At 44.2% G+C, this 230,686-nt stretch carries 170 protein-coding genes, 1 tRNA gene, 4 pseudogenes and 1 other annotated feature (2 of these 176 only partly in view); of the genes and pseudogenes, 42 read left to right on the plus strand and 133 right to left on the minus strand.

Features of this window, described 5'->3' with window-relative positions; translation table 11 throughout:
- From NST45_RS20150 to NST45_RS20175, 6 genes and pseudogenes are all read right to left on the minus strand, one after another.
- A protein-coding gene (locus NST45_RS20150) for a hypothetical protein (RefSeq protein ID WP_076141164.1) crosses the window boundary here: on the minus strand, positions 1 to 949 show its beginning. Its footprint begins 1,511 nt before the window's first position; only the first 949 of its 2,460 coding nucleotides appear in the window; the start codon lies at positions 947 to 949; the stop codon falls past the left edge of the window.
- The gene (locus tag NST45_RS20155; RefSeq protein WP_249267678.1) at positions 946 to 1,824 is read right to left on the minus strand and encodes an ABC transporter ATP-binding protein; all 879 of its coding nucleotides are present in this window, start codon (positions 1,822 to 1,824) and stop codon (positions 946 to 948) included. Before NST45_RS20155 ends, NST45_RS20150 begins: the two co-directional genes overlap by 4 nt.
- 224 nt (positions 1,825 to 2,048) lie before the next feature.
- Entirely contained in the window at positions 2,049 to 2,681 is a 633-nt protein-coding gene (locus NST45_RS20160; RefSeq protein ID WP_076098916.1) for a carbohydrate-binding family 9-like protein, read from the minus strand.
- A gap of 501 nt (positions 2,682 to 3,182) precedes the next feature.
- Complete coding sequence (locus NST45_RS20165; protein WP_305953511.1) at positions 3,183 to 3,914, minus strand: Gfo/Idh/MocA family oxidoreductase; 732 nt, start codon at positions 3,912 to 3,914, stop codon at positions 3,183 to 3,185.
- Between the two features lie 139 nt (positions 3,915 to 4,053).
- A complete protein-coding gene (locus tag NST45_RS20170) occupies positions 4,054 to 4,212 on the minus strand; it encodes a hypothetical protein (protein ID WP_248547758.1) in 159 nt (52 codons plus the stop codon).
- Positions 4,213 to 4,716: 504 nt separating this feature from the next.
- Positions 4,717 to 4,976: pseudogene (locus tag NST45_RS20175) on the minus strand (sigma factor); the annotation flags it as partial.
- Between the two features lie 303 nt (positions 4,977 to 5,279).
- Here NST45_RS20175 and NST45_RS20180 point away from each other — a divergent pair.
- Positions 5,280 to 6,245, plus strand: a complete 966-nt coding sequence (locus NST45_RS20180; RefSeq protein ID WP_076098918.1) for a nitronate monooxygenase — start codon at positions 5,280 to 5,282, stop codon at positions 6,243 to 6,245.
- A gap of 392 nt (positions 6,246 to 6,637) precedes the next feature.
- Here NST45_RS20180 and NST45_RS20185 read toward each other — a convergent pair.
- The 25 genes and pseudogenes from NST45_RS20185 to NST45_RS20305 all read right to left on the minus strand — a co-directional run.
- Positions 6,638 to 7,021, minus strand: a pseudogene (locus NST45_RS20185) (sigma-70 family RNA polymerase sigma factor); the annotation flags it as partial.
- A 27-nt stretch (positions 7,022 to 7,048) separates the two neighbouring features.
- Positions 7,049 to 8,554: a recombinase family protein gene (locus NST45_RS20190; protein ID WP_081388048.1), complete on the minus strand. Its 1,506-nt coding sequence runs from the start codon at positions 8,552 to 8,554 to the stop codon at positions 7,049 to 7,051.
- A 419-nt stretch (positions 8,555 to 8,973) separates the two neighbouring features.
- Positions 8,974 to 12,162, minus strand: coding sequence for an ATP-binding protein (locus NST45_RS20195; protein ID WP_076141163.1), 3,189 nt, complete (start codon positions 12,160 to 12,162; stop codon positions 8,974 to 8,976).
- 1 nt (position 12,163) lies between these two features.
- Positions 12,164 to 14,347 (minus strand): DEAD/DEAH box helicase, encoded by a 2,184-nt coding sequence (locus NST45_RS20200; protein ID WP_076141162.1) that lies wholly within the window; start codon positions 14,345 to 14,347, stop codon positions 12,164 to 12,166.
- Positions 14,348 to 14,428: 81 nt separating this feature from the next.
- Complete coding sequence (locus NST45_RS20205; protein ID WP_076141161.1) at positions 14,429 to 15,805, minus strand: hypothetical protein; 1,377 nt, start codon at positions 15,803 to 15,805, stop codon at positions 14,429 to 14,431.
- A complete protein-coding gene (locus tag NST45_RS20210) occupies positions 15,802 to 17,595 on the minus strand; it encodes an AAA family ATPase (RefSeq protein WP_076141160.1) in 1,794 nt (597 codons plus the stop codon). Before NST45_RS20210 ends, NST45_RS20205 begins: the two co-directional genes overlap by 4 nt.
- A 93-nt stretch (positions 17,596 to 17,688) precedes the next feature.
- Positions 17,689 to 20,448, minus strand: a complete 2,760-nt coding sequence (locus NST45_RS20215; protein WP_076141159.1) for a DEAD/DEAH box helicase — start codon at positions 20,446 to 20,448, stop codon at positions 17,689 to 17,691.
- Positions 20,449 to 20,451: 3 nt separating this feature from the next.
- Positions 20,452 to 23,142, minus strand: a complete 2,691-nt coding sequence (locus NST45_RS20220; RefSeq protein WP_339823617.1) for a DEAD/DEAH box helicase — start codon at positions 23,140 to 23,142, stop codon at positions 20,452 to 20,454.
- Positions 23,143 to 23,362: 220 nt separating this feature from the next.
- Positions 23,363 to 25,849: a DUF3962 domain-containing protein gene (locus NST45_RS20225; protein WP_076141157.1), complete on the minus strand. Its 2,487-nt coding sequence runs from the start codon at positions 25,847 to 25,849 to the stop codon at positions 23,363 to 23,365.
- Positions 25,846 to 28,929, minus strand: a complete 3,084-nt coding sequence (locus tag NST45_RS20230) for a hypothetical protein (RefSeq protein WP_081388051.1) — start codon at positions 28,927 to 28,929, stop codon at positions 25,846 to 25,848. Before NST45_RS20230 ends, NST45_RS20225 begins: the two co-directional genes overlap by 4 nt.
- Positions 28,926 to 29,987, minus strand: a complete 1,062-nt coding sequence (locus tag NST45_RS20235; protein WP_076141155.1) for a hypothetical protein — start codon at positions 29,985 to 29,987, stop codon at positions 28,926 to 28,928. The genes NST45_RS20230 and NST45_RS20235 overlap by 4 nt, the downstream gene beginning before the upstream one ends.
- 117 nt (positions 29,988 to 30,104) lie before the next feature.
- Positions 30,105 to 30,485 carry a hypothetical protein gene (locus NST45_RS20240; RefSeq protein ID WP_141118467.1) on the minus strand — a complete coding sequence of 127 codons (381 nt, stop codon included), beginning with the start codon at positions 30,483 to 30,485 and terminating at the stop codon, positions 30,105 to 30,107.
- Between the two features lie 108 nt (positions 30,486 to 30,593).
- A complete protein-coding gene (locus NST45_RS20245; protein WP_076141153.1) occupies positions 30,594 to 32,066 on the minus strand; it encodes a DUF2357 domain-containing protein in 1,473 nt (490 codons plus the stop codon).
- Positions 32,041 to 34,290, minus strand: coding sequence for a hypothetical protein (locus NST45_RS20250; RefSeq protein WP_076141152.1), 2,250 nt, complete (start codon positions 34,288 to 34,290; stop codon positions 32,041 to 32,043). The genes NST45_RS20245 and NST45_RS20250 overlap by 26 nt, the downstream gene beginning before the upstream one ends.
- 48 nt (positions 34,291 to 34,338) lie before the next feature.
- A complete protein-coding gene (locus tag NST45_RS20255) occupies positions 34,339 to 34,719 on the minus strand; it encodes a hypothetical protein (RefSeq protein ID WP_076141151.1) in 381 nt (126 codons plus the stop codon).
- A 208-nt stretch (positions 34,720 to 34,927) separates the two neighbouring features.
- On the minus strand, positions 34,928 to 39,973 hold the full coding sequence (locus NST45_RS20260; protein WP_339823622.1) for an AAA domain-containing protein: 5,046 nt from the start codon (positions 39,971 to 39,973) through the stop codon (positions 34,928 to 34,930).
- 364 nt (positions 39,974 to 40,337) lie between these two features.
- A complete protein-coding gene (locus NST45_RS20265) occupies positions 40,338 to 43,430 on the minus strand; it encodes an SMC family ATPase (RefSeq protein WP_339811529.1) in 3,093 nt (1,030 codons plus the stop codon).
- Positions 43,387 to 44,583: an exonuclease SbcCD subunit D gene (locus tag NST45_RS20270; protein WP_076141148.1), complete on the minus strand. Its 1,197-nt coding sequence runs from the start codon at positions 44,581 to 44,583 to the stop codon at positions 43,387 to 43,389. Before NST45_RS20270 ends, NST45_RS20265 begins: the two co-directional genes overlap by 44 nt.
- Before the next feature lie 109 nt (positions 44,584 to 44,692).
- The gene (locus tag NST45_RS20275) at positions 44,693 to 47,842 is read right to left on the minus strand and encodes a type I restriction endonuclease subunit R (RefSeq protein ID WP_339811532.1); all 3,150 of its coding nucleotides are present in this window, start codon (positions 47,840 to 47,842) and stop codon (positions 44,693 to 44,695) included.
- Positions 47,839 to 49,095, minus strand: a complete 1,257-nt coding sequence (locus NST45_RS20280; protein WP_076141146.1) for a restriction endonuclease subunit S — start codon at positions 49,093 to 49,095, stop codon at positions 47,839 to 47,841. Before NST45_RS20280 ends, NST45_RS20275 begins: the two co-directional genes overlap by 4 nt.
- The gene (locus NST45_RS20285; RefSeq protein WP_076141145.1) at positions 49,079 to 50,650 is read right to left on the minus strand and encodes a class I SAM-dependent DNA methyltransferase; all 1,572 of its coding nucleotides are present in this window, start codon (positions 50,648 to 50,650) and stop codon (positions 49,079 to 49,081) included. The genes NST45_RS20280 and NST45_RS20285 overlap by 17 nt, the downstream gene beginning before the upstream one ends.
- 149 nt (positions 50,651 to 50,799) lie before the next feature.
- Complete coding sequence (locus tag NST45_RS20290; RefSeq protein ID WP_076141144.1) at positions 50,800 to 51,315, minus strand: hypothetical protein; 516 nt, start codon at positions 51,313 to 51,315, stop codon at positions 50,800 to 50,802.
- A gap of 72 nt (positions 51,316 to 51,387) precedes the next feature.
- On the minus strand, positions 51,388 to 54,630 hold the full coding sequence (locus NST45_RS20295) for a UvrD-helicase domain-containing protein (RefSeq protein WP_076141143.1): 3,243 nt from the start codon (positions 54,628 to 54,630) through the stop codon (positions 51,388 to 51,390).
- Positions 54,623 to 57,532, minus strand: a complete 2,910-nt coding sequence (locus NST45_RS20300) for a PD-(D/E)XK nuclease family protein (protein WP_076141142.1) — start codon at positions 57,530 to 57,532, stop codon at positions 54,623 to 54,625. Before NST45_RS20300 ends, NST45_RS20295 begins: the two co-directional genes overlap by 8 nt.
- A 60-nt stretch (positions 57,533 to 57,592) precedes the next feature.
- The gene (locus NST45_RS20305; protein ID WP_076141141.1) at positions 57,593 to 58,543 is read right to left on the minus strand and encodes a WYL domain-containing transcriptional regulator; all 951 of its coding nucleotides are present in this window, start codon (positions 58,541 to 58,543) and stop codon (positions 57,593 to 57,595) included.
- A 226-nt stretch (positions 58,544 to 58,769) separates the two neighbouring features.
- On the opposite strand from NST45_RS20305, the gene NST45_RS20310 reads away from it, so the two are divergent.
- Complete coding sequence (locus NST45_RS20310; RefSeq protein WP_076141140.1) at positions 58,770 to 59,399, plus strand: hypothetical protein; 630 nt, start codon at positions 58,770 to 58,772, stop codon at positions 59,397 to 59,399.
- A 103-nt stretch (positions 59,400 to 59,502) separates the two neighbouring features.
- On the opposite strand, the gene NST45_RS20315 is transcribed toward NST45_RS20310, so the two are convergent.
- From NST45_RS20315 to NST45_RS20325, 3 genes are all read right to left on the minus strand, one after another.
- The gene (locus NST45_RS20315) at positions 59,503 to 59,760 is read right to left on the minus strand and encodes a hypothetical protein (protein ID WP_076141139.1); all 258 of its coding nucleotides are present in this window, start codon (positions 59,758 to 59,760) and stop codon (positions 59,503 to 59,505) included.
- 251 nt (positions 59,761 to 60,011) lie between these two features.
- Positions 60,012 to 60,149, minus strand: coding sequence for a hypothetical protein (locus tag NST45_RS20320; protein ID WP_170914186.1), 138 nt, complete (start codon positions 60,147 to 60,149; stop codon positions 60,012 to 60,014).
- Positions 60,150 to 60,269: 120 nt separating this feature from the next.
- Positions 60,270 to 61,109 carry a hypothetical protein gene (locus tag NST45_RS20325; RefSeq protein ID WP_076141138.1) on the minus strand — a complete coding sequence of 280 codons (840 nt, stop codon included), beginning with the start codon at positions 61,107 to 61,109 and terminating at the stop codon, positions 60,270 to 60,272.
- Between the two features lie 287 nt (positions 61,110 to 61,396).
- On the opposite strand from NST45_RS20325, the gene NST45_RS20330 reads away from it, so the two are divergent.
- From NST45_RS20330 to NST45_RS20340, 3 genes are all read left to right on the plus strand, one after another.
- Positions 61,397 to 62,923, plus strand: a complete 1,527-nt coding sequence (locus tag NST45_RS20330; RefSeq protein WP_076141137.1) for a site-specific integrase — start codon at positions 61,397 to 61,399, stop codon at positions 62,921 to 62,923.
- 249 nt (positions 62,924 to 63,172) lie between these two features.
- On the plus strand, positions 63,173 to 64,294 hold the full coding sequence (locus NST45_RS20335; RefSeq protein ID WP_076141136.1) for a tyrosine-type recombinase/integrase: 1,122 nt from the start codon (positions 63,173 to 63,175) through the stop codon (positions 64,292 to 64,294).
- Positions 64,278 to 65,186 (plus strand): site-specific integrase, encoded by a 909-nt coding sequence (locus NST45_RS20340; protein WP_076141135.1) that lies wholly within the window; start codon positions 64,278 to 64,280, stop codon positions 65,184 to 65,186. The genes NST45_RS20335 and NST45_RS20340 overlap by 17 nt, the downstream gene beginning before the upstream one ends.
- A gap of 418 nt (positions 65,187 to 65,604) precedes the next feature.
- Here the strand turns inward: NST45_RS20340 and NST45_RS20345 are convergent, their stop codons facing one another.
- The 7 genes and pseudogenes from NST45_RS20345 to NST45_RS20375 all read right to left on the minus strand — a co-directional run.
- The gene (locus tag NST45_RS20345; protein ID WP_143763130.1) at positions 65,605 to 65,931 is read right to left on the minus strand and encodes a hypothetical protein; all 327 of its coding nucleotides are present in this window, start codon (positions 65,929 to 65,931) and stop codon (positions 65,605 to 65,607) included.
- Entirely contained in the window at positions 65,924 to 66,394 is a 471-nt protein-coding gene (locus NST45_RS20350; RefSeq protein WP_076141133.1) for a hypothetical protein, read from the minus strand. The genes NST45_RS20345 and NST45_RS20350 overlap by 8 nt, the downstream gene beginning before the upstream one ends.
- Entirely contained in the window at positions 66,387 to 68,213 is a 1,827-nt protein-coding gene (locus NST45_RS20355) for a dynamin family protein (RefSeq protein ID WP_081388053.1), read from the minus strand. Before NST45_RS20355 ends, NST45_RS20350 begins: the two co-directional genes overlap by 8 nt.
- Positions 68,210 to 70,060, minus strand: coding sequence for a dynamin family protein (locus NST45_RS20360; protein ID WP_076141131.1), 1,851 nt, complete (start codon positions 70,058 to 70,060; stop codon positions 68,210 to 68,212). Before NST45_RS20360 ends, NST45_RS20355 begins: the two co-directional genes overlap by 4 nt.
- Positions 70,061 to 70,063: 3 nt before the next feature.
- On the minus strand, positions 70,064 to 70,528 hold the full coding sequence (locus NST45_RS20365) for a hypothetical protein (protein ID WP_076141130.1): 465 nt from the start codon (positions 70,526 to 70,528) through the stop codon (positions 70,064 to 70,066).
- A 12-nt stretch (positions 70,529 to 70,540) separates the two neighbouring features.
- Positions 70,541 to 73,102: a dynamin family protein gene (locus tag NST45_RS20370; RefSeq protein WP_076141129.1), complete on the minus strand. Its 2,562-nt coding sequence runs from the start codon at positions 73,100 to 73,102 to the stop codon at positions 70,541 to 70,543.
- Positions 73,103 to 73,673: 571 nt separating this feature from the next.
- Positions 73,674 to 73,820: pseudogene (locus tag NST45_RS20375) on the minus strand (sigma factor); the annotation flags it as partial.
- 903 nt (positions 73,821 to 74,723) lie between these two features.
- On the opposite strand from NST45_RS20375, the gene NST45_RS20380 reads away from it, so the two are divergent.
- Positions 74,724 to 77,882, plus strand: a complete 3,159-nt coding sequence (locus NST45_RS20380) for an amidase family protein (RefSeq protein WP_081388055.1) — start codon at positions 74,724 to 74,726, stop codon at positions 77,880 to 77,882.
- A 218-nt stretch (positions 77,883 to 78,100) separates the two neighbouring features.
- On the opposite strand, the gene sigK is transcribed toward NST45_RS20380, so the two are convergent.
- The 5 genes from sigK to NST45_RS20405 all read right to left on the minus strand — a co-directional run bounded on the left by sigK (position 78,101) and on the right by NST45_RS20405 (position 85,112).
- Positions 78,101 to 78,802 carry an RNA polymerase sporulation sigma factor SigK gene (sigK, locus tag NST45_RS20385; protein ID WP_036675850.1) on the minus strand — a complete coding sequence of 234 codons (702 nt, stop codon included), beginning with the start codon at positions 78,800 to 78,802 and terminating at the stop codon, positions 78,101 to 78,103.
- Positions 78,803 to 79,008: 206 nt separating this feature from the next.
- Complete coding sequence (locus tag NST45_RS20390) at positions 79,009 to 80,865, minus strand: DUF2264 domain-containing protein (protein WP_339823626.1); 1,857 nt, start codon at positions 80,863 to 80,865, stop codon at positions 79,009 to 79,011.
- A gap of 10 nt (positions 80,866 to 80,875) precedes the next feature.
- Positions 80,876 to 82,012 carry a glycoside hydrolase family 88 protein gene (locus tag NST45_RS20395; protein WP_036675853.1) on the minus strand — a complete coding sequence of 379 codons (1,137 nt, stop codon included), beginning with the start codon at positions 82,010 to 82,012 and terminating at the stop codon, positions 80,876 to 80,878.
- A gap of 72 nt (positions 82,013 to 82,084) precedes the next feature.
- Positions 82,085 to 83,896, minus strand: coding sequence for a heparinase II/III family protein (locus NST45_RS20400; protein ID WP_339823629.1), 1,812 nt, complete (start codon positions 83,894 to 83,896; stop codon positions 82,085 to 82,087).
- 73 nt (positions 83,897 to 83,969) lie between these two features.
- Entirely contained in the window at positions 83,970 to 85,112 is a 1,143-nt protein-coding gene (locus NST45_RS20405; protein WP_076224213.1) for a DUF2264 domain-containing protein, read from the minus strand.
- 180 nt (positions 85,113 to 85,292) lie between these two features.
- Between NST45_RS20405 and NST45_RS20410 the strand changes: the two genes are divergently transcribed.
- A complete protein-coding gene (locus tag NST45_RS20410; protein WP_038569280.1) occupies positions 85,293 to 86,135 on the plus strand; it encodes an AraC family transcriptional regulator in 843 nt (280 codons plus the stop codon).
- Between the two features lie 160 nt (positions 86,136 to 86,295).
- Here NST45_RS20410 and NST45_RS20415 read toward each other — a convergent pair whose 3' ends face one another.
- From NST45_RS20415 to NST45_RS20430, 4 genes are all read right to left on the minus strand, one after another.
- Positions 86,296 to 92,994, minus strand: coding sequence for an S-layer homology domain-containing protein (locus NST45_RS20415; RefSeq protein WP_143766133.1), 6,699 nt, complete (start codon positions 92,992 to 92,994; stop codon positions 86,296 to 86,298).
- 149 nt (positions 92,995 to 93,143) lie between these two features.
- The gene (locus tag NST45_RS20420) at positions 93,144 to 93,983 is read right to left on the minus strand and encodes a carbohydrate ABC transporter permease (RefSeq protein ID WP_080742424.1); all 840 of its coding nucleotides are present in this window, start codon (positions 93,981 to 93,983) and stop codon (positions 93,144 to 93,146) included.
- Between the two features lie 15 nt (positions 93,984 to 93,998).
- Positions 93,999 to 94,937 (minus strand): sugar ABC transporter permease, encoded by a 939-nt coding sequence (locus NST45_RS20425; RefSeq protein WP_036675858.1) that lies wholly within the window; start codon positions 94,935 to 94,937, stop codon positions 93,999 to 94,001.
- A 98-nt stretch (positions 94,938 to 95,035) separates the two neighbouring features.
- Positions 95,036 to 96,379: a sugar ABC transporter substrate-binding protein gene (locus NST45_RS20430; RefSeq protein WP_038569278.1), complete on the minus strand. Its 1,344-nt coding sequence runs from the start codon at positions 96,377 to 96,379 to the stop codon at positions 95,036 to 95,038.
- A 227-nt stretch (positions 96,380 to 96,606) separates the two neighbouring features.
- Between NST45_RS20430 and NST45_RS20435 the strand changes: the two genes are divergently transcribed.
- From NST45_RS20435 to nrdF, 5 genes are all read left to right on the plus strand, one after another.
- On the plus strand, positions 96,607 to 98,430 hold the full coding sequence (locus NST45_RS20435) for a sensor histidine kinase (RefSeq protein ID WP_081382494.1): 1,824 nt from the start codon (positions 96,607 to 96,609) through the stop codon (positions 98,428 to 98,430).
- Between the two features lie 30 nt (positions 98,431 to 98,460).
- Complete coding sequence (locus NST45_RS20440; protein WP_052096847.1) at positions 98,461 to 100,110, plus strand: helix-turn-helix domain-containing protein; 1,650 nt, start codon at positions 98,461 to 98,463, stop codon at positions 100,108 to 100,110.
- Between the two features lie 403 nt (positions 100,111 to 100,513).
- Positions 100,514 to 100,873 carry a class Ib ribonucleoside-diphosphate reductase assembly flavoprotein NrdI gene (gene nrdI / locus NST45_RS20445; RefSeq protein ID WP_036675861.1) on the plus strand — a complete coding sequence of 120 codons (360 nt, stop codon included), beginning with the start codon at positions 100,514 to 100,516 and terminating at the stop codon, positions 100,871 to 100,873.
- Complete coding sequence (nrdE, locus tag NST45_RS20450) at positions 100,860 to 102,944, plus strand: class 1b ribonucleoside-diphosphate reductase subunit alpha (protein ID WP_036675863.1); 2,085 nt, start codon at positions 100,860 to 100,862, stop codon at positions 102,942 to 102,944. The genes nrdI and nrdE overlap by 14 nt, the downstream gene beginning before the upstream one ends.
- 39 nt (positions 102,945 to 102,983) lie before the next feature.
- Entirely contained in the window at positions 102,984 to 103,943 is a 960-nt protein-coding gene (gene nrdF, locus NST45_RS20455) for a class 1b ribonucleoside-diphosphate reductase subunit beta (RefSeq protein ID WP_076099522.1), read from the plus strand.
- Positions 103,944 to 104,067: 124 nt separating this feature from the next.
- On the opposite strand, the gene NST45_RS20460 is transcribed toward nrdF, so the two are convergent.
- The 19 genes from NST45_RS20460 to NST45_RS20550 form a co-directional block, all read right to left on the minus strand.
- Complete coding sequence (locus NST45_RS20460; protein ID WP_036675867.1) at positions 104,068 to 104,664, minus strand: zeta toxin family protein; 597 nt, start codon at positions 104,662 to 104,664, stop codon at positions 104,068 to 104,070.
- Positions 104,657 to 104,833 (minus strand): hypothetical protein, encoded by a 177-nt coding sequence (locus tag NST45_RS20465; RefSeq protein ID WP_170914185.1) that lies wholly within the window; start codon positions 104,831 to 104,833, stop codon positions 104,657 to 104,659. Before NST45_RS20465 ends, NST45_RS20460 begins: the two co-directional genes overlap by 8 nt.
- Positions 104,834 to 105,051: 218 nt before the next feature.
- Positions 105,052 to 105,411: a hypothetical protein gene (locus tag NST45_RS20470; protein WP_036675871.1), complete on the minus strand. Its 360-nt coding sequence runs from the start codon at positions 105,409 to 105,411 to the stop codon at positions 105,052 to 105,054.
- Between the two features lie 498 nt (positions 105,412 to 105,909).
- Positions 105,910 to 106,683 (minus strand): SDR family NAD(P)-dependent oxidoreductase, encoded by a 774-nt coding sequence (locus tag NST45_RS20475; RefSeq protein ID WP_036675873.1) that lies wholly within the window; start codon positions 106,681 to 106,683, stop codon positions 105,910 to 105,912.
- Positions 106,684 to 106,972: 289 nt separating this feature from the next.
- Complete coding sequence (locus NST45_RS20480) at positions 106,973 to 108,235, minus strand: HAMP domain-containing sensor histidine kinase (protein WP_170914184.1); 1,263 nt, start codon at positions 108,233 to 108,235, stop codon at positions 106,973 to 106,975.
- Positions 108,236 to 108,336: 101 nt separating this feature from the next.
- Positions 108,337 to 108,996, minus strand: coding sequence for a response regulator transcription factor (locus NST45_RS20485; RefSeq protein WP_036675961.1), 660 nt, complete (start codon positions 108,994 to 108,996; stop codon positions 108,337 to 108,339).
- A 15-nt stretch (positions 108,997 to 109,011) separates the two neighbouring features.
- Positions 109,012 to 109,773 carry a lantibiotic immunity ABC transporter MutG family permease subunit gene (locus NST45_RS20490; RefSeq protein WP_038569276.1) on the minus strand — a complete coding sequence of 254 codons (762 nt, stop codon included), beginning with the start codon at positions 109,771 to 109,773 and terminating at the stop codon, positions 109,012 to 109,014.
- A gap of 2 nt (positions 109,774 to 109,775) precedes the next feature.
- Positions 109,776 to 110,522, minus strand: coding sequence for a lantibiotic immunity ABC transporter MutE/EpiE family permease subunit (locus NST45_RS20495; RefSeq protein WP_036675878.1), 747 nt, complete (start codon positions 110,520 to 110,522; stop codon positions 109,776 to 109,778).
- Positions 110,519 to 111,229: a lantibiotic protection ABC transporter ATP-binding protein gene (locus NST45_RS20500; RefSeq protein ID WP_076297786.1), complete on the minus strand. Its 711-nt coding sequence runs from the start codon at positions 111,227 to 111,229 to the stop codon at positions 110,519 to 110,521. The genes NST45_RS20495 and NST45_RS20500 overlap by 4 nt, the downstream gene beginning before the upstream one ends.
- A gap of 187 nt (positions 111,230 to 111,416) precedes the next feature.
- Entirely contained in the window at positions 111,417 to 114,488 is a 3,072-nt protein-coding gene (locus NST45_RS20505) for a glycoside hydrolase family 2 TIM barrel-domain containing protein (protein WP_339823635.1), read from the minus strand.
- A 37-nt stretch (positions 114,489 to 114,525) separates the two neighbouring features.
- Complete coding sequence (locus tag NST45_RS20510) at positions 114,526 to 115,347, minus strand: carbohydrate ABC transporter permease (protein WP_036675882.1); 822 nt, start codon at positions 115,345 to 115,347, stop codon at positions 114,526 to 114,528.
- Positions 115,347 to 116,159, minus strand: a complete 813-nt coding sequence (locus NST45_RS20515) for a sugar ABC transporter permease (protein ID WP_235219373.1) — start codon at positions 116,157 to 116,159, stop codon at positions 115,347 to 115,349. Before NST45_RS20515 ends, NST45_RS20510 begins: the two co-directional genes overlap by 1 nt.
- 228 nt (positions 116,160 to 116,387) lie before the next feature.
- Entirely contained in the window at positions 116,388 to 117,689 is a 1,302-nt protein-coding gene (locus NST45_RS20520; RefSeq protein ID WP_036675885.1) for an extracellular solute-binding protein, read from the minus strand.
- 184 nt (positions 117,690 to 117,873) lie between these two features.
- A complete protein-coding gene (locus NST45_RS20525; protein ID WP_076297784.1) occupies positions 117,874 to 119,664 on the minus strand; it encodes a sensor histidine kinase in 1,791 nt (596 codons plus the stop codon).
- Positions 119,661 to 121,220, minus strand: coding sequence for a response regulator (locus NST45_RS20530; protein ID WP_036675962.1), 1,560 nt, complete (start codon positions 121,218 to 121,220; stop codon positions 119,661 to 119,663). Before NST45_RS20530 ends, NST45_RS20525 begins: the two co-directional genes overlap by 4 nt.
- A 287-nt stretch (positions 121,221 to 121,507) precedes the next feature.
- Positions 121,508 to 121,738, minus strand: coding sequence for a hypothetical protein (locus tag NST45_RS20535; protein ID WP_036675888.1), 231 nt, complete (start codon positions 121,736 to 121,738; stop codon positions 121,508 to 121,510).
- 6 nt (positions 121,739 to 121,744) lie between these two features.
- The gene (locus NST45_RS20540; protein ID WP_339823638.1) at positions 121,745 to 122,566 is read right to left on the minus strand and encodes a Ger(x)C family spore germination protein; all 822 of its coding nucleotides are present in this window, start codon (positions 122,564 to 122,566) and stop codon (positions 121,745 to 121,747) included.
- Positions 122,493 to 122,969, minus strand: coding sequence for a hypothetical protein (locus NST45_RS20545; RefSeq protein WP_339823641.1), 477 nt, complete (start codon positions 122,967 to 122,969; stop codon positions 122,493 to 122,495). Before NST45_RS20545 ends, NST45_RS20540 begins: the two co-directional genes overlap by 74 nt.
- Positions 122,966 to 124,480 carry a spore germination protein gene (locus tag NST45_RS20550; protein ID WP_076099516.1) on the minus strand — a complete coding sequence of 505 codons (1,515 nt, stop codon included), beginning with the start codon at positions 124,478 to 124,480 and terminating at the stop codon, positions 122,966 to 122,968. Before NST45_RS20550 ends, NST45_RS20545 begins: the two co-directional genes overlap by 4 nt.
- A 145-nt stretch (positions 124,481 to 124,625) precedes the next feature.
- Here NST45_RS20550 and NST45_RS20555 point away from each other — a divergent pair, with 145 nt between their 5' ends.
- Complete coding sequence (locus NST45_RS20555; protein ID WP_038569268.1) at positions 124,626 to 125,729, plus strand: endospore germination permease; 1,104 nt, start codon at positions 124,626 to 124,628, stop codon at positions 125,727 to 125,729.
- Positions 125,730 to 126,286: 557 nt separating this feature from the next.
- On the opposite strand, the gene NST45_RS20560 is transcribed toward NST45_RS20555, so the two are convergent.
- Positions 126,287 to 126,700 (minus strand): zinc ribbon domain-containing protein, encoded by a 414-nt coding sequence (locus tag NST45_RS20560; RefSeq protein WP_036679993.1) that lies wholly within the window; start codon positions 126,698 to 126,700, stop codon positions 126,287 to 126,289.
- A gap of 286 nt (positions 126,701 to 126,986) precedes the next feature.
- On the opposite strand from NST45_RS20560, the gene NST45_RS20565 reads away from it, so the two are divergent.
- Positions 126,987 to 127,205 carry a PspC domain-containing protein gene (locus NST45_RS20565; protein WP_038569266.1) on the plus strand — a complete coding sequence of 73 codons (219 nt, stop codon included), beginning with the start codon at positions 126,987 to 126,989 and terminating at the stop codon, positions 127,203 to 127,205.
- A gap of 59 nt (positions 127,206 to 127,264) precedes the next feature.
- Positions 127,265 to 127,957, plus strand: a complete 693-nt coding sequence (locus NST45_RS20570; RefSeq protein ID WP_076099515.1) for a PspA/IM30 family protein — start codon at positions 127,265 to 127,267, stop codon at positions 127,955 to 127,957.
- A 28-nt stretch (positions 127,958 to 127,985) separates the two neighbouring features.
- Here the strand turns inward: NST45_RS20570 and NST45_RS20575 are convergent, their stop codons facing one another.
- The 4 genes and pseudogenes from NST45_RS20575 to NST45_RS20590 all read right to left on the minus strand — a co-directional run.
- On the minus strand, positions 127,986 to 128,696 hold the full coding sequence (locus NST45_RS20575; RefSeq protein ID WP_036679998.1) for a DNA alkylation repair protein: 711 nt from the start codon (positions 128,694 to 128,696) through the stop codon (positions 127,986 to 127,988).
- A gap of 22 nt (positions 128,697 to 128,718) precedes the next feature.
- Positions 128,719 to 129,336, minus strand: a complete 618-nt coding sequence (locus NST45_RS20580) for a DNA-3-methyladenine glycosylase (protein WP_076099514.1) — start codon at positions 129,334 to 129,336, stop codon at positions 128,719 to 128,721.
- A gap of 183 nt (positions 129,337 to 129,519) precedes the next feature.
- Complete coding sequence (locus NST45_RS20585) at positions 129,520 to 130,191, minus strand: VWA domain-containing protein (protein ID WP_256717363.1); 672 nt, start codon at positions 130,189 to 130,191, stop codon at positions 129,520 to 129,522.
- A gap of 111 nt (positions 130,192 to 130,302) precedes the next feature.
- Positions 130,303 to 130,818 (minus strand): annotated as a pseudogene (locus NST45_RS20590) (TerD family protein); the annotation flags it as partial.
- 111 nt (positions 130,819 to 130,929) lie between these two features.
- Between NST45_RS20590 and NST45_RS20595 the strand changes: the two are divergent.
- Positions 130,930 to 131,586 (plus strand): 3'-5' exonuclease, encoded by a 657-nt coding sequence (locus NST45_RS20595; RefSeq protein ID WP_036680002.1) that lies wholly within the window; start codon positions 130,930 to 130,932, stop codon positions 131,584 to 131,586.
- 70 nt (positions 131,587 to 131,656) lie between these two features.
- Here NST45_RS20595 and NST45_RS20600 read toward each other — a convergent pair whose 3' ends face one another.
- Both NST45_RS20600 and NST45_RS20605 read right to left on the minus strand, forming a co-directional pair.
- A complete protein-coding gene (locus NST45_RS20600) occupies positions 131,657 to 132,613 on the minus strand; it encodes an HD domain-containing protein (protein ID WP_036680004.1) in 957 nt (318 codons plus the stop codon).
- A gap of 197 nt (positions 132,614 to 132,810) precedes the next feature.
- Positions 132,811 to 135,108: an FMN-binding protein gene (locus NST45_RS20605; RefSeq protein ID WP_339211586.1), complete on the minus strand. Its 2,298-nt coding sequence runs from the start codon at positions 135,106 to 135,108 to the stop codon at positions 132,811 to 132,813.
- 453 nt (positions 135,109 to 135,561) lie between these two features.
- Here NST45_RS20605 and hemH point away from each other — a divergent pair, with 453 nt between their 5' ends.
- The gene (gene hemH, locus NST45_RS20610; protein WP_179088415.1) at positions 135,562 to 136,575 is read left to right on the plus strand and encodes a ferrochelatase; all 1,014 of its coding nucleotides are present in this window, start codon (positions 135,562 to 135,564) and stop codon (positions 136,573 to 136,575) included.
- Between the two features lie 91 nt (positions 136,576 to 136,666).
- Here the strand turns inward: hemH and NST45_RS20615 are convergent, their stop codons facing one another.
- From NST45_RS20615 to NST45_RS20720, 22 genes are all read right to left on the minus strand, one after another.
- A complete protein-coding gene (locus NST45_RS20615; protein WP_036680123.1) occupies positions 136,667 to 137,119 on the minus strand; it encodes an IDEAL domain-containing protein in 453 nt (150 codons plus the stop codon).
- A 357-nt stretch (positions 137,120 to 137,476) separates the two neighbouring features.
- Complete coding sequence (locus NST45_RS20620) at positions 137,477 to 139,294, minus strand: adenine deaminase C-terminal domain-containing protein (protein WP_339826214.1); 1,818 nt, start codon at positions 139,292 to 139,294, stop codon at positions 137,477 to 137,479.
- A gap of 234 nt (positions 139,295 to 139,528) precedes the next feature.
- Positions 139,529 to 140,761, minus strand: a complete 1,233-nt coding sequence (locus tag NST45_RS20625) for an alanine--glyoxylate aminotransferase family protein (RefSeq protein WP_339211584.1) — start codon at positions 140,759 to 140,761, stop codon at positions 139,529 to 139,531.
- Between the two features lie 34 nt (positions 140,762 to 140,795).
- Positions 140,796 to 142,052: a M20 family metallo-hydrolase gene (locus NST45_RS20630; protein ID WP_339211582.1), complete on the minus strand. Its 1,257-nt coding sequence runs from the start codon at positions 142,050 to 142,052 to the stop codon at positions 140,796 to 140,798.
- On the minus strand, positions 142,049 to 143,443 hold the full coding sequence (locus NST45_RS20635) for an allantoinase (protein ID WP_038569254.1): 1,395 nt from the start codon (positions 143,441 to 143,443) through the stop codon (positions 142,049 to 142,051). The genes NST45_RS20630 and NST45_RS20635 overlap by 4 nt, the downstream gene beginning before the upstream one ends.
- 33 nt (positions 143,444 to 143,476) lie before the next feature.
- Complete coding sequence (gene uraH, locus NST45_RS20640; protein ID WP_038569253.1) at positions 143,477 to 143,881, minus strand: hydroxyisourate hydrolase; 405 nt, start codon at positions 143,879 to 143,881, stop codon at positions 143,477 to 143,479.
- Positions 143,881 to 144,831 carry a factor-independent urate hydroxylase gene (gene pucL / locus NST45_RS20645; protein WP_254924561.1) on the minus strand — a complete coding sequence of 317 codons (951 nt, stop codon included), beginning with the start codon at positions 144,829 to 144,831 and terminating at the stop codon, positions 143,881 to 143,883. Before pucL ends, uraH begins: the two co-directional genes overlap by 1 nt.
- 43 nt (positions 144,832 to 144,874) lie before the next feature.
- Positions 144,875 to 145,387, minus strand: coding sequence for a 2-oxo-4-hydroxy-4-carboxy-5-ureidoimidazoline decarboxylase (gene uraD / locus NST45_RS20650; protein ID WP_036680026.1), 513 nt, complete (start codon positions 145,385 to 145,387; stop codon positions 144,875 to 144,877).
- 3 nt (positions 145,388 to 145,390) lie between these two features.
- A complete protein-coding gene (locus tag NST45_RS20655) occupies positions 145,391 to 145,927 on the minus strand; it encodes a (2Fe-2S)-binding protein (protein ID WP_339211579.1) in 537 nt (178 codons plus the stop codon).
- Positions 145,914 to 148,208, minus strand: a complete 2,295-nt coding sequence (gene pucD / locus NST45_RS20660; RefSeq protein WP_339211577.1) for a xanthine dehydrogenase subunit D — start codon at positions 148,206 to 148,208, stop codon at positions 145,914 to 145,916. Before pucD ends, NST45_RS20655 begins: the two co-directional genes overlap by 14 nt.
- Complete coding sequence (locus NST45_RS20665) at positions 148,195 to 149,142, minus strand: FAD binding domain-containing protein (RefSeq protein ID WP_326047404.1); 948 nt, start codon at positions 149,140 to 149,142, stop codon at positions 148,195 to 148,197. The genes pucD and NST45_RS20665 overlap by 14 nt, the downstream gene beginning before the upstream one ends.
- Before the next feature lie 58 nt (positions 149,143 to 149,200).
- Positions 149,201 to 150,130, minus strand: a complete 930-nt coding sequence (locus NST45_RS20670) for an ABC transporter permease (protein ID WP_038569247.1) — start codon at positions 150,128 to 150,130, stop codon at positions 149,201 to 149,203.
- 3 nt (positions 150,131 to 150,133) lie between these two features.
- Positions 150,134 to 151,276: an ABC transporter permease gene (locus NST45_RS20675; protein WP_076179195.1), complete on the minus strand. Its 1,143-nt coding sequence runs from the start codon at positions 151,274 to 151,276 to the stop codon at positions 150,134 to 150,136.
- A complete protein-coding gene (locus NST45_RS20680; protein WP_076144439.1) occupies positions 151,273 to 152,805 on the minus strand; it encodes an ABC transporter ATP-binding protein in 1,533 nt (510 codons plus the stop codon). The genes NST45_RS20675 and NST45_RS20680 overlap by 4 nt, the downstream gene beginning before the upstream one ends.
- 109 nt (positions 152,806 to 152,914) lie before the next feature.
- Positions 152,915 to 154,072, minus strand: a complete 1,158-nt coding sequence (locus NST45_RS20685) for a BMP family ABC transporter substrate-binding protein (protein WP_339823651.1) — start codon at positions 154,070 to 154,072, stop codon at positions 152,915 to 152,917.
- A 254-nt stretch (positions 154,073 to 154,326) separates the two neighbouring features.
- On the minus strand, positions 154,327 to 154,899 hold the full coding sequence (locus tag NST45_RS20690; protein ID WP_170914181.1) for an NTP transferase domain-containing protein: 573 nt from the start codon (positions 154,897 to 154,899) through the stop codon (positions 154,327 to 154,329).
- Complete coding sequence (locus tag NST45_RS20695; RefSeq protein WP_339823654.1) at positions 154,841 to 155,965, minus strand: XdhC family protein; 1,125 nt, start codon at positions 155,963 to 155,965, stop codon at positions 154,841 to 154,843. The genes NST45_RS20690 and NST45_RS20695 overlap by 59 nt, the downstream gene beginning before the upstream one ends.
- 102 nt (positions 155,966 to 156,067) lie before the next feature.
- On the minus strand, positions 156,068 to 157,642 hold the full coding sequence (locus NST45_RS20700) for a PucR family transcriptional regulator (protein ID WP_076273994.1): 1,575 nt from the start codon (positions 157,640 to 157,642) through the stop codon (positions 156,068 to 156,070).
- A gap of 910 nt (positions 157,643 to 158,552) precedes the next feature.
- A complete protein-coding gene (locus NST45_RS20705; protein WP_076141109.1) occupies positions 158,553 to 158,825 on the minus strand; it encodes a hypothetical protein in 273 nt (90 codons plus the stop codon).
- A 714-nt stretch (positions 158,826 to 159,539) separates the two neighbouring features.
- Positions 159,540 to 160,976, minus strand: coding sequence for an amidase family protein (locus tag NST45_RS20710; RefSeq protein WP_256721506.1), 1,437 nt, complete (start codon positions 160,974 to 160,976; stop codon positions 159,540 to 159,542).
- Positions 160,977 to 161,294: 318 nt separating this feature from the next.
- Complete coding sequence (gene ggt / locus NST45_RS20715) at positions 161,295 to 162,872, minus strand: gamma-glutamyltransferase (protein WP_076141108.1); 1,578 nt, start codon at positions 162,870 to 162,872, stop codon at positions 161,295 to 161,297.
- 630 nt (positions 162,873 to 163,502) lie between these two features.
- Positions 163,503 to 163,880, minus strand: a complete 378-nt coding sequence (locus tag NST45_RS20720) for a PH domain-containing protein (RefSeq protein ID WP_036680049.1) — start codon at positions 163,878 to 163,880, stop codon at positions 163,503 to 163,505.
- Between the two features lie 466 nt (positions 163,881 to 164,346).
- Here NST45_RS20720 and NST45_RS20725 point away from each other — a divergent pair, with 466 nt between their 5' ends.
- Together NST45_RS20725 and NST45_RS20730 are read left to right on the plus strand one after the other, a co-directional pair.
- The gene (locus NST45_RS20725) at positions 164,347 to 166,308 is read left to right on the plus strand and encodes an ABC-F family ATP-binding cassette domain-containing protein (RefSeq protein ID WP_076215019.1); all 1,962 of its coding nucleotides are present in this window, start codon (positions 164,347 to 164,349) and stop codon (positions 166,306 to 166,308) included.
- A gap of 29 nt (positions 166,309 to 166,337) precedes the next feature.
- Complete coding sequence (locus NST45_RS20730; RefSeq protein ID WP_076215022.1) at positions 166,338 to 166,805, plus strand: ASCH domain-containing protein; 468 nt, start codon at positions 166,338 to 166,340, stop codon at positions 166,803 to 166,805.
- A 101-nt stretch (positions 166,806 to 166,906) separates the two neighbouring features.
- Here NST45_RS20730 and NST45_RS20735 read toward each other — a convergent pair whose 3' ends face one another.
- The 4 genes from NST45_RS20735 to NST45_RS20750 form a co-directional block, all read right to left on the minus strand.
- Positions 166,907 to 167,059, minus strand: coding sequence for a hypothetical protein (locus NST45_RS20735; protein WP_155288093.1), 153 nt, complete (start codon positions 167,057 to 167,059; stop codon positions 166,907 to 166,909).
- Between the two features lie 202 nt (positions 167,060 to 167,261).
- The gene (locus tag NST45_RS20740; RefSeq protein WP_076147563.1) at positions 167,262 to 167,879 is read right to left on the minus strand and encodes an NUDIX hydrolase; all 618 of its coding nucleotides are present in this window, start codon (positions 167,877 to 167,879) and stop codon (positions 167,262 to 167,264) included.
- 33 nt (positions 167,880 to 167,912) lie between these two features.
- Positions 167,913 to 168,791, minus strand: a complete 879-nt coding sequence (locus tag NST45_RS20745; RefSeq protein ID WP_081382596.1) for an RNA methyltransferase — start codon at positions 168,789 to 168,791, stop codon at positions 167,913 to 167,915.
- A gap of 117 nt (positions 168,792 to 168,908) precedes the next feature.
- A complete protein-coding gene (locus NST45_RS20750) occupies positions 168,909 to 169,304 on the minus strand; it encodes a helix-turn-helix domain-containing protein (protein WP_244886429.1) in 396 nt (131 codons plus the stop codon).
- A 115-nt stretch (positions 169,305 to 169,419) separates the two neighbouring features.
- On the opposite strand from NST45_RS20750, the gene NST45_RS20755 reads away from it, so the two are divergent.
- Positions 169,420 to 170,103 carry an SDR family NAD(P)-dependent oxidoreductase gene (locus tag NST45_RS20755; protein ID WP_076100968.1) on the plus strand — a complete coding sequence of 228 codons (684 nt, stop codon included), beginning with the start codon at positions 169,420 to 169,422 and terminating at the stop codon, positions 170,101 to 170,103.
- A 158-nt stretch (positions 170,104 to 170,261) separates the two neighbouring features.
- Positions 170,262 to 171,617, plus strand: coding sequence for a dipeptidase (locus tag NST45_RS20760; protein ID WP_076147558.1), 1,356 nt, complete (start codon positions 170,262 to 170,264; stop codon positions 171,615 to 171,617).
- 132 nt (positions 171,618 to 171,749) lie between these two features.
- Here NST45_RS20760 and NST45_RS20765 read toward each other — a convergent pair whose 3' ends face one another.
- The 4 genes from NST45_RS20765 to NST45_RS20780 form a co-directional block, all read right to left on the minus strand.
- Positions 171,750 to 172,640 (minus strand): cation diffusion facilitator family transporter, encoded by an 891-nt coding sequence (locus NST45_RS20765; protein WP_076141107.1) that lies wholly within the window; start codon positions 172,638 to 172,640, stop codon positions 171,750 to 171,752.
- Between the two features lie 147 nt (positions 172,641 to 172,787).
- A tRNA-Gly gene (locus NST45_RS20770) sits at positions 172,788 to 172,861 on the minus strand.
- 64 nt (positions 172,862 to 172,925) lie between these two features.
- The gene (locus NST45_RS20775; protein ID WP_076141106.1) at positions 172,926 to 175,052 is read right to left on the minus strand and encodes an EAL domain-containing protein; all 2,127 of its coding nucleotides are present in this window, start codon (positions 175,050 to 175,052) and stop codon (positions 172,926 to 172,928) included.
- 244 nt (positions 175,053 to 175,296) lie between these two features.
- The gene (locus NST45_RS20780) at positions 175,297 to 176,256 is read right to left on the minus strand and encodes an aldolase catalytic domain-containing protein (RefSeq protein WP_170914180.1); all 960 of its coding nucleotides are present in this window, start codon (positions 176,254 to 176,256) and stop codon (positions 175,297 to 175,299) included.
- Between the two features lie 238 nt (positions 176,257 to 176,494).
- On the opposite strand from NST45_RS20780, the gene NST45_RS20785 reads away from it, so the two are divergent.
- From NST45_RS20785 to NST45_RS20800, 4 genes are all read left to right on the plus strand, one after another.
- The gene (locus NST45_RS20785) at positions 176,495 to 176,737 is read left to right on the plus strand and encodes a FeoA family protein (RefSeq protein WP_036680093.1); all 243 of its coding nucleotides are present in this window, start codon (positions 176,495 to 176,497) and stop codon (positions 176,735 to 176,737) included.
- Positions 176,734 to 178,746 (plus strand): ferrous iron transport protein B, encoded by a 2,013-nt coding sequence (feoB, locus tag NST45_RS20790; RefSeq protein ID WP_076141105.1) that lies wholly within the window; start codon positions 176,734 to 176,736, stop codon positions 178,744 to 178,746. Before NST45_RS20785 ends, feoB begins: the two co-directional genes overlap by 4 nt.
- Before the next feature lie 44 nt (positions 178,747 to 178,790).
- On the plus strand, positions 178,791 to 178,970 hold the full coding sequence (locus tag NST45_RS20795) for a FeoB-associated Cys-rich membrane protein (protein WP_038569228.1): 180 nt from the start codon (positions 178,791 to 178,793) through the stop codon (positions 178,968 to 178,970).
- A 103-nt stretch (positions 178,971 to 179,073) separates the two neighbouring features.
- The gene (locus NST45_RS20800; RefSeq protein ID WP_176462669.1) at positions 179,074 to 179,220 is read left to right on the plus strand and encodes a hypothetical protein; all 147 of its coding nucleotides are present in this window, start codon (positions 179,074 to 179,076) and stop codon (positions 179,218 to 179,220) included.
- A 98-nt stretch (positions 179,221 to 179,318) separates the two neighbouring features.
- Here NST45_RS20800 and NST45_RS20805 read toward each other — a convergent pair whose 3' ends face one another.
- The 5 genes from NST45_RS20805 to leuB all read right to left on the minus strand — a co-directional run bounded on the left by NST45_RS20805 (position 179,319) and on the right by leuB (position 184,852).
- Positions 179,319 to 180,824 (minus strand): leucyl aminopeptidase, encoded by a 1,506-nt coding sequence (locus NST45_RS20805; protein WP_143759125.1) that lies wholly within the window; start codon positions 180,822 to 180,824, stop codon positions 179,319 to 179,321.
- A gap of 106 nt (positions 180,825 to 180,930) precedes the next feature.
- Positions 180,931 to 182,034 carry an ATP-binding protein gene (locus tag NST45_RS20810; protein WP_038569226.1) on the minus strand — a complete coding sequence of 368 codons (1,104 nt, stop codon included), beginning with the start codon at positions 182,032 to 182,034 and terminating at the stop codon, positions 180,931 to 180,933.
- A 391-nt stretch (positions 182,035 to 182,425) separates the two neighbouring features.
- The gene (locus NST45_RS20815) at positions 182,426 to 182,833 is read right to left on the minus strand and encodes a hypothetical protein (RefSeq protein WP_036680100.1); all 408 of its coding nucleotides are present in this window, start codon (positions 182,831 to 182,833) and stop codon (positions 182,426 to 182,428) included.
- Between the two features lie 225 nt (positions 182,834 to 183,058).
- The gene (locus NST45_RS20820; RefSeq protein WP_036680102.1) at positions 183,059 to 183,598 is read right to left on the minus strand and encodes a peroxiredoxin; all 540 of its coding nucleotides are present in this window, start codon (positions 183,596 to 183,598) and stop codon (positions 183,059 to 183,061) included.
- Positions 183,599 to 183,769: 171 nt separating this feature from the next.
- On the minus strand, positions 183,770 to 184,852 hold the full coding sequence (leuB, locus tag NST45_RS20825) for a 3-isopropylmalate dehydrogenase (protein WP_036680106.1): 1,083 nt from the start codon (positions 184,850 to 184,852) through the stop codon (positions 183,770 to 183,772).
- A 226-nt stretch (positions 184,853 to 185,078) separates the two neighbouring features.
- Here leuB and NST45_RS20830 point away from each other — a divergent pair, with 226 nt between their 5' ends.
- On the plus strand, positions 185,079 to 186,059 hold the full coding sequence (locus NST45_RS20830; RefSeq protein WP_036680109.1) for an aldo/keto reductase: 981 nt from the start codon (positions 185,079 to 185,081) through the stop codon (positions 186,057 to 186,059).
- Between the two features lie 74 nt (positions 186,060 to 186,133).
- On the opposite strand, the gene NST45_RS20835 is transcribed toward NST45_RS20830, so the two are convergent.
- From NST45_RS20835 to NST45_RS20850, 4 genes are all read right to left on the minus strand, one after another.
- Positions 186,134 to 187,225, minus strand: a complete 1,092-nt coding sequence (locus NST45_RS20835; protein ID WP_076107263.1) for a DUF5668 domain-containing protein — start codon at positions 187,223 to 187,225, stop codon at positions 186,134 to 186,136.
- A gap of 17 nt (positions 187,226 to 187,242) precedes the next feature.
- Entirely contained in the window at positions 187,243 to 187,740 is a 498-nt protein-coding gene (locus NST45_RS20840; protein ID WP_036680114.1) for a hypothetical protein, read from the minus strand.
- A gap of 75 nt (positions 187,741 to 187,815) precedes the next feature.
- A complete protein-coding gene (locus tag NST45_RS20845; RefSeq protein WP_038569222.1) occupies positions 187,816 to 188,268 on the minus strand; it encodes a zf-HC2 domain-containing protein in 453 nt (150 codons plus the stop codon).
- Positions 188,265 to 188,831, minus strand: a complete 567-nt coding sequence (locus NST45_RS20850) for an RNA polymerase sigma factor (protein ID WP_051491104.1) — start codon at positions 188,829 to 188,831, stop codon at positions 188,265 to 188,267. Before NST45_RS20850 ends, NST45_RS20845 begins: the two co-directional genes overlap by 4 nt.
- Before the next feature lie 118 nt (positions 188,832 to 188,949).
- Between NST45_RS20850 and NST45_RS20855 the strand changes: the two genes are divergently transcribed.
- The gene (locus NST45_RS20855) at positions 188,950 to 192,054 is read left to right on the plus strand and encodes an ATP-binding protein (protein WP_038569221.1); all 3,105 of its coding nucleotides are present in this window, start codon (positions 188,950 to 188,952) and stop codon (positions 192,052 to 192,054) included.
- A gap of 84 nt (positions 192,055 to 192,138) precedes the next feature.
- Positions 192,139 to 193,284, plus strand: a complete 1,146-nt coding sequence (locus NST45_RS20860) for a response regulator (RefSeq protein ID WP_051491105.1) — start codon at positions 192,139 to 192,141, stop codon at positions 193,282 to 193,284.
- 67 nt (positions 193,285 to 193,351) lie between these two features.
- Here the strand turns inward: NST45_RS20860 and NST45_RS20865 are convergent, their stop codons facing one another.
- From NST45_RS20865 to ilvB, 5 genes are all read right to left on the minus strand, one after another.
- Entirely contained in the window at positions 193,352 to 197,254 is a 3,903-nt protein-coding gene (locus NST45_RS20865; protein WP_339823663.1) for a collagen binding domain-containing protein, read from the minus strand.
- 288 nt (positions 197,255 to 197,542) lie between these two features.
- Positions 197,543 to 199,084 (minus strand): 2-isopropylmalate synthase, encoded by a 1,542-nt coding sequence (locus NST45_RS20870; protein WP_036679482.1) that lies wholly within the window; start codon positions 199,082 to 199,084, stop codon positions 197,543 to 197,545.
- A gap of 102 nt (positions 199,085 to 199,186) precedes the next feature.
- Positions 199,187 to 200,179: a ketol-acid reductoisomerase gene (gene ilvC / locus NST45_RS20875; RefSeq protein ID WP_036679485.1), complete on the minus strand. Its 993-nt coding sequence runs from the start codon at positions 200,177 to 200,179 to the stop codon at positions 199,187 to 199,189.
- Between the two features lie 177 nt (positions 200,180 to 200,356).
- Positions 200,357 to 200,845: an acetolactate synthase small subunit gene (gene ilvN / locus NST45_RS20880; RefSeq protein ID WP_170914191.1), complete on the minus strand. Its 489-nt coding sequence runs from the start codon at positions 200,843 to 200,845 to the stop codon at positions 200,357 to 200,359.
- A complete protein-coding gene (gene ilvB / locus NST45_RS20885; RefSeq protein ID WP_339823666.1) occupies positions 200,842 to 202,584 on the minus strand; it encodes a biosynthetic-type acetolactate synthase large subunit in 1,743 nt (580 codons plus the stop codon). The genes ilvN and ilvB overlap by 4 nt, the downstream gene beginning before the upstream one ends.
- A gap of 591 nt (positions 202,585 to 203,175) precedes the next feature.
- Here ilvB and NST45_RS20890 point away from each other — a divergent pair.
- Positions 203,176 to 203,622, plus strand: coding sequence for a GNAT family N-acetyltransferase (locus NST45_RS20890; RefSeq protein ID WP_036679492.1), 447 nt, complete (start codon positions 203,176 to 203,178; stop codon positions 203,620 to 203,622).
- Positions 203,623 to 203,644: 22 nt separating this feature from the next.
- Here the strand turns inward: NST45_RS20890 and NST45_RS20895 are convergent, their stop codons facing one another.
- The 5 genes from NST45_RS20895 to NST45_RS20915 all read right to left on the minus strand — a co-directional run bounded on the left by NST45_RS20895 (position 203,645) and on the right by NST45_RS20915 (position 208,949).
- Positions 203,645 to 203,974, minus strand: a complete 330-nt coding sequence (locus tag NST45_RS20895; protein ID WP_038569211.1) for a hypothetical protein — start codon at positions 203,972 to 203,974, stop codon at positions 203,645 to 203,647.
- Positions 203,975 to 204,158: 184 nt separating this feature from the next.
- Positions 204,159 to 205,115: an ABC transporter permease gene (locus NST45_RS20900; protein WP_036679496.1), complete on the minus strand. Its 957-nt coding sequence runs from the start codon at positions 205,113 to 205,115 to the stop codon at positions 204,159 to 204,161.
- Positions 205,116 to 206,189, minus strand: a complete 1,074-nt coding sequence (locus NST45_RS20905) for an ABC transporter permease (RefSeq protein WP_076107269.1) — start codon at positions 206,187 to 206,189, stop codon at positions 205,116 to 205,118. It lies immediately after the preceding gene.
- Entirely contained in the window at positions 206,182 to 207,720 is a 1,539-nt protein-coding gene (locus NST45_RS20910; RefSeq protein ID WP_036679500.1) for an ABC transporter ATP-binding protein, read from the minus strand. Before NST45_RS20910 ends, NST45_RS20905 begins: the two co-directional genes overlap by 8 nt.
- Before the next feature lie 179 nt (positions 207,721 to 207,899).
- A complete protein-coding gene (locus tag NST45_RS20915) occupies positions 207,900 to 208,949 on the minus strand; it encodes a BMP family ABC transporter substrate-binding protein (RefSeq protein ID WP_036679503.1) in 1,050 nt (349 codons plus the stop codon).
- 309 nt (positions 208,950 to 209,258) lie between these two features.
- Here NST45_RS20915 and NST45_RS20920 point away from each other — a divergent pair, with 309 nt between their 5' ends.
- Positions 209,259 to 209,801, plus strand: coding sequence for an acyl-CoA thioesterase (locus NST45_RS20920; RefSeq protein ID WP_052096840.1), 543 nt, complete (start codon positions 209,259 to 209,261; stop codon positions 209,799 to 209,801).
- Between the two features lie 129 nt (positions 209,802 to 209,930).
- On the opposite strand, the gene rplT is transcribed toward NST45_RS20920, so the two are convergent.
- The 4 genes from rplT to NST45_RS20940 form a co-directional block, all read right to left on the minus strand.
- Complete coding sequence (gene rplT / locus NST45_RS20925) at positions 209,931 to 210,290, minus strand: 50S ribosomal protein L20 (RefSeq protein WP_036679505.1); 360 nt, start codon at positions 210,288 to 210,290, stop codon at positions 209,931 to 209,933.
- A gap of 31 nt (positions 210,291 to 210,321) precedes the next feature.
- Positions 210,322 to 210,522 (minus strand): 50S ribosomal protein L35, encoded by a 201-nt coding sequence (rpmI, locus tag NST45_RS20930; RefSeq protein ID WP_036679507.1) that lies wholly within the window; start codon positions 210,520 to 210,522, stop codon positions 210,322 to 210,324.
- Between the two features lie 60 nt (positions 210,523 to 210,582).
- Positions 210,583 to 211,080, minus strand: a complete 498-nt coding sequence (infC, locus tag NST45_RS20935) for a translation initiation factor IF-3 (RefSeq protein WP_036679510.1) — start codon at positions 211,078 to 211,080, stop codon at positions 210,583 to 210,585.
- 57 nt (positions 211,081 to 211,137) lie between these two features.
- Positions 211,138 to 211,282: a sequence feature (ribosomal protein L20 leader region), on the minus strand.
- A 78-nt stretch (positions 211,283 to 211,360) separates the two neighbouring features.
- Entirely contained in the window at positions 211,361 to 212,599 is a 1,239-nt protein-coding gene (locus NST45_RS20940; RefSeq protein WP_036679513.1) for a glycosyltransferase family 2 protein, read from the minus strand.
- Between the two features lie 405 nt (positions 212,600 to 213,004).
- Between NST45_RS20940 and NST45_RS20945 the strand changes: the two genes are divergently transcribed.
- Positions 213,005 to 213,532 (plus strand): phosphatase PAP2 family protein, encoded by a 528-nt coding sequence (locus tag NST45_RS20945; RefSeq protein WP_036679516.1) that lies wholly within the window; start codon positions 213,005 to 213,007, stop codon positions 213,530 to 213,532.
- Positions 213,533 to 213,583: 51 nt separating this feature from the next.
- Positions 213,584 to 214,699: a UDP-N-acetylglucosamine--LPS N-acetylglucosamine transferase gene (locus NST45_RS20950; protein WP_036679519.1), complete on the plus strand. Its 1,116-nt coding sequence runs from the start codon at positions 213,584 to 213,586 to the stop codon at positions 214,697 to 214,699.
- Between the two features lie 86 nt (positions 214,700 to 214,785).
- Here NST45_RS20950 and trmB read toward each other — a convergent pair whose 3' ends face one another.
- Together trmB and NST45_RS20960 are read right to left on the minus strand one after the other, a co-directional pair.
- Positions 214,786 to 215,502, minus strand: coding sequence for a tRNA (guanosine(46)-N7)-methyltransferase TrmB (trmB, locus tag NST45_RS20955; RefSeq protein ID WP_036679523.1), 717 nt, complete (start codon positions 215,500 to 215,502; stop codon positions 214,786 to 214,788).
- A 196-nt stretch (positions 215,503 to 215,698) separates the two neighbouring features.
- Positions 215,699 to 215,878 carry a hypothetical protein gene (locus NST45_RS20960; protein WP_036679526.1) on the minus strand — a complete coding sequence of 60 codons (180 nt, stop codon included), beginning with the start codon at positions 215,876 to 215,878 and terminating at the stop codon, positions 215,699 to 215,701.
- Between the two features lie 324 nt (positions 215,879 to 216,202).
- Between NST45_RS20960 and NST45_RS20965 the strand changes: the two genes are divergently transcribed.
- The 4 genes from NST45_RS20965 to NST45_RS20980 are packed head-to-tail and all read left to right on the plus strand — an operon-like array spanning position 216,203 to position 219,756.
- Complete coding sequence (locus NST45_RS20965; RefSeq protein ID WP_076107276.1) at positions 216,203 to 217,159, plus strand: TIGR01212 family radical SAM protein; 957 nt, start codon at positions 216,203 to 216,205, stop codon at positions 217,157 to 217,159.
- Positions 217,159 to 217,761 carry a class I SAM-dependent methyltransferase gene (locus NST45_RS20970; protein WP_036679532.1) on the plus strand — a complete coding sequence of 201 codons (603 nt, stop codon included), beginning with the start codon at positions 217,159 to 217,161 and terminating at the stop codon, positions 217,759 to 217,761. Before NST45_RS20965 ends, NST45_RS20970 begins: the two co-directional genes overlap by 1 nt.
- A 48-nt stretch (positions 217,762 to 217,809) precedes the next feature.
- Entirely contained in the window at positions 217,810 to 218,778 is a 969-nt protein-coding gene (locus tag NST45_RS20975; RefSeq protein ID WP_038569207.1) for a type I phosphomannose isomerase catalytic subunit, read from the plus strand.
- A 27-nt stretch (positions 218,779 to 218,805) separates the two neighbouring features.
- Positions 218,806 to 219,756 (plus strand): alpha/beta hydrolase, encoded by a 951-nt coding sequence (locus NST45_RS20980; RefSeq protein WP_036679539.1) that lies wholly within the window; start codon positions 218,806 to 218,808, stop codon positions 219,754 to 219,756.
- A 1,480-nt stretch (positions 219,757 to 221,236) separates the two neighbouring features.
- On the opposite strand, the gene NST45_RS20985 is transcribed toward NST45_RS20980, so the two are convergent.
- Positions 221,237 to 223,144, minus strand: a complete 1,908-nt coding sequence (locus tag NST45_RS20985) for a B12-binding domain-containing radical SAM protein (protein ID WP_339823670.1) — start codon at positions 223,142 to 223,144, stop codon at positions 221,237 to 221,239.
- A gap of 15 nt (positions 223,145 to 223,159) precedes the next feature.
- The gene (recQ, locus tag NST45_RS20990) at positions 223,160 to 224,995 is read right to left on the minus strand and encodes a DNA helicase RecQ (protein WP_036681455.1); all 1,836 of its coding nucleotides are present in this window, start codon (positions 224,993 to 224,995) and stop codon (positions 223,160 to 223,162) included.
- 169 nt (positions 224,996 to 225,164) lie between these two features.
- Here recQ and NST45_RS20995 point away from each other — a divergent pair, with 169 nt between their 5' ends.
- From NST45_RS20995 to NST45_RS21020, 6 genes are all read left to right on the plus strand, one after another.
- Positions 225,165 to 226,823 carry a spore germination protein gene (locus NST45_RS20995; RefSeq protein ID WP_339823673.1) on the plus strand — a complete coding sequence of 553 codons (1,659 nt, stop codon included), beginning with the start codon at positions 225,165 to 225,167 and terminating at the stop codon, positions 226,821 to 226,823.
- Positions 226,771 to 227,874 (plus strand): endospore germination permease, encoded by a 1,104-nt coding sequence (locus NST45_RS21000; RefSeq protein WP_036681452.1) that lies wholly within the window; start codon positions 226,771 to 226,773, stop codon positions 227,872 to 227,874. The genes NST45_RS20995 and NST45_RS21000 overlap by 53 nt, the downstream gene beginning before the upstream one ends.
- Complete coding sequence (locus NST45_RS21005; protein ID WP_038569201.1) at positions 227,867 to 229,090, plus strand: Ger(x)C family spore germination protein; 1,224 nt, start codon at positions 227,867 to 227,869, stop codon at positions 229,088 to 229,090. The genes NST45_RS21000 and NST45_RS21005 overlap by 8 nt, the downstream gene beginning before the upstream one ends.
- 18 nt (positions 229,091 to 229,108) lie before the next feature.
- Positions 229,109 to 229,297, plus strand: a complete 189-nt coding sequence (locus tag NST45_RS21010; RefSeq protein ID WP_038569199.1) for a CLC_0170 family protein — start codon at positions 229,109 to 229,111, stop codon at positions 229,295 to 229,297.
- Positions 229,298 to 229,397: 100 nt separating this feature from the next.
- Positions 229,398 to 230,384: an RluA family pseudouridine synthase gene (locus NST45_RS21015; protein WP_038569198.1), complete on the plus strand. Its 987-nt coding sequence runs from the start codon at positions 229,398 to 229,400 to the stop codon at positions 230,382 to 230,384.
- Positions 230,385 to 230,537: 153 nt separating this feature from the next.
- Positions 230,538 to 230,686, plus strand: the beginning of a protein-coding gene (locus NST45_RS21020; RefSeq protein ID WP_036681441.1) for a hypothetical protein. The gene runs 373 nt beyond the window's last position; only the first 149 of its 522 coding nucleotides appear in the window; the start codon lies at positions 230,538 to 230,540; the stop codon falls past the right edge of the window.

Raw genomic sequence — 230,686 nt, forward strand, 5'->3', positions numbered from 1 at the left:
CAACGAGCAGTTGCTCCAATTCACGCTGTTGCGTGATATCATTGGCTGAAGTAAGACGTTCGCGATAGAAACGTTCATTGGCATCCGCAATATCTGCCCGTTCCTGCAGGTATCCGTACATCGCACTACCTGCCCATAACAATGCTGCACCTAGAATCAGCATCGTGGGATAGACCAGCCATGCCTTGACCCGTTCCCGCCTGCGTCTACATACTACAAGTAGAACAGTCATGACCATTCCTGCTGCTAAAGCTGCAACGATGCCGCGATGCAGCCAAAATGCCGGATCATATATAAATCCCCACATACGTGAGTAAGACTTACCAATATATTTAACTAGTGAATAATCGAACCAAATCTGCGTATGAGGGGGTAATGAAAAAGAAGGGCGATCGGTCTTAAAAAATTCCGGTAAAATAATTGCCAAGCTAAGCAACAGGACGAAGCTGATCAAGTAACTGTATCGCTTGCGGATAAGGATACCTACTAAGTAGGCAATTACAGTTGCAAATAACATCGGGATGGCAAAGGAAGCCAATACAGCAGAGGTATACCATTCACGCATTCCCCATGAGATGCCATCATTTACGACCAACCATACATAAGCCCCCATCGGCACGAGCGCAGCTGCTAACGGAAGGGTTACAGCACAGAGCAAGCGTGCAGCCTCCATTTCCCATGTTCGATACGGAAAGGTAGCCATCATGGTTGCTGTCTTCCATTCTTCATCCCGCCGTGCTATCGCTGTTGCCAGCAAAGGCAAAATAATGAGGGCTACAAGGCAATACACCTCAGAAATATCCATCACGTATACTGCACGATCCAATTTGGCATCGGCGGTCTGAAACATCAAATACAGGATGCCGACCACAGTTGCCAGCATTAGATACAAGCCTGGGCCACGCAGCAGTAGCTTGCACTCTGTTTTGTAATAGCGAACTAGGCTCATTGGCTATTCCCCGCTCTCATGACCGCGATATATCCGTCCTCAAGTCCTGCCTTTGCCTGGACTGCTCCAGGTAATGGGACAGAACTGGCAAGAACACGCGCCTCATAGCCGGCTCCTGAACGCTTTGCAGTCACGATGGCTGCAGTTTCTTTGAGCTCTGCAAGCTTCTCATCACCCACTTGGACCGTCCACACTTGTCCCTGCACACGCTGGAGCAATTGTTCTTGCGTACCGTGAAATACGATGCGCCCTCCGCTCATAATCGCCATACTCTTACAGTTATTATCAATATCGGCGACGACATGTGTAGACAGTAGCACAGTACGATCTTTACCCAGCTCAGTCAGCATATCACGAAATCGCATGCGTTCTTCGGGATCAAGCCCTGCCGTAGGCTCGTCCACAATAATGAACTGCGGATCACCTAGCAACGCCTGGGCAATACCGATGCGCTGCCGCATCCCGCCAGAATATTTGCCTATACGCACATGGCGCTTCTCCTCCAGATTGACTCGGCGCAACATTTCGGCTACTGCTTTCCTCCGGGCTTTTCCATTTGTAATGCCCTTCATGGACGCGACATAATCGAGATATTCTGCGCCTGTCAACTTGCGATATACGCCAAACTCTTGTGGCAGGTAGCCAAGCAAGCCACGAATTTCACGTTCATCCCGCCCAAGCTTGCAATGTCCAATTTGTACATCCCCTGATGTTTTCGGTATTACTGTTGCCAATATTTGCATCAATGTTGATTTTCCCGCCCCATTGGGACCGAGTAAGCCGAACATACCCGTACCCAATGTCAGGTTAATTCCGTTCAGTACTTGTTTACTGCCATATTTTTTGCACAATTGCTGGATAACTACATGCATCATTACCTGCCTCCATTCGTACTTGGCCAACTACCGTGCGCACGAGTAGATTGTCGAACAGTATAACGACACTCCCTTCTAAAAGTTTAAAAAACAGGTGATTTTTTAAAATAATAGTATCCTTGCGCTGCCAATATGACATTTGTTCGATGTGTCTACTACGACAAAAAAACCTCCAACCCCGTATATGCGGCTTCGGAAGTTATTCATTAACCTGCATTTCGCAGTTACTCTAAGTACAGAATCCCAAAATCACAGCTTCTATGAAATTCTGGTTTGTTCGAATGAACTTTGCTCCATGTTCCAAAGTGCGGATAAACCGTTTCATCGCCGCACTTGTAAAAGTTTCCTCTTATCCTTTTTCCCGGCACTGCCCGAAAATCCGAAAAATAAGATTGTACCCATGCCCATGAGATCGAAAAGCTTAATTCCCAATACGCTTCCCCTTTATCATTAATCTGATCCGTGGTGGATAGGACTTGGAAAAGTGCTGGATTGATAGTGATTGGGAAGCGATCATACCGATCCGCTCCTATCTGCAAGAGAATTGCGCCATTCGCATTAAATTCGAAATTCATATAGCGCTGGTCCGAATCCGGAGTAGGCTGAAAAAAGAACTCGATGCAGCTATCCTTATACACAGGATCATTCATGTTTCTATATGTTCGTATTGGATTCTGTTCGTAAACCTTAAACTGAAGCTTCAGATCCTCCTGACTGTAATTTAATCTTGCTGTAACGACCGGGTTATATCCTTTAAGCCATTGATACTGTTTAATGATCTGGAAATCTTCTGTAACTGAAACATCCGTCTGATTTATCAGGCGGGAAATCACTAAGGTTTCTAATTTTCTTTCCATGGTTCATTCCCTTCGGTTGGAAATCCCACTAGGCTAACACAGCAAAACAACCCTATTAATTAACTTGATTATTTAGACCCGCGACTTACCGGTTTTCCAATACGCAGTCTCGATCCCCGAAATCTCGCACGGCCGTCTGCCGTTACCTGTATTGGCGGATGATGGAACTGCACACTCTATATCCCCTCGGGCGCATCCCCCACTTCCCGATCGATGGTCAGATCCCCCCGTATCCGTTCTCCTGCAATGCGGCGAAATAGGCGTCGAAATCTACCTTCACCTCGCCGAATGGAACCTCCCGGAATATGGCTCCGGAGCTTACTAGCCCTGCAATCCGTTGATGATCCAGCGGGTGGTACCCGACGGCACCGTATACATCCCTCAGTTCGACTGACTGATGTCGGCTGCCGTACTTTGCATGGGTGTGGACAATTTATTCCTCAGCAGGTGTACACCATGCACCGGTTCATCCCCTGTTACCATCACCATGTTGGTCAACCCTTATTTCGCGCAAGGTAACGTAATTCCTTCATGGATCGCCCGGTCGGCTAAGAGAGCGATCTCCATCGCCCGGCAGGCTTCCTCCATTGCCGGTATAGGGGGCAAGTTGTTCTCCAGCATGGACAGGAAATAGTCCAGCTGGGCACCCGTAGGCTTTACGGAGAAGTCCATATTGATCTGCCGGACCGCTCCTTTCTGGTAGTCTTCGACCTCGATCAGATTCCCCAGATGCTGATCCTCTCGCGGTCGTTCGTTCTTGTATATGATGCGAATCCGGCCTGCCGGTCCGATAAATTCCTTCCGGTTATCAGTCGGAAGCCCCTTGCCCCACCCTGTCTCAAAGTAGCCGATGGAGCCGTCCGACAGACGGAGGGTCATGAGTCCGTAATTGTAAGTATACGGCGGGACTTCTTCGTAGAGACGCTGCCCGATCCCATTGACGCTTACTACGTCCGCCCCTGTAGCCCAACGCATCACATCGATATAATGGACGCCGCAATCCACGATCGGCGAGACGTCCCGGAGCAGGGATAAGTGGGAAGCCCAATTTTTGGAGGGCTTCAATTGGGATAGCCGGATGACCAAAGGGAAGCCGATGGCGCCCTCCCGGATCATCTTCATAACCGCCTGGTACGTAGTGTTATGGCGAAGGATGTGACCGATCAGCACCTTGGTTTTAGCTCCACGGGCCAGCTTCATGAATTCCTGTGTTTCCCGTGCATTGCCCGCCATCGGCTTCTCGCATAGGATATGCTTCCCTGCAGCGAGACAATCTTTTGCGATCCCCAGATGGGAGGACGGGTACGTGGCGATAATGACCAGATCCACATCATCACGCTCTATCAAGACCCGGTAATCCGTGCTCCAACACTCAGCTCCGTATTGGCTTGCCACTAAGGAGGCCCTGTCCCGGTTCCAATCCGCCACGCCGATCAACCGGACCCGCACCTGTCGTGATATCGCGTCCAAGTGGAGAGAGCCCATATAACCGCAGCCTATCACGACCGCCCCGTACCTTTTCATGATGCATCCATCCTATCCTTCTCACTCGCGGAGGTTATTTTATGTTGATCCAAGCTCCTTGTTGGGAGAAACCGAAGTCTCCTTACAACGTCTAGTCTTCTTGGGCATTGATGATTTACCATTCTTCATGCATATACTTCTCTTACATTTGTACAATACCGGGCTACTACAGAATAACCTGCATCTTGTTATGATACCTTGTCACCTTTATTATATAAGAATGATAGATATTTTTATTTAGCAAAGAAAGTTACTTTTTGCACGATTCCGTTATTCCTTCTAATTCTATGTAGGGGAAGGGCTCGGTTCATAGGTTCTTTCTTCTATCGCTTGCCGCAAGGTCTGCCATTTTTGTACGATGTATGCGGAACTTCAACCCTATAGATCGCCAATGCTGGGCACACATAAAAAAGCAACTCCCTTTTTGCAAGTCGCTTTTAAAACACTCTATAGTGAATCTTAAGTTATTATCTAATATCCTCACCGCTTCGCCTTATAAAACTCATGATACAGCTTCAGAGCCAAGGATATCGATAAGTGTAATTTCATTACCTTCCTTGTCTGTCCCAATCGGATCGTGCAGAGATACGTCTTTACGTGTTTTCTTGAGCGAACGCAGGTGCAACAGGATTTCGTTTTCAATACAACGAGCAGCAAATGTGGCTAGTTTGGTTCCTTTGTTCGGACGATAGCTCTCGATGGCTTTAATCAAGCCAATGGTTCCATGGAGATTAAGTCCTCCATGTCTTCTCCGGCATTATCGAATTTTTGAGGTTGTGGACACGATACGATGTCAAAATCCACTTTCTTGATAGAAAAGCGTTGATAGAAGTATGAAGGTCTTACCGGATGGATGGCTCTTTTTTTGTTATTCATTGTCCTTTTTTTAATAGTCACTTCGTTTTCTTAAATTTTCACTTGATATCAACAACTTAACAGTTGAAAGACATGATATTTAACATAGTTTGAGCATGTTTACAGTCACATCCGGGAAAGAATTAGCTGTGTTACGATATATCTTATTACTCTAGAGGAGTATTAATAATGTCAACAACTTGCAAAAGAGGTGTGTAATTGAAACTTCCAACAATCCAATTCGGACATATTAAATCGAGAGTTCCTGTTATTCAAGGTGGAATGGGTGTAGGCATATCCTTAAGTGGACTAGCCGCTGCTGTAGCTAATGCAGGCGGGATCGGCACCATCTCTGGTACAGGGATCACTCCTGATGAGCTGAGAATGCATATTCGCAAAACAAGAGAACTCTCTAAAGGAAATGGCTACATCGGTGTGAATGTACTATTCGCAGTGAAGGACTTTGCCGAAAAAATGAAGATTGCTTTGGAGGAAAAGGTTGACTTTATTATTTCCGGAGCCGGAATTTCTAGAGATATTTATGCTTGGGGTAAAGAATATGGTACTCCTGTCGTAACTATTGTTTCATCCGCCAAATTAGCCCGAATTTCCGAAAGACTTGGTGCCTCCGCAGTCGTTGTGGAAGGGTTCGAAGCTGGAGGCCATTTAGGTACAGACAGATCCATGTTTGATATCCTTCCTGAAGTCTTAGAGGCCGTTTCGATTCCTGTTATTGCTGCGGGTGGAATTCTAACAGGGGATGATATCGCAAAAGCCCTTCGGATCGGCGCATCTGGTGTTCAAATGGGTACCCGTTTTGTGGCTAGCCTTGAGTGTGATGCTCCCTTAGCCTTCAAGCAAAAGTACGTAGATGCTCAGCAAGGAGATACTGTCCTAATCAAGTCTACTGTGGGTCTAGAAGGTAGAGCGATTCGGAATGAATTTACGGACCGGATCAGTAATGATGCCAAATTAAAGATAGTCAAATGCTATAATTGTCTAAAGGTTTGTTCACATCGCTTCTGTACAATGGAATCCCTGCTCACTTCCCTTAGAGGAGATGTTAAGAACGGATTGGTTTTTGCTGGGTCCAGAGTTCATGAGATTAAAGAGATTTTGTCCGTACAGCAGATTATCGACAATTTAATGGATGAGTATCAAGGGGCACTGAACCCGACAACTTAAGGTTGTTATAAGATTCAAAAGCACGATTAACCACTTAAGCAAGCTTGGGATTTCCGAGCATAAGTGGTTTTTCATTTCGCTTGATACTCAAATTTAGTTATATTTAATAAGCTTTTGTGTTGTATTTAACTAAAGATTTCCGTACCTTTCTTTTTAATTGCAACAACAGCTAAATATCTTCACAGCCAAAATGCAATATGCCCAATACCCAGGATAATCGCAAAAGATGACTGGATATATGTACTCTTCAGAGCACCACTTAACAATTTGCCCTCTCCCTTTCTCATGTATTTTTATGAGTTGGTTTAATACAAAAATTCGCTGAACTATATCTTCTCTAAAAAATTCTAATATGGTCCTTGAAGCTTTCTATGTATGCCGGTTAACGGATACTACCTTGTGATTATGAGTTTACCGCTTAGCCTATAAAACTCATGATACAGCTTCATCAGCGCTCTCTTCTCTATCCTCGAAACATAACTCCGCGAGATCCCCAGCTCTTTGGCAATCTCCCGCTGTGTCCGCTCTTCTCCACCTGTATCCAATCCAAACCGCCCAACCACAACTTCTTTTTCCCGGTCATCCAGAATATCAAGGTTACGATATATCTTACTCTTTTCGATCTTCAGATCGACTTCTTTAATGACATCATCAGCTTCGGAGCCAAGGATATCGATAAGTGTAATTTCATTACCTTCTTTGTCCGTCCCAATTGGATCATGCAGGGATACGTCTTTACGTGTTTTCTTGAGCGAACGCAGGTGCATCAGAATTTCCATCTAAATGTCATTAGTGCGCATATTTTAAAACGTAAATATTTCGACTGAATCTTCGTAGACCCTGATTTCTCTAACGACTTGACGAATCAAATCACGTTTCTCTTCAAAAGTAAGTTCTGCCTGACCTTTAGATAAGTAATGTTGAACAGCTTCCATCAAGACATGAATGTTGTACTCTGTATTTTGAGCTGAATTTAACATATGGCTCAATTCAATCAATTGAGCATTTAGACCTTCTTCTTTCTGCGTAAGCTCCTTCAATTCTTGACGAATATCTTCTTCAGCAATACCATCTTCACTAACAGCAAAGAGTTTAATTAGCTTCTTTCGTGCGTTTTTGGTTTTCCCAATTTCCTTTTCAATCCTCATAATCTCAGCAGTTTCAAAAGGCTCCTTGGTCTTCTCTTCCTGCAAAGCTGCAGCGATTTCATCGGGATTGTTTAACCAGGTTGTCACTTGGTCCCAAACCTGTTCTTCTATCAGGTGAGCCTTAATTCTTCGTCCACATCCCTTTGATTTGGCTCCTGCAGTGTTCTTAATGTCTGTATATTCCGGTACTTTCTTTCCCCAATTGTTTGACAATCGTCCCGTCATGGTATTGCCGCAGTCCCCACATCTTAACAAACCGCTCAATAAATATGGGTGTTTGCTTTTTTGAGCCCATCTCCTTCTAGACTCCGATAATAATATTTGTGCATGTTCGAATTGAGCCTCGTCTATAAGTGGAGGACAAGGAAGAAGAATCCATTCGTCTTTAGGTCTCTCTTTCATAGGAATCTTTTCTTCATCGTTCCTGTGCTTATTCCCTAACATGCCTTCTGTATTCCAGCGATTTTGATAAAATTCACCGATATAGGCTCGGTTCATAATGATTTGTCTTACTACTTGGCGATGCCACATCGAAGCCCCTCTTTTTGTGGGTACTCCTTTACTGGTTAAGTATAAGGCTATACCATTCAGTCCTTGAACAATTGTATTGGGTTGTGTAAACAAATCAAATATTAGTCTGACTATAGCAGCCTCATCTTCATCAACAAGAAACTGTTCTGATTCCTTATCATAACTGTAGCCGTAAACTTGAAAATCACGCAGCACTCTTCCTTGCCTTGCTTTTTCTTTTCTCCCTCGGCTCATACGTTCTGTTATCTTTGACTTCTCAAACTCCGCTATAGCTCCACGCATAGAATAAAACAAATTTCCTTCAGGAGTTTTAGCATATTCACCATTAACAAAAACAAGTTCTATCCCTCGCCGGTCAAATTCATCAGTTATGATCAGTTGGTTCATTAACTTTCGAGACAATCTATCCGGGTCAAGACAAATAATCTTATTAATAATTCCTTCTCGAATATCATCCCGTAATTTGGTTAATGCCGGTCTATCCAAAAATTCACCTGATACCCCATCGTCCACATATTCCTTTACCTTATTCGTTCCCGCTTTCTGACGGCATTGACGAATTTGATCGTTCAGGCTGAACCCGTGCTTCGCCTGCTCCTCCGTACTCACTCTGGCATATACAGCTATCACTTTTCTCCCTCCTGAACTTCTCTAGAAGGTAATCATAACAGGCATTACGTGCTCTGTCATTGGAATCGCCTACCACAAGTTTCACATTCACCCGGCATCCCCTCCTTGTAGAAGGATATGCGTGTACTGCTTGGACACTTGTTAAATAAAAATGACCTTGAACATATGCTTGATGTTCAAGGTCACAACTACTTTTAAACCGATCTTCAACTCATTCACTTAAAGAAATAATATGAATCTTTCGACATTTCCAAGCTTCTATTCATCTTTTACTTTTTTTAGAAATCTGTCGATACTGTATTTGATTTGTTCCTTTACACTCCCTCCTAATCACATATTCCCATATAAGAATGTAGATTTGCTGCATGCATCGTTCAAGTATACTTCGCATTTAATATTTCCAGATAACCAGCTTAAGGTTATTGAAAACCCAAATATATGTTATACCAAACCGCTAACATAAATGGTGTCAGCCGAAGATGTCTAACTTCTTGCCTGAAACAATCGGGATTGCTGCTATCTTCGATAATTTCTTTTTCCTCTGTATCAATCTCTAGCGATTCGTATTTGACCTTGTAATTATAATTTATGTGAACCGAATAACAATCCGGGTCAATAACAGCTGTTTTATGAATTCTTTTCATCACATCAAATAACTCAATTCCATTAAATTCAATTTCCTTAGCATTCCAACCATCTATATCATAGTAATCATTGCAACATACAAATATAGGTAATCTCAACCCATTGTATTCCACTAATTTTATACGAAATGGTAACGCATTAAGCCCCTCATATCCACATTCTGCAGAAAAGCTGCATTTATAACCATAACCAAACAATGTGGTATTAAAGTCCTTAATAAATCGGAGTATCTGGTGGTTTAATTCGTCCTCACTCAAAGAAGCAAGATTGGACGCTTGCTCACATAAGAAACTCCACTCATCTTGTTTGATCCGAGGGAATGGCTTATAGTGATAGGGATATTGATCTAGAAGCGACACCCTTGCTTTTTGTTCCGATAATAAAGTCAATTTTCCGGCATTTTTTCCAGTAACCCAGTATTCGAGAATCGAACATATGCTTTTTTTATCTCGTTTTGAGCAAAGAACATAGAGTTCCGTAATATCATTCCCCATCAATTTCTCGATACTATTCAGTGATACTAACTGTGAAATGTTATGTTTTGTAAGTCCAATAAGACAGGATGATTCTTTCTTAACATCCACAAAATATATATTGCTAACTTTAGCGTATAAATTTTCTGGTTCAATTGGGAGTATTTTAGCAAGATCTTCCGGCATAAATAATTCAAAAGTTTCCAATGAATCTGGACGCATGTTGAGTTCGCTACAAAGTGAATTAATATCCAGCTTTTCAAGTAGTTTCGGATGTAATTTCGATAAAGAACTCAGTACATCTTTAGTATTTTCTTGACCATATAGTAACGATAAATCAACTACATGATCCCAGTCCTGGAATAACTCATGCTTTCTTAGAGATGAATAATAACTATAATTCAACTCTTTGATTTTCAATGAAAGATAGTATCCTTTTTCAACTTCAAATGAATTTGCATGTTGAATCAATTCATTTAGTCTGCGATCAAATGGTACAATGCTGTTGAAATATTGCTTAATAAAGAATTGCGAAATAAGGTAATGTGGTTCGCTCCACTTTGGGATTAACTTCATGACCTCAATTAAATCAGAAATCCCATTTTGAAAGTTGAAATTATGCAGACTATACTCTTTACTATCAACTATACATTTATTAGGTTCCTTAAATTCGAGACCCATTCTAAGGTTACCAATGATCTGCAGTAAAGTGCTGAGTTCTTGTGTTGTGTTTATCGTATCTTTCTTATTTAACTCACCAAGCGACTCTAATGCAATCCATTTTTTATATTCTGACAACTCTGAAACAGGTTGAGCATAATGTTCAAACAAGTAATAAAATGCAGTTATTTTTTCCTTATAAGTTTGTTGTCTAATGTAATAATCTTCATGGTTATTAGCTTTTTTAGAATTATAATTAATTTCAAAATTATATTTAAAAGCCTTAGGTTCCTTAATTCCACGCTCATAAAAATATATCGTATACTCATATGTTACACAACGTTGCCCATCATACGGGTTATCTACTGGTGCCCGACAATAAACTAAAAATGCATACTCCCAGTTCAATATTTCCCAATTTCTATCAAAAATACTTTTTTCGTCGAAAGACTTAATTGTTCTTATCATTCTAGTCTGAGTCTTAACGATAGGAAATGATTGGTTACCAACTCTAATTTCACTTTTACTCAATAGGTAATTAATTGACTTAGCATTTTTATCAGTGTTAAATTTATACATAAAATTAAACATAAATTGAATCAGGTATGAATATGAGTAAGGATTTTCCAATATATGATACAGTGTATTTTCATTAAAAACAGACTCATTCTGAATCATTTCTGATAAGTCTCGTACAATAAAAGACTCAATCAAACTTGGATCACGCAAACCTTTTCTATCCACACCCACGTATTTGTTAGGGACGCTTATGAAAAATGCAGAGTGCGACTCACCTTCTGTTAATTCATATGTAGAAAAGTAACGAAATTTTTCACTTTCCAAGTATTTACTTGAGTCTTTATTAATTCTTTGTGGAACAAGATATGAAATACCACTATCTAGTGAATCAAATGAGGTAAACACTAAGTATTCTTTTCCATCTACTTGGAGAGAACAACTATCTTTGGAATACGAGAATAAATAATTTTGTTTAATACCTGTATTCAATTGTACCGTTAAAGAAATTTTCTTTATGCCTCGATTCGCAGCTTTTCTCAAAGCAAAGAAGAATTCGATTATATTTACATAATCACCTTTCTTGATTAATAACATCTCGAAATCAGTATGAATTGCATTAAATAAAGTATCTTCTAGTAATTTAAGTTGTATTGTAGTCGAAGTTTTATTCTCATTTGTAGACTCCACTTTAAATCTTTCGGGATTAATTGCGAGATATGTTTCTTTTAGAGAATTGGTTTTTCGTTCAATGCAAATATCGTACTTATTGGTTCCGTTAGTGCTTTGTAATACAATTTCATCGGTATGATAAAATACACCAAACTTAGCTCCGATGCCAAATCGTCCTTCATGTAGCCCCTTCTCTTTTTGACTCTTACCTAAATACAAGTATTTCAGTAAACTATAATTGTCAAAACCTAGTTCGTTATAGGATAAAGATATGATGTTATACTGGGTTTCTTTGGAGAACGCTACTTCTATTTCTATTGTTTCATTTCCATACTTGCAGTCAAACGCATTTTGCAATAGTTCTTTTATTATAGAACGCTGACTGTATTCGCCGCGTACAGCTTGCTTCGTCGAATCAATAACGGAATAGACATCCAAAAACTCTTTACTGAATGTATCCCCATCTAGCAAGAGACTTTGGGTATAACTACTCAATTTTTCATCAAGTTCCGGCGATTCTTTCTTGTTTAAATCCAATGTATTCATCTCAAATAAATCCATTAGAAGCACCCAACTTAGACTTCCAGGATCAGGGCTTATATATTGTTTATACAAACCTTTTAATTCTTCTTGCCATGTCATATTACTCATTCCGCCTTTCATTCCAACCAGTAATAAACTCGGAAAGATTCATGCTAATATATCGATTTTTGAGTAAATGTTTATAGATATTAATCAGAGTTGCTGAAAGAAATATGCTATTATCCTCTATGTTAACTAGAAGCTCACCTAATTTTTTGAAATTCACATTATTGTTCTCGCAAATTTTTCCACATTCCAGTTGAAAGCTTTTAAGTTCATCTTGAATTTGCTTCACTTCTGAATAAAGTTTGGTCATTTCTTCATTTGGATTAGGAACAATTTTTTTTGCCAGATCCTTAAGAGTAATGGGTACTATGTTTTCTAGTTCGTCTTTATAAAAAATCGCATTATCAGTCTTAATTTTTCTTTGGAGCCCAACGGCTTCAACAAACTCTGATATTGTCATTTCATTATCTAAAAACATTTGACATAAGTTATCGTTACCTAACACCACAGCTAATGATTTTAAGTACTGATTTTGCATGTGACTCATTATTTCAACAAAGGTTACTTGTGAATCGGAATCCCTTGTTTTAATAATTTCTTGATAAAAAAGTTGGCATTGAAAAGTATAATCTTCATTGACTCCAAGAACTTCTTCAATGTAAGCGTACATCGCTTCTAGTGAAATATCCCAATCCACATTACATTTCTTCTCAATATCAAGAAATGTTTTAACGAAAGCAAATCGCAAAGCGACTACATTAATGTCATTGCTAATGATATCAATAATTGTATTCTTGGATGGAATGGTGTCCAAAATACTCCAAACTAATTTTGTCACACAAAGATTAATAAATGCACTGTCAAGCGCAGCATATTCCACATTATTAGGCTGCTCTTCACAAAAGTAAACCATATGCAAGTCATAATGATCTTGACCAGTAATACGATCAATTCTACCAAATCGTTGTTCTATATCAGCGGGCGTAAACGGTAATTCATAGTTAACAATGTGATTAAAAGTGGGTAAGTTTAGGCCCACCGTCGCTAACTTATCTATGATTACAAGAAACCTGACATATTCATATTCACCAAGATTGGTTTTCATCGTGCCAATTCTGGCGAGAACTTGCTTTCGTTCTCCAATCTCATGTGTATCCCCTGTCATGCCAAGTACTCCGTCTTTACCAAATTCCTTTCGAAGGGCAGCACAAATATATTCCACTGTAGCCTTTCGGGTACAGAATATAACTGCCTTCTCATTACTTTTCACTTTATCTTTTAGGTATATAAGACATTCACTCAACTTAGGGTCAATATCTATACTATTACGGAAAACCAATTGATGAATATTCCCGATAGCTTGGTAATAACCAAACCCATAATATCCTTTTAAGTGTTCCGTAATGGCTTTCCAATTTTCATGATTAATATTGTATGTCAGTCTATGAATGACCCTGTTTTTAAAATAATGGGCATCAGAGTCAATTTGTTCTCCTACAACATTTGCTTTACATAGACGAATTATTTCTTTAAAATTTCGAGAAAACGGATTTTGGGGATCGAGAGATAATAACTTTAAGCCAAGATATTCCTTGGAATTATCAAGCGTTGGCAAAACCCTTCCTTTCTCTTTTTCCTTTTTCAATAGAGTGGCAACAAGCTCTAACTCAGTTTCTAATTCATCTATTGCATTTTTTATAGGTGTCGCACTTAAAAAAAGAACCTTTTTTGCAGAATAGTTTTTCCTGATAGTCTGGAAACGAGAAGATGAGGTTCCTTTAAATTCGTGAGCCTCATCAATAACAATTAGATCCCACCATGAATCACTTGATTGTTCAGTCACCTCATTTTCCTGTGCTAATCTATTTAACCCTTCATTCGGCCTAGACGCTTTCGTACTTGCATCTGAACCTGTAATAAGTAGATTAGCTATACGAGGGTCACAGCTAAAAAGAGAACCCTTGATTCCCTCAACAATCTTAAAATCAAATCCAAATTTTTGTAAAAGTTCACTGTACCAATTGTATGTAATGCTTTTAGGACAAATTATCAATATTCTTGCTTTAGGGTTATCTTTAATGATGTTCCAAATAGCTAGTCCAGTTTGAATTGTTTTCCCTGAACCAACCTCATCAAATATATATGCAAAGCCGTTTCTCTCCAATCTTGTTATTACGGCATATTGCAGAGGCATTAATTCAATTTCTGATAAGGGCATAAGTGTACTTCCAGTTCGCATAAGTTCCTCCTACGCAGATAATTTCGAGTTCATTTACGTGGTGGAAGCTTAGTCACTCATTTAAAAGGTCTTCCACCACTTTTACTGAAACTCTGGTATCTTAGTTATTTTCACTCCAATTAATTCACGTATTCCCGCACAAAATTTTTCTTCAGACAGGGTCAATCCTTTAGTCGGCTCTCCCTCGCTTAGTTCTCCGTTCACCCCATAAAAATACAGATCGCTTTTCTGTTGAAAAGAACTCCAAGGATTCCCCATCTGATATTGACGAATTTTAGCTTCACTTTCATCAGGATACACTAGAACTCCTGGAACAGTATTGCCCGGACTAGAAAAGGCATCCATATACGCATGAATTTGATAAAGGTCATTTCGCTCCAAACCGGTTGGCTTGGATAGACTTGCAAACGTATGCTTATATTTAGCGTCCACGACGGCAAGTACTTGTTTTGATAAGGGATTCCTCAATAAAATATCCGGCTTCAAGGCTGCTAATTTGTGCCCATCCATGTTTTGAAACAGGTGCCCAGATGCCTCTCTCTCCCGCCCTGTATGGACAACTTCAACTCCTGCTACAGTAGTTTTTAACAAATGGTACACATATAATTCCCAAATCTCAGCCATATCTAGCAAGGTTCCTGTTATCTCTTGGGTTCCTGTCGAAGTAGCACCGATCGATTTCTGATGTAATATCTTCAACGATAATTCTACGACTGAACGATATGACTCCAGGATCGCAGTATATTTTATCTGAGGTAGTTTATTTGCCGCAGTGAAGTTCGATAAGCTGCTTGCTGATGTTTGAAGTAGAAGCCCGATAATCTCCCTTCCTTTATCAGAAAGCCAAGTGCGGTCATCACCATGACCCAGCTCTTTCTTAATTTGGCGGTAAGCTTTGCTGAGAACATTGGAAATAGTAGGATGAATGACTTTGGTTCTAGATAAACTCACGAGACGATTTGTCCCTTTCCCTACCTCAAGTGCGGTTTCCATTACTTTCATACGACCGCGCAGTGAAGGCAGTTTCAAAGTTTCCTCTATGCGGGTATAAGGTAGACCGTGCTTGCTTCCACGCATAAGCTGATCACCCCAAATTCGAGCAATCAGCTCCCACAACCACATGTTAGATCCACGATAAGATCCATTGCTCTGAATCATACGCACTCCCCAAATCTTACTGATCCAGCGATGGAATGAGCTTTCATAACGAGGTATGATTCGCAGCGTTCTCCCCTTGTAGCTGATCTCCCCCACATAACGTCCCGCATACCATTGTCCATTGCGGAATTCGATAATTGGCTCTTCATCTGCTATTTTCCCAGTAAGACGAAAGGTGAAACGTTCTTTGTCCAAATTACAGCATAAATCCTGTATCCATAGCTTCTCATCGTTATGTCTCAGCTTGATCTCAGATAAATCTTTCGCAATAATCTCTATATTTCCCTGTGAAGTTCTCATACTTGCCCTTTTAGAAATATGTCTTTCGCCTGTTGCATTAACAACTTTCTTTCGTATGCATCTGCTCCAGACAGATATTGCTCCAATAATGGAGCTAGCGAATAATTCCACAACCCAGAAATTGGTCCACGACCCTGCCCTTTTCGATTCCATAAAACCTGCTGAACTCCGGGTTGAGAATAAATGTACTTCTGTGCAAAAGAAACAACATCGCTGAAATAAGTATGACCAATGACGTAGAGTGGTCCCATGAGTTCATGATTAGCTATTAATGTATTTATCCGGACACACCGATCTGCGAGTTCTTCAAACTCCTCCTCTACTCGGCTCCATTGTCGGGGTTTACCATACTTTTGCGGCCATCGTTCCCATTTAGTTTTCACCAAGGATATTAAGTCTTCACGTTCAAACCCCCGGAAAAACCATAAAAATCTGCGGCGAAGTGCAAAATCAACTTGTTCCAACGATTGGTCAATCAGATTCATGGTCCCAATTATATAAAGATTGTCAGGTACGGCAAGCGAAAATGAGTTCCCATCCTGTCCAGCTAGCAGCACTTCACTTTCCCGATCTTCCAGCAAGGAGAAACACTCCCCCAGCACCCTACTTAAATCCGCACGGTTCATCTCATCCAGAATGAAGACAAAAGGCAGGCCTTTACCTATTCCGTTTTCCGCTGCCTTCACATCTTCAAGGACTTGCATGAATACACCATTTTTGTAAACGGTCCGATTCTGTTCAAGCTGCATTCCTCGAATGAAATCTTCATAACCATAACCGGGATGGAATTGTACACGCCGAACCCTCTGCTGCAACAGTTCATCTATGTTATTCTGATTCTTAAAAAACTTACCCGCTCCCCACTGACGCAATGTCTCCTGCCGAATAAAACGCTCTGCTAATTCTTTCGCTTCATGGGTTTTCCCGGTTCCTGGAGGCCCATATATAACAATTTGCTTTTTGATTTCTAAACCTTGAATCGGAAGCACATCTGTTTCATGATCACCATAATCCCAACACTCCATGAGAGGACTTCGATAAAAATCAAGATCCGGTTCACAGAGAATTTCACTTAATTGTTTTCTAATTGCTAGGATACGCTCATCTACATCTACAGGGATAGAATCCTCATCCAGCATATCCAAGAAAGCCTCGACTATTTGTTGTTTATGACTAGCACTCGCCATTCGCTCATACAGGTCAGGATAAAACAGATGCAAAAGAATATGGCGGGAGAGTGGATTCCCTTCTTCCTTAAGTTTATCTAACAAACCGCGAACTTTTAGATGATCTGCTGCAAGCTCTTTCCTCTCTTCTTCTGACATTTGCAGCATAGTATCAGCAAATATTGCTATGTATCGTATCTCATTATAGCGTCTTGTATTGTAGGCTATTCCCGGTCCACCGATACCATGTTCAAGAGCAGTTAGAGCATTATTCTGATCATCAAGTAATAGGTTCGCAAAAGAGGCTATTGTCTTAAGCAGTTCTTTCTTCCTGCGATAGCTTATGCTGGATGGGAAAAGCAGATACAGGTAGACCAGTTCACAAGCGAGCTGCACAACCTCTGATTTCTGGCCACTAAGTTGTCCCTTCAATTTCGTTTCGAATGCTTCTGTTGATTCATCGGTATTATCAATGAAACAAGCTCTAAATGCGTTCAAATTATCAGTAGTCCATATCTTTTCCGATGGCCAGAGCAAAGATGACCCATCCATAAGACTTTTTTCTTTCCATTCATTCGCGTAGCGATAGACATCTGAAGTATCCCATTCTTTAAATCTTGCCATGATTTTTAATCCTCTCAAATTTTGTAATTTCATTAATTCAAACCATTCATTTCAATCACACAAATGCCTTAATTCTCGATCTCTAAATAACTCTTATATAATTTCCTTAAAATGTCTCTGAAGTGACTGAATAACAACCACCCCACCGGCCTTATGCAATGGTTCATTCTGACGCTCACATTGGAAGAGCTGGACACAAGACGGGCAGCCATTAGAACATCTACAGCTTGTCATCATTAGTTCAGCCTTTTTCAACAGCACGTTAAACTTTTCAGCAACAACCTCTACGATCCCTGATCCCCCTCCGACTTGGCTATCATATATAAATAAACCTGGCATCCCGAACAAAGTTGAACTCGAGTGAAATGAGACATGTTGAAAGTCAGCAGCGCTGCATTTCACAATAGCTGGAATTGCTGCGGCTAGAGCATGTTCAGCTGCATGTATACTTCCATCGAGAAGCTCCTCGAATGTAAGATCTGATACTGTTTGTATGCCCGCTAAAAGATTTCTAAGCTGACTTTTACCTTGTTCATCCCACAGCAACCACAGTGCATCTGTTTGAAACGAAACAGGGTAGGTATTGGTTAGCTGTACCGTTTCTGATGGTTTTTCATTGTGTGTGTATATTTTCTTGTAGCCGAATGTGTTTCGTTTTACAATTATATTCCCAATGTTCGCTTTCAACTCATTACCAACTAATATGAGCTTAGTAATATCACTCACTTCGATACTATCCCGTACAATACCTCGTGTAAGATAGTCCGATCTCACCTGTTCCACTAGAACCTTCCGCTGCCTCTTATCGATCCACTTTACCTTGTAATAACTTCGGTTATCTGATCCCAAAAAGATCGCATCTACATGATAATCCCTTATCAAGGAACGAGTATCTACATTCTGAAACAATATTGTTTCGTTCCATCCACTCTTACTCACGACGGTGTATGTTTCACCCATCGCAATCAATGGCAGATACTTTGGAGACTCACCCATATACATAAGTTTTCCTTCAGCCTGTTGCCATTGCTCGTCAACCTCAGCTAATACCTTCCGAAGGACGCTGGCACGAACGTAATTAATTGCATTGTAGATCGTCCCTCCTTGCTCATGCGCTGCATAAACAAGATGTTCCCTTAATATTTTTGGATTGTTAATGTTAATAGCAGCAGATTCCGGTATCTGCTGGAAGAATTCTAGCGGATTACGGGCATAATATTGTTGTAATGGCTCCTCCTGTAACATCATCACAACTAAACCATCTCCGCCTCTGCCTACTCGACCTGCTTGTTGCCAGAAGGAGGCATGAGATCCAGGGTAACCAAGCATGATGCATAGATCCAGACAATCCACATCAATCCCTACCTCCAAGGCCTTAGTAGCGACAACGCCTAATATTTCACCTTGTTGTAGCTTCTTTATAGTTTGTTCCTTGATTTCTTGAGGTAAATTAGCATGATACGGAAGAAATAAGTCCTGACCTTCTTTCAATTCTATTGATCCGGACTCATTAAGGTGTGTTCTTAGAATCATATTGAGTTCTCTACTTAAAAGCTGAGATTTTTGACGATTACTAGAGAAAATAATACTTCTCGGCCATTGCCCATTTCTGTAAACCGTTTTTAGGATCTCATAAAGATCGGATGCAACTGCTCTTCTTTTATGCTCTATATCTATAAGACCAGGGTTCCATAGAACAATATCCTTTTTATTAATCGGTGCGTTGCTTTCCATAACTTCATGGAACCCTTGTATCCCCCTCTTACCTGTTAATTCCTCAACCAAATATTTAGGATTGGCTATAGTAGCAGAACATGCAATGAATTGAATCTCCCGATTGCCTAATCTTTCACATAACATTCTTAAGCGGCGAATGACCATAGCCACTTTTGAACCAATCATACCGGAGTAATGATGCAGCTCATCTATTACGATATAACGGAGATTCGTTAAGAATCTAATTAACTGCGAAGCCTTTCCTGTCTGTGCTCCTATGCTTTGAAGAATGGGATGCAAATAATGAACATTGGTTAGCCAATAGCGTCCCTGTTCAAATACCAAATTGGAGGCCTGGTCCTTCCTCATATGCTGAGGAATATTACGTTGACCGAAAAGAAGGCCAGCAGGCACTTCTGTTCCATGGACCTTAAGCTTAGAGAAACCAGCCATTTTGAAGTTGCTTACATTTTCTTCTTCCAAATCTGCCCACTGTTGTAAATGAGCAAATTGATCCTCGACCAAGGCCTTAAATGGCGATAAATAGAGCGCGCAAGCATTTAGATCAGCTACGAGTTTTTCCATAATTGGAATGTTATATGACAACGATTTACCAGATGCCGTCTTTGTGCAAATAACTACATTCCGTCCTTGTCTTATCGCTTCGACTGCTTCACCCTGATGCTTATAGAGCTTATTAATTCCCATTGTTTCAAGCTTACTACGCATCCAACTCTCCATTGGTATATGCTCATCGTACATGCCTTGTATCTCATCAGTTTCATGGACAAATACATCCGCTCGAAGGCGTTTGCTCAGTTCTACTAATTGTCCGGCAAGGAGACTGCTATGAAATGTCTCTTGAAGTGGTAGCCTTCTATCTAGAAGCAAATCCATTTCTTCCGTCATAAGCAAACTGCTCATTATGGGACTTCCATCTTCAATGCAAAAAATGCCTTCTTCTTGTTCGCTATCGCTCTCATATTCAGCTTCAAGGGATTGCCAATCGGTGATGTGGACACCATTCGCTCGTTGCTGAATTCCCCGACGATAGCCTCTAGGGTCAGCTTTATAGCTGATCTGTACAAAATCGCCATAGGGTTTAACTGCTCCACAAGATGAACATATCAGAGGCATTTCTTAATCGTTCCTCTCGATTAAAGATTTCAGGAGTATCTTTGCTCCAGGTTTAAATAGTTCAACATTGTACTTACCGGGGAGCTGAACACAACTTGGACATCCTTCACTACAAGGGCAGCTCTCCATAAGCTCAAGTGCCTTACGCATTACCTTAGGCGTGTTCTCATATATTGCCTCGATCGTTCCAAGCCCAGATCCATTTTCTCCATAGAACCCGATAACCGGTCGATTAGCAAAAGCAGACATTCCGCTTGCAGAGAAACCTGTAAAATCATTAGCATCACAAATGATCATATCCGGAATTACCGACGTCATAGCATGCTGGGCGGCATGAAGTGAAGCTTCTTTCAACATCTCGGTAGTTCGATGTTCACTTGCCCATTCCTGGATATTCTCTTTTAGCAGCAGCCAATCTGAATCTGTAATGGTTAGCCACGTTCCTTCTGGAGCAAATTTCGTTACAGATGGATGAGTTAGAGCCACTTGTTCTGAATCACTCTTTTGCCCAAAGAACAGTTTTCTATAGCCAAATACACTTCTCTTAATCTCTAACTCACCATAAGCCATATGAAGCTCTTCAAAATCATGTCTCTGGTACGTCTGTATAATATCGATAGTATCTCTATAAGAAGATTGAGTATGATAAGTTAGCTCCTGGATAGGCAAAAGAATAATCTCACCTTTCCGGCGATTAATAGAATCCACTCGGTATGCTCGATCCCCTGGTGTCCAGTAGATGGCTCCTTCATGAAAATCTCGCATAGCGCTCCATTCATCCAACCCATCCACAACTGCATAATTCTGCCCACGAATAGAAACACTATAACTCTGACCTGAGATTGAACGGAGACTAAACTTCTTATCTACAACCGCTTCTTCTGTTCCTTCTGCTGCAACTGCGGTCTGCAAGACGGATTGAATAAATTCCTCATGTAGGTTCGGAAACATACTTTTCAGATCTATTTCCGTTAAATCCCGCCCAAGTTCTTCTTGGAGTAAAGGTAAATGAAGCGCCAATAGCTTATAATTAGTCGGATTAATTCTTACAACTTCAGGCGCTTTATGCAGAAATTCATGCGGATTACGCATGTAATATTGCTGAAGCGGATCATCCTGCCAGATGAGTATGGCAACACCCTCACCTTTCCGCCCTACACGTCCGATCTGCTGTGAGAATGCCGCCTTCGAACCAGGATATCCAACCAAGACAGCCAGACTCAAATCACCAATATCAATCCCTACTTCAAGTGCATTCGTAGTAATAACGACGTGGATGTCGTGGGATTTCAGACGTTCGATAATTCGTTTCCGAGTCTCATTAGGCAATATTCCCGTGTAAAAGGCAGCTAGTTTTTCTCCTTCGACACGTTCCTTTGGCAAGCGAAGAGGCTGTCTTAAAACGTCTTTAATATATTTGGTAAACACCATCGTCTGACTCCGGGAGGGCTGAAAGATAATACTCTTAATTACTTTCTGATTGACTGTCATAGCTTGCTTAGCAATCGTAATTGCATCCGTTGAGGGTGCACGTCTAACCTGCTCACCAGCTGATATCCCTGGATTCCATAGAACGATCTCTTTGCGCTGATGAGCTGAACCATCCGTATCAATGAGTACAAACTCTTTAAGACCTGTTAGATCCTGAGCCAATTTCACCGGATTATCTATAGTAGCCGAACTGGTTATGATCTGAATGTTTCGGGTATTTCCTAGCTCACGGCAAACCTTAAGCAATCGGCGTAGTACAAGTGCAACATGGGACCCAAACGTACCGCGATACAAATGCATCTCGTCCAACACTATGAATTTGAGATTTCTGAGATAATTTCGGATATGCTGACCAGAAGTATATTTCAACACTTGCACCTGACCAAGGATAGAATGATGAATCATATCCGGGTTGCTCATCCATATCTGTGCTTGTTCCATGATCCGCTGCCTTGGCCCATTTTCGGTATCCCCATCCAGTCGACCTACATGAATGATACGTTCGCCCAACTTCAATGGGGTCTCAAACCAATCATCCAAGGATGGTTGAGCAGATGGGTTTATTTCGCCAAACCGTTTGAGCTGATCCAACTGATCATTAGCTAAGGCTTTGGTTGGGAACAGGTACAAAGCTTTATCTTCCGGGTGTTCATAAAGATAACTAAGAATAGGTAAGTTGTATGACAAGGTCTTTCCGGAAGAAGTAGAAGTAACTAACACCACATTAGATTTTGCATGGACCGCTTCTACTGCTTCCCTCTGATGATCATAAAGTTGATTTATGCCCATTCGGCTCAAAGCTTCCCGTATCGGCTGCGGTGTGAAATCTGGAATTTCTGCATAAATAGCTTCTTTTGCCGGTAACGTATGTACGTAGATCTCTGCATCCTCAACATCGGCTAATGCTTTTAGCTTCTCCAGAACTTCATGAGCGGAGAACTCACTACTGCTCACACCCGGAATCCGAGAATCTTCACACAACGGAATTTCAGCTTTTTCCAGATGGACAACGGCCTGACATTCCGGGCAGTAGACTCCTTCCAGATGATTTTTATAGATTTCCATTATGGGTGACCAATCTGAACATTGGATTCCAGTGGGGGTATACTCTAATCTCCGCTGCTCTCCAACCTGACTAATTCTATGAGATATTTGAACAGCCTTAAGCATACTTGAACATACTGAACATTTCAGAAACGCCATTTCTACTCCGCCTCCATCCATTCATCTTACCGCCTGTTTCCATTAGACCATATTACCTAGACATCCACATGTCAGCGAACGTATGTTCATTTGAAAATATTCCCTTATTCGAATTAATTCGACAAAACAGGTCGGAAGTCCTTGCTAACTAAAAAAGACGACAAGTATGTCGTCTTGATTAATCTCAGCTTTATATTGCCTGTTCCTATAAGAATACACACTACACCAACTCCTCAGCCTCCTCCCAAAACTCCACTCCCTCATCAAACTCCGGATCATAATTTTTCTCTTCCCCAGTTAAATATTTCGACAGAATTTTTGTGATCCGAATACCATACGGATATATTGTGTGTTTATCGTAATTCAGACCTACTCTTCGTAGCTGATCAACTAAATTAGCCAGATCATCACGTTCCATCTCATCCAGCTCTCCCAGAGGAATGTACTCAACCGCTTTCTGCTGAAGCAATAGTTTGCTAGGAGACAGGAACTTGATATCTTCGTTTCTCACACCAGACCATGCTCTTGGCCTTCCACCAACACCATAATAAATCCCTAGTGGATCTTTGAAAATCCCCGAAGCTTTGTTGAATTTCTCTTCAGCATCATCTTCAATAATCCTATATTGTGGCACATCATCCGTCATATTGACACGTATAAACTTAAGACGGGCATCATTTACTAGTCGTTCGCTCAGATAAGGAACTTTATCGTATTGAAGGTCAGTATTTCGAATGACTGGAAGCCAGTCCTTTCTCAGTGTCGCATTGATTATTACTGTTAGCTGCTTTACATCTTGACCAAGCTCACTCTCAATAGCTCTGACCATAAAATCCAGAAAAACCTGTTTGCTTTGATTCCATTTGCCCGGATTTTCCAACGTTTTGGCCTGTTCCAGATAAAAAGGTGCCTCTCCTAAAGGTAACCATGACTCAATTCCGAATATCTTTAACATCATCTCAGTTCCGTCCATTTTCGATATGACAGGTAAATGTTTCTTGTCTGCTTTTAAAATATTAAAGGACAGGACCGGACCACATGAATCTAGCTTGGTCACATTGTTGCTTAGGAAGCCTGCATCATTAAGCAAATCAAATAATGCATTGATTATGCGAGCAGTATCCCCCTTCTCATCTCCAGTAAGAGGATGTATGAACTGAGTAAGACGTCTTGCCTTTTTCATCCCTTCCCTTATAGCTCTCTTAGGATCACCGTCTTTGCTCCAGTTTTCTTTAGGCGCAATCTCCATTAATGCCAATGTCCGCTGATCCCCGGAAGAGCGTTCTTCATTAAGCAGCTTGTTAATTTGATTCACTCGCTTGATAAAGGCAACATCAGCTTTATATGTTCCAGCTTCCAGTTCACTTACAATTTCAACAGGATTGCAGTGTACGAATTCTACGGTTACATCCTTATCGCAATTGAGCCCATAAACATTCTCTGAAATTTGACGATTAAAGATTATTGATTTATTTTCCAGTGATTTTTGTTCAGTCGTATAAACTTCTTTCATTGCAGTAAACATTGCTTCACTACTATAAACCTCAATAATTAGCTTTTCTGCTTGATGCGCGACAATGGGGAACCGAATGTCATTCATACGCTTACGAGGGATCTCCGGAATATGCAATAACGCTGTTAGATGATACTTAGCAAGTACATCTTTAAACATATTAAACAGACCACTTTTCTCCGACAACCCGAGTCCTGACTTCACAAAGTTACCTTTGCCATTGAACGAATGATGATTGACTACATAGGCAGTAACTTCACCATTTCCGTCCAAGAATACAGCAGGATTAGAGAGCAACATATCAGGTTCGAAGGATTCTCCGTACAGAACATCCCAATACAAGCCATCCAGGGCTGTTTTCCAGACTGCAAAAGGCGGTGTTCCCTGTCCACTACCAGCACGACGCTCAAACTGAAGCTGTGAGAAAGAAAGCTTCTCTTGCAACGTATACGGATTACGGACTGACACAAGAACAGAACAGGCATGATCCGCTTTTAAATAACAGGAACCTTCCTTAATTTGTGCGTTCTTCAAATACCGCCTTGTACCTACAGTTACAAGAATAAGCGGTCTATCAGCATCCCCACCACGATTCTTCAGTTCAACCTTTAGTACATAAGAAAAAGGATCGTGTTTCGGTGATTTCCTGATCGGAGTGGAGACACATTCATGCTGATTATTAAAGATCGTATGATGAAACTGGAGTTCCTCTACAATACCTTGCCCTAACTCAACCGTTCGCAGTTCTTCACAGAACTTATGAGCTGCCAAGCCAGGAAGCCATTGGTATTTATCAATAGATTCATGAAGCTCACCAAAAGTAGAAGTTTCCCATTCCATTTCAGCCTCTTTAATCTCCTCCGGTAGATTAGCTGCTGAATATCCTTTTAAATGTGCAAACCAGCCTAGAGTGAGCTTTTTAATATGAGACTTTGGAATTTCAACAGTAGAAACAATCCATGGCAAGTTTTTTTGCAATACTCTATTATTTAAATCCACATGAACAATCTCAGGGAATATACTCTTTAGCTTCTTGCAAAGAGGTTCAACCTTATATGCAAGCTTGTGGTTTTGAGGTGTCGCTTGTGTAATAAAAAAATTGCGCCAGCTGTCCGGCATATGCATGACATGAATCGTTTCATGATAGAATACCGCTTCATTCACTTCCAGTGCAAAGAGCTCCATTTTGTTCATATACTGCCTCCCATATTCATATTATGAATCGCTTCGCTAAAGGGCCCATATAAACTTTGGAAAATAGTATCCTTCTTGTTCTTGTGCATAATTGCTGCCCATACTTCAAGCATCGAATATCCTTCAAGGTTACCTGCTGGCTTAGCGTTGAACTTAGCATCACAGAAGTAGACACGGGCATCTAATCCCCCACGCAGCATACGGCCGATCATCTGCCACACCGGAACAAAAGTGTACCACCCCATAATCTCTCTTTCTTTCGGACTTAAGATCGACCAGAAATCCGGTTTCATATACATATGCTCCAGCTTACCGCTGCTAATTTGCCGTAGTTTGGTAACCGCCTTATCGTAAACAAGGTTCTTTCCTTCTATCCGACGCAAATATTCTGGCAAATACGCATGCAGGACCTGAACAAGATAATTCAGATCATTGGGTATGGGGTAAGGACGAACCAAAAAGAATACTGATCCGAAAAGGGCCTCTCCCTGACTATCTAATATGTTATATCCCCGACCAACGGACAATAGGGGTACAATCAATACCTCAGCCCGGTTCCGATAAAAGGACTCGATCAATACTCTGGAATACTGATCTTCTTGGTGACCATCATCTCTTGAGAGCGCCTTATATCTGCCCGTCCAAGTTCGATCATTTCGAAAAACACTGCAGACTGTTTCAACATCATCATAAGAGTTCACAACCAGCAATACTCTCCTGTTGTTACCTTCAGTTCTCCAGTGATTCAGTTCATATTCAATATCTGGCTTTAGATGCTGTACCATCCCACTTAAATATTGATCTCTTTGTTCTGGATCACGAATACCTGACACCGAATAAAATTCTCCACGAACCTCATCAAGCACGGGCTTATAATTCATCTGAATAACTGAGCTCTTGCGGTTTGCTCGTAGCAACCATTCTGAAGGTGTCTTCAAGTCATAATGAGCCGACTTCGGAGCATGACTGGTTCCAGAGAGAAATACAACCGCAGGACCTGCTTTCCCGTCACATTCTTGATACAGATTATACCAATCATGAAGCAGCAGACGGCCCACAGCAGTGTATTCAATCAGCTTGAACTTCCCGGTCTTTTCATTGTCAGGCAAGTCATATTTATATCCCAAGGTAATCCCGGTCATCGCTTCTTTCATAAATGCCTGATAATCCTTCTGCATAGTAAACAACGGTGAGAAATTAATCGATAGGCCAAGTTTAGCTTGAATCATAGGAAACGTAGTTAAAATGTATTTGATACTCTCCTCTGCCCTACATAAGTACAAGAAGAATTCAAGTTGCACAAAGAGCAGTTCTTTTTTCACCTTTGGTTTAAGGACCCCGCTTACTTTGGTTATAATCTGCTCCAGGAGTCTCTGCTTCTGCTCGGGGCTCTCTGCCTCTACAATCTCATCAACGATTCTTGAGAGTAATGGATCCTTGTATGGGTCTGAGGCGTATTCGCTGAAACGTTTGAATAATCTTGACTGTAATTGAGAATTGTCAGAGAGTTTTTCACTTAGTGTGCCAGCCAGTGCTGCCACCCGAATCAGATTATTCCTGATATCCTTCCTAAGCGTCTGAGACAGTTCCAGTTTGTTATAAATTCGCCAGATCATCTGATCCAGCATACGAAGCCTATCGTTCCACTCAATAAAGGCAGGATCACCAGCATACTGACCATAATATCCACTGGTTAGCTCATTAGACTCATATCTCAGCTGTTCAAAGATATCGTCAGCTGCCCCGAACACATTGTATTGTGTCAAAAAGGTCTCATCAAACTGCTTCTGCACCTGATCCGCTTCATCTACAAAAACAACATCAAGCAGGTCATACATGGCTTCGTAAGTCGTTCTCTCCAAGGGATCAATCACTGCTGATATACGTGTCTTCAGCACACTTGGCGCAGTGGCAACCCATACCTCAGCATTCTGCAAGCAAGATAGATCTTTATATACACCACAGGCATGTGCAAGCGGGCATTTCACAGATTTATCGTCTTGCTGCAACTGGATACAAGGATATCTGCTGCTCCGATCATAATCTTCAGCCAACGCTTTAATGATACAGACATCGGATAAATGAATAAGTGACTCATACTGCTGGCTTTGCCAATCACTAACCTCTTGAATGCCACTGCTATTCGCAAACAAATAGTTATTGAGATGATCTTCTCTGGAGGTTCTCCCAATAACAGGAACAGCATGTATTCCAAGCTTACGCAATTCTTTGACACGTTCAAGGGCCTGCATAACACTACCTTCAATGAAGCCTACCCTTGCACCCTCATGTTTTACCAGCCGGTAGGCTTCCATCATCATAAAAGTCGACTTCCCTGCTCCAAGCCCCCCACCAATGTGTTGATTCCCTTGATACACAAATTCTAGATCCATACCATCAAGCGATTCCAAAAGCACAGACTTGGCCCTACTTACCCACATGGCCGATGCTCCCAGAAGTTGATCCATCTCAGTTGCTAATACAGCTCCGTTATATGGGACCGAAAGCTTAAATATTCTTTTAGGCCGATACGCTGGCAGAGGTTTGACTTCATTGGAGAGCATAGATTCAGGGATTTCCCCCTGGAAGGTGATCCATTGCCCACCTCGAATCCTTCGAGAGTATGTAAACTCTTTTTCATTAGCAAAGGGTTTAGTATTCAACTGGCGTGAGATGGAGTGTTCAAGGATACTACTATAGATAGAAGAACGGTCAATTAAATAACGCGGAGCAATTCGAATAGCTCCTTCATCCTCCTTGATCTCGTATAACCGATATTCACTCCCAATTTCCCCATAGGCATTGATTCGTTTCAAGAGATTCTTCTTGGTTCGCAGTTCAGGAAATAGAATTCTCAGCCGGGTAATGATATCCGAGCGAGTTGTATGTTTCAGAATGGGTTCATTGTAACCAACTAGAACTGACCACGTCTGATGGATGGATAGCTTAGGATCGATCAAAGTACATCCTGTAATGAATAACTCCATGCTCACCAGAAGATTAATTTCGGATTTACGCAGTTTAAGTGATTCAAATTCTTTGATGATACCTTCTGAAAGCTCCCAATAAGTCTGCCTCACAGAAACACCTTCTTCAGCGTGGATTCAATTTCCTTCTCCATGATCATTTCGATATACTCCCGAGCAATTTCGTTTAGCAGATTCATACTTCGTTCACGATAAGATGCGAAGAGCTGGCTGCGATAATTCGGAACTACAATAAGGCATTTATTCTTGTACTTTTCCAGGTAGGCAGGACTCTGATGATTGAAGAAATTAGCAAGCGTCCGTGGATCTCTGAAGTCCTTGACATCAAGAAAGATCGTTTTTCCATCTTCTGATACCAAGAGATCATATTCATCCACATTGGGATAGAGCTCAACCTGATATCCCTTACGAATCAATCGTTCGGCGATTCTAAGTTCAGATATTCCAGGCAGCAATACAAACCTTTGAATTCCAGGTATAAGCCGCAATACCCTTTCCCTACCAAAATCAAAAGAACTTATGAGCTCAAAATCAGCAAGCAGATGGCAGATATCTTCTTTATTACAACGCCACCGATCATTCTTATATTCCAGGGTCCAGCCACAATGTGGGCATTTCCGAAAGTTAGCCATCATAGGTGTTATTTCTTCATAGCATTGCTTGATCAGATTCGTTAGTTGAATATCAAGGAAAGTATCAGCAAATTGGGACAATTGAAAGGAAGTAACTACGGCATTTTGTGGATTAGATAGAAACGTGCGGATGCGACCATACTCTTGCTGAAGCTGTCGGCCTTCTTCTCGGCAGTACATCAGGATCTCATACATAGTCTGTTGCTCAGCATCCTGTGGGGAAACATATCTGTTCAGGAACTCATCAGCATCCGGCGTTAAGCCAATGAACTCTTCTAACAAAGGAGCATCTTCGGGGTAATAGTCTTGGAGGTCAGGGATCCCCCATTCTTTGGATGGGCGATGAAGAATTTTCAGTAGATGATACAGATCAACCGGAGGTTGATCTGTAGAAGCAGCTGTCTGTTCTATGAATAACAGCATTCCCTTATAAAGCTCGTCCGGAATCTTGCCGTAGTTGCCTTGCCATTTGTTAATCCCTGTTATCAGGGACAAAAGAGTGTCATGCGTTTTAGCCATAGAGCACCATCCTATTAGAAGATTGATAGATATAGGATAAACTATGGTTGTGACTAAGAGTTGTCAGCGAATGTATGTTCCTAAATGGAATTTTCGAACTCTTGTGAAGTCACTATTTCAAGAAACCAATTCTGGCTCAGTAAAATATTTATTTCGATTTCCTTGAATCTCGATATGAGACTCCCAAACAAAAAATTTCCAATGTTCACCTATACCTGGTGAAAACACAATGAATTCAGGAGTTATCATTTTTCTGAATTCTTTGAAATCGATATAATATACTTTACTTCCTTCGAGTCTTACTGCTAAAACTGAAATGTCGGCATCATCTAAAATTCCAACTTGGGCCATGTTCAAATCAAACCAACCACTGCCTTTTTTATGTAATTTAGAGCCCGGAGTACATGCAACAAAGCACTTCCCATTGGTCCTACCTTCGAACATGATTTGTTTTCTTGCGATGGTTGTTAATTTACAATGGTATTTATTACTCAGCAATTCAATTATTTGATCCTTTTATGGAATCGACATATTCTGTCCTCCATTTCCTTTTCTTATATAAAGAGTTTGTGTATGAATTTTTAAACAATCAAGGTAATCATCTTCTTATACCAACAGCTTATCTATCAAATCTCTTAGAGAGCTCATGCCACCTCCCGGCATAAGCGATACAGCCCCCATATTATATTTGTCGTGAAAATCTGCCGTGAAATAACGAAGCTCATCGCTCTGAACTGGAGTCAAAATATAAACGCTCTGAACTGCACGTTCGTCGTTACGGCGTAACAAGATACCATCCTTGTACTTATGCATTTCGCCTAGTGCTGTTCCTAAATTATTTGCGACTCTATATTTAGGATCGAGAATATATAAGCGATCTTCTGCATCAATAACAATGTCAGGAACCATCCTCTGTGTAACGGTGTAAAAGTGCGGGGAATTATTTTGGAATACCCGTTGATAAGATAGTCGCATACCATTCTTTAACTGGACAACACTCTCGTTGTGCTCTGCAAAATGAAGAAAAACCCCTTCCCTTCTGGTTCGAAATAACCCACTGCTGTCTTTTAATAGGCCCTTTTCCCGAAAAAGCTTTACAAGCTGCATATAACACCATATCTCATATAGCGCAAAAGTTTCTCTCAGAGGATAATTGTAACTCATGCCAATTCGTTCTTTCCCATGCTTGTATAAGCGATCAAACCATTGATAGCACTGTCGGTATACGGGATGTTTTCGAAACACTTGGGATATTCTTCTCAGCCCTTGGTAGGGAGTAACTTGCTTGAAAAAAGGATCTCTTAGCCAATACCCTACTTTATCCGCATAGGCCTCTACCCTTATTGCATATTCTACCGGACTTGCTTTACCGTATAGTTTCAACAGATGTCTCAGCTCTACCAGTTGCTGCTTTAACAATCTATTCTCATAGCTGTTGTAGCTATCCTCACGGGCTGAAGATTTCACTGTTTCCGGTATGATTCCAACTGCGCTGCGCCCACTATTTCGCTCCAGCCAGGCCAGTGTTTGGGCATCCACCGTCTTGACACGATCCCGTCTCATATGCCGTTCGCGGGTTTGAAGCACCCTCGTCGGCTGCTCAATCACGTGACGGATCATCGTTGAAAGTGAAGCGAACGACGCTTCTATGTAGCTCCATTGTGCTAAAGAAAGCTCCCGTGAATGCTGATCCGCTTCAATTCCCGTTTTGATATCCGAATGTTCGAAACAAAGGGATGCTTCCTGCAAAATCTCACTTAACATGAGGTGATATTGGTCCTGAGTCATTTTCCGGGTATCCGGATAAATATAAGAATCGAGCTTTACCCCATTGATTTCAAAAGTGACCTGTCCGCTATAAAATGGTGTCGACAATTGTCCATAAGCTTCACCTTCACTCATCCGCAGCGGAAAGTGCTGCAGGCCGCAAAATTGAATCGAAGGCTGCTGCTCAAGATCATTCATTACGTACTTCCAGTCGTAGGTAGTAGCCTCGGTCAAGTAGGCCTCATCCAAGGTAACCCACGCTTCACCGTTTATGCGGAGCAGAAAATTATCGCCAGAACTGTGTTGCTCCATAGCGTACAAGCTCCTTCTCCATACGAATAATATGACCGTAGCTCACAGAATCTTCACTCAAATGTTCAAAAAAAGCTCTTTTTAGATCTCCAAGTAATTCTGCTATCCGATCGTCGCCTCTAAGCTTAGGTAGCACCTTTTCCGCAATAACACGATCCAGCATGGCGTTACTTGATGCTTGATGCTCAATGTCCAACAATAGATGGCCGTTCATCTTCTGAATCATCTCATTCATCGTCCGATATCCAAAATGCAGGTGAAATGGAGCCAGCAAACTGTGCAACTGCATCAAAATTTTAAATTCGTTCTGCAATCCCGCTCTTACACCATCGTCTACACGACTCCAAAATGTTTCCAAATCCACCTCACTTAACGTCATAACGAATGCACGATCTAATACCTTGTCCGAAATGCTATGGGTCGTTTCATCTACATTAATCGTACCCAAGAGGTATACGTTAGGCGGTATGCTGATCTTGGAAGGAATCAGATCCAAATCATCCCGGTTATGCAAAGGAATTTCTTTGTGCGACTCCACTCCGCTTAAGTAATCGCTTAAATAATATTCGACCCGAGCGAGGTTCATTTCGTCCAGCACAATAAAATGCGGTTTCTCTCGCTCCTCATGAGCGTGCAAGATTACCTTTAGAAACTCTGTCATGATGTAACGCTGCTCAAAGGAACTGTAATACCCAAACAGAGCAGTCGCATCCGTCCAATCAGGACGGACAGGTATAATAGACAAATACGGATTGTCAGCTTCATAGGACAAACCATATACCGCATTTGCGTAGAGTTTGGCCAACTGTGTTTTACCCGTTCCCGAGATACCGCTTAGTATAACGAAATGTTTATCGTCCAAAGCTGTTAAATTCAGATGCAGATCACGGATTAAATCTTTATCAAACGTCAGGGAGCAGTTCTGAATCGCCTCATAAATGACTGTGAAATTAAAATTGCTGTTGTATTCAACGGCGTCCGTTGAAGGATCATCGTCTGGGGAAGTGTCATCCATCGGTTCAACACTTGGAGCATCCGTTTCGAGCAATTTGAATTTACCACGACCTGCTACATGGGCAAACAACAATGCAGCACACACCAATCTCCCTTTAACTTCCCCTATTTCTTCTTCAAATTGCCGCTCAGTATTGTTATACGTTCCGATCCGATACTCATTGTGACGTACTTCAATATCATGCTGACCAAGCAAGTTCATGGCTTCTTGCTTCAAATCTTCATTATTTTGGTTAGTTGTACGAAACGCTTTCACTAACCACCATTCATTTAGACCACTACCAAGTAACATCTCAACATTCGTATAGATGTGATTATGTTTCTCTATATCAATAGCAAGCATCGGCCTAGATGAGCCAGTTCTTGTCTCATACTCTCTATAATACAAACAGCCTTGTACAATGGTTTGTCCATCCCGTTTTAGAGAAAACTCTTGTTCCCGTTGACCTGACTTCTCATTCCCCATAACGCCATATTGAATCTGATAGGGTCTACCGAACAGTGTTGCTGGATAAGTCGATTCAACGGAACCGAGCAGATTCATAATATTTGCAGCTCTTGCACATTGCTCTCTGTACTCCAACAAATACTTTCGAAATGCAGACGTCTGCTCCCAAATTTGCCTTAATATATCAATAATTACTTTTGGATCATACTCCCCCTTCAAGGGAAGCTCCAGCCCCATGTAAATCCACGGTCTAATTCTCGGCTTGATCATATCAACGATTGTTTGATCTAGAACAGTCCGCTCAATTTCGTTTCTTGTAAAGGATCCAGTTCTGGTGAACGTTCTGATCTCGGGATTCAGTTCGCTCAGCATCGCATTCAGACGCTCATTCTTTATCAACTCATTGACCAGATAGAAACTAAGTTCTATATACACATACATTCTTTGCTCAACACCATTAAACTCAAGTGTCAGCAGATTGAACTCTTTGTCCTCTATTTTACGAACGATTTGAGCAAAGTACTTTTTGCCTATACTCGTATCTTTCTTCTGTTCCGCATATTTAGGATTTAATGAGTCATGGTAGGTGGTCACTAATGTCTGACCATAGGTAGCAATTCTATAATCCTGACCAACTAACTCCGTGGCTAACTGATCTAGTTCCGATTTCCAAAACTGGTCCATGGTATCGTTAACTTTCTTGCACCGTTCCGTAGTGTTATCAATATCGAAGATTTGCTGGTATTGGGTTAAGTTGATCATAATGGGCTCCTTTGATTCTTCGAATTCTTTTCCTTAGTTTTGTTGATATTACTCAAATGGCCTACCCGTCAATTTCCGAATAGATTTACAGAACCTCTTCCATTCTTTTGGATAAGCATTACTACCATTTATGTGTAGGACTTTATCTTCAAACACGATGTCTAGACTCCAATGTGTTCCATCCAGCGCATTAGGATCGATATACTCATGCTCCCAGCCCAGAATACGGCATTTAGTCAGCTCTTCTCTGAAAATAGCAATACCTTCATTGTCCCTTTGTACAGCCAAACTTGGTTCCAAGCCCCCGTCTTCTCTTACCTCATATGTGATCTTGCCATTTACAAACTCGACTTCAACTATATAGCTCGAACCAAAATATCCCCCAATAGAAGCTGTGATCTGTTTGATATTTACGTATTCTGTTATCATGTAACCCACCCCTCGGGTACGATTTCTATGCCGCTTCCATTAATCTTTCTTCTCTTATTAGACCATAGTACTAAGGCAATAGTATGTCAGCGAACGTATGTTCATTTGTAATTTCTTCCTTATTCGTCTCCATTCGACAACCTGGGTCTGAAGTCCTTGTGAAATCAAAAAAAAGACGACCGTAATAGTCGTCTAGCTCTCATGCAACTCATTCTTCTGAACTACCCTCCCGATATCTGCTATACCAAGCAGCCCTCCAGCGAGTGTCATAGGTACCCTCTTTCAAATAGGTAAACTTTATGCCTCTTTGTCTCATCGATGACAAATGCTTGACCATCTTTAAGTCTTCTATCACCCAGAACATACCGCCTTGGTCTCTTAAATCCAGAAATTTGAGGCCTTGAGATTTCAAATATTCCGTCAAGCTGAAGCTGAAACTGGAATTCGACAGAGTCTTCTGCCCTTCAACAACACTCTGGGAATCGCTCCAGTAATGCACTTCCATCCCTGCTGCCGTCTCCAGCACCAGAAGCTCCTGCTCAAATGCCGCTTGTCTTTCTTCTTCTGCATTCCGCATTTCTTCTGTCCAATAGTAGGTCAAATTAGGCTGCTGACTGATTTCTCTAAAGAAAAATTCTTCAGCATCCTCATCTTCGGACTGAATGACATTTGATAGTTCTTCTGCGAAGTCCGCTGAAACTGAAGCAGCCGGAGCCGGCTCCTTATCGAACTCCTGCCATTCCTGTCTAATTCGCGCCGCCCTATTTACTATTGCATCTTTAAGCACAGTCGGCTCGGACTCTCCCGCCTTCATATCCTTCTCCTGCTTGTGAAGTTCACGAGGAATGTTCAGTTCCTCCAACTTTCGGAACAACGGCAGCAGTGCTCTCTCGGGATGCCGGAAGAATTCCCCGCCTCTGATCCGTACGAAGGTCCAACCGAGTCGCTCCAGTATGGATTGCCTGTCCAGATCCTCCCTAAGCTTCTCCACCGGATGCCATTTGTCCCCATCGCATTCCACAGCCAGGCGTTTGCCGCCCCCTTCAATAACCATATCAATCCGGTAGGCTCCCACCTTCCATTGGGGTAGTACTCTATATCCTTCCTGAAGTAAACGACGCATAACCTGCCGCTCGAACTCGGACTCCAATGCAGGCTCATGCTGCTTCAAGGCTTCATCCGCGGCATACGGATTCCGGACATACTCAATTAATCGTTTCCGCAGATCCCCTTCTTTAAGCTGAGTTGAGGTATCGAGCGAATGAATCAGCCATAATTGGTCACGGGCTCGGCTAACTGCTACGTTATAGCGCTTTTTAGTTCGATTTCCAGGATCTGAGATTAGACGCAGGGGTACAAATTCTTCTGATGCGTCGACCATGGATAAGAAAATAACATTGCGCTCATCGCCCTGAAACTGAGCAGAATTGCCGCAGCGTATCTTTCGCCGCTTATATTCCGTGGCTGGTATATGCTTTTGCAGATACTGGTCAATCAGAATAGCTTGCTCTTCCCCAAGCAGGGTAATCACCCCAAAGGTGGCGTCCTTATACTCTTCCTGCTCAATGGCGGAAAGAATGAGCGAAGCAACAGCCTGCGCTTCCACCTCATTCCGTTTATTATTTCTGCTTCCGTTCTCTACACGGTACTCAACAGTGTAAGGCTTGGTCGACACCCCGCTTGCATCTCTAAGAGGAAGAATGGAACCATTATAGGATAAGCTGTTGCTGAACTGAATAATCGGTTCTACACAGCGGAAATGTTCCCTGAGTTGCGTCATACCCGCGAAGGACGTTTTGGCCAGATCATAAATCGAAGTGCTCCCATCATAAAGAGCAGAGTTAGGGATACCTTCCAGGTGGGCATCCATCAGCCTTCTCGTCTCTTCTAACCGCTGCCCGATTGCTTCTGGACTCACCTGTTCATCATCACCCACAACAACAATTTGCGTACCCAAATAGAGCGCCGTCAGTGCCATAATATCTGCCTGACTGGCTTCATCCACTATAACTACATCAAAATGGTTCTCTGAAGGGTTGAAACTGTCAACCACTCTATAAGTGGGCATAATCCAGACGGGAACAGCAGTCTGACAGATCGGCATAAGCTTTCGAGCCTCAGCAAGAAGATGCGGTGCCGATTTCCCGGTCCGTTTGCCTGCTTTTTTCATTAACAGCTTCCAGCCGTGGAGAGCATTCTGCTGCTTAAGCGTAGTTTTCCCCGCGAGCGCGAGCCAAGCCTTTTTCTCGACCAGCTGCAGAGTGACCGATTTAAATTGTTTACGAATTTCCACCAGTTCTTCCTGGAGCAGCTGGGTAGAGATAGCCGCTCTTTGATCTAATTCCATATCCAATTGTTTAAGCAGCCAGATCGCTTGAGTTTCACTTGGAGCATGAAGTTCTCCGTGAACTCCACTCCTGTTCCTAACCGCCTGTGCCCAGTCGGGAGCGCCTTCTTGTAACTGCTGTAGCCATTCTTGTCTTTGACGGATCAGTGTGCTTTTCTCCCATAATTGCTGCAACGCGCGATAAGATTCTCCATACATCTGCTGATCCAGCTGCACAATGCTTTCCTGCAGGCGACTTGATATCCATGAGCGGGAATCTGCCAGAGACTGAGCGGTCTGCTCCAGTTCCTGGATACGGCGGTTGACTATCTTCCATCTCTCTGCATGAACATATGAATTTATGATGTCAGGAAGCTCTTGCTCTACCAATTCCTGCAGATGAAACCAATCTGCATGCTTGCCTAATGGGAGCGGCTTAGAGTTAACCAGTTCACTCCACAGAAGTCCTTCGTTCTCCAGGACCTCAAGCGAAGGATTGAAGCTTGATTGTCTCCAGTCCAACAGGCCACAGATTTCCTTCTGAATATTCTCCATATACTCTTCGGGCTCCGACCCAAATTCGGCAAGATCATAACCTCCTCGGTCGGTTACCTGCCGTTTCCAACGAGTCATCGACTTAGAACGCTGAGTTTGATAATCAATGACCGTCAGCAGGGCATCAAGATAGGAGACATCCAGCTCATCGATCTCCTTGCCAGACGGAACAATAAGTTCACATACCTTCTTCCACTGCCGCTTAAGCAGCAACTGTAGCGAAGTCAGTTTCCCTCCATTTTCCAGATGCCTCTTTATTTCATTCAGGATAGCAGGCAAAGGCTGCAAATCGCTTTCAGTTAAATGTTCAAATCCATATTTGTATCTGGCTGTTCTCGCTGTACGGTATAACTTAAGCCACTCCTCTACTTCTTCCAGCAATTCAAGCCAGTCATTCTTTTCATGCTCCTTGGTAAAGATCAGATCAAGCTTCCAATCCTCTAGGTTACTTATAGCCATCGTTTGACGCAATTGAATTAAGGCAGTGAAGAGTTTATCCGATGGTACTTCCATGTTAGTTGCCCAATAAGGTATATGCTTATTCTTATCCGCACTTAGCAGCTCCTGATGTTCTTGGACAAGTTCATTAAATTTATCAGGAGTGAAGAACATTTCTGCTCGAATGGATAGATATTTGAATTCATTCTCATCTTCCTGTGTAATCTCTACAGAGCTTAAATATAGGCTATCCAGTTCAGAAGGAGTAAGTGGAAAAGCCTGTCCTGCGACAATCTTCCCAGGGATTAAGTCCATCGTTTCCTGCCCGGCAGAGATCATCTTCGCCGCTCTGGAAGGGTCAAATTCAGAACCCCAGAGTACAATTGGTCGATAGTCACTCTCTCTAGAGATTCGAAGATTGCTGTTAATTTCTGTGATCTGCTCTAGAATAGATTGGCGTTTGGCTGAGAGAACGGCTATTTCCTGCTCCGTCTGTTCCAATGATATCGAACTCAAAGTCGATGTAATTGTATCAATGGAGTTCTCCAGTTGTTTCTGTCCGCTGACATCGTCCAATATGCTGACGCAAAGATTTTGAAGTGGTCCAGCCACTTTATCACGTAGAACGGCCAGTGCTCTAGAGGTATGGCTAGTTACCAGCACACTTTTTCCCTCCGCCAAAAAATGACCGAGCAGATTGGCAATGGTATGCGTCTTCCCTGTGCCCGGTGGCCCCTGTACCAGAACCGAGCCAAACCGGCCCAGCTTCAGGGCAATATCCAACTGCTCCGAATTTGCCTCTTTGGTGAAACGAATCTCTTCGTTCTCTCCATTAACATTCAAATTGGAATATGAAAAAGCACTTTCACCCTGAGGTGCCGTTCCTGTGTCAATTCCAGTAATTCTGGCTATCGCCTGTGGAAAATCTTCTCTTTCATTCAAATCCTTAATGATTTCTTCAATCGCATGATCGAAACCAACGGAACGCTTGCGTAAAAAAATAACAGGCTCTCTCCGAATGTACACTACCTTATTCTCCTGAGTTAAAGCTGCTGTTTCGCTACCATAAGGCATAAACAGCGCTTTAGCAGACAAGTAGCTCGATACTTTTTTCAGATAATTATCCGTACCCTCATATCCCAGGGGCGAACAAGGAACCTCCAACAAATCATCAGCGCATTTCTTAAGAGATTGTGCACTAACTTCAAGCGTATCCCTGAATAAAGTACTATGGAACTCGGGCTCATCTTCAGAAGCAATCAGCATAAACTCCGGCACATCCGGATTAAAAACCAGCTGTACTTTCTGTAAGAGCACCGGATGGTGTATAATCTCCGGCTGCAACTCCCAGTGTAATATCCCATCACCAATCATTAGTTCCACAGAATCCCTTTCACGATCAATCCATGAAGAGAGCATGTACAAATCCTCGAACAGCTTAATAGTTCTGCGTACAGGCCATTCGTTTGTTTTCCACTCCTCACGTTCCTGAATCCATTCCTCCCAGATCTGCACTCTTTCTTTATCCTGATCGAAACGTTCCTGATACGCTCCATACTCCTCTAAATCCTCTTGCTCACGGTAGCTTTCCAAACTTTCAATTCTATCCGGCTGCGTCTGAATTTTCTCCCAATCCGGCTTCAACCAGCGCTTGAGCAGCAGTGGTGGTTTCGGGCAAGGGGTTGGATCTGGTCTCTTAACTGTTAGCAGGACATCAGGAATCAGATCCTCTATACGTTCAGAAGGGCTTATTCCGGCCAAAAATTCACAGATTATATTGGAATGGGCTGGTACATCCGAAAAGGATTGCGACCATAAATGACCAGAAATTCGCTTGATTACCGGCTGTTTCAGTTGATGCATAGCCTGCAGATAGGAAAACACTTGAATAAGCTTTTGTTTAGCGGTGCTGCGCTGATCCTCGCTGGTTTCCATAAAAAGTCCTTCCTTCTTCCTTTTGCGACAAAAGTCCTGTTTTTGAAACTATTATAATATAACGGCCTGTATTAAAATACCAGTATTTTCTCATTACGGTTTTAATCTTACATATAATTCAAGAAAACCCGATTCAACCGCGTGAAGTCGCAGATGAAGTCGGGTTAGGGAGTTTCAAATGATTTCGAAAAAGCTCTTTTTCACTACTGAATTGGCAGTTGGATTGATCCGTTAATTTATCTTAGAACTTGATATCTTCTATAATATATTCGCTAAAGGGTACATACAAACTTTGAGCAGAGTGTTCATGTTCAGCCTTCGGGTGTGTATTTATCCCTAGATATTATCATTCGTAATATCGCAATTAACTCACAAAAAACTCAGTATAACTATACCCTTCCCTCGTTTTCTTCACCTCCAGGATTGCCGGTATTGCGCTCTTCAGCTCCTGGACATGTGAGATCACACCAATCATTCGACCGGACTGTTGCAGGTCAATCAGAGTATCAATAGCCTTGTTCAGAGACTCTTCGTCCAGTGAACCAAAACCCTCGTCGATGAACATGGTTTCTAGTGAAACCCCACCATCATAGGCTTGAATAACATCTGCCATTCCGAGCGCTAGACACAGCGAAGCATTAAACTTTTCTCCACCGGATAATGTCTTCACATCCCTCAGTTGACCGGTATAATTGTCATACACATCAAATCCAAGGCCACTTTGCCTGCCGCGTTTCTCCATACGGTCGCTGCGGACAAGGTAGTATTGTCCTCCGGACATTTTTTGTAGCCGATGGTTTGCATTGTGAATAATTTTATCTAAAAACTCAATTTGCAGATAGCGTTCGAAGGAGATCTTACTACTATTTTCTCCACGCACAACATCATACAAATCTTTCACGACTTGGTACTCACGTTCAGCCTCTTGGCAGCAACGCTCAGCCTCAAGAATATTCGCCTTAAATTCCAAGCCTTTATCAAAGTTATTCCCGGCTTGGATAGACTCCGCGCGAACGATATCAATAGATTGTTCCAGATCATCTAGAAGCTTCTGCATGGTGGCAAGATCTTGACGTTCTTTACCTGTCAGCGTGAAACTTAATTCCTCAATTTGCTTGGTTACCGATGCCAATGAGGCATTGTGCATTTCAATCTGATTCTTCAGCTCAGCTTGAGCACTATTGCTCATCTTCGCTGCTTTATAGCTTTCTTCTGAAGCGAACCCAGCCTGTTCTAACGCTCCGAGGTAGCTTTGAAGAGCCTTGCCTTTATTGGTAGTCGCTTCACTTTTCCCATTCTCAGCATTGATTCGGCTTGCAGATGCCTTGATATTCCGTTCGTTCGCTTCCTGGTATTGACCCTGTGCTTGCTTCCACGCGCTCTCAAGTTGTCTATTGTTAACCTCTGCACTCTTGATATGCTGTTCTAATTTTCCGAGACTACGTACTTCTTCTGGCAAGCTGGATAAAGATTGATCAAATAATGCTTTCTCAGTTACATATTCTGTATTTTTGCTATTGAACAAATACAGCGTATGTTCCTTTTGTTTACGTTTCTCCTCCAATTTGCTGTCCAGTGTATCTAGTGATTGCTTGAGTGGAGCCAACATCGAATTATCTTCTTTCAGTTGCTTCTCCTCTTCAACCAGTGCCTTTCCCTCTATTTGCAGATCAGCATAAACACTCTGAATCCGTTCTAACGGATATCCCAGTTCAAGCAACTGTTGCTGTTTCTCTTTAATCTGCTGTTCAGTAGTTGTGAGCTTCGCCTTTACTTCTAGGTGTTTTTTTTCAAATAAAGATTTCTCCTTACGCATCCGTTCAAGCTCTTCTTTGGTAGGAATGTCACCGGTGGCAGCAGCTTTTTGGGGATGGTCAAGACTTCCGCAGACCGGACATAACTCACCATCATGAAGATGACTTGCAAGCAATCCTGCTTGTCCTTCAATCCAGCGTTCCTCAATTGCAGAATACGCCTGATTCGCTTGTTCAAATGACCCTTTATTCTCTCTTTCTTCTGCTTGTTCTATTGTAAGTTTGTCTAAAAGGCCGAGATATTCTTTCATAGTTACAGCCTGCTGTCTTAACTGGCTAAGCTTCTCAGTCTTTGCCGGCAAATGAAGAACCTTATCTTCCAGTTCCTTAACTTGCGCTGCTTTAGAGAGTCGATCGCTCTGCTTCTTCTCCAGCTCAACAATTGAGCCGTTCAGCTGCTTAGACAAGGTATCCACTTCTATCGTAAGCTTCGTGACTCGTTGCTGTCTCTGGTCAATCTCTTTTACTGCCGGGAGATATCCTTGAAGCCGATCCAGTTCACGTAAAGATTGATTCCGTAATTCTTCCTTTCCTTCCTCCTGCTTATAGAGAGCAATAGCCGTATTGAGGGCAGTTTCAGCCTGCAGGCATTCTGTAAGCGCAGCTTCGAGCAACTCGCTTTTACGAATTAGTTCATCCGTCATTTCAATATTATGTTGTTCATAGACCTGAAGGTGAACCGCTTGCTCTGCCAGAGACAGCTGCACTATCTGCTGTTTGATAACATCCTCTTGTGCTACTAGCTGTTGCTTTACTTCAGATTTCTGATCTAACAGATCAAATTGTACATTCACCGCTAGTGCTTGATGATAAACAGCCGTATGTTCTTGGGATTTAGCCATTTCAGCTTGCAGCAGCAGCTTCTTTTCTTTTAGTTGCACAGTATAATATTCAATCTCTTTATCCAATGCTTCAAGCACTTGATAAGTATTGTAGTTCTCCTGCTCAAAAACCTTGTATAAGTCAGAGACTTCACGCCCGCCTAGAGCACCTTTCACATTACCGATATGATATTCCAGCATCTTCGCTTGCTCCGAGCAAATTTGCTGCATGTCCTTGCGTTGTTCATTCAAATGGTCCGTTACCTGTTTATATAACCCAGTCTTAAAAATCCGGCGCAAGATCTCTTCCTTGTTCTCTGTCTCTGAGGTGAGCAGCTTGCGGAATTCACCCTGTGGCAGCATAACGATCTGACTAAACTGCTCCTTAGTGAGTCCAATAAGTCCGCGAATTTTCTCATCTACCTGAGACACGATAAAACGATCGACAATGGGGACAGCCTGTCCGCTGCTGATTTCGTAAAGTTCATAGCTGTCTCCTGTGGCGCTAATGTTCTTTGCCTTCTTATGGGCCAACTGCCGAAATACACGATACGTCCGACCTTTCAGCTCAAATTCCAAATCAACAGAAGTGTGGAACTGGTCATCGGCGAAATGGCTCCGGAGCATCTTGTTATCATTTCTGTCTTCACCACTTGCATCTCCGTACAAAGCGAAACAGATCGCGTCAAAAATCGATGTCTTTCCGGCCCCCGTATTCCCTGATACGACAAATAACCGGTGCTCTTTAAGCTCGGAGAAATCAATAACCTCTGTATCCTTATACGGCCCGAACGCCGTCATTGTCAGCTTCAACGGTCTCATAACGCTCACCTTCTTTCTCCAGGATCTCCTGCAGCGTTTCGATAAACAACTTCTCTGTATCTGGCGATAGCTCTGTTCCTCTTACGTCTTTATAAAAGGCTTTGAACAGCGACAGCCCATCCATCTTTGCTCGTCCTTCAACCACTTGGGGTTCCCCAATCAATCCTGGGATCGTCATCTTTCGTTCTACATGCATAGCGTTTGGATAGACCGAGCGTACCCGTTCCATTGGCGATGACACCAACGCTTCATCCAGCAAACGGACGAAAACATAATCCTCATTGATGACATGACGCTCAATATCTGCGATAAAACCTTCGACTGTACGCATATCACGTCGTGGGGTCAGCAATTTTCGTTCAATCGTTGTGTTTCCATGCTGATCTAGGTGGACAATTAAATATCCCTTGTTATGATGTTCTTCCGAAATCGAATACTTAAGCGGTGAGCCGGCATACCGGACTGTTTCGTTTCCAACATGATGTGCCTGGTGCAAGTGACCTAATGCCGTGTAATGGAATCTATCAAAGTATTCGGAGCTCACATGCTCTGCTCCACCGATAGACAACGGACGCTCGGAGTCGCTAGTATTATCCTGTGCTACACCACCAGGTGTTACAAAAGCATGTCCCACAAAAATATGGCGGGCGTTTGGGTCCATCGTTCTTTTAATATTCTCCGTAATCTTCTGTATGGCATCATTATGTGTTCTAATACTCTCATCACCAAGTAAATAACGTACTTTCCCAGGCTCAGCATAAGGAATGAGATGGAAGTGAATTTCACCATACTCATCATTCAATACTACGGACTCCATGGAGGTAGTAAGTTCTCCAGCGATATGTAGCCCCGAGGCTCTCATAATGCTGCTGCCGAAATCAAGGCGGCTTGGGCTATCATGATTACCCGCGACCGCCAGAACTGGAATTTTCAACTGCAGTATAATCTTCTCGAGCACCTTATCAAGCAACTGCACTGCTTCCGTCGGTGGAACCGCACGATCGTATAGATCGCCTGCGATAATGATAGCATCAGGCTGCTCTGCCTCAATATCCATGATAAACTGTTCAAGGATATATTGCTGATCCTCTGTCATATACACGCCTTGTACCAACTTGCCGAGATGCCAGTCTGCTGTGTGGAATATTTTCATGGTTTTTCGTCCTTTCGGATTGTCTTGTTTCTAAATTGCCTTGTTATTATGTATCTTTATTAAACAAAAGTTCGCTGACAGGAGGTTGTCAGCGAACTTTTGTTCCTATTTAATCAACTCTATACTTTTTAAAATTCTCCGCCTGCTCAAAAATCTCCTTGAATATCTCATCTTTTGGAACAGGGGGGTATCCATTTTCGGCAAGTGTTAAAATCAAGTCAACCTTCAACTCTGCTTTGATGTCATCACGGTGCGCCCAATCTGTATATCTAGCTTTGTCGTCAATGATCTTCTTAATCTCCTGCGAGAGCTTTATAAGTTTATCGTGTGCGTAATCAAATTTATATTTCTCCGCAATTGCTTTCAGAATATCGTAGAACGCTTTTTCTTCGAAATCAATTCCTAGATCTTTAAAAGAATTCCGCTCCTTCACAAGTTCTGCAAACAAATTTGCGAATTGGTCTGCAACATCGTCCAATACATCGCTTTGCATTGCTTGAAAGTCTTTTCTTTCATTATATAGATCAATTAATTTCTTTAATCTCTTCGAAAAATCCACACCTTGTACTCTATTAGTTTTCTTAAACTCTTCGATTGCTTTCGCCAATAATTTTTGCAACAGCTTAATTTTAGTATTTGGTAACTTAATCTTATCAATCTTCGCCATATACTCGTCGCTGAATAAATCCACATTATTCTTAGGGTCATTTTTATCAAGTGTAAATATTTCTTCAATACCTTCACTTATCAATGCTTCCTGAATCATCTGTCTTACTTTCTCATTCATCTGCGAACTGTCAGGTGCTCCTCCTACAGTTAGTTTATGAATGATAGATTTGATAGCAAAATAAAAGTGTATGTAATCTCTTTCGATTTGGGTGATGTCTTCGCTGGAACAACATAAATTGTACGCAGATCGAAGTTTTTTTACAATCGCTATGAAACGTTTTTCTAGTTCATTGGTTTGTTGAGCAAATTCAGCTGCAAGGTTTAAGCATTGAAGTTGTTGTAATGGTGTTCCCTTAAAATAAGTAGTACTATCAAATTTGTGAAAAAGCCTAGACAGCAAGTCTAACTGGTCTTTTACAATTACTACAGCTTTGTCAGTACCATCAAAATTATCACCATCTACCACACCATACTTTCTCAAAGCCATATTCATATTACTTTTAATACCAATGTAATCAACTACCAATCCCATTTCCTTGCCTTCATAAACACGGTTTACTCGGGATATTGTTTGAATTAAGGAATGTTGTTGAATAGGTTTATCTATATAAATGGTGTCTAAAAATGGTACGTCAAAACCAGTAAGCCACATATCAACAACAATGGCTATTTTGAAGTTTGATTTTTCGGCTTTATACTGTCTATCTAGTTCTTTGCGGTAATCTTTTGTGCCCAACAATTTATATAACTTTTCTTCGTCATCCTTATCCCGTGTCATTACCATTTTAATCTTCTCAATGGGTTTTATTTCCTGTCTCTCTTTTTCAGTAAGCACTACGCCCGCATCACTTTCTCTAATCTCTGCCCATTGTGGACGTAAGGCAACTATCTGTTTATATAAATCGTAAGCAATCGTCCTGCTAGAAGCCACGAACATTACTTTACCTTTTACAGTTGCACCTTCTTCAATTCGCTTCTCATAATGCTCCACAAAATCTTCTGCCACTAATTCCAAGCGTTTAGGATCTCCAAGAATAACATCCATTTGTGTTACCGCTTTTTTACTTTCTTCTATTTGAAGTTCGTTTGCCCCATCCGCTTCACATTTCTTATAATATTCTTCAATTTCTTTTAGTTTAGCCTCGTTCAAATTCACCTTGGCAGCTCTTCCTTCATACACGATCCTTACGGTAATTTCGTCATAAACCGATTCCTTCATTGTATAGGAATCTTCTACATCTCCAAAAACATCCATAGTTGCATCTATTGGGGTTCCTGTGAAACCTACATAAGTGGCATTGGGTAACGAATCATGTAAATGCTTAGCAAATCCATATTTCTTTTCCACGCCATTTTTAGTAATTTTAATTTTTTGGTCAAGATTAATCTGCGAACGATGTGCCTCGTCTGAAATACAAATCACATTTGTTCTATCGGTAAGCAAGTCGATGTCTTCATTAAACTTATGAATTGTAGTTAAGAAGACCCCACCACTTTTTCTGCTTTGTAAATAAGTTTTTAATTCAGCACGACTCTCGACACTTATTACTTGATCATCACCAATAAAGCCCTTCGCGTTAGTGAACTGCCCTGAAAGCTGGTCATCCAAATCAGTTCTGTCCGTTATAAGAACAATTGTGGGACTATGAAAGTGTACACTTCGCATTAATATTCTTGTGAGGTAAAGCATAGTGAAACTCTTTCCGCACCCTGTCGCTCCAAAATACGTACCGCCTTTCCCCGTTCCTTCTGGTTTCATATTTCGCTTAATACTATCAAACAATTTGTTGGCAGCATAATATTGCGGATAGCGAGGAATAATTTTCTCGTCTTTAGTGCTCGTATCAGGAAAATATATAAAATTACGAACTATATCGAGCAAACGTTTTTGGTTAAACAAACCTTTTACCATTGTAAAAAGTGAATCAATACCATCCTTATCCAAGGATTCGTTACCTTCAGTTTTACGCCAAGCATAAAAGAAATCATATGGAGCAAATAATGATCCAGCTTTGTTATTTACGCCATCGCTAATAACACAAAGAACGTTATATTTGAATAGCTCTGGAATATCTCTTCGATATCTCACTGTAAGCTGGGTATAGGCATTTTTAATAGTAGTGTTTTCTTTAATAGCACTCTTAAATTCTAACACTACTAAAGGCAAGCCATTTACGTAGACAATAGCATCAGGAATGCGCTTTTCATAACCCTGTATTTCTAATTGATTGACTATTTTAAATAAATTATTTTCTTTAGTTTCAAAATCAATCAATTGAATAAACAAATCCTTTTTGCTACGGTTATCCCGTTTGAAAACAAAACCATCGGAGATTTTTTTTATTATGGCTTTGTTACTATCATATAATGCTGAAGAAGGTAATACTTCCATTTCACGGATGATACTTTCGATTTCATTAATCGTAATTTCATCATCAGAATAGCGGTCACGTAAAAATGTTCTTATATCTTCACGAAGGAGCACGTCACTTATTTCCTTATGAATGTACATACCATTTTGGTGATTGTAGTCTTCAGTTTCGAATAGCTCTATTACTGCACGTTCTAGAGATTCTTCTGTGAATTTCATAGGCTATCCTCCAGTGTTGCAAGTTTAGATAAAAGTAAATTCCTTAACTCATTTAAAAATTCGTTTTCCTTTTTCTTCTCTTCCAGAAGATCCATAATTGACTGAACTTTAGACTCAAAATAAGTAACAGTGTTTTCTTTAGGCTGTAAAATTAATAATTTCTTTAACTCAGATAGTTTTATACCTAATACTGTTGTGCCTGTTGAACGTCCTTCCATTTCTCTTTTAGCTGTGGGAGTTTGTAGCCAAAAGTACAAAAAAACACCACTTGATTTTGTTTTATCAGCACGAATCGCAAATAGACGCTGACTTATAATATAATCTCTTCTTTTGGCGATATATAACAATTCCCCCATTGGCGCTTCTGAGGTCATAATCACATCACCAATTTCAAGGGGATCTTTCATCCATTCTTTAAATGTGGTTTTATCCGCATATCTAATAGTGTCATGTTTAACAATCATCCCACCATTAACGTTCATTGCCGAAATTACAGGATGGACAAATAAGTCATCTTTTAAATTCAACTCCATTAAGGATTTACTTTTTCCCCGATGAGAAATAATTAATTCAACTATTTCTTCCAGAATTCCTACTCTCCAACCTTTCGGAATATCCGTATCCAATTCCAGATTATGCTCCATTTCCCCACCGTTAGATTTGTAGGGCTTTCCATTTTCATCTGGAAATTCAAAATCAACAAACCATTGCTTGTAAATAGCCTGTGCGGTTTCTTCTAATTTTTGAATAAGCTTTTTATTTAGGTTTATTCTCTCCACCAGAACATTGTATTCCTTTACAATTTCTTTTTGCTTGGTGATAGAGAGAACGGGGAGTTGCATGTTGCAAAAATCTTTCCAATTCAACCCTCCTCTAACATCAGCATCTGTATAAAACCAAGTATTTCTATCAAATTCTTTGCGTAAAAACCACATCATTAAATACTCTGGGTCAAGGACTTCTTTATCTATAATTCCAAATACATTATATGCTGGTGAAACAATTACATCCTCAGCCTGTTCTGAAAGAGCGACAGGCAATCGTTTATCTCTGCCTACGTGCATTCTATTACAAGCAAATTGTCCGTTCTTAACTATCTTATATGCAGTCATATCTGTACCTACAACATTGGCTACTGATGGCATAAAAAACTTATCAATGTTTATACCTAACAATTTATTCACATTAAGTTCAGTATTCCGGACATTTACTTCTTTAATGTAATCCCCAAGTCGTTTATAATTTGATTTCATAGCCTAACTCCTTAAACACAGTTAGTAAATCTTTTTTTGAACTCTCCTCGGCTTTCAGCAAGTCGAAGAATTCGATTTGTAATGATGCCATTCTCTCATCAAACTCAATATTCTCATCACGATTTATAAACTCAATATATTTACTTGGTACTAACGAAAAGTCTTTTTTAGCAACCTCTTCAAGCGTCGCACTATAACAAAACTCTGCGATATTTTGATACTTTTTTTCATAATCAACTTGTTGCCATATATGATAAGTATTACTAATTTTATTAATATCATCTTCGGAAAATTGAACGAACTTTTTCTCAAACGGAATACCCAGTTCTCTCAAATCCATAAACAAAATTTCATCGATACGATTGCGATATTTTTTAAGAATTCCGTTTTGTTCAATGGTTCGATTTTTTTTGTTTCTGTTTAATATCCAAAGAGTAACGCTTATATTGGTTGTATAAAACATATTTTGTGGCAATACCATGATGGCCTCCACCAAATTATTTTCGATCAGCTTCCTACGTATTTTATACTCAGCTCCGCCTCCACTCAGCGCACCATTCGCCAACAAAAAACCAGCTACACCATTCTCAGATAATTTAGAAGCCATATTTAAAATCCATGCATAGTTTGCATTTCCTGTGGGAGGCAAATCATAACCAGCCCAACGTGGGTCATCTGTTAGTTCATCATCTGCTCTCCATTGCTTTTGGTTGAACGGAGGATTTGCCATTATAAAATCAGCTTTCAGATCCTTATGTTGGTCTTTAAAAAAAGTATTCTCAGCCATATCGCCCAGGTTAGCAGATATCCCCCTTATAGCAAGGTTCATTTTAGCCAGTTTATAAGTGGTTGCAGTGTATTCTTGTCCGTAAATAGAAATGTCTTTTTTATTTCCGTGGTGCGCTTCAATAAATTTCACGGATTGAACAAACATACCACCCGATCCACAAGCTGGATCATAGATTTTACCCTTGTATGGCTCAAGTAGCTCAGCAATAAGATTGACTATACTTTTAGGAGTGTAGAATTCACCCTTACCTTTTCCTTCTGCCAATGCAAACTTACTAAGGAAATATTCATAAACACGCCCAACAATATCTTGCTGCTTGTCTTTAAGAGTGTCAATATTATTTATTGTGTCAATTAAGGAAGCAAGTTTACTTACTTCAAGAGCCAAGCGTGAATAGTAGTTATCAGGCAAAGCACCTTTTAGTGAGGGATTGTTTTTTTCAACAGTGAAAAGTGCAGTGTCAATTTTCAAAGCAATATCTTCTTGCTTCGCATTTTCTACTAGAAAACTCCACCGAGATATTTCAGGTAAGTAAAATACATTATTCATTGTGTAGAACTCTACCATATCTATGTATTTTTCTTTTCCTTCCGATATCAATTCTTCTCTACGTTCTTCAAATTTATCACTTGCGAATTTAAGAAATATAAGACCTAATACAACGTGTTTGTATTCAGATGACTCAACTGAGCCACGTAATTTATTAGCAGAATCCCATAGGGTTTCTTCGATACTATTTTCTTTTATTTGCTTATTTGTAGCCATTCTAAACTCTCCTTTTTTTTCTTACTGAACCTTAATACTGAATAGTGAAAATCTTAAAAATCCGACTTCGATAACCATCCTGAGATCCGTCTCCAAATCATTTTATACTTAAGTCTTTACATCGATTTTTTCAGCTAGCATTCTCCTATTTAAATAGTTTCTCCTAGATTCCAACTCTCTTCATTATTAGGATTGAACCGTTGATATTTAACAGGGGTAGAATGGTTCTGCCAGTAGCGAATTCCATATTTCCCTCCTCTTCCACCCTCTTGATCAAAATAAAAGTACAAATTATCCTCAGGTCTTTCAATGCCGTCTCTTGCCAATTGTGCCCGTTTAGTAACTATAGAATAGGGAACAGAAATAAGATAACACCAATCTGGATCCCGTGTTGGGGTTCCGTATGTCCTGGCGATAATAAAATGATATTGATGTATGCCTTTCGGCATTAAAACTTTATCTTCGAAATTCATGAACTCACTCGGTTTATAATTTGCAGATGTTTTAGGCTCGTGTTTCTTCAAGCTACTATGTTCTCTCCCTGAGACAAAGATAGCATAATCCTCACCAAGAATATATCGCGATCCTTCAGATACTACTTCCTTACTTTGAGAATCAAACCAACATCGAGCAGCAGTCTTAGCAACCTTACTTTCGAATGACATATTCTATAACCTCCAATAGAGAGATAACTCTTAAAGTTACTCACAAAAAATTCCCACACCATTATTATTATACTATTTCTCTAGTAGGACGTACTCATTCCCATGCAAGAAATAAAGCCCCATTTCTTTCACCCTTAACCCAAACCTCTCCAACTCTTTCCGATAAGCCATAATCTGCGGCTTATAGAACTCCAGAAACGTCGTCTGCTGCCCTTCTTCATACACATCCGTTTTAAAATCGACAACTATCCAGCCGTCCTCTTCTTCAAAGAGGAAGTCAATAACGCCTTTCAAATACAGCGTCGTTGCTGTGGAACCTGCTGTCGAAGCTTCACTCTCCAGATCCATATCTGTCCTAACCGTACGCAGCGGCAACTCATGAATCCGCCGCTTCGCCGCTAACGCACGTATCCATAACGGATGATTTACAACATCATCCAGCATCTTATGAACATCTGGAATCAGCGCTTCATCCATACCCTCTTCTTCAGCGATCATCCTGATGTGCAGCTCCATCTGCTCGGATTTCGTGCCAGTCCCAAGTAGTTCAATGCAGCGATGAACCACGCTGCCGAACGCCATGCCTCTGCCCGCAAGCGGACGAGGTGGCTGATCGGCTCCGGACTTCGCCAGTTTCGTTACCGAAGTCGTCTGATACGTCGGCTGTGTCAGCCGACTTCGCCACTCACGGCCCGTCACTTCATCTTGCACTTCGTCGTGCAGAACTTCATAACGTGAAGGCACTTCAGACATAACCTCAGGATCCTCCAGCTCTCTATCTTCCTGAATCCCGCTATCGAAGCTGCTCCACGGATCAATCGCCGGTTTGTCAGGATATCGGCTAATGATCATAAGCTGCTTGGCGCGGGTAGCGGCGACATATAACAGCCTTTCCTTCTCCGCATTCATGTACAATCGTTCCCGCTCAGCGAGTTCTTCCCAACCTGGAGGATGAGCAATCACATCCTCTTGATATCCTCTTCGCCGCGTAATGCTGAAATATCCGCGTGCGGAATCCCCCGTCCGATCCACGTGCTCTGCGGCATCATGATCGGACTCTCCGCATGGACAAGCCAGGATAACCACAGGTGCTTCAAGCCCTTTGGCCTTATGAAGGTTCATGATGCGAACAGCATCCTGCTCACCTGCGAACAGATCTCCGCACTCCAGCTTCGCTTCTTTTACGACCCGCATTAGATACGAACTCAGTTCCGGCCAGCTTGCTGCGACCGAACTTTCCTTGTGCAGCAGATGCAGGAGCTTGATCAATGTGCCGGCACGCGCCCGGCCGGTCTGACGAAGGGCTGCGAGGGGAATCATCCCCAGATCCTCTATGATATATAACAGTGCAGATAATGCCGGCATCTTACGAATCATATCCGCATATTCAGCAAGTCGTACCAGCGCTTCATATATCGGCAGCGCTATTGTCCCGACTTCTGCCTGATTAGGTAGAATAGTATAAGTGATCGGGAATCCCTCCATTTTATAATGGAAGAGTGCATTATCGCTGACACTGAATAACATTCCCTTCAGCACAGCTAGCAGGGAAACGTGATCTCTAGGGTCGTTAAGACAAATTGCCAGCACAGCAAGAGCATCGATTTCTTCGTAAATCGCCGAACTTCCAGCCGTAACAGAGGGAACTCCATACTGCTCCAGCTTTGCGGCGTAGAGATGCAGGAAATCTTTTCGTTTCAGCAGTATCAGGAAATCACTCGGAGTTGCATCCCTTACAAGAAAACTACCGTCACTTCCCGGCTGCTTCTCCTGAATCTTCAATTTGCCGCTGCAAGCCCAGGCAATATAACGAGCGGCCCGGTCTGCATCTGCTTCGGCAATCGCCGCCTGGCCTCCAGCCATTTTCGCATGAGTCATTGTGTAGACCCCATGCTGTACACCATTCTCCGGATTAGCCGTTCGTGTATCCATATGTACAAAAGCCGCTTGATGTTCAGATTCAGCCTCTGGAAACCGGGCATTAAATTCATCATTTGTGAATTGACCAAGATGGTGGATTGAGCGAAAGTTCGCACTTAGCTGCAGGACCTCACCACAGGAACTGATCTTGTTCTTGACCCAATTATAGGTAGAAATATCCGCGCGCCGGAACCGATAGATCGACTGTTTAGGATCTCCAACAATAAATAAGGAGCCCGGTTTAGGTGTAATCCGTCTCCAATTTGATTCCGTTGGGTCATCCCCTGTTAGCAGAAACATAAGTTCTGCCTGAATAGGGTCGGTGTCCTGGAATTCATCTACGAATAGACGTGTATAACGAGCAGTAAAAAAACGCCGTACATGCTCATACTCACGGAGTAACGCTGTTGCCCGCATCAGCAGATCCTGAAAGTCCAGAACGCCTAGTTCGTTTCGCTTGCGTGCTCCATAATCAACAGCCGGACTGACAAAATCAATCAACTGCGGATATAGATGCTCGCGCCAAGCACCAAGGAAGGGACACAAGACGCGGCTTTGCCATTCCAGGAACATAACTTTATATTCCTTGGCCATAGCACTATCTGTCCATCGATTTAAGGTAACATTGATTTTTCGCTCAAACATTAGGGCAAGCTGCAAAATACGAATATCATTATCAAGTCCGTGTAGTATAAGCATTCTCTTTCCATCTCGAACCATTGTCTGTAGCGCATCCCAGCCTTGTGCTGGTTTCTGTGTAGGAATATATCGACCTGCATCTTCTATCATCTGTGGCAGAGATAAGCGTATAAGGTCAAAGTCAGGTCTAGGAGAGGCAACCGTCTCAATGTGTACATCGGTATAGCCGCATACCCGTTTATATACCTGGCGCAGATCCTCCACGTTTACTTGCAGGGACGCAAGGTCCACCATCCCACCTTCCTGACCGTTCTCGATCAAGCTCACCAGATACTCATCCCAGCATTGGTCCTGCAATAAGCTAGCTTCATCTTCTTCAATCTCACGGAACATGGGATCCAGTCTCGCCTCAATCGGTCTCTCCCTAAGCAGTCTGCCGCAAAAAGAATGAATCGTGCCAATATAGCACCGATCGATCTCCTGTAAAGCCCGCTGCAGCAGAGCCTTCTGCGGCTCGTTCGCCTTACGGATCTGCCGCTCCAGCTCCAGTCTGAACCTGCTTTTCAGCTCATCTGCTGCTTTCCGCGTGAACGTAATGGCTGCAATCTGCTCGGCCACGGCGCTCCCTGACTCAATCAGAGCAATCATTCGGCCAACGAGTGATGTCGTCTTTCCAGATCCTGCCCCTGCTTCCACCATCAATGTCCGGTCTAGTATCTCTGCAATTCGCTCTCTGGCCGTCTGATCATCAACCAAAACGCTCGACCTCCTTGATATGGTGAAGCAATGGAATATTAGATTCTAAATTCCATTTTGCCTTCGTACGTTCTGATTCATTCTTGCACACTACTCCATAATCACAATAGGAACATCGTTTCAACTCTGTAGTTGCGGTAAATGTTCCTGACTCCATCGAAGCTAATAAATGTCCCACTAACTCCGAAAGCTCAGCCGTCTTAGTTTGAACCCGGGATACCTCATCGCCTTTGCCTCGTTCCGTTGGGAAGTAATAGGCTGACTCTACAACACGCGCCTCCGTATCCATACCGGTATGCTTAAGCCACTGTTCAACCGCAACAGCATACAACGCATGCTGCAGTTGCGTCCCCTGTGAGAAATACTCATTCTCGTCATACTTCGCCGGACTGCCTGTTTTGTAATCATAAATTTTGTACAAGTGTGGCTCGATCTCATCAACCCTGTCCACAAATCCCTTCATTCTGATCACCATACCATTATCCAGCCTGACGCTCATGGGTTGTCCGCCTAATGTCAATTCGAGCTCAAAAAAACGTGGCCGTCCCTGAGCTTTCTGCTCCATCTGATAAAAAATGGCGACATCACGTCGCAGCGAATCGCATTCTTTATGAAAGATATGTGGAGTTGGCGGCGGCACCATCGCTTCATACTCACGGATGACCTGCTCTGTGATTTCCTGAAGCCTGTGTTCATCATGTTTAGGCCTATTCTCATTTATAGAACCTGCGGACATTTCTTTCAGATAGTGGTAAAAGATACTGTGAAGCAAGCTGCCTCTGCTAGCTGCATCCAGCCATTTGGAACGATCGAATTCAGCAGTCTCCTTTGCCCTGAGCTTCAGAATCTGAGAAAAGAAAAACCTCTTTGGGCATTCCGCATATCTTTCGAGTTGCGTCACACTCAGGTACGCCTCAGGATTGTTTAGATAACTAACCGTAAAGGTATCCGTAGAGAGCACTCCCTCATATTCTGACAGGGTTCCTTCGTTAATACGCATCTCTGCTTGTTCCAACTTAGCGGCGAATGGAAAGGATTGACGAAGTGATGAAAAGCCATCTTTCAGTTTCCCCTCAGTGTGGAACCGTCCAAGCCAGCGATCCGTCCCATCCAACAAATGCTCTCCATTCGGGTCAATCGACATATATCCAAACGGTCTACCCAGTACCTGTCCTAGTCCAGTCAGATCCATCTGAGAATCGCCCGTTACGATTCTAGCAGCCTGTAATAACGCAAAAGCCGGAATGATTTCCTTCTGCTCTGCTGGATCATAGCTGGAATAGCCCAGCGTAACTTGTCCTGACAACAATCCTAATCGGGTCTCACGTTCACGAATAATATGCTCAGTCCGCTCAGTAGATAAGAGTAACCCCTCCAGACTCCTGCGTTCCATATCCAGTAATACAGGATCCTGCCGGAGCTGTAAGGACCAAGCCTCATTACTCATGCCCAGGATGTACGTCTGAGTTCTTCCCGATATGCCGCCATCTTGAAGCGAAGAGATATGCAGCTTTCCGCAACATGGTCCACTTCCAAAGATATGAATACCCTTTACCATGTCTTTTACATAGCGCAGCGCTCTCTCGCTGGACAACGTACGAGGAGAGACAACCTCCAGCAGCTTCACTTGGTCAATTAGTTCAGTGATAACGAATAAGTCAGCCTCACTGGACGGAACGGTGTGCTTTTCAAGAAAATCTATCAATGCGTGCAAAATCACCATAGGAGTCCACGTCACTTGATGCGAATCAGGCACTTTTTGAAACATTCCTTTAAACGCCCGGTTTAACAACCTGATCGCTTCAGCGTGTCGTCCCTTTAACTCAGCATTATCTGCGGCCTCTAACATGGAATACCGTTGTCTTCCCCAACCAATTCCGCTTTGCTCCAAAGCAAAGATGAGATCAGCCTGATCAACGGGTTCTCCAAGTTGATGAAATGATATATAATCGTGCCGAAGAGCCTTAAGTAAGCACTCTATATCGTAGTTGCATTCCATCCATTCGAGATAAACCAGCGCAGCCTTTCCGACCTTTGTATAAGTAACGGGTAGCCCTTGGGAAAAGGTACAAGGAATATCGAGAGCTTGGCTGAGCGTATATATAGTTGAACTATAAACCTCATAATTAGAAACAACGATCTCCGCGTGATCGAAGGAAGAATCCGTATTGCAGATACGTCGGAATGCTTCCCGAACCTCAGCTAAGATTCCTGTGGCATGGTATAACTGAACAGCAACATGTTCGAAATTCTGTAGGGATGACGGGAAAGCTTCAGTTTGCGGAAGAATGAGCAGTCTATCCCCCGCAATACGCTTCAGCATTTCTTTCTCCACAGAGGAGAACCGCTCCATATCTCTATGGATGAAGAGATGGTTATCCGCTGATCTATCAACTTCTGGTATGTAATCAAGCAGTCCTGCAAAATCAGTAAAGTGATTGTGCTCCAGCCAATGTTCATATAAAGCGAGTAGCTCAGTAATATAGAGACCTTTTTGCTCATATTCAAAAACAGAAATAGAAAGCTCTGAAGAGCAAATACCCGCCCCTCGGAGTTCCACAATCGCGTGGTGAAAGCTTTGAACGATACCTGGGGTAATCATCTCGGCTGGTATATATTTTTCATGACGCGCTGCCATATCAACCATAAGATTCTGGACAACCCAGAACGTCTGTTTTTGATTTAAAAGATGAAGCCCACGTTTCACCAGTTCCGGTTTTGTCCGCTTCACAACGAGTGACCTTAACGTTTCTGTTTCCACACCTAAAAGAGGGCCGTGTTCCTTGGTTATCCGATTCAGCCACTGCTCACCTTGATCATAATGATCCACAAGGAGGACTTTTCTACGAAAGGGATCGTTATTGCATATCTCATACAAATCCGCAAACCAATTATGGTTCAATAGACCCACATCCTTCCTACCTTGTATATTTCGAGTAATTATGATCAGTTCCTGCTTGTCTTATTTATACATCTCGGTCCACTCAGCCAATTGACTCTTTATTGATTCACGCACAGATTGAGGCTCTAATATTTCAGCGGCTGGCCCATACTGCAGGATCCAGCGGATAAACTCTTTTTCGTTATTTACAGTCACCTCAAAAATCATACTCCCATCTTTGTTGTCTGTCATTCGAGGATGAACGAACAGTTCTTCCTCCCTTATGTACCTGGCAACCTCAGCATTAAACCGTACTTTAAAGGTTATATTTTTCTCACCTTGTTCAATTGACCACGTGTTCTTGAGATACTTTTTGATATTAAAATCACTCTTGTCGAACGTTTCAGCCGTAGAATCCACTTTGAGGAAGCGACTGATTCGAAACGTCCGAATGTCCTGCTTAGTATGGCAGAAACCGATTAAATAGAAGCGCTGATCACGAGGCACAAGGTAGTATGGATCAATTTTTCGCTCCGTTGTCTCATTTCGATACTGGGTATGATAAGTGGTTTCAATCGTCTTCTGCTCTAAAATCGCTTGAATAATCGGCTGCAGATAATTAGGGCTTTCTTTACGGTAGGCTGGTGTACCCATCTGAATAATATTGGTAATGTCCTCAATGATACTGTTTTGCTTGGATTTTTCTTTATGATGTGTGGACATGACTTTATCGTATGCTGTATGGAATCCCGGAGGGAGCTTGTCCTCGTCTACCATTGAAGGTAACAGAGAGAATACTAACGCTTCTTGTTCTGAAAAATTAAGAGGGTACATAAAAAAGTTGCCCATAAATCGGTAGCCAGCACCCTTGCTTGTATTTGTTATGGGAGTTATGGCATCCAGTAAGCGCAGATCCCGATATATTGTCCTTACATCTACATCGCATTTAAAGGCTAAATCCGTTGCAGAAATGCCAGGGTTCGCCTGGATCGCATTAATGATATTGAATAGACGTATAAACTTTTCGACCATGGTTAGTCTCCTCACAATAATGATCTAATGATACCCACTTCTTACCACAGCGTTCATTTTCGGCCTATTGTAAAGCTCTTTTTACACATTATACCTAATCACAAACGCCACTACTTGTCAGGGAACGTACGTTTGTTAATATATTCCTTCATTCGCATCCAATAAATAGAAACCTTCCTACAATCATTGCGTCTAATAACCATCAAGCTAAAAGGAGCGGAAAATCATGAGAATTACTTGCTTCTACGGGGACCACTCTGATATGGGATATATTTATCTTACTCCACCGATACATGAGGATAAAACCGCCTATTGGAGCAGAAACGAAATAAGCCAATATGTCAGTGAGGAAAAACTATCTATTCCTTATGTAACCGACTTAGATGTAACCCCAACACTCATTCAAATGCCTGTTAGCGAGAATACCTTCAAAGCGGATCATGGTAAATCTTATGATACAGAGTATGGTAACGATATGGATAAACTAGGCTATATTATAGGAATTGAATTAACCTTGGCTAAAAATAACTTTGTTGATCTAGTCAGCAACCAGGCCTTCAAAGTAATTCGAACAGATTGGAGCGGTCAGGAGTTCCATTTGATTACTTTTGATCATTTAGAGAATGTTCTCCATCCTGAGAATATCCTTTATAAATTGATCGACAAAGAAGATGCTTTTGTGATCATTCAACTAAAAAAGCCTGAGGATCTCGGAATTCGCTATTTTCACGAGGAGGATATTCAGCCTATTGCCTTATTCAAAGGATTACTGTCTGCCCGTGAAGACATCTATCCAGTGGAATACTTGATTAAGCCGGAATTTTTTATGTGCCAAGATTCAAGCTCATTACTTTAATCTATGAATTTACATGGATGATCTATCGATAATTCTATAGCAAGTGCCTTTGTCTATAAAAAAACCTGATTCCTCAGCGCTATGAACGCAGAATGGAATCAGGTTATGTAAGGTTCAACTGATTATGAATAGGGATGACCCAATTCGGCAAGTTGGAATGCTGCCACTTCAATCTGCCATTATGGGATTCAAGAACGATCTGTCCATCTAAAGAACTGTTATCAACAACAATTAAGTTATCGAGCAGATCTAAATGAGTAAGCAAGTTCTGTATTGAGGATTGATGCCGATGCAATATGTCCTTGTTAGTAATATAATGTCCTCCATTACGAACCCGGCTGGCGATACGTTCAATATTCAAATTTCGGTTCTCCAAGACCAACATAAAATATTGTAATCTAAAATTGCTTAAGTTTGGCTTCCTTCATGAGGTGAATTACCTATCCACCGTACAACGTCCTTTCAACTGAAAAAAACCGGTGATTGTGTATGCACTCACGAGCTAAACGAATGGCTTCTTTCCCCTTCACATGTTAAGCAACGTATGGGTATGGCATTTTTAGTTAACTTGCGCAAGAGATCTCTCCTTTTTTACAAGTATATAAATAGGGTTTATTTCTTATCAACACTTTTCAGTTTATCATGATTTTCTATTTGCCGGTCCTTCTCTTTTTTATACTTTTCTATAAGATAATTGTAGCAGGCAGCCTTTGTGTTTCTATCTGTACTAACAATTAATTTAACTTGCATAGAGGCGTCCTCCTGGTAGTAATAATACTATTGTTAATAGATGTTTTATAAGAAAAAACAAAAAAACGAAAAAGGAAGCCTCACTTTCAAACGGAGGCTTCCTTTTTCGTTTTTTATAACTCATTTTAGGTCCTTTAGACTTTTTGATAAATCAGATTTCTTCATTGCTTGATTAATTGAATACCACTTATCAGCCCAGCTAAAATCTTCATTAAGGAGTTTGTTCATCTGATTATCGTTAGCATTCCCAACAAATATCAGAAAAGACTCTTTATTATGATAAATAGTGGGAAGATGTAAATAACTCCAGTTAAACGGAGTATTTTCTGTTAAGAGATCTGAAAGAACCCTGAACAAATCTAAATCTGCATTCGCAAGATCGATTATCACGACACCATCTATAATCTCAAGACGGATGTGAAGCTGCTTTTTAGGAATATTCACAACATATCCTTTTATATGCCGTTTTTCCCCTAATGAACTCAATATGATTTGTATGAACTTTTCTTCGTCTATGGTATTGTGCTTAATCAGTTTGAAAAGCATATCATCATACTCGAGATCCACATCCTCATTTCTAACTAATTGATACGTTCCCCGTACCATAATACCAAATTCCGCTAAAATATCAGTTCCGATTTGCCTTGTATTTTGTTTTAAATTTGAAGTGCGAAGCAGATCACCCACAGTTGAGTTACCCCACCCCGTAATTCTCCTCAAATCATTGTATGTTAAGCCAACAGACTCAGCCAAAAATTTCCTGCGATTTCCCGGATGATGGGTTTTCTGAACTAACTTACTCCAATTTCCTTTATTCTTAGAAAACGGTTTTATTTCATAATATGCGTTTTCTTTGCCTTTGGCAGAATCATGTTTATTTATAAATTTTTCTTCAGTTACATCTACATGATCTTTAATAAATTTCTCAGCATAATCAGTTAGGTCTTTGAGTATGTCCAAAACAATCACCTGACTCAAAGATACTATGACTGTGCTGATGCATCATTTGAAAACCCTAAATGGTGCAGATTTGTGTGCTATTTTTGATTTTTCCTCTGTTACAACTAATATCAGGTCGATAACTACACCATTTGTGGAGCAGCATATAATGTTGGTATTTACTAGAAATAATGGTTATATAGAAACTTAAATATACGCCGATAACCCCCACCCCCTTCGCAATGGTTTTTGGTCTAGTTGTCAGAGAAAAGCTTCCGTTTGTATCAAATTATCAAGGAGCTGAGCAAATGTTTGATCATTCAAATGACAATCAAAACAAGTACCCTATAGCCCCAGCAACACAACACTTTCCAAACTTCTTCTGGAATGAATATGCGAAAGAAGTTTCATGGAAAAGCGCATCTACGAAAATATTTTCCGAAGAAAGTTTAAATCCACGAAATCAAGTTCACACTGTTACCATGCAGTTCGATGTGAAAAAAATAACGAAGGCAGGTGTGATAAATATGCTTGATGCTCTATACACGAACGGAAATCCCCTCATAAATTCAGTCTCCTATCTAGGGCCGAATCAAATAAACTTTTGGATTTTTGAAAACCGAATAAAATCAAATTTTCAAAGTGAAAAGATCACCGAATATTTTGGTTCACTACAATCATCAAAAACGCCTTTTGAGTTTTATAGAACGTATAAATGCTTCAATAACTTTTTGGAATGCTTTTCTGTAACATTCAATATTCCTGTTTCTAAAATAGACGATACGGAACTATTGAACCAGGAGCGCTTTCTTAAAGTAATTCAATCTGAAAAATTAGGCGATCCCGATGTTAAGTATCTTTCAAAACTCGTTAATCTTTATCATCCAGGGTTGGATATAGTCTTCTTTAAGAAGAGAAGAAATACACCTCATAATTGGGACCTAGAACATCCATTGATTGAGCTACATCTTGGTAATTTCAAAGGATTAAAAAAAGCATCTTTACAATTTCGTAAAAGGGCTTTTTATCAGTTCCTTACATGGCTGTGTGATACATATACTGCATTCAACTCATTTAATCTTAATGATGTCCCTCTTTGGCTTGTAACTCACGACCATTTAACTGATTTCCGACTCCATCTTGTACGCAAAATTGAGGATGCGGAAATGGAGCCAAGTTATACAAGCTCTATTTTGAATTACGTTAAGTCGCTCTTTCAAAGTTTATTTCAGCTTGGACGCCTCTTAACTGATATTACAGATGATATTCCTAGCATTTCGTATGAGCGTTATCACTATCGTGAAATTCCGTCCGACGAACAAATCGAACATCTCTTTAAAGTAATCCAAATTTACTCACCCGATCCGGATAAGTACACTTTAGCATTCGAAATGATGCTGTATCTAGGACTCAGGAAGACTGAAGTATCCCAAATCCGTTGGGAAAATATAAATTTACATACTAACATCATCACGATAACAGGAAAAGGTGACAGAACGCATTCTCTTCCAATTCCAACCAAGATACTTCAAAGTCTCAACAAACTATCGGCCTTACCTTCAGGCTATATTTTTTCACCTATGCCAGATAAAATTGCTCAGAGTCTCTATCAATATGTAAAGATGTTTTCTTTGATAGCAGGTTGGAATATTCAGACTGGGTTACATTTACTTAGGCATACGATGCTTACCAAGCTTTCGTATAGGCCAGACTGCCCGCCGCAAGTTCTGAGAGTATTAGGCAGGCAGAAAAATGCTGCAACTTCTGCCCTGTATGTTCACCGAAGTCAGGAAGAACTTCGCAAATCAGCAAATAAAATCAACATCCTATTCTAGACATGCAAAAAAGCCTTCGTGACAGGTGATGATTACTTTAGTAGATACACTAAAGCTCAAGCACCTTTCCGAAGGCGAATGTAGATAGATTTATCCCGTTGTCGGTTATTCATTCATTGTAATACTCCCTTAGCCGCGTGGCAGGAGTTAAGAGATCAAAAAAATTAATTGTACTCTATCACTATACAATGAGCTTCACGGGGTTTCAATACAAGCGACGAAAATAAAGCAAAAAGGAGTTTTCTAATTATGCCTATCGAGTTTCCCACATCACCGATGCAAAATCTTCGAAATAATATTCAACAACTTGTAGCTACATATGGAGTTGACGAATTACAGGAAATTCTCGGAGAACTTGGGTTAAGTGTTGACCCAACTAAGACGCAGAATAATATTGAAGATATTTCTGGAAAAGAAGTAGAAGAATATTTTATAAAATGTCCGCGTTTTAATAGTTTAAGCCCAAGTACTAGAACTACCTATAAATCTGAACTTTCCCAGTTTATTAAGTTTTCAATGCCAACCCCAACCTCAACCGCAACATTGAGGCAATTAGCAGAACCAAAGAATATCTTAGCATATCTTGACAAATATGAGCCGCGCTCATATACAAGAGCAAAAAAGGCGTCATTCTTACGAACATTTTTTCGTACTACCTTAAAGCATTTCTTCAACGAAAAAATTGAAGATATAAAACCATTACTTGAATTAAAAACTGATGAAAGTGATATTCCAAAAGCATTAAAAGTTGACCAGCTTCGTGAAGTTGTACACTTGGCAGCTGCTAAAGGAAACGGGTTCAGAAACTTTACAATAATTATGACTTTCCTTAGTTCCGGTATTCGATTGAATGAACTTCTGCAGTTGAAAATTGGTGATATTGATACAGAGCGCCAAATTATTCATGTAGTCGGGAAAGGAAGAAAAGGGGCAAAAACGCGACGCACAATAAATTTATTAGGTTTGAGCATACTAAGAAATTACATTAGATTTACGTTCCAAGCTCAGATTGCAACTTTTACAGAAGAACAGTTGGATGGATTGCATGTATTCTCTACTGACGGGGGTATTAGTGCGATGAGTGCTAGAACTATACAATATATTGTAAAAAATTTAATAAAAATGGCGACCTCAATACCTAAAAATATGAAGTCCCAATACTCGGTACATACTTTTAGGCATTGCTATGCGGTGTATGGTCTAGAATCTGGAATTGACATTTATACCTTATCTAAATTACTTGGACACGAAAGTATCGAGACGACGACAATATATTTAAAACTTTTTGAAGATCAGCTTAAAAAAGCCGTTGAAAAACATCCTTTCGCTAATGGATTGAATAAGGGGGATTCAAATGAGAGTTTTGCTTGATTCTCATTATTATCAATTGTGGGAAAACCATTGCAACCTTAGAGCTAAATCAAAAGAGAACTACATGTATGAGTTGCAAAAATTCGAAGCATTTTTATTAAATGAAGGATTTACAGGTGTTCTCGATTTTGATAAATTTTTTCATTATAAGGATACAGATCAATATTCACCGATAAACCAAAAATTTATTGATTCATATTTTGATTGTTTGAAGAATAAAGGTTACACGAATAGTGTCCTTTCCTCAAATGTTTCAGCGCTAAAAAACTTTTTTAAAATTCTTAAAAGCTTAAAAATGATTACACGCAATCCAGTTGTGTATTACAAGAATCCCTATCATAAAGTTAAATACCGGGATAAGTCTCTATCTGAAGAGGAATGTTCATTACTTCTCGAGGCAGCTTTAAAGTTGGATCCTTTTTACAGGCAGTATTACCTAATAGTGCTATTGCTTCTTAATACAGGCCTGCGAAATAGCGAATTGAGGGAGTTAACCATTTCACAGATCGATTTCGAAAGGCAAATTATTTATGTTGAACGCGGTACAAAAACCAAGGCGAATACAGTCACAGTAAGTCAAAAATTATGTGAAGAGCTTAAATCCTTTGTGACTCGTTCATTCCATGAAGAGTGGCAGATGACAGGGAATGAATATGTTTTTTTCGCAAGAAATAAGAAACTTACTAAAATTGGACTAAACAAGATTTTATTAAAAATCAGCAAAGAAGCAGGAATTCGGCCAATTACCTGCCATTGGTTAAGGTATACAATGGCATATCTAATGCAGCAGAGAGGTATTGATATTCCTATAATTCAAAAACAACTAAGACATCGTGACCCCAAAACTACATTACATTATCTTTCTCAATTTTGCGAAGGGTTTGATTACTAAGGCATATTCGCAATGACGCATGTTTGATTTTGCCCTAGGATTGAAAAACAAATGCCCTTCCAAGTTAATTGGACAGGGCATTCGTATCGTTGATTAGAATCAATTTATTGCAGTTATATGTCGCCACGCCATCTCAATATAAGACACTTTAAACACTTTCTTTTTGCGTTCGTTCCATGATCTAAAATGGTCAAATGCACGTTTTATATCGATCCTAGCATCCGGATGATGCTTAATAATCCAATCGGTTGTAGCCAGCAATTCAAGTCCGTATGGAGTTTGGCTTGCCGTCTATACCATAAAATTGAATTTAATAACGGCAAACAAGATGTTTGAGCTCAGGATGAAAGCATTTTTTCACGTTGACGATAAGTTGGTCATAGCTAAAAAGACTTTTGGGAACAGCCCCTCTCATCGATTACCTACGCCTGACAGCAGAGTGCTTCGCGATCTCCAGCCTGACCTTCTCCCGCTTCAGCTCTTCAATATACTCCGAGATACCGGAGATCAAGTCCTCAGGGCAGTGGCGGGAGATATCATTATAACTTATAGTAATCTTGTTGATCTGTGCATCTAATACGATGATACTCCGAACTATCTCATTGACCGTTTCGCGCAGCGAAGTAACTTCACGGCGATTCAATTTTTCGCGTTCCTGCTTCAACACTTCACGGGCTTCCTGCAGCTTGAGATTCCTAAGTAGCTCTAGGAGATCATGAACGGCTCCGCGCGCCATCTCATTCATTGCTCTCACGCTCAGTCGGCTGCAACTGATCTCGCTTGATCAGCTCTTGAATGGAGTGGTCTACCAGCCGGATGATCTCCTTCTGAACTTCGCTGCTGGCGCCGCCGTGACTGAGATGCTGGTACAAGTCCTTCAGAAGCTGCTCCACTCCCTCATATTCGGTCCGCCGAGAGTCTCTGCGCGCAATTTCCATCTTAACGAACGCAACCGCCTGCTTCTGCAAGTAATCCCCTTGCTCCCGCAGATGATCGATTTGGCCCTGGACGTTAGCTTGATCCCTCTTCATGTCAACGAAGGTTTGCGCGAGCTTCAGCAGCTCCGGGAGCGAATCCATCGCTTTCATAGTCACATCTCGCTTGAAGGTGTCTTCGGGCACCACGCCATTAGGAACCACTTCGTACACCACCTCAGGCTCGCGTCTTCTTCTAGTGGATTTGGGCAATAAATGACGTTGATCAGTCATGAGCGGATTCCTCCTCGATTTGAAGCTGTCTGAGCAGCTCATCTATTTGGGCTATTACTTCCTTCGGATCATAGGAGCGGTGAGACTCTGTCGGTTCTTCGAATCGGCAAGCTTCCTTATACTCCGTAAAATACTGCTCAAGATTGGAATCATTCAGTGCTTTCAGCTCGGAGAGATCTTGGCGGACGAGCTTCAGCGTATCCTGCTGCCATTGCTCTAGCGCCTTATGGGTCATCTTCAAGAGATCATTCTGCCAGGTTAACGAGTCGAAGAGATAAAACAATCCTTCCACAATAACCGCAGCAGCCGAAGCAATTGCTCTTGTGGAGGTAGCTCCGATCCGTTTCAATAGCTGAGCCAAGGCATTATGAGTTTCCCTGGAAAAGGTTTTGCCAAATACATTGCCCAGCTTCTTCAAGCCTACCTTCGCTGCGTTGGCTACACCCGCTCCGGCGCCGCCTGCCCCGCCGAACTGTCTGAAAAAAGCCTGCAGGCCGGCCCCCGCCGCCTTCTGTGCAACCCGATTGCTCAGATTGATCAGCAGCGGCGTATAGATCGAAGCTTTCATCTCCACTTGCGTTTCGAAGCGTGTCACCGCTGTATTAAGCATTGATTGGATCTGTTGATCCAGCCGTTCCAGTGTATCTTGAATATGGCCGGCAATCATTTTCGTCTCATTCTTAATATGCAGTGGCAACAGATGGGCTTGAACGAAGCCGACACACTCGTCCTTACTGACCCATTTGTTCGTGGCTCGAATTTCCGTCTCTAACCTCTTTGCCGTTTCTTTCTTCGCATGCTCAAACCACTTACCCAATGTGCCATCGAGCTTGCTGAACTCGGTTTCCATCATCTCGTTAATTTGCTGTTCAACGGTGAACAGCTCATCCAGTGCTTCCTGGAGGGATGTGATATCGCTTTCCGTCACTTGAGCTTGAATCAGCTCCTTCTCCGCCAGCTGCTTAAGGTCCAGGAGCAGACCTCTCTGATAAACCTTGAACGCTCTCAATAGGTTCGCCTGACGGTGATCGGCTTCAAGCAGCCGACGAACATGATCCCACAGCGCAGGGGCTTCTGGAAGTCTCGGCCCATCTTCCGTCACTAAGCTATGTACAATGAAGGGTGATAGCTTTCTATGAAGGCAATCCTCAGCGTAGCCTTTAATTTCCTCTACCCGCTTATCGGCGGAAGCAACCCCCTGTGGGGCACGGTTGATTACAAGAACAACCTCCGTATCCTTGTTGATCAACTCGCTAATATATTGCATAAAATGATGATCGTTTTCCTTAAAGCCTACGCGGTAGGAGACAACATAGATAAGAATATCGCTGTTCGGAACGAATTCCTTCAGCAGCTCCTCGTGCTGCTCGACAATACTGCCATATCCCGGCGTATCGAACAGACGCAGGTTGGTTAATTGCCTTGGGAGTTTACGGGTCACTAACCTAAGCCGCTGCAGCTCCGGATCCGGGCGGGCGGCGAGCTGCTGGAACATCGGATACGAGAGCTCTTCGAGCGTGGCGTCACGATTCACCGCGTAGAATTCAACCTCTTGCTCCCTCTGTGTATCATCCATTACCTCGATGATCGTTCCGGTTGTGGGAGCAGCACCTGTCTTAATCCATTCGCTGCCGAGCAGTCCATTGATTATTGTCGTTTTCCCACTGCTCGTCTCCCCCAGCATAACAACGAAGCTCTCCGGCTTCGCAATTCTCTCGTTCAAAAAACGTGCGAGCGCGATCATCGTGGGATCTCCAACAGTCTCAGTCAGTGAGTAGAGCTGATCCATCGTCTTCTGCATCGTTGTACTAGTCATCATGCCAGTCTCCCTTCGATGGATTTGATGAGGGCTTCATCCTTTGCAAGCAGATTCACAGCTTCATCCCTGCCCTGTCTTCGCAGCCGCATCACCTCTTCGTGTTCGGCTTTCTCATTTTGCAATTGCTCGAACTGTGTTTGCTTAAAGGCGGATAACGCTTGAGTCAGGTATTGTATACTCCCATTTGCACTATCTTCAATCTTGGCATTCAGCATTTGACGGAACTGGCGAATCGGCTCCTCGATGTCGCGCATAGTGGCCTTCTGCCGCTCCTCATTAATAAGCCCCTTTGCTTTGCCTCCGAGCCAAGAGGATACGAAAGCGATGCCAGCGCCTACGACAAAACCGGCCGCTCCACCGATAATGGTCCCGGCTGGACCGAGGCTCGTTCCTACGAGTGCTCCAACCTTCGTGCCAACCCAACCCCCGGCAGCGATGCCGCCAATCCCCCCGGCAATACCGAACCCATACGGAAGTGCCTTCTCAAATTTAAGCGCTTCCTCTTTATTGAAATTCCCGGACTTGTCGTACTCGCCGTTCAAATCTCTTATCTCTAAGCTGTCCATCCATATGGTCATTTCCTTCTGCATCTCGAACAGCTTGAGCGACAGCTCCTCGAGCGCATCGATCATAATGGAATCCCGTGTATCCCGGTATGCGGAATCCAGCAGCTCACCGTCTACGACGCCGGAGCCGATGATGCGGCGCATTTCGCTCCGCAAATTCTCGCTATGTACCTTGCTGGCTTCTGCCGCATAATCCATCAATCCAATCTTATAGTCGGACAGCTTGCCTTGAATTTGTGAAATCTTCATACTGTTGCTGCGGTACATCTGCTCGAACCGTGCTTCCTGTTCCTGGAAAAGCTTCTTCAGCTCCTCACTGGTCATGGAGAGCTCTCGTTTCCGGGCGTCGATCTGGTGACGGATTCCGGCTGACAGCTCTTTCAGATGCATCACTAGACCACTGGACAGCAGCGTTCGCCAGGAACCGGCTATCTCCTCCAGCAGGCTCCGGAACTGCTTCATGCCGGATTTCTCATAGGCGTTCCAATCCTTCTGCAGCCGTCCGTTAAGGCCCTGATAGACATTAATAACGTGTACGTTCTTAGGGGCAGAGGTTTGATATTGAGCCGCGATGTCGCTAAGTATTTTCAGATTAAGCTCCATGCCTTCTTGCACTTCCTGCTTGCTCTCGTCGTTCCATTGGTTCTGAATAAACCAGGCCGTCGTTAGCTTCGGCCAAGCATGAGTCAAGAAAATTCGCTCAGGCTTGGTAATCGGAGGCACCGTGCGAAGAAGGAACATCGCCGCGTTCAGCCGATCGATATATTTCATCGTCGTTTCCACGTTCCGCGCCGTCATACTTCCGACACCAGGCAGGTCTACGAGCACCACATTATTTTTCAGCAAATCGTCGTTCTTATAAATGACAATGTGAGATACCAGCTTCTCATTGCCCAGATTGTGCTGGTTATGGACGTACTGCTCTAACCGGCTCTTATCGGTGAAAACCTCGGTCTTCCGTCCGTTTTCGAAAATCACGTGCACCTGTCCGTCAAGCTCCGTACTATACCGAATTTCAACCGGAATACAGGTGGTTTCATCCGCATCGACCGGCAGCACCAGGTCTTCCATTAAGAGCGCATTCAGCAGGCTACTCTTGCCCGTCCCTTGAATTCCTAAGACGGGAACCAGAAATTCCGATTGCGTAATATTCCGCAGTTTGTCGGCCAGGACGGTTTTATAGGAAACCGGACCTTCCTTGGTAATGTAAGGAATATACGAATCCGCCATACGTATAAAATCAGGGTTCTGTACGATTTGTTCCAATTCGAGATGACTCATTGCTTATCGGTTTCCCCTCTTCGCAGGGAGTGTTTGTGGCGGTTCTAGCCGCTCCAGGCGCGCTTCCAGCTGGTTCATTCGCTCGTCCAGCTGCACGAAGCAGCCCTCAATCTGCTGACCCAGCCGCTGAATTCCGTCGAGCATGCTCTTATTGGTATGCTCCATAGCCTCATGAAGCTGCTTGATTTGCTCGTCCGCCCCGCTGGCGCTGGAACTCATTTTCCGCTGGAGGACGTTCAGCTCGCTTCTCAGCTCGGACATTTGATCCTGTACAGCCGCAACTTGCAGTTGTACGGTGCTTTCCGTAACCTTCTGCAGCTTGTTCACCGAAGCGACCGCGCTGAGCAAGTCATCTTTCAACTCCACTAATGCGCTGCGAGTCCCTTCGTACATTTCCTGTTGGACGGAATGCATGATCGATTTAGTAACTTCATCCACTTCAATCATGATGGATTTGGATTTTTTCATAGTCCCACTCCTCTATCGAATGTAAGGTCTAGCTAAACTTGCGCATACTTCCAATTCCTCATGACCGGCCAGCTGAGGGCAAATGCTCTTCAGCTTCTGGCTGATCTTCATCACATCCGGAAGCGTGACTTTGGATAAACCCGCAACCTCCGTCAAGAACAAGGAATAGATCGGATTGAACTCGTTAATGAGATAGGTACCCCGTGGCTGGGCAAAATGATTGGATATGTCCATCAGACTGCGAATCCCTTCCTCCGTGTTCTTTGCATGGATGAACTCTCTGAACGATTGACTGACCCAGTTCACGATCGCTCGGTCTGATCTTGTGTAGCTAAGGAGCAGGCTCTCTTTCACTTGGCGTATGGCGGCGCCTTGCTGCATCGAGTTGACGAGAAGGTATACGTTATATGGACTATGATTCATCGTCTGCTCTAGCTGCTTCTGTAGAGTCGGGTCTAATTCTACTTCATTCACCATCACATATTTGTGCCCGGCAATGGACTTGAAGATCCAGCCCGACTTGGAGAACCCTTCCAAATCCTTATCCGATACATGCGGATGCAGGAATCGATGACAGAAGTCCGTAACGGCTTGATTGTCCCAACCCCATATGACTGTCGTGTCGAACTTCATACGCTCCGCATTCTGAACTTGTACGAAGGAGAAGATCGTGGCGAAATAAGACTTTACAATAAACTCGCTCAAATAGAAAAGAGACAGCACCGACGGCTTCACTTCGATAAAGGATCTTTCGGCTTCTGAGCGGTTATTAAACGATGCGGACGAGGGACTCTTCGGACGGCGCGCAGCCCTCTTCGTCGCATTAGAATCGGATCGAACGTTCTCAAGAGTCTCCGACAGCCCGGACTGCTTCAACGCTTGATAGATTAACATCAAGATCTGATCGATATCTTTTCTTTCCGTCACCGCATTCTTCTTTGCGATCAGATCATCTTCTCGGCGCTGCAGCTCCTCTTCGAACAAAGTAAGAAACTGCAGAACCCGGGTTTCACTGGTCTTCGTGAAGTGCTGCAGAGGTTCGGTCACGAGTCGAAGATGATTCATTAAGTGCTCGCGTAAGGCATCGAAGTCAATAATTTCAACGTCATAGATACGGTAGACATACCCCCAGTTCGTATCAAAGAGACTGCCGAACCACCGCTTCGCTCCGCCTAGAAACTCATCCGACTTCTCCCGCCTGCGCTCCTGCGTGAACCGTTTCTTCAGTTTGAAGGCATTCTCTCGCTTCTTAACAGGCAACATTTCCGACTTGTAATCGTCAAGATTCAAGTTCAGCTTACGGCAGCGTTCGATCAGCAATCGATCCAGCTGGCGCATGGCTTCAATGATGCTGCGCTCACAAGCCTCGGTCTGGCCCCTGAGCTGATCCAGAACCCGCTGCGCTTGACTCACATTCTTCTTATCCAGTTGCTCGATTTCATTGATGGTGGTGCTATACATAGCTGCTATTTCTTTGATCATTTGCTGCATCTTGCTCATGGTCTGATAGTACTTGTCATTCAGAGCAGCTTCCTGAGCTTTATCCGCTTGAATTTCTTGGAACATAGAATCGAATTGATTGTCTGCTTTCGTTCCTGTTCCATTCGAGGCTCCGGAGTTCATGCCTTCCATCTGGAATAGCTCATCGAAATGATGCTTGATCTGGCGAAGACGGTTCGCACGGAACACGGGCTTTAACACATCAACCTGCTCCTGTACGGAGCGGATCAGTGTATCAAAACGGGATTGCTTATACAGCGATTCCTTCTTCTGCACCTTACCGTCCAAGGCTTGCCTCGCCGATACCTGAACGATCTGCACTTGATTAGCCAGACTCGGACTGACTTTGCTGACGATTCGCTGAACCCGCTGTCGAAGATCATCCGCCACATCTTCAGCTCGCTTCAGAGTTTCCCCCCGAACGCCCTTCTTGGACACGACCGAGTCCAGCATATTCTGAATAATGATGAGGGGCTTGCTATGCTCGTGAATCGATTTGACAATCTTATAGGTGGATTCATCGGAGTTGGTCTTTAAGGTTGTCATGTACAAGCAGCCGTCGACATGAGGAAGCAGCGTCTCCATGGTCAGCGCCTCATGCCGCTCCAATCCGTAGGCTTCGAGGCCCGGGCTGTCGATAATCTTAATGGAGCTGTCTATAGCAAAATGAGGCGATTGAAGCTCGATCGAGGACACCAGCTTTCGGTTCTCGGGGTTAAATTTCTCATCGGCGTACCCTTCCAAGTCCATCGTTAGCCGTTTCCCTGTCAGCCGCTGCGATGGCTTCCCCTCAAAGTGGACTATCGCTTTCTCTTGGTCTCCACGCACACAGGTAATTAGAATGCCCGAGCTCGGTCTCACAGCGGCAGGCAGCAGCGCTTTGCCTAATAAGGCGTTGATGAAGGTAGATTTGCCGCTGCTGGTTACGCCGATCAAGCCTAGTTGAATGTGCGACCTGCTCCAAAAAACTTTCCTCTCCTCCAGCCAGCGAATATCGGACTGGAAGTAGTTCGATGCTGCAGAAGTCAGCCTACAATAATGGATTAATTGATCTACGAGTTCCAATTCGTTCAAACCATTCGTCCTCCAGTATTTCAAATCATTAACATCATCAATATAGTATAATAACATACAAGAATATAAGCCTATACTCTTTAATGAATCTTTAGACCCAACCTATTTTATCACAGGTAGAAGTCTGTGGTCTGTCACGGAACATTCGTTTGGTTTGTTCGCAAAAAAAGAACCAATCTTCATAACTGGTTCGGGCAAATCTTATATTGTATTCAATCGTCAAACCTTCTCAGTAACTATCCCGGATACAATGGGAATTGGACCGAGAGATCCTTCACCAAACCGCAAACCTTCTCTTGGACGTCTTCGTTTTGTTATTTATGATCTACAAGGGAGCAGTTTCTTGTAGGGGCCTAGGACCCAATAGAAATGCTTTCTTCAATCTCCCCCAATGGGGCGGTTTACCTTCTTTTATGAAAATCATCGAAAAAGCAATCGGTTAAAACCCGGTTGCTCTTCTTACGTTTAAATAGTATATAATTACTCAAAATGATGGATTTTAAAATAAGCCAAATGAAAAGCCAGCATATACCGTGTGACTTCCTTATTATAATTTTTGTAACACTAATGACATTAGGATCTCGTTTTCAATACAACGTGCTGCAAATGTGGCTAGTTTGCTTCCTTTGTTTGGACGATAGCTCTCAATAGCTTTAATTTGACAGATAGTGCCGATGGAGATCAAATCCTCCATGTCTTCCACAGTATTATCGATTTCTTAAGGTTATGGACAACGATGTGAGGTCAAAAAAATAAACCAATTACGATCGATTCTGATTCGAATTGGTTTCCTTTTGCATATTATATTTAATTTGTAGTTTCCGATTGATTTCTTGTGTACATCCTGGTAATCCATTTAAATAACGCTTTACTTGATCAATCAACTCTAAGTGAGATATCAGAATATTCATACTTGTTAAATTGCGTCTAACAATATCCTCGGTTTCAATATGATAGCCACCGTTTTTCACACGTAGAGCAATACATTCAATATTTAGCCGAACATCTGCTAGTCCCATATAAAACACAATAATTTCAAAGCCTTGTTCCTTTGCATCCTCATCTGCCTTATAACGTTACCACCCGCTAAAGGGTTTCCACAATGAAATCTCACTTATTCCAGATACACTACCTGGCTATTCTTATGGCTTCTTTCCCAGCAGATACTTTACTCTTTTCAGGATGCCCATTAGTGATCTTGCGGCTATGCATCTGGAATCATCAGTGATTCTGCCTTATGCCATGCTCCGATATAGAATCTTCAATCTTCCACTTTCATGAAATGAAAAACATAATATTCTCCGTTAATTTTTAGCTATTCCTTTTCTTTTTCATTTCGTCAAATTCACATAAAGTTAAGTAAAATTCAAGGTTTTTGGTGATGCAGCTGGATGATGATACTCAATATCCTATGGATTCTCCAAAAACTATCATAAAATGTAATATATTTAACGCAATAGTTTACATATACATTACATTATATAATTAAAAAAGCTATTTTTTTCTTTTTACAAACTTAAAATATATTAAATTCATAATATTCATTGACTGAAACAAATACTAGTGTTATATTTCCTAACATTAAATAATAAAATACATACAGGAAAAGGAGATTACGCACATGAATAAGTTCAAACGTCTACGTGAAACTAAAAGAGAGCATTCTGGTTCCACCCGATCTGAATATTCACCAGCAAAAAAAAATTGGAGTAAAAAGCAATTTATAGCTACTTCAATTGTGTTATCTGTTATTGCTACGAGTGTAATTCCGTTCCAAACAGCTGACGCTTTAACTAGAGTTACTTCAGAAAGTGGCACAGTATGGGAGATTCACGATGTCTTTGCTCCTAGCTTAGACACAGGAAGTTTACGTACAGTTGGTGCTACACAAGTACAAGGTTTCGGCAATATCTTTGTTAAAGTGTCCTCGCCTTCAGCTCCACTGATGAATGGTCAAATGATGCGTGGGTTTGACTTGAAATATGACGGCGTTAATAAGTTTACTTCGGCTCAATCTGTAAATCTAGGAAATGTAACTGTAACACGTGAGGTGTATGTGGATACTATTCATAATCGAACGAGATTCTTTGATACTATCACTAATAAAAATGATGTGGCAATAAAAGTTGATGTATCATTCGGTGGCTCTTTAGGATATGGTACAACAACAAATGCTTCAGTAGTTAAGGCAACCTATTCAGGCGATCTAAAGGTAACTACAGATGATTCATGGATTGTTGTAGATAGTAGCGCCAAAAACAATAAGCCGCTAGGCGTTGCAGTGGGATCTCCAAAGCCGTTTGATAATGGATTAACCGGTCTAGGTAATCAGCAACAGGATCCATTCACAATACCCTTAGCTGAGCATGGAAATGAAGCGAATTTCTATGGGTTCATTAATTCACTAAATATTGGGCCGGGCGAATCGAAATCCCTAGTAAATTATGTGCAAGTTGGAGAAGCTGGTGAAGAAGGGTTGAAAAATCTGGTTGCTATGCTAGATGGACTTAATAGTCTGCTGGATGTAACAGGATTAACAAACGCACAAATTCGGTCAATTAGCAACTGGGATATATCTGCTATAGAGGGACTTGATACTGGAGATCATCTGGTTATTCCAACTGCTCCTGCACCTAAAGAATTAGTAACTTCATCGCCGTATGATGTTAAGAATAAATCCATTGCAGAAATGCAGCAGGATATGATTAATGGCAAAACTACTTCTGTACAAATTACTCAAGCCTATTTAGATAGAATCAAGGTATACGATGAGGGACAATTGGGATTCCATGCATTCCTGCATGTATCTGAAACTGCGCTTAACCAAGCAAAAGCTGCTGACGATGCCCGTGCACAAGGTGTAAAAGGTGATTTATTGGGTATTCCAATTGCGATAAAAGATATTTATGATACAAAGGATATGCCTACTACCGGTGGCAGTAAAGCTCTTGAAGGCTGGCAGCCTGATTCTGATGCATTCCAAGTGAAAAAACTGCGGGAAGCTGGAGCTGTAATTATTGGTAAAGTAAACACTTCTGAGTTTGCTAACAGCGGAAGCTTTAGTGAAAGCGGCTGGCAGCAAACATGGAATGCACTCTATCCATCGAAAACATCTTTTGGCTCAAGCGGCGGGTCTGCAGTATCTGTTGCAGCTGATTTTGCAGCAGCAGCAATGGGATCGCAAACAGGGGTATCTCTATATGCACCAACTACAGGCGCTAGCTTAAAAAGCTTCCGGGGTACAGACGGTATGGCAAGTACTACAGGTGTACTGCCACTCACTTGGGGACAAGATTATGCAGGTCCCATTGCCAAAACAGTAACTGACCTAGCCATTATATTGAATGCTACAACGGGTACGGACCCACAGGATATTTTCACAGTCACTGCTGATGCAGATCATAAGCGTCCAGTGGATTGGAAGGAATCTCTGGATGCTAATGCATTGAAAGGAAAGAAAATTGGATACATTCCTGCATCCTTTGTATCTGCATATGCTGATGATGATACTGGACAGGCAGTGATGGATAAGTTCTCAGAGCTTCAAGCAGCGGGGGCGACAATGGTTGAAATGTCAGCTGTACCATCAGGCCCTAGTCGTCCTTCAGGTATTAATGGATCTACTGAAGGTTGGGCACGTTATATTGAGCTTCATAAGGACTTCCCTTATATTGATGGAGCAAGTGTACTAGCTTCAGATAAAGTGCTTATCTATAATCAAAGAGGATATAGTACCCCAACTCGTATGACTGAACAGGCTGTACAAGATTACATTAAGTATAGAACTGACTATAAGGAAGTTATCAAAGGCTGGATGGACGCGAATGGTGTTGATGCTGTTGTTTATGCAGGTTTTATTAGCGACGTATATAACAATGACGCAGCAGCTTCTCAATTAAGTTCAGACCGTAACACAGGCGTATTAACCTCTACTATGGGTCTACCTACGGTAGTTGTTCCTGTAGGAACGAATGACAGCGGATATTCTATCTCTATGCAACTGGTTGGTAGAGCATGGGACGATGCAAAAGTTTTAGGCATGAGCTACGCTCTTGAGCAACAAAGTCAAGCTAGACTACTTACAACATTTGCTCCAGCACTTCAATACGTTTCAAACTCTACTAATCCTGATCCAAACACAGATAATGGACCAACCCATCCAAATACTGGAGGAGGTACAGTGACACCTCCAGCAATAACAACGCCTATAGAAACACCGGCACCTGCAGAAACAATAACACCAGCAGATAAGCCGAAAGTTGTTAGTTTTGTAGATACAATGAATCATTGGGCAAAAGCAAGCATTGACGCACTAATTGCTAAGGGATTATTGACCGGTTATTCCGATGGAACATTTCGCCCAAATTCAGGTTTGACTCGTGCCGAAGCAATTAAAGTAATTGCAACTTACATGGGACTTGAAGGACAAGAAAGTAACTTTATAGATGTATCTCCAACTCATTGGGCGAATAAGTTTATCGGTGCAGCTGCCGGATCAGGCTTGATGAACGGATATAGTGACGGAAGCTTCCGTCCAGATGAGAAGATTAGTCGTGGTGAATTAGCGGCACTAATCACTCGAGCCTTTAAGCTAACAGGTACTGGAAACACATCATTCAAAGATGTTACAAGAAATGCATGGTATTATGATTCCATTGATGCACTCGCATCCAATAATATTATTACAGGATACGCAGACAGTACATTTAAGCCTGAAAAAGATATTACTAGAGCAGAGTTTGCAGCAATTGTTTCCAGATTACTAGAAACTACTAATTAAAAGAAATTCAATTAAAAATGACAGAGTACTCGAGTAACCACGTTTACAGGAAGGGCCATCCCGAAAGGGATGGCCTTATAACTTGCCGTTACAGATAGTGCGATGAACCGTATCATAAGTAGGGCGAACCCTATCCACACAAAAAACGACTCATCCGTAGACAAGTCGCTTTCAAGTTTTATTATTAATGGATTATTACTGTGTAATTGTCATCAGTCTCACCGCTTCGCCTTATAAAACTCATGATAAAGCTTCATGAGCGCCCTCTTCTCTATCCTCGAAACATAACTCCGCGAGATCCCCAACTCCTTAGCAATCTCCCGCTGTGTCCTCTCTTCTCCACCTGTATCCAGCCCAAACCTACCCACCACAACTTCTTTCTCCCGGTCATCCAGAATATCTAGGTTGCGATATATCTTACTCTTCTCGATCTTCAGATCTACTTCTTTAATGACATCATCAGCCTCGGAGCCAAGGATATCGATCAAAGTAATTTCATTACCTTCCTTGTCTGTCCCAATCGGATCGTGCAGAGATACATCTTTACGAGTCTTCTTCAAGGATCTTAGGTGCATCAGAATTTCGTTTTCGATACAACGGGCAGCAAAAGTGGCCAGCTTTGTGCCTTTGTTGGGGCGATAGCTCTCGATGGCTTTAATCAGGCCGATGGTGCCGATGGAGATCAGATCCTCCATGTCTTCTCCGGTGTTATCGAATTTTTTCACTATATGGGCAACGAGCCGCAAATTATGCTCAATCAACAAATTGCGGGCCTTGGCATCTCCCTCAGCCATCATCCCTAAGTATCGGCTTTCCTCCTGCTCCGAGAGCGGTTGTGGAAATGCATTATTCCTTACGTATGATACCAGCAGCGTCAGTTCTTTGATCAGCAACGCAATCGTGCTTAAGAATCCAGGCAACTTGGCGACACCTCCCGCACTTGTACAATGAAACCGATCTGTTTGCCTTACGGGTTCATGGTCATCCTTATTGTATGTGGGCGTGCGCCTAGAAGTGCCTGTACGGGGGAAATTGTACAACCACAGAAATTTATTTTTTATACGAGAAATCAGTCATACTCTACTCATTCACTTGTCTTTTAACACGATGTTGTTAGCGGTAATTCTCACTCTCTTTTGATAATAACTTCCGCTTCACTAGACGTAAAAACCTTTATGATGTCCTTATCAAAAGTAACCTTCAAAATAGACTCTGGTAATTGTTCAAGAATACCCCCGCAAGAATCTCCCGACGGATCACCGTACACAGCCGAAGCCAGCCAGTGGATTCCAGGTTCAAGGAAAGTCGTCAGTGTAGGCAAAACAGTCCGGGGATGAAGCAGGTTTGTGTTGGCATTAGGCCAAATTAGCTCCGCCTTTTCATAGCCGATCAAACCCTTGACTCCGCTTGTTCCCCATGCTGTAGATACTGCGGCGGTTGTAAGGCCGATCTGCTGTTCCACCCCCGCTTCCTGACCAAGCGCGAAGCCGCCCTCTGCGGCGTCCAACGGTCGTCCGGTCTCGATCCGGTGTATCCGAATATGCCAGGGCAGCCCAGCAACGATCCAGGTCCGAACCTCCACATTAGTCCATGGCTTCCAGACGGAGTGCAGCACATTGTCCACAATTGTTGTCTCCATATTCCGCCGTCTGACCCGATACAAGTTGTCCCCGCTCTCACTCAGAGCGAGCATGGAATCAAATGCCCCTTGAGACAATCCCCATTCGGAGCGGGGCACACTGAATCCGAAGCCTGTTGAGTATACAAATTTCTCATACTTGGCAGACGTGTGGGTATGTTCATTCGTATATAGATGACCGCTGTTGAAGGCAGCCACATGGCCGGAAGCAGGTTCGCGGACAATGACAAGATGCGCAGGCTTCTGGACTATAACTGCAGGAATATCCGGCAGCGGCAGTTCTTCTTCCTTCCAGAATGGATGCTCCGCGCTGAGAGCCAATGGCAGGAATGTCTTTAACGCCCAATAGGGCGAACCGGGAGCGTTATAATTCTCCGCCATGACCAAGTTGGGGTAGGTATAACCAATCGTCAGAACGCCTCCGGCATCAAAGATCGGCTGGCTGAACCACCAGCGCAAATTGCGCAGTACTAATCCTTTGACCACACCTACAGGGAATACTTCAACGCCTGCATAGACGAGGGCACCCCAGAAAGCAGACTGGGCAAAACGGTAGCTTAAGCTCCTTCCATAAGGAAGGGCAGATCCGTCCGGAGCGAACCAGCCCAAGAATTCGGTGGCAAAAAGCCGGGCCCGTTCTTTGAACACCTGTGAACGTTCCGGGTCCTCCTGTTCCATCAGCTTCGCGTACAGTAGCGCATAATAATGGATGGCAAAAGGAACATAATAATCGCTATGCCCGTTAATTCCATCACTGTACCAGCCATCACCCAGATAAAAATCATCCATTCGCTTCAGATTGTTCTCCAGCTGCTCCGCGTCGTAGGGACAGCCGACTCTGCGGAATCCGACATTAACCAGCACGTTGAAGAACAGCCAGTTGCAGTCATAGCAAGGATGGGAATTAATCTGATTCAGCCAACTGTACAATTGCTCCTGTTCCTTCTGGGTAAGTGGTGACCAGATCTGTTCAGGAATGGCGGCTAAGGCGAAACCGAAGACCGCCATCTCTACCAGACGCTGGTCATAATCTTGAACTACACCCCAGTATTCTTCATGGGCAGGATCCGTGCCGTGGCGTATGCCATCCAGCACAGTATCCCAAAGCCTTTCACCGCCTCCCATGAGCAGGGGCACTAAGCCCCACAATACCCGGGAGAAACCTTCCATTTCTGCAGTTGCAGCCGGATAGCTCGCTCCTGTTCCGCCGATTGCCAGCCGTGCACCGCCTCTGCTGTAGAGCGGCCGAAGCGGATCTGTAAGCTGTTCAAGAGCAGAGATCAGATCCTCCCGGGTCTTTAGCGGATTTTTAGCAATAGTCGTAAATGTCTTCTCAGTCTGCATTATGTGCCCCCTATTCCCAGTAGAACGGTCCGGCTTCTTTTAGCCGGGCTAGCGCTTCGACATAGAAGAAATCACCATAGATTAGCGGAACATCTATATTCCGATTCTCAGGATAGTTACTCGTACCATGAAGCAGCAACCCTTCTTCTTCTGCATTGTCCCAAGTTCCATAATTCCTATAAAGGGATTCTGTAATTCTTATAGCCCCGTTCTGATACACATGTGCCTCCGAGTCATCTACTTGGCTAGCTAACAACAGCAAGCCACTCGCTGCACAGGCACCAGCAGAGCTATCCCGAATCTCCCCAACTTCACCGGGAGCACGGAAATCCCAATGTGGAACATGATCTTCGGGCAGACGGGTCAAGAAGAAATGCGCGACCTGCTTGGCTGCATTGAGGTAACTTTGCTTGCCTGTATGATGATAGGCCAATGACAGTCCGTAGAGCGCCCAGGCTGCCCCGCGCGACCAAGCTGACTCGGGCGCAAAACCTTGCCCGCCAAGCTTTTCAACCACTTCGCCCGATTCCGGGTTGAATTTGACGATGTGATAAACCGAACCATCCGGCCGGATGAAGTGCTCCAGCACCGTATCCATATGCGCCTCAGCGATATGTCGATAACGTGGATCCCCTGTTACTTCGGAAGCCCAGAAAAGCAGGCTGGTATTCATGCAGCAATCGATAATGGCTACCCCGCTGTTATCCTCGCCTTCACTCCATGGATTCCAGGCCCGGATGTAGCGTCCTTTCAGATTGAAGCGGGCCGCCAGATAGTTGGCTGCCTTCAACGCCCGGACTCGTGATGCTTCTCTGCCCGTGAGCTTGTAGTTCGCAACACTGGTCAACAGCCACATAAAGCCTAGGTCATGGTCCAGCTTCACATAACCATCCAGCACCTCGTCAAGCCGTTCCTCACACTGCTCAGCAACCGCTTTCAAATCCTCATCACCACTCTCAGCATAGAGCTGCCAGAGCATTCCCGGCCAAAAGCCGGCTGTCCACCAGTTTGGTGCTTCAAGCACGTATTTGCCGCCTTGACTCGCATGGGGGAATTCTGCACCGATTCTCCGGTTGTTCGTTCTAGTCTTCTCCAAGGCTTTGCCCCAAGCCTCGTCTACCCAAGCTTGCTTTACTAATCTACTCATCTAAATCCCGCCTTTATTCGAATTAGCCTCTACCCTCTGATAGAGGACTTTTTATAAGCTCAGGCCCATCTTTTATAGAAATTGAAAAGTGAATACCAGTTTGCCCACCGCGCCAAGCTGAAGCACATGGAAGTCCAGACTATACCAGAGCTTCTCCATGCCAAAATGATCCCGGTACATATGCACAGTAATCTCCGGCTCAACTTTCAGTGAATCGTAAGTCACTTCAACGCCGCGAGTCATAGTCCCCGGCAGCAGCAAGGTACCCGGATGAAAAAGCTTAGGCTCACGCCAGGTGACAAACCGCTCCGTCCAGCTCGCTGGAATTCCCGCATACCGGTAAGTGTCTGTAAGCTCCAGCTGTGGACATTCCTCTTTATGCCAGACGAACGAACGGATTAAGGACTGTAGTCCTGTTACCTGATACGCCTGTGTCAGATCCAGTGTCAGCTCATCATTCTCCTCCGCCGCCGATGCATGCAGCACTGTGGAGCTGAACTCCCGACCGGCCAGCTGATACTGGCCATCAATGATCGGCAGCGAATGACCCTGCGATCCATTGCAGTCATACTGGTAACGGCCAGCCCCAAAATAATCAGCAGTATACTCTCCACTCCCAAGATCGGATGCGTAGATTTCTCCCCGGCCGCTCAGAATGAAATGTCCCAGATCATTATGGTTATGCGGTTCAGCATTGTGCCCGCCCTTGGCGGCGAATCCGAATGAACCCGCCTCCGACACATGACGCGAGACAAGCCAAGCGGCATCAGGGAGAAAATAGCTGGCGGCTCGCCAAGCTTCGTCCTCCTTGCCTGCCCTGGTCCAGATCAGATTGCGGAATGCCGGTGCAAAGCGGCTGCAATGATCTTCTGTGTAAGGAGCACGCAAAGCGGATGGGGGGTGTTCGACATCCGTACAGACTTCCGCCAGATAATGGGACAATCCCATATGTACTAGCACCTGAGGCACTGAATCAGAGAAATTGGCTACATGACTTCCGTCAATGAAACATTTTTGTTGGAAGCGCGCGATTTGCGCTACCTTCTTTTGCTTGAACCAGTCCAGTCTGCCTGCGCTTCTGGAACAGAGCAGATCGCTATAATAAGTGAAATAACCAAACCCATAATTCCAGTACCCAAGGCCTTCCAGACAGGCACCATCCTCACCGAACCCTTCCAGGTAATGCAACATGGCGCGCTCTGTCCTCAGCAGAATATCCGCAAGCATGGCCGGGTCCTCCACAGACAGCAAGGCAGCAGCCCCGATTGATCCCGCACAGACCGCTGCCCAATTATGCCGCGCTGTCTCCCAATCATAAGGGCCATTTTCTAGAAATGGACGAAACAGTCTCCGCTCTACTTCATGGTGGATTCGGGATCTCAGAAGCTGCGAAAGTCGTTCCCCGAGCAAAAGTAAAACTTCACTTAAAGTAAATCCGGTCTCGGAAGAAAACAGATCAATATACCGGTTGATATCAGCTGCATTATGATCCGCTGGGAGATGGGCCGGAAGACACCAGGTGTACTCATCGCATATAGCCCAGAGGATGTCCTCCAGCTTCTCCAGTACTTCCGGATGATCCGGCTCCAGCAAAGCCAGAAAAACATAAGTATTCAGCCTTCTTCTCCGTTCAAAATAGACCCGTTCATATTCCAGCCTCGAACCCGTACGCGAATAAATGGAAAATAACGTATACGACAATTCAGGTATAGACTGCCCGTCCAGCCTTACCGCCTCCGCGCGGATCTCGCTGCTATCTGCCTGTAGTACTCCCGATGATAACGCCCGTTTCCAAAAAGCAGCCGCATCCCCCTTTGGATAATACAAGCTCAGATCGACTGGTTTCATTTTATGCACTATTTCCAAAAGCATCTGTTTATTCATGCCTTTTTTCCTCCTTATAGATCAGTCAGATCCGCGAAGCATCTCATTCTTCACTAATATGGCTGAATACTTTTTATTCCAAGGCATGATCTCTCATAACATCCTCACCGGCTGTAATTTTTAATGAAGTCCATTTCATCTCTTCCCCTGACCAGAAAGGATCAGAAGGGAGCAGCCCCAGCGGGAGGAATACGGAGGCGCATAAATAAAGACTGCCTGTATTGATATAGCTCTCCGCAAGCTCCGGCTGATAACCGTATACCCCCGGACGTAGCCATCCGGACTCATCCAGCGTATCCGGATATTCCATAATTCGCGTAATCACAGCTGTCAAAGCGCAGCGTACCTGTGCAGGGGGCAATGCTTCCTCCAAAAAATGCTGCAGCGCCGCCTGCGACAGCAGTTGAAACGCCCCAAATCGGTAAACGATCGAACGCCCGATAAAGGGATAGGTTCCATCCGGTGCAATGATCCGTTCGAGAACAGTAGCGTATCGCTGTGCCCGTTCCAGAATCAGCGGTTTCAATGCGGAATATTGCTCCGACTCCTGTTCAAAAAGTGCTACCACATCCACCAGCATCGGCTGAATAACAAAGCTGTTGTAATAATCCCAGTGAAAGTCCTTGCCATCCCCGTAAACTCCGTCGCCCTTATACCAATCCATGAACATATGGACCGCATAACCAACGCGCATCCGGTCATATTCAGGATCGCCGAGTATATACAAAGCGGCTTCCACCATTGCACTGAACAGCAGCCAGTTGCTTCCGCTTGGCGCTGTCCGGCGTGTCTGCTTCAACGCTGTTATTAAGTTCCCTTTGACCCGCGCACTCAGCTTGGCGGCAAGCTGCTTTGGTGCACGAACCAGCGCGTGTGCCAGGAATGCCGCATCAACCAGCGGTTGGCCTTCGGTCTTGAATTCCATATAATCAGGTGAATTCGGATCAACAGCGGCATCAATGGCTTCCAGCATTAGCCCTGCATAACGTGCTCTAAGCTGTTCTTCCGCACCCTCAAGTCCCTCTAGTTCAAGCCAAGGGGCCATTCCGCAAGCCAATCTCGCAAAAGCCTCCAAATGGGCAAACTGGCTCCGATCCCTATGAAACTCTGTAGGCAGCTGTTCCTTTAATTTCCGCTCAGCCAAAGCATTCAGCACAGGCCCCCCGATCAGCAGCATTGTATCCAGCCAGTATTTACGCTGTTCCTTCCCATTCATGCACAATTCCACCCTTTCAATTGCGTCTAATCAGCTACAGCTATTTCTCTTGCCTACCGCCTGAATCTTGTTATATTGCGTAATCTTCTACTATAGTTTAGTGTTGTATTATTGCAATGTCTTTGCGAATAATGATGTTTTATTGCGTATATTGTGATCAATCTGAAAGGGGCAATTCCAATGAAGCATGCCCAGTATTATGAGCCGTTCGATGGAGATATTCTGGCAGGTATCGGAAACTCGCCCATCTCACCTACCAGGGATTTTCACATCCATGATCACTATGAGATTTTCCTGTTCTTGGGCGGCAAGGTGAACGGTTTTGTAGATCAGTTCAGCTATCCCCTGCAGCGGGGCAATGTTCTGTTGTTCAACAATCACGAGATTCATAAAATCATCAATTTATCTCCAGAGCCTTATGAACGGTTGACAATCCATTTCAAAGCTCCACTTGTCTATCCCTTCTGTACCGCATCTACAAATCTGCTCGCTTGTTTCCAGAACCGCCAGCCCGGAGAACATAATCTCGCGCAAATGGATGAACCGCTGATTGCAGAGTATACAACCCTTGCTTCCCGCCTGATTGAGACATTAGAGAATCAGCAGTACGGGAGCGAAGTTCTGGCTCTGACCTACCTGGTTCAAATCCTCGTCCTCATCAATGAGCTGTACAGCCGTACCCGATCCACCGTGCCCAGCATTATTTCCTCACATATTCAATCAGCCATGAGCTATATCGACAACCACTTGCATCTAAATCTGTCACTGGAGCAAATCGCTGGAGAACTGAACGTCGATAAATATTATCTCAGCCATCTGTTCAAACAGCAGACAGGCGGAACCATCTACCGTTACGTCTTGCTCAAAAAAATAGCGTTATCCAAGCAGCTCTTGTCCGCCGGGAACTCCGTATCCGATACCTGCTATCTGTCCGGCTTTAACGATTATGCCAATTTCATCCGTACCTTCAAGAACATCACGGGCATTCCACCTGGGAAATATGGTAAAAGAGCTGAGCTATAAAACTCAAATTCAAGGATTTTTCAAAAAAAGATGCACTCGCAACTGCGGTGAATAGTTGGACTTCCGGCCGCTGTTTTCCTAAGTACTCCCTGCCTCTCCAAATCTATAAAGAACCTGGCAGCCCGCTTAATGCAGCCTGCCAGGTTCTTTGAAATGCTACTTACAAATATCCCAGCAGATTGGAGATAACTTGCGCACCTTCGGCACGGGTCATCGTCTCTTGTGGCGCGAATTGCTTATTGCCGCGTCCCTTGATCAGTCCCGCCTGTTCGGCGATATTTGCTGCGCTCTTCGCCCAGTCATGAATCCGGGAATAATCACTGAACGATCCTACAGCAGGTTCATTGGTCCCGCTTCCCTGCAAATATTCATAAGCACGAACGATCATCACAGCCATTTCCTCGCGGGTAATGCTCTGATCCGGTGCGAACGAATCTGCACTTCGTCCGAGCACGATGCCAGCTCTGCTAACAGCTGCAACGGCTTCGGCATACCAGGCCTTGGAATCCACATCACCAAATGTTGCATGGCTCCCTGCCTTAAGCCCAAGCGCACGTGCAATCATAGCAGCGAATTGTGCCCTAGTTACATCCCCTTGCGGATTAAATTCCGTACTGGAAATGCCTTCGATAATATGCTTCGCGGCCATGGTCTTAATCACATTAGTGGCCCAGCTGTCACTGCTGACATCCGTGAACAGCTTATCGTATTCCAGGACCGCATACTGGCTGAAATGCCGTATTTCAGCAGTCCACTTACCATTAGTCAACGTTCCGCCCATGAAATCAAGCGCACCATTTGCAGAAATATAGTAGCTGCCTAGCAAGCTTATATTGGCATCTGGATCTACGTTGAACGTAAGTGTCAACGGTTTATCAAAAGCAGTTACCGTTACAGCAGTGCCGTTCGCAGCAACAACCTCCAAGCTGAAGTTGATCACATCACTTGCCGCAGATAAATGTACGGAACCATTAACAGCCCGATTATTGATTAACTGTTCCACAGCATCTCTGGATACCTTCACTGCTGAGAGCTTAATTCGCGCCCCCTCCGTTTGACCTCCAATAGCTTTTTCTTGAATGCTCTTCAGCACTTCTGGGGTCAGATCGATAGCAACCTTACTCCAAGCCAGACGTAGAGTGTTCTCTCCGATGATTCCTGATAGTCCTGCTGGAAGCAGTATGGATTCTGTAGCTTCAGTGAGCTGAACCGTTATTACTCCTCCAACCGGTGCCGCAAAATCCTTTCGATCAAGAACCTTTTCGGCCTGCGGCAGCGGTGTTGGCGCCGGGGACGGGGTGACTGCTGGCGTTGGTGCTGCCGTCCACACTGGTGCTTCCGTTGGCGCCGGCGTAGATGTTGGTGCTGTTGTTGGCTCCGGTTCCGGCGTTGGTGTTGGTGTTGGTGTTGGTGTTGGTGTTGGTGTTGGTGTTGGTGTCACTACCGGAGGTTGCTCTGCTTCGCCCACTGTCACGGTTCTAGTCACTTCGATAGCCGCGTTGCCCGCCGCATCACTCACATTATAATGATAGGTGTAGATGCCTGCCGCCTTAGTGTCCAGTGCCAGTACATTCTCCTCATTCTTCGTAATCGTTGCTACAATGTGCTCCGTAATGTCGCCGTCACGGTCATCTACCGCTGTGGCTCCGGCATCCGTATAGCTTGCGCCATTTTCCAGTTGAATGGATGGTTCACCAAGCAGTGTAATCACCGGCTTCATTACATCCGGATCAAGTGCAACGACTACTTTTCTTGTCACTTCCGCAGCCGCATTGCCTGCAGTATCGCTGACATTATAATGGAAGGTATAAATATCAGCTTTCGCCGTATCGAGAGCAGTCAAGCCGTATACTTCACTGCTAACTGTTGTAGTTATACGGTCTGTAATATCACCATCCTTGTCATCATAAGCAGTCGCTCCTGCATCTGTATATTCAGAACCGATGTGCAAAATCACTGTCGCATCACCTAACAGAGTAATCAAAGGCTGAACAGTATCCGGCTCCGGCAGCTTGATTGTTCCGCTCGCTGAACTGTCCGCTGTAGCCTCTCCCTTACTCAGTGATACCGTAAAGCTGAAGCTGCCGTTAGTCTCATCGGTTGCTTCTTGGAAGGAAGCCAAGGTAATCTCACCGATCGCAACTCCAGTATCATTGAGACCGGGCAGAGCGCCTATCGTCTGCAGCAGCCAAGTCTGGACAGCTTCTTCGCTGTTTGCCGCTTCCTTCTGCACGCTGTATACCGCACCTTCTATGATACTCTTAGCCTCATTTACAGCCTGCTCATTAGCAACGCTGGCTTTATCTCTAGCTACAGCCACATAGCTGATCAATGCAGCCTGATTGCCTGAATACGTATTGTTTATTGAGTATTTCACAGTACCGCTCACCGGAAGCGTGAAGTCATAGTTAATCATAGCGCCATTAGGACCTGCGACGAGGCCGGTTCGGACCGGTTTGGTCACTTCTTTCCCTTCAGCGTCAATATAGCTGAGCGTAATATCCATCGTGCGGTTGGTGTTGTTCCACCAGTCCCGATGGAATGACGTAATCGTATATTTGCCTGCGTTCAAAGGGAGCAGGTATACAAGTGGATTATTTTTTGTATCCGAACCATAAACACCTGTCTGACTTTTATCAGAAGGAACTACAGCGCCACCAAGCCCCTTGAGGAGGTACTTAGTACTGGTATGCCCCCATACGCTATTGCCTGTCGAAGGCTGATCCGCCTTGTTATTAAGCAAGCTGTCACCTACAAAATCCTTGATTAACGTATACGGCGGCGTGATACCGTCCACCGATACACCAGCATCGAGGAAGTATAAGAGCCCCTCCGGCACCACTTCCACATAACAAGTTGTTTTCAGATTTCCATAAGTGCCGGTTACAGCTACCCGTTCATACGGATTATTGAAGCTGGCCGCATTTACATTCCACTTTACTGATACCAGCAATTTGGATCCGTCTGCCCGAGTGGCTTCCACCTTGTCTGGAAGATTCGGCAGTTTTCCGGCATAAGTAGCCAAATCCTGAGGAGCGACAAGCTCCCGTATATCTCCCGTAGTCAACTGGTTCTGGGCGGAGATCAGGCGTGCTTCAAGCTGAGTAACTCCTTCCTGATCCAATTTGTATAAAATAGGATTATCCAGCGCTTCCTGTGCAGCGCTCTGTGCATCTACGAAGAGCTGCCAGTCTCTGTCCGAATATTCATCCTGTTTGTTCATTTCTTTCGCGGCTGTTACCGCCGCCTGAAGAGCAGCAGTATCTACAGTGCCGGTTACTTCCCCGGAAACAACCGCCACCGCATCGACAACCAAGGTGCCGCTTACCACCTTTATTTGCACATGGTGCTGGCCATATTTAAGCCCGCGGAGTGTGTACGTCTGGTACAGCTCCTTGGAAGCTAATGTATCAGCCGATAGAGTAATAACTTTTCCGTCCACCGTTACCTCAAGCTTCGCCGATCCGTTATTCGCTCCTAGAATATCCAGTCCGGTACCTTCAAACGTGTATTCCATTGCAGCGTCTACAGCCTGGCTGGTAGAAAGAGAACGCTGGTAAATGTACATGCCCGCTCCGTTTATATGGCTCCACGACCCGGTATATATCAATTTAGGGTTCGGAGCAGCAGCCAGGTCATACATTTCAAGATTGTCTAGAAGCTCTGAATAATACGGCGTGTAGCCCTCAACCTTCTCCACCTTCAAATTATCGAAGCGGACGTGATAGTAGCCGCTGGCCAGATCTACCCGGCCGGACAATTCAGGAGTAGGATCGGTATAGGAAGCCAGCTTCACCCCATCCAGATAGGCGGTCACTTTATCGCCCGCAACCTGAACGGCAATATTATGCCATGCGTCATATGCGGTATCGAATCCGTCGATCTTCACGCCGCCGGAACCGTTCGCGGCATTTCCGCTCGCAACTGCGCTATTGTTGACCAGCAGCTGCCAGCCGCCGTCGAACCAGAATTTCAGCACATACGGTGTACCGGTTATGGAGTGGGAACTGCCACCTCCCTGATAACGGGCACCTATCGCAGCATAATTGGCTCCGCCCTGAGTATTGTTTGTTTCGAACGAAACATCAACACTGGCCTTGTAGTTCATCCACCGGTTGTCGCCGATGGCCGTTACTGGATCTCCGCTGTTCCATGTGCCGCCAAGCCCCATGGTTCCCGTGTCCAGCTGCTGCCGCAGGACATAATTATCAGACCCGTCCGGAAGATAGGCCTCAAATGCCCCATTGCGGTCATGGGTATAACGCGGGGTAACGCTTTGGGAACCGCCGCGGGATTCAATATAGCTCTGGGTACCCTCATATTGGCCGCCTGCACCAATCTTCACGACAGTTTGCTTAGAATAGTCAAAATCATCAGCGTACAGAATGTTGTCCCCAGTACTGTGTCCCGCTCCTGTAGTATCGGTATCCAGTACGGTACGCTCGCCTTCTACAGGCAGCGGTGTATTATATTCTTCTTTGTCCTTGTTCTTCAAAGTAGACACGGTCACGGTCGAATACGGTTTAACTTTAACGGTATACACCCCGCTGCCATCAGCAGTGATATCACCGAGATACTGCATATAATTGCTGTTGAACGCTTCTCCTGCATCAGCAGCACGGGTTTCCCATACTTCCATGGATGGATTACCCGTATAAGCCATATTGACTGTCTGCAGCTTGTAGATTTTGGAATACTCGCTGTCGTTCACGATAACCGTCGAGAAATCTTTTTTATCAGGTGCTGCAAGGGTTATATAGCTAGGGGAACCGTTGCGGCCGCTGACCGGATTGGTGCCTGTCGCACCTGTGGAGCTGGCTTGAGGAACCGCTCGCCAGATCCCAGCAGTATTATCCTCGTTCTCCCAGCCTACATTCGCAAACCAGCTGTAATGCTGCAGAGTAACAAGACCCGCATCATAATGAATCCAGCCTGACCACGGATCGCGCATGCTGACCAATTCCTTGAAGGAATATTGTCCGCCTTCATAGAAGGAGCCAATGGCTGGCTGGTAAATAAAGTGCGTCCGGCGGGAGTTAACGAATCCTTTAATAATCGTGTTACTCATCTCCAGCGGACTGCCGACACCACCAATGCCGGTTCCTGCCACTGTAGGATCTTTCATATTGTTGTTAGGACGGAAAGAGGAATTACTGAAGGTAGACTGCGCCTCACTGTTCCAGACCTCAATATCATATTGTTCTGCGAGTTTTTTGAAATTGCCTGCGCTGTCGTCGTCCGTGTTGTAGTGGTATCCAGCGATCGGCACAGCTTCCCGCAGAGAAGGATCACTCACCATACTGGCACCGAAGCTACCAATCCCGACTTCATCGGAAATCACAGACTTGATCCGGTTGTACAGTTCCCGCTCTTCGGTGCTGTTGAAGCCTTCGCTGTCAGTCTTGACTCTCTCAGCGTACTGTTTGGTCCACGCCAAATCTGGAGCGTGCTCGTTGATATAAGGATTAACGTAATCGGCCATATAACCGTATTCACGATAAGCGGCCAGAATGGTTTTTTTGTACCAGGTATAGATTTTGTCGTTGTTATTCGCCCAGGCCGGAGCACTCCATCGCAGGATGCTCACTTTAAGATCAGGGTTCACTGCCTTGGCATCTGCGGCAAGCTGGAAGCCGGGATGCCGGGTAACATTTGCCTCTTCATCGGCCGTACGCATAGTCGCCGGGTCAGGTCCGGTGGAGTTATTGCGGTCATTGCCCATCTCGATTTTCACATGCGTCATGAGCGGATGTTCTCCACCAAATAAGATCTGAAGCGTTTCTGCATAAGCCTCTGGATGCTCTGACTTATAATCCAGCAAAAGCGCACTGGTGCTGTTAGCGCTTAGTACACCAAATCCCTTGAATGTGAGGCCGTTGACATTGTCAGCTTGGATATCGTTGCCGTCAAGCAGAACCTTGACCATAGAAGCTGCGCTCTGTGTAGCTTCTTCGATCTGTTTCTTGATTCCGCCCTTGGCAACGGCGAACCAGCTCAAAATAGGTTTTTCGTCAGCAACATAGGCGTAAGTCAACGTCATTGGACTACTAACGTCAATGTCTCCAGGAATGGTGAATTCGCCTGAAATTAGCTTAGTCACATTAGTGTTGAACTGGTCAAACAAGATCGTCTTGGTTGCCCCGCTAGCATCCTTATACTCGATCTGAGGACGTATTACACGGGAGCGGCTGCCATACCAATCATGGAAACCGCTGCTGAGCGTATAGGTTCCAGCTTCAAGCGCTTTTAATTTATACACGATATGATTGCTGGCAGGGTCGGCACGAAGTCCGACAGTCCATAGGGACGGATCAGTAGCTGGATCGGTAAGTCCCCCGTCTTTGGAATTCTTGACCTTGTTTACGGAATCATCAAATCCCCAGTCCGCCGTACCGCTGATATACTTCTGGTCGGGGGACTGGTTGAGCAAATCGCTGCCGCTCAGCGTGCGAACCGCTTCGTACAGCGGCGAGGAAGTAGGCCCGTTGCCTACGGAATCGCCCCCTCTGCCGCTATCCACAAAGTAAACCAACGGATTACTTGCGGGCGGAATAACTTCCACACTGGCAACGACCCGCCCCCCGTTCGCTGTACCGCTGACGGTCACGGCATCGTATGGCACGGCAAAGGTATCTGCACCAATATTCCAGTTCACTGCTGTGCTCTGGCCTCCGATATCAATGCTGGATGGCAGAGTAGTATCTGCAATTGTTGTCGCCCCCATATGGGCGGCAGCGTAGATAGAATTTACGGTAGCAGCAGAGGCTGCAGACAGAGTGAATGCCGGAAACATCCCAACTACGAGCGCAGTAGTCATCGTTATTGAGAAAAACCTTTTACGAAAGTGACTTCTGTTCATTCTCTTCTCCTCCTTTGATGGCCAATAATAAAAGAAAGCGTATTCATTTCATTGTTAAATGAATAATTACTAGAGTTATACTGACCCCTTTGACTTATAAAAAAACCTGGCAGCCTATGAAGCATGCAACTGCCAGGTCAAATACGGTTCTAGCCCTTAATGCCCGATGCTGCAACACCTTGTACAAAGTACTTTTGCAGAGCCAGGAAAACAATCACAACCGGAATAATGGACACCACACTTGCAGCCATAATCAGGCCATACTCGGCGGAATATTGCGAGATGAACATTCTTAGTCCGATTTGGATGGTCTTGAGTTTCGTATCTGTCAGATAAATCATTGGCCCCAGGAAGTCATTCCAGGTAGCGACAAAGGTGAAGATCGTCAATGTAGACAATGCTGGCTTGGACAACGGCAGCATGATTCGCGCCCAAATTCCATATTCGCTCAAGCCGTCAATACGGGCAGCCTCGCATAATTCATCCGGAACACCTTGATAGAACTGGCGCATCAGAAATACTCCAAATGCCGAGAATGCCTGCAGCAGTATGATTGCCAAATGCGTGTTGTTAAGCCCCATGTAACGCATCAGGATAAATTGCGGCACCATGTAAGCCTGCCAAGGGATCGCAATTGTTGCAATATATCCAAGGAATAGAATGTTTTTTCCCCGGAAATGCAGTTTGGAAAACGCATACGCAGCAAAGCTGGAAGTCAGTAGTTGTAGAATCGTTACGATAATCGATAATTTCGCCGTATTGTAAATAAAACGGCCCAGCGGAATGCGTGTCCAGATATCCGCGAAATTCTCCCAGCGCGGATTCTGTGGAATCCACTGCATTGGGAAGGAAAACACATCTTTGTTCATCTTGAGTGAAGAAGACAACATCCATATATACGGAACCAGCATCGCCAGTACTGTCGCAAACAACAAAATATACACAAGAACCATAAGGCTGATTCTAAGTCCTTTACTTTTACCAACCATATCTTTTGAATCCTCCTATTGTCCGTATTTCTTCTCGCCGCGGAACTGGACGATGGTGATGCCAAGTACCAGCAGAAACAATACAATGGCCATGGCGCTGGCATATCCGTAATCAAGCGAGCGGAACGCCGTATTGTAGATTTGATACACCATAACCCTTGTAGAATCATTCAACTGGTTATCGGCGCCGGCAAATAGGTTGATAAAGATATCGTAGACTTTGAACGAATTGATGACTAGAATCATCAGAACAAAGAAAGAGGTAGGCGCCAGTTGAGGGACCGTCACATTGCGGAATCTTCTCCACGCGCCCGCACCATCAAGTTCAGCAGCCTCATACAATTCAGGGTTGATGCCCTGCAGACCTGCCAAGTAAATAACCATGTAATAACCCATGTTTTTCCACACTGTGAACAGTATTACTGTGAACATCGCCCAGTGTTTATCCGCCGCCCAGCGGGGAAGATCCTCCAGCGGGATACCGGTAAGGGTATGCAGGATATTGTTGATCGGACCCATCGTAGGACTGAAGATAAAGTTCCATACGGCAGCAACGGCTACCAGGGATGCTACATAAGGGAAAAAGAATACGGTTCTCATGAAATTGCGGGCCATTATCTTCTGATTAAGCAGGATCGCCAGCGCCAGCGCGACAATCATGGTAAACGGTACTACGCCAATAGTGTAAACAATGGTATTCCATAATGCTTTGTGAAATGTTGTATCTCTGATCAACCGGGTGAAATTGTCCAGCCCGATAAACTTCATTGGATTGGCCCCGTCCCATTTCACAAAAGCAAGGATAAAGGCAAAGAACATAGGTACCAGTGTAAACAGGGCAAATCCGATAAAGTTCGGCGCAATGAAGCTGTAAGCTACCAGGTTTTCCCGGACACCTTTTGACAAATGACGTTTAGGGATCTTTTTTGTACCCAATATGGTTTCGTTCTGCATTCTTTCTCCTCCAAACCTTCTAAAACTTCCCCACAAATCTATACGCTTTAATATAAAAGGCGGGCTTTCACCCGCCCTTAGAACCGGCTCTCTTAAGGTTAATTATTCAAGAGCTGCTGTACGCGAGCATTCATATCATCCAAACCTTCGTCAATCGAAGCATTTTTAGTCATAATATTGTCATGCGCTTCATTCAAAATAACTTCGATGTCCGCGCTCTTTTCATGCATAGGCATTTCCAGATAAGTCTTAACAGTAGTCAGTGCCGCTTTGCTGTTCTCATCCGCAGGGAAGCCCTCGATGGAAGTAATGGAATTGATAACTTCATCATTCTTAATCGCTGGAATGGTTCCGGTGGAAGCAATAACTTTAGCGCCTTCTTCACCAGTCACGAATTTCATGAAATCAAGTGCTGCTTCTTTATGTTTGGATTTCTGATTTACAGCCAGAGAAGTAATTGTACCCAGGGTTGTACCGGCTTCCACACCATCCGGATGAGGGTATTTCGCAATGCCCCAGTTAGCCGATTGGGACTCGCCGCTCTTCACTTTCTCAATCTGTGTAGCGATAAACCAGCTGCCCATGTTCATAGTAGCAACGGAATTATTGTAGAATACGCCAGAATAGTGCGTGCTTGAAGTCTTCAGTGTGGCGTAATCCATTACGATGCCGTCTTCCTGTTCTTTCAGGATCCGCTCATAGGTTGGCTTCAAGAAATCGTAGTTTCCGTCAACAACAGTGTTCTTGCCGTCCAGAATACCGAACAGTTGAACCGCACTACGCCAAGTATGGTAGTGAGCTCCGTACACTTTTTCAGAACCGCTGCCAGAAGTCATTTTTCTGGCCAACTCATCATATTGCTCGAATGTCATATCATTGCTTGGATATTCCACTCCTGCTTTGTCGAACAAATCTTTATTGTAGTAGAGAATCCAGAAATCGCTGCGAAAAGGAAGCGCATACACCTCATCGTTCACTTCGATTTGTTCTACAGTACCTCCATATACCGAAGGATCAATAGCGTTGCCACTCATAAAGCTTTTAAGCGGCTCCAGGTGATTCTGTTTCACAAGGTTCGAGTAGCCCGGAATATCTTTAATTGTAAGTACGTCCAGATCTGCGCCACCGGACAGTTGTGTGCTTAACATGGTCATATAGTCCGTCGACCCCAGATCGACATATTCGATCGTTACATTCGGATGCTCAGCTTTGTAGGCATCGATCAGTGGCTTGTAGTAAGCGGTAGCTTCCCAATCCCACAAGGCCCATTTCAAAGTCACAGGCTCCTGGCTCGGTTCAGCGGAAGCGTTTGCAGAATTCCCCGTTGCTGGAGCTGTCGTTGCAGCAGCACCTTCGTTGTTGTTATTACCAGAACATCCAGCCAGCAGACTCATGGAGAATACTGTGGCGAGGGTTATGCCATAGAATCTTTTCAGTTTCATTTAAATATCCCCTTTTCTTCTGATTGTGTAACTACGATCGGCTCTTCTGAGCTTAGTTCAAAGTTTATAGCTTTTTCCGCAAGAATGGCATGCATTATCAAACAAAGTTCATTCACTTTTCTGTGTTCTTCTTCCCTGCTCCGGTTCAAACCTGTAATTTTCTATCTAAAACATGTAAAATATTCAGCTTATGTACCTCCCCCTGTATCGGAACGCAGGAATATGCTATGGTATATGAAAACGCTTTATATGTTTTCACATTTTGTAGAGGAGTGTTAAATACGGTAAGAAAATCCACCATTAAAAGTCGCATTATTCTGCTCATGGCCGTATTCGCACTGCTGATAGCGTCGCTGCTTTCTTTTTTCAGCTATGAATTAATTACTTATTATCAGCGTAAAACAACCATCCAGGCGACCGAGTTCAATCTGCAGCTGGTATCTCATATTATTGAACAGGATTTGATTGATCTGTCATCCCTGGCGATGACCTGCAGCACTAACTCTTCTACTAATACCCTGATCACAGACTACTTCAGCTCACCTAAGGCTAGCTCTAAGGAAGCAGTTAATGTATTCAACTCGATGCAGCAGGACTTCCTGAACAACCGCTCCAACAGCTATGCCCGCCGTCTGATTGTTACGGATAGCAACGGCAAGTTTCTGCAGGTGGATAAAACCGGCACCTCTGTTCCGCTTACCATACACAATATCGGTCAAATTACCGGCCTTAGCAACGATGCCGAGGAGAAATGGGACCGGGTGATCAAGGACCCGCTCTCCAACACGAACGGAATTCCTTTTGTTTTTCCTATTTACGGCAAAGGAGCTTCCCGCGTTGGAACAGTGTACCTGTTAGCGAATACCACTGTTATTACCGACAAGCTGAAGGGGTACTCCCTGCCGAAGAATTCCCGGCTGCTGCTGACGCTCGGCAATCATCATTATCAGCTCATCGGCGATCAGGTCATCGCCATTGCAGAGCCGTATGAACCGGTGGCCTATACCAATGATAAACCTGTCGGTCCGCAAACCGAGCTGTCCATGGTCAAGCTGGCGGACGAGAAAGAGAGCCATATCGTGGTATCTTATCCCGTACGCAGCGGAGTCATTCTGTCACAGACTTTATCCAATGACCTGTTCGCTCCCAAGACAAATATATGGATTCTGGTTATGCTCGGCGTCTGTCTCCTGGTTATTGTCTTAAGCGCTATCATTACGCTGTATCTGACCCGTACCATCAGTCTTCCGGTGGAAAAACTGAAGAAGCGGATTGATAAGATCGCCCAGGGCAATTTCCTGCTGGACCGCAATATCGAATGGAACAGCGAGCTTGGCGATGTCGGACGGGGTATTAACCGCCTGTCCCAAGATATCGTAGCGCTTATGGACAGCCGGCTCGCTGACGAGAAACAGAAACAGGAGCTGGAATACCGGATGCTGCAGAGTCAGATCAATCCCCATTTCCTGTACAACACACTGAATTCGATCAAATGGATGGCTACAATTCAGAATGCTACCGGCATCGCAGAAATGACCACTTCACTATCTAGACTGCTGCGCAGCATCGCCAAAGACAACCGTAGACTGATGCCGCTGAAGGATGAGCTGAGCCTGCTGGATGATTATTTTCTGATTCAGAAATACCGCTATGGCAGTACGGTCTCTATGGTAAAGGAGATTGACAACGAGGAACTGCTAACCGGCCTAATTCCACGATTCACGCTCCAGCCCCTGGTCGAGAACGCCATCTTCCATGGCATTGAGCCCAAAGGCAGAGGAGAAATTCTCATTAAGGTGGCCAAAAGTGGATTCGCCGATATTCTAGTTACGATTGAAGACAACGGTGTAGGGATGAAGGAAGAAGAAATCTCCACGATTCTGTCGAATCCAGGTGACGGAAGCAAAGAAATGCCCGAGAATATTGGACTCCGCAGCGTAAATGAACGTTTGCGCCTGGCATTTGGGGATAATTACGGTCTTTCGATTGAGAGTGAGTCGGGCCAATATACCCGGATGAAGATTCTTCTGCCGTTCCTGCAAAAGGAATAGAGTAGCATACCAAGCAAGGATGTGATGGAATTGATCAAGTTGTTAATCGCTGATGACGAGGCGCTGGTCTGTATCGGCTTGCAGTCCATGCTGAAGTGGGAGCAATATAATATAGAAATTGTCGGCATTGCACACAACGGGGCTCAAGAGGAAGAAATGATTGACACCCTCCGTCCTGACATTGTAATCAGCGATATAAAAATGCCAATTAAAAGCGGCTTAGAAGTTGCCAATGCGGTACGCAAAAAACACGGCCGGCTTCCGCTGTTTATCATCTTAACAAGCTACGAGGAATTCGAATACGCACGTGGAGCGATTGAAGTGCAAGCCACAGATTATCTAGTGAAGCTGGAACTGACACCAGAGGCACTTGATGCCTCCATTCGGAAAGCAATTTCCCAATTGGAGGCTTTTCAAACCCTAGACAGCTATCCCATGCTTGCTCATAGAGGCAATCTACAAGCCCAACGCGATAAATTTTTCATCCGCCTGTTCAATAACTTATTCGCAAATAAAAACCAGTACCTTCTGCAGAGAGATGATTTAAACCTTGAGCTCAAGGAACCTGCTTATCTAGTCTGCACTTGCCGTATTTTGGGACCAGACAGTGTCCCGCCCCGCGGCGATAAAATGGTTGCTCTGTGCTCAAGTACCGTCCAAATGGCCAAAGATACGCTTACTTCCATAAGACCTTGTTATGTGACCAGTCTGGACTTGCGCAATTTTGCTGTAACCCTGCCCGTCAACGGGACGGATTCACGGCAATGGATGCCTGAGATTGAAATGCTATTGACCCATATGGCCTCCATACTCCATAACTACTTCAATGTAAGGATCATCGGCGCGATCGGCTTTGCGGTCGAGGATCCTTATTTGCTGCGGGAAAGCTACCTCGCTGCGCGAAAAGCGCTTCCTGCTGCGGTTAAAGCACAGTCGTTTGTGTTTTTTGCCGAAGGAGAGTCGCTGGAGCAGGATCATCTGTTGTTTGATTTCTCCGAATTGCGTACAGAGATCCGCCGTGCTTTTGAAGAAATGGATACCCAAGCTTTATACGCCATTATCTCCAAAATGATCGAAATCTTCGACGGCCGGGCCGACCTGCTGGTTCCCGCCACTGATGCCGCCTGCAACATTCTGTATATGGCCACTTCACTACTTGCAGACGGTGAGAATATTGTGGAGCAAATTTTCGAAAATGAACCGGAGGGCTACCGGGCTATCTACCAGATGCATACGATTGAAGAGATCGCCGGCTGGCTGATCCAGTTCAGGGACGGTTGCTCGGACATCCTCTCTACCCGCAGACAAAGCTACAAGGAGCAGCTCGTCAAAAATGTCCAAGAGTATATTAAACGAAATCTCGGAACTAAGCTCTCGCTCAATCAAGTGGCGGATGTCTTCAATTTCAGTCCCAACTATCTGAGCCACCTTTTCTCCAAGGTTGCCAAGGTCAACTATGTGGAATATATCACGGAGATCAAAATCACGACAGCCAAAGAAATGATGGCACGCGGGGAAGGTCGCATCTACGAAATCTCACAGAAGCTGGGATATGAGAGTGCCTTCTATTTCAGCAAGGTCTTCAAAAAGGTAACCGGAATTTCCCCCAGAGAATACATGCAGCAACTTAAAGCAGATTCACCGCCTGACCGAAGCCTCGGAGTAAACAACCGTTCTTGAGATCAAGAGATTATTAAGAATAACCCCACTTCGCAAAAATAAAGCCAATAAATCTGCAAGGAGCAGGCTCTGTTCCTTGCAGATTTATTGGCTTGCCATCACCCTCAGCAGCATCCCTAAGTATCACCCTTACTCCTGCAATTTTTTTATTTTTATTTTTAAACTAGCAAAATGCTAATACTCCGGTCTTTCTGCCCTAAAAGCCTGCCAAAAAACCGCTTACGAGACACTTTCCCAGCTATTAAGACGGCTGTTCCCATATTGACTTTTCAACATATAGTAATTAAAATAAACAACGCACACTAAATATAGTATAGATACGATTTTTCAGTATTTAAAGCTTATCCATTCAGTTTTCATACTATTTTCAATAGTTTTTAATATTTACAGGGGGACAGACACCATGCTAGTCGCGTATGATTCAAAAACAGGAAATGTCAGACGCTTCATCAGCAAACTTAAGTTGCCGGCTGTGCAGATTGAGGAGCATATGACGATTGACGAGCCCTATGTGCTTATTACATATACCACCGGCTTTGGACAGATTCCAGAAAAGGTGTCTACTTTCTTGAAGAACAATAATGCCAATCTGAAAGGCATAGCCGCCAGCGGCAATAAGAACTGGGGCGAGCTGTTCGCGCACAGCGCGGACTTGATTGCAGATCGGTATAACGTGCCCGTTATCGGTAAATTTGAGTTATCGGGTACATTTGGCGATGTAGAACGGATTAAACAGGAGGTGAGCCGGGTTGCGGCATATTGAATTAAACAACATGTTGATGAAGAGAGACGAAAGTGGCTTCTTTCAGTTAGACAAAGATCTTGAGGCAGTAGCTGAATTTATGCGGGATGTAGAGCGCCGGAGTCTGGTTTTTGCGAATACAAAAGCCAAGGTTGATTATATGATTGAACAGGATTTCTACGAGAATTTTTACGAACAGTACAGCACGGCGGAGATTGAAGAAGTCTACCAGATTACCCACGCCTACAACTTCAGTTTTCCATCTTATATGGCAGCTTCGAAGTTCTACACGGATTACGCTGTAAAAACCAATGACCGCAAACAATATCTGGAGCATTACCCGGACCGTGTGGCGGCAGTCGCCCTTCACCTGGGACGCGGCAACGCCGATACTGCCGGGGTACTTGCCCGTTCGATGATGGAACAGCGCCTACAACCTGCGACCCCAACCTTCTTAAATGCCGGTAAGAGCCGGCGTGGTGAGCTCGTCTCCTGCTTCCTAATCGAAATGGACGACTCGCTCAATTCCATCAACTATGTGCTGAATACCTGCATGCAGTTGTCGAAGATCGGTGGCGGTGTGGCCGTCAACCTATCCAAGCTACGCTCCCGTGGTGAAACTATCAAGGGTGTTGAGGATGCTGCGAAGGGAATTATACCTGTACTCAAGCTGATGGAAGACGGCTTCTCCTATGCAGATCAGATGGGTCAGCGTAAAGGATCAGGAGCAGCCTATTACAACATTTTTGGCTGGGACGTTCTGGAATTCCTCGACAGCAAGAAGATCAATGCCGACGAAAAAACAAGACTCAAAACCCTGTCCATCGGCCTGATTATTCCGAACCGCTTTTATAAGCTGGCGAAGGACAATGAAGCGCTGCATGTATTTGCTCCTTACAGTGTGTACAAAGCCTACGGAACGCATCTCGACGATATGGATCTGGATGACATGTATGATAAGCTGCTGGCCGATCCACGTGTCAAAAAGAAGAAAGCTATGAGCGCACGGGATATGCTGACCAAAATTGCCATGATCCAGCTGGAATCTGGCTATCCATATATCATGAACAAGAGCAATGCCAATGCGGCCCATGCCCTGAAAAACGTCGGACAGATCAAAATGTCCAACCTTTGTACTGAAATCTTCCAGCTGCAGGAGACCTCAGAGATTGCCGACTACGGACAGGAGAGTACAATCCGCCGCGATGTAAGCTGCAATCTGGCTTCCTTGAACATTGTTAACGTGATGGAACATGGCAAAATCCGTGAATCCGTACATGAGGGCATGATCGCCCTGACCGCTGTTAGCGATATGACCAGTATTTCCAATGCCCCAGGCGTAGCCAAAGCAAACAAGGAAATGCACTCTGTCGGTCTTGGCGTCATGAATCTGCACGGCTATCTGGCTAAGAACAACATTGCTTATGAAAGCGAGCAGGCCCGCGATTTTGCCCGGACCTTCTTTATGACCATGAATTTCCACTCGCTGGAGAAAAGCATGGAAATCGCTGCCGCGACGGGCCGATCTTTCCATGGATTTGAGGCTTCTGATTATGCTACGGGAGCTTATTTTGAGCGTTACCTGACTACCGATTACCGTCCGGTTACCCCAAGGGTACAAGAGTTATTCGGAGATATTTATATCCCATCCCCAGCTGACTGGGAACAATTGCGGGATGCGGTAAAAGCAAATGGCCTATACCATGCTTACCGTTTGGCGATTGCGCCAACGGCCAGCATTTCCTATATCCAAAACGCCACTTCAAGCGTTATGCCGATTGTTGAGCAGATTGAGACTCGGACTTATGCTAATTCAACTACTTATTATCCGATGCCGTACCTGCGGCCGGACAATGTGTTTTTCTATAAATCGGCTTACCAGATGGACCAGTTCAAGGTAATCGATCTGATCGCGGAAATTCAGCCCCATATCGACCAAGGTATCTCGACCGTTCTGCATGTTAACAGTGATGTTTCCACCAGAGAACTGGCCCGCTCCTACCTGTATGCGGCGCATAAAGGCTTGAAGTCGCTGTATTACACCCGGACCAAAAAGCTGTCTGTCGAGGAATGCCTCACCTGCTCAATCTAAAAGGAAGGCTATAGCCGCAGAAAAGGAGATTGCAATATTATGACCGCTATCCAAGCCGTTAACTGGAACCGTCCCGACGACGATTTCTCATTGATGTTCTGGAATCAGAACATTATGCAATTCTGGACGGACGATGAAATTCCATTATCCGATGATAAAATGTCCTGGCTCACGCTCAGTGAGCAAGAAAAGGACTCCTATATGAAGGTGCTGGGCGGTCTGACACTGCTGGATACGATTCAAGGCGGAGTCGGTATGCCGCAGATTATGGAGCATGTCGAAGGCCTTCAACGTAAAGCCGTACTGGGCTTCATGGGTATGATGGAACAAATTCACGCCAAATCGTACAGCAGTATTTTCACCACTTTGTCCTCTACAGAGGAGATCGACAGTGTATTCCGCTGGGTAGAAGAGAACCCCTTCCTCCAGTTCAAAGCGGAGACCATATCACAATATTACAAAAACATAGACTCACCTAAAGACCTGTACCTTGCCATGGCAGCCTCCGTCCTGCTCGAGAGCTACTTGTTCTACAGTGGTTTCTTCTATCCCCTATATCTGGCTGGGCAGGGCAAAATGACTTGCAGCGGTGAGATCATCGACCTTATTCTACGGGATGAGAGCATCCATGGGGTATATGTCGGCGTGCTGGCACAAGAGATCTTTGACGGGCTCCCAGAAGACGAGCAACGCGAACTTCACCATACGCTGGTAGAATTGCTTCGACTGCTGCATGAGAATGAAGAGCGTTATACCGAGCAGATCTATGCCCCTATCGGATTGGTGGACGAGGTTAAGACTTTCCTAAGATACAATGCCAATAAAGCGATGATGAATCTGGGCCATGATCCGCTATTTGACGAGGAAGAGATCAACCCGATTGTTCAGAACGGGATCAGCACCCACACCAAGCAGCATGACTTCTTCTCGAAGAAAGGCAACGGATATGTCCGGGCGCTTAATGTGGAGCCACTGAAGGATGAAGATTTTCAATTTTAAATAAAATCATCAGAGGTTGTTGTATCTAATAGATGCCAGCTCAAGTGTATTATATTATTTACAATAAATGTTTCATGTCTAAATTAAATAACCTTAGTCCAGTAGGCTTTCGGACTAAGGTTATTTATAATGGTTCAACTTTTAAATTCTCCTTAATTTTATGGACCCAAGCTGGGAGAGGATCAACCTGATATTTTATAGAGCAATACCCTGCTTCCAAAACAATTTCTCCATCCGACTTACTGTTGTCGATAACAATCAAATGATCAATAAGGTACAAATTAGAAAGTAAGTTTTGAATTGATGTTGTATGTCTTCTAATAATATCCTCAGTTGGAATATCGTGGCCACCATTTCGAACGCGTAAAGCAACCCGTTCGATATTTAGCTGATAATCACCAAGTCCTACAAAGAACATAGTTGTCTCAAAACCGCTTTCCTTAGCACTCTGCATGAGTCGAATTACATTTCCACCGGCCAATGTTGTCTCTATTGTGAAATCACGCCTATTGTCTATACAGTTCCTAGCTAGTCTTATCGCCTCTTTACCTGCGGATATCTTCCGACGGTTTGGATCATCGGGATCAATGCGGCGAGCTAAAGCATCAGGATCGATATTCACACTAATTCCAAGTCGATCTACAATCAAATTCCTAATTGTACTTTTCCCGCTGCCATTATTCCCAGCAAATACATACATCATCGCAGAGGGCTCACTCATGAGATGTCTCCTGATTATCTATAGGTACGATCACACCATTTGGATATTCCTTAACAATCAAACCATTTTTCGTTTTATATACAATGTAAGTTCCGTTTGCTTTTGCATCCAACTTGGCTCGTTCGCCTGTAAGCTTGATTAATTTATGCAAATCTTGAACAAGATTCATAACCATTCACCTTCCATCCTGTAGGCATTCTTATCATCATTATAGCATACTCTTTTTGGATTAAACTCTAGCCGAATAAACCTCTTCAAACAAAACAAGCTTGCTCTACTGGCTATTCATATCCATAGTATCTCCACTATATAGGCATAAGTTTTCCAAAGAAAAACAAAAAGTGCGGAGAAAGCTCTCCGCACTTTTTGCTAACTCTATTTATTAGATTATTGCAATTTTTTCAGTACTGTTCTAGCTTCTTCATAGGTATCGTAAGCATCAGCAAAATCTCTGCCAAAAATACGTTTCAATTGCATTTTCCAAATTGGGTTTTTAGTTACATAAGCCCATCCTGCTTGACCAGCTGCTTTCGCCATCTCACCTGTTGGAGCCAACATTGCTGCAACTTCAGGAGAAAGTACACTTGCAGATTCAGTTACATCAGTTGTACCCGTAAATTTAGGACTAACAAGCTTCATGATATTCTCAAAATCTTTCAAGTATCCTGGAACATCCTCAGCAGAAAAATCGATAGATACTACATCGATGTGGTTTTCACTTTTGTTGTATTTAATTGTGTATGACATAATTGTATTCCTCCAAGTTTTAATAGTTATTTTTTAATAATAGAAAGAAATGTATGTAACTCCAACAGACAAAAAATTTCTGCCCAGGCTTTTTAGTAACTTCTACTTTTGGCAACTGGGTTTGGAACAAACTGCCTTGTTTAAATGATGCCATATCGTTACAATCAATAGTAAATGACATCTATTTCCTGTATCGTTTTATTGCAACATCCTTTCTAATATATTTTAACTCATACCTATTACCTATATTATTATCGACAAATTTCTTTTTTTATTTATATTAAAATACAAATTTCTACAAATTCCAACATATCCATGGTTATATTTGCCTTAATTTCATTCACACTTGTGTAATTCCGTTATCATTTAGAAACAACTAAAAAAGGCTCTGCGTGCGCCTTCCAACTCCAGTCCATTTATCCTACAGGATTTCCGAACAGGAATACGCCGCAAAGCCTTCGATACTAGATGCTTATATAAGTAAATTAATCCGACTAATTACTTAGTTGCGGAGTAGCCCCCGTCAATCACATGTGCTGTACCTGTAATAAATGAAGCCTCATCACTTAGAAGGAAACATGCAAAAGCAGCTACTTCCTCAGGCGTACCATATCTGCCCAAAGCCGTTCCAGAAGCGATAAGAGATTGAAGCATCTCTACATCATCAGACAACAGCTTTTCGTATCTGTTCATGGTTGGTGTAGGGATAGGACCAGGGCAAATAGCATTTACTCTGATATTACGGTGACCCACTTCTTTAGCAACCGATTTAGTCATGCCCACAATGGCGTGTTTACTTGCTGAATAAGCTGCATCATTTGCCATCCCAATAAAAATACCATGCAAGGAGGAACAGTTTAGAACGGAAGCACCGGATTTCATATGTGGTAATGCATAATGCAACATGTAGAATTGGCCATTAAGATTTGTCTGAATCACCTTTTGAAACAATATCGGATCATATTCTGTAACATCCGCATTATCTCCTGTAATTGCTGAGTTATTATAAAGGCAATCAATCTTTCCATAAGCTGCTAAGGTTTGATCTACGATATTTTTGCAGTCTGCTTCAACTGAAACGTCTGACCGCACAAACAGTGCTTCTCCACCTAAAGCTTTGATTTCTTCGACTGTGTTAGCGCCAGCATCTGATCGATTGGCAACTACTACAGTACCACCCTCTCTTGCTACTCTCAATGCTGTAGCTTTTCCGATTCCGGTACCAGCACCCGTAATAATAACTACTTTGTTTTCAAATCTGTTGCTACTCATTATGCGCACCACTTTCTTATGTCTTTTTCAGGAAGAGGATTTGAACCTCATAGACCCTAATGTCACCTGATACAGTGTAGATTGGAACATTTTTGCAGAAAAATCGACAAAATTATCCTCTATATGACAACTTTATTGTATTTAATTGTATATAGCAATCAATATTTTAATCTACTTTTCCAACAATTGAGAATTTGGTTTTGATCGTCATAAAAAATACACCCCTTAGAATTTCATCAGATAAACCAGAAGTTTTATCCAATGTTATTCTAAGAGGTGTAATAAACCTCTACCTAACTCCACGAACTGGGACGTCGATTCGAACTTGACCTCCACCCGTCAGGGGAGAATTGCTAATATGCAGACTGCCCTGATGCTGCCTGACAATGGTGTCGGCAATATAAAGTCCCAATCCATAGTGACTTTTGGAGGTACGGCTACTGTCCCCTCGATAAAACTGCTTAACTGCAGATTGGAGTCCTTCACTCGTAAATCCTGATCCACTGTCTGCTACGTTTATACTCCACCAATCTTGTTTTGCCTCAACCTGCAAATAAATCACACTCTCATACGGGGAATACTCTACCGCATTAGCGAGTACATTCATCACAGCCCGATGAAGTAGTTCATTGTCTATCAACACCTCAGGGGGCAGATTATTGTCCTGGTGGAATTCTATCCGAAGATGCTTAGGGACAACCAACGCATCTAACTGCGTACGAATTTGCTGGATAAAAGCTTCCGTTCTAACCCATTTAGAGCGGGGAGAAATTTGTTTCCTCGTATTAGAAATCTCAATAAGTGTTGCCATGTATTGTTCGATTTGATCCGCATTTTTGGAAATATACCCTATATATTCTTGCTGATTCTCCGCTAAATCTGAGTCTATCAGCAAATCTGCATTTCCTTGAATAATCGTAAGAGGAGTCTTAATGTCGTGGGCAAGCGCAGAAATCTGCTCTTTTTTCATTTGTTCCAAATTCCATTGCTGTTCTAGCGACTTTTTCAATTCCTCTCTCAGCTGTTCCAAGGATGATAGCACCTCATCAATTTCACTGACCCCAGAATACACGACAGTAAAATCCAAATTCTTAGCTTCAATGTGATGTGCAGCTTCTTGCAAGGAAGCCATTTTTTGACTCAGTCTTCGAGCGAAAAATCCAGAAATCAGAATAACTTCCAGTAACATCAGAACTACAAAAAACAGCAATAACGTTAATTGCGGATTAGGCAGCGTGTTATGCAGAAAATTCGAGGTGAACTGCGGTACGATTGCATATTGCAGTACGATAACCTCATGCTCCCGCTCAATCACATCGGTGCAGTTTGTACCCATGAGATTACAACTGCTTTGATTCTTCTGCAATATATCTAGAGCGCGTTCTTTAGGAATATTTCCTGAAATATAGTTCTTTTGCTGATCCAATACCGCATGTTCCGCTCCCCAAGGTATCATTTCTTGCGTAATTTCTGGCGCACGCTGCAAAACATCCCAAGACTTTGCAATGGATTGCTCAGTATGGTTTGCTGGAACAATCATTCCATACTGCATTAAGAGAGTAAATACCCCTAAACACAGAAATGCCAATAATAGAGTACACGCACCTAATGATAATAAATATTGAATGAAGACTGTACGGAGCCGTATTCGTTTCACACCCATTTGTAACCTATCCCCCAAACGGTTTCAATCGGTGAAACCTCCCTCGCACTCAGCTTACTGCGGATATTTTTTACATGTTCTGTAATAGTTGAGCTATCGCTTTCTCTGTCATAGCCATAAACCGATTCATAAATTTGTTCTTTGGAAAAAACCTGACCTTTATTTCTAGCAAGAAATTCACATATCTGATATTCACTTTTAGTGAGATTTATTTTCTCTTTATCAATAGAAATCTCCTTTGCCGAGAGATTGAATTTCACTCCAGATGCGCTTAACATATGATTTTTCCCTCGATTCTCACGCCGCAAATGAGCGTTAACCCGAGCCTTCAACTCGCCTGCGCGAAAAGGCTTCACGATATAGTCATCTGCCCCTACACTAAGTCCAAACATAATATCTGTCTCCATTGATTTAGCTGTAAGAAACAGAATCGGACAGTCTACGATATCCCTGATTTGAGTACAGAGCTCAAAACCATCGATATCTGGCATCATCACGTCCAACAGGATTAAATCAAATGTCGAGTACTCGTTCAAAGGCATATGTCGTGCACTTGTTTTTACCGTAACCCTATGGTGATCTTTGCTAAGAATATTATTTACTAGCGCCAAAATATCAGGTTCATCATCTATTATTAAAATATTAGCCAGTGACCTCACTCCTATTTATTCATATGATTTCCTACCCTGAAAGTAATGAAACCATGTCAAGCCTAACATTGCCATTATCATTGTACTAATAAGTATAGCAGGTACGGAATGAAGAAGTTGCAGCTTCAATACTTCCGTTTCAATGAACCCGTTGGGTTGTGCATAAAACAAGGGAAGTTGAATCATCCGCATCGACCAGGCCCACGGTATGTATAACCACACTTTATCTCCTACAATGGTTCCACCTACGATGGCTGCAATTAGCGTACCTGCACTACCCACCGTTAGAGAAAGTCCCAAACCTCCAGCATAACTTAAGATGAGATGAAAGATCATTAAGATTAGAGCAGTGCCTACTACCCAACAAGCTCCTTGCCAGAATATTAGATATTGTATCTGCTCTATATGCAAAATTTGTTTCATGCCCAGTATTAGAATTGATGTTGAACCGAATACGATCCATATCATCGCCAAGATTATGAACCCGAGTTTTCTTATATAACACTTCGGACGTGAAAGAGCACTTAATAGATTATAGAATCCCCCTGCCCCCTCCTCTAAACCACTCATTAAAGCAGAGAATAATCCTATCCCAACAGGCAACCCAAAGGCTATTAATGAAAAATAACCATCATAGATGTGAAACTGATCCGCACGCTGTGAAAAATACCAAAGTACCATCATCGGATATAGAACAGGAACAAGGAATATCAACCAACGAATTGCAGTGTGCTTAGTCATCAACCATTCAGCTTGTAATAGCCGGAGTATCACCACCTCTATCGCACCTCTCTTCTACTAAACCAGCAGCTAGTTAAGGTGAGGGTTACCAAAAAGAATACAAGCGACACCACAATTCCAGGTAAAATAACCGAAGAGTCTCTTAAAGCATCCTGTGCTGAAAGAGCCACACCATTTGGACGTACACCAACAATGGGACACATTAACCTTAAAGCCCAACTCCACGGAACATAAATCCATGAAGGTTGATCCGCTGCTAGTACACTCACAATCATCCCAAACAGACCTGCAAGAATAGATACTACAGACCCAAATTGTTCAGCTAAGAATAGATAGATTGGAATCATCCCCAAAGAGGTCAACCAAACAACCATAGCGGCTGTTGTAATTTCAGATAAGGGTGCTGCACCCAAAGGAAACAAAAGACCAGATAGGTACATTACTGCAATAAGGAGCAGCGAAGACAACAGCAAATAATATGACACCACAATAATTTTACTGAGCCAAAGTTTAACGATGCTAATTCCGTGACTGCTTAAGCTGCGGTATCCTCCAGCCTTACGATCCTTGTTATTCGATAGTGTAGACAACAAAGCAGATCCTATGGTCATGAATAACAGCGGCCACCAATTAAAGACCATTTCCATAAAATAGTGGTCTTCAGTTTGCAGGTTCTGTTGTGTGAAAAATGAAAATAGAAGAAAAAACAGTGGCACCACGACAATCAATTTTCGCGAAAATGTTCGTTTGAATTTAATATTTTCGGATAAAAGATAGTGGATCATCTGGTTACCTCCTGTCTGTTCCGACTCACGACTTCCATGAACAATTTCTCCAAATCATCACCAGGAAATATTGCATTCTGATACCCTAGAACACCATTACTAATGATTCCAATATGATCGGCAATTTGCTCCACCTCATGAAGAATATGACTCGATAAAATAACTGTAATCCCTTGTGCAGGAAATGAGCGTATAAGCTTACGTAATTCCTGAATTCCAATCGGGTCAAGCCCATTTGTCGGTTCATCCAGAATCAAGAGTCTAGGTTGATTTAACAAGGCGATCGCAATCCCGAGACGTTGCTTCATGCCCATAGAGAATTGTCCCGCTCTTTTTTTGCCTGTTGTTGTTAAATCAACAATTTCAAGAACTTCCCGAATCCGAGAATCCGGTAAGTTTAATATTGTCGTGTGTACCCTCAAATTTTGGACAGCAGTCAGATTCCCATAAAGTGGCGGGGACTCAATCAGCGCTCCAATGTGTAGTAAATCCTTACGTGTCCATGGATGACCGTCAAATAAAATTTGTCCTGACGTCGCTCGAAGTATTCCTGTTATCATTTTTAGAGTCGTCGATTTACCTGCGCCGTTTGGGCCTAACAGTCCATAAATCGAATTAGTTTTTACGGTTATGCTGATATCGTTAACCGCACGCTGCCCCCTGAAATTCTTGCATAAATTATTAGTTTGTAAAATATACTCTCCCATCCTTTATCATCCTCTCATTTGCTATACGTTTATCATATATAGCAAATCTAAGGACTTTATAAGGTTTTACTGAGCTCAAATTATACGGGATTATAACGAGCATAAAAAAGCTCGGTTCAAATTTAACGTTGAACCGAGCCTGGAATATTTATCATCTAATACATGAACTTCAAATATTGCAAAAAAATCATGCTCTGCGAATTGTAAATTCAAAATCCATATCTAAGGATGGATTGATTTGATATTCATCAAGAACTGGAGCTCCCCAGCTGTCATCCCCGCCTACGCCCATTTGACGTCCAGCAATGGTAACAACGGTATAGTGAACGTTCGGCAGCTCATAATGATGTGTCGCATTCTCCAGCTCCATTGCCGAGTAAGGCGAGATATTGGCTTCAACAGGGGCTGCAGCTGGTGCAGATATTATAATGCCTTGGCCATAATCATTCATTATGGATACTTCGCGCACACCTGTGCGGTTACCCGATTCCTGCGGCACCAAATAGGACGACACATTATCCATCGCATGATTCTGGAAGCGACACAATCTCGCCCCACACGCACGGTCGATATAATTTTCTTCCGGCCCATTTGCATACCAATTCAGCTGATGATAATCCGCTGGCACCTTAAAGCTTAAAGCGAAGAGCGGAAGCTTTGGTAAACCCGCTGCTCCATGGTAGCTTGATTTCACCTGTATGCTTCCATCGGAGAACACTGTGTAAGTTACACTTACCCGTACTCCCTCTGATACCCTAAGCTTGTACACGTAAGTCACCGTCGCACGGTCCTTCTCCTCCACGAGCTCGAAGCTTAACGTTCTACGGGTCAAGCTTGCTGCATACCAAGGGGAAGAGTCAAAATGCATTCCTGCCCCCTTGTCATTGTCTGTCATTGCTCTCCAGAAGAGCGGTGCCGGCGGTGAAGAGATCATTTCCTGCCCTGAATATTTAACAGAAATTAATGTACCCGCCTGCTTTGAGAACATTATGGAGAAGTCACGACCATGTACGCCAATATTCACATCTCCTTCAACCACGCGAAAATCATTCACGACAGATGTTATCTTAGCATCTGTTAAAGACTCCTCGGCTGACGTATTTGCCACTTGAAAAACATGCTGGCCAAAAGCGATTTCATAACCGCTATTCGCCCATAAAGAATCTTCCTTCAGAACAAGAGAAACATCCAAGCTATACTCGCCAGGCTGATTCTTAATATCGGGTAGATCAACTTCTACATATTTTTCCTCGCCCGGATTAACCTGAGCGAAGACAGTTCCACGCTGGATGACCCTACCCTCATAGTTCAGAGCGTATTGTAATTCATAAGCATCCAAGCCCACAAATAAGTTTTCATTTCTGATTGTAAAACCCTGACTGTCCGGGAGCAGCTTGAAGTTCTGATACAGAAATTTCACTTCCTGCATTTTTGGCGACCATCTCCGATCCGCATACACAATTCCGTTACCAGAGAAGTTGTAATCGGTTGAACGGTCATCGAAGTCTCCTCCATAAGCCATGAAGGGCTTACCGTATCGATCATTTTTCACAATCACCTGATCCATATAATCCCAGATAAATCCACCCTGATACATTGGATACTTCTGCTCTAGCTCTGTGTATTTATGCAACCCCCCGACGGAATTGCCCATCGCATGCATGTATTCACAGCTAATATATGGTTTTAGCGGATCTTCTGTTAAATACCTTTCGATATCTGCTGCTTTCGCATACATCCGGCTCTCCATATCGCTCGAATCATCATATTCACGGTTATGGAACACCCCTTCGTAATGAACCAACCGAGTAGGGTCCTTCTCTCGAAAATAATTGGCTACGTTCAGAATTACTTCTCCTGCAAAAGATTCGTTCCCACAGGACCAAATTAGAATGGAGGGATGATTTTTGTCTCTCTCCACCATGGAAATCGCACGATCCATCACGATATCCTGCCATTCAGGCTTATTGCCGGGGATGTTCCAAGACGGCTCAACTGCCCCCATTTTCTGCCATGATCCATGCGACTCTAAATTCATCTCGTCAATGACATAGACTCCGTATTCATCACACAACTCATACCACAGTGTCATATTCGGATAGTGCGAGGTCCGAACCGCGTTGATGTTCGCCTGCTTCAAGGTTTTTATGTCCCACAGCATATCTTCTTTTGTAATACTGCGTCCAAAGCGCGGATTAAACTCATGCCGGTTAACGCCTTTAAATACAATACGTTTGCCGTTTAAGTGCATAATCTTATCTATCATTTCGAATTTCCGAAAACCAATTTTTTGCGGCACAACTTCTACAAGATCCCCGGATGCGTTGTAAACTGATACGTAAAGGGTATACAGATTAGGAGCTTCTGCGCTCCACAGCTGCACCTTTGTTGCCGCAAGCGTAAGCGAAAGGGAATCTCCTGAAACTTCACTTTCAGTACTAGCCACAAGATTACCTGCTCTATCCTTAAGCTCAAGGAGCACTTTTGAGGCAGACTTACCTATCAATTGCATGACAGCCGTCAGCGTTCCTTGCTCAAACTTTTCATCCAAATCGGTTTGAACGTGGAGATCCCGCACATGAACATCCGGCACGGTGTATAGATACACCTCACGAAAAATTCCCGAAAAACGCCAGAAGTCCTGATCCTCCAACCAACTCCCCGTGCTGCGCTGATAGACTTCAACCGCCAGCTTATTTTCGCCTTCCGTCAAGTACGATGTTAAATCAAATTCACTCGGTGTAAAGCTATCTTCGCTATAGCCAACAAACTCCCCGTTTAGCCATATATAAAAAGCCGATTCAACTCCTTGAAAAGATATATACACCGGACGTTGCTCCCAGCCCGCAGGAACTTCAAAATATTTGACATAGCTGCCTACAGGATTGTGGTCCTCAGAGATCATCGGAGGTCTAAGATGCTCATGACCGTCCCATGGATACATCGTATTCACGTACTGAGGCTGCCCATAACCCTGAAGTTGGATATGACCGGGAACTTTAATATCCTTCCAGCCTCTGCAAGACACGTCCTCCTTATAAAAATGAACCTGTCGTTCCATGGCATTTTGGGCATAACTAAATTTCCAGCTGCCGTTCAGGCTATGGCGCCAGGGCATTTCTCCAAGCGCTTCGGCTTCATTTTTCGTTTGGTAATATCGATGGTCAGAATGCGCGTGCACTCTGCCTATTGCATAAATGGACGGGTCTGATAACCATTCCAGACTTGGAGTGAGGTTTCGTTCAACCTGCTGCTTCATCTATACTTCCTCCTCTATTCTTCACATGAACGCTAACTTATTTAACCGAACCCGTCATCCCAGCTACAAATTGCTTTTGCATCATGAAAAACACTAATGCTGTCGGTAAGGTCGTAATGACAATCGCTGACATGATCAGACCATAGTCAGGGGCATAACCTGAGCCTAGATTCGAGATAAGAAGGGGCACAGTCATATTTTCTGGTGATTGCAATACGATCAAAGGCCACAGATAATTGTTCCAGCTGTTTAAAAATGTGATAATCGCAGCGGCGGCGTAAGTTGATTTCATCGTTGGCATATAAATGCGGAAGAACAAACCAAATTCCGAGAGCCCATCGATGCGCCCAGCCTCCATCATATCCTTAGGAAACATTTTTGTACTTTGACGAAAGAAGAAAATTAGGAATGCTGTTGTAAATGTCGGAAGAATGACTGCCGATGCTGTATCGATACCGAGAAACGGCACTACACTAGATACTTTGGCGAACATTTGAAATAGAGGTACCATAATCGCCGCAAATGGAATCATCATTGAAGCCAGCAAAATATTGAATACGATATCTTTACTCCGGCTGCGGTACATTTCAAAACCATATCCAGCCGCCGATGCTACTAGCAGTGAAAGCACAGTAGTCACCACAGAGATTTTTGCAGAGTTCCAGAGAGCCTGCCACATATCCACTGAACTAAATAGATTGTTTATATTTTCCACTAAATGTGCACCCGGCAACAATGTCCCTTTGGTTACATCAACCGACTGGTTCGTGGCGCTTATAACCATCCAGATAAATGGAAAGATAGAGATCAGCGCAGCGATGATTAGAAATACGTAAGTAAACATGCGTTTGGTTTTCATTATCTCTTATCCCCTCCTAGTTTGTTCTGAATAAGCGTCAGAATGAGCACCATTACAACAATCGAATAGGAGACGGTTGCAGCGTATCCAAAGTTAGGTGTGTATTCAAAGGAAAGGTTATAAATATATTGGGAAATCGACATGGTTGCATTGCCGGGTCCACCTTTCGTGATGTTAACCACCTCGTCAAACAACTGAAGTGTTCCAATGGTCGATGTTATCGTCGTGAACAAGATAATCGGCTTCAATAGGGGAATTGTAATTTTGAAAAATTGTGTAAATGCACTCGCTCCATCTATATGAGCAGCCTCATATATTGATTTGTCGACATTTTGCAGTGAGGACAAATAGAAAATCATATTATAGCCAGTAAAGCGCCAAGTGATAGCGATAATGATAGTAACTTTGGCCCAGAAGGGATCGGTAATCCATTGAATCGGTTCGCTGATTAGATGCAGATTCACCAGAAATTTATTGACGATACCTTCGGCTCCAAACATGTACTTGAAAACAACGGAGTACGCTACAAGTGAAGTTACCGTTGGCAGAAATATCGCCGTTCTGAAAAATCCTTTAAATTTCAGTCTTTCGTCATTTAGCAGCACAGCGATAAAGAGCGCCAGCACCAGCATAACTGGGACCTGAATAATCAAGTAAATAAAAGTGTTTTTGACGGCTGTAAGGAAAGTGGTGTCGCTAAACAGACGAATATAGTTATCAAGGCCGGTAAACTGAAGATTGTTGCCTCTGCCTGTCTTGAAGGATAGAATTAAGGCTTGAATCATTGGATAAAAATAGAAAATACTGATCATAATGACCGGCACAAGAACGAATAACCAGCCTGTCAGATGGATTTGCCGTTGACCTTTAGTGCTCTTATGTCTTTGAGGGCTTAGCCCTGGCTTTACAGTTTCCACTCTACTCCACACCCTTCTGTCTGATAAATTAGAGATGAAAGCCCCTGCTACCCATCCTTCTGTAGAAATCCAATTTACAGGAGAAGAAGAAGCAAGGGCCTAGATTGTACAGCCTAAGTGTGATTAGCGAACTTGGGTATCTGCTTGCTTCTGGGCATCTTTCAGAACAGTATCTACATCTTTTCCACCAAGATAAGATTGCACTGCTACAACCATAATGTCCTCTATTGCGTAAGTGTTCATGCCATAGTTGACGTTAGGAATTTGTTCGGTCCAAGCCGCAAAATCGGATACGACCTTTTGACCTTTGAAAAATTCATCCGCAGCTGAATAAGCTTCTCCGCTTGCCGCAGCTTTTAAAGTGCCGATAACACCAACTTTTGTATTTAACGTCTGATACAATTCCGCATCAGAAGCAAATGTTTTTGCAAGGAACTCCGCAGCAGCTTCTTTACCATCTACATTCATTACATACCAGGAGCTGCCCCCAAGGTTGGATGCATGGACGGAGCCTGCTGTGGCTGCCAGCTTAGGAAGTGGAGCTACTGCCCACTTACCGGATTGGGAAGCTTCGGCTTTAATTGAAGGTGTAATCCAGTTACCCGTTGGCACAGTAGCTACTTCACCACTATTGAATGCGCCTACAAATTGACTCCAGTCTGAGTTAACTTTCACGATGCCGGAATCCATCATTTCTTTGTACAATACAAGCGCCTCTTTCAAAGCAGCGTTGTCTGCAATGGTCGGAGTTTGACCGTCTTCACCCGTATACCATGCACCCGCCGATTGAATCATGACCCGGATAAGTCCAAGATCATTGGGATCCAGTGTGATCATGCTTTTGCCGGTTTTTTCTTTTACAGCTTTACCGATCTCGATATATTGCTTCCAGTCGATATCCTGTAGTGCATCCAGGCTATAGCCTGCTTGCTCAAGATAGTCTGTACGTACATACATTCCAGTTACACCAGAATCAAACGGAACACCATATTGCTTGCCGTCAACACTGGTCGGGCCAATTTTGTAATCCGCAAAATCAGCAGCTTTTACAACATCCGTCAATTCATAAAAGGAATCCGGATACGCTTGCAAAAAGCTTTGCGCACGGTAATCCTCAATCAATACAATGTTAGGAAGACCCTTCGTAGATCCAGAGTTCAGTCCTGTGTTCAGCTTTTGCACGATATCAGCCTGCGCGTTCTCAACGACGTTTACCGTTACGTCTGGATTGACTTTCGCATAAGCTTCTTTAGCAACATTCATGGCTGCAATGTTAAACGCTGGGTCCCAAGCCCAAACTGTGATCTCTTGTGGCTTGCTGCTACCTTCGCTTCCGGAGTTGCTCGTTTCGTTTTTCGTTCCACCTGAGGAACATGCCGAAAGTAGAACCACACTAGCCAGCATTACGGATAATAATTTTTTCACTTCGTAACCCCCTTGATAATCTGTAAAATAATAAAGATGGAAGCGTTTTCTCTGCTACGCTTCCATCTTATCATTTTGTATTCGCTTTCTTTGGCAGTATCTTTGTTAGCTTTGGTGTTATTATTGGATTCTATTTTTACTCTAAGATCGACTCTGGTACTATTTTTAGGTTTTTGTAAAAATTTTAGCTTTTTAACAATGGAAGCGTAATTATGATCTTCGTACCTTCATTTCGTTTGCTTGTAATGTTAATACCATAGCGCTCTCCGTACAACAATTTGATTCTGTCATCAACATTCCGTATACCGATCCCGGAGAATAATTGTCGTTTGTGCTTCGAGGCTGGCAGCTGTTCTTCTTTCATCAAATTCGGATCAAGGTCCATCCCATCACCATTATCTACAACTTCGCATACAAGCTGATCTTCCTGAACGGCGATCATGATCAGAATTCTTCCCTCATCTTTAAGATTGAATGCATGAAAGAACGCGTTTTCAATAAAAGGCTGCAGAATTAGCTTTGGCATATGATAATCCAAGCTTTCAGGCTCCACAAAATAATTCACGCGGATCTTCTCGCCATACCTTACATGATTGATATATACATAATGCTTCAGCGATTCTAATTCCTGACTAACAGGTATAGTGGATTGAACATCACTGACAGTATTTTGCAGGAGTGAGATTAGCGAATTTATCGTGCCAGCTGCTTTTTCCTTGTTGCCCTGTTGCACCAGAAATTTGATAGAAGCCAGTGTATTGTATAAAAAATGGGGATTGATCTGCATTTGAAGGGCGGCCAGCTCCGCATTACGCTGCTGCTTCTGGGTCTCCATCAACCGATCAACATAATCATGTAGGGAATCAAGCATAAAATTAAAGGCATTTCCTAGCTCCTTAACTTCATAACTACTAGTGGCGACATCCACATGATTATCAAATCCCCCCTTAGGAATACTCGACATCTGTTCAACGAGTACACGCAGGGACTTCGTCATTTTCCTGGTAATTAAAAATACAATAATAAGCGAAATGGCTACGATAGCCATGATCGTCAACGACACTGCTTTAGCATTTACCATCTGACCCGTTACAGCTTTCTTATCGATCAGATTCACCAAATAAACATCAAATTCAGGCAAGTATTCCGAGAATACTACCCGTTCATTCCCCATCACATAGACAGATTCTCCATTGTCTCCTGTGCTCTGTTCATCAACTACTTCTTGAAGCAGCTGTTGATCGGTCAGCCCAATCAGCTCTGTCCTGTTGCTGGATACAATTTGCCCTTTTGCATTCAGCAAAACAACATCATTACCTTCACTCGTAAAATTGGCATAGAAGGCCTTAAAATCGCTATCACGAATTGCAATGTACATAGTGCCATAGATACGGCCGGTCGAATGATCAAATAGAGCTTTAGAAGCCACTAACAGGATCTCTTTCTTTTTGGTTTGACCATCCTCTTTTTGATAAAGTTGGTACAGAATTTGCTGTGGATGGGCCACTGTCGCTTTCGTAATCGGGTGGTTCTTCAGTTCATCAGCAGTAGCAGACCAATACCAAGGATCGGTTGAATAACTTCTGCCATTCGCACCTACAATCATAATACCCACATCAAAGGCACTCAGGTTGGAGCGGACTGCACGCATGCTTTCTGTCATCTGGTAGGTTTTGATAGCAAGCGTCAATGAATCCGTCTCTCCCCCGGACAAATAGCTGCGGATGGCACCATTCTGAGCTGTCATTGTAGCACCCGTAGCTACAACGTTGTTGTAGGACTCCAAGTTTGTCTTCATCTGATTCAGTAGTTTGCCATTCGTTATGCTGAAGGTCTTTAAGAATAAATTTTCTGACATACGGATGGTAATAGACAAAGTCAGAAGGGATACGGCAACAATGCTTATGAGGGTCACAAGAAAAAGCTTGAGAAATAAGCCCTGTTTCCTAATCTTGTTGATGATTGTTCCAATCATGGTCGCTCTACGTCCCGTCTTCGGTACTGGCTCGGAGAAATGCCCGCCTGCTTCTTAAACACTTTAGTGAAATAACTCTGATCCGAATAGCCCACACTAGCGCTAATATCAGAAATTGTTTTTTCCGTTGTCACGAGTAACTCCATGGCTTTCTCCAACCGGACTTTGTTCAGATATTCATTAAATCCTTCACCATTCTGGGCTGTGAAATGGCTCGATAAATAAGAAGCGTTGAAATGAAACTGCCGCGCAACCCCAGTCAACGTGATGGGATCAGCGTAATGATCCTGAATGTATTCAAGCAAGCGGGTCATATTTGGATTGATCGTTAGGTTCGTCTCACCAATCGCACGTTCAGCTTCGCGAATAAAAGCTTCAGCAACAGCGATTGCATCTCCGGCATACATCGCTTCATCTATTTTTCGAAAGAAGTCGTATTTGGATTCCTCCAAGCCTCCGGTCTCATACTTCATTTTTCCAAGTGTGGTCGCTACGTTAAATATAAAATTCCCCAATAACGATTTGAATTCGAAAATATCGGTCCGATAATCCATCGAACGGAGATGAACATATTCCAGAAATCCAGTGAATGCCTTCTGGTATTGCTTACGTTTCAGTTGTTCCATTAATTCGCCCATATCATATTCCTGATATGCACTCGGAAGGCTGGGCAAATGATCATTTTCAATTAAGCTTCGATCCGGCAAGTAGAAACTGTATCGTGTAAGCTTTAAATAATTGTCTCGATAAATCTCCCCCAGCTTATTAAAATCCGTAAAGCTTTGACTGATAACGAAATGTGTTTCTCTCGCCCAATGGTCCATCTCCGAGACTAGATATCGGAGCTCTATAACAAGCTCGTCCCACTGTTCCGGCTTTGCATTAAGCAAATATATAACCGAATCATTGACAAACTTCAGCCGAATAAACACTGTATCGCCCAAAGGGAGCTTACTAAGCCCTTTTTCTATTTTTTGTGTGAAAGTTAACCTATCCCCAGAATCTTTAATATGTTTCATATCCGCTCCGAAAAACGCGAATAGTGTGTGTGGAAACTTTGCATGAAGCAAAGCAGACTCAAGCCCAGACTCATATCCGGTCATAAGCTTCTCGATAACTAGCAAAACTTGCTTTTCCCCAGGATCCTTTCCTTGATCGGTCATCTCCATCCCTACCAATTTAGCAGTGGTTTTATTTAGGATGGTTAACAGATAATCAGCTTCCAACTTTGGCTTCAGAATGTAGTCCGCTACACCACTTTGAAATGTGGATCGGACATAATCATATTCACTGAAACTACTTAAGACGATGACTTCAATATGAGGGTATTTCTCCTTAACGATCTTGACCAGTTTCTCCCCGCCCATTATTGGCATAACAATATCTGTAATGATCACATGAGGATTAACCTCATCCATCATATTTAGTGCTTCAAGACCGTTAGCAGCCTCACCAACAATTCGATACCCTTCATTTTCCCAATCCAAAAGATGTTTGATTCCTTGTCTTACAAGCATCTCATCATCAACAATCATAATTTTGAATATTGGTTTCATTTCTTCCCCCTTGCAGCCCTGAGAATGATTATGCCTTTTTCCTTGAATTGAAAATCTCTTTGTAACCGTTTTCTTTTTATTCGTTAGTATACAATACATCCAACAAGGAGCAAGCTCCTATACAAGTAAAGCCGTAAGCTTACTTAAAAATTGTTCATTCCAAATAATATGCCCCACCGACAAATATGGTCAACCTCTCATTTTCATTCTATGAAATATTCTTAAGTTAAGGACAAGAACTTCTACATGATAAAACAAAAAAAGCCGCGATAATTGCAGCTTCATTGTTAATGAAACAATAAGCCAAATAAATTATTTATTGGCTTATAGATAAAGATAATAAGAAACAGCGGACTGGGGATGTTCAATTTTAACAACGAGCAGAAGGTCGCGCCAAGACCCAAAATCCAAAAAATAAAATATACGCTAAGATCACGCACTCGGCGCTTTCGCATTAATTTAGGCAAATCAAGTGCCATACAACCTACAGCAATCACCAAGAATAACAGTACTAGCATTTGACTTCACTCCTTGATTTTTTCAAGAAAAGAATTATCTGTGAGACCCACGCGGTTAATAACTGCTGAGGCTTTGTAATGGATGCGCAATGATTTAAGGTAATCGTCACCCTTTTGTTGCTGCAGCTTTGCCCAAGCTTTAGGGCTGGCATGGTAGATCGATTGTCCGAATCCCATAATATCAACATTGAAACGATCATTTACATGCTCCACAGTTTTTTGCATCCGCTCTATAATCCGCTCCTCTGTTTCCTTTTCCAAACGTTTTATAGTGCTTTCCGATTCCAAATTTTCTACACTTTGCACTTCTTCAATATTGCAAAGCGTCTTAACACTAAGGTAAATATGCGGCTCCCCATTAATGATTTTCACTTTGCGTTTAGTTGTAGCCTGGATCGCTTCGATTACTATGGGCTTTCCGTCTTCCCCTGCGATCGAGCCAGAATGTGCGGTTACCTTATCGTTGATATAATTGTAACCAATCGTTTCTCCCTCGTTTAGCCAACCGATCAACTTGTCTTTTTTGAACACAGCTACAGTATGGTATTCCAATCTTGCCTTAGGCATTGTTCGCTCTACATTGCTTTTGTCTTCTCCATCTTTGGGATCTCCTATAATTTTCACTCCGGTTAGCACAGGATTCTCACCTTCAGACAATAAATTCTCAATAAAATCATCCAGCGTGACAGCGACTGTTTTTGCTGAATCTTTATAAGAATTATCCAAAGAGCTAAATAATTTGTTCGCTGGTAATTTATCCATAGGTGTAAGGACATTCAAGACATTGCTGGCGGTTGTATCTCTGGCAACCATAACGTAGAAATCCATCCGGGGTTCCCGACTTCTTTTTAAATACATCGAGTATCTCACCCACTCCGGTGCGGGCAAGCTCCTCCCCAATCACCAACACCCGGATATGACCGAGATAACTTGACCTAGAGCTATCCAGATTCAGCTTACGCAGCGCATCATAAAACGTAGGTACAGTAAATTTATATACAACCACTGGGACTCCACTGCCTCCCCCTCCTCCATTCGTTTGGGAGGAAATCGCAGATGGAATAACGACCTGCATCGAAACGGTATAACCTTTTTCTGCCTTGTCAATCCCTATCCCCAAGACAAAAGCTATCTCATTCAGCTCATTTCTTTCCCAACAGCCGCTTAGCACTAACGTAAATTGGAGAGCTATCATTAATCGAAGAACGCCTCTAACTAATTTTTTATTCATTTGGTTGGTTCCTTATCACTGGATGTGCTTTGACGAAACAGGTTCTGCGTCTTATTCTCAGCAGGCCTTGTCTTTAAAAACGGCCACGGAAAGCGAAAAATAGAGTCTTTTAAATCTTTGGAATTATACGGTCCGAGCGGACTCATATAAGGCATTCCGAAAGAACGCAGACTCGACAAATGCAATACGATGATGAAAATACCGAAGAGAATTCCATATAATCCGATAAATCCGGCCAAAGCTATAAGCACAAAACGGATCATCCGCGCAGCTATAGACATTCCTGTCTCCGGAATAACAAAACTAGAAATGGCTGTTAGCGATACAATAATGACCATTGCGGATGAAATAAAACCCGCTGCTACCGCGGCTTGTCCAATCACCAACGTTCCGACAATGGAAATCGCCTGACCAATATTTTTGGGTATCCGCACCCCGGCTTCCCGCAAAATCTCATAAGTCATTTCCATGATCAGCGCCTCAACAAAAGCAGGAAAAGGAACACTCTCCCGCTGGGCAGCTAAACTGATTACAAGATTGGTCGGTATCATCTCCTGGTGATAGGTAGTAATCGCAACATACAATGAAGGGGCAAGCAAAGTAATAAAAAATGAAATAAAACGAACTAATCTCAGCAATGTTCCAATATCAGCCCTTTGGTAATAATCCTCAGCTGACTGGAAAAATGCCACAAAAAATGTGGGCACCAGCAGTACAAAAGGAGTTCCATCAACAAGAATGGCCACTTTTCCTTCCAAAATACCCGCTGCAATCGTATCCGGACGATCACTGTTGTATACGGTAGGAAAAGGTGTAACTGCCGTCTCTTGAATAAACTCCTCAATATATCCACTCTCGAGAATACTGTCCGTATCTATTTTATTCAGACGGCGCTTTACCTCTTGCACCAGTTCCTTATTCGCGATGTTACTTAGATACATAATGGATACGCTGGTTTGAGTCACCCTTCCGATCTGAACGGTTTCCAGCCATAAATGGCTATCTTTGATTTTTCGCCGAACCAGTGCCGTATTCGTCCGTAAATTCTCAGTGAATCCTTCCATTGGACCCCGAACAACCGACTGTGAGCTAGGCTCCCCTACATTACGATCTTCCCAGCCTGGTAAGCCGATCCGCAGAGCGCTGGATAACCCGTCAAGCAGCAGCATTATATTACCGGACAATAAATGATGAATAAATTGGCTGTAATCGTCAATGACGGCTATATCGCCGGCTATTAATATCTGTTTCTTAATCATCTCAAACTTCCGCTCGGGAGAAAGCCCCCTCAGCTGTTCGTAAGGAATGTGTTCCTGCAAGGAATACAAAATTGAATTATGCAGCACCTGAGTATCCACAAGACCATCTATGTAAATCAAAGAAATATGAGTGTTCTCTTCTATCTGCAACTCTTTTATCACTACATCAGAGCTTTCACCCATCAATTGGTACAAATTAGCAATATTAACTTCCAACCGGCTTGATAATGTACCAATCTCCGTATCTTTCATGATGCAGCCTCCACTTCTCCATAGATAGATGAGTATAGTTTGATGTTAATTATGATAATTATTCCTTCGGATTAAAAAATCGGGATGGCATAATTCTGGTAACTACAACCATACTAAAACTAGTCCAATAAATTTGAGGGGGTATATGAGTTTGGAGAAAGATCGAATTAGTACCAATCAAATGATTATACTCGGGCTATTCACATTTATTGGGGATATGGCGCTTGTGTATCCGGCGTTAATGATATCAGGAGCGAAACAAGATGCATGGATTGCTGCTTTGATTAGTATTCCCTTGGGTCTAGTGACCATAAAATTGTTACTCTGCTTAGCAGACCTTGAACCCAACAAGAATATTATCGAGCTTAGCCTACAAATTTTAGGAAAATGGGTCGGAACTGCTGTGGCCTTATTCTATTTAGGGTTCTTCCTGATTGCTGCCTCCACCTACATAAGAGAAATTGAAGATTTCATGTGTACACAGATTTACGAGAAAACACCCGGTGGGGTTATTCGTTTCATGGCCATTTTCCTGCTGGTATATGGGGTACGACTTGGCCTAGAAACATTGGGCCGGGCAGCTCAGCTTTTTTTTCCTTTATTTGCAGTTTTTTTGATCGGTCTGCTGCTCCTGCTGACCCCCGATGTCAAAATGGAACGTTTATACCCCATCTTAAACACACCAGTACCGGACATGCTTCATACTTTGATGTATGGTGTTTTTTATCCTTTTGGCGAATTGTGCGTGTTTCTAATGATATATCCTTATGCTCAGAAAAATAGCAAAACAAGCCGGGATATTTTCATAGCCTTGATCATCGGAGCTCTGGGCCTTAACCTCATCTTATTGTTTTCCCTTACCGTTCTAGGTGTTTACGCTTCTGAACATCAATTTTATGCCGCTTATATTCTTGCTCAAAAAATTAATATTGCTAATTCTCTGCAACGTATTGAAGCGCTTATGGCTACAGCATGGATTATCAGCACGTACTTCAAAACAGCAGTTTATTACTATGCTTTAACCTTAGGTACAGCCCAATTATTTAAACTCAAAAGCCACCGTCCTCTGATCATACCTACTGGATTTTTGTTATTCGGTATGTCACAACTGATTGCCAAAGACATCATTTTCTATGTAAAGGAGATCCCCGCCTACTGGGTAGATTGGGATTTCACCTGTGCATTTGTTCTGCCGCTTATGTTGCTAATTGTGTATCAATTTAAGAAACGCCGTGCTTCTAAGGTTTAAACGACATTAGATTATGGACAAGTGAAATTAAGATTGTAGATACGAATCCCGCTTAATGATCTAATTACGCTCCGCTAAAATAATTGGGGAATTTCTCCCTGAAATTTCTGGGATTTTCGTTCATTAGACTAATGATCAGGGAAAACCTCCCTAAATTTCAGCTGATTCGTTAGCAATTAAAGAAATTCCCCTTATTATTAGGGAGGAATTCCCTAAATTCGTTCATTTAGAGCGAATATTGGTTGTTTTCAGGGAGTTTTTCCCTAATTAGTTTTAGGCCGGCTTCGCACACTCATAAACGCAGACAACACAAACGGCCCCCGCATACTGCTTATCGCACCGTCCAATAGATATCGTCCCCAACAGGTATCACACAAAATGAATATTCCGCCGCCCAACCTAATGGCATAGAATACTTTGTGTGCGTAGCCCATAGTCTATTGGCTACAGCAAGAATCCGCTTATAGCCTTTTTACTAAAAAGAAGCTGCCTCATAAGTAGTATTCACTACTTTTGAGACAGCCTCTTTATTCATAAGTTTCTTGTATGAAGTAAATCTATTCCTTCTTATCCAAAGAAATCGAGGACGGAGTTACATCACTGACAGGTTCTTTTGCCACTTCAAAAGTGGATCCGCAGGCCGGACAAAAGCGTGCCTCGATCGCCACATTCCCACCGCATGCTTTGCAATGCTTTACATCGGACAACTCAGCAATTTGCTGAAGGTTCGTCTCAATCTCAGCCTTCAATTCGAGAATACGATTGATATTAGTCTCGATTTGCTCACTTGGCAGTGGTCCTGCACCTTGAGTTACGGCTTCAAATAACAGTTTGCCCATGACCTGATACTGCTGGTCAATATCATTTTGCTTACCGTTATTTTGCAGCTTCAACCGGTTAATCTCCACCACTGTTTTTGCTTTATTCCCAGCCTCGCTTACCCCTGCTTTTACTTTGTTAAAAAAACTCATATTCAGCCCCCAATTCCGTAGTAGTCATATATAAGCATATTTCGACACCGCCAGAAGTATTCCTTTCTTTATTGTACCTAACTTCGTCCATGGTTTGTAGCCTATAACCGATTTACTACCCCTTTCCCCGCCTTCCTGCGGGAACGAACCTCGACTCAGGTCTGGTATACAAAACCGCCTCCAGGCCGTTTTTTCGCATGCAAAAAGACATTAGAATGAGTACATAAGCAAACGGGTTGCAGGATTCAATAACAATCACACCCATACGAGAGGAAGAAAACAATAAATGAAAAAATTATATCGTTCCCAAAGTGATCAGAAGATAAGTGGTTTGTGCGGAGGTCTTGCTCGTTGGTCTGGTATTGATGCTACAGTAATCCGTCTCGTTGCTGTTGCCGCAGCATTGTTCAGCTTCGGAACAGTACTTATCTTCTACGTCATCGCTAGTATCATCGTTCCTAAAGAACCTTTTAACAGCTTTTCAGATGGACATGATTTCTATTAATAAATCGTCGTTTAATACAAACTAACCCTAATCCAACCATAAAAAAGGAGAGATAGAACATGAGTCTATTAAAAAGAATTTCCACAATTACTAAAGCAGCCCTACACGAAGGTTTAAACAAATTAGAAAACCCGGTGTTGCTGACAGGTCAGTATTTACGTGATCTTGAAAATGATATCGCTAAGGCGGAACGCAATGAGCGTGATCTGCAAGTTACAGCAAGTGTGTTGGAACGCCGTAAGCAAGAATATACTCAGTTAGTAGAGCAAAGTGAAGCCGAAGCCGTTCAAGCAGTTGAACAAGGAAATGAAGAAAGAGCTCGTCTGGCACTCATAGCCAAGTTACGGTACGTAGAACAGTTGGAAGAGTCCATAAATAGCCAAGTACAAACTAAGCAATCCCTTGCAGAGCTTGAGATCAATATCGCTAGAGCAAAAGAAGAGCGTGAACATCTCAAAGCGAAAAGAACTGAACTTATCGCTCGCGCTCAACAAGCGACAGAAACACTCAACTCTGCTCCACGTTCTTCTACGAAAGGTCTAAATGTAGGATCAGCTTCACAAGGTTTCGAACGAATGGAAGAAAAGATTTTCGAGTGGGAAGCATTGGCGGAAAACTCCAAAAATAAATTCAATACAGGCACAGGAATAAGTCCTTCCATCGATCCTAACCTGCGTAGCGCCGTTGACATCGAAATCGAGCGAATCCGCAACCGTAAAACCAACACTGAAGTAAACACTGAGAAAAAATAAATAGGACAACAAGCCTCTTACTACTCAGCTATTGTGCTGAATAAGGGGCTTGTTTTTTACTTCTTTTCATCCCGCGAATCCATTTTTTCGTTTCTGGATCCACACGATAAGACTCAGTGATTTTCTGCAAAGCTTTGTTGTAAGTGAAATCATCTAAGCTGTTGTTTCTCAAATAACTCATCGTAGGCTCTGGCAATTTCACATAACAAATCGAAAGCGCCCAAGAAACCGCCATTTTTACATAATAGCCTTCATGACTGACCTTATCGAGCAATTGTAAAATCCGGCTGATATACGCCTCTTCAATAAAGAAATTAAGCATCATTACCACAGCAAAACGGATTTCATATTCTTGATCTGACAATAGGTAAGGCATTATAAACTCCCACACCCGTTCTTTATTCTTTACGGTAAACTTCAGGCCTGTGCAAAAGCTATCGCATACGGACCAGTTATCAATTCTGGGAATAAAGTCTGCGATATAACGTAGGATTTCTTCAAGATCTGTCTTCACGTAGCCAAGCACCATACCTTGCAGCATCACTTCTTCAAAATAATCTGTCTCGGCATGCTCCAAATAGGCTCTCCAATCACCCTTTGCAATGATTTTGGCAAGCTTGCGCAGTTCCGGTAGCCTGACGCCTATAACATTATCTATCGTCGGAATTAAGGCCGCAGAAAACTTCTGGTAGTCCACCTCTGCCAAATTCAATAGCTGTTCTCTTATTGTTTTTTCCATAGTAGTACTCCTTACCCGTCCATTATTCAAATGAAATTTCCCATAAATATATAGAAGCCACAGAACCCAAAGGAGAATAGTTTAGCCGGTATTGTTCAAATTGATCTTTGGTAAGCTTATCAAGTCCATACAGCTTCATCATCCCCCGACGAATCGCAATATCTCCCCAACTGACCACATCCCGTCGTTCCATAGAATGGATTAACATCATTTCTGCCGTCCATTTGCCAATGCCCTTTAACGTCATAAGTTTTTGTATAACCTCTTGATCTGATAACCCAGGCAATTCCTCCAGCTTAAAATCACCCTGAGCGACCAAATTGGAAATCTCATGGATACATAGTGCCTTTTTCATCGTCATCCCACAGCTTTGAATCTCATCCGCCGTATGTAACGCTAACTGCTGCGGAGTGATGTCTCCGAACTGAGCCAACATTCTGTTCCAAATGGTCCGAACCGCTTTTACTGAAATAAGCTGTCCTACTATAGCATAGATAAGCGCAGTAAAAAGATCCGGTATAATTACACGTTCCACTCTGCCCATCCGTGCCATAGCTGCGCCAAGTACTGGATCCACACTTCGGAGATAATCTATGTCTTCTTGCCCATAATCAAAAAACTTAGTAATTACGCTGCTCAAAGTGTTTCCTCCCGTATCTGATAGTGATGACCCTAATCCTAATATACAATACCTATTTGGCAGTGTACGGATTGTTGAATAGAATAGCAAGATAGCGAAACTGGAAAAAGCCATAACATCCCTAAGATAGGTGGTTATGGCTTATTGTAGCGCATAGGCTTATTCATTCTGAATAATGTATTTTTATGCTCGCAGGATTCTTTTTTCTTTCGCTGCCCTTAGCCATATGGGGAATTCATTCAGTAGCTGATCATACAGATCTTCATCAGTCACCTTTTCAATTTGGTCCAGATGAATAAAATTGGCGTTATCCACCAAACGTCCCTTCATCGTATCAAGTTGCTTCAATACTTCAAAATCCGAGTTACCAATTCCGACAAACTGCCAAAAAATTGGTTGGACCGAAGCAGCCATAATCACATTTTTAGTGGATTTCACTACACCACCATCGTTAATAAATATGATAAATACCGGTGTAGAATCGGGTTCTTCCTCCGTATATTTTTTAATGATATCCTCCATTACTGGCGGTTCATTATTGCGGCCAAACTTATGAATGGTACGATTATTTAAAATATGTGTAAACACATATCTTCCTAAATCCTGCTCTGTCACAGGTGGCAGCCGGCTAAACTCCGTATCGTACACCCACACATCTAACGATTGGTTATCATCAAATTTGCAGGCAACGGCTAATATACGCTCAACTACTTCTTGAACGGTTCCATTATTATAAAGATTTCTCATAGATCCTGTAATATCCAGGACAACGCCTACCCTTGCGATGACTCCTGTCAGATTCTTTTTTTCTAAGGTGATCTGAACAATTTTTTTACGTAAATCAATAGAGGACAGTACATTCTTCTCTTCATAACGGATCGTCTCTAAAGGTAAGGTTAACTCAGCTGTGGCCGCTACCTCAAGGTTTCCTTCGTCTTCTTCAATAACGAGCCCATAGTTTGTACATAAAGCAGCCAATCCTCCCTCAAAGCCACTTCCAATTGCACTGAATTTCCACTCTGAACCATAGCGATATAGCTCTCCAACCACAATAGCTGTCTCCGTCGACAGGTCAGAGCCATACTCGAAAACGAATAATTCCTCACCATTAGCAGCATCCACTAAGCGCAGATAAGGAGAGGTTATTTGCTTCATAGAGTGTCCTAATTTTTCTCCTTCATAGATCGTTAAAGTTAAAGCTATTCTAGTAATATCCTTAGGAAGTCGAGAAAGCGTAATGGCGATAGCTTCTTTATCCCCTTGTTGTAAGACACAATGAGTTACAGCTTCGTCTATAGACAACGGATTGCCATAAAAGATAAAGTTCTCATCGCGTTCGCAACGGTTCTGTTCTGACAGTAAAAAAGCAGCAGAGTCTATGCCAATCCTAATATCAGCAGTCATCCACCCAAATTTCAGCAAAAGCTTGTTCACGTTTCTCCCTTTCGTAATATCCACCTTTTGCCCCTTTATAAGCCGCACTCTACCATCTCCTTATTTTTACTGAACAGCTCATTGTGATTCACTAGATTGTATTTATCATTTTACTACTTTAATATGAAACGTATATATGATAGATAAGGAGCTTTACGAATGGACTTTATAGCAATTGACTTTGAGACCGCGAACTCCAGTCGATCCAGCGCATGTGCCTTGGGACTTGTGGAAGTTAAAGCTGGAAATATAACCGCAGAGCATTCTTGGCTAATTGACCCGCAGCAGCGGTTTGATGGCATGAACATTTCGATACACGGCATCACACCATCAATGGTAATCGGCCAACCTACTTTTCAAGAGCTATGGCCCACCGTTGAACCTTTACTACACGGACAAATCGTCGTGGCGCATAATGCTGCTTTTGATATGAGCGTCCTGCGTTATTGTCTCGATGGAATGTCCCTGAGCTACCCAAGCTTCCAATACTTATGTACCTATTTATTAGGCAAAAAAATGCTGCCCGACCTGCCCTCCCATAAACTTAATGTAGTCTCCGATTTTTTCGGCATTACGCTAAAGCACCATGATGCCTTGGATGACGCACGCGCAGCCGCTGCAATTCTAGTAAAACTTATGGAGCAAGAGGAGCACTATGATCCTCTATTGCTCTCTGCCAGTCAAGGATATACTAGCGGAACGATGTTTGCCGGTGGGTATACCCCATTTTCGACTCGCGCGAAAAAGCCTGCTAAGAAACAAGGCACTAAACATAAACCCTCCATTTATAGCAGCCGCGCCACTTTGTCCAAATAACCAAAGAACATCAAAAACCCCCAACCAGCTCCTTTCTGCTGATTGGGGGTTTGGTTTTACAGGGTATCTCTTAAATCTTCAAACGATACACAGCCTTATTCTCTAGACCTCTGATGAACGGTGTCCATTCCTCGGTCTCCGGTGTGGTATCCAAAGCATCCTCCACCATTTGCAGCTTCGCATCCATCGCATCGATATGATGCAGAGCGACTGCCTCAGCTGTCTGTGGCTGAACAGGACTCCCCCATTCGCCCAGATTATGATGTGACAATACGAGATGCTGTAACGCCATAACCTTTTCCGAATTCAAATCAATATCTAAGCGGATAGCCGCTTCCGTGATCCAATTAGACGCCATCGAGATATGGCCAATTAATTTGCCCTGAACGCTGTATTCCGAGACAATCCCAAGCTGGGAGACCATCTCCTCCGGCTTCGCGATATCATGCAGAATGATCCCGGCCTTCATTAGATCTGGATTCAAGAACGGACGCTGCTTGCACAGAAAATCACCGATTTCCAGCATACGCACCATATGATAAGCAAGTCCGGCAAAATAAGCATGATGATGTGTTTTGGCTGCCGGATAATGCATCAATTTCTCTTCCACTTTACCCACACAAAAAGAGACAATTGAAGCAATTTCCGGATCCGAAATACTTGCCATAACCCCTTTAATCGTATGAATAAGGTCTACTGGACGAATTGGGGCAGAACGGATGAAATCCGTAAGTGCAACGCCATCCTCATCGTTAACCAACCTGATTTTAGTAATTTTTATTTGTAATTTCTCACGATAAGTATGAGCAATCCCGCGTACCTTCACAAGCGCCATAGGAAAAAAAGTTTCTTTATCGGTTGTGCTGGCATCCCAATATTTCGCGGATAATTGTCCAGTGGAATCCCCCAGAACGATGTCAAAATAATCTTTTGGAGGAGTGCCGTTCGTTTGTTTAATTGCCAGCTCTCTTAAAAGATAAAAGCCAACAAATTCATCTTGTGGAGCGAGCTGTTTAATTTGTGTCATGTTGGAGCCTCCTATTAATAACAGGCTTTCGGCCTGCTCTCTATATTAAACTTTAGACACTCACCTCCAAAATCCCTTTAAATCACTATACGATCTATTTTCATATTTATGTACAAGCCAAGAATATTTGAAAAAGGAGGCTACTCCCCGGCCATATTCTGGCACTGGAATATCCTCCTTTTATTATAAAACGATAATTATTTACCAGCCGATTCAAGTGCTGATTTAATAGCTTCTACCGCTTTAGCGGATATTTCTTTCTCTGCATCATTTTTTCCGAAGACTGCTGGACGGTAACCATATTTGTGCAGGCTATATCCGGTCGATGTCGACTCGATTTCACCTTTCACTGCCAGCTCCGCGTCCGTTAACTGATTGATTGTTCTTACACTTCCGTTTTTATCCAAATAATAAACGAGCATTTTGACAGGAACACCATACTCTACATTCACCATAACATTTACAAGCTTATCGGCACTTACACCAATGAAGATTCCATCGAAATAAGCCGCTTTATTAGCTTCTACAACCTCAGCTTTTCCGTATGCTCTATCCACCGCAGTCTTTAAAGCCACGCTGCTGCTAGTTGCACCGGACACAGCATCTACTTCCTGCACGCCTTCTCTAGTACCTGCTGCGAGGAAGCTAGCCGTCAACTGAGGAATTGCTTTTACCACCTCAGGGTAAGCAGCGTTCCCTCTATCTACAAGGTTCATTCCTACACGATACAATGCTACATTTACGATTTTGCCGTTACGCAGGGTAACGTCCGCTCTGTTCGTTCCTTTATCATAAGCATCACCAAATGCAGTAAAGGTTCCGTCTTTATAGGTTCCTTGGACTTTGGATGCATTGGTCAAAGCATCTGTCAGTGCTGCTTTAGCTGCTACCGACAATGCTTCTTGGCCTGTAATATCGGCCATTTGCACACCTTTTTCTAACAGCCCGGATGTGAGTGTAGCTACCCATCCTTTTTGTTCTGCACTCAGTTTATCGTCAGCAATCAGCTTGCCGTCAGCTCCAAACAGACTTACTTTAATGCCTGTTACCGCATCTGCATCAACATCAACTAGCAGCAGCACTTTAGATTGATTATCTACTCCGGCAAATTTGCCGTCAAAATATTGACCTTCAGCAGGAACCTTCAGCGCCTTCTCAAATGCTCTTTCTACAGCTTGGTTCCAGCTGTGACTACTTTCCGTAGCTCCGGAAATTCCGTCAACCTTTTCATCATAGTTAGCGATATATGAACCATTCGCTAGCAGCTTAGCTGTCATAGGAGCATTTGCTTTTACTACTTCCGCATAAGCTGTTGCCCCTCTGTCAATCAGGTTGTTGCCAAGTCTAAACAGCTTCACATCAACCAACTTACCGTTGCGAATCACGATGTCAGCTCTTTCAACGCCAACACTTCTTGCCGTACCATAAGAGGAATAGAATCCGTCTACATAAGCAGATGTATTGTTGATTATTGCATTCTGCTCAGCATCCCAGAAAGCGTTAATCGCTGCTTTAAAGTCGGCTTCAAGACCTGCAACAGGTTGTGCCTCTGTTCCTTTGGCCAGCAAGGCTGGAGCTATAGCTGCAACCGCTGCCGCTTGCTCAGCTGTGTAAGCTTTCTCCTCAATGAAATCACCAGCGCTGTTCATAGGATACACTTTAACATCTGTGAGCTTGTTGGATTCGTAGGTCGCAAATACAGAATATTTACCTGTAGGATCTACGCCCATATGAACTCCATCAAAGTAAACGGCATTTGTATCTTTCACTGTTAGAGCTCTTTCAAACGCTCTATCTACAGACAATTTCCAGCCATTACTGGAGCGGGTAGCTCCCGAAACAGCATCAACTGCCGCTGCTCCATCTCTTGTTTTGCCAAGCAATCTATCCTTCATCAATCCATAAGCTTGCCATAAAGCACTATAATTGTTACGGGCATCTCTATCAATCAGCTTAGGACTGGTTCTCAAAAGCTCAATGCTAGTAATTTTGCCATCTTTAATTTCGATCTTGGCACCTTCCGTGCCTTTGGAGTATGCATCGCCATAAGCTACGTAAACTCCATCTTGGTATACGTTTTCATTAACTGTAACAGGCTTTGCTGTAGCCACAGGCTTAACAGTTTCCGCTGGTACTACTGTCGCTGCTGGTGCAGCGGTTGCTTTTGGGGTTGCTACTGGTGCTGCTGTAGCTTTTGGGGTTGCTGCTGGTTTGGCTGTTGCCTTTGGCGTTGCTGTTGGTTTTGCCGTTGGCTTTGGCGTTGCTGTTGGTTTTGCTGTTGGCTTTGGTGTTGCTACTGGTTTTGCCGTTGCTTTTGGTGTTGCTGCTGGTTTTGCCGTTGGTTTTGCTGTTGGTTTTGCTGCCGGTACATCCGCTTCTTCGGAGGCTGCCGATACTGCATCCACCTTCAAGTTTACAGCAGGCACATTAAGTGTGTAAGCAAACGGCGCTAACAATATAGCCGCGCTAACCGTTAAAGAAATTAGTTTTTTCAATGAAAATTCTCCTTTACCAAACCCCAGTGATATGTAGCTTTTTGTTAACCAAACCTTTTTCGTACGATGCGCCCCTTCTCTTCTTATGAAGCATAACTTCTCTCTTCATAAGAACTCATCCCCCCTCTCATGCTTTTGCACGCTCGATTTTCAATAAAAAAATATCTTGAATCTATTTCATTTCTTCCTTTTAACACAAAGCTGCATAAAAGGTGAAATAATTCACATAAGTTATTATAAAAACACTTACACCCGTTTTCCATCAATTTCTGGTTTGATACTACCAGACCTTTCTGCGGTTCTTCTGTATCGAAAATCACACACCCTATAAGAAACATCACTATTTGCGATTAAAATTAATTTATACACGCAAAGTGATCTCAATAACTGTGCATTCAAGGTTAGCTATGCTATTTTAGAACGATCTCTTATATGGGAAAGGAGTTCTGTGCTTTGAGCAAACAGCCACCTATTGGAGTTATACTCGCCCAAATCGGCACCCCTACTGCACCAACTGCAAAAGCTGTACGGCCTTATCTGAAACGTTTTTTATCAGATCGCCGAATCATAGATTATTCTCCTCTGCTGTGGCAGCCTTTGCTGCGAGGCGTGATTCTGCGTTCACGTCCACGCCGGTCCGCTGAGCTGTACAGTCAAATATGGACAACCGAAGGATCACCACTGCTCCTTCATTCTTCAGCTCAGCAATCTGGATTGCAAGAACTGCTGGGTCCAAGGTATCAGGTAGAGCTTGGATTGGCTTATAGCGAACCCAGCATGGAGCAAGCGATGGCGAAATTCGACACGGCCGGAGTTACCCGAATTATCATTGTGCCGCTGTTTCCGCAATATTCGTCCACGACTACCGCATCCGTATTCGATCAGGCCAGCTTTGCAGCCTTAGGTCGCCAAAGCTCCACTGGTCCTGTAACTAAACGTCTGATTCCGGCTCTAAGATTTATTGATGCCTACTATAATGAGCCCGGTTATATTTCAGCCTTGAAGTCACACCTGCTGCGTCAAATGGAGATTCTGAGCAAAGAACCTGATTATTTTGTACTGACCTTCCATGGGATTCCCAAACGGTATGCGGATACCGGTGATCCTTATCCGCAGCAATGTATGGAAACCGCGCGTCTTCTTGCTTCTGCTATGAATTGGGAGCCCGAACGCTGGCAGCTTAGTTTTCAATCACGTTTCGGGCGAGAAGAATGGGTAGGACCGTCTACAGCGGATGTTCTGGGAGAGCTTGCCGGACGAGGAATACGTAGACCTCTGATTTTTTCACCGGGTCTTGTGACCGATTGTCTGGAAACGCTGCATGAGCTAGCCATAGAAGGACGAGAACAATTCGAGGCTGGTGGAGGACAAGCAGAGGAATTTATGGCAATTCCCTGTTTGAATAACCATGAGGATTGGCTTGATTTTTTGGCTGAACATGTAGAAAAAAATGCCCAAGGGTGGTAAAACAAAAAACCGTCTTGTCCACAGATCATCTCTGTTGCAGACAAGACGGTTAGCTATATCAATTGTTAAGCATGAAGAATCGAAAGGATACTTATGCTGTAAGCTGCTTATATTTCGTAGTCAGTTCATGGAACCACTGCTTGTCCTGTAAGGTCAACGCAAAATCAATCAGCTCGGCAATCTCACTCGGCTGTAAATCTGCTGAGTCATTAAAGGATACTTCAGCCATAGCTGTAGCTGCGCCATTCCCATCCTCTGCGTAATCATAAGAAAAACATAACTTAATGTCACTTTCCAGAAATTCATTACGAAGGAAATATAATACCTCACACATTAACACAGGTCTAACATGATCATCAAAGACACATTCCATAACCTTTGCCCAATATTGCTGGTTGTTGAGGTGTAACTTATCATTAGTTAAGAGATATTTCTCACCCTGAAAATCGGTGACAAATCTCAGTTCAAGCGGCTTCATCTTAAAAATAGTAGCAATTTGCTTCATGCTAATATTCAAAATATCTTGCGTTTCTAGTCTGATCATCTCTCCATGCACCTCGTCCCTCTTAGTTGGGTTATTCGAAACCTGCCATTATCTATAATTCTTTATATGCCATTATTGTAAAATTAACTCCATTAATTCACTTTAATTTTATCTAATTTAACATTATTATCGTCACCTGACTATGCTTTATTTATATTTTTTTAGGATTTCGCTCAGAAAAATGTTTCATTCTCTAAAAATCTGTTTAATATTATTGTTCATTACAATAAGATGTATAAAGATTACGCATCATGTGAAGCTTTTACTTTCTTATATTTAAACAAAAAAACTGTTCTGAATGGTCATTACGACCTCAGAACAGTTTTTCGCATTAGGATTATGCTTCAGTTAATTTACTTAAACAAACAGTGGCACTAACTGTATTCCCTCAGGTGAAATCCGCACGAGTCCTTTATCGGTGATACGTAACGTTGGGATAACCGCCAGAGCAAGCAGCGATAAAGTCATAAACGCGTAATTCAAAGTACAGCCGGCATCATACAACGCTTTGCTGATCGCAGCTGATTTCTCAGCAGCAATTTCAAATGGCTCTGTAGACATTAGGCCTGCAATGGCCAACGGGAATAACGTTTCTCCACTAGAAGTAATTACGGCAACCCCACCTTGAGCGTCCGCCACCGCATTCGCAGCTTTAGCCATTAACTCATTATCATTGCCGATGACGAGTACATTATGACTATCATGAGCAACAGTCATTGCGATAGCAGCCGGCTCTTTAAAACCGATGCCTTCCACAACAGCCACTGATTTATTTCCTGTTCCTTTATGCCGTTCGAGCACAGCGATTTTACACAGACCCTCCACAGCATTTACATCCAACTGCCCTGCCACTACAGGTACCGAAACTATACGTTCAATGGTCTCTACATGATTTTCTCTTACTTTAATAACTCTTGCAGTAAGTTCACCTGTTTCAATTGGAGCCGCGATAATGAAATCTTCGGCGGTAGGACGCTGTGGCAAATGAACCGAAGCCAAAACTTCCTCTGGATAAGTGAATTTAGCAAGCTCTGCCGTCATCACACCATTTTCGGCAACTACTACACCCGCGGCAATCGTAAGTACCACGTGAACATCGGCCAAATTCCCGTCCAGCAGAATAATATCCGCAAAAGAACCTGGAGTAATAGATCCGATATCCTGAGACAACCCAAAACGCTCTGCTGTATTAATAGTTGCCATTTGGAAGGCTGTTACTGGTTTCACGCCTTGAGCAATCGCATGGCGAACAACGAAATCCATATGACCTTCGTCGCGTAACGATTCCGAGCTGCGGTCGTCAGTTACCAGCATCATGCGGCGCGGATCAAGTCCACGCTCTGTATGAGCGGTGATGGTCTTGGCAACATCATGCCAAGCCGAGCCCCGGCGCATTTTGGCATACATGCCCAGTCGAACGCGCTCAATCACATCGTCTGCTGTAACACACTCATGATCACCAGTCACCCCTGCCGCAGCATACACTGGCAGTCTCCAGTCGCTGGAAGGCCATGTGAAATGACCGTCAACAAATCTGCCTGCCCGCAGCGTAGCTTGAATCTCTCCAAGCATTTTCTCATCGCCGTAAACAACGCCAGGGAAATTCATCACTTCGCCCAGAGCAATCACATCTTTGCCCCAAGTAAAAGCTTCGGCAACTTCTTCAGGACCAATTGAGGCACCCGTTGTCTCGAATTCCGCACCTGCCGCAGGCACACAAGAAGCCACCTGCATGTAAGCAGCTAACGGCGTACCCCGCATCTCATCCAGCATCAATTGAATACCCTTCAGCCCGAATACATTAGCAATCTCATGCGCATCAAAGAAACCACCTGTTGTGCCAAGCGGCAGAACAGCGCGGGAAAATTCAGTAACGGTTAGCTGGGTGCTCTCAATATGGCAGTGGCCATCGAGCAATCCCGGAGCTATATACTTGCCGTTCGCATCAATAACTTGCGTTCCTTCGCCAATCATATGTGTCACATCTTTACCAACATAAGCAATTCGTACACCTTGAACACCAACAGACATTCCTTCTAGAATTTCACCAGAGCATACATTAACCAGCTTTCCACCTGTAATTACCAGTGTTGCCGGTTTATCGCCTCTTGCCGTAGCCACAAGCTCAGGTACACAATCTGCTAAAGGCTTTCTTGTAAAAGTTGTCATCTTCATCTCTCCCCCGTTAGTATCCAAGTGTTGTCTTGATGTAGTGAATAGATCCGTAATCATAGAGGATTGCCTAACTATTAAGCCTAGGATAATATAGTTGCGCAGGTCTGTATTTGTAAGAAAAAACGGCTCAATCATCCCTGTAGATGATAGCCGTTTACTTATTCCCAAAGATTGTCCAAACCATCCGGACATGCCCCTGTTTTTACTCTCCCGCCATCCGCTCTATTCCAACGATTATCTTACTTTTGCCTCATATACGTCAAGTGCTGCCTGAACCCCAAACCCGCAAGGCCCCTTAAATCCATGACGCTGTAATGCGGCTTCCAGCGCTCCAAGCAGCCGCAACACGTTATTCTCACGACAGCTAAAACCCATCGTACCGATGCGCCAGATCCTTCCCTTTAACGGTCCAAAAGAACTGGCAATTTCAATTCCGAACCGCCCCAGCAGCAGCGAACGGACAGCTTCCCCATCTATCCCCTCAGGGATCAGCACACAGGTAACAACAGTAAGCTTGCAGGAAGGATCCCCGTATAGTTCTAAACCCATAGCTTTTAATCCAGCTACAAGTGCTTTTTCATGGAGGATATGTCTGGCGAATCTGGCATCCAGCCCTTCTTCAAGGGTAAGCCGCAAGCCCTCCCGCAGTGCATAAAGCATTGAGGTCATCTCTGTATGATGATTGAGACGTTGTGGACTCCAGTAATCCTGAAGCATGCCGAGATCGAAATAATTGCTGCGGACAAAAGATAAGTCACCTGGCTGGACATCACTTGTTCTAATCCCTCGTTCTACTCGTTTTCGGGTCATGAGCTTAGCTTCAGCACGATCATTATACGTTATCGGTGCCATTCCGGAAGGGACGGACAGACATTTCTGTGTACCGCCAACGACGGCATCCAACATCCAAGCATCTGTCTCGACAGGAAGGCCCCCAATGGTTGCAACTGCATCAACTATGAATAAAGCATCCATCCGGCGGCAAGCTCTACCGATTTCCGCGAGTGGCTGCACACGTCCTGTAGAGGTCTCCCCATGAACCATTGTCACCACATGTGGCTTAAAAGTCTCCATAGCTGCTATCACTTCATCCGGCTCAAACACACTCCCCCATGGCTTTTCCAGCACGAACACCTCAGCGCCACATCTTTCAGCAATCTCATGCAATAGATGTCCGAAGCGGCCAAAGATCGGAATCAGCACACGCTCACCCGGCAGGATCAAACTAACCATCACGGCTTCAATTCCAGAACGAGAAGTACCATCGATAGGGTAAGCCCATGAATTACGAGTAGCGAACAGCTCCCGCAGCATTTCCATCGTTTCATTCATAATAGAGGTGAACTCTGGATCAAACTGACCCAGCACCGGAAAAGACATCGCCCGCAGTACACGCGGATCTACCTCGACCGGACCCGGAGTCATAATACAGCGTTGGGACGGCGACAAATCTTCGTAACGCTTCATGATGATCCTCCCTTAAAAGTTCGGCGAACTCTTTTTAATAAGCTAACTCATATAACATCGCAGTCAGAACCTCAAGCCCAGCCGTGAGCTGCTCAGGGGAGGTATACTCTTCCGGAGAATGGCTGATGCCAGCTCGGCTTGGCACAAATATCATCGCAGTAGGGCAACGCGGCGCCAATAGCTGGGCATCATGTCCCGCTCCACTTACCATCGTGCGGTACGTCTTCCCCTGTTGGCGGCAGATATTTTCCAGCATTGCAGATAGCTTCATATCCATAGGCGCAGGGACTGTGTGGAGCACGGATGTAACCTCCAGAGTTACCCCACGTTTAACGGCAATTTCATTACATTCCGCAAGAAGCTTCTCACAGAAACGTTCCAATTCGTCCTCTTCACTATGGCGGATATCTAATGTAAAAAGAACCTCACCCGGGATCACATTTGGCGTATTCGGATTCACCTCAAACTTACCCGAGGTTGCTACAAGAGGTTCACCAGCCGTTTTAGCAGAACTTTCAAGCACGTACAGCATTTCAACCGCACTAGCCAGTGCATCCTGCCGCATAAACATCGGTGTCGTGCCCGCATGATTAGCAATACCACTGACCTTGACCACATATCGTCTCTGGCCAACAATCCCCTGAACTACGCCTATCTGAGTGTCCGTCTTCTCCAGAATAATCCCCTGCTCGATGTGCAGTTCTACAAAAGCACCAATATCATTTCTGACTCCAGTCCGCTTAGAAGCTTTCTCCCCCGTTATGTCCTGTAAGAAGCTGGATTGTGCCATTGCTGCTTTTAACGTCACGCCCTCTGCATCCATACAGGTCTCGGCCTCGCTTCCGTCATACCTTTCCGTGACATGGCCCGAACCCCAATAAGCAAGCGGAAATCGGCTCCCCTCTTCTTCACAAAAAGATACGACCTCAAGCGTCCGCTGCGGCTGGCCAAAGTTCCTCTGCAAATCTTGAAACGCAATCATAGCCGCAGCGATCCCATAGGCACCATCATATTTTCCGCCATTGACTACAGTATCGATATGCGATCCGGTTAAAATAACCTTTTGCTGCGGATCGCGTCCACTCAATCGTCCATATACATTGCCAACCTTGTCTACGGAAACTTCTAAGCCGAGCCCAGCCATTTTTTCCTGCAAAAAAATCTGCGCCCGGCTCCATTCCTCCGTATATAGCAGTCTAGTAACTCCTGGCCCAGCTGTGCTGAATGCCGCCAGCTCCTCCAGCAGGTCCAGCAGTTTCTGAGTCGATGCTTGAACTCTGGAATCATTCATAGGCTGTACTGCTCCTTCCTAATTCGCAGCCACTGTCCCCCCCCCTCACTGATCACTCCTTCTTCAGAGGTATAGACCACATTCCCGCGACAGATCGTAGCAACTACCTTGCAGGATAAAGTTCTTCCAATGTAGGGGCTGTGCTTGTGGCGATACAATAAATCCTCCGCAGTCAGCGTATAGGTTGTGCTTGGATTAAGCAGAACTAGATCGGCATCTAGACCTAGAGCTATAGCGCCTTTGCGATGCTCTATTCCAAAACGTTTTGCGGGTTGCCCTGCGAGTAGACTAGAAATTAATGTAACAGCCAGCCCCCGCACATTCACGCCTTCATGGAACATAAGCTCCAGACTGCTCTGCGCACCCGAGATCCCACCCCACGCTGCAAAAAAAGACAAGTCCGGCTTCACCTTCAATTCCGTTGGACAGGGGGAATGATCCGAAGCAATCAAATCGATTTTGCCTTGGGCCAGCATCTCCCATAACTTCTCCTGCTCCACCGCACTTCGCAGCGGAGGCGCACACTTCGCCACAGGACCTAAAGCCTTCATATCATTTTCAGTGAGGACCAGATAATGTGGACAGGTTTCTGCCGAAACGTCCAGACCTCGAAGCTTAGCTTCATAGATTTTCTCAATGGCGGCGGCCGTGCTGATATGAACAAAATGCAACCGGCAGCCCGTTCGTTCACTGTACAGCAGCGCCCTGGACACTGCCTCCAGCTCTGCTTCAGCAGGGCGGCAAGCCGCAAAATCACTTGCGCTGGTTCTGCCATTTCGCACTGCATCTGCGGTCAACACCGCCGTGATAGCCTCACTTTCTGCATGCAGCGCCAAAATCCCGCCCAGAGAAGCGATTCGCAGCATCCCTTGATAGAGTGTATCCTCATCCACTTCACGGAATCTGCCTTCGCCCTCCCCTCCAGGATTGGAGAGAAAGGCTTTAAACCCAGTGACACCAGAGGCTGCCAAAACTTCTAAATCATCCAGATTGCCGGGAACGAGCCCACCCCACAGCACATAATCAACGGCAGAGTTTCCAGCCGCAGCATCTACCTTTTGACGAAGTGCAGCCTCGTTCACAGTCGGTGGATTGCCGTTAAGCGGCATATCTGCATAGGTTGTGCAGCCGCCAGCTGCCAACGCCGCAGAACCGCTGCGAAAACCTTCCCAATGTCCAAACGTTGGTTCATTAAAGTGGACATGCATATCAATCATACCGGGGAGGACATAGAACCCATCTGCGTCGATGACTTTGGTTAGCGGCGCAAGCGAAAGTTCCTCTCCAAGTGCGACAATCTTACCCTCTGATACTGCAATATCCAGCTTGAGTACCTGATCGGGCAGCACTACATTCCCGTTCTTAATCACAAGTTCATAGGATTCCTTCATGAGCTGCCACCTCCTCCGGTCGTCAACTTTCTCCTAACTTCCCCGATACGTACTATATCCACCAGGAGCTACTAGCAAAGGTACATGGTAGTGTTGCATGGAGCTCTCTATATGAAAGCGAATAGGTATCTGTTCTAGAAAAAAAGACATCTCACGTTGAGTGTCTACTGAGCTTTCTGTTACTTCTATGCCAGCTGCTGACGCTTTGGCATCAGCTCTACGGTAGTAATCGCCAACCATAAACAGCAGTTCGTAACATCCAGCCTCCATTTCGTTTCCCTCCAGCAGCGGAGCATCCAGCCTCCCGTCACTGTTCGTGACTTCTTCACACAGAAGCTTGCTCATCCCATCCGTAAGCTTCCAGAGCTGAAGCGTCAGACCTGTAGCAGGAATCCCCCGCGACAGATCCAGCACATGGGTGGTAAGACGCCCGCTCATTACGCTGTCTCTCCGGCCAGATCTGCACGGCTGACAGAAAAGCCCTGAAAACCATAGGGTGGACGAGGTTCGGTGAAGACTCCACCTTTAGTTTCTTCAGGCTCAACAATGGTTTCCCAAGTCCGGTTATTGGACTCAAATGAAACGGTAGCCAGCTGTGGAAAACGGGACAATACGCGCAGCCCAATTTGATAAATCAACGATTGGATTGAAGGACTGTTCAGCTCATGAAAAGCACTATGGGCGATATCGCGAACCTGCTCCGCAGCCACATATTGGCCTAAATCTCCATCCAGAGCATGTTCAACATCACTGTAGGTCCAGTTAATATTCAGAAAAATATAAAGCGGACGGTCAAAGCTCTCCGGCAATGTTGTATACTCATCACGGACGAATCCATAAAACGAGCTTCCACTTACTTTTATCAGCTGTAAATCCTTCAATCGGCATTCATGAGCGATAACCTCAGTCCCATTCTCTCCACGTTTTATAGTTAACGAAGCCGAATAAGATTCATTATTGGAGTGACGCAGTACTAAATGACTCTGTTTAAGCCCGTCAACCCCGGGCACCATCACCTGTTCAAAAGGTAACCGGTCTGCGGAAACTGAAACTGCGGTGACATGATCGTATTTATCGAGAAAACGGCTGCTTAGAAGCTGCAGTAGCCCCTCCGTTGTGCTTCCAGTGTAGTCCGCGGTATTGCGCAGGATGAAATTTTTCATAGAATCGGTAGCAACGACCATGGAATTATCCCCCTCTGAAAAAGAAGGAAGAAACGCTTCGCCCGTGACCGCGAATGTAATATTATGTGCGAATATAATGTTGTCGCAGCCCGTGAAGGAAGATTCGGGAACGGGGGTAACGGCCAGCGGTTTAGCGTAGGTACGATAAGTTAGCACATCACTTTTTCCATAAAACATTGTACGTCCGTTAATTGGTTCCAGCATGGCTGACACCCTCCCCGTTTATGATGAATGAATGAATGAATAATTAAATAATTAAATCACTTAGGCGAAATCTCGTAATTGTACCGACTTCAGAAAAGGCTTGAACCCATTCCTCCTGAGGGGAACGCTCTACTCGCACTCCAATGGCGCTGATAATGTCATCTTTGTTTTTGCCACGAACAGCTAGAATAAAAGGGAAATGAAATTTGTCCGTATACTTTCGATTCAGATCATTTAATAGATTGAACTCTTCCGTTGTTAGCCGATCCAGTCCAGCTCCCTGCTGCTCTGAGGCAGACAAAGCCGTAACTTGAAGCCTAGTCGCCAAATCTGGGTGAGCTTTTAATAGTCCCTCCATTCGGCTCCGGTCAGCACTCAGTACGGTCTGCATCATTGTGCTATGCAAATGCTCTAAAGAATGGAACGGAATCTGCTTATATGCCTCCTCTGCTACCCACGGTGAATGTTCAAAAATGCCGCCTAGATGCTTCACGAAATCCGTTATACTCATGGCATTTATCTCTTCCAACGTAAACCTGCCTTCAGAAACGACCACCACTCAACCTCCAATAGCTTTGTTAACAGCTCGTAAAATGCCTCCGTACCCTGTACAGCGACAAATGTTACCCGATAAAGCTTCTTCCACTTCAGCCGGAGTAGGATGCGGGTTCTCTTCCAGCAGAGCAACCACCGAGATAACCATCCCTGGTGTACAATAACCGCATTGGAACCCCCCCTCTTCTAAAAAAGCCCGCTGAACGGGATGCAGGCCTACTTCACTAAGACCCTCAATTGTTGTAATTTCCGCACCTGAGCATTGATAGGCCATAACCAGACATGAATTCACTGGACGTCCATCCACCAGCACCATACATGCCCCGCAGCGGCCAATCTCACAAGAACGTTTTGTGCCGGTCAGCTCCAAATCTTCACGTATGACATTTAAAAGCCGGCGGGAGGGTGGAATCTCTGTGGATATCGCTTTCCCATTAAGATTGCAATTAAAGGTGAACCTTTCTTCTGCAAAAGCTTCCTCAGACGATAAGGGGGCAAGGTTATCTTCATCTAGATTGGGATCTGAATTATGACTCGGCATGGATGTTCACCACCTTTTGTGGAATAAACGGTGTAGACTGCAGCCATTCGGGATCAATGGGCAGCTTGGTTACCCGCTTCCCTACAGCCTGAAATATGGCGGACACGACTGCCGGAGCTAAATTGACGGAACCCACCTCTCCAATGCCGCGAGGACCGTACGTGTCATGATCCGGCAAATCCTCTATCGGCTGCACCTGAATGCTGCCATTCATGTCGGCAATGGTCGGCACCAAATAGGTGTCTAAATTTTTGGTGACATAGCTGCCTCCAGACATCACAGCATCCTCTGACAAGGTGAAGCCGACCGCCATACTGCTGCCACCTTCGATCTGTCCAAGATAACCTTGCGGATTAGCCACCGGTCCCGCCGCTACCGCATGATATTGGTCCAGTACACGAACACGTCCAGTAAGCAGATTAACTTCCACGCGGACTGCGATTGCAGAATAGGTGTATAGGAAATGTGCCCCCGCTCTTTTAAAGGGTGTGGTTGGATAAGTAAACTTTGTATTACAGACAATGGGTTCTGAAATACGCTGTGCCAAGTCCTTGTAAGTCAGAAGCAGACCGCCGTCTTTTAGCCAAATGCCGCCAGGGCCGAGCTTCATTTCATAGTTATCCAGCTCTGGCTTTATCATCGCAGCTGCCTGCAGCACTCGAGCGGTGAAGTCTGGACGCAGCCGTTTCAAGGCCATCCACATCATGCTGGTTGATCGGGAAGCCGTACTAGATCCGCTATCGGGCACAACATCCGTATCGCCAATGACGATGCTTAGATCCTCTGCCGCCAAGCCAAACTGTTCAATCAGCATTTGTTCCATTGTTGCGATTAACCCCTGACCAAACTCCTCGTAACCAAACACCGCCTCAATCTTGCCCTCTAGCGTCAAAGAGAGCCTGCCACCCGCCGGATCGGGAATACCATAACCAAGTCCTGCACCATGCATAGCTATAGCAGCACCCGTTCCAGTTACGATCCAAGGTTCCACAACACCTGAATCACTGTCTGTAGATGCGGCCTCAGTCATAAGAGGCGAACCCGCCAGCGCTTCCCACACCTGAAAGGCACCATCGGTCTGAGCAATTTCCTGACCCAGTGGCCCCAGATCTCCATATTTACGCAAATTGCGGCGGCGCATTTCCCACGGATCGATCTGCAATCGCTCAGCCAACCGATCGATTTGTCCCTCCAAAGCGAAAATCGCCTGATTGCCGCCAAAACCGCGAAACTCACCAGATACACCGTTATTGGTATATACAGCAAAACCCTTCACATCCACATGATCGATGATATAGGGGCCCATCACATGTTCTGTCGCAAAGTTGAGCACCTCCGCCCCCAGTGTTGCGTAAGCTCCCGTATCCGAAATAATTCTGACCTGATGTGCCCTGATGATTCCTTCGGGGTCGCAGCCAGTCTTCATGGTGATTTTCATGGGATGGCGTTTTAGTCCTGCACGTACCGATTCAGCTCTCGAATTATGCAGTCTTACCGGACGGAGTGTCCGCAAGGCGAGCAGCGCTCCATACGGCTGTACATTCAGCTCGTCTTTTCCTCCAAAGGACCCGCCGATAGGACTCGAGATGACGCGAATATCTTCTTGAGGAATAGCCAGAATTCTGGATAGCTGCAGGCGATCCATCAACCCATGTTGTGTAGCTGAATATACGGTAAGCCGTCCGTTATCCTCTGGGATAAACAGTCCACCTTCAGTCTCCATATAGGTGTGCATTTGGCGTGGTGTATAGTAAGTCTCCTCTACCACATGACAGCAATCCGTAAATACCGTTTCCGGCTCCCCTTTCCGATATTCCGTATGATGAAGCACGTTTCCCTCGGCATGCAGCAAAATTGCGTCCTTTTTCATCGCCTCTTCCGGATTCTCCAGCAAGGGTAGAAGCTCATAATCCACTTCGATAAGAGATAAGGCGTATTCCGCAATTTCGTCCGTCTCAGCCGCAACTGCCGCAATCGCATCGCCAGTGTAACGCACACGGTCACTGCAAAATACCGGTTGATGCGGCAAAGCTATGCCAAAGCCGTTAAGTCCGGGCACATCCTCATGAGTGATTACAGCGTGTATACCAGGGACTTCAACGGCCTTCTCAATGCGTATGGACAAAATACGAGCATGTGCCTGCTCACTGCGGAGCACGCGGCCGATCAACATTCCTTCTGCCCTCATGTCGGTCAAATACTGCAGCTTACCGGATACCTTGCCCTCTCCATCAGGTCGTGTACGCCAGCGGCTACCGCTGGATTCCTTATTCAGCAGCATTTTCCCTCTCTCCTTTCGTCGGGTTATTCACCTCTAAACTCCGTATATTCATAGCCTTCCACAGCTCAGATACAACCAAATTCCCAGCAGTCTTTTTCTTGTAAAGTTCTGTTGCAAAGGGATCACTATACGTCTCAAAGCTGTTCTCAACCCCTTCATATAAAGAAGCCAACAGCTCATCTGTATACCTCACACCTTCAAGCATAACTTCAGCCCTACTTAGTCGCTGTGGCCGACCAGAGCCCCCACCTGCGGCGATACGCACCTCACGGAAACGGTGTTCCTCATCGATTGATGCTGAGATTGCTACCGTTACAAGTGAAGGGGTGAACGCTTCCCTGCGGCCAACCTTACGAAAAATTTCTAGCCTATCCGTTAACGGACTCTCTAAGCGAGTAGGTGAGATGCGAATCTCAGCCACAAGATCCGCCGCAGGTTTTATCCCGCTCCAGTGATTGTTTAGCCACTCTATCAAAGGTAGTGCCGTCATAAATTTGCCGTCAAAGGAGATTAACTCCGCGTCATAGACCAGTAACGCAGGTAGAATATCTCCGAAGCCAGAAGCGATATTGCCCCCGAGCGTGGCAAGATTACGCACCGACGGAGCCGCTATGCAACGTGCAGCCTCTTGCAGCGCAGGAGCTACGGCCTGCAAATGCTCATTACTGCGGCACTGGGAGAGTGGAACAAGAGCGCCCAGAGATAAGTGAAATTCCGTTAAGGTAATGTCGCCGAGATTTGTAATTTGCCGAAGATCAATCAGCTGTTTAGGCATAAGAGCTGTTCCATTTTCCCACCCTGTTCTCAGCAGTGTTCCTCCTGCGACATATCGGGCACTGTCTCCAAACGCCGTTTTTCTCTCCCAAGCTTCGTGCAGGCTGCGGGGTTGAATTACTTCAGGTAGCCTTCCTTCCTCTTCCCGTATAGCTCCCATACACTCCGCCTCCCTTTTTGAGTACCAGATTGCCGCTTCCCTTCTCGTATAGCCTGCCTTAAAACCTTTGTTCCCGAATATAAGGAACTCCGAGCGCCTCCGGTGTGCCGGATGGTTTGTTGCGATTGCGGTACCCCAGGTACATCAGGACCAGAATGGTCACAAGGTACGGAATCATTTTGAGAAAATAGGGCGGAACTGCACTGCCCAGCAATTGAATACGGAAGCCAAGTGAATCCAATGCCCCAAAAAAGTAGGCGCAGAACAAGGCACGCAGCGGATTCCATCTGGCGAAAATCACCAGCCCTACCGCAATCCAGCCCCGGCCGGCTGTCAGCCCTTCATTCCAGGTTGGCGCGTAGGCCAATACCATATCCGCTCCGGCCAGGCCGATGAGAGCAGCACCGGTGATCACATAGCTGTAGCGGATAAGCTGTACACGGATCCCCATCACATCTGCGGTAGCCGGACTGTCTCCGACTGCCCGCAAATGCAGGCCCCATGAAGTGCGGTGAATTAGCAGATGCAGAGCAAGCACTAGCAGCAGGCTGAACCAGGTTAGGTAGTCCATGTTGCCGAATATTTTTCCGATGAACGGTACATTTTCCAGCCAAGCCAGATGCAGCTTAGGGGAGGTTCCCGGCAAAGGAATGCCGCTGATCGGTTTACCAAGATAAGCGCTCAACCCACTGCCGAACAGGGTCATCGCAAGACCGGACATCGTTTGATTCGCCCGCAAGGTCACACAGAGAAAAGAATGCAGCAAACCAAGTACAGCCGTTACAGCTACGGTAGCCAACAGAGCCAGCAGCAGGTTTCCGGAGCGAATATACACGATACAAGTGATGACCGCTCCCATCAGCATCAGACCTTCAGCCCCAAGCTGTATAATGCCGGCTCGTTCATTTAGAATGCCTCCCAGCGTAGCCAGCAGCAGCGGGGTCCCTGCGGAAATAGCGGCAATAAGTAGCTGTGTTGTAAAATCCATTGCCTATCTCCCCCCTTTCAGCTGAACCCGGCTACGGCGAATGCGGAAACGATAGATCATATCGCCAGCAATCAAGAAAAACAGGATGGAGCCCTGCAGCATTTCTGATATCGATGAGGGCAGCCCGATGGTTTGAACACTATATCCGCCAACAATTAAGCCACCGAATAAAATAGAAGTAACGATTAGACCGAGTGGATTCAATTTGGCCAGCCAAGCTACAATAATGGCGGTGTATCCATAACCCGGTGAAATGCCCTGCATCAGCTTGTGTGTAACACCGGAGACCTCCGCCATGCCAGCGATCCCGGCGAGCCCCCCACTGATCAGCATGACGATAATAATATGGCGCTTGATAGGAACCCCCGCGTATCTGGCTGCAACAGGATTGGCCCCAATCAGCCGGAGCTCGTAACCCCACTTGGTAAAACGAATCATTAAGTAATAAATCACTACGGCGATAAGTCCAAATAACAATCCAATATGCAATCTTGTACTTCCGAGAACAGGCAGCGATTGAGCCGCAGTAAACATAGGTGATCCCGGGAAATTAAATCCTTTAGGATCTTTCCAGGGTCCGAATACCACGTAATCGAGCGCCAATAGGGCAACATAATTCAGCATTAATGAAGTGATTAGCTCATTCACTCCAAAATGTGTCCGCGGAATAGCAGTCAGCAATCCCCAAAGCGCACCCGCGGCAATCCCGAACAGCAGCATTAAGCTCAGGGACCAGAATGAAGGTAAGTCAGGAAAATAAATCGTGACCGCTGTGGCCGCCATAGCCCCAACAGTTAGCTGACCTTCTGCTCCAATATTCCATACCGAAATGCGGTAAGCCACAGCAATCCCAAGCCCACATAGAAGAAGCGGGATCGCTTTAACCATCGTTTCCGTGAGCCCATACGCAGTGCCAAATGCGCCACGGAACATTTTTTCATAGACCAGCACCGGATTCATGCCATTCGCCGCAATAAATAGGGCACACAACAATAGCGCTAAAATTATAGATACAATAGGTGTCCACCAAGGAGAACGGATGCGGCTGGCATCGTATTCGAAACGTAGAGAGAATCGTTTTCCGGAGTGGGAGGGGAGGGGTTCCAGTACAGCTGCTGCGGTATTTCTTCCATTCTCCAGACTCATACGGCGCTCTCCTCTCTATTATGAATACCAGCCATTAGTAGTCCGATGCTCTCTCGATTCGCTTCCTCATGTGTACTCTCACCAATAATTGAGCCGTTATAGATCACTAGAATCCGGTCGGACAACTGAAGCAATTCATCTAAATCCTCCGAAATTAACAACACGCCACTACCTGAACCACGCAGCTCCATAAGAAGGTCGTGAACACCTGCCGTGGCACCTACATCCAGCCCTTGTGTCGGATGAACGGCGACCATCAGCTTAGGCCGATGACTGATCTCACGTGCAAAGAGCAGCTTCTGCTGATTACCACCTGACAACTGTTGTACTGGCGTCTCCAGCTCAGGTGTCTTGACGTTAAAGCGCTGGACCAGCTCCTGTGACCACAAACGGTTCTTCGCGGACTTCAAGAAACCAAATTTGGAGTGCTCCTCTGAGCGGTAAGACTTAAACAAAAGATTATCCACCGATCCGAGGCGTCCAGCTAAACCGCTCTTCATCCGGTTCTCCGGCACGTGGGAGATTCCTGAATCAATTGCCCCTCTAACCGAAGCCGATTTCACCGTCTTTCCATCAAACGTGATTTCACCACTTTTCCAGCCTCTAAGACCAGTTAACACTTCAGCCAGTTCCTTTTGCCCATTGCCAGCTACCCCAGCTACGCCTACAATCTCTCCTTTACATACGTTCAGAGAGAAGTGATCCAGTGCTTTTCGCCCGTGATCGGCATATACGTCCACATCTTTCACTTCTAATAAAGAATCCCCTTCAGTGGCTTCCCGTTCTTGACGGGTGATGGTTACTTCCTTGCCCACCATCAGACGAGCCAGCTCCAGTTCATCTGTATCTGCTGTGGTCAGCGTGGCGATCATTTTTCCTTTGCGCATGACGGAAATCCGATCGGAGGACGCCATAACCTCTTTCATTTTATGAGTAGTCATAATGACCGTTTTTCCTGCCTGCTTCATGACCCACAGCGTTTCAAATAGCTGTTCCACCTCTCCCGGGGTCAGTACAGAGGTTGGTTCATCCAGAATAATAATGTCAGCCCCGCGATACAGCGTCTTAACGATTTCAACACGCTGCTGCTCACCCACGGACAACTGCCAGATCGGGCGATCCACCGGGAAATTCAGTCCAAACCGTTCCGCTAATGCCTCGATCTCCTTGTGTTTCTTCTTCATCCACTTACGGCCGCGCCAGAAAGACGACTTTTCGCCAAGCACGATATTTTCTGCTGCTGTGAGGCTTTGCACCAGCCTAAAGTTCTGAAACACCATACCTACACCCAGCTGCGCAGCATCTTTAGGAGAACGGATCTGAGTACCTTTCCCATGAATGAAAATTTCTCCTTCGTCTGCTCTATACACCCCTGACAGCATGCTCATCACCGTGCTCTTTCCGGCCCCATTCTCCCCAAGCAACGCATGAATCTCACCCGCATTTGCCGAAAAGTCGACTTGATCACTGGCGGTTACCGAGCCGAATTTTTTCACAATCCCCCGCATTTCAACTGAAGTTCCCCGCATGGCCTGAACCCCTCCTTCCTTCAAGTTGTAGTACGGGTGGGGAAGTTTCCGCTTAACGGAACCCGCCCCACCCATAGATTGTGCACATCTTATTCCCTATTTTTAAACATTATTGCGGGATAGTTCCTTCCACACCCTTTACGAGCCAGTTCATGCCCAGCACTTCCTCCAAGGTCAGCTTCTGACCCTCCTGAACCTTCACATTCCCTTGATTATCTGAGATCGGACCTGTGAAAACCTCCAGCTCACCACTGATAATTTTGGCTTTGGCGTCTTCGACAAGCTTTTTCACATCATCTGGGATCTTGTTCCCGAAAGGAGCCAGCTCCACCATACCGTCAGCCATATCACCGGAATACTGCTCGCTCTTCCAGGTTCCATCCATAACTGCCTGCACAGCTTTTACGTAATACGGCCCCCAATTCCATACCGGGTTCGTCAAATAATTGTCCGGAGCGTATTTGCTCATATCCGAGTCATTTCCCCCGGCAAATGCCCCTCGTTCAGCAGCAGCCTGCAGTGTTGCAGGTGAATCCTGATAGGCCAAAAGCACATCCGCACCCTTATCCAGCAAGCTGATTGCCGCTTGACGTTCAGTCGTCGGGTCATACCATGTATTCGTCCATACCACATTCACCTTTACATCAGGATTGACACTTTGTGCTCCAAGGGTAAAAGCATTCAAGTTATAGATCACTTCGCTGATCGGAAAAGCCCCTACATAACCCAACTGATTATTTTTGGTCATTTTCCCTGCCGCTATGCCGCTCAAATAGCTGGCTTGATAGTTTTTCCCGAAGTAGGTTCCCATGTTCTCTGCGGTTTTGTAACCCGAAGCATGCAGGAACTTCACGTTGGGGAATTTGCCCGCTACATTTAATGTAAAATCCATATATCCGAAGCTCGTTGTAAACACGATGTCGTGTGATTGTGCAAGCTCGGTGATGATTCGTTCGGCGTCAGCACTTTCAGGGACATTTTCTACAAAGTCAGCTTTAATCCCAAGCTCCTTCTCCATATACAGCCGTCCTTGATCATGTTGGTATGTGTAGCCGCCATCCCCTGGAGGTCCGATATAAACAAAAGCAACCGTCGGTTTCTTTGCAGCCGGTTCTGTTGTTGCAGTTGCCTCTGTTGCCGCTGTAGTTGTCGCTGGTGCCTCCGTTGCATTTGTAGAAGTATTATTGCTGCCACACCCCACCAAAGCCACCGTCATTAGAACCATTAATGCAAGACAAGATGTTATGAACTGACCCCTTTTTTTCATAATTCTCCTCCTCCAAATCATCTCTCATCATGGCTGCAACCATTAATGTACTTCTACTATACTTAGAGGTGGCCTTGGCGTAAATTTATATAACATACGTTTGTATATGAATATAAGAATCAGAACTTTTTTTGTGTGTAATGCACTAATTGGTTTTTGTATGGTGAGTTTCGTGTCACATTATATGACCAGAAGTGGAAAAGGAACACTGTTTCAGATTACTTTTCAGATTACCTTCCAGACTATTCTTTACTTCACTTTCCATTTCTCAGAATCCATTGCTCCTGAATCTCACCAAAATCCGCTTTTGTATCTGCGTCCATGAAATAATGGGCAGACTCAGATTCCAGAACAATCCCCTTATAATCAGGTGAACGCAATATCCCCGCCGCTCCTCGATCTCCATCTAATCCCTGTAGTGCTGGAAACAACGTCTTCGAGAACAAAGCCGGGGGCATAGCCGACCCATTGCTGACGCTAGCGACATAATCCATCTCCGGAGATTGTTCAAACGTTTGTATTAGACGGTTCACTAATGCTGTAGTAATAAATGGCTGATCCGCAAGCGCCACAACTACTGCATCGGGCTGCAAAGGTAATACCGCATTAAGGCCACAGCGCAGTGAAAAAGACAATCCTAGATGTGCGGTTAAGCAAGTTTCGGTACGTCTGGATGCTTGCGGTTCAATCGCGGGTGGCAGCCATTCCAAGTTGTCATCCGCACGCACTACCACGATTAGCGGTTCTAGATTGCAACGATCCAATTCACTAAGCGCGACGCTCCCGAGTGAGACCTCCTGCGACAATTTCAGTGAAACCTTGGACACGCCCATCCGCCTGCTCTGCCCCGCTGCCAAATATATTCCTGCTACCTTCAATACTATCCGCTCCTTTGGGCAGCTCTCGTGAGCCCACCCTTCTAATTTGAATTATTTCCGCTATAATACTGACCGCAATCTCCTCCGGACCTTCTCCTCCAATCGGCAACCCTACAGGTGCATGCAAAGATGCAGGAGCCTCAAGCCCTTCCAGTAAAAGAGATATCCGCGCCTTCGAACCGATAATCCCTATATATAGAGGAGCAAGCGGAATCACACTCTCCAGGAACTGTCTATCCCGCCCAAGTTGATGACTGCAAATCAATACATAATCCTCCCGAGCTACGCCCAATCGCTGAACAACCTCCATAGGGGAACAAATTACTTGTTCAGCTCGAGGAAACTTATTGTGTAAGCTTCCTTCACGCCAATCCGCAACCGCTACCCGAAAGCCAACTCTGTCAGCAAGTTCCGCAATAGGAACCACATCACGTCCCCCGCCAAAAATCACAAGCCGCGGTTTGGGCACGAAAGACGTATGGAATGCTGTCAATTCTGCTGGAGCGGCCATAAAGCGACCTGCCGCCAGGCTTTCTTTTGCCGAGTGGGATAATTTCGGATGTTTCTTGCTCTGCGGCAGTACAATGTCTGGATCCAGCTCCAGCTTATAGATAAAACCTTTCTCCACTGCTTCGCGGAACAAAATTAGCTTCTCTCCCCTAGCCAATCTGTCACTCGCCTGCACTAAAAGCTTGTAGAGCTGACCCTGCACGGGTTCTAGCACTACTTTGATTTTGCCTCCACAGCCGATAACCTCACCCCAGGACAGATCATCCGGAGACAGCATGTTGTATTCCACAATTTCGGGCAGCCCTCGTTCCCAGATCTCAGAAGTTCGCAGCTGCAGATCGTTTTCCAGACAACCTGGACTCAGGCTCCCAATCGTACCTCCTTCAAAAAACAACATCACCGCTCCGGCTTTGCGATACGAGTGTCCCTCCACCTCTATCAGCGTTGCCAGCACCGCAGGCGCCTGATGGGTTTGAATATGCATTGCGATCTCATGTGTATTCACGAGGTTCCCCTCCTCCATGTTTGCATTTCAACCCAGATCTTAGAACTTAGAACTTAGACCTTAGACCTTAGAACTTAGAACTTAGAACTTAGACCTTAGACCTTAGTCCCTTCCGAGCATCCTCCGAAACATGAATACTAACTTCAACCTCATTAGATCATTTATTTTTTTAAAATCGACGTCCAGCAGCTCACTAAGCTTCTCGATCCGGTAGGTAGCCGTGTTTCGATGAATAAACAGTTTCTTAGCCGTCTCATTAACATGACCATCGTTCTCTAGATAAACTTCCAGCGTCCGCAGCATCTCCCTGACATACTCCGGTTCTCGGTTAAGCAACCCTCTAAGACTTCCATTACAATATTTCTCCATAACCTCTGCCGGAATTTGCCCGAGTAGCAGGTTAAGCTCAAGCTGCCGGTAATGCACAACATTCCCTTTTACTCCCCCGCCCTGAAGCATTCCCATACAATCCTTTACCTCCGCAAAAGCCTCCTTCAGCCCCTCCGGCTTCGCTTTACAACTGCTTATCGCAGCTCGCGGATAATATCCCTTATCAAACTTCATGTTGTTAAAACAAACCTGGATTATATCCCGGAATTGTTCAGGACGCTGACGATCTCCCGGATATATAGACAAAAGTCCTTGATCTATGATCACATGAATTCCCTTTACTTCCCGTAGCCCGGGATGTTCAAGATATTCTTCTTTTAGTCTGAGCAGCTCACCTTGGCGTTCTTCCCCAGTCGCAGCTGTATCGGTCAATAAGAGAAAAAATGGTGATTGAAGCAGCTCAATCTCCAAGTCGAGAGCAGCCTGCGCCAAATCTGTGTAAGATAAATTACCGCTCAAACAACGTCTCAGCAATCCGCTAAACTCCCTGTGTTCTGCCTGTTCAAAATAATCTTCGTATCCTGAATGAATATGATATGAAATAAGTTCAGCTCCCTGAACGAACAAACTTTCTTCCATTGGGAGCAATAAAGGGTCGATGGCACAAAACAATAGATATCCGGAGCACTTCTCTCCTTGCAAAAGTGGTGTACGGTAGCCCACATGATCTCCAACACGAAAGCGCTGATTCCGTTTCTGCCACGGCCACCCCTCCAGCAGCTGTGAAGGATGGTATTCAGAGTTGTTGTAGATCACATCCCCCCTTGCGCTAATCACCACAAGTGAATGGCCAATCACTTCAGACACCGAATCAAACAACGGACGGCTGCGGACAGATCTTAGGGCAAATTGCATCAGCTTTTTCTGCTTCTCCATAATGTTCTGCAGAACGTGAGTGCTGCGGCTAAGCTCGGCGCGAAACAGACCATTCATCTGATCCGAAAAAGTAAACTCGAAAGGCAGCTGGATAAGCGGGAAGTTAAGACTCTCCGCTTCTGCAACCAGTTGCTCTGGTACTTCATCCCAAAATCGCCCCAGCTTAATACCCAAGGCCGAAGATCCCCGGCGATTCAAAGTCTGCAGCAAGGCAGAGGCTTCCTCCATATTGTCCTTTATCAAATAGGCTGTCGTCAGCAGCATCTCGCCTTCTTTGATCCAATCCGAGATATCGGGGGCATCCATCACATTAATTGACTTCACAATTCGATGTTTCCCTTTAGACCCAGCGATAAGCTTCGCCTCGGACAAAGGATAAATGGACAACGCTTCTTCAACCGTAAGATGCATGCCACCCCTCCTTATTAGGATCAATAGAACCATTTCTGATTTATAATGTTATTTTATGTAACATTATAATTAAAATGAACCGTGTTGAATAGAGGGAAGTTAAATTTTCATGATTTATATGTTAATAAACTTAACACAAAATGAACATGGATCATGAATTATGAATTATTAATTATTAATTATTAATTATTAATTATTAATTATTAATTATGAATGATGAATGATGAATGATGAATTATGAATTATTAATTATTAATTATTAATTATTGAAATTTAGCTCATATCGTTCATGTGAACTGTATAAGGGGATTGGAAAATAGTAGGTGGAGTTGAGGGAGGGCTTTCGAGTAAAAACAAGTTTTTACGGGTTCACGCGGGAATCTGAATAGGGAGTCGGAATAGGTGGCAGGGTATTCTCACGCTATTCGAATTGGCCATCGGATCGAAGTCGCAGGCACACCAGCGCTGCAAGACGGGGAATTGAGCGGTGTATGAGATCCGTACGAGCAGAGATAATACCACCCCACTATAGCTGTGGCGGAGGTACAAGCTATTATAGATCCACTGCTGCCGGTAGAGGTGAAAGGCACTTTTGCCCTTCTTTTTGGCTGTTTGGCCGGAATTGCCGGGATGAAGGGCCTTTTTGCCCTTCTTTTTGACTACATAGGCGTCTTCGCCACATTCTGCGGGATTTATACTGTTGTTTTTAGTTACTTATGCTACTTTCCTGGGTTCTACGGGATTTATACCGTTCTTTTCAGCTACTTGAGCCATTTCCCCGGATTCTGCGGGATTTATACCGTTCTTTTTAGTTACTTATGCCACTTTCCCAGATTCTGCGGGATTTATACCGTTCTTTTTAGCTACTTGGGCCACTTTCCCAGATTCTGCGGGATTTATACCGTTCTTTTTAGCTACTTGGGCCACTTTCCCAGATTTCTACGGGATTTATACTGTTCTTTTTAGCTACTTGGGCCACTTTCCCAGATTCTGCGGGATTTATACCGTTCTTTTTAGTTACTTGAGCCATTTCCCCAGATTCTGCGGGATTTATACTGTACTTTTTAGTTACTTGAGCCATTTCCCCAGATTCTGCGGGATTTATACCGTTCTTTTTAGCTACTTGTGCCACTTTCCTGGATTTTGCGGGATTTATACCGTTCTTTTTAGCTACTTGTGCCACTTTTCTGGATTTTGCGGGAGTTATATCGTTCTTTTTAGTTACTTAAGCACTTCCCACGATTTCTGCGGGATTTATACCGTTCTTTTTAGCTACTTGTGCCATTTCCCGGTTTCTGCGGGATTTATACCGTTCTTTTTAGCTACTTGTTCCACTTTCCTGGATTTTGCGGGATTTATACCGTTCTTTTTAGTTACTTAAGCACTTCCCCCGATTTCTGCGGGAGTTATACCGTTCTTTTCTCTCCAGCGACGTATTCACTTAATTCAACTGGTCTTACACAACACAATCGAGCGCTGAATTTATCTTTTTCACTCTACCACTCCAATATTGAGCCAACTTAAGCTACCTTAGTTTTTAAAGCAACTCCACTGGGCTCCCCGGTGTAAATAAAACTAAGAGTAGGAGGGAATGACATGTGTATTTCGTTAATTTGTGAATCAATAAGTGAGTGTGGCGTTAGAGTGTATTGCTAGAATGTAATCCTAGAGTGTAATCCTATAGTGTATTCCCAGAGTGTATTTCTAGAGTGTAATCCTAAAGCGTCTTCCTAGAATGTATTTCTAGAGTGTATTCCAAGAGAGTAATGGAGGAGTATCGGTTAACAGTAACTAGAAAAGTAACTAGAAATGTAACTAGAAAAGTGTCAAGATATGTTGTTCGTAGCTACGGTCTGTTTAGTATCGCTGCTTTTTCAAGACCACTGCACTCAGCCTCTCAAGACTGCTGCCACACTTCATTCACCCAAGAGAGTAACCGGAGATCCTGACCATGTCCGGCAATAACGGATAATCCTAGTGGCAATCCACTTGTGGAGAGCATAGGTAATGTTACCTGAGGCAAACCCGCCAACCCAGCTATGCAACTCAACATCATCGCACCACTACGATTCACCTCCAATTGGCGCAAATCCCCTCCACGCAGCGGCGCTGGTCCCGGAACTGTCGGAATCACAAGACAATTGTCCTCTCCTAGCAGCAGGCGCAAATGATTAGAAATCTCTTTTTGCTTACATTGTGCAACGCTATGATCCTCTTCCGCCAAACTGGCAGCCCACGAGAATCGCGCTGCAATATCAGGCCCAAAGACTGGTTTCTCGTTCTCAATCCAAACGCCATGAGTTTCCCAAATTTCATTCCCCTGCAATTCTCTAAAAACATCCATCCAGACCTTTAACCCCTCCAAAGCAATCTCTATCTCCATGAGATGATCTGCCCCGGATCGCAAACACCTTAATCCCTCCGATAAAATAGCTGCATTCTCCAGATTAACCAAAGCCCAGCAGTCAGTAGCAACAAATAAAGTACCCATTTTATTTTTGTCTTCCATATTCTTTTTTACCTTGTTTTCCGGGCCAATCTCTAAAATTTTCTCCGTACTCTTCTCAGTACTCTTCTCAATACGTTTCTCCAAAATCGTTTCTAAACTTTCCTTCTGGCTCTTTTCTAAATTATTTTTATCAGTCTTCACCATGTCTCCCTCTAAGTTGTTCTCTAAATTTTCCAATACATTCTTCTCTATGCTCTTCCCTACAGTTTCTTCTAGACTACTTCCTATTTTCTTCGACGTCTTTACAGATGTACTCCCAGCCACAAGTAACACTTCCCCTACCTTCTGGAGCACATCCAAGCGATCCGACACCCAGCCAACTGTATCAAAAGCCGGAGATAATGGAATAACACCTTGAAAATCCACAGCTCCATGCGTTGGCCGGAAGCCATATACTCCGCAATAAGAGGAAGGTACTCGAATTGAGCCACCGGTATCTGTTCCGAGCGCAAAATCAACACTACCAGAAGCTACCGCTACTGCCGAACCACTTGAAGATCCGCCTGGGATACGACCTACAGCACGCGGATTAATCGGCGTTCCATAATGATGGTTCTCGCCGCCCAGACTGTACATCAGCTCATCCGTATGGGCAGCACCACGAAGTGTAGCACCCGACAACAGTAAACGATGTACAGCCACCGCATGCTCCGTGGACGGATGATGGCTACGCAGCCAATCAGGATTACCTGCAGAAGAGCTGTGTCCAGCTACAGCAAATACATCTTTTACTGCAAAGGTCAGTCCATCCAATATCCCGCTTCCTAAACTCTCAACCGTAAGCTCAGGATCTATAAACGCACCATACCGATTATCCAAAACCATAATTCCCCCTCCTCCCTAGACCATTACTTTTACCCTTCCATCAGCCTTTCGGATCCCACGCTTCTCCTACGATTCCTCCAGCGTTCCTTCCAATTCCTCATCTTTCCTCCTACGACCCATCAGCAGCTTTTCCATCCATCATTCCACCTACGATTCTTCCATCAGCCTTTCGGATCCCACACCATCCCGCCTTCGATTCCTCCAGCAGTCCTTCCAATTCTCCATCTTTCCTCCTACGACCCCATCAGCAGCTTTTCCATCCATCATTCCACCTACGATTCCTTCAGAGTCCTTCCAATCCTTCCATCACACCTATACCTACCACCCAATCGCCGCACCATCGCAGCGTCGGTCCGTTCCCCCACTGCGGTATCCATTGTCATCTATCGAAATCATGTGAGCGTGACCCATAATCCCATCATAGTCATCTACTTTCCGGACAATATGACCGGCTGCGGCCAAATCTGCCAGCACCTCATCAGCTACCCTGCTCTCCACCTTTAGCTCTTGCGTAGGCTCCCCCCACGTTCTCCCCCACACAAAACGCGGCTCATTCACAGCCGTTTGTGGATTCATGCCATAATGCAGCATCCGTGTGAGCAGCAAGGTTTGAGTCTGTGGTTGACCTTCGCCACCTTGCGTCCCGTACAGAATCGCAGGTTTGCCCTCGCGGCAGGCCATCGCTGGCATCAGTGTGTGGAAGCTGCGCTTATGCGGCTCAAGCGTATTGATGTGCCCGGGGTCCAGCGAAAAAAACGAACCTCGATTCTGCAGCAGAATCCCAGTATCCCCAGCGGCCACGCCCGAACCAAATTCAAAATACAGACTCTGAATAAAAGAGACCGCATTCCCGTCCTCATCCACAACCGCAGCATAAGCTGTATCACTGCCGATAGGCTGACTTGTCAGTTGCGCAGCTTTTTGCATCGAGATAGTAGACGCTAATTGTCCTGCATAACGTTTATCCAGCAGCTGCTCCAAAGGAATAGCACTAAAATCCGGATCTGTAAGCACCCTATCCCGATCGCGGAAGCTTAGCTTCAACGCTTCAACAAGCAGGTGATAATATTCATACGAACCATGCCCGATTGCTTCAAAATTGTAATGTTCCAATAAATTAAGACTCATTAGTCCAGTGAAACCTTGAGAATTAGGCGGCACTTGATATACCGTATGCCCGTGATAATCCGTATGAATCGGCTCGACCCAATCCCCCTGATGATCCGCAAAGTCATCCCGAGTCAAATACCCGCCAGTTGCCAGCATATAGTCACAGATGTCCTCCGCAATCTTCCCCTTATAAAAAGCATCCCGCCCACCCGCCGCCAATGTCCGCAGGGTGGCCGCCAGCTGTTTTTGCTGGAATCGCGATCCAGCACAAGGAATCACGCCGCCTGGCGTGTAAATCGCTGCCGCCTCCGGCGACAGCGCAGAGCCCGCAACAGCCGTGTTATTCCGCTGATCCGGCGACAGCGGAAATCCCTCCAAAGCATAACCAATGGCAGGCTCCAGTACCTCCGCCAGCATAAAGCGGCCATACTTACTCAGTACGGCATCCCAACTGTCCGCCATCCCCGGCACCGTAATGGCGCTGCGAATCCCCCGCCGCGGGATGAAAGCTTCCCCGGCATAGCTGCTTCTGCGGACTCCGTACCCGGAGCGCCCGCTTCCGTTATAGGCCCGAACACGCGCCTCTTGCGTGTTATAGGTCAACCAAAAGGAATCTCCGCCTAGCCCCGTCATATGCGGATATACAACAGCTAGTGTCGCACTGATCGCCACCGCTGCATCAAAGGCATTCCCCCCTTTTTCCAACATACGTGCACCAGCAGCCGAGGCTAAATAATGGGGGCTAACTACCATAGTTTTTGTGCCTATTACGGGTTTCTCCGCCATGTTCCGTCCCCCTATCTTTTACGGGTTTCTCCGCTCCGCCATGCCCTTCCCTCTATGTTTTTCGGGTTTCTTCCCCATGCCATTCCTCTACGTTTTACGGGTTTCTCCCCTCCACCATGCCCATCCCCCTATGTTTTACGGGTTTTTCCGCCATGTCCCAACTCCTTATTTTTTGCGGCGGGTTTCTTCAACATATTCAATCTCCTATATTCTGCGGCGGGTTCAGCTGCGAGCTCCCTATAACTTCTGACTTAATTAGTGTCATTTAACATTACACGAAAATCCTTTGTCAATCGGTTACGCTGAAACGCAAAATAAACCTCTTCTTTTTGTGAGCTATGCACAAATAAGAGGTCATCTTTGTTTAATCTTGTAGATTCACACCTACGAATATTATAAAATCATTTTAATTACAGGGAGCCGCATACTGCCATGGCGTACTACCGTGACCTTTTGCCACCAAATGGCTACCTATCTCGGATATGTCTAGTCACCTTTTGCCGCCATATAGCTGTCTATCTCGGTTATGTCTTGTGGCTACCTATCTCAAATATGTATAGCTGCATCTAACCTTAGTAATCTAGCCACTTTTAGAGGGGGGCTTGTGCTTTGAAACACCGAATAAACAATTTATTTTAAAATATATTGCGATAACACGGCCTGCACCTCGTAAATATTTACGGATTTATTGAAGGTCTTCTTCACCGGAAGCGTGCTGCTGGAAATGTAGATACATAGCTCCGCATCCAGGTCAAAATGCCCTGCCGTCTCCACGGAATAATGCGAGATGCTTTTGTAAGGGATCGAATGATATTCTGTTTTCTTGCCCGTCAGACCTTGTTTATCCACCAGAATAAGCCGCTTGTCCGTAAAAATGAACATATCTCTAATCAGCTTATAGGCGCGTTCGATTTTCTCCTGAGGAGCAAGAATTTGTGCGTATTCCCGCTGGACCTCCGTAAGATTTACTTGTGATGCATTGCCCATTAATCCGTCAAAAAGTGCCATATCTCTTCCTCTTTTCATCCGTTAAATTTAGCCACTTGCCCCCCACTACAGAACCATATTATTCTATTTTTCATATTCTATGCTGTGTAAAAATACTCTCTGACATCTTTTTACTTGCTTATTTTCTGATTTTTGATTACACTGTCATTAAATTTACTAAGAGAGGGGTGTGGAAGGAATGGATCACAATTGGACCAACAGTGTTATGAGTCGGCTACCTAAAGCGATAGCTGGCATTGCTCATGTAAATGGCGATAACGGGAGAAGTCTGTCCATTTGTATGAATTTAATAACACTACACAATTGTGAAATGCCTTTCCTGCCATCACCCGGACGGATCAGTTAACCGGAGAATGATAAGGCCGTGGGGAAATTTCCCTACGGTCTTTTTTTATGGTTTTTTACAGGATTTCGGAGCCATTTAGGGTACTGGCGGTGCGAAGGGCATTCTTAAAGGAGAATATATATGATCATCCAATGCCAAAATGTTCAAAAATACCACGGGGCACAACTCGTGCTGAATAGCATTACCTTCGATATCCGCCAAGGGGAAAAAATCGGCCTGATCGGCCGCAACGGCTGTGGCAAAACGACACTATTCCACCTGCTGAACGGGGAGGAACGCCCCGATGAAGGGCAAATCTCAATACGCAAAGGCAGCGTAGTAGGTCTGTTAGCTCAAATTCAAGAAGTTAACGAAAAAGAAACCGTATATGATGTTCTGCAGCGCAGCTTTGCCGAACCTTTGCAATGGCAGCACCGCCTGCGGGAGCTTGAGCTGGAAATGTCCAGCTTTAACAGCGGAACGGATGAAACCCTCTGGAATCGGCTGCTGAAAGAATATGGCAGCTTGCAGGATAAGTTCGAGGATGCCGGAGGTTACGAGATCGAATCCTCTATTCAGCGCGTAGCCTCGGGTCTCGGGATCGGAACCGGACAATACAGCCGATTGTTCGCCTCTCTTTCAGGAGGAGAAAAAACAAAAGTCGGACTAGCGGAGCTGCTGCTGCGCCGTCCAGACATCCTTCTATTGGATGAACCAACCAATCATCTCGATATGAACGCCATTGAATGGTTGGAGCAATTTTTACAGAGTTATGATGGAACAGTGCTTGCGATCTCCCATGACCGTTACTTTCTGGACGCTGTAGTCAAGAAAGTGATCGAGATTGAGGATGGCGAGGCCTTTACCTTCCATACCAACTACAGCGGCTACCAAGTGGAGAAGGAAACACGACTTCTTCAACAATTTGCCGATTATCAAGAGCAGCAGAAAAAAATAAAACAAATGCAGGAAAGCATCAAACGTCTCATTGAATTTGGCAATCGCGGGACACCTCCTAACCCTTCCTTTTACCGGAGAGCAGCATCCATGCAAAAAGCACTGGATCGTATGGTGAAGGTTAAACGTCCTATACTGGAGCGCAAATCGATGGATTTGCAGCTACAGCAAAATGACCGTTCCGGTAATCAGGTTGTCATTTTGGAGGATATCGGAAAAGCATATGGTCAGCGAAGCCTTTTCGCAGAGGCAAACGAAGTGCTTCGCTACGGAGAGACTACGGCACTCATCGGCGGTAACGGGGCAGGTAAAAGTACACTTTTAAGAATTATTTTAGGACAGGAAACCCCGGACAGCGGAAGCTGTACACTCGGCTCAAGAACTGTGGTCGGCTACCTCGCACAAGAGGCTGTTCCTGAAAATAACAAACAGTCTGTACTCCGCTACTTCCGCGAAGAAGCTGGACTTGAAGAAGGTGAAGCACGCGGGCAGCTTGCACGTTTCCTATTTTATGGTCCCGATGTATTCAAAGACATTACGAATCTGTCCGGTGGTGAATGGACCCGCCTGCGTTTCGCTGTACTAATGCATCGCAAGCCAAATCTGCTGATTCTGGATGAGCCGACCAATCATCTGGACATAGATTCTCGTGAAGCACTCGAAGAAGCATTAGAGGAATTTCCAGGCACGGTTCTGGCGGTATCTCATGACCGTTATTTCATCAATCGCCTATTTCACAAACTATGGTCCATTGAAGACGGGCGGTTTGGAGTGTTCAACGGAAACTATGAATATTACAAGGAAAAACAAGCTGAAAAAGCATTACTAGCTCCCTCTTTTGCGGATCAAGCTAAACCTGTCTCTGCAGAACGAACAAGTTCACGCCTTGATAAGCCTCAATCTAACGATTCAGGGAAAGAAACCAACGCTAAATCCACCAGTTCCCGTAGGAAAAACACCACCTTCGACTGGGAAACGGCCATTGCAGAGGTAGAGGAACGCCTTGGCGTGATCGATGCTAAGATGTTAGATCCCCTGATCAGCAGCGATGCAGCTGAACTTGCTAAGCTGCAACAAGAACGTGATGCGATACAGGAACAGTTGGATGAGCTCTATACAGGATGGATGGAGACAACTGGTCTATAGAATAGATTGATCTATAAGGAGATGAGCATATGAGCAACAAAGAGAAGATTAAGTTATTGTGGAAAGAATACACCCAGCTTCATCCACAAACAGCGGATAACTATGACGCCTGGGCCTTTGGTGATAGTCCCCAGATGGCCGATGAACTGCTCGATCTGGTGATTCGTGGGATCAAGACAGGAACTGCTTCAAATTATGATATATTTGAAACTTGTGACGAGACGTTTCCGCAAGTTGGCGGTCACAGTATCGTGCTGGATGGATCTGGTGATCCGCGGGCAATAATTGTTACTACAAATGTACAAATTATACCTTTTGATGAGGTTAGCGCTGAGTTTGCCTATACTGAAGGAGAAGGTGACCGGACGCTTAAGTCATGGCGTCATGATCATGAGCAGTTCTTCACCAGAGAATCCTTAAAATTCTTAAACAAACCCTTTGATCCAAAGATGAAAGTTGTTTGTGAGAACTTTAGAGTGGTATATACAAAAGACTAAGATCTTCAGAAAACGCAAAAGGCTGTCTCTTCCACAAGGAAGGGACAGCCTTTTGTGTATACTATAAAATCAACAGAATTAGATCCTCATTAATTTATGGTTTAGTGCCAAAATCCCAAAATCCAGCCAATAACAGAGATCCATAACGGAATGCTGATTAAAATACCCCAAACCAGCCCAGTGGCAATATTGCCTTCTGCAGGACGCACCACATTTTCCTGTTTCAATGGAATGCTCAATTCTTCTTGTTCCATGCGATCCCCTCCTAAAATATCTTATCGTCACAGTAGAGGAAAAAATGTAGACCGCTCGACCCAAAAAATTAAAATTTTGAATTTTGGTAGATATAAAGGCTCAGCGGCCAAACCGTTGTAAGTGCTTACATATTAGTTATTAACCAAATTTTGAATAATTAAAAACTTAAATTTGCGGAAGTCATACAGTATATGCAGATTCTTAGTCCAATATTACTACTTTTTCCGGATTTCGTAAATATTCAAACATCGTCCGAATCTGTGCCTCTGTATTCCGCTCTGCTGAAAGCTCAGGCAGTTTATCTTCAGCAAAAAACGAAACTTCGCTTGTCTCTACCCCTTCCATTGCCTCTCCGCCCACGATGCGGCATAAAATAAAGAACTTGTACACGTGATAAGGCTCCGGCGGATGGTTATGAAATTTCTTATCCAGTACAGCCAGTAAGCGAACTGCTTCTGCCTCAAAACCCGATTCCTCTTTGATTTCTTTCACAACAACTTCGCTCGGCGACAGCCCAATGTCCCCCCAGCCACCAGGAAGCGCCCAATTCCCGTCCAACTTCTCTCGAACAAGTAGAATTTTATCCTCCCGGAATACAACACCACGGACATCAACTTTTGGGGTAGCATAACCCCCTTCACCCGCAAAGGAGAGTCTAATTCTCTCCTTGCTTTCGAAGGTATAATTAGCGAGGATATCTACACTGAGCTCACGCAAAGCTTGATACCGTTCTATATCATAAACATCCTTAGCATAAGTTAATCCAGTCTGTGCGATGGCCTGAATTTCTTTGGCCCACGTTAACCATTTCTGCTCCATTGCTGCACCCCTTTTTCGGTACCTTGATTAGGATTACTGGCAAAGCATTAAATGACGCGAGAAGGCTCCTTTTTTAGCTTCACAACGGTCTATGATTGTAAATCCAGCTTCAGTGATCATCTCGTCCATCGGTTCAATCGCAACGATAACCACCCGATCTGCAATCCGGCGCGTATTCACTAGAATCGCGAACTGCTCCTCAGGTGTAATACTAGAATATAGATTATATGGCATATCTACAATGGCTACATCGTAATGATCAGTGATATCCGCAATATCCCCGAGCGTAACCTCACTGGTGAATCCAAAATGGGCAATATTTGTTCTCGCACCGATAGCAATCATAGGGTTAATATCACGTCCAACCATATCGATTCCCATTGACAAGGCTTCTACCATTACAGTTCCAATACCGCAGCAAGGATCTATAGCACGTATACCTTCAGGATTCGGAATAGCCATATTAACCGCGGCACGGGCAACACGTGTACTAAGCGCGATAGAATAGCTGCGTGGCTTCTTCATTTGGCGGAACCAAGTTGCCTTGTTTTTATGATAAGATCCGAAGTACCAGCGTCCACCCAGCGTAACAATGCCGTATACCAGCTCCGGATGGTTAACATCCGCTTCTCCTTCAATCCGCAACCCAATTTCCCGCTCGATCACTCTGCGCTCATCATACTCTATTTTGTCTGCAGGGCCCAGATCGTTGGTCTTCACAAAAATAACCTTAAACGTCTTGCCGCCAAGCTCCACCTGCTCCGTTTGATCATAAATCTCAGGCAGACTGTCCCCTTCATACATTACATCTATCCGCTCTTTAATGAAGGGACTGCGGCTGACATCCACCTCAACCTCACTCTTAAAAAGAACAGTCGGCACCTGCTCACCAAAAAGACATCGCAGCTCCATCTGACACAGCGATAACTCGTCCTCTGAACAGGTGTAAGTATAAATAAATGTGTTTGTTCCACTTTCCTTATGCAATATAATCCATCCTCTATCCCAGTGAATTGTTCTGCTGTCTTGTTACTCCTGTGTGTCGTGCTGGTGGTCATAATCTATACGCGCTTTGGCGATCTTCCCATTGTTTTTGTTGACCCAGTCCACAAGCGAGGTTAAAGGTCCCAACAATGATTCTCCTATGCTCGTCAGACCGTATTCCACAGTCAATGGGACTGTAGGCGTCGCTTTACGCCAAACTAATCCATCCCGTTCCAAATGGCGCAGGGTCTGGGTCAGCATCCGTTGTGATATCCCTCCAGAGCGCCTTTGCAACTCTTTGAACCGCAAAGCTTCAGCACCTAAATTGACTATGATCAGTACACTCCATTTATCTCCGACCCTGTCCAGAATCTGGCGGGTAATGGAGCAATCCTCCAGCATCGGCATGAACCGGGTGGGTTCTTCCTTTGAATGTTCCAACTGTGGTTACCTCCATGTAACTTAAGCATGTAATAGTGCCTTCTTGTCCCTCAAGCCTATTCAGCTTATCATGGTTACTGTTAGTAATCAACAACCGGAAAGGAACTAATAAATCATGAAAAAGACCATTGCCATCATAGGTGCTGGACCCGGCTTAGGACTCTCAATCGCCAAAAAATTCGGAGCCAACGGATTTCAAGTGGCATTAATCTCTCGAAATGAAGAGAAGCTGAACACCCTTGTTCAGGAACTGCAAGCACTGAATATCGAGGCTGCTGCTTTTCCTGCCGACGTATACAATAAAGAACAAGTAGCCACAGCCTTCGATAATATCAAGAAAAAATACGGCTTTATCGATGTGCTCGAGTTCAGCCCGACAAGTGGAAATTACCCTCCTACTCCTGCTTCACAAGTAACAGAAGAAAATGCACAGGATGCCTTTCAGGCACTGGTTGTAGCCGCTATCCGCAGCGTAGCACAGGTCTTGCCTGAGATGCTGGAGAAACGCAGCGGCGCACTGCTGTTCACAACCGGATTGTCCTCCATCTATCCCATGCAGATGATGGGTAATGTAGGCATTGCGCTTAGCGGATTAAGAAACTACGCACTTAACCTGCATGCAGATTTGGCTCCACAAGGAATCTATGTAGGTCATTTAGCACTTGGTGTATTCATTAAACCCGGCACCGCTACAGATCCAGAACTCATCGCTAATGTTTGGTATGAGATGTATATGAACAAAAGCAAAGCTGAGGATACTTTTCCCCAAGGTGTGACACCGGCTACAATCATCTGGTGAGAGGTTTGCCCCATCGCTTTTGATCCATAGTGAGTTCTCCAGTATAATGGTTCCTATAGAATGCTAAACAAGACGGTCACGCATGGCCAATAAGCTTATGCCCAGGCGCTTACAAAGCCGGTTTTGCGCAGCAAAACTTAAGGAGGTACATACTCACTATGTCATACGAAACGTATTTTTCAACCCACCGGGATGAACATCTCGAAGAACTAAAACAATGGCTCAGAATTCCAAGTATTTCTGCCTTATCTGAACATAAGGACGATGTACTGAAGGCAGCCCATTGGCTGACAGACACCCTGAAAAAAGCCGGACTTGAGAACATTGAGTTGCATCCGACAGCGGGACATCCCGTTATATATGCCGATTATCTTCATGCTCCAGGCAAACCAACTATTCTCGTGTATGGTCACTACGATGTACAACCAGTAGATCCATTAAACCTATGGACCTCACCTCCATTTGAACCAGAGATTCGTGATGGCAAGCTTTATGCACGCGGAGCAACAGATGACAAAGGACAAGTATTCGTTCACCTCAAAGCCATTGAGGCGATCCTGAAACAAGAAGGTACTCTTCCTGTGAATCTCAAGCTTTGCATCGAAGGTGAAGAAGAAATCGGCAGTGTGAATCTGCCTCCGTTCCTTGAAGCCAATAAAGAAAAGCTCGCTGCGGATGCGGTGTTAGTCTCCGATACATCCCTATTGGAACGCGGTCGTCCTGCCATCTGCACTGGGCTACGTGGTCTAGCTTCCCTTGAAGTTGATGTAACTACCGCTTTGACAGACCTGCACTCTGGTTCTTACGGCGGTGGCGTTCCGAATGCATTGCATGCCCTAGTATCTTTGCTAAGCTCGCTTCATGACGACAAAGGACGCGTATCTGTAGACGGATTCTATGATGGCGTTCCTGAACTTTCCCCAATGCTGCGGGAAGAATTCGTGAAGCAAGGTGTGAATGAAGATAAAATCCGCGAAGGTCTTGGATTGGAATCGTTATACGGCGAAGAAGGTTATTCCTTTGTAGAACGGATTGGCGCTCGTCCTACGCTTGAGCTTAACGGCGTATACGGCGGTTTCCAAGGGGAAGGCAGTAAGACGGTTATCCCTAAAGAAGCACATGCGAAGATTACCTGCCGCTTAGTTGGCGATCAGGATCCACAGCATATCCTCGATGCCGTTGAAGCACATCTGAAGGCTAATATTCAGACCGGAGCGAAAGTGCATGTTAAGCAAATGGAGAAGGCACGTGCCTTTAACATCGATCCGTCGAATCCTATTCTGCAAACTGCAGCAGACGCATATGGCAAAGTATATGGAACCCGTGCCCTCTTCACCAAAGACGGCGGCTCCATTCCGATCATGGAGAGCTTCTCCCGTGTGCTGGAAGCACCTGTCGTTCTGATGGGCTTTGGTCTCGATGATGAGAACCTGCATGCACCGGATGAGCATTTCAACCTAGAGAACTTCGACAAGGGATTACTCACCATTGTTGAGTTCCTAAAGACTGTTTAAGCTACACAAGCTACAAACAAATAAAGCCAGGTTCCCTAAGTTGGGAGCCTGGCTTTTTAGTATGCGGCCAAACAAAAGAGCATCATTGCTTAGTCCATTTATAAAACCACCATACCATTGCTATCACAAATATTAGCCTTCATGTAATATAGGTTTGTTAGCCAACTGTTCATGTTCGGGTTCAATGTGAATCAACACCTGGGCACGTTCAAATATGCCTTGAATGGCTAGTTCAATTTCGTCGCATAATTGATGCGCAGTAGCAACACTCATTTTAGAAGGAATCACAAGGTGAAAGTCGACATACTCTTCTGGACCAGATCGGCGGGTACGAAAATCATGAAATTCAATATATCGCCCTTGAAATAACTTTATGACATGTAATATTTCATTTTCTTCTGCCTCAGTTAATCGTGCATCCAACAGCGGAGGAAATGACTCCTTTAGAAGCTTATAGGCTTCACCCATAATATACAGAGCCAACACAATCCCAATGACAGGGTCGAGTATCGTCCATCCAGTGAGGGTAACCAATAATAAACTGAATGCAACACCCAAAGAGGTGAAAACATCCGTAAGCAAATGCAGAGCATTCGATTTCATAGCCACAGAGTGAAGTTCGTCTGCCTTCTTTTTAACCTTGCGTGAAACCATATAATTGATCCCCGCTCCGACCACCATCACAATAATGCCCAAAAAGGGAAGTTCGATCGCGGTTGGATTCATTATTTTATGAACACACTCATCTATAATCCAGAATCCAGCTACAAAAATAAGCAACGTTTCAATCGTCCCTGAGATATTCTCCACTTTGCCATGACCATAAGGATGAGTTTTATCCGCAGAACGACTTGACCATCGGACCGAGAAAAAAGCAATCAACGAAGCAACTAAATCTAAGGAGGAGTGGATCGCTTCCGAGATAATTGCTACTGAACCTGTAAGTACTCCGACTATAAGCTTTAAAGAAACGATAAATGTATTGCTAAGTACAGATAGGAACGCAATCTTTGCACCATTCAAAATTTTCACAACCTTTTCTTAAAAGTACGCTATATTAAAGTTTTTCCATTAGGCAAATAGTATAAACAAAAAAAATCCCACCAACCAATATAGGCTGATGGGATATAAAAAAACCCTTGCATCGCAAGGATTTGGAAGTTTGAATTATGGAGCGGGTGATGGGAATCGAACCCACGCTATCAGCTTGGAAGGCTGAAGTTCTACCATTGAACTACACCCGCACTAGAAAGTGAATACAAGAGTTATTGTATCATCTCTACAAGTAAAAATCAACATTTTTTTAGTTTACAGGGAAGCGCCGAGGGGTGCCTTTTTTAAAAATATCGCCTCAAACTCTGCTGGTTGAATAGGTTTGCTGAACAGAAATCCTTGAGCTTCATGACAATGCTGCTCCCGCAGAAATTGCAGCTGCTCCTTGTTCTCCACACCCTCAGCCGTAACCTTCAGCTTCAAATGATGCGCCATAGAAGTGATTGTAGAGACTATAGCAGCATTGTTGCTGTCCTCCATAACCTCTGATACGAACGACCTGTCGATTTTCAATCTGTCGATCGGCATGTTCTTTAGATAATGCAGGGAGCTGTAGCCTGTACCAAAATCATCAATACTGATGAAGACACCAAGCTCTTTCAGACGTTTCAGCTGATCAAAGGCTGTTTCTTTATCCAAGGTCATACTCTCAGTAATCTCAAGGTCGACATAACACGGATCTAATCCAATGTCGGTTAAGATGGTATGAATCCTCCCTGCTAGATTGGGCTGAAGGAATTGCCGCATAGATAGGTTGATGGAGACGCAAATCGGCACATAGCCGGCCAGCTGCCATTTTTTATTCTGCAGACAAGCTGTTTTGAGTACCCATTCCCCAATCGGAACAATGAGTCCACTCTCTTCAGCTAACGGGATAAATTCCGCAGGAGAGACCAGACCACGTTTCGGATGATTCCAGCGGAGCAGAGCTTCCATTCCTACGATCTCTTCCGTCTCCAGCAAAACCTTTGGCTGATACACCAGAAAGAATTCATTGCGTTCAAGCGCTCTGCGGAGGTCATTTTCCAGCTTTAGACGTTCCTTTGCTTTCATCTGCATAGCTGGAATATACCGGCGAATCTCCACTCCCTGTTCCTTGGCATTATGTACCGCCGTATCAGCATTCTGAATTAGATGTTCCGCAGTTTCACCGTCACCGGGATAAATACTTAACCCCATACTAAGCGAAATATGGTACTCCCCCGACTCTAAGGCAATAGGTACCTCAAACAATCGATGCAGCTCCGTAGCTCGAACCAAACATTCTCCAAGACTTGCTCTCTCCATCATAAGAAAAGCGAACTCATCCGCCCCCATACTATAAAGCTCTTCAGTAGATTTAGCCTCATTCACAAGGCGCTCAGACACCAGCTTCAGTAAATGGTCTCCGGCAAAATGGCCCAGGGAGTCATTTATATTCTTGAAATGATTAATATTCATAATAGCTAACGCTGAGAATTTATCGCTCGTTTTCTTCTCTCCAGCAATAATCATCTCTTCTACACGCTGCGTCAGACGACGTCTATTGGGAAGTCCCGTTAAATCATCATGATAGGCTAAATAATTGATCCGCTCCTCAGCCAACTGCTTTTCGTAAAAGGGTTCTTCAATCGTCAGACGATATACTCCGGTAAGCAGCAAGTAGTAAGCAACTCCGCTACACACCATTCCAAAAAGATCATCTATATTGCCACTACTGAATGGACTCATAAAAAAGGCTTGGCCCAAAGAGAAAAAGATAAGTGCTCGAATAATAATAAGCAGTGAGGCTGACTTTTCACTTTTTTCAGGAAATACAATAACTGCAACACCTGCCAAGTAAACAAAAAGAACTGCTAAATCAGCAATCTGCTTCAAAGGATTCATCCAAGGCTTAGTTAATAACTGAGGCAACGCCGAGTGGCTGAGAATAAACAAAACAATGGAAAGCACAATCAGCATGAAGGCTATTCTAAACAATTTTCTTTTTTCAGAGACAGACACGGGCTTATCTTCCCTGCTAAAAATAAACAACATTCCTAAACCGCTGATTAGTCGTGAGAGGGTTCGCAGCCACAACGATTCTTCAAAAGTTATGAATGATGAAATCAACGGGATGCCCACAAAACCCAGTGTATGCAAGAAATCAATAATACATATTCCACCAAAAAGAGCAGCAGCATATAATCTTCCTTTAGATAATCTGCTAGAGAAGAATAACCAGCCCTGTGCAAATATCGCAAATCCAAAAGCAACATTACAGCAGCCGACAATGAGATAGAGAGAAGAAATAATATCCCAATCGTCCAATCGGTTAAGCGATGTATGGAAAATTTGAATTAAAAGGAACAGCAAGGCGCCTACAGCAGCTGCTTGAATTGTCTTTTTCTCTTCTTGTCTCATAAGTCCCTCGCGTCTGAAAATAATATCTATTAATTAACATTCAAGTATAGTTATGTCCTATGTATAAATATCGGCGGGATAGGACTTTTAAGTTACATTTCTTTTATGGGCATTCAAATGGAAGGCGCGTTTATAAGTTATATATTCATAAATCTTGCATAAATATAAACCATTTTCTGCTAGCAGGCAACCAAAAAAGCACTTCCCCCTACGAAAGGGTTCAGTGCTTCTAAGAAACTCAGGTTTATTTGTCACCAAAGGTTACTTCTGGTGTTGTAAGCTTATCAAAAAAATCAACGGATTTATCCTTGTCTGCAGATGCACGAAGTGCCATTGCTGAACGTGGATGCTCATCAAGTGTACCTGTGATCATATAAGGAATGATATAGCCCCACTCCTCTTTCTCACGCAAAGGAATCATCAGGCGTTCAATAATATCAAGCACAGGGCGCAAGGAGTAACGTGTATTCTTCAAATGAGTTACTAACAGCTCTGTAGGGCAATTTCCTGCAGCTCGTCCCATCCCATAACAAGAAGCATCCAGTAACTCTACACCATTCTCAGCAGCAATCAACGTGTTGGAGAACGCCAACTGAAGATTATTGTGAGTATGTACGCCTAGACGTTTGTTTGGCAGATGTGTCTTGAACTTCTCAACCAGATAATTCATGTCATTGTGATCCAAGCTGCCGTATGAATCTACAATATATACCACATCAACAACGCTCTCACGGATCATTTCAAAAGCTTCCAACAATTCATTCTCCATAACATTAGACAAAGCCATAATGTTGATCGTTGTCTCATAGCCTAGATCATGGAAAGTTTGTACCAATTGGAGGGCTTTCTCTACATCTTTGCTGTAGCATGCCACACGAATCAAATCCAGCATACTTTCGCTGCGGGGCAAAATATCATTCTCATCCACGCGGCCGATATCAACCAAAGCAGATAGCTTGGTGTGACCTTTTTGCGGAATCACTTTACGCAGGAAATCATCGTCCAGAAAACGCCATGGTCCGGCACCCTCTGCTCCTTTGAGCAATTTTGGTGAATTTTTATAACCGATTTCCATATAATCAACACCAGCTTCATTCAAGCCGGCATATAAGTTTTGTACAAATTCCACACTAAAATCCCAGTTGTTCACTAGGCCCCCATCTCGGATGGTGCAGTCAACAATCTTACATTGATTAGTCTTCATAATTATCTCCCTTCAACTATTGCAATCATTATAACCGCGAATATAGCTTTACTATGCAATTTATATCGTATAATCATACTTTAATGAAGAATAAAATGTAAAGGAATTTCATCTTCTTCTCCTTAATGCTATTACCACATCGTGTCAGCGACAATGATCACAGTAAATAAGCCCTAAAAATGCTACATTACAAGAAAATCATTGAGATTGATTATCAGTCTCTTTTGGAGGGATAAAAATGGCTTCTACCTCTTGCTCATTGCTGCGACTACAACCGGGTTCGACCGGATATATTCATAAAATAGAAGGAATCAATCCTATCCTACGCCGTCGTCTGGCTGATCTTGGAGTGTCCGAGGGTGTGAGCATTCGCCTGAAAGGAAAAGGACCTTTTTTAGGACCTATTACCTTAGAGTGCAATGGACAACTGTTCGCCATCCGCCGGAAGGAAGCTTCATTGATTGAGGTGAACGTGTCTTGAGTTCAATAGCTCTTGTAGGTAACCCCAATACAGGTAAAACCTCTCTTTTCAATACGTTAACCTCCTCATACGAATATGTTGGTAACTGGTCAGGGGTAACGGTAGAAAAGAAGATCGGCAGCCTGAAGAACGGCGCTGGCAAGCTCATTGATTTGCCAGGTATCTATTCCTTGCACCCACTCTCACGCGATGAGGGGGTTGCTGCCCAGTATCTAATAGAAGAATCTCCAGAAGCCTTAATTAATATCGTGGATGCTTCACAGCTGGAACGAAATCTGCTGCTCACGCTTCAATTACTTGAGTATGGCAAACCTACCTTACTCGGACTGAATATGATTGACGTCGCTAATGCACGTGGAATTCGCATCAATCATGAAGTCTTACAATCACGACTGGGTATAACTGTCCTCCCGCTTGTTGCAAGAACGGGAAAAGGCTGCGCACAAGTCCTCAGTATTTTAGAGAAATCCTCTGCGATTCCCGCTGTAAAGTTCAAGTTGAACTACGGTGAGATTGTAGAGCATGCAATATCTTCTATAGAAAAGGAATTACTTCCTATCAAGGACTTACCAAATCACCGCTGGATTGCTCTACAGCTTATGGAGCAGAATCCGGTTATTCTTCATTTTCTGAAGACACGTATGGACACCACTCGCCTGCTAAACATCTGTGAATCCTGTCAGAGTGAGCTACAGATCAAAAAGCTGGCCCTGACGCTCCCCCAATGGATTCGCTCACAGCGGATGGATTATATCCACTCCATTTGTGAGGTTGTACTTGATACAACAACGCAGAAACCTCATAACTTAACAGAAAGATTAGATTCCATATTGACGCATCGTTTTCTAGGACTGCCCTTATTTATCTTCTTTATGTATGCTCTCTTTAAGACCACATTTGACTGGGTCGGCGGACCTCTATCAGATCTCCTCGATGGCCTGATCTCCGGACCGATTAGTGATGGAGCCAATTCCCTGCTTCAGACGCTTGGAGCATCCAGCTTCACGCATGCCCTGATTGTCGATGGATTAATTAGCGGTGTAGGGGGCGTCCTCGTCTTTGTCCCGCAAATCTTCATTCTCTTCCTGATCATTTCCTTCTTGGAGGATTCAGGATACATGGCTCGGGTTTGCTTATTAATGGACAGCACCATGGAACGTATGGGACTAAACGGAAAAGCATTTATTCCATTCATCATTGGCTTCGGCTGTAATGTACCTGCCATAATGGCGGCGCGCAGCATCGAACAGCCCAAAGACCGCATGCTGACCACCTTGCTAATGCCGCTGATGTCCTGTTCTGCGAGACTGCCTGTTTACGCTTTATTCGCAGCTGTGTTTTTTCCGGCGCAAGAGGCCGTATCAGTTCTGTCCATGTATGTGATGGGTATTGTGTTTGCTCTGATTCTTTGTAAGGTATTCTCTAAATATTTATTCAAAAATGAATCCTCAGTTTTCATGATCGAGCTTCCACCTTATCGTATGCCGCAGATCAAGACCTTATCGCGCAGCACTTGGGAAAAGGGCAAGGGTTTCCTGCGAAAAGCTGGAACTATTATTCTTGCAGGCTCAGCAATTATTTGGTTTATGTCTTATGCCGGTCCTGGCGGGTTTGATGTGGACATGGATCACAGCTTCCTGGCTAAGTTTGGAGGTATGATCGCCCCGCTACTGGCACCGCTTGGTTTCGGAACATGGCAGGCTGGCTCTACATTGGTTCCGGGATTTTTGGCAAAAGAGGTCGTAGTCTCTACCATGAATATCATCTATCATGCACCAGATGCTGCTGGTTTAGAAAATCAAATTTCTCAAGTCTTCACACCATTGAGTTCGATCAGCTTTATGGCTTTTATCCTGCTATATATTCCTTGTTTGGCTACTGTAGGGGTAATCAAAAAAGAAACAGCGTCTTGGAAATGGACCTTCTTCTCCATGGGGTATTCTCTCGTTCTGGCGTATATCGTATCTTTAATTATTTTTCAAGGCGGACGGTTATTAGGATGGTCGTAGACTTGTAAATTATAAGATTCTCATGATGAAAGTGGGGTACCATTATGATAAATGTTGTGATTGTCGCCTTAATTTTCGGTTATTCTGGCTGGACCATCTATCGACATGTGCAAAAGGGAAAGCAGGGCGCTTGTGCAGGCTGTGATAAAGGAAAAAGCTGCTCGGCAGCATCGATGGATTCCCCGCTTTCTTGTTGTTCAACACCGGTTAACAACAAGAAGTAGGCTTGTAAAATGGGCAATAAATAGTGATTTATCGTTTAGCCTCCTTAACTAACGGGTATGTTTGTTATAAGCAACTACAGACAATACCAAGGAGGTAATTCCTATGAATACCAAAAAGACATTATTTACAACGGTCGCATTGGGAGCAGCATATTTACTGAAGAATAAGGGAACTCGCGATAAAATTATGAACGGCATTCAATCTTACACTTCCCAATCGAAGGCCAAAAAATCCAGTGGTACTGTTTAAGCTTCTGCTCTTGGATTTCAATAAAGGGGTGTTCCCTAAACCAGACTCTGGTTTAGGGAACACCCCTTGTTGTTTAGAACGGACAGCTCCCCGGATGTTTAGATCTCGCTTTCGCTCAGCAGCCACTGAATGATAGAACGAACCATGACACCTGTTGCTCCCTTAGGATTAACTCCACGTTCTTTAGATACATATGCAGTGCCAGCAATATCTAGATGAATCCATGGCAAGCCCTCAGCAAACTCACCTACAAATAATCCGCCTGTAGTGGCTCCACCATATCTTCCAGCAGTGTTACGGATATCGGCAACCTCGCTCTTTAGCATCTCACGAAATTCCGGGTATGCCGGAAGCTGCCATACCTTTTCCCCTGAATAGCTTGAAGCGGCCAGAAATCGCTCCAGAAACGCTTCATCATTAGTTACAGCACCTGTTGCTATATCTCCCAAAGTGGACAACACAGCGCCTGTCAGTGTAGCTACATCGATAATACGTTTCGCTCCCCATTCCCGAGCATAAGTCAGCGCATCTCCCAGTACAATTCTGCCTTCAGCGTCGGTATTCAACACTTCTATCGTTCGTCCGCTCATGGAGGTAATAACATCTCCAGGCTTAAAAGCATTGGCCGATGGCATATTCTCCGCAGATGGAATAACCATAACGACATTAATTCGTGGACGTAAGCGGCCAAGCGCCTCCATTACTCCGAGTACAGCCGCTGCCCCGCCCATATCACTAATCAGCTCTTCCATACCTGGTGCCCTTTTTAAGGAGATCCCGCCGGTGTCAAAGGTAACTCCCTTCCCTACAAGCCCCACTACGTTATCCCAATTCCCTGTCCCCTGATAACGGATGACGATCATTCGTGGAGGGTTTACACTTCCTTTTCCGACTGCGAGCAATCCGCCCATTCCTTTTTGCTCAATTTCCCGTTCATCCAGCACCTCAGAAGGAAAGCCATATCGCTCAGCAACCTCTATAGCGGCCACAGCAAGGTCTGAGGGGGTCAATAGATTACCAGGCATGTTGGTCAAGCTCCGCGCCAAATTCGTGGCCTCACCGAAAGCTAGCCCCTTCTGAATGCCTTGAGTCCAATCCCGTCCGGCATTACCCTCTAATTTCTCTTTTATAGTGAAAACAACTGCTGTTGGGCCTGTATAAAAAGACTGCACCTGCTTATAGGTAGCCCGACGATAGGAACCTAGCATTAGCCCCTCCGTCAGCGCATAAGCAATAGAAGTCACATCCTTCTCTACGGTAAGCTCCTGTAATTTGTCCGGCACTTCAAATACCAGCTTGAGCGCCTTCAAACGAAGCGCTGCACGGGCTGTCTGAGCCCCCATTTGCCTTAGATCCTCAGTCGTGAGAAGTTGGTCCCCCCTGCCAACCAAAATAACAACAGGACAACCAGATGAATTCTCAGCAGGTAGTACATAAGTCTGATTAAGCTTGCCTTTAAATAAACCCGTCTTTCCCAATAGGCGAATTCTGTCATCCCATCCTTCGGAAAAGCCTCCATTCTCGACCTCAGACTCAGAAATAATAAGGATAAGGGCATCACCCTGCACATTGTTGGCAACACCACTGTTGTATTCTATATTCATTGTGATTACCTCCATTTGTTTCCCAAAACCAACACCCATTGTAACATAACAAAGGCTGATCTCCGCATCTGTATTATCCGCAGGGATCAGCCTCTTATTACTTATTCTAATGGATTAATGGCAAAGAGATCACAAAATGAGTACCCTCGTTAACTCTGCTGCTAACAGAAATGCATCCGCCATGATTTTTGATGATGCGGTCACTTACGGAAAGACCCAATCCTGTACCATTCTCTTTGGTAGTAAAGAAAGGATTAAATAACCTGTCCAGTGTACGAATATCCATTCCTTTACCGTTGTCAGATATGAACATACGGACCTCAGAGCCTTCTCTGCGGGCACCAACCTCGATTTTCCCCATGGAATCATCTTCTCGATCCGCTACAGCCTCCATTGCATTTCTAATCATATTAAGCACGACTTGCTTCATCTGTTTGACATCGCCAGAAATCACCATGTCCTCTTGAAGAGGATGAAGATTGATCTGGCAGCCTTTCATTAAAGCTTCGCTCTCTGTAAGGAGAACAACCTCCTTGAGCAATGCCGACACGGGTATCATCCCCACCTGCGGAACTGACGGCTTAGAGGAGGACAGAAATTCATGGATTATATCGTTCGCACGATCGATCTCGGCCAATATAATCTTGGCATATTCCTCTTTCCCCAGTTGGTGCAAGTATGGATGAAGCAGTTGAATAAATCCCCGGATCGCGGTCAAAGGATTCCGGATTTCATGGGCAATAGATGCGGATAATTTGCCTAGCATAGCCAAGCTATCGTTCTGGTAAGCCGTTTGTTCGATTAACTTATAATCCGAGATTTCCTTGACAGTGAACAAATAACATCCTTTCATTTGCTCTCCGCAGCATAAAGTAACCTTCCAGTAACGGCCATACTCGTCTAGAAACTCATAATTTGATTTTCCTTTGTATACCATCTCTCTGTAGCTCTGCATTACTTGTTTTTTCTTGGAACGGCTCAGTCGAACATTAGACAGTAGATGGGAAAATGTGCAGCCCACAAGAGAGTGACGGGTAAGTTCAAGCATCCCGTACATTTGCTTATTTACAAAACTTATAACTCCCTCTTCATCAAAAAGCATGATTCCGCTGTCAATATTCTCTAGAACATCCTCGTATGTAGTATCCACAGGTCCAGTTTGATAGGTTCTTCCCGGTAATAGAAGACTTTCTTGATATTGGCTAATCACGATACGAAGTTCCCCCTTTTACTGCATTTGACGAAGACGCTTAAGCGACATCAAATTACTATGTATTTGAGTGTATGACGAAGCCGCCAGAACATTCGGTAATCGTTGCACTTTTTCCAACCGGTTCAATTATATTCCAATCATATCCAAGAGAACTAGACAACGCAATCGGAGAAACTGTCGAATGGTAAAAAAATTCATAAAATGATTCCAAAGACATATGAAACATCACATCAAATTATATTTATCGCTATTTATTCGCCTAAATGATTTAAAAAAATCTAAAAAGGATCACGAAAAACTAAAAAGGATTATAAAAAGCTAAAAAGCCCCCGCGATTGCGGAGGCTTACATGGAAAAATGGGGCATGCCCAAAAAATTAGTAATAAACTTATGCCTTTTGTTGCAGGCGTAGACGGCGCTGACTCATCACAGCTAACCTTTTTTTCAATTCCCGTTCCCACTTGGTATCCTCAATCTGTTTGGCTACAGCTAGCAGATCAAGCGCCATATCGATTTGATTGCGTACAACGGCTAGAGGATCTTCACTCTCGACGTTAATGACGTTCTCGAAAATTGCAGTTTCGTCTTCCATGACATAGTCCTGAAAGTCCACGTCGGTAACACCATCTCCATGTGCATATTCCGCTAAGATCTCATATTCATTCTCGACCTTGTAGTGAACCTCCACACGATGACATACCGGACAAAAAAGCAGGGGAACATTATGGACTTGCGTGCGATAATGTTTTAGGGTCCCCTTTGTTCCTACCATACTCGCTCCACAGCAAAAGCTCATATTTGTTCGCCCTCCTTAGAGATAACCCTTTGATTGTTTATTATTGTATTACATTACCCCAATGGAGATTCCTCCACTCGAGGACATAATATAACTTTTCGCGCCTATTTTCAAATCTATTTAGATATACAAGATCTTTTGGTGCAAAAAACCCCCTTACAGAAAATTTTCTGCAAGGAGGTAGAAATCAGAATATCAAAGATCACTATGATAACGGTCTAAAATTTACAGATTCTTATCGCCCGGCTTCCAGTTCATTGGGCATAAACCACCAGATTGCAAGGCTTGCAGAACACGAAGAGTTTCTTCCACACTGCGGCCTACATCATTGTGGTTAACGACTTGATATTTCAATTCGCCTTCAGGATCGATAATGAACAAGCCACGCAATGCGATACCTTCTTCTTCAATCAAAATGCCATAGTCTTTAGAGACTTGTTTCGTAATATCAGCTGCAAGCGGGAAATTCAAACGACCAAGGCCGTTGGAATCCTTAGGGGTATTAATCCAAGCTTTGTGGCTGTGGATCGAATCGATGCTTGCGCCGAGAATCGCTGTATCAAGTGCTTCAAACTGTGCTGCTGCGTCACTGAGAGCTGTGATTTCAGTTGGACATACAAATGTGAAATCAAGCGGATAGAAGAAGAATACAAGCCATTTGCCACGATAATCAGACAAGCTTACTTTACCAAAATCCTTACCATCACCTGATACGGTTTCCATAGTAAAATCGGGAGCCGGTCTACCTACTAAACGTTCCGCCATTGCTAGAATCCTCCCTCTGATTATGTAAGAAAAAATACCATTTGTATCTCTCAATATACTGAAAAATGCTGAAATAGATAATATCTTGTCTACTTAACAAATGGTATCATCGCACAAAATCAAAGTCAAGATTAGATCAATTATTTATTTATAATTATTATAAATAGAAGATTAGGCTTTGCGGATTGCTGCAACAATCAGGTCGCCCATTTCAGTTGTACTGATCGCTTTGCTCTTATCCACGGCGATATCACTTGTACGGTGTCCTGCATCCAATACTGCAGCAACTGCCGCTTCGATTGCAGCAGCAGCATCCTCATAACCAAAGGTTAAGCGGAACATCAGGGCCAGCGACAAGATTGTTGCGATCGGGTTCGCAAGCCCTTGTCCGGCAATATCAGGAGCAGAGCCGTGAACGGGCTCGTAGAGACCATAGTTGCCGTCACCCATCGAAGCTGAAGCAAGCATACCGATAGAACCTGTCAGCATAGCAGCCTCGTCGCTCAAGATATCACCAAACATGTTCTCAGTAACGATAACGTCAAAGCTAGATGGACGGCGCAGCAGCTGCATTGCGCAGTTATCAACCAGTACATGCTCTACCTCTACCTCCGGATATTCTGGAGCGATCTTATTCACAACCTCACGCCACAAACGTGAAGTTTCAAGTACATTCGCTTTATCAACACTCGCCAGTTTATTACGGCGCTTGCCGGCAATCTCAAAAGCTTGGCGGACAATTCGTTCTACTTCCATTACGTTATACACACAGGTGTCCACAGCTTCTTCACCATGTTCTCCTTGACGGCGCAATTTATCTCCGAAGTAAATCCCGCCAGTCAGTTCGCGAACTACCATAAGATCTGTGCCTTCCAGGACTTCAGGCTTCAAAGTCGAAGCATCCTTAAGACAGTCAAATACGACAGCTGGACGCAGGTTGGAGAACAACCCCAGTGCTTTGCGAATTCCAAGTAGTCCGGTTTCGGGACGAAGCTCCTTTGGATTATTATCCCATTTTGGTCCACCAACAGCACCCAATAACACAGCATCTGCGCTACGACAGATTTCAAGGGTATCTTCCGGCAGCGGAGTGCCCTTCTCGTCTATAGCAATACCGCCAAATAATGCATGCTCTGTTTCAAAAGCATAACCGAATACTTCTTCTGTTACTTTCAATACTTTTTCCGCTTCTGCTACAACTTCTGGTCCAATACCGTCCCCTGCGATTACGGCGATTTTTTTAACTTCACTCATCTCAGTCACTCCTCAAGTTTTCTGCTCTAACAGACATAGTTCTTCTTTATATTGTTGTATCATACCCAGTCGTAAAGGACAAAGATATAGATTCTATTGAGCTGATAGGTATAGCCTATAAATAGAGAGGATCAGACCACTACCGTCAATGCTGAGCATATTTGCTCTTAGTTCTGAAGATGTTTACAATTAATATGAAGTCATCTATCAAAGGAGTGAATGCGAAGTGCAATATGCAAAGCTTGGCAAATCCGGCATGAAGGTCAGTCGCCTATGTCTAGGAACGATGAATTTTGGCCCGCAGACGGATGAAAAAGAAGCCTTCCGCATCATGGACGCTGCACTGGATGCAGGTGTTAATTTTTTTGATACCGCTAACATTTACGGCTGGGGCGAAAATTCTGGCCTGACTGAAACCATTATCGGACGCTGGTTTAAACAAGGCGGCGGGCGGCGGGAAAAGGTTGTACTAGCCACCAAAGTTTATGGAGCCATGAATGATAACCTTGATGGTCCTAATGATGAAGAAGGATTATCCTCATATATCATTCGCCGCCATCTTGAAGGGTCCCTGCAGCGTCTTCAGACCGATCATATTGAATTGTACCAGATGCATCATATAGACCGCAGTACGTCCTGGGAAGAGCTCTGGGGGGCTTTCGAGCTGGCTGTGAGTCAAGGCAAGATTGGTTATGTCGGTTCCAGTAACTTTGCAGGCTGGGATATCGCCATAGCTCAACAAGAAGCAAAGGCTCGTGGTTTTCTTGGACTAGTCTCAGAGCAGCATAAATACAGCCTGACCTGTCGGCTTCCTGAACTTGAAGTTTTGCCAGCCGCTCGCCATCTGGGGCTAGGTATTATTCCTTGGAGCCCACTCGATGGAGGTCTGCTCGGAAGAAATGCACTCAAAAAAATAGAGGGCAGCCGGAGTGGCGGAAATGCAGATCGTGTAGAGCAGCACAAGAGCCAGCTTGAGGCTTTTGCCAGCTTATGTATGGAGCTGGGAGAACCACAGGATAATGTCGCTCTTGCTTGGTTACTGGCTAATCCTGCTGTAACTGCTCCAATTATCGGCCCTCGCACCCTGGAGCAATTTGAGAGTGCGCTGCGCAGTCTTGAGATTGTGCTAGATGAAGCTGTGCTTAAACGACTAGATGAAATATTCCCTGGACCCGGCGGTGAAGCCCCTAAAGCGTATGCTTGGTAGGTAAGTTCTATCACAAAGGAGCTGAGGCCTCAGCAGAATCAATACGCTGAAGCCCAGCTCCCTTTTATTCATTCTTATTCAGCTGTGTCCACGGTCACACTTCCATTACTCGTGCTTAAGTCCACAGTATAAGTGGCTTTACCAAGCACAGCGGTACCATAGCTATCGCCGTCCCGATCCCAGGGTACATTCCCCTTCAGCGAGCCATTGCTTGTATCTGCAATAATCTTCGCATCCGACACGGCCGGCAAGCCCACTATAATCTTTCCATTACTGGATGTACATTTCCAGTTTCCGGTCACTGCTGAGTTTATAGTAATTTTGCCGTTGCTGCTCTTGGCTGACAACGTCCCATCAATGTTATCCAATACTATGGCTCCATTAGAGCTCACGAGTTCAACTTCACCTTGGATATTCTGTACGGATAGTGACCCATTGCTGGTATGCGCATCCACTTCGCCGACTATATCATGAATATTTAATGCACCATTACTTGTCTCAACCTCTATACCTGACTTTAGATTCCAGGCTTCTATAGAGCCATCACTTGTCTCAACCTCAACAGCAAGGTTATTGGGTGCACTTACATTTAGATAAGGACTTTTGGTATTGAATCCAAACTGAATGTTAGAGAACCAATTATGATCGGAATCAAGCTCCATAATCAGTGTATCTCCTTCAGTACTAACCTTCCATTTCTTTTCTAGTGCACTTTCAGCATCACTTTGCGATTTTCCAGGCAGCAGTAAACTTCCCTCATAATCCAAAGAGCTTCCAGCTACACCCTCAACCTTTACTTTTCCACTTGGAAGTACAATTTTGAGCGTCGTAATATTCTCTTTCACTTCCACATTCCCACTAAGCGGAGTTAGATGTGTATTACCGATCAGATTGCTGAGTGAACCTCCGGCCATTACTGTCTGAGCACCACTTGCTCCGATCAGCACAATAATTAACAGGATGGCCCAGCCGCTTACACGGCTTTTGACATCGGATTTGATAAAAAGTCTAATCAACATCTCAAGTCCGAATAAGACCAACAACGCCGGCCATAAAAAACCAAGCACCTCATAGCTGATCATATCATACTGAGCCATCACGATAATGACACCAAGGGCAATGCAGCCCAAGGCTGCTGTGAAACTTCCTATTTTCCATCTCCCCATAGTTAAATCCCCGTTTCTTATGCTCTCGTATTGTTCCTTAACATCTTCAGTCCGTACGCAATCAGACCCACTGATAATAAGATCGTGCCGATGTTGATCTCAGTCAGCATATCCCAAAGGGTAGGGAAAGCTGTGATTACCAACATGAGGAATCCAGCAACAACACAGCCGATTCCCACCCAAGCTGGATTGATCTCTTCATGCGGATATCCAGGCATAGAGGACATCCCCATGGTCCAAGGGGCTCCGAAGCTGTCTGGATGAAACATCATTCGTTCGTGTTCAGCAGCAGTTATTTTCATCCAAGCCGCCTTCTGCAGGGCATCAAACAATTGATAAAACCACAGCGCCGCCAGGGCAAACGGGAAGATCAAGGGCTCGGACGGAATAAACATTATACATAAGGACGCCCCGATCATAAACTGTAAACCCTGCTTTTTAAAGCCTAAGTACAAATGACCTACTCCAGGTACCATAGCCAGCATAAAAGTGAGCCAACGTCTCTTCTTAATCATAATACATCCTCCTAAAATTTGGGTAGCAAAACTTTAGCCAATTTAAACATCTATTAATGATCAATTATTTTATTTCTATCTCCCAAAGCCACCAAACCACTGGGTTACTGAATTCGACATATGGCCGTTTATTTCGGTAATGCCATAGGCCAAATTCTCAAATACCCCAAACTGCAACAATAACAAACTGAGGCAAGCAGCCACTCCATAATGAATCCATGAGGTTTTTGGGGCAGAACGACGTCTTACATTTGTCGCCTTAGTCGCTCGTGATCTGCGCCCTGTTTCGAGCTGCTCAATATGTGTCATAACATCTGCTGCGAGATCCGGGAAGTCCATCTGCGCCTGCAGCTGTTCTCTGTCAGCATCCATTTCCGACCACAGCTCCGACATTGCTTTGGCTTCCTCCAGCCACTCTGCGCAATCAGGACATGACTCTATGTGCAATCGGATACTCAGCTCCATCTCTGGAGACAGTAGGCCGTCTATATAATGTGGCATCCATTCCTTCACTATTGCACAATTCATCGCCATTCCTCCCTTTGTTTACGCATCATCTGTCTGGCTCGATAAAGCTGCGATTCGATTGTTTTCACGGAAACTCCCTTTTGCTCTGCAATCTCTTGGTAGGAATTCCGCTGAAAATAGTACAGCTGGACGACCGACCGGTACGGTTCCGCCAGACTGTTCACATTCTCTCCTAATTCAGCTGATGTTTCCTGCTCAAGTACCTCATGCTCCGGAGTTTGAGACGTTACCCAATCATTTTCTGTGTAATCAGCTGCACTTCGGTACTTCCACTCCCTATCGTTGGCCCGTTTCCAGTCCAGACAGGTGCGGTAGGCAATCCGATACAGCCATGTCGAGAAGGAGGACTGTCCTCTGAAAGAGGGGAGCGCTTTATATGCTTTTATAAAAACCTCCTGGGCCATATCTTTGGCCGATTCGGCTTCCCCTGTGATTTTGACGCATACTCTGTATACCATGCCTTGGTAACGTGTCACCAAATGCCCAAAGGCTTGATGTTGACCGTTCAGCACAGCAGCAATCCATTCTGCCTCTTCCAGCTTTCTCCCCTCCTTCACCTTCATAACGTTAGACGCCAGACAATCCTTCCCCCCTGCAACCTATGCATAAATTTTTTTGAATTTTTTGAAATAGGCCGAAGAGAGGAATATATAGTTTGTTGTCGAATAATGTTTAACTACTATGACTAAAAGAAAACTCTTCTTAATTATCGCATTGTTTCTTATTATACTCACTGGATTTCGTATCCTATGGGTAATGATTTCTCCACACACCACACAACCACCATTGATCAATGGGGTGTTGGATTTACGGGATCAAAATTTGAATCCGGACAAACTTCTTATTTTAAATGGGCAGTGGGAGTTCTACCCGGGTATGCTGCTTCCTTCATTCAACGAACAATCTCTAACTTCTGCTCCTACAAAATATATACAAGTCCCGGGGAACTGGAAAGATGCACTTAGCGATAGCGATAGTGATAAATCGGCTTATGGCTACGGCTCCTATCGACTACGTGTGCTTACAGATAATAATAAGAAGCAATCTTATAGTCTTCTCATTTCCGGAGCTCGCTCTTCTTCAGAAGTGTATATCAATGGTGAACAGCTGGGCAGCTCTGGCACTCCTGCTGAGAGTAAAGAGCACTATATCCCATACATACTGCCTTATTCAGTATCCTTTACAACCGATAAAAGTGAACTTGAAATTGTGATCCATGTAGCCAACTATTCCTTTTCCCAAACGGGAGGCATTTCTAAAACGATTGTATTTGGCAGCGAAAAAGCTTTAACACAGGAAAGACTGCTCTCTATTAGCCTACAGTTGCTATTATGTGTTGTACTGCTGCTGCACGCTGTATATGCTGTTATTTTATATATAATTGGGCTGCGGCAAAAGATGTTGATCTATTTTTTTCTGCTGGTAATATCCGCTATAACTACTGTACTTATAGATGATGACAGGCTTTTATTGCACGTACTTCCCTTGAACTATCAATGGAATTTCAAACTATTTTTTATCTCTTATATTGCTGTATTTATTTTTATCCTGCAGACAAGCAAACATCTTTTGTTCGCGGATTTAAAAATAAAAAGTATTCGTATCCTAACCATCCTGTCCATAGTAGACATCCTGTTCATATTATTTGGACCCGTTGTTCACTATTATGAATTTCACACACTGATTTTCGGCATAAATTTATTAGTTTTAGCATTAGGTGTCGTAATTCTTTTTCTGAGATCTATTGTTAAAAATTACGAAGGCTCTATTTTCCTGTTGTTATCCATGCTTGCCATCGTTAACAGCACACTTTGGGGAATGTTCAAGAATTATAACTGGGTCAACGTTACCTATTATCCTTTTGATCTAATTATCGCCTTTTTGTGCTTTGCGACTTTTGGATTTAAGCGATATCACTGGAATACTAAGGAGACAGAAAAACTGGCGCACAGCCTGCAGAGAAGTGTTACGCAAAAGGATGTTTTTTTGGCTAACACCTCACATGAATTAAAAAATCCGCTGTACAGTATCATTAACATTGCCGAAACTGTTCTGGACAGCGAGCGTGACACTGTAACGCATCAAAATGCTGAGAATTTAAAACTGCTCATTACCGTTGGAAGACGTATGTCCCTTCTGGTAGACGATCTGCTGGATCAATCCCAGCTCCGTGAAAGCAATATACAATTGCAGCTCAGAGAACTTAAGATTCAATCCTTCGCAGTGGGTGTGCTTGATATGTTCAAATTCTTAACAGAAGGGAAATCTTTAACCTTAATCTCAGAAATACCAGATTCATTCCCTTCTATTGTGGCTGATGAAAAAAGACTCATTCAGATCTTGTTCAATCTGCTTCAAAATGCTGTTAAATATACGACTGTAGGCACGATAAGAATCCATGCAGATATTCATAAAAAATCGGCGCAGATTCATATTACGGATACTGGTCTTGGCATGAACGAGGAGACGTTGCTCAGAGCTTTCCAGCCCTATGAACAGGGCGACTCCAGCATGAACGAAGTTAGCGGTGGCATCGGGCTTGGATTAAGCACCAGCAAGCAGTTAGTTGAACTTCACGGCGGGAAAATAAGTGTAGTCTCTACACTTGGAGAAGGTACTACCTTCACATTCACAATGCCGTTATACGATTCAACCAGCCGGGTATTGAATTCAGAACTGCCCTCTATGACTGAATTCTCGGACACGCCATCTATGATCACTTTATCCAAATTAACCGCGCCGGGTATCGTTTCATCAGCCCATGGCAGGAGACCCAAGCTTCTGGCTGTAGATGATGATCCGGTTAATCTAAAAATACTTACCAACGTACTTTCCATCAAGGACTATGAAATCGTTACGGTGACCAGCGGAAACGATGCTTTACTATTGCTGGATACCGCTCAGTGGGATTTAATTATTACAGATGTAATGATGCCACAAATGTCCGGGTATGAACTGGCGCATAGAATTCGTGAACGTTACACCATTGCTGAGCTTCCCATTTTGCTTCTGACGGCACGAAACCAACCAGAAGATATTTATACCGGATTCATTTCAGGTGCAAATGACTATGTAATGAAGCCTATGAATGCAATAGAGCTGAAGGCCCGTGTACGCTCCTTAACAGATCTAAAACAGTCCGTAAACGAACGGCTTCGTGTGGAAGCTGCCTATCTTCAAGCGCAAATACAACCACATTTCTTGTTCAACACATTAAATTCAATATCCGCGCTGGCCTCTTTTGATATTAATAGAATGAGTCACCTTGTGGATGCCTTCAGCTCTTATTTGCGTTTAAGCTTCAATTTCCTGAATGCTGAGCCTATGATACCGATTGAACGAGAGCTTGAGCTTGTTCATGCCTACCTCTACATAGAGAAGGAGCGCTTTGAAGATAGGATGACCATTCATTGGGATTATGAGGAAAGCTTGCATTTTCAGCTGCCGCCTCTGACTATACAGCCACTGGTTGAAAATGCTGTCCGGCACGGTATTTTGAGTCGCTCCCAAGGAGGAACGGTGTCCATAACCATCAAGGAACAAGCTGGCGATATTGAAATCACGATATCAGACAATGGCCAAGGCATGAAAAACGAACAACTCCAGCAGTTGCTCAGCAATCCGTCTAATGATGTACGAGGAATCGGATTTTTAAATACACATAAACGGCTGTTGCGGGTCTACGGAAAAGGGCTGCAGATTAAAAGCTCCGAAGGGAAAGGAACTTCTGTGAGTTTTATTATTCCTTCTGACAAAAAAAATCCGATTCGAAAACTTTCTGATTAACAGACAAACTATTGTGAACCCAAATATCAAGTAAGGATTCGACGTATTTTTGGCTAAAATACTATATCTGAGTGGTGATTAATAATGATTCAGGCAATATTAGTTGACGATGAACGGCTTGCCCTTGTGAAATTAGAGTTTATGTTAAAAAAAATACCATCCATACATATAGCCGCTTCCTATACGGACCCCTCGCAGGCCATTCAAGAGGCTCCGTCTTATCATCCTGACGTTATTTTTATTGATATTGAAATGCCTGAAATTAATGGTCTTCAAGCTGCCGAGATGCTCCAAGAGACCTGTCCAAACGCAAATATTATCTTTGTTACCGCGTATAACCATTATGCTGTGGAAGCCTTTGAGATCAATGCGCTCGATTATATTTTGAAGCCTGTGCGAAATGACCGACTACTGAAGGCCGTCCAACGGTTAGAAGAAAGATTGTCACTTGCCCCAAAACTCATCATTGCAACAGAAGAGGTAACCATTCGTTGTCTTCAATCGCTTCGTTTTGAACGAGGTGGACAATCTCTGAATAATCTGCGTTGGAGAACCTCTAAGGCCCAAGAGTTATTTGCTTTTTTGCTCCATAATCGCAACCGCTTTGTAAGTAAAGACATGCTGATTGAACTGCTGTGGCCTGACTTTAATCTGAAAAAGGCTTCTACCCATCTCTATACAACAATTTATCAAGTCCGGCAATGCTTAAAGCAGAATGAAGTCGACCTGCATATCAGCAACCTTAGCGGGGGGGAAGGCTATACCCTTGAAACCGGATCAATGTTGATCGATGTAGATAAGTGGGAACAGGGGATTCTGGCTCTGGAAACCATTAGTGAAGTTAATTGTGCGGAGCATCAAGTTTTATTCGAGCTTTATTCTGGAGATTACTTTGACGATTATGATTATTTATGGGCCGAAAGTGAGCGGCAACGCCTTCGTACCATTTGGCTGCACCATGCAATGGGCATTGCCCAATTTTATATAGAAAGCAACAGAATTGCCGAAGCCGTTACTGTCTATCAACGAGTAGTGCAGCTGCAGCCTTATTTTGAACAAGGGCATTTAGGATTAATGAAGGTCTACGACAGTATTGGAGAACGTTCCGCTGTGGAAGAGCAGTACAAGCTGCTCAAGGATTTGTTCCAAAAGGAACTTAACCTTGGCCTTCCAGCCAGCGTTGAGCACTGGTACGAGCAATGGGAACAGTTTAACCATAGAGTGCGATGAGCTAAATACCCTATCAAGACATAATAAAGACACCCGGATAAAACCGGGTGTCTTTATTATTACCTTCCTAGTTATTACGTTTGAATCGTCTTGTTAATACAAACCCTAGTAGTACCAGACTTCCACCTACCAAGTAGATCGGAAATGCGCTGTCTTCTCCCGTTTTCGGAAGCTGAGTCGGTTTATTGCTGTTATTTCCTGGCTTAGTGACTGTACCCTTTGGTACTTCCTCCACATCAATCTCTATGAGGATTTCTTCTTCATTTCCATTCTCATCTGTAACAATAATGGTGAACTTATCTTTACCAATATAGCCCGGATCAGGTGTGTAGACCCATTTGCCATCCTTAGTAATAATTACTTTACCATGTCCCGGCTCATCTCCCAGGCTTGGCACTCCCCCAAGTGGAATTTCACCTTCAATAGGAACATCTTCATTGGTAATCTCTTTCTGCACAGGTGGAGTTACCTGCGGAACAACAGGCGTACTAGTTGCCACAGGCTGGCTTGGAGTAGCTGTTGGCGTAACCGTTGGCGTTGCTGTCGACACTGGCGTTACCATCGGTGTTGGTGAAGGTGTTGCCACCACAACTGGTGTTGGTGTTGGCGTAGAAGTAACGACTACTTCCGGAGTCGGTGATGGTGTCCAGATAGGACCTGTCGGTTCCTCTGGCGTCGACGTTGGTGTTGCTGTCGGCGTCGACGTTGGTGTTGCTGTTGGTGTCGACGTTGGTGTTGCTGTCGGCGTCGACGTTGGTGTTGCTGTTGGTGTCGACGTTGGTGTTGCTGTTGGCGTCGACGTTGGTGTTGCTGTCGGCGTCGACGTTGGTGTTGCTGTTGGCGTCGACGTTGGTGTTGCTGTTGGTGTCGACGTTGGCGTTGCTGTCGGCGTCGACGTTGGTGTTGCTGTTGGCGCTGGCGTTGGTGTTACCGTTGGTGCTGGCGTTACGGTCGGTATAGGCGTTGCTGTTGGTGTCGGAACTTTGTTTTTAACCTGAAGGCTTATCCCTGTCGTCGAAGAAATAGTCACTTCATGTGGTGTTTGATCAAGAACATAACCAGCAGGTGCTGTTTTCTCAATTAATACATATTTCCCACCTGTCAGTTTGGTAAATTCAAGTATCCCGTTTGTATCCGTCGTGCCTTCCTTAATCCAGATCTTATCGGCATCAACTACGCGATACAGATCAAAAACGGCCCCACTTAACACCTTGCTGGTATTCCCGTCTTCTACTTTGGTAATCGTCAACGGTCCTCTTACGCCGCTTCCTGTACCGGAGCCGCTAGAGAGCTTAACGATAATTTCCTCGGTGCTTACACCTGGAACTACCTTGATGTTTTTACCATCAAAACTAACCTGATTGGTTACCTTATCATTGTTTTGTGCTGTGATCAGGGAATCATATTTTAAAATATAAGCTTCGGAAATATCCTTCAGGAAACTAAGCTTAAAGCTTTCTTTTCCGTCATTATCCGTTGTGATTTCCAGCTTATAATCTGTACCACTCACCAATTCTTGGTTGGTGGATGTTACATCCCCATTGCTTGCAACTTTCGTTTTGTAGACATGGAATGTATTGAACAGCAAGATTTGATTGTCGCTTGGAATATCCGTAATTACCGCTTCTTTTACAAAAGATTGGTTACGGTTGATGTAAACCGTCCAATGTATTTTATTGCCATCCTGCGCACCTTCTTTGTTAACATATTCCCCGCCCTGAGGGATATTAACAGAAGCTTGCAGTTTAGCGGACTCTACTTTCGTACCATCATATAACGTAGCTGTATTTTTAATTTCATTTGAATCAATCGCTTGATCCGCGAACGTTGTTTTGAAAGTGACGTAGAACGCATAATTAATCGTTTTATTAAATGTCACCTTCAGCTCACTGCCATCCAGCTCCACTTTATAATCAGCGGAATTCACACTAGCTTGAGGAGAAGGATTTCCATCCTTTCCATACTCCCATTTATTCACTTTCACAGAATCCATATTTACAACTTGGCCAGCTGAAATGGTATCAACCAGTTGAGCTTGGCTTAACGTTTTCTGATTATAATTAGCCCCAATGTTCCAAGTGATTTCCTTAGTTACAGCATTGTAGGAACCACTCTTCTTCCCATTGTTTTTAACCTCATCTCTTGGATTAAAGGTTACGGTCGCTTCTTTGTGCTTAGACTCCTGCACCCCATTAACCGTTTCTTTCCAATCGAGTGCACCTGTATTAGTGAATTGAGTTTTGCCCGGAGCCAGCCAATCATAGTTAAAGCTTGTTGTATAAGTAATTGTGTAAGGCTCATTTATCGGCGCATTAAAAGTAATCACAAATCCATCGTTTACTGCAACCGGATCATGCGCATTGTAAACAACACTATGGACGGTAGCAGTTCCACCTTTAGTTGGTTGAACCTTTAATGTACCCGGGACAAGCTTTAATCCGGCATTGCCAAAAGTATCTGTCACCACTAAATTTTCCATAGTCTTGCTGTCATCGTTAATTTGGATAGTCCAATCGAGGGTCTTAGTCGCATAATTAACGTTGCTATAATTTTTATGGAGAATTTGCTGCTTGATATCACTGTAACCCGTTTCTGTTTTTCCATCATAAGTAATCTTGTTCGTAATCTTGCCATCATCAAATACTCTGCCATTTGCCTTTGTCTGATATTCAATACGGTAGGCAGAATTAATATCATTGTTAAATTTCAGATCAAAACCATTTAATCCCGTTGCAGTTGTTGGAGTTATTGTATATTCGCTTGAAGCGATTTCCGCGCTTTTAACCCCGTTGCCATTACTGTCGATCGTTACAGGATAAACTTTAACCGAGCTGAGAATCAGATCTTGGGTGTTATTGAATGTATCCTTCAAAATAGCATTTGCCGCTAAAATTGTTTTTTCATTGTAATTGAAATTAACAGCCCAGGAAATCACCTGATTCGCTGCATCGTATTTAGTGGACTCTTTCGATAGTGGTTTGCCACGTCCTACTGTAACTGTAGTGCTAGCCTTTTTAGAAAATCCGTTATCTCCTGTTAAGACTGCCTCATTCAAAAAGGTTTTCGCATCTACACCAGTACCAGTAATATCCGTAGAAAAGCCAATCCGGTAGGCCTTAGTAAGCGGGTTATCCGCAAATTTCAGCTTTAACTCTCCCAAAGTGGATCCTGTCACATCATACTTGCTGCTGTCCACTATATTGCCAAGACTCACAGTCCCATCGACCTTCACATCAAGCTCATAAACAGCAATAGATACCGTATTCAGTGATAATCCCGCAGGGAGTGTGTCTGTGACAACTGCATTTTTTACGCTTTCCAGTGCCTTATTCACATCAACCGTCCAAGCGATGCTTGTTGGGTTATAATACTGCGGCTTAGGCGAACCGTCTTTTTCTATAGTAGAGCTAACCTTCGGCTTAAAATTAAGCTCAATGATCTGAGTACCGCCTTGTATCGGGAAAATCAGGGTTTGCTTCGTGGAGCCAGTAATCTTCTTGGAGCTCAAAAGCGACCTTACGGAGAAAGTCCCTCCCACTTTATCGTGGGTTTCGATATAAGCATTAAATGTAAATACAACGCGGTTAGTATTTTTGTCGACGGTATAAGTCCCTACAGGTTCATCGTCAAAAATAAGATCACCATTCAGATCGTTATAAAGTTCAAACTGTGTTGGAAGATCAAAGGTATAGGTGGACCCATCCTTATATCCATGCCCATCTGGAAGTGACCATGTATAGTTCAATTCCGAATAGGAATCAAGTTCATATACGCTTTCTGTAACCGTATTTGTGTATTTATCATCGGTGTATACAGCAAGCGTAACACTAGTAATGAGGTCATCTCCAATTACAGTACCGTTGCCACTCGCATATGCCTGCGAATTGACTCCAAAGCCAAAGCTGTAAGCCCATTGCGTCACAAGCAAGAATACTACGAGCAATGCGCTAATTTTCTTTTTTGATAACATTATTAAAAATGCCTCCTTTGTCACTCCGTTTATCGTGCTTCCCTAAGCTTTATCCTTTGAATCCCGTACTCTACTCCCCCGCATTAACCTCCTTGACTCTTTTTCATGATATAAATTTGCAACCTAACAACTATTGTAAATAGTCCATCTATACATAATCTGAACAGCATCCTATTACAGTCTTGGAGATCTTTTTATTGCAAAAAAAACAGGGATATGCGCAATAACTCGCATATCCCTGTCGTATTTACTACTTAGTGGAAAATAAAAATAACAACATTGTACATCTTATAGACTAGCGTGATCACGTTTGGTGTAAGTCTTACGCTTCTCCAGAAGCTTGTTCAGCGCATCAATATAAGCGCGGGCACTTGCTTCCAGAATATCGGTGCTAAGTCCACGGCCTTGTGCAGCTACTTCTCCCTGCGACAGTACTACATGAACCTCACCTTGTGCATCTTTACCACGGGAGACCGATTTAATCGAATAATCTCCAAGGGTAACTTCCTCATTCGTGGCTTTATCAATAGCATTGTAGATGGCATCTACTGAACCATTACCTTCTGCCTCAGCTACAATCGGCTGGTCTTCCGGACCCGCAATAATAACCTTGGCGGTTGGAACAGCTTCATTACCATAAGTAACGAACATCGTTTGCAGCTTAAAGACTTCTGGCGTATCAATTAATTTCTCTTCAATCAAAGCCAAAATGTCTTCATCTGATACTTCTTTTTTCTTATCTGCCAAATCCTTAAATCTAGAAAAAGCGGTGTTCAGCTCTTCTTCGGACACATCATACCCTAGATCACTCAACTTATCGCGGAAAGCGTGACGTCCAGAGTGTTTGCCGAGTACCAGCTTGCTCTCTTTAAGTCCAATAGTCTCCGGTGTCATGATCTCGTAGGTAGTTTTCTCTTTCAGCATCCCGTCCTGGTGAATACCCGATTCATGAGCAAATGCGTTAGCTCCTACAATCGCTTTATTCCCTGGAACCACCATACCTGTCAGCTTGCTGACCAGACGGCTTGTGCGAGAGATCTCGGATAACGTAAGCGATGTTTTTGCGCCAAAAAATTCAGCCCGTGTCTCAAGCGCTAGCGCAACTTCTTCAATCGCTGTGTTCCCGGCACGTTCACCGATACCGTTGATCGTTCCTTCGATCTGATCTGCACCATTCTGAATCGCAGCCAGCGTATTTGCTGTAGCCATACCAAGATCGTTATGACAATGGGCACTAAGCTGTACGCGTTCAATATCAGGCACATTCTCTTTTAGATATTTAAAGATAGCTCCGTACTCCGAAGGATTCAAATAACCTACAGTATCCGGGATATTAACAACATTAGCGCCTTCCCGGATAGCCATGCCGACCATTTCAGCCATGAAATCATACTCCGTACGGCCCGCGTCTTCTAATGAAAACTCGAGCTTAGGGAAATATTTTTTAGCGTATCGGATAGCAGACTGTGCAGTTTCCAACACCTGAGCCTTATCCATCCGTAGCTTATGCTGGCGGTGAATAGGAGATGTAGCTAGAAAAATATGAATACAAGGGTCCTGCGCTCCCTGTAGTGCTTCTTTTACAGCATCAATATCTGTCTCTCTAGAACGAGAAAGGCCGATTACCGTGACGTTCTTCACAGCTCTTGCCACCGCATTAACAGAAGCTAGATCACCTGGAGAAGCTGCAGGAAAACCCGCTTCCATGCGATCAATTCCCAGCTTCTCTAACTGGTAAGCGATCTCCACTTTCTCACGCGTGTTGAGGTTCACACCTGGTGACTGCTCTCCATCTCGCAGTGTCGTATCGAACACATAAATTTTCCGCATGCTAAGCACCTCCCAAAAATTGTGCTGAAACTCTCAAATGCGGCTCGCAAAGTCACGGCCGCATTTGAAGGTAATACTATTTAATCATAAGTATGATTATGATTATTTCTTAATCCAGTGCATCATTTCACGCAATTGGCTACCTACAACTTCTACTGGGTGAGCAGCTTCGTTGCGGCGAGTAGCGGTAAGGAAAGCACGTCCGGATTGGTTTTCAAGGATAAAGTCACGAGCGAATTTACCTTCTTGAATATCTGTCAGAACAGCTTTCATAGCTTTTTTAGTATCTTCAGTTACAATGCGTGGTCCAGTTACATAGTCACCGTACTCAGCAGTGTTACTGATGGAATCGCGCATGCTGGACAATCCGCCTTCGTATACCATGTCAACGATCAGCTTCAATTCGTGCAGACATTCGAAGTAAGCCATTTCAGGAGCATATCCTGCTTCAGTCAATGTTTCGAAGCCAGCTTTGATCAGTGCGGATACACCACCGCAAAGTACAGCTTGTTCACCGAACAAGTCAGTTTCGGTTTCTTCACGGAAAGAAGTTTCGATAACCCCTGCACGTGTACAGCCGATACCTTTTGCATAAGCAAGACCGATTTCTTTAGCTTTTCCAGTTGCATCTTGTTCGATAGCAATCAAGCCAGGAACGCCAAAGCCTTCAACATAAGTACGACGAACCATGTGACCTGGAGATTTTGGTGCTACAAGCAGCACGTCTGCATCTTTAGGAGCAACGATTTGTCCAAAGTGTACGTTAAATCCGTGGGAGAACATCAAAGCTGCGCCTTTTTTGAGGTTTGGTTCTACTTCATTTTTATATACCGAAGCCTGTGTTTCATCTGGCATTAGAATTTGCACAACATCTGCACGGGATACTGCTTCAGCAACTGGCAATACTTCAAAACCGTCATTTTTCGCAGTTTCAAAAGATTTACCTTCACGAAGACCGATGACAACTTGAAGACCACTGTCACGCAGGTTTTGTGCTTGGGCATGTCCTTGGCTACCGTACCCGATTACCGCAATTGTCTTTCCTTTTAATACACTAAGTTCTGCATCCTGTTCATAGTACGTTGTAACTGCCATTGTCAATATCCTCCTTTAATTTGAGACCCATCATAAAGAGCGGGTGCTTCAAGAGAACTGGATTCATAGAAGATCTAGCTGCTCCTCAAGCTCCCGCTCTTTAGCGGGAAGTTCATTCATATCATATCAGATTAATGCAATCAAGCAGTAATCCGTTAAAGTCGCAAAATAAAATATTTAAGAGTTACCGCGTACCATAGCCGTAATACCCGTGCGAGACAGCTCTCTGATTCCATAAGGTTTCAAAAGCTCGATCATCGCATCAATCTTCACTGTATCTCCAACTACCTGTACTAACAATGTAGTGCTGCCAATATCAACAACTGAAGCCCGGAAGGTTTCTACAACGCCCATAATTTCCGGACGCTCACTTGGATCAGCATTCACTTTAATCAGAGCCAGCTCACGAGCAACCATTGGCTTAGATCCAAGATCAACGACTTTAATTACATCAATTAACTTGTAGAGCTGCTTCTCGATTTGTTCAAGCGTATGCTGGTCTCCAAGAGTAACGATAACCATCCGGGACAATCCAACCTCTTCAGACTGGCCAACCGTAATACTCTCAATATTAAATCCGCGGCGACCGAACAAACCCGACACCCGTTGAAGCACACCCGGCTGGTCATTTACGAGTACAGAAATCGTATGTCTTGTCACTGTTATTCATCCCCCATCAGCATATGATCGATGGTTGAACCTTGAGTTACCATCGGGTAGACATTCTCGTCTTTTGGAACAACGAATTCTACCAATACTGGACCCGGTGTTTCCAGTGCCTTCTGCCATGCATCACGTGCTTCTTCCTTATTCGTCGCCCGTAGACCTTTTACGCCATAGGCCTCAGCCAGCTTAACGAAGTCCGGACTGCCTGCGAGATCTGTAAAGCTGTAACGTTTATCATAGATAAGATTCTGCCATTGGCGAACCATGCCAAGCACCTGATTGTTAATTACTACAATTTTGACTGGTATATTGTTAATCGTACATATTGCTAGCTCTTGGGAACACATTTGCATGCCGCCATCACCATTAATCGATACTACCAACCGTTCAGGATGTGCCATCTGTGCACCGATAGCTGACGGGAATCCGAAGCCCATCGTTCCAAGACCACCTGAAGTAATCCATGAACGCGGATGATTGAACTTATAGTATTGTGCAGCCCACATTTGATGCTGACCAACATCCGTTGTGACAATCGCTTCACCTTTAGTGGTGTCATTGATCATTTCAATCACCCATTGTGGTTTAAGCTCTGTTTCTGAATCCTTATACCGAAGCGGCTGATCTAGCTTCCACTGAGCAATCTGTGTTCTCCAAGCATCAGCATTAGATGCGCGGCCAACCTCAGGATTCAGCATTTCCAATACAGTTTTCACATCGCCTACAATCGGAATATCAGGCGATACATTTTTCCCGATTTCTGCAGGGTCTATATCGATATGCACGATTTTGGCTTTTGGCGCGAAGCCGTCCAGTCTGCCAGTAACACGATCATCAAAACGTGCACCGATATTAATGAGCAAATCGCACTGTTGAATCGCATTATTCGCGGTATACGTACCATGCATACCCGGCATTCCCATCCAAAGTTCTTCTGCACTAGGGAAAGCTCCGAGACCCAGCAAGGTTGTAGTAATTGGAATCTCTGTCCGTTTCACGAATTCGAACATAGCTTCATGTGCTCCGGAGTAAATAACTCCACCACCTGCAATGATAATCGGACGTTCAGCAACCGCAATCGCACGAACCAATTTATCAAGCTGCAGTTTGTTTGGAACTGTACAAGGATTGTAGCCCCGAAGATTCACTGTTTTCACTGGTGTGAACAACGTCTTCGCTGCTGACACGTCTTTCGGAATATCGATCAACACTGGACCTTTACGACCGGTATTCGCCACATGGAAAGCTTCATGTATAACACGCGGGAGATCCTCAACATCTCTTACAAAGTAGCTATGCTTAGTGATTGGCATCGTTATCCCGGTAATGTCTGCTTCCTGGAAAGCATCTGTACCGATCAGGCTGGAGAATACGTTACCTGTGATTACAACCAATGGAGTGGAGTCCATATATGCTGTAGCAATACCTGTTACAAGATTCGTTGCTCCGGGACCCGAGGTAGCAATACATACCCCTGGTTTGCCACTTGCTCTAGCGTAACCGTCAGCTGCATGAATAGCACCTTGCTCATGACGTGTTAACACGTGATTGAAATCCGTAAAACCGTACAATGCATCATAGATGTACAATACAGCTCCACCCGGATATCCGAATACAGTGTCTACACCTTCTAATACAAGGCTGCGGAGTAATATCTCGGAACCGGAAATGACCTCCGGCTCCATCCATTTTTCTTTTAACTGCTCAGTAGACCGTAATTCCGGTATTTGCGCGCTCATCAGTATTCCTCCTCCGATATTTAACATTCATTATGCAAATGACGGACCGTCCTTTATACATCAGCAAATGGTTCCTTATAAAACAAAAAAACCTTTCGCCTCCCACGCACAGTATTAGCGCGTGAGGGACGAAAGGTTGATCTTCCGTGGTACCACCCATGTTTGCATTACATCTCGCGATGCAACGCCTTATCAGGTATACAAAAATCCATCGATGTAGGCAAGGACCCTAATCTCTGTAACCTGAAGTCCCTAACGCGGACTAAACGATTTCCCCTAATAATTCCACCACTCTAGCCAGTGGACCTTTCAGGAAAACAGCTCCGAGGTGAGCTCGTATATAAGGGATTTCGGTGGAGGTTGCAGCAGATCCTCACACTCTCTGAGCAAAAGAGCCCTTAAAACTTCGTCCTCATCATTGCCGATACATGTATGTTCGATAAAATGTTTAGACACATTATATGATTCCTAACATGGATAAGTCAATACCCTTATTTTTAATATTGTCACAACTCCTACTTCTACGTGCTGGGAACCCCCACCCCGCTCCCGACATATGATGTACGACAATGCGTAGAAAGGGGGCGCTCTATGATCCGTTATCGTCGACCCAAGCAGGATGACGTCATTATCCTTGATTTAATCGAGCGACAGCTTGTACCATTATCTCATTTGCCAAAGACTGAAATTGCCAAAATCAAAAAAGATATCCCCCGTCGTCTGGGACACGGTATCACCTTAGTCGCCTGTCCCGACTATGAGAGTGATCCAATGGGGTTTGTCCATTTCCTGCTGCATGGTGATTTACTTTATATCGATATGTTAGCCATAGCACCCGCAGCACGGCGCAAACACTTGGGGAATATGCTCATGGATCGAGCAGAACGATTTGCACTATCACGCGGATGTCATCGGGCTAAGGTATCCGTCGATTTAGGAAATACAGCAGCTCTTGCCTTTTATCAAAAATTGGGCTACAGCGTAGCCCGTTATCAATCCCTAAGCTTCTGTTACGAACTGGAAAAAAGGTTCATCTAATTAAATCAAAACTCAACTGAACTTAAAAGAATCCGAAAGGTGGATAGGGTGTGCCTCCGTACCCATAGCCTCCATAAGGATTGCCATAGCCAGGACCTCCACCATAAGGTACTCCACCGCCATAGCCACTACCAAAAGCATAAGGTGCTGTACCAATGGCAAGCAAATCAAACAACACTAAAGGAATGATTGCTTTGGTTTGTACTTTTTTACCACTTACGCGTTGTAATATCAGACGATTTCCGGATACACGCAGCAGTTTACCTGTCACCTGAGTACCGTCTTTTTTTACTGCAATGATCTGCTTACCTACGAGTCTCATAACTTGCTTCTTCGTAACTGGCTTAGTCATATGATCCCCTCCTAAATGTTTTGTACGCCTCTCATTCGCATCATCTACAAAACAGTCTATTCGTTGGAAAGGACCTTCGCCTGTACACTTGCCCTCCTACCTCAATGTTTATCCTTGCTGATCCTAATAAAAAAGCCGTATTTCCGGGAAAAGACCGGAAATACGGCTTTGAAAAGTTACATTTCTATCGCTTACCAGGATCGTATGGCTGTCCTAATGCCTTAGGAGCAGAGGAACGGCCTACAGCCCCTACCAGTACGATGATAGTCAGTACATAAGGGATCATAAAGATAAACTCTTGAGGAATATTTTGTGACCACTCATACAATTGAACATAGTTGCGAATCGCTTGGGAGAATCCGAAGAATACCGCTGCACCAAAGGCGCCAAGTGGATTCCATTTCCCAAAGATCATCGCTGCAATGGCGATAAAACCTTGACCAGAGATTGTATTATGTCCAAAGGTTCCGGTCGTTGTTAAAGTGATTGTAGCCCCACCAATACCCGCCATCAATCCACTCAACATTACACCGATATATCTCATCCGATTAACTTTTACACCTAGTGTATCTGCAGCACTTGGATGCTCACCTACAGCACGCAAACGCAATCCAAATGGCGTCTTAAACAGAACCAAATAAATAACGATGACCAGTATTATGGCCAAATAAGTTGTAGGATAGGAATTAAAAATCCCTTCACCAATCACTGGGATTTTGGAGAGCCCAGGAATTGCAACCTTGCTGAATCCGTCAATGATCGGAGTTTCAGCAGATCCATCAAACAGGAGCTTTACCATGTAGAGCGTGCTGCCTGCAGCTAAAAAGTTAATAACCGTACCACTAATCGTCTGATCAGATTTAAAGGTTATAGATGCAACCGCATGAATTAGTGAGCCTAGCACACCAACAGCTATAGCACAGAGTACACCAACCCAAGGAGCCCATTCGCCCATTCCAGCGTCCTGAGCATAATAACCGCCTACTGCTGCCGCAAAGGCACCAAACATCATCAAACCTTCAAGTCCAATGTTTACGACACCGGAACGTTCAGAGAAGATGCCGCCAAGTGAGGCAAAAATGAGCGCTGTGGAAAAAACAAGCGTTGTATTAAGCAGTTGACCTAACGTCTGCAGATCCATCTATAACACCTTCTCTTTCTTGCGCTTGAAGTAAAAGGGCTTAAGCACCCAGCGCACAATCCCTTGTGCCGCAATAAAGAATATGATTGAACCAATAACAATACGAATAAGCTCCGGTGGAACATCTGCAGCAAAACTCATACCCGCAGAACCATAAGTCAGCGTACCGTAGAGAATCGCAGCCAGAATAACACCAAGTGGATGTGTTAAACCAAGAAGAGCAACGGCGATACCATCAAATCCATATCCTGGCGATGCCGCGAAAATAGCTTGATAATGGAATACACCAAGCACCTCTCCTGCTCCGGCCAGACCGGCGAATACACCACTTATGAACATTGCCTTCATAACGTTACGTCCAACATTCATCCCTGCATATTCGGCAGCATGTGGATTGTAACCAACTGCACGCATTTCGTAGCCCTGCTTGGTCTTCCATAAGTACACATAGAAGAATACCGCTGCAGCAAGAGCAATAGCTGTACCCCAGTGTAGACGTGCATTATCAAATATCGAATTCAAAAAGGTCATGGAAAGTGAGGCCGGAATATCCTCGGAACGATTTTGTCCTGGAAGCAACAAAAAGTTTCTAACGATATAATTCGACAGGTAAAGAGCGATCCAGTTTAACATGATTGTGGTAATAACTTCGTTAATCCCACGTTTTGCTTTCAAATAACCGGCAATCCCTGCCCATAAACCACCGCAGACACCCGCAATAATTACAGCAAGCGGGACAAGCAGGAAGGACGGCAGACCTGCCATCTTAATACCCACCACTGTTGCCGCTGTCATACCAATCATTACTTGGCCATCTGCCCCGATATTAAACATCCCTGAACGGAATGCGAAAGCTACGGCTAGCCCTGTAAGCATTAATGGTGTCATTTCGCGCACAGCTTCACCAAAGTTATACAAATTACCAAACACCCGTTTGAACAGTGCGGAGTAAGCAGTTATCGGATCATAACCGCCCAGAAGCATAACTATTGCTCCCACAAGAAAACCAAGCACGATGGCAACCAGAGGAACGATGTAGCTGTCAGTTGTGAAGATTTTTTTGAACTTATTCAACTGCCTTACCTCCCCGCTGCAAGCTGCCTGCCATCATAAGACCCAGTTCCTGATCATTCGTATCTTGCGGGAACACTTCACCGACAATTTTCCCTTCATAGATAACAGCGATTCTGTCAGAGACGTTCATAATCTCGTCCAATTCAAAGGAAATAAGTAGAACAGCCTTTCCTTGATCACGCTGAGCTATGAGTTGCTTCTGAACAAATTCGATAGCCCCAACATCTAGACCGCGTGTAGGTTGTGCGGCAATTAACAATGTCGGATTTTTATCTATTTCCCGCGCAATAATCGCTTTCTGTTGATTTCCGCCGGATAAAGAACGGGCTTTGGTCTCTATTGAAGGTGTACGTACATCAAATTGCTCTATAAGCTTCGCTGCGTACTTATCAATGACATCATTTTGCAAAAAGCCATTTTTGTTGTAAGGACTCTTATAATAGGTTTCCAAAACCATATTCTCACTCATGGTGAAATCAAGCACTAACCCATGCTTGTGGCGGTCCTCAGGAATATGAGAGACATTCATCTCTGAAACCTTCCGCGGTGATAAATTAGCAATTTCATTGCCAGACACGGTAATCGAACCCGAATCAATTTTGCGCAGACCTGTAATGGCCTGGATCAACTCACTTTGTCCATTGCCATCTACGCCAGCAATCCCGAGTATTTCCCCTGCTTTAACTTCAAAGCTAAGACCATCCAGTACGGAAACCCCGTCTTTACTCTTACTGCTGACATCCTTCAGTTTGAGTACAGATTGGCCAACCTCAGGAGCTTTCTTGTCCACTTTGAAAGTTACGCCACGCCCAACCATTTTTTCAGCTAGCTCATTAGGATTAGTCTCTGCGGTATTCACAGTATCAATTACTTTCCCACGTCTAATAATGGTGACCCGATCAGATATTTGCATGATTTCTTTAAGCTTATGCGTGATCAAAATAATGGATTTTCCCTCTGCAACAAGCCGCTTCATAATCGCCATGAGTTCCGTAATTTCTTGAGGCGTAAGTACTGCGGTCGGCTCATCAAATATGAGAATATCCGCTCCACGGTACAGGGTCTTCATAATCTCTACCCTTTGCTGCATACCTACCGAAATGTCATGAATAACGGCATTTGGATTCACTTGCAGGCCATATTGCTCCGATAGCTTCCGAACCTGTTCCGCAGCGGATTTATAGTCAATTTTAAGACCTTTTTTCGGCTCCATCCCAAGAACAATATTCTCGGTCACCGTAAAAGGCTCCACAAGCTTGAAATGCTGATGAACCATACCAATACCAAGCTCAATAGCTTTATTGGGGTTATCAATAATAACCGGTTTCCCGTCGATTTCAATACTGCCTTCATCCGGTTGATACAATCCAAATACAATATTCATTAAAGTGGACTTGCCTGCACCATTCTCACCAAGCAATGCAAGAATTTCACCCTTTTTAAGCGTCAAGCTAATGGAATCGTTAGCAACAATACCGGGAAAGCGTTTTGTGATTTGCTTCAACTCTACGACAGGAGCCGCAGCACTCATGGAATCACCCTCATCACAGAATATATAACTACCTTATAGACACGGATGTACCGCCCTTTGTAAGGCGGTATATCTATGTTCCTCATATCATAACCAGTGCTTTAACAAGGAATAAGGCCAGCACAACACCGGCCTTATTCTTTGATCCTTATTGTAATGCAATAAATGGAGACTAACTATTACTCGGAAGGAACAGTGATTGTTCCGTCAATGATTTGTTTTTTGTATTCTTCAACTTTAGCCAGGATCTCTTCAGAAACGTTGTCCTTAGTATCAGAAATACCTACACCATTATCTTTCAGACCAAGAACGGTTGTAGTACCACCCTTGAACGTACCGTCAATTACTTCTTTAGAAACTTTAAGAACAGCTTCGTCTACACGTTTGATCATGGAAGTCAAAGTAACGTCAGTACCAAACTCGATGGATTGGTCTTTATCTACACCAATAACCCATACTTTAGAACCGCCTGCTTTGTTACGAGCTTTTGCTTCGTTGAATACGCCATTTCCTGTTTGTCCAGCAGCAGGGAAGATAATGTCGTTTCCGTCGTTATACAATGTAGCTGCAAGAGATTTACCAACGTCTGGTTTGTCATAACCACCAGCATAAGTAGGTGTTACTTTAGCTGAAGGGTTAACTGCTGCTACACCAGCTTTAAAGCCAGCTTCAAAACGTTTGATTACAGGGCTTTCCAGACCACCGATGAATGCAACTTTGTTAGTTTTTGTAGTCAGACCAGCAACCACCCCAACCAAGAAGGAACCTTCATTTTCGGAGAAAGTAACGGAAGCTACGTTAGGAGCTTCAACTACGCTATCAATGATAGCCAAGTTAGCATTTGGGTTCTCAGTAGCTACTTTTTTAATTGCGTCGCCAAGATCAAAACCAATACCCCAAGTCAAGTTGTATCCATCTTTAACGAAGGAGTTAAGGTTTGGCTCATAGTCAGCATTTGATTTACTTTGCAAGTACTTAACGCCACTACCTGTTTCTTTTTCAAGAGCTTGCAATGCTTCCCATGCGGATTGGTTAAACGATTTATCGTTTACGCCACCAATGTCAGTAACCATACCAAATTTGAAATCGGATTTAGGTGCGTTTGTTCCTGCATTGGTTCCTGCATTAGTTTCACCTTTAGCGGCGTTGTTATTGTTGTTTCCACAGCCTGTCAAAACGACTGTAAGAGACAGCAACATTGCAAGAGATAGCTTTAAACCTTTTTTCATTGAATGTAATCCCCCTTAAAATATTGGATGTCTTCTGTGTTCTGCTTGGACATTCCATTAGTTCAAATTATAACTGCAATAAAATCTAAAATCCAGTGCATAAATGACCTCAGGTCAATAATAATTTGCACTTTTTAGCAAGTAACCGCTTTCCATGACATAGCATGTTACAGTTATGTCTGGTTAATGTCAGAAACCCTGATTTTACTCTGCATAGTATTCCAACACATTACAAATATTATTGCACACTTAAGTGTTTTCTATTATTATGATTCCTTAGTAATTGCACTGAAAGGAAGTTATCAGATCATGACCGAAGAAATAAATCCACAAACATCACCGGCCTTCAAATATTGCCGTGAATCCCGTGTCTTCAAAACCGGACGCGTTTTCCCTAATGATGTCAATAATCACAAAACATTATTCGGCGGCAAGCTTATGAGCGGCATCGATGAAGTAGCCTCCATTTCAGCTATGCGCCATTGTCGAACTAACGTCGTCACAGCCTCTACAGACTCTGTAGACTTCTTGAGACCCATTCGGCCTACTGACTCCGTATGTTTTGAATCCTTCGTCTCCTGGACTGGACGGACAAGCATAGAGGTGTTTGTAAAGATCATTTCAGAAAATCTATATACTGGAGAGCGCGCTGTCGCTGCCACTTCATTTCTAACCTTTGTCGCAGTCGAAGAGGATGGCACACCTACTCCGGTTCCAGCTATTATCCCAGAGACAGACGAAGAGAAGCTGATCAATGAATCCGCTAATGAACGTTCCGAGCTGCGAAAAGTACGCCGCAACATCAGCAAAAAGCTCGCTGCTCAATTAAATACCATAAAGTATTGGGAATAGTTCTGCATCCGCAGAGCTTTTTCTTTTATGTAGGGAAACCCAATGCTGCTTCCTACCTATCTTACCGCACAAAAAAGCACCGCTGCATGGGCAACCCGCAGGCGGTGCTTTTCGGTTATATTACAACACTTACGCGTTGATTTTCTCTTTAGCAATACCAGCCAAGGAGTTGAATGCGTTAAGATCATTCACAGCCAGATCAGCCAGCATCTTACGGTTAACTTCTACACCAGCCAATTTCAGGCCGTATACAAGCTTGCTGTAAGAAAGACCGTTCAAACGAGCTGCTGCATTAATACGAACGATCCACAGTCTGCGGAAGTTACGTTTAGTTTGACGACGGTCGCGGTAAGCGTAAACCATCGATTTCATTACTTGTTCTTTAGCTGTTTTAAAAATACGGTGTTTAGAACCGAAATAACCTTTTGCCAATTTCAACACTTTTTTATGTTTACGACGAACTACAAATCCGCCCTTAACTCTTGCCATATTAATAAACCTCCCAAAAATGTGTAATAAACTATTTCAAGTTAGCCAATCCTTGTTTCAAACGTCTTACATCCCCAGGGGCCATTACTGGATTTCCGTTCAGAACGCGCTTAGCGCGTTTAGATTTGTGGGACAGCAAGTGGTTTTTGTGAGCTTTGTAACGTGTTACTTTACCAGTTCCGGTAATTTTGAAGCGGCCTTTCAGGCTGCTGTGTGTTTTCATCTTAGGCATGGTGTTTCCTCCTTGAATATTATGCGGCGCCAAATTGCAGATAAGCAAGTGACTCCAGATTTATTGAGCTTTAGGAGCCAAAATCATAATCATGCTGCGGCCTTCCAGCTTTGGCTGGCGCTCAACAACAGATATATCAGCCACTTCGTTCTTCACTCGTTCGAGGATTTTTTGGCCGATATTCGCGTGTGTAATCTCACGTCCGCGGAAACGTACGGAGCACTTCACTTTATCGCCCTCACCCAAGAACTTGATCACATTGCGGAACTTAGTTTGATAATCATGTTCCTCAATGTTAGCACGGAACCAGACTTCCTTGATATCAACGACCTTCTGGTTTTTACGCGCTTCCTTCTCTTTCTTCTGCGTTTCATAACGGAACTTGCCGTAATCCATGATGCGGCATACCGGCGGCTTAGCCTGTGGTGCTACATTGACTAGATCCAGATTAAGATCGATCGCCATTTGCAGCGCTTCGCGGATCGGTTTAATTCCGATTTGCTCACCTTCCGCACCAACCAACCGTACCTCTTTGGCCCGAATTTCATCATTGATCATATGTTCCTTACTGATAACTCTCCACCTCCGGATCTTTTTAACAACTATTCTCACGTAACTCCATAAAAAAGGGGTGCCGGTAACACCCGACACCCCGTGTTTGATCAACGTTCATGAACATTAACATTCATAAAGCATTGAGATCAAAACCAGCCGGCGAATATGCCAGTCAGGTGAGAAGCAGGTGCTTCTTCTTGCAATCCCTATGATTTGCGTACTTGAATACTATACACCACACTATTTGGGGTGTCAATCCTTTTATGCAGAAATTTCGTGAACTTTATACCTGCTTACTTTGTACCTCTTCAAGTCGTACTACGCGAGTATGCTTGGTATGGCTCCATTGCTTATTGTTCTGCGTGAAGAACGCATAGAACGTAATCGGATACCACGAGATCAAGTAGATCGGGAAGAATACAAGATAAGCATACACTTTCTTAAACGTAACCTTCTCTAATGCCATCGCAATACCAAAAGTCACCAGATTGGCGCCAATAGCTAGGAAGCTGAGCCAGATCGGCAAGCTGCCGTAAATGTTAGCGATATTCGGTCCGTTAAAGAACGCCATATCCACCCACATTACCGCCGTCATTAAAAAAGTGAGCAATACAATATATACATTCGCTCCATAAAGCGCGAGGTCAAACTTCGTTAAGCTGCGTTCTTTAATACTTTGCCAAAGCAATGGAAAAAAATAACGGCGAGCAACAGTGAAGTGCCCCTGCATCCAACGCAGACGCTGTCTTGAGGAGGCCTTGAAGGTTAACGGCTTCTCATCAAATACCTTTGCATCATAATTGAACTTAGGATATACACCATGTGCTGCACTACGCATCGTAAACTCCAAGTCCTCGACCAAACTTGTAGCTCCCCAGCCCATTTCTTTAAGAAGTGTGGTCTCAAAACACATTCCGGTTCCGCCAAGGAAGTTAGCCATATTTAAATTATGGCGTGAAAGTTGCCACAAACGGTTAATATACCAGTACGAAATACCATAAGCAGCTGTAATCCAGGAATCCTCTGGATTCTTGGTATCGATATAACCTTGGATTACTCGTGCACCTGAACAAAGATCATTATTCATCTCCATCAGGAACTCAGTATGCGCCAAGTTATCGGCATCGAACATGACAACAGCATCATATTGCCGCGGCATAGCCCACAGCTCTTTAAGCATCCATTCTATTGCGTAGCCTTTACCTCTCAGATTTGCATTGGTGCGGACACAAGCGTTCATGCCGTGTTCTCTAACGATGCGAGCTGTACCGTCTGTACAATTGTCACAAATTACAAATACATCGTACAGTTCTGATGGATAATTAAGCTGCTTCAGATTCTCCATTAATGCGCCGACAACTTCTTCCTCGTTATGTGCGGCAACAAGTACGGCAAAAGATTTTTCCGGCTTATACTGCGTCTTTTTCTTTTTCCTGTGCAGCCCGAATAATGAAAACGTAAACTGATAGACTGCGATTGCTGCCAAGATCACTTGGAGCGTAACAAACAGTGCGTCTGTCATGACCTTTTGATGCCCCCTTTTTTCACTCTTGGTGTTCTTTTTTTTCTCTCTAGCTTGCTTGACGTTCTTTCTGACCCTTTTGTTGCATCCCTTAACAATAGACCAAGAGTATTCTTATTCTCGGCAGACTTCACAATTTTTATATATGCTGTTTAAAAGAATTCTATGGATTCCTTTTTTTGAATCCTTATTTATCTCTTACCCTTTTAAACAGGTTTAGTCTGCTTGAATCATTGTAAAGCGTAATAGTGCTCTAAGTCAAAACTGGCAAATTTCGAGTAAACCTGAGCTTTTCCTTGAAATGAACTACCTTTAAAAAGTATGATTAAGACAGATCTAAGCTATAGAACGGATTACTGCATTAACATCTGTTAACGGTAGCCGGACTAGCGGAGGGAATTAGATATGAGACATTTATTCATGAAACTACATCTCTGGGAGCGGCATCTTTTTAAGTGGATCAACGGACGAATGCATAATCGTTTTTTGAACTTTTGGCTCTTTTACCTTACTCATTTGGGTGGAGCTACAAGCACGATTGTTATCAATATACTGATATGGGTATTAGCTCCTGAGCCTTGGAGAACTACAGGTTTACAAGCCTTGACAGCACTAGCTGTCAGCCATATACCCGTAGCTATCGCCAAAAAGCTGTACCCGCGAATGCGTCCATATCTGGCGTTACCGGAAACCAATACTTTTCGTAATCCATTAAAGGATCATTCTTTTCCATCTGGTCATACTACAGCTATCTTTGCTTCTACGGTCCCTTATATGCTGGCGTTTCCTGCTATGACCGTTATTCTGCTGCCGCTAGCTTGTATTGTCGGATTTTCTCGTATTTATCTTGGATTGCATTATCCATCGGATGTTATAGCTGGCGCAGTGATCGGTTCCTGCGTAGCAGCTGGTACTATAGCCTTATGGATGTGAAGCATTTATTGTTAATAACCGGGAAAACCCTTGAGAATAGGTGAATCAACATTGCGTAAAAAAAGAATCTTAATACTCTCGGAAGGTTTTGGCGCCGGACATACACAAGCAGCTTATGCGTTGTCGAGCAGTCTGCGCCAATTATCGCCTAATTTACAAACGAAGGTGCTAGAACTTGGGAATTTTCTAAACCCCAAGATGGCACCTATTATTCTGTCTGCTTACCGAAAGACGGTAACGACACAGCCAAAATTAATGGGTTATGTCTACCGTCACCAGAAATCATTTAATCGTCTTACCACGCTTGCCTTGCATCGTATATTTTATACGCATGCCAAAAATATTGTGAGACAACTGAAACCTGACGTAATTGTCTGCACTCATTTTATTCCAGGTGCTGTAGTATCCCGCCTAAAGAGACTAGATCCTACCTTAAAAGTGCCGCTCGTCACCGTTATAACAGATTATGATGCGCATGCTACTTGGATTAGCCCAGAGGTAGACCTTTATCTGGTTTCAACACCTGAGGTTAAATCCAAATTGCGCAGCCGAAATATTCCTGCCACGAAAATTCAGGTAACAGGCATACCGATACACCCTAATTTTTGGAAGCATCCCGGAAAGCAGGAGATTCGAGAGCAATTCAATCTGCGGGAGATGCCAACCGTTCTAGTCATGGGCGGCGGCTGGGGAATCATGAACGACCAAGTCGTAAATGCTTGTCTGGCGGAATGGCGTGACAAGATTCAAATTGTTTTCTGTCTCGGCAAAAATGAGCAGCTGCTAAAGGAAATGAAAGAAGACCCGCATTATAATCATCCTAATATTTCCTTAATCGGCTTTACGCGTGAAATCCACAAGCTGATGGAGGTCTCCGATCTGCTGGTTACAAAACCGGGTGGAATGACTTGCAGTGAAGGGCTGGCAAAGGGTATTCCCATGCTCTTCCATCACCCTCTTCCCGGTCAGGAGGAGGAGAATTGCCGCTACTTTACTGCAGCCGGCTTCGGAGAACCCATCGAATCTTTAGAGGTTGTCGAAATGTGGATGGAGCGCCTCTTGAACAACTATGAGGATGTGCAAAACAAGCGCAAACTCCACCTTGAAGAAATCGCTCGCTATCACCCGTTACAATGTGCTCAGAGTATCATCGAATTATTGGAATAGTTAATAAAAAAAGCGGCAGCCTCCAAACCACATGGAGACTTGCCGCTTTTTTATTGAAGCATGCCTTATGGAGCAGTGCTTTGTAACTACAACCGATATTTATCCAATCGGGTAGCCTGATACTGTTTGAGTGCTTCTGCGCCTACAATTGCCTCGCAACGATGGATATTCACGCCACGTCCGACAAATTTCGTCTCATATTCTGTCATGATATGATCCTCGTTGATGATGCCATCTGCATGTAGGTCCAAAGAAATATTTTTCATCTGCAAGCCAAAGTCCGCAAAGGCATTTAATGAGAACTCAAAAAGACTGCGGGAATCTGTTTTCAGATGAATTTCACCTAGATCGCTAAGCAAACCGCGATATTTGTCAAGAAAACGCGGATGTGTCAAACGACGCCGGGCATGCTTGCTTTTAGGCCATGGATCGCTGAAATTAAGATAAATCCGTTCAAGCTCTCCCGGAGCAAATACTTCCTCAGCATAATCGATATTTGCAAGTGCCAATTTCAGGTTAGGCGGTGTTTCATGTCCTGCCGGCTCCCATACTGCTCTAGCCTTATCTCCAGCACGGCGGATCAGCTCATCATACATATCCACTCCGATAAAGTTAATATCAGGATATTTAAAGCTCATTTGGCTGATAAACTGTCCTTTGCCCATTCCGAACTCCACATGGATCGGATGATCGTTACCGAACAGCTTGGACCACTCACCTTTATAACTCCGAGGATCTAGAATGACTAAATCCGTCTGTTCTTCCAAACTTTCACGTATTCCTTTTCTTCCGCGTAAACGCATAGGTATTCCTCCGATTATCTCTTATACGATAACTGTCACTTGCAATATTGTGCCGAAATTGTCCCAAAAAGTAAAGGGATTGCGGTAAAAAAGAAAAAGGAATTCTCTGGTTCAGCTCTTAAATGAGCTGTTCAGAGGAATTCCTTCGTTGTTGTATATTGGAAATAAATTTCGTTCTTGTCTGGCAGATCAGGATTTACTTTGTGTTTGTGGCAAATGTCTTTTTTTCGAATGCGCTACGAATTTTACGCTGCGCATCTGTCTTGATCTTAGGGTTGCCGTTAAATTCCACGCCCGTTAGTGCAAGGGCTTCATCTGGCGTTAAATGGACTTCAATCGAATCTTTACCCTCAGCATATACCGTTTGAGAATTCATTGCTATCACCTCACGGTTATTATTATGGATCGGACGACACGAAATTATGAACTCCTGGATGAATTTCTTTATGCCACAGCAGCTTTTCACACTCTGAATATAACATACTATGTAAGCATTTTCAAGCCGAAAGCGCCTTATTTCCTGCCTATTTTTCATGCCGTTATGGGGAGTCAATGTTACGCCGAGCTCGGTTTTTTGATACAATGTATTGGATTATAAGAAACGGCTGTGCGTTCTCTGGGATAAGGACGCCATCTGTCTCAGAAAAATATAAGGATAAGGGAACTTATCCATAATTATATTTTCAGAAAGGGGCTTCTCGTGTCTAATCTTCAATACACTTCTCCTCCGCAACTTTGGGGAGATAAACGTTTTCATACTTGGAATTACGAAATGCGTGAACACATGAACACCAAGGTATTCAAAGTTATGCTTGATGCAGGCTTTACCTGTCCCAATCGTGACGGCTCCATTGCTAAGGGAGGCTGCACATTTTGCAGTGCCAGAGGTTCTGGTGATTTTGCCGGAAGCCGCCGAGATGACCTAGTCACACAATTCAATAACGTCCGTGACAGACAGCATTTGAAATGGCCAAATGCTAAATATATCGGTTACTTCCAAGCCTATACTAATACGTATGCTCCGGTCGAAGAGCTGAGAGAATATTTCGAAGTTATTTTGCAGCAGCCTGGTGTCGTTGGATTGTCTATTGCTACCCGCCCTGACTGTCTGCCCGATGATGTAGTCGAATATTTAGCAGAGCTCAACAAGCGTACGTATCTTTGGGTAGAGATGGGTCTTCAGACTATACATGACTCCACTTCTGAGCTTATTAATCGGGCGCATGATACGCAGTGTTATGTGGAGGCTGTGGAGAAGCTGCGCCGTCACAATATTCGAATCTGTACCCATATCATTCACGGTCTCCCACAGGAGACGCACGAAATGATGCTTGAAACGGTATCTGCTGTAGCTCGCATGGATGTGCAGGGAATTAAGATTCACCTTCTGCATCTCATGCGCAAAACACCAATGGTGAAGCAGTATGAAGCAGGATTGCTCCGATTCATGGAACAGGACGAGTATGTGAAGCTGATTGCTGATTCACTTGAAATTCTGCCCCCTGAGATGATTGTTCATCGCTTGACTGGAGATGCCCCACGGGATCTCTTAGTTGGACCGATGTGGAGTCTCAAGAAATGGGAAGTGCTAAATGCCATTGACGATGAGCTTGTTGCTCGTGATACTTGGCAGGGTAAGTATTGGAGGAAGGGCTAATGGGCTTTATGTCCGTTCTAAGCTTTGCTCATAAATTAATCTCTGAGCGGCTGACTTTAGGTGACCGTGCGATTGATGCAACTGTAGGTACTGGTGCTGACACGCTTTTTCTAGCCAAAACAACCGGAGCTCGTGGCGAAGTCTACGGCTTTGACATTCAAGCTGCGGCGCTGAAGCTGGCAGAAGAACGTCTCCGGCTTGCGCGGGAGGAAACTTCTTCACTCTCTGGCGTTACCTTACTGGAACGCAGCCATGCCGAAATGGCAGAAGCCGTCCCGGCTAACTGGCCAGGCACCGTTGGTGCTGTAATGTTCAATCTTGGCTATCTGCCTTCAGGCGATGCCGACAAGAATATCATTACTGAGCCGGACAGCTCTATTGCGGCCCTGGAAGCTTCACTCCAGCTGCTGCGTCCGGGGGGAATTATTACGGCTGTACTGTATCCTGGCCATGCAGGCGGAGATCTCGAAGCCGCCGCTGTTGAAGCTTGGGCAACGACTGTTTCCCCTAAGGTAGCGCAGAGCATTGTATATCGCCAGCTGCAGCGCACGGACGCACCGTATGTAATTGCCCTCGAGAAGAAAAAAGGTTCCCCATCTTAAGCTTTGTAAACAATCAAACAATCTTGTAATTGGGAAGGAAGATTACGAATGACACAACCATATCCTTTAAAATTTCAACCGGAGTTTAAAGAACGTGTCTGGGGTGGCCGCGCGCTGGAGAAATTCGGCCTGAATCTACCAGAAGGTCATATTGGTGAAGGCTGGATGATTGCCGATCATGCGAATGGAACATCTTCGGTGGTTAATGGAGAATTAGCTGGACAAGGTCTGGATCAAATTCGTGAGCAATTTGGTCATGAGTGGTTCGGAAGCAAGGGAATATCAGAAGCTGGCGGAAGATTTCCACTCTTGATCAAATTGTTGGATTGCAACGACAACCTTTCCGTTCAAGTCCACCCTACGGATGATTATGTAGGATTGCCTAAAGGTGAACTGGGCAAAACAGAGATGTGGTACGTATTAGACGCTAAGCCAGATGCAAAAATCATCTACGGCCTTAAAGAAGGCGTAGACCGTGAAACATTACGCGAAGCACTGGAAAACGGCACGGTTATGGATAGCCTTCAAGAGGTATCTGTCTCCGCTGGCGATTCCTTCTACATCCCTGCCGGAACGGTACATGCTCTATGCGCTGGTGTCGTTGTAGCGGAAATTCAACAGAATTCCGACACTACATACCGTATTTATGACTACGACCGTCCAGGTCTAGATGGAAAACCACGCGAGCTTCATATCGAGGATTCTCTGAATGTTACAGCTTATGAAGGCGCCGGCGCTACTTCGATGAAGACCGATCATGCAGTGCCTGGAGAGTGGCTGCAGCTTGCCGCTTCACCTTATTTTATTGTCGAAAAAGGGATCGTAAATGGTTCATGGGATCTCACCACTTCAGAAGACAGCTTCACTATTCTGGTTATCTGCGAAGGCAGCGGACATCTGACTTGGGAAGGCGGCTCCCAGCCTTATGCCGCAGGGGAATGTTATCTGATTCCTTCCAACCTAGGCCGTTATACTATCGAGGGTCATTCTACTGTGCTTCGCTCTTATTTACCATAAGTCGAGAACCTTTAGGAGGAATGGACCATGAAGGAAAACAGCTTTACTCTAACGGATCCCATAGGTGTAACCATCCATGTCTATGAATGGTTACCTGAGTCCGATGTGCCAGTTAGAGGAATCGTGCAAATTTCACACGGGATGTGTGAAACTGCTGCCCGCTACGCTCGTTTTGCGGAAGCTTTAACCGGGGTTGGTTATGCAGTATATGCCAATGACCACCGGGGACATGGTAGAACCGCTGGTCAAGTCAATCTGCTTGGTGATGTTGGGGAGGACGGATTTTATTGGATGCGGCGCAATCTTCTGCAGGTAGGTGCCGCAGCACTCTCCAAGCATGAAGGAAAGCCCATCATTTTATTCGCTCACAGTATGGGTTCCTTTCTGGGTCAAAAACTCATGTGCGAAGAAGGCAACGAAATCTATTCAGGGTTTATCCTCAGCGGGACAAATGGTCCACGCAGTATGCTGCGTATTGGAGAATCTCTGGCTAGCGCACAGCTTAAGCTAAAGGGGGAGCATCATCGCAGTGTATTGCTGAACAGTCTGGTATTCGGCAGCTATAACCGTGCTTTTTCCCCGGTCAGAACAACATTTGACTGGCTGAGCAGCGATACTGCGGAAGTAGATAAGTACATTTCCGATCCATTCTGCGGAGCTATTTGTACAACCCGCTTTTTCCGTGGTTTCTTCCACCTCCTAAGAGAGATTCATACTGAGGAATCACTTAGCACATTATGTACAGGTAAGCCCATTTATATATTTGGTGGGGATAAGGACCCTGTCGGGATGAACGGTCAAGGCATTCCCCGTCTTGCGGAGTTGTATAAGAAACGAGGAGTATCAGACGTTGAGTACCGACTCTATCCAGAAGGCAGACACGAAATGCTAAATGAAGTAAATCGAGATCAAGTCACAGCCGATGTACTCAACTGGTTAGAGAGCCACCTTCCTTCAGAGGTTTCTACGATAAGTTAAGAAAAAAACGCGGTTGTTAGTGAATTTATGAGACAATATAGAAGCGATGCCCCCGTTATTTGGGGGGTCGCTTCTTTGCGGTTTGCGGTTTGCGGTTTGCGGTTTGCGGTTTGGGTAGCTTATCTCAGCAGACTTCTCAATCTAACAATCTCCAGTTCCTCCGCGCATCTGAACTTTAGTAAATAAACTTCCGCCACCGCTAATGGACTCAGTTGACGCTGTCTTCAGCTCATCGCTCTCCCCAACCACTTTCGGACTCAGATGACGCTAACTACATACCATCACCTTCCCCCGCTACTTCCGGACTCAGATGATGCTAACTACACATCATTACTCTCCCCTCCGCTTCCGGACTCAGTTGACACTAACTACATATCATCACCTTCCCCCGCTACTTTCGGACTCAGTTGACACTAACCACACATCATTACTCTCCCCGCTACTTTCGGACTCAGTTGACACTAACCACACATCATTACTCTCCCCGCTACTTCCGGACTCAGTTGACGCTATTTGCTAATTTATAGCCTTTCGCGCTAGGTTTCGGACTCCAGTGCACCTATTCATGCGAAACAGGTTCATATTGGGTGTTTTTCATGCCAATAGCGACTATGCGGTCCGTTAGCATCAAAAAAACAGGATAATTCCACGTATAAGGTCCCCTGGGTCCGCCTGCGATGGGTTACTCACCGCTTACGGACTCATTTGACACTAGCTACACATCTTTACTCTCCCCAGCTACTTTCGGACTCAGTGGACGCTATTTGCTAATTTCCAGGCATTTGAGCTAGGTTTCGGACTCCAGTGCAGCTATTCATGCGAAACAGGTCCATATTGGGTGTTTTTCATGCCAATAGCGACTATGCGGTCCGTTAGCATCCAAAAAACAGGATATTTCCACGTATAAGGTCCCCTGGGTCCGCCTACGACGGGTTACTCATCACTTCCGGACTCATTTGACACTAGCTACACATCTTTACTCTCCCCAGCTACTTTCGGACTCAGTGGACGCTATTTGCTAATTTATAGCCTTTCGAGCTAGGTTTCGGACTCCAGTGCAGCTATTCATGCGAAACAGGTCTATATTGGGTGTTTTTCATGCCAATAGCGACTATGCGGTCCGTTAGCATCCAAAAAACAGGATAATTCCACGTATAAGGTCCGCTGGGTCCGCCTGCGCCGAGTCATTACACTAATTACATTCTCCGCTACTTTCAGACTCAACTAACGCTAACTACACATCACTTTCTCCCGCTACTTTCAGACTCAACTAACGCTAACTACACATCACTTTCTCCCGCTACTTTCAGACTCAGCTAACGCTAACTACACATCACTTTCTCCCGCCACTTCCGGACCCAGATGACGCTAACTACACATCATCACTTCCCACGCCGCTTCCGGACTCAGATGCGCTAGCGCACAAGGCAAAAGAAATAGACCGTCCCATTAAGGAACGGTCTATCCTTCCACCCGCCTATCACAAAGGCAGTGTGTAGTACTGAGCGCGTTGGCTCTCGTTCTGCTGATACATTACGATTAGTAGCGTGCGCCCTTCCCTAATGGAAGCGGGCTCCGCTACTGCTACAGCCGAGCTTGCTGCTTGGGCAGTCTCTTCTAAACTACTATCTGCTGCTTCCTGTAATGGCGAGTCTGCCGAAGGCAACGCCTCCAGATTAGCCATATCAGCTTCACCATCCTCAAGGCCCTCATCGGCACGCATGCCGCTGATGGAATCCAACACCGCTTCCAGCGAGAATGGCAACACTTCCAGCACAGTATACTTTTGCAGTTCTCTTTCGTTAAGTCCTGCTTCAGCCAATTGGGCAGAAATTTGACCCGGATTAGCCGCGATATCCTTCAAATAGCTCGACCAATCCGATTTATCCAGCACGAAATCCCACCAGATTTTGCGCGGCTTGTACTTGTGTCCAAGGAAATAATCGAGCTTCATCAAGCCAGTTATAACATCCATAGATGGCGTCCCGCGATCTATCAGGAAGGACTGCAAGCGGGTGAAGAGATCTTCCAGCTGATGGCCAATCTTTTGCCAGCCTCTCTCCTCCCAGTAGTCACCGAACTCCTGAAAGAAATCGAATGGCGAATCAAATACATGACGGATCAAGTACTTGGCCGTATGGTCCATCCGGTGGCTGTTCCAGTATTTCTCCAGCACATCCTCAAGCCGCTTCAAACGGATAATGTCTGAGAAGGGCATCATATGACTGCTAAGGATTTCATAAGGTGCATGTTCCATATACGTGTAATCATATTTAGACGCCTGCGCCCGCAGCCCCGTTCCCCGCAGCATTTTGAGGAATCCTAGCTGTAGCTCTTCCGGCTCCATAACGAATACATCATTAAACGTTTTACGGAAGGTACTGTAATCCTCCATAGGTAGTCCGGCAATCAAATCCAGATGCTGATCGATATTGCCGCTTGCCTTAATCTTCATTACGGTACGGGACAGCTTTTTGAAATTCTGGCGGCGTTTAACAAGCTCATTTGTCTCATCGTTGGTAGATTGCACCCCAATCTCAAATCTAAAAATACCCGGAGGCGCATTCTTAGATAGGAAATCCAGAACTTCAGGCCGCATGATATCTGCGGTAATTTCGAACTGAAACACGCAGCCTTGATGATTATCGATCAGGAATTGAAACATTTCCATCGCATAGTTGCGGTTGATATTGAAGGTACGGTCCAGAAATTTAATGATTTTGGCGCCATTCTGTATTAAATAAAGCAGATCAGATTTCACTCGTTCAATATCATAATAACGTACGCCTACTTCAATACTGGATAAACAGAACTGGCAGTTAAATGGGCATCCGCGGCTCGTCTCAAAATAAACAATACGTTTACTCAAATCTGGAATATCCTCAGGAAAACGATGCGGCGTAGGCAGCGTATTCAGATCGCTTTTGGGACGTGGTGGATTGACAATGATCTCTTCTCCCTTGCGATAAGCGGCTCCATACACAAAGTGAAACTTCCGATCATCCCTTAGCTCCTGCAGCAGATGGTGGAACGTCTCTTCCCCATCTCCGTTAACTATAAAATCAATGCCAGCTTCTCTTTTCATCCAATGAAGCGGCTCATACGAAACTTCAGGTCCCCCGAGAACAATCGTAACTTCAGGCATCACTTGCTTAAGAATACCAATCAGCTTCAGCGTCTCTTCGATGTTCCAGATATAACAGGAGAAGCCAATCACATCTGGCCGTTTCTGAAACAAGTCGGACACGATATTCATCACGGGATCTTTGATGGTGTACTCTGCCAAATGAATATCCTTAAATTCATGCTCACTGTACGCTTTTAGCAAGCGGATTGCGAGTGAGGTATGAATATATTTGGCGTTTAACGTGGTCAGGACGATTTTCATGCTACACGACCTTTTCTACATTTCATTTTGAAAAAACTCTAAGAATGCCTTACCGTACTTCCGGTATTTCACTTCCCCAACACCCTTTACCCTCAGCATTTCCGCTTCGGTCTGCGGGCAAACCACACTCATCTCACGCAGCGTGGCATCATTAAAAATAATGTACGATGGCACATGCTCGCGTCCTGCCAATTCACGCCGGATAAGACGCAGCTGCTCAAAGACAGTCTCATTGACGGCTGATGGCGACAGGTCATGCCCCCGACTACGAACTCTCGTACCGGATGTTGTGCCTGCCCGCGAAGGCCGCGCCACACGCTGCATCACCTCACGCTGTCCGCGCAGGACCTCGGCAGCCAGAGGCTGGAGCCGTACTACAGGGTACTGGCCTTCCGACAAGGCAAGATACCCTTCTGAGATAAGCACATTGATACTCTCTGAGATTTCCTTCTCCGTCCGGCTCGACATCGCCCCATGTGTGGGCAGCTTATCGAAGCCGTACTGCATCACCTTTTGATTGCGAGAGCCTTTCAGCACAGATGCTACCAACGCTACACCATAACGCTCCCGCATGCGGTGAATGCAGGAGAAGATCTTTTGCGCATCGACGGTCATATCCACTAGCTCTCGTTCATCCGTACATGAGCTGCAGATACCACATGGCTTGTCCCCATGTTCTTCCCCGAAATAATCCAGCTGGGCACTGCGCAAGCAGCGAGTAGTATAGCAATAATCAATCATTTGCTGAAGCTTGCGATATTCGTTAGCTTTACGGTCAGTATCCTGTGGATTCTGCTCGATCAGGAACTTTTGCGTCATAATATCCTGCGCACTAAACAGCAAAATACATTCACTCGGCTCCCCGTCACGTCCAGCACGACCCGCTTCCTGAACATAAGCTTCCATATTTTTGGGCATATTGTAGTGAATTACGTATCGGACATTGGATTTATCAATCCCCATCCCAAAGGCATTCGTAGCCACCATGACCCGGATATCGTCATAGAGGAACCCTTCCTGGCTATCTGCCCGCTCCTGATCATTCATACCCGCATGATAGCGACCTGCCGCTATGCCAGAAGCTTGCAGCCTCTGATACAGATCATCTACTTCTTTGCGGGTTGCCGCATATACAATCCCCGGCTGATGAGAATGCGTAGCCGCATAATCCATAACGAACTCCCGCTTGTTCTCTCCCCGCAGCACGGACATTGCCAGATTATCTCTTCCTAGCCCCGTCATGAAAATACCCGGCTCACGCAAGCGCAGCAGCCGGACCATATCCTCCATAACCTCCGGCGTCGCCGTGGCGGTAAATGCTGCCAGGATCGGACGTTCAGGCAGCTCATCTACAAATGGAGATACCGACAGATAACTTGTCCGAAAATCATGTCCCCACTGGGATACACAGTGCGCTTCATCAACAGCCACGCAGGAAATAGACAGCTCAGCCATTTCCAGACGGAACCAGTCCAGCTCAAGTCTTTCGGGCGCAACATAGAGCAGCTTCAAATCACCCCGCCGGGCAGCCCGAATCCGCTCATTCACTTCTTTTCCGCTTAACGTGCTATTAATAAAGGCTGCCGGAATACCCGCAGTAGTCAACGCATCCACCTGGTCTTTCATCAGCGAGATCAGTGGTGATATTACCAGTGTCAGCCCTGGCAGGAGCAGTGCAGGAACCTGATAACAGATCGATTTCCCGCCACCCGTAGGGAGGATTCCCAATGTGTCGCGTCCTTCCAGCAAGTTCTGAACAATCTTTTTCTGGCCATCCCGAAAGTCTGGATAACCGTAATATTTTTGCAGCTCAGCCTGCGCCTGTTCAATAGTAGGTGCTTGCATCTTCATATCTATCATGACTCCTTAGGCGTTTCTATCTTTAGTTTAGCGGTCAATGGTGTAATGAGCAACACTCTAGAAGTCCTTCTTTCGTTTCTCCTTTTGGAAAAATTACATAAAAGGAGCGCTTTTGAGCCAAGCTTTAAAAATCATCATTCTTTAGGAAAGGGGAATAGCCGTGCAAAACTGGAAGCAAAACTATAGTTCTTTTAAGCAAAAAAAAACGCACGAAGATCCCACCATTCCTGATCAGCGTTCGGAAAAGCCACTAGATCCCGACCTAAAAAATAATATTAAAGCCATTAGCCAAATTTTTGGAGAAGATGCAGATCTCGTTGTGCGTAATTTTCGGGTATACGGTTTATATGATGCGGTAATTATCTTTTTTTCATCTTTGGTGGACCAAAATCAAATTCATGAGCATGTGCTTAAACCGTTAATGAGCCCTCCCGCTGATCTCTCGACAATTCCTGAAGAGCGCAAGGATCTGTCTGATTTCATCTGGAATACGACCATACAAATAGCGGCTGGGAACCGAACGAAGGACTTAAATTCTCTGCCACTCGCTCTATTAGAAGGGAGCGTTGTACTCCTTATAGATGGTATGGATCAAGCACTTCACTTCAATTTGCGTAAAATCGAACATCGCAGCATTGAACAGCCACAGACCGAGCAGGTAATTCGTGGCTCACGCGAAGGTTTTATAGAAAACTTGGAGGCAAACCTTTCCTTACTCCGTTATCGGCTGCAAACGCCAGATTTCCGGGTTATTACTGCTCCGCTTGGTGTGCGGACACGCTCACAGGTTGCTGTGTGCTATATAGAAGGGATAGTAGATCCTGAATTGGTTGAAAAAGTGATGAAGAGATTATCCATGATAAACACAGATAGCATCCTTGATGCAGGGTACATCGAGCAATTCATTGAGGATAACCCATTATCTCCTTTTCCTCAGGTTCAACCAACAGAACGTCCGGATAAATCAGCGGCAGCCTTATTGGAAGGAAGAGTCATCATTCTGGTAGATGGCTCCCCATTCTCGCTCATCGTCCCTGCATTGTTCAATCAATTTTTTCAGACCATAGACGACTATTCGGAACGTTTTATTGTAGGCAGCCTAATCCGGGGGATTCGACTAATTGCCCTGTTGTTCTCTCTTTTTTTCCCTGCTCTATATGTATCCGTTATCTCCTTCAACCCGGAGCTTATGCCTACCGAATTTGCCGTAGCGATTTCAGGGGGTAGAGCAGGCGTTCCTTTTCCAGCGGTCTTGGAAGTTCTGATTATGGAGGTCTTCATGGAGGTGCTCCGCGAAGCAACTATTCGTCTACCACAAATGATTGGGGGCGCCCTTTCTATTGTAGGTGTTCTTGTTATTGGTCAGGCTGCTGTTTCAGCAGGTCTAGCAAGTCCGACAACCGTTGTTATTGTCGCTATAACCACTATCGGTTCTTTTGCCACCCCTGCCTATAATGCCGCTATCTCATCCAGAATGCTAAGATTTCCACTGATTATTCTAGCCGGTTGTTTTGGTCTTTACGGAGTCATGTTAGGTACCATCGTTATCGTGAATCACTTATTATTCTTGGAATCCTTTGGCGTTCCTTACATGACACCATATGTGCCCACGAAATGGAGAGATCTGAAGGACAGTCTGATTCGTGTCCCCTTATGGTGGATGAGAAGACGTCCGAGCTTCTTGAACACTCAAGACCCTACTCGTCTCGCTCATGAGTTACCAACGACGTATTCAGATCAGATTTTTAAGGAGAAGGGTGAACTCGATGAACAACAACCGCCCCATAACAACGATCCAAGTCGTCGCAGTAGTCGTTAGTACGATTATTGGAATAGGTATCTTAAGTATTCCCCGTTATATGGCTGAAGCCGGAGACAGTGGGGCGCCGCTGGTTTCGGCTTCAGGCATCCCTGTTGCATTTCTAGGCTGCTGGTTTACAGCCGCTGTATGTCGGAAATTCCCCAATGAAACTCTGTTTGTATTCAGCCGCCGGTTAGTCGGGAGAAGCATCGCGGATATTTTCAATGTACTTATCTCTTTGTTTTTTGCTTTCTCTGCCGGGATTACCATGCGTCAATTCGGAGAGGTATGTGTTGCGGTCGTGTTTAAAAAAACACCTATCGAAGCGGTCATTCTATTAATGCTTATTTTGGCTGCTTTATCTATCCGCAGAAACATTGTGAAATTCACCTATGTACATATTTTTTATTTGCCTTTCATCTTATTAACCGTTCTCAGCATTATATTAGTAGCCATGAAAAATGTAGATGCTTTAAACTTACTTCCACTCACTGGAAATTACATCACCTTTTCAAGCTTTTCCAAAGGGACTGTCACTTCAGCTGCCCTTTATCAGGGCACATTTGTCATCACACTGCTGGTTCCTTTAATGAAAAAACCTCAGCAAGTGCTTAAAGCAGGAGCTGCTGCCCTTTTTATTATTGGCTTCATCTATGTAATGATTGTTGCGGCCACTTTAGGAATGTTCGGAGCGCAAGAAACCAAATTACTCGCTTATCCAACCTTAGAAACCGCCCGCTCCATTTCTATTGGTGCAGGACTACTAGAACGATTCGATGCGCTGTTTATTACTGTTTGGGTAATATCTATATTTACTACCATTTTTACGAACTACTACTTAGCAGCATATTCACTTCAGCAAGTATTTCGGTACAAAGATCACCGCCTTGTATCAAGCTTCTCACTTCCACTTATCTTCGTCTTTTCACTTTTGCCAAGAAATATTTATCAGGTTTATACCTTTTCTTCCGTCACAGCGATTATCGGGTTAATTTTTTTGACTCTCTACCCTCTTCTTTTATGGTTAATAGCTCTGATTCGGCAAAAAGGAGGGCTATCGAATGAATAAAGTAATTAACAAGCGTATTAGTCTTCTCCTCCTTCTCTCTCTGGTATTTGTATTCCTTACGGGCTGCTGGGACCAGCTCGAAATTGAAGATCGTGCATTAGTGCTGGGATTGTCTATAGATTCAGTGCCAGCAAATAGTAAAACCGAAGATGATCAAACGACACATCTAAAAAGCGCAAATATTAATTTGCCCAAAATCCGTGTGACCGCCCAAATTGCAGTTCCAGGGAGAGTTCCGTTAGGTCCTAGCAGCGGGGGAGAAGGTAGCGGGGGGAATCAAAATCCGGTTTGGGTTGTACAAGTTTACGGTTACTCACTAGATGATGCCTTAAACAATTTGCAACAACAGATCTCTGACCCACGTTACCTCATCCATCTTCGGGTGATTATCATCAGCGAGGATTTTGCACGCAAAAACCTGTCGGATTTAAATGATTATTTACGCCGCAACCCTGAAGTTCGTCGCCGTACCTGGTTATTAGTGTCCGAAGGCGAGGCTTCTAAATTTATGAATATTAATCCACCACTTCAGCGAGTTCCAACCCTCTATATCCTATCCACCATGGAAAAAGCCGTGAGATCCGGAAAGTTCCCAGCTAACTATATAGGCGTATTCTGGTCAGCTGAATCTAAATGGGGAGAGAGCGGTTATCTGCCTTATGTGTCTTTACATCAAAAAGACAATATGTTGATAAAAGGTCTTGCTTACTTTAGCGGAGGCGTTATGGTTGGTTCGACTACTCCCATTGAGATTGGCGCATATATGTCCATGAAAGGTCTTGATCCTGGGGGATATTCCGTCATGTTCAATTCAGAGGACTTTGGCCCACTGACTCTTAAAGTTAACGACCGATTTACAAGGTCTAAAGTTAAAATCAAAGACGGCAAACCCCATATCACTATAAATATTTATTTAGAAGCAGCGCTAGATGAGCACCTAGGTAATAATATTCGTATTGATTCCAGCCAGGATTTAAAAAAACTTGAGGCCAACTTTCAAAAAGGAGTCCTCACCATCTTCGACCATCTGATTAAACAGACGCAACAGGCTCACTCGGATATCTTTGGTATGGGTGAATATGTTCGTGCATATGCTCCTTCCTACTGGAAAGCTAATGTTCGTGACAAACATGACTGGGAGCAACAGTATTCTGATCTCTCTATAGAACTTAATGTGAAGACGAATATTGAAAGAGTCGGTCTTAAAGAAGACTAGATATGGGGATGTGTTCAAATGATCTATCATCAACTAACTTATTTAACTCTCGTGCTCCTGCTCTCCGGACTATTCCTGCTTACTGTGGATACCAAGATCTATGCTGTAAGCGCCATGCCCCGGGAAAAGAAATATGCCCGCAGGTTAGGCTGGGTATATCTCGGTTTATTCCTGCTTCTTGGATTAGCCCAGCTGTTCTATCTATGAGCATTTACAAAACAAACCAGTACGCCTGCCTCTCCATAGTATTTCTTAACAGCCCATGGTATATTGAGGAGTACAATATTAAAGGACGGAGAATGCATCCATGAACTCAAGAAGAAATCCTAAGGAAACAGCCAAAAGAGGTACTCGTTCTCACAGCAAGCCTACTGGCAAGCTTAATCATAAAACTAAAGCACCCGCAGCACCCAAAACATTTACTGTAAACGAACCTTCTGAACTATTGCCCTTCTTACTCACCCACGTCACGGGTCGCGGACGAAATGCGATTAAATCCATCCTATCGCGTGGACAAGTGTCGGTGAATAATAAGGTAGTTACACAGCATAATTTCCAACTGCATCCGGGTCAAAACGTTACTATTGATCAAGAGAAGCCTGTACAAACAGCAGAGATGATCGGACTTAAAATCGTTCATGAGGATGAAGACCTGATTATTGTTCAAAAGGATGCTGGACTGCTATCTATCGCCACTGCGGAAGAAAATGAATTGACGGCTTACCACCAGCTCATGGAGCATGTCCGTGTTAGCAATCCACAAAATCGGATTTTTGTCGTACATCGATTGGACAGAGATACATCAGGCGTAATGATGTTTGCCAAAAGCGAACGGATTCAGCAAGCGCTACAAACTACTTGGAAAGATACCGTGAAGGAACGTTCTTACGTAGCGCTCGTGGAAGGCGCGGTTAAAAGACCTGAAGGCAAGATAAGCTCGTGGCTCAAAGAAACCTCAACCCTTAAAATGTATTCCAGTCCTCATGAAGGTGATGGACTACATGCAATTACACATTATAAACTCATTCAGGCTAACCGCCATTTTTCCTTGCTAGAGGTTAAGCTCGAAACCGGACGAAAAAATCAGATTCGGGTGCACATGGCAGATATCGGCCACCCTATCGCAGGTGACAAGAAATATGGTGCAGAGACCAAAACGGTAGGAAGACTTGGCCTACATGCTCGAGTGCTCTCTTTTATTCATCCAACCACTGGAGAACTGATGACCTTTGAGAGCCCGATTCCGAAGACGTTCCTGAAATATACTGCGCCTGCGCCTGCGCCTACAAACTAAGAAGTGAACGTATACCCACAACCGAGGAGTATTCCCTCTTATGGGAAGCCGTAACTTCTACACAAGATGCCCGGTCCATTTGGTCCAGGGCGTCTTTTTTTAACTTCCTATCACATCATGTTACAATATAAATAAACAAAGAAGGTGCTCTTATTGTTCCACCCTACAGTTTTCGATAATATTAAGATCGCCTTTGAGAACCAGATTTATGACTACGATAATTTAGACGGAATATTGGTGGTTACGGATCGCTCCGACCTTCTGAATATGGCGCTGATGTCCAGAGAGTTCAGTCTCTCCTT

It is taken from the genome of Paenibacillus sp. FSL R7-0163, from assembly GCF_037969975.1.
Taxonomy (GTDB): Bacteria; Bacillota; Bacilli; order Paenibacillales; family Paenibacillaceae; genus Paenibacillus_AQ; species Paenibacillus_AQ odorifer.

Coding starts and splice junctions, on each gene's coding strand:
- NST45_RS20155 (WP_249267678.1), bottom strand. CDS start 1,824: ATGATGCATGTAGTTATCCAGCAATTGTGCAAAAAATATGGCAGTAAA.
- NST45_RS20160 (WP_076098916.1), bottom strand. CDS start 2,681: ATGGAAAGAAAATTAGAAACCTTAGTGATTTCCCGCCTGATAAATCAG.
- NST45_RS20165 (WP_305953511.1), bottom strand. CDS start 3,914: ATGGCGGGCAATGCACGGGAAACACAGGAATTCATGAAGCTGGCCCGT.
- NST45_RS20170 (WP_248547758.1), bottom strand. CDS start 4,212: ATGCATCATGAAAAGGTACGGGGCGGTCGTGATAGGCTGCGGTTATAT.
- NST45_RS20195 (WP_076141163.1), bottom strand. CDS start 12,162: ATGACATGGCAAGAAGAATTAAAAGGTTTGTATAAACAATATATAAGC.
- NST45_RS20200 (WP_076141162.1), bottom strand. CDS start 14,347: ATGCGAACTGGAAGTACACTTATGCCCTTATCAGAAATTGAATTAATG.
- NST45_RS20205 (WP_076141161.1), bottom strand. CDS start 15,805: ATGAGAACTTCACAGGGAAATATAGAGATTATTGCGAAAGATTTATCT.
- NST45_RS20210 (WP_076141160.1), bottom strand. CDS start 17,595: ATGGCAAGATTTAAAGAATGGGATACTTCAGATGTCTATCGCTACGCG.
- NST45_RS20215 (WP_076141159.1), bottom strand. CDS start 20,448: ATGCCTCTGATATGTTCATCTTGTGGAGCAGTTAAACCCTATGGCGAT.
- NST45_RS20220 (WP_339823617.1), bottom strand. CDS start 23,142: ATGGCGTTTCTGAAATGTTCAGTATGTTCAAGTATGCTTAAGGCTGTT.
- NST45_RS20225 (WP_076141157.1), bottom strand. CDS start 25,849: ATGAACAAAATGGAGCTCTTTGCACTGGAAGTGAATGAAGCGGTATTC.
- NST45_RS20235 (WP_076141155.1), bottom strand. CDS start 29,987: ATGGCTAAAACGCATGACACTCTTTTGTCCCTGATAACAGGGATTAAC.
- NST45_RS20245 (WP_076141153.1), bottom strand. CDS start 32,066: ATGGAGCAACACAGTTCTGGCGATAATTTTCTGCTCCGCATAAACGGT.
- NST45_RS20250 (WP_076141152.1), bottom strand. CDS start 34,290: ATGATCAACTTAACCCAATACCAGCAAATCTTCGATATTGATAACACT.
- NST45_RS20255 (WP_076141151.1), bottom strand. CDS start 34,719: ATGATAACAGAATACGTAAATATCAAACAGATCACAGCTTCTATTGGG.
- NST45_RS20260 (WP_339823622.1), bottom strand. CDS start 39,973: ATGGAAACCAGCGAGGATCAGCGCAGCACCGCTAAACAAAAGCTTATT.
- NST45_RS20265 (WP_339811529.1), bottom strand. CDS start 43,430: ATGAGACCGTTGAAGCTGACAATGACGGCGTTCGGGCCGTATAAGGAT.
- NST45_RS20270 (WP_076141148.1), bottom strand. CDS start 44,583: ATGAAAATATTCCACACAGCAGACTGGCATCTCGGCAAGTTGGTACAA.
- NST45_RS20275 (WP_339811532.1), bottom strand. CDS start 47,842: ATGAAATTCACAGAAGAATCTCTAGAACGTGCAGTAATAGAGCTATTC.
- NST45_RS20280 (WP_076141146.1), bottom strand. CDS start 49,095: ATGAAATCAAATTATAAACGACTTGGGGATTACATTAAAGAAGTAAAT.
- NST45_RS20285 (WP_076141145.1), bottom strand. CDS start 50,650: ATGGCTACAAATAAGCAAATAAAAGAAAATAGTATCGAAGAAACCCTA.
- NST45_RS20290 (WP_076141144.1), bottom strand. CDS start 51,315: ATGTCATTCGAAAGTAAGGTTGCTAAGACTGCTGCTCGATGTTGGTTT.
- NST45_RS20305 (WP_076141141.1), bottom strand. CDS start 58,543: ATGGTCGAAAAGTTTATACGTCTATTCAATATCATTAATGCGATCCAG.
- NST45_RS20310 (WP_076141140.1), top strand. CDS start 58,770: ATGAGAATTACTTGCTTCTACGGGGACCACTCTGATATGGGATATATT.
- NST45_RS20320 (WP_170914186.1), bottom strand. CDS start 60,149: ATGCAAGTTAAATTAATTGTTAGTACAGATAGAAACACAAAGGCTGCC.
- NST45_RS20330 (WP_076141137.1), top strand. CDS start 61,397: ATGTTTGATCATTCAAATGACAATCAAAACAAGTACCCTATAGCCCCA.
- NST45_RS20335 (WP_076141136.1), top strand. CDS start 63,173: ATGCCTATCGAGTTTCCCACATCACCGATGCAAAATCTTCGAAATAAT.
- NST45_RS20340 (WP_076141135.1), top strand. CDS start 64,278: ATGAGAGTTTTGCTTGATTCTCATTATTATCAATTGTGGGAAAACCAT.
- NST45_RS20345 (WP_143763130.1), bottom strand. CDS start 65,931: ATGAATGAGATGGCGCGCGGAGCCGTTCATGATCTCCTAGAGCTACTT.
- NST45_RS20350 (WP_076141133.1), bottom strand. CDS start 66,394: ATGACTGATCAACGTCATTTATTGCCCAAATCCACTAGAAGAAGACGC.
- NST45_RS20355 (WP_081388053.1), bottom strand. CDS start 68,213: ATGATGACTAGTACAACGATGCAGAAGACGATGGATCAGCTCTACTCA.
- NST45_RS20360 (WP_076141131.1), bottom strand. CDS start 70,060: ATGAGTCATCTCGAATTGGAACAAATCGTACAGAACCCTGATTTTATA.
- NST45_RS20365 (WP_076141130.1), bottom strand. CDS start 70,528: ATGAAAAAATCCAAATCCATCATGATTGAAGTGGATGAAGTTACTAAA.
- NST45_RS20380 (WP_081388055.1), top strand. CDS start 74,724: ATGAATAAGTTCAAACGTCTACGTGAAACTAAAAGAGAGCATTCTGGT.
- NST45_RS20390 (WP_339823626.1), bottom strand. CDS start 80,865: ATGCAGACTGAGAAGACATTTACGACTATTGCTAAAAATCCGCTAAAG.
- NST45_RS20395 (WP_036675853.1), bottom strand. CDS start 82,012: ATGAGTAGATTAGTAAAGCAAGCTTGGGTAGACGAGGCTTGGGGCAAA.
- NST45_RS20400 (WP_339823629.1), bottom strand. CDS start 83,896: ATGAATAAACAGATGCTTTTGGAAATAGTGCATAAAATGAAACCAGTC.
- NST45_RS20405 (WP_076224213.1), bottom strand. CDS start 85,112: ATGAATGGGAAGGAACAGCGTAAATACTGGCTGGATACAATGCTGCTG.
- NST45_RS20410 (WP_038569280.1), top strand. CDS start 85,293: ATGAAGCATGCCCAGTATTATGAGCCGTTCGATGGAGATATTCTGGCA.
- NST45_RS20415 (WP_143766133.1), bottom strand. CDS start 92,994: ATGAACAGAAGTCACTTTCGTAAAAGGTTTTTCTCAATAACGATGACT.
- NST45_RS20420 (WP_080742424.1), bottom strand. CDS start 93,983: ATGGTTGGTAAAAGTAAAGGACTTAGAATCAGCCTTATGGTTCTTGTG.
- NST45_RS20425 (WP_036675858.1), bottom strand. CDS start 94,937: ATGCAGAACGAAACCATATTGGGTACAAAAAAGATCCCTAAACGTCAT.
- NST45_RS20430 (WP_038569278.1), bottom strand. CDS start 96,379: ATGAAACTGAAAAGATTCTATGGCATAACCCTCGCCACAGTATTCTCC.
- NST45_RS20435 (WP_081382494.1), top strand. CDS start 96,607: ATGGTATATGAAAACGCTTTATATGTTTTCACATTTTGTAGAGGAGTG.
- nrdI (WP_036675861.1), top strand. CDS start 100,514: ATGCTAGTCGCGTATGATTCAAAAACAGGAAATGTCAGACGCTTCATC.
- nrdF (WP_076099522.1), top strand. CDS start 102,984: ATGACCGCTATCCAAGCCGTTAACTGGAACCGTCCCGACGACGATTTC.
- NST45_RS20460 (WP_036675867.1), bottom strand. CDS start 104,664: ATGAGTGAGCCCTCTGCGATGATGTATGTATTTGCTGGGAATAATGGC.
- NST45_RS20465 (WP_170914185.1), bottom strand. CDS start 104,833: ATGAATCTTGTTCAAGATTTGCATAAATTAATCAAGCTTACAGGCGAA.
- NST45_RS20470 (WP_036675871.1), bottom strand. CDS start 105,411: ATGTCATACACAATTAAATACAACAAAAGTGAAAACCACATCGATGTA.
- NST45_RS20475 (WP_036675873.1), bottom strand. CDS start 106,683: ATGAGTAGCAACAGATTTGAAAACAAAGTAGTTATTATTACGGGTGCT.
- NST45_RS20480 (WP_170914184.1), bottom strand. CDS start 108,235: ATGCAGTATGGAATGATTGTTCCAGCAAACCATACTGAGCAATCCATT.
- NST45_RS20495 (WP_036675878.1), bottom strand. CDS start 110,522: ATGATCCACTATCTTTTATCCGAAAATATTAAATTCAAACGAACATTT.
- NST45_RS20500 (WP_076297786.1), bottom strand. CDS start 111,229: ATGGGAGAGTATATTTTACAAACTAATAATTTATGCAAGAATTTCAGG.
- NST45_RS20505 (WP_339823635.1), bottom strand. CDS start 114,488: ATGAAGCAGCAGGTTGAACGAAACCTCACTCCAAGTCTGGAATGGTTA.
- NST45_RS20510 (WP_036675882.1), bottom strand. CDS start 115,347: ATGAAAACCAAACGCATGTTTACTTACGTATTTCTAATCATCGCTGCG.
- NST45_RS20515 (WP_235219373.1), bottom strand. CDS start 116,159: ATGATCAGTATTTTCTATTTTTATCCAATGATTCAAGCCTTAATTCTA.
- NST45_RS20525 (WP_076297784.1), bottom strand. CDS start 119,664: ATGATTGGAACAATCATCAACAAGATTAGGAAACAGGGCTTATTTCTC.
- NST45_RS20530 (WP_036675962.1), bottom strand. CDS start 121,220: ATGAAACCAATATTCAAAATTATGATTGTTGATGATGAGATGCTTGTA.
- NST45_RS20535 (WP_036675888.1), bottom strand. CDS start 121,738: ATGCTAGTACTGTTATTCTTGGTGATTGCTGTAGGTTGTATGGCACTT.
- NST45_RS20540 (WP_339823638.1), bottom strand. CDS start 122,566: ATGGATTTCTACGTTATGGTTGCCAGAGATACAACCGCCAGCAATGTC.
- NST45_RS20545 (WP_339823641.1), bottom strand. CDS start 122,969: ATGAATAAAAAATTAGTTAGAGGCGTTCTTCGATTAATGATAGCTCTC.
- NST45_RS20550 (WP_076099516.1), bottom strand. CDS start 124,480: ATGAAAGATACGGAGATTGGTACATTATCAAGCCGGTTGGAAGTTAAT.
- NST45_RS20555 (WP_038569268.1), top strand. CDS start 124,626: ATGAGTTTGGAGAAAGATCGAATTAGTACCAATCAAATGATTATACTC.
- NST45_RS20560 (WP_036679993.1), bottom strand. CDS start 126,700: ATGAGTTTTTTTAACAAAGTAAAAGCAGGGGTAAGCGAGGCTGGGAAT.
- NST45_RS20565 (WP_038569266.1), top strand. CDS start 126,987: ATGAAAAAATTATATCGTTCCCAAAGTGATCAGAAGATAAGTGGTTTG.
- NST45_RS20570 (WP_076099515.1), top strand. CDS start 127,265: ATGAGTCTATTAAAAAGAATTTCCACAATTACTAAAGCAGCCCTACAC.
- NST45_RS20575 (WP_036679998.1), bottom strand. CDS start 128,696: ATGGAAAAAACAATAAGAGAACAGCTATTGAATTTGGCAGAGGTGGAC.
- NST45_RS20595 (WP_036680002.1), top strand. CDS start 130,930: ATGGACTTTATAGCAATTGACTTTGAGACCGCGAACTCCAGTCGATCC.
- NST45_RS20600 (WP_036680004.1), bottom strand. CDS start 132,613: ATGACACAAATTAAACAGCTCGCTCCACAAGATGAATTTGTTGGCTTT.
- NST45_RS20615 (WP_036680123.1), bottom strand. CDS start 137,119: ATGATCAGACTAGAAACGCAAGATATTTTGAATATTAGCATGAAGCAA.
- NST45_RS20620 (WP_339826214.1), bottom strand. CDS start 139,294: ATGAAGATGACAACTTTTACAAGAAAGCCTTTAGCAGATTGTGTACCT.
- NST45_RS20625 (WP_339211584.1), bottom strand. CDS start 140,761: ATGAAGCGTTACGAAGATTTGTCGCCGTCCCAACGCTGTATTATGACT.
- NST45_RS20630 (WP_339211582.1), bottom strand. CDS start 142,052: ATGAATGATTCCAGAGTTCAAGCATCGACTCAGAAACTGCTGGACCTG.
- NST45_RS20635 (WP_038569254.1), bottom strand. CDS start 143,443: ATGAAGGAATCCTATGAACTTGTGATTAAGAACGGGAATGTAGTGCTG.
- uraH (WP_038569253.1), bottom strand. CDS start 143,881: ATGAGCGGGCGTCTTACCACCCATGTGCTGGATCTGTCGCGGGGGATT.
- pucL (WP_254924561.1), bottom strand. CDS start 144,831: ATGCTGGAACCAATTAACGGACGTACAATGTTTTATGGAAAAAGTGAT.
- NST45_RS20655 (WP_339211579.1), bottom strand. CDS start 145,927: ATGCCGAGTCATAATTCAGATCCCAATCTAGATGAAGATAACCTTGCC.
- pucD (WP_339211577.1), bottom strand. CDS start 148,208: ATGCTGCTGAATAAGGAATCCAGCGGTAGCCGCTGGCGTACACGACCT.
- NST45_RS20665 (WP_326047404.1), bottom strand. CDS start 149,142: ATGGGAGCTATACGGGAAGAGGAAGGAAGGCTACCTGAAGTAATTCAA.
- NST45_RS20670 (WP_038569247.1), bottom strand. CDS start 150,130: ATGGATTTTACAACACAGCTACTTATTGCCGCTATTTCCGCAGGGACC.
- NST45_RS20675 (WP_076179195.1), bottom strand. CDS start 151,276: ATGAGTCTGGAGAATGGAAGAAATACCGCAGCAGCTGTACTGGAACCC.
- NST45_RS20680 (WP_076144439.1), bottom strand. CDS start 152,805: ATGCGGGGAACTTCAGTTGAAATGCGGGGGATTGTGAAAAAATTCGGC.
- NST45_RS20685 (WP_339823651.1), bottom strand. CDS start 154,072: ATGAAAAAAAGGGGTCAGTTCATAACATCTTGTCTTGCATTAATGGTT.
- NST45_RS20700 (WP_076273994.1), bottom strand. CDS start 157,642: ATGCATCTTACGGTTGAAGAAGCGTTGTCCATTTATCCTTTGTCCGAG.
- NST45_RS20710 (WP_256721506.1), bottom strand. CDS start 160,976: ATGGTTTTGGATAATCGGTATGGTGCGTTTATAGATCCTGAGCTTACG.
- ggt (WP_076141108.1), bottom strand. CDS start 162,872: ATGGCGGAGAAACCCGTAATAGGCACAAAAACTATGGTAGTTAGCCCC.
- NST45_RS20720 (WP_036680049.1), bottom strand. CDS start 163,880: ATGGCACTTTTTGACGGATTAATGGGCAATGCATCACAAGTAAATCTT.
- NST45_RS20725 (WP_076215019.1), top strand. CDS start 164,347: ATGATCATCCAATGCCAAAATGTTCAAAAATACCACGGGGCACAACTC.
- NST45_RS20730 (WP_076215022.1), top strand. CDS start 166,338: ATGAGCAACAAAGAGAAGATTAAGTTATTGTGGAAAGAATACACCCAG.
- NST45_RS20735 (WP_155288093.1), bottom strand. CDS start 167,059: ATGGAACAAGAAGAATTGAGCATTCCATTGAAACAGGAAAATGTGGTG.
- NST45_RS20740 (WP_076147563.1), bottom strand. CDS start 167,879: ATGGAGCAGAAATGGTTAACGTGGGCCAAAGAAATTCAGGCCATCGCA.
- NST45_RS20745 (WP_081382596.1), bottom strand. CDS start 168,791: ATGGAGCTGCGATGTCTTTTTGGTGAGCAGGTGCCGACTGTTCTTTTT.
- NST45_RS20755 (WP_076100968.1), top strand. CDS start 169,420: ATGAAAAAGACCATTGCCATCATAGGTGCTGGACCCGGCTTAGGACTC.
- NST45_RS20760 (WP_076147558.1), top strand. CDS start 170,262: ATGTCATACGAAACGTATTTTTCAACCCACCGGGATGAACATCTCGAA.
- NST45_RS20775 (WP_076141106.1), bottom strand. CDS start 175,052: ATGAGACAAGAAGAGAAAAAGACAATTCAAGCAGCTGCTGTAGGCGCC.
- NST45_RS20780 (WP_170914180.1), bottom strand. CDS start 176,256: ATGAAGACTAATCAATGTAAGATTGTTGACTGCACCATCCGAGATGGG.
- NST45_RS20785 (WP_036680093.1), top strand. CDS start 176,495: ATGGCTTCTACCTCTTGCTCATTGCTGCGACTACAACCGGGTTCGACC.
- NST45_RS20795 (WP_038569228.1), top strand. CDS start 178,791: ATGATAAATGTTGTGATTGTCGCCTTAATTTTCGGTTATTCTGGCTGG.
- NST45_RS20800 (WP_176462669.1), top strand. CDS start 179,074: ATGAATACCAAAAAGACATTATTTACAACGGTCGCATTGGGAGCAGCA.
- NST45_RS20805 (WP_143759125.1), bottom strand. CDS start 180,824: ATGAATATAGAATACAACAGTGGTGTTGCCAACAATGTGCAGGGTGAT.
- NST45_RS20815 (WP_036680100.1), bottom strand. CDS start 182,833: ATGAGCTTTTGCTGTGGAGCGAGTATGGTAGGAACAAAGGGGACCCTA.
- NST45_RS20820 (WP_036680102.1), bottom strand. CDS start 183,598: ATGGCGGAACGTTTAGTAGGTAGACCGGCTCCCGATTTTACTATGGAA.
- leuB (WP_036680106.1), bottom strand. CDS start 184,852: ATGAGTGAAGTTAAAAAAATCGCCGTAATCGCAGGGGACGGTATTGGA.
- NST45_RS20835 (WP_076107263.1), bottom strand. CDS start 187,225: ATGGGGAGATGGAAAATAGGAAGTTTCACAGCAGCCTTGGGCTGCATT.
- NST45_RS20840 (WP_036680114.1), bottom strand. CDS start 187,740: ATGATTAAGAAGAGACGTTGGCTCACTTTTATGCTGGCTATGGTACCT.
- NST45_RS20845 (WP_038569222.1), bottom strand. CDS start 188,268: ATGAATTGTGCAATAGTGAAGGAATGGATGCCACATTATATAGACGGC.
- NST45_RS20850 (WP_051491104.1), bottom strand. CDS start 188,831: ATGAAGGTGAAGGAGGGGAGAAAGCTGGAAGAGGCAGAATGGATTGCT.
- NST45_RS20855 (WP_038569221.1), top strand. CDS start 188,950: ATGACTAAAAGAAAACTCTTCTTAATTATCGCATTGTTTCTTATTATA.
- NST45_RS20860 (WP_051491105.1), top strand. CDS start 192,139: ATGATTCAGGCAATATTAGTTGACGATGAACGGCTTGCCCTTGTGAAA.
- NST45_RS20865 (WP_339823663.1), bottom strand. CDS start 197,254: ATGTTATCAAAAAAGAAAATTAGCGCATTGCTCGTAGTATTCTTGCTT.
- NST45_RS20870 (WP_036679482.1), bottom strand. CDS start 199,084: ATGCGGAAAATTTATGTGTTCGATACGACACTGCGAGATGGAGAGCAG.
- ilvC (WP_036679485.1), bottom strand. CDS start 200,179: ATGGCAGTTACAACGTACTATGAACAGGATGCAGAACTTAGTGTATTA.
- ilvB (WP_339823666.1), bottom strand. CDS start 202,584: ATGAGCGCGCAAATACCGGAATTACGGTCTACTGAGCAGTTAAAAGAA.
- NST45_RS20890 (WP_036679492.1), top strand. CDS start 203,176: ATGATCCGTTATCGTCGACCCAAGCAGGATGACGTCATTATCCTTGAT.
- NST45_RS20895 (WP_038569211.1), bottom strand. CDS start 203,974: ATGACTAAGCCAGTTACGAAGAAGCAAGTTATGAGACTCGTAGGTAAG.
- NST45_RS20900 (WP_036679496.1), bottom strand. CDS start 205,115: ATGGATCTGCAGACGTTAGGTCAACTGCTTAATACAACGCTTGTTTTT.
- NST45_RS20910 (WP_036679500.1), bottom strand. CDS start 207,720: ATGAGTGCTGCGGCTCCTGTCGTAGAGTTGAAGCAAATCACAAAACGC.
- NST45_RS20915 (WP_036679503.1), bottom strand. CDS start 208,949: ATGAAAAAAGGTTTAAAGCTATCTCTTGCAATGTTGCTGTCTCTTACA.
- NST45_RS20920 (WP_052096840.1), top strand. CDS start 209,259: ATGACCGAAGAAATAAATCCACAAACATCACCGGCCTTCAAATATTGC.
- rplT (WP_036679505.1), bottom strand. CDS start 210,290: ATGGCAAGAGTTAAGGGCGGATTTGTAGTTCGTCGTAAACATAAAAAA.
- rpmI (WP_036679507.1), bottom strand. CDS start 210,522: ATGCCTAAGATGAAAACACACAGCAGCCTGAAAGGCCGCTTCAAAATT.
- infC (WP_036679510.1), bottom strand. CDS start 211,080: ATGATCAATGATGAAATTCGGGCCAAAGAGGTACGGTTGGTTGGTGCG.
- NST45_RS20940 (WP_036679513.1), bottom strand. CDS start 212,599: ATGACAGACGCACTGTTTGTTACGCTCCAAGTGATCTTGGCAGCAATC.
- NST45_RS20945 (WP_036679516.1), top strand. CDS start 213,005: ATGAGACATTTATTCATGAAACTACATCTCTGGGAGCGGCATCTTTTT.
- trmB (WP_036679523.1), bottom strand. CDS start 215,502: ATGCGTTTACGCGGAAGAAAAGGAATACGTGAAAGTTTGGAAGAACAG.
- NST45_RS20960 (WP_036679526.1), bottom strand. CDS start 215,878: ATGAATTCTCAAACGGTATATGCTGAGGGTAAAGATTCGATTGAAGTC.
- NST45_RS20970 (WP_036679532.1), top strand. CDS start 217,159: ATGGGCTTTATGTCCGTTCTAAGCTTTGCTCATAAATTAATCTCTGAG.
- NST45_RS20975 (WP_038569207.1), top strand. CDS start 217,810: ATGACACAACCATATCCTTTAAAATTTCAACCGGAGTTTAAAGAACGT.
- NST45_RS20980 (WP_036679539.1), top strand. CDS start 218,806: ATGAAGGAAAACAGCTTTACTCTAACGGATCCCATAGGTGTAACCATC.
- NST45_RS20985 (WP_339823670.1), bottom strand. CDS start 223,144: ATGAAAATCGTCCTGACCACGTTAAACGCCAAATATATTCATACCTCA.
- recQ (WP_036681455.1), bottom strand. CDS start 224,995: ATGAAGATGCAAGCACCTACTATTGAACAGGCGCAGGCTGAGCTGCAA.
- NST45_RS21000 (WP_036681452.1), top strand. CDS start 226,771: ATGAACAACAACCGCCCCATAACAACGATCCAAGTCGTCGCAGTAGTC.
- NST45_RS21005 (WP_038569201.1), top strand. CDS start 227,867: ATGAATAAAGTAATTAACAAGCGTATTAGTCTTCTCCTCCTTCTCTCT.
- NST45_RS21010 (WP_038569199.1), top strand. CDS start 229,109: ATGATCTATCATCAACTAACTTATTTAACTCTCGTGCTCCTGCTCTCC.
- NST45_RS21015 (WP_038569198.1), top strand. CDS start 229,398: ATGAACTCAAGAAGAAATCCTAAGGAAACAGCCAAAAGAGGTACTCGT.